Source organism: Frankia alni ACN14a (genome assembly GCF_000058485.1).
In the GTDB taxonomy this organism is placed as follows: Bacteria; Actinomycetota; Actinomycetes; order Frankiales; family Frankiaceae; genus Frankia; species Frankia alni.
On sequence record NC_008278.1, the window covers coordinates 2244530 to 2475215 of the forward strand.

The 230686-nt window shown below is 74.1% G+C and carries 187 protein-coding genes, 5 tRNA genes, 1 other RNA gene and 2 pseudogenes (2 of these 195 cut by a window edge); 123 read left to right on the forward strand and 72 right to left on the reverse strand.

Features of this window, described 5'->3' with window-relative positions; translation table 11 throughout:
- The 3 genes from wzy to FRAAL_RS08975 form a co-directional block, all read left to right on the forward strand.
- Positions 1-2469 carry the 3' portion of an O-antigen polysaccharide polymerase Wzy gene (wzy, locus tag FRAAL_RS08965; RefSeq protein ID WP_162137462.1) on the forward strand. Its footprint begins 1788 nt before the window's first position, so the window shows 2469 of its 4257 coding nt (coding positions 1789-4257); its start codon lies off the left edge, out of view; the stop codon is at positions 2467-2469.
- On the forward strand, positions 2466-4412 hold the full coding sequence (locus FRAAL_RS08970) for a glycosyltransferase (protein WP_011603230.1): 1947 nt from the start codon (positions 2466-2468) through the stop codon (positions 4410-4412). The genes wzy and FRAAL_RS08970 overlap by 4 nt, the downstream gene beginning before the upstream one ends.
- A gap of 308 nt (positions 4413-4720) precedes the next feature.
- Entirely contained in the window at positions 4721-7504 is a 2784-nt protein-coding gene (locus FRAAL_RS08975) for an aconitate hydratase (protein WP_011603231.1), read from the forward strand.
- 152 nt (positions 7505-7656) lie between these two features.
- On the opposite strand, the gene FRAAL_RS36035 is transcribed toward FRAAL_RS08975, so the two are convergent.
- Together FRAAL_RS36035 and FRAAL_RS32865 are read right to left on the reverse strand one after the other, a co-directional pair.
- Positions 7657-8133 (reverse strand): hypothetical protein, encoded by a 477-nt coding sequence (locus FRAAL_RS36035; RefSeq protein WP_372667018.1) that lies wholly within the window; start codon positions 8131-8133, stop codon positions 7657-7659.
- A 35-nt stretch (positions 8134-8168) separates the two neighbouring features.
- Positions 8169-8354, reverse strand: a complete 186-nt coding sequence (locus FRAAL_RS32865; RefSeq protein ID WP_011603232.1) for a hypothetical protein — start codon at positions 8352-8354, stop codon at positions 8169-8171.
- A 119-nt stretch (positions 8355-8473) separates the two neighbouring features.
- On the opposite strand from FRAAL_RS32865, the gene FRAAL_RS08980 reads away from it, so the two are divergent.
- Complete coding sequence (locus FRAAL_RS08980) at positions 8474-8977, forward strand: VOC family protein (RefSeq protein WP_306281423.1); 504 nt, start codon at positions 8474-8476, stop codon at positions 8975-8977.
- 119 nt (positions 8978-9096) lie between these two features.
- Here the strand turns inward: FRAAL_RS08980 and FRAAL_RS08985 are convergent, their stop codons facing one another.
- On the reverse strand, positions 9097-9681 hold the full coding sequence (locus FRAAL_RS08985) for a TetR/AcrR family transcriptional regulator (RefSeq protein ID WP_011603235.1): 585 nt from the start codon (positions 9679-9681) through the stop codon (positions 9097-9099).
- Between the two features lie 102 nt (positions 9682-9783).
- Between FRAAL_RS08985 and FRAAL_RS08990 the strand changes: the two genes are divergently transcribed.
- The 4 genes from FRAAL_RS08990 (at position 9784) to FRAAL_RS09005 (ending at position 13235) form a co-directional block, all read left to right on the forward strand.
- Positions 9784-10719: a TIGR03620 family F420-dependent LLM class oxidoreductase gene (locus tag FRAAL_RS08990; RefSeq protein WP_011603236.1), complete on the forward strand. Its 936-nt coding sequence runs from the start codon at positions 9784-9786 to the stop codon at positions 10717-10719.
- A gap of 130 nt (positions 10720-10849) precedes the next feature.
- Positions 10850-12223 (forward strand): non-hydrolyzing UDP-N-acetylglucosamine 2-epimerase, encoded by a 1374-nt coding sequence (wecB, locus tag FRAAL_RS08995; RefSeq protein ID WP_063822621.1) that lies wholly within the window; start codon positions 10850-10852, stop codon positions 12221-12223.
- Positions 12224-12280: 57 nt separating this feature from the next.
- Complete coding sequence (locus FRAAL_RS09000) at positions 12281-12814, forward strand: helix-turn-helix transcriptional regulator (protein ID WP_011603238.1); 534 nt, start codon at positions 12281-12283, stop codon at positions 12812-12814.
- Positions 12815-12824: 10 nt separating this feature from the next.
- Positions 12825-13235, forward strand: a complete 411-nt coding sequence (locus FRAAL_RS09005; RefSeq protein WP_011603239.1) for a VOC family protein — start codon at positions 12825-12827, stop codon at positions 13233-13235.
- A gap of 108 nt (positions 13236-13343) precedes the next feature.
- On the opposite strand, the gene FRAAL_RS09010 is transcribed toward FRAAL_RS09005, so the two are convergent.
- Positions 13344-14150, reverse strand: a complete 807-nt coding sequence (locus FRAAL_RS09010; RefSeq protein WP_011603240.1) for an inositol monophosphatase family protein — start codon at positions 14148-14150, stop codon at positions 13344-13346.
- Positions 14151-14345: 195 nt separating this feature from the next.
- On the opposite strand from FRAAL_RS09010, the gene valS reads away from it, so the two are divergent.
- Complete coding sequence (valS, locus tag FRAAL_RS09015; RefSeq protein WP_011603241.1) at positions 14346-17066, forward strand: valine--tRNA ligase; 2721 nt, start codon at positions 14346-14348, stop codon at positions 17064-17066.
- A gap of 35 nt (positions 17067-17101) precedes the next feature.
- Here the strand turns inward: valS and FRAAL_RS09020 are convergent, their stop codons facing one another.
- Positions 17102-18484 carry a nitrate/nitrite transporter gene (locus tag FRAAL_RS09020; RefSeq protein ID WP_041939044.1) on the reverse strand — a complete coding sequence of 461 codons (1383 nt, stop codon included), beginning with the start codon at positions 18482-18484 and terminating at the stop codon, positions 17102-17104.
- A gap of 400 nt (positions 18485-18884) precedes the next feature.
- Here FRAAL_RS09020 and FRAAL_RS09025 point away from each other — a divergent pair, with 400 nt between their 5' ends.
- Positions 18885-20021 (forward strand): sigma-70 family RNA polymerase sigma factor, encoded by a 1137-nt coding sequence (locus FRAAL_RS09025; protein WP_050997342.1) that lies wholly within the window; start codon positions 18885-18887, stop codon positions 20019-20021.
- Here FRAAL_RS09025 and FRAAL_RS09030 read toward each other — a convergent pair.
- A complete protein-coding gene (locus FRAAL_RS09030; protein WP_041939045.1) occupies positions 20018-20536 on the reverse strand; it encodes a gamma carbonic anhydrase family protein in 519 nt (172 codons plus the stop codon). The genes FRAAL_RS09025 and FRAAL_RS09030 overlap by 4 nt on opposite strands.
- A 73-nt stretch (positions 20537-20609) precedes the next feature.
- Entirely contained in the window at positions 20610-20918 is a 309-nt protein-coding gene (locus tag FRAAL_RS09035) for a DUF4235 domain-containing protein (protein ID WP_041939046.1), read from the reverse strand.
- 400 nt (positions 20919-21318) lie between these two features.
- On the opposite strand from FRAAL_RS09035, the gene dut reads away from it, so the two are divergent.
- The 4 genes from dut to FRAAL_RS09055 all read left to right on the forward strand — a co-directional run bounded on the left by dut (position 21319) and on the right by FRAAL_RS09055 (position 23992).
- Complete coding sequence (dut, locus tag FRAAL_RS09040) at positions 21319-21957, forward strand: dUTP diphosphatase (RefSeq protein WP_011603246.1); 639 nt, start codon at positions 21319-21321, stop codon at positions 21955-21957.
- On the forward strand, positions 21938-22651 hold the full coding sequence (locus FRAAL_RS09045) for a DUF3710 domain-containing protein (protein ID WP_011603247.1): 714 nt from the start codon (positions 21938-21940) through the stop codon (positions 22649-22651). Before dut ends, FRAAL_RS09045 begins: the two co-directional genes overlap by 20 nt.
- 153 nt (positions 22652-22804) lie before the next feature.
- Complete coding sequence (locus FRAAL_RS09050) at positions 22805-23191, forward strand: OB-fold nucleic acid binding domain-containing protein (RefSeq protein ID WP_041939047.1); 387 nt, start codon at positions 22805-22807, stop codon at positions 23189-23191.
- Positions 23192-23236: 45 nt separating this feature from the next.
- Positions 23237-23992 carry a DUF3159 domain-containing protein gene (locus FRAAL_RS09055; protein ID WP_011603249.1) on the forward strand — a complete coding sequence of 252 codons (756 nt, stop codon included), beginning with the start codon at positions 23237-23239 and terminating at the stop codon, positions 23990-23992.
- Here the strand turns inward: FRAAL_RS09055 and FRAAL_RS09060 are convergent.
- Positions 23982-24680, reverse strand: coding sequence for a potassium channel family protein (locus FRAAL_RS09060; RefSeq protein WP_041939048.1), 699 nt, complete (start codon positions 24678-24680; stop codon positions 23982-23984). The genes FRAAL_RS09055 and FRAAL_RS09060 overlap by 11 nt on opposite strands.
- Positions 24677-25339 carry a potassium channel family protein gene (locus FRAAL_RS09065; protein ID WP_041940330.1) on the reverse strand — a complete coding sequence of 221 codons (663 nt, stop codon included), beginning with the start codon at positions 25337-25339 and terminating at the stop codon, positions 24677-24679. Before FRAAL_RS09065 ends, FRAAL_RS09060 begins: the two co-directional genes overlap by 4 nt.
- Before the next feature lie 164 nt (positions 25340-25503).
- On the opposite strand from FRAAL_RS09065, the gene FRAAL_RS09070 reads away from it, so the two are divergent.
- The 5 genes from FRAAL_RS09070 (at position 25504) to FRAAL_RS34725 (ending at position 34192) form a co-directional block, all read left to right on the forward strand.
- Positions 25504-27573 carry an APC family permease gene (locus FRAAL_RS09070; RefSeq protein WP_011603252.1) on the forward strand — a complete coding sequence of 690 codons (2070 nt, stop codon included), beginning with the start codon at positions 25504-25506 and terminating at the stop codon, positions 27571-27573.
- On the forward strand, positions 27570-29315 hold the full coding sequence (locus FRAAL_RS09075; RefSeq protein ID WP_011603253.1) for a class I SAM-dependent RNA methyltransferase: 1746 nt from the start codon (positions 27570-27572) through the stop codon (positions 29313-29315). The genes FRAAL_RS09070 and FRAAL_RS09075 overlap by 4 nt, the downstream gene beginning before the upstream one ends.
- 157 nt (positions 29316-29472) lie before the next feature.
- Positions 29473-31443: a 1-deoxy-D-xylulose-5-phosphate synthase gene (gene dxs / locus FRAAL_RS09080; protein ID WP_011603254.1), complete on the forward strand. Its 1971-nt coding sequence runs from the start codon at positions 29473-29475 to the stop codon at positions 31441-31443.
- Positions 31444-31589: 146 nt separating this feature from the next.
- Positions 31590-32648: a lysylphosphatidylglycerol synthase transmembrane domain-containing protein gene (locus FRAAL_RS09085; protein WP_011603255.1), complete on the forward strand. Its 1059-nt coding sequence runs from the start codon at positions 31590-31592 to the stop codon at positions 32646-32648.
- Positions 32649-33577: 929 nt separating this feature from the next.
- Positions 33578-34192: a hypothetical protein gene (locus FRAAL_RS34725; RefSeq protein ID WP_231861585.1), complete on the forward strand. Its 615-nt coding sequence runs from the start codon at positions 33578-33580 to the stop codon at positions 34190-34192.
- Here FRAAL_RS34725 and FRAAL_RS09095 read toward each other — a convergent pair.
- Both FRAAL_RS09095 and FRAAL_RS09100 read right to left on the reverse strand, forming a co-directional pair.
- The gene (locus FRAAL_RS09095; protein WP_041939049.1) at positions 34094-35641 is read right to left on the reverse strand and encodes an MFS transporter; all 1548 of its coding nucleotides are present in this window, start codon (positions 35639-35641) and stop codon (positions 34094-34096) included. The two genes, FRAAL_RS34725 and FRAAL_RS09095, sit on opposite strands and share 99 nt — an antisense overlap.
- Before the next feature lie 124 nt (positions 35642-35765).
- Positions 35766-36401, reverse strand: a complete 636-nt coding sequence (locus FRAAL_RS09100; protein WP_231861586.1) for a TetR/AcrR family transcriptional regulator — start codon at positions 36399-36401, stop codon at positions 35766-35768.
- A gap of 197 nt (positions 36402-36598) precedes the next feature.
- Here FRAAL_RS09100 and FRAAL_RS09105 point away from each other — a divergent pair, with 197 nt between their 5' ends.
- From FRAAL_RS09105 to FRAAL_RS09110, 3 genes and pseudogenes are all read left to right on the forward strand, one after another.
- Positions 36599-38317: a DUF262 domain-containing protein gene (locus tag FRAAL_RS09105; protein WP_011603259.1), complete on the forward strand. Its 1719-nt coding sequence runs from the start codon at positions 36599-36601 to the stop codon at positions 38315-38317.
- 85 nt (positions 38318-38402) lie between these two features.
- Positions 38403-38576: pseudogene (locus FRAAL_RS36040) on the forward strand (HipA N-terminal domain-containing protein); the annotation flags it as partial.
- Positions 38577-38582: 6 nt separating this feature from the next.
- Positions 38583-39143, forward strand: a complete 561-nt coding sequence (locus FRAAL_RS09110; RefSeq protein WP_231861587.1) for a type II toxin-antitoxin system HipA family toxin — start codon at positions 38583-38585, stop codon at positions 39141-39143.
- Between the two features lie 184 nt (positions 39144-39327).
- Here FRAAL_RS09110 and FRAAL_RS09115 read toward each other — a convergent pair whose 3' ends face one another.
- The 6 genes from FRAAL_RS09115 to FRAAL_RS09140 form a co-directional block, all read right to left on the reverse strand.
- Positions 39328-41475, reverse strand: a complete 2148-nt coding sequence (locus tag FRAAL_RS09115; protein ID WP_011603262.1) for a 3-hydroxyacyl-CoA dehydrogenase NAD-binding domain-containing protein — start codon at positions 41473-41475, stop codon at positions 39328-39330.
- Between the two features lie 39 nt (positions 41476-41514).
- Complete coding sequence (locus FRAAL_RS09120; RefSeq protein WP_041939050.1) at positions 41515-42735, reverse strand: thiolase family protein; 1221 nt, start codon at positions 42733-42735, stop codon at positions 41515-41517.
- A gap of 259 nt (positions 42736-42994) precedes the next feature.
- A complete protein-coding gene (locus tag FRAAL_RS09125; RefSeq protein ID WP_041939051.1) occupies positions 42995-44575 on the reverse strand; it encodes an HRDC domain-containing protein in 1581 nt (526 codons plus the stop codon).
- 229 nt (positions 44576-44804) lie between these two features.
- Positions 44805-45464 carry a DUF3000 domain-containing protein gene (locus FRAAL_RS09130; protein WP_041939052.1) on the reverse strand — a complete coding sequence of 220 codons (660 nt, stop codon included), beginning with the start codon at positions 45462-45464 and terminating at the stop codon, positions 44805-44807.
- A gap of 239 nt (positions 45465-45703) precedes the next feature.
- A complete protein-coding gene (locus FRAAL_RS33505) occupies positions 45704-46009 on the reverse strand; it encodes a hypothetical protein (protein ID WP_041939053.1) in 306 nt (101 codons plus the stop codon).
- A 302-nt stretch (positions 46010-46311) separates the two neighbouring features.
- Entirely contained in the window at positions 46312-46698 is a 387-nt protein-coding gene (locus FRAAL_RS09140) for a DUF3817 domain-containing protein (RefSeq protein WP_011603266.1), read from the reverse strand.
- A 355-nt stretch (positions 46699-47053) separates the two neighbouring features.
- Between FRAAL_RS09140 and hemE the strand changes: the two genes are divergently transcribed.
- From hemE to FRAAL_RS09160, 4 genes are all read left to right on the forward strand, one after another.
- Positions 47054-48349 carry a uroporphyrinogen decarboxylase gene (gene hemE / locus FRAAL_RS09145; protein WP_231861588.1) on the forward strand — a complete coding sequence of 432 codons (1296 nt, stop codon included), beginning with the start codon at positions 47054-47056 and terminating at the stop codon, positions 48347-48349.
- A gap of 163 nt (positions 48350-48512) precedes the next feature.
- Positions 48513-50000 carry a protoporphyrinogen oxidase gene (gene hemG, locus FRAAL_RS09150; protein ID WP_011603268.1) on the forward strand — a complete coding sequence of 496 codons (1488 nt, stop codon included), beginning with the start codon at positions 48513-48515 and terminating at the stop codon, positions 49998-50000.
- Between the two features lie 54 nt (positions 50001-50054).
- Positions 50055-50750 (forward strand): hydrogen peroxide-dependent heme synthase, encoded by a 696-nt coding sequence (gene hemQ, locus FRAAL_RS09155; protein WP_041939054.1) that lies wholly within the window; start codon positions 50055-50057, stop codon positions 50748-50750.
- A 1032-nt stretch (positions 50751-51782) separates the two neighbouring features.
- Positions 51783-53456, forward strand: a complete 1674-nt coding sequence (locus tag FRAAL_RS09160) for a sugar transferase (RefSeq protein WP_041939055.1) — start codon at positions 51783-51785, stop codon at positions 53454-53456.
- A gap of 91 nt (positions 53457-53547) precedes the next feature.
- Here the strand turns inward: FRAAL_RS09160 and cysC are convergent, their stop codons facing one another.
- The gene (gene cysC, locus FRAAL_RS09165; protein ID WP_011603271.1) at positions 53548-55476 is read right to left on the reverse strand and encodes an adenylyl-sulfate kinase; all 1929 of its coding nucleotides are present in this window, start codon (positions 55474-55476) and stop codon (positions 53548-53550) included.
- 35 nt (positions 55477-55511) lie between these two features.
- Here cysC and FRAAL_RS09170 point away from each other — a divergent pair, with 35 nt between their 5' ends.
- The 4 genes from FRAAL_RS09170 (at position 55512) to FRAAL_RS09185 (ending at position 59887) form a co-directional block, all read left to right on the forward strand.
- Positions 55512-56327 (forward strand): 3'(2'),5'-bisphosphate nucleotidase CysQ, encoded by an 816-nt coding sequence (locus tag FRAAL_RS09170; protein WP_041940333.1) that lies wholly within the window; start codon positions 55512-55514, stop codon positions 56325-56327.
- A gap of 201 nt (positions 56328-56528) precedes the next feature.
- The gene (gene cysD / locus FRAAL_RS09175; protein ID WP_011603273.1) at positions 56529-57443 is read left to right on the forward strand and encodes a sulfate adenylyltransferase subunit CysD; all 915 of its coding nucleotides are present in this window, start codon (positions 56529-56531) and stop codon (positions 57441-57443) included.
- Positions 57443-58687: a sulfate adenylyltransferase subunit 1 gene (locus FRAAL_RS09180; protein WP_011603274.1), complete on the forward strand. Its 1245-nt coding sequence runs from the start codon at positions 57443-57445 to the stop codon at positions 58685-58687. The genes cysD and FRAAL_RS09180 overlap by 1 nt, the downstream gene beginning before the upstream one ends.
- 54 nt (positions 58688-58741) lie before the next feature.
- On the forward strand, positions 58742-59887 hold the full coding sequence (locus FRAAL_RS09185) for an ATP-dependent DNA ligase (protein WP_041939056.1): 1146 nt from the start codon (positions 58742-58744) through the stop codon (positions 59885-59887).
- A 54-nt stretch (positions 59888-59941) separates the two neighbouring features.
- Here FRAAL_RS09185 and FRAAL_RS35765 read toward each other — a convergent pair whose 3' ends face one another.
- The 3 genes from FRAAL_RS35765 to FRAAL_RS09200 form a co-directional block, all read right to left on the reverse strand.
- Positions 59942-62245, reverse strand: coding sequence for a hypothetical protein (locus FRAAL_RS35765; RefSeq protein WP_011603276.1), 2304 nt, complete (start codon positions 62243-62245; stop codon positions 59942-59944).
- 4 nt (positions 62246-62249) lie between these two features.
- Positions 62250-62519, reverse strand: coding sequence for a hypothetical protein (locus FRAAL_RS09195; protein WP_041939057.1), 270 nt, complete (start codon positions 62517-62519; stop codon positions 62250-62252).
- A 185-nt stretch (positions 62520-62704) separates the two neighbouring features.
- Complete coding sequence (locus tag FRAAL_RS09200) at positions 62705-63553, reverse strand: pyrimidine reductase family protein (protein WP_011603278.1); 849 nt, start codon at positions 63551-63553, stop codon at positions 62705-62707.
- Positions 63554-63888: 335 nt separating this feature from the next.
- On the opposite strand from FRAAL_RS09200, the gene zapE reads away from it, so the two are divergent.
- Positions 63889-64980 (forward strand): cell division protein ZapE, encoded by a 1092-nt coding sequence (zapE, locus tag FRAAL_RS09205; protein ID WP_011603279.1) that lies wholly within the window; start codon positions 63889-63891, stop codon positions 64978-64980.
- 291 nt (positions 64981-65271) lie between these two features.
- Here zapE and treZ read toward each other — a convergent pair whose 3' ends face one another.
- From treZ to glgX, 3 genes are all read right to left on the reverse strand, one after another.
- Positions 65272-67035 carry a malto-oligosyltrehalose trehalohydrolase gene (treZ, locus tag FRAAL_RS09210; RefSeq protein WP_011603281.1) on the reverse strand — a complete coding sequence of 588 codons (1764 nt, stop codon included), beginning with the start codon at positions 67033-67035 and terminating at the stop codon, positions 65272-65274.
- Between the two features lie 279 nt (positions 67036-67314).
- Positions 67315-69762, reverse strand: coding sequence for a malto-oligosyltrehalose synthase (treY, locus tag FRAAL_RS09215; RefSeq protein WP_011603282.1), 2448 nt, complete (start codon positions 69760-69762; stop codon positions 67315-67317).
- A gap of 40 nt (positions 69763-69802) precedes the next feature.
- Positions 69803-72022: a glycogen debranching protein GlgX gene (gene glgX / locus FRAAL_RS09220; protein WP_041939058.1), complete on the reverse strand. Its 2220-nt coding sequence runs from the start codon at positions 72020-72022 to the stop codon at positions 69803-69805.
- A gap of 125 nt (positions 72023-72147) precedes the next feature.
- Between glgX and FRAAL_RS09225 the strand changes: the two genes are divergently transcribed.
- The 4 genes from FRAAL_RS09225 to FRAAL_RS09240 all read left to right on the forward strand — a co-directional run bounded on the left by FRAAL_RS09225 (position 72148) and on the right by FRAAL_RS09240 (position 74861).
- A complete protein-coding gene (locus tag FRAAL_RS09225; protein ID WP_011603284.1) occupies positions 72148-72582 on the forward strand; it encodes an NfeD family protein in 435 nt (144 codons plus the stop codon).
- Between the two features lie 74 nt (positions 72583-72656).
- On the forward strand, positions 72657-73619 hold the full coding sequence (locus FRAAL_RS09230) for an SPFH domain-containing protein (RefSeq protein ID WP_011603285.1): 963 nt from the start codon (positions 72657-72659) through the stop codon (positions 73617-73619).
- 199 nt (positions 73620-73818) lie between these two features.
- A complete protein-coding gene (locus FRAAL_RS09235; protein ID WP_041939059.1) occupies positions 73819-74352 on the forward strand; it encodes a DUF3145 domain-containing protein in 534 nt (177 codons plus the stop codon).
- A gap of 215 nt (positions 74353-74567) precedes the next feature.
- Positions 74568-74861, forward strand: a complete 294-nt coding sequence (locus tag FRAAL_RS09240) for a DUF4193 family protein (RefSeq protein ID WP_011603287.1) — start codon at positions 74568-74570, stop codon at positions 74859-74861.
- A gap of 116 nt (positions 74862-74977) precedes the next feature.
- On the opposite strand, the gene FRAAL_RS09245 is transcribed toward FRAAL_RS09240, so the two are convergent.
- Complete coding sequence (locus FRAAL_RS09245) at positions 74978-75565, reverse strand: isochorismatase family protein (RefSeq protein ID WP_041939060.1); 588 nt, start codon at positions 75563-75565, stop codon at positions 74978-74980.
- Positions 75566-75738: 173 nt separating this feature from the next.
- Here FRAAL_RS09245 and FRAAL_RS09250 point away from each other — a divergent pair, with 173 nt between their 5' ends.
- Complete coding sequence (locus FRAAL_RS09250; protein ID WP_011603289.1) at positions 75739-76548, forward strand: DUF3097 domain-containing protein; 810 nt, start codon at positions 75739-75741, stop codon at positions 76546-76548.
- A gap of 131 nt (positions 76549-76679) precedes the next feature.
- Positions 76680-77534 carry an N-acetylmuramoyl-L-alanine amidase gene (locus FRAAL_RS09255; RefSeq protein WP_041940335.1) on the forward strand — a complete coding sequence of 285 codons (855 nt, stop codon included), beginning with the start codon at positions 76680-76682 and terminating at the stop codon, positions 77532-77534.
- A gap of 161 nt (positions 77535-77695) precedes the next feature.
- On the opposite strand, the gene FRAAL_RS09260 is transcribed toward FRAAL_RS09255, so the two are convergent.
- From FRAAL_RS09260 to FRAAL_RS09270, 3 genes are all read right to left on the reverse strand, one after another.
- Positions 77696-77767: transfer RNA gene (locus FRAAL_RS09260), tRNA-Val, on the reverse strand.
- 13 nt (positions 77768-77780) lie between these two features.
- Positions 77781-77852: transfer RNA gene (locus tag FRAAL_RS09265), tRNA-Cys, on the reverse strand.
- A 42-nt stretch (positions 77853-77894) separates the two neighbouring features.
- Positions 77895-77967 (reverse strand) — tRNA-Gly (locus FRAAL_RS09270).
- Between the two features lie 340 nt (positions 77968-78307).
- Here FRAAL_RS09270 and FRAAL_RS09275 point away from each other — a divergent pair.
- Positions 78308-79408 carry a chorismate-binding protein gene (locus FRAAL_RS09275; protein WP_011603291.1) on the forward strand — a complete coding sequence of 367 codons (1101 nt, stop codon included), beginning with the start codon at positions 78308-78310 and terminating at the stop codon, positions 79406-79408.
- A 218-nt stretch (positions 79409-79626) separates the two neighbouring features.
- Here the strand turns inward: FRAAL_RS09275 and FRAAL_RS09280 are convergent, their stop codons facing one another.
- Positions 79627-80058, reverse strand: coding sequence for an SsgA family sporulation/cell division regulator (locus tag FRAAL_RS09280; protein ID WP_009739629.1), 432 nt, complete (start codon positions 80056-80058; stop codon positions 79627-79629).
- A gap of 436 nt (positions 80059-80494) precedes the next feature.
- Here FRAAL_RS09280 and FRAAL_RS09285 point away from each other — a divergent pair.
- Together FRAAL_RS09285 and FRAAL_RS09290 are read left to right on the forward strand one after the other, a co-directional pair.
- Positions 80495-80566 (forward strand) — tRNA-Val (locus tag FRAAL_RS09285).
- A 1643-nt stretch (positions 80567-82209) separates the two neighbouring features.
- Positions 82210-82812 (forward strand): HIT family protein, encoded by a 603-nt coding sequence (locus tag FRAAL_RS09290; protein WP_050997055.1) that lies wholly within the window; start codon positions 82210-82212, stop codon positions 82810-82812.
- 30 nt (positions 82813-82842) lie between these two features.
- Here FRAAL_RS09290 and FRAAL_RS09295 read toward each other — a convergent pair whose 3' ends face one another.
- On the reverse strand, positions 82843-85095 hold the full coding sequence (locus tag FRAAL_RS09295) for an elongation factor G-like protein EF-G2 (protein WP_041939061.1): 2253 nt from the start codon (positions 85093-85095) through the stop codon (positions 82843-82845).
- 167 nt (positions 85096-85262) lie between these two features.
- Between FRAAL_RS09295 and pgsA the strand changes: the two genes are divergently transcribed.
- The 17 genes from pgsA to cutA all read left to right on the forward strand — a co-directional run bounded on the left by pgsA (position 85263) and on the right by cutA (position 104328).
- Positions 85263-85952, forward strand: coding sequence for a phosphatidylinositol phosphate synthase (pgsA, locus tag FRAAL_RS09300; RefSeq protein WP_011603297.1), 690 nt, complete (start codon positions 85263-85265; stop codon positions 85950-85952).
- 100 nt (positions 85953-86052) lie between these two features.
- A complete protein-coding gene (locus FRAAL_RS09305) occupies positions 86053-86910 on the forward strand; it encodes a phosphatidylinositol mannoside acyltransferase (protein WP_011603298.1) in 858 nt (285 codons plus the stop codon).
- A gap of 28 nt (positions 86911-86938) precedes the next feature.
- A complete protein-coding gene (locus FRAAL_RS09310; protein ID WP_011603299.1) occupies positions 86939-88066 on the forward strand; it encodes a glycosyltransferase family 4 protein in 1128 nt (375 codons plus the stop codon).
- Between the two features lie 87 nt (positions 88067-88153).
- Positions 88154-88879 (forward strand): hypothetical protein, encoded by a 726-nt coding sequence (locus tag FRAAL_RS09315; RefSeq protein ID WP_050997056.1) that lies wholly within the window; start codon positions 88154-88156, stop codon positions 88877-88879.
- 152 nt (positions 88880-89031) lie between these two features.
- On the forward strand, positions 89032-89964 hold the full coding sequence (gene pdxS, locus FRAAL_RS09320) for a pyridoxal 5'-phosphate synthase lyase subunit PdxS (RefSeq protein WP_011603301.1): 933 nt from the start codon (positions 89032-89034) through the stop codon (positions 89962-89964).
- Positions 89961-90560 carry a pyridoxal 5'-phosphate synthase glutaminase subunit PdxT gene (gene pdxT, locus FRAAL_RS09325; RefSeq protein ID WP_011603302.1) on the forward strand — a complete coding sequence of 200 codons (600 nt, stop codon included), beginning with the start codon at positions 89961-89963 and terminating at the stop codon, positions 90558-90560. Before pdxS ends, pdxT begins: the two co-directional genes overlap by 4 nt.
- Before the next feature lie 22 nt (positions 90561-90582).
- The gene (locus tag FRAAL_RS09330) at positions 90583-91338 is read left to right on the forward strand and encodes a YebC/PmpR family DNA-binding transcriptional regulator (RefSeq protein WP_011603303.1); all 756 of its coding nucleotides are present in this window, start codon (positions 90583-90585) and stop codon (positions 91336-91338) included.
- 148 nt (positions 91339-91486) lie between these two features.
- Complete coding sequence (ruvC, locus tag FRAAL_RS09335) at positions 91487-92080, forward strand: crossover junction endodeoxyribonuclease RuvC (protein ID WP_011603304.1); 594 nt, start codon at positions 91487-91489, stop codon at positions 92078-92080.
- Positions 92077-92835: a Holliday junction branch migration protein RuvA gene (gene ruvA, locus FRAAL_RS09340; RefSeq protein ID WP_011603305.1), complete on the forward strand. Its 759-nt coding sequence runs from the start codon at positions 92077-92079 to the stop codon at positions 92833-92835. Before ruvC ends, ruvA begins: the two co-directional genes overlap by 4 nt.
- A 67-nt stretch (positions 92836-92902) precedes the next feature.
- Positions 92903-94003: a Holliday junction branch migration DNA helicase RuvB gene (gene ruvB / locus FRAAL_RS09345; RefSeq protein WP_011603306.1), complete on the forward strand. Its 1101-nt coding sequence runs from the start codon at positions 92903-92905 to the stop codon at positions 94001-94003.
- 138 nt (positions 94004-94141) lie between these two features.
- Positions 94142-94657, forward strand: coding sequence for a preprotein translocase subunit YajC (gene yajC / locus FRAAL_RS09350; RefSeq protein ID WP_011603307.1), 516 nt, complete (start codon positions 94142-94144; stop codon positions 94655-94657).
- 147 nt (positions 94658-94804) lie between these two features.
- Positions 94805-96778 (forward strand): protein translocase subunit SecD, encoded by a 1974-nt coding sequence (secD, locus tag FRAAL_RS09355; RefSeq protein WP_011603309.1) that lies wholly within the window; start codon positions 94805-94807, stop codon positions 96776-96778.
- Between the two features lie 3 nt (positions 96779-96781).
- Positions 96782-98035: a protein translocase subunit SecF gene (secF, locus tag FRAAL_RS09360; protein ID WP_011603310.1), complete on the forward strand. Its 1254-nt coding sequence runs from the start codon at positions 96782-96784 to the stop codon at positions 98033-98035.
- Positions 98036-98146: 111 nt separating this feature from the next.
- A complete protein-coding gene (locus FRAAL_RS09365) occupies positions 98147-98716 on the forward strand; it encodes an adenine phosphoribosyltransferase (RefSeq protein WP_011603311.1) in 570 nt (189 codons plus the stop codon).
- Between the two features lie 82 nt (positions 98717-98798).
- A complete protein-coding gene (locus tag FRAAL_RS09370) occupies positions 98799-101381 on the forward strand; it encodes a RelA/SpoT family protein (protein ID WP_041939062.1) in 2583 nt (860 codons plus the stop codon).
- Positions 101382-101399: 18 nt separating this feature from the next.
- Positions 101400-103688, forward strand: a complete 2289-nt coding sequence (locus tag FRAAL_RS09375) for a RelA/SpoT family protein (protein ID WP_011603313.1) — start codon at positions 101400-101402, stop codon at positions 103686-103688.
- A gap of 310 nt (positions 103689-103998) precedes the next feature.
- Complete coding sequence (gene cutA, locus FRAAL_RS09380; protein WP_041940337.1) at positions 103999-104328, forward strand: divalent-cation tolerance protein CutA; 330 nt, start codon at positions 103999-104001, stop codon at positions 104326-104328.
- A 105-nt stretch (positions 104329-104433) separates the two neighbouring features.
- Here the strand turns inward: cutA and FRAAL_RS09385 are convergent, their stop codons facing one another.
- Positions 104434-105945, reverse strand: coding sequence for a helix-turn-helix domain-containing protein (locus FRAAL_RS09385; RefSeq protein ID WP_041939063.1), 1512 nt, complete (start codon positions 105943-105945; stop codon positions 104434-104436).
- Between the two features lie 168 nt (positions 105946-106113).
- Between FRAAL_RS09385 and FRAAL_RS09390 the strand changes: the two genes are divergently transcribed.
- Positions 106114-107904, forward strand: a complete 1791-nt coding sequence (locus tag FRAAL_RS09390) for a DEAD/DEAH box helicase (protein ID WP_011603316.1) — start codon at positions 106114-106116, stop codon at positions 107902-107904.
- A gap of 29 nt (positions 107905-107933) precedes the next feature.
- Here FRAAL_RS09390 and FRAAL_RS09395 read toward each other — a convergent pair whose 3' ends face one another.
- Complete coding sequence (locus FRAAL_RS09395) at positions 107934-108782, reverse strand: peptidylprolyl isomerase (RefSeq protein ID WP_041939064.1); 849 nt, start codon at positions 108780-108782, stop codon at positions 107934-107936.
- Positions 108783-109026: 244 nt separating this feature from the next.
- Here FRAAL_RS09395 and serS point away from each other — a divergent pair, with 244 nt between their 5' ends.
- Entirely contained in the window at positions 109027-110289 is a 1263-nt protein-coding gene (gene serS / locus FRAAL_RS09400; protein ID WP_041939065.1) for a serine--tRNA ligase, read from the forward strand.
- Here serS and FRAAL_RS09405 read toward each other — a convergent pair.
- The gene (locus tag FRAAL_RS09405; protein ID WP_085949667.1) at positions 110262-111260 is read right to left on the reverse strand and encodes a phytoene/squalene synthase family protein; all 999 of its coding nucleotides are present in this window, start codon (positions 111258-111260) and stop codon (positions 110262-110264) included. The two genes, serS and FRAAL_RS09405, sit on opposite strands and share 28 nt — an antisense overlap.
- A 606-nt stretch (positions 111261-111866) precedes the next feature.
- Here FRAAL_RS09405 and FRAAL_RS09410 point away from each other — a divergent pair.
- Positions 111867-113408, forward strand: coding sequence for an HNH endonuclease (locus FRAAL_RS09410; protein WP_083866988.1), 1542 nt, complete (start codon positions 111867-111869; stop codon positions 113406-113408).
- On the opposite strand, the gene FRAAL_RS09415 is transcribed toward FRAAL_RS09410, so the two are convergent.
- The 5 genes from FRAAL_RS09415 to FRAAL_RS09435 form a co-directional block, all read right to left on the reverse strand.
- Entirely contained in the window at positions 113323-114282 is a 960-nt protein-coding gene (locus FRAAL_RS09415) for a VWA domain-containing protein (protein ID WP_011603322.1), read from the reverse strand. The genes FRAAL_RS09410 and FRAAL_RS09415 overlap by 86 nt on opposite strands.
- Entirely contained in the window at positions 114279-115289 is a 1011-nt protein-coding gene (locus FRAAL_RS09420; RefSeq protein WP_011603323.1) for a DUF58 domain-containing protein, read from the reverse strand. The genes FRAAL_RS09415 and FRAAL_RS09420 overlap by 4 nt, the downstream gene beginning before the upstream one ends.
- Positions 115286-116398, reverse strand: coding sequence for an AAA family ATPase (locus tag FRAAL_RS09425; RefSeq protein ID WP_011603324.1), 1113 nt, complete (start codon positions 116396-116398; stop codon positions 115286-115288). The genes FRAAL_RS09420 and FRAAL_RS09425 overlap by 4 nt, the downstream gene beginning before the upstream one ends.
- Before the next feature lie 84 nt (positions 116399-116482).
- Positions 116483-118036: a phytoene desaturase family protein gene (gene crtI, locus FRAAL_RS09430; RefSeq protein ID WP_011603325.1), complete on the reverse strand. Its 1554-nt coding sequence runs from the start codon at positions 118034-118036 to the stop codon at positions 116483-116485.
- A 42-nt stretch (positions 118037-118078) separates the two neighbouring features.
- Positions 118079-119155, reverse strand: coding sequence for a polyprenyl synthetase family protein (locus FRAAL_RS09435; RefSeq protein ID WP_011603326.1), 1077 nt, complete (start codon positions 119153-119155; stop codon positions 118079-118081).
- Between the two features lie 2 nt (positions 119156-119157).
- On the opposite strand from FRAAL_RS09435, the gene FRAAL_RS09440 reads away from it, so the two are divergent.
- Positions 119158-119871 (forward strand): DUF4097 family beta strand repeat-containing protein, encoded by a 714-nt coding sequence (locus FRAAL_RS09440; RefSeq protein ID WP_011603327.1) that lies wholly within the window; start codon positions 119158-119160, stop codon positions 119869-119871.
- Positions 119872-119959: 88 nt separating this feature from the next.
- The gene (gene metF / locus FRAAL_RS09445; RefSeq protein ID WP_041939066.1) at positions 119960-120856 is read left to right on the forward strand and encodes a methylenetetrahydrofolate reductase [NAD(P)H]; all 897 of its coding nucleotides are present in this window, start codon (positions 119960-119962) and stop codon (positions 120854-120856) included.
- A gap of 8 nt (positions 120857-120864) precedes the next feature.
- Here metF and FRAAL_RS09450 read toward each other — a convergent pair whose 3' ends face one another.
- The gene (locus FRAAL_RS09450; RefSeq protein WP_011603329.1) at positions 120865-121113 is read right to left on the reverse strand and encodes a hypothetical protein; all 249 of its coding nucleotides are present in this window, start codon (positions 121111-121113) and stop codon (positions 120865-120867) included.
- A 160-nt stretch (positions 121114-121273) separates the two neighbouring features.
- Here FRAAL_RS09450 and FRAAL_RS09455 point away from each other — a divergent pair, with 160 nt between their 5' ends.
- Complete coding sequence (locus FRAAL_RS09455) at positions 121274-121972, forward strand: CDP-alcohol phosphatidyltransferase family protein (RefSeq protein ID WP_041939067.1); 699 nt, start codon at positions 121274-121276, stop codon at positions 121970-121972.
- 459 nt (positions 121973-122431) lie between these two features.
- Positions 122432-123031 carry a molybdopterin-binding protein gene (locus FRAAL_RS09460; protein ID WP_011603332.1) on the forward strand — a complete coding sequence of 200 codons (600 nt, stop codon included), beginning with the start codon at positions 122432-122434 and terminating at the stop codon, positions 123029-123031.
- Positions 123032-123059: 28 nt separating this feature from the next.
- On the opposite strand, the gene FRAAL_RS09465 is transcribed toward FRAAL_RS09460, so the two are convergent.
- The 7 genes from FRAAL_RS09465 to FRAAL_RS09495 all read right to left on the reverse strand — a co-directional run bounded on the left by FRAAL_RS09465 (position 123060) and on the right by FRAAL_RS09495 (position 135050).
- The gene (locus FRAAL_RS09465; RefSeq protein WP_041939068.1) at positions 123060-124589 is read right to left on the reverse strand and encodes a phytoene desaturase family protein; all 1530 of its coding nucleotides are present in this window, start codon (positions 124587-124589) and stop codon (positions 123060-123062) included.
- A gap of 10 nt (positions 124590-124599) precedes the next feature.
- Entirely contained in the window at positions 124600-125808 is a 1209-nt protein-coding gene (locus FRAAL_RS09470) for a glycosyltransferase family 2 protein (protein ID WP_231861590.1), read from the reverse strand.
- Positions 125805-126572, reverse strand: a complete 768-nt coding sequence (gene cruF / locus FRAAL_RS09475; RefSeq protein ID WP_011603335.1) for a bisanhydrobacterioruberin hydratase CruF — start codon at positions 126570-126572, stop codon at positions 125805-125807. The genes FRAAL_RS09470 and cruF overlap by 4 nt, the downstream gene beginning before the upstream one ends.
- Before the next feature lie 107 nt (positions 126573-126679).
- Positions 126680-127267, reverse strand: a complete 588-nt coding sequence (locus FRAAL_RS09480) for a GNAT family N-acetyltransferase (protein WP_050997347.1) — start codon at positions 127265-127267, stop codon at positions 126680-126682.
- 200 nt (positions 127268-127467) lie between these two features.
- Positions 127468-130002 (reverse strand): FAD-binding oxidoreductase, encoded by a 2535-nt coding sequence (locus tag FRAAL_RS09485; protein ID WP_231861592.1) that lies wholly within the window; start codon positions 130000-130002, stop codon positions 127468-127470.
- 282 nt (positions 130003-130284) lie between these two features.
- Positions 130285-131064: a spheroidene monooxygenase gene (locus FRAAL_RS09490; RefSeq protein ID WP_157892024.1), complete on the reverse strand. Its 780-nt coding sequence runs from the start codon at positions 131062-131064 to the stop codon at positions 130285-130287.
- Between the two features lie 5 nt (positions 131065-131069).
- Positions 131070-135050, reverse strand: coding sequence for a BTAD domain-containing putative transcriptional regulator (locus tag FRAAL_RS09495; protein WP_011603339.1), 3981 nt, complete (start codon positions 135048-135050; stop codon positions 131070-131072).
- Between the two features lie 414 nt (positions 135051-135464).
- Here FRAAL_RS09495 and FRAAL_RS35770 point away from each other — a divergent pair, with 414 nt between their 5' ends.
- The 9 genes from FRAAL_RS35770 (at position 135465) to FRAAL_RS09535 (ending at position 145410) form a co-directional block, all read left to right on the forward strand.
- A complete protein-coding gene (locus FRAAL_RS35770) occupies positions 135465-136121 on the forward strand; it encodes a hypothetical protein (protein WP_268761690.1) in 657 nt (218 codons plus the stop codon).
- 65 nt (positions 136122-136186) lie between these two features.
- Positions 136187-136759, forward strand: coding sequence for an SAV_6107 family HEPN domain-containing protein (locus tag FRAAL_RS09505; protein WP_231861593.1), 573 nt, complete (start codon positions 136187-136189; stop codon positions 136757-136759).
- A gap of 6 nt (positions 136760-136765) precedes the next feature.
- Positions 136766-137464, forward strand: a complete 699-nt coding sequence (imuA', locus tag FRAAL_RS09510; protein WP_011603343.1) for a DnaE2-dependent mutagenesis accessory factor ImuA' — start codon at positions 136766-136768, stop codon at positions 137462-137464.
- A 1-nt stretch (position 137465) separates the two neighbouring features.
- Entirely contained in the window at positions 137466-139076 is a 1611-nt protein-coding gene (locus FRAAL_RS09515) for a DNA polymerase Y family protein (RefSeq protein ID WP_011603344.1), read from the forward strand.
- Positions 139069-142389 (forward strand): error-prone DNA polymerase, encoded by a 3321-nt coding sequence (locus tag FRAAL_RS09520; protein WP_011603345.1) that lies wholly within the window; start codon positions 139069-139071, stop codon positions 142387-142389. Before FRAAL_RS09515 ends, FRAAL_RS09520 begins: the two co-directional genes overlap by 8 nt.
- 90 nt (positions 142390-142479) lie before the next feature.
- Positions 142480-142635 (forward strand): hypothetical protein, encoded by a 156-nt coding sequence (locus tag FRAAL_RS33510; protein WP_162137463.1) that lies wholly within the window; start codon positions 142480-142482, stop codon positions 142633-142635.
- A gap of 59 nt (positions 142636-142694) precedes the next feature.
- Positions 142695-143612: a class I SAM-dependent methyltransferase gene (locus FRAAL_RS09525; RefSeq protein ID WP_157892025.1), complete on the forward strand. Its 918-nt coding sequence runs from the start codon at positions 142695-142697 to the stop codon at positions 143610-143612.
- Positions 143602-144834 (forward strand): DNA polymerase IV, encoded by a 1233-nt coding sequence (gene dinB, locus FRAAL_RS09530; RefSeq protein WP_041939070.1) that lies wholly within the window; start codon positions 143602-143604, stop codon positions 144832-144834. The genes FRAAL_RS09525 and dinB overlap by 11 nt, the downstream gene beginning before the upstream one ends.
- A 168-nt stretch (positions 144835-145002) precedes the next feature.
- Positions 145003-145410 carry an SCO2097 family morphological protein gene (locus FRAAL_RS09535; protein ID WP_041939071.1) on the forward strand — a complete coding sequence of 136 codons (408 nt, stop codon included), beginning with the start codon at positions 145003-145005 and terminating at the stop codon, positions 145408-145410.
- An 88-nt stretch (positions 145411-145498) separates the two neighbouring features.
- Here FRAAL_RS09535 and FRAAL_RS09540 read toward each other — a convergent pair whose 3' ends face one another.
- From FRAAL_RS09540 to FRAAL_RS09550, 3 genes are read right to left on the reverse strand one after another with little or no spacing between them, the layout of a single operon-like run.
- The gene (locus tag FRAAL_RS09540; RefSeq protein WP_011603349.1) at positions 145499-148162 is read right to left on the reverse strand and encodes a transglutaminase TgpA family protein; all 2664 of its coding nucleotides are present in this window, start codon (positions 148160-148162) and stop codon (positions 145499-145501) included.
- Positions 148159-149517 (reverse strand): DUF58 domain-containing protein, encoded by a 1359-nt coding sequence (locus FRAAL_RS09545; RefSeq protein WP_011603350.1) that lies wholly within the window; start codon positions 149515-149517, stop codon positions 148159-148161. Before FRAAL_RS09545 ends, FRAAL_RS09540 begins: the two co-directional genes overlap by 4 nt.
- Before the next feature lie 8 nt (positions 149518-149525).
- Entirely contained in the window at positions 149526-150554 is a 1029-nt protein-coding gene (locus tag FRAAL_RS09550; RefSeq protein WP_041939072.1) for an AAA family ATPase, read from the reverse strand.
- A 446-nt stretch (positions 150555-151000) separates the two neighbouring features.
- Here FRAAL_RS09550 and mraZ point away from each other — a divergent pair, with 446 nt between their 5' ends.
- From mraZ to murG, 10 genes are all read left to right on the forward strand, one after another.
- Positions 151001-151432 (forward strand): division/cell wall cluster transcriptional repressor MraZ, encoded by a 432-nt coding sequence (gene mraZ / locus FRAAL_RS09555; protein ID WP_009739579.1) that lies wholly within the window; start codon positions 151001-151003, stop codon positions 151430-151432.
- 263 nt (positions 151433-151695) lie between these two features.
- Positions 151696-152673 carry a 16S rRNA (cytosine(1402)-N(4))-methyltransferase RsmH gene (rsmH, locus tag FRAAL_RS09560; RefSeq protein WP_011603353.1) on the forward strand — a complete coding sequence of 326 codons (978 nt, stop codon included), beginning with the start codon at positions 151696-151698 and terminating at the stop codon, positions 152671-152673.
- Positions 152670-153629, forward strand: a complete 960-nt coding sequence (ftsL, locus tag FRAAL_RS09565; RefSeq protein ID WP_011603354.1) for a cell division protein FtsL — start codon at positions 152670-152672, stop codon at positions 153627-153629. Before rsmH ends, ftsL begins: the two co-directional genes overlap by 4 nt.
- A 50-nt stretch (positions 153630-153679) precedes the next feature.
- Positions 153680-156001 carry a peptidoglycan D,D-transpeptidase FtsI family protein gene (locus FRAAL_RS09570; protein WP_443985209.1) on the forward strand — a complete coding sequence of 774 codons (2322 nt, stop codon included), beginning with the start codon at positions 153680-153682 and terminating at the stop codon, positions 155999-156001.
- A gap of 137 nt (positions 156002-156138) precedes the next feature.
- Entirely contained in the window at positions 156139-157746 is a 1608-nt protein-coding gene (locus tag FRAAL_RS09575; protein WP_041939073.1) for a UDP-N-acetylmuramoyl-L-alanyl-D-glutamate--2,6-diaminopimelate ligase, read from the forward strand.
- Positions 157743-159146 carry a UDP-N-acetylmuramoyl-tripeptide--D-alanyl-D-alanine ligase gene (locus FRAAL_RS09580; RefSeq protein WP_011603357.1) on the forward strand — a complete coding sequence of 468 codons (1404 nt, stop codon included), beginning with the start codon at positions 157743-157745 and terminating at the stop codon, positions 159144-159146. Before FRAAL_RS09575 ends, FRAAL_RS09580 begins: the two co-directional genes overlap by 4 nt.
- Before the next feature lie 49 nt (positions 159147-159195).
- A complete protein-coding gene (gene mraY, locus FRAAL_RS09585) occupies positions 159196-160263 on the forward strand; it encodes a phospho-N-acetylmuramoyl-pentapeptide-transferase (RefSeq protein WP_011603358.1) in 1068 nt (355 codons plus the stop codon).
- Positions 160256-161641, forward strand: a complete 1386-nt coding sequence (gene murD, locus FRAAL_RS09590; RefSeq protein WP_011603359.1) for a UDP-N-acetylmuramoyl-L-alanine--D-glutamate ligase — start codon at positions 160256-160258, stop codon at positions 161639-161641. The genes mraY and murD overlap by 8 nt, the downstream gene beginning before the upstream one ends.
- Positions 161642-161679: 38 nt before the next feature.
- Positions 161680-163140, forward strand: a complete 1461-nt coding sequence (gene ftsW, locus FRAAL_RS09595; protein ID WP_231861594.1) for a putative lipid II flippase FtsW — start codon at positions 161680-161682, stop codon at positions 163138-163140.
- Positions 163141-163143: 3 nt separating this feature from the next.
- Entirely contained in the window at positions 163144-164274 is a 1131-nt protein-coding gene (gene murG / locus FRAAL_RS09600) for an undecaprenyldiphospho-muramoylpentapeptide beta-N-acetylglucosaminyltransferase (RefSeq protein ID WP_011603361.1), read from the forward strand.
- Between the two features lie 202 nt (positions 164275-164476).
- Here murG and FRAAL_RS09605 read toward each other — a convergent pair whose 3' ends face one another.
- Together FRAAL_RS09605 and FRAAL_RS34740 are read right to left on the reverse strand one after the other, a co-directional pair.
- Positions 164477-165013: a nitroreductase/quinone reductase family protein gene (locus FRAAL_RS09605; RefSeq protein ID WP_011603362.1), complete on the reverse strand. Its 537-nt coding sequence runs from the start codon at positions 165011-165013 to the stop codon at positions 164477-164479.
- A gap of 116 nt (positions 165014-165129) precedes the next feature.
- Complete coding sequence (locus FRAAL_RS34740; protein ID WP_011603363.1) at positions 165130-166896, reverse strand: UDP-N-acetylmuramate--L-alanine ligase; 1767 nt, start codon at positions 166894-166896, stop codon at positions 165130-165132.
- A gap of 447 nt (positions 166897-167343) precedes the next feature.
- Here FRAAL_RS34740 and ftsZ point away from each other — a divergent pair, with 447 nt between their 5' ends.
- The 7 genes from ftsZ (at position 167344) to FRAAL_RS33730 (ending at position 172756) form a co-directional block, all read left to right on the forward strand.
- Positions 167344-168858 carry a cell division protein FtsZ gene (gene ftsZ, locus FRAAL_RS09615; protein ID WP_041939074.1) on the forward strand — a complete coding sequence of 505 codons (1515 nt, stop codon included), beginning with the start codon at positions 167344-167346 and terminating at the stop codon, positions 168856-168858.
- Between the two features lie 24 nt (positions 168859-168882).
- The gene (gene pgeF, locus FRAAL_RS09620) at positions 168883-169566 is read left to right on the forward strand and encodes a peptidoglycan editing factor PgeF (RefSeq protein ID WP_011603366.1); all 684 of its coding nucleotides are present in this window, start codon (positions 168883-168885) and stop codon (positions 169564-169566) included.
- The gene (locus FRAAL_RS09625; protein ID WP_050997348.1) at positions 169563-170456 is read left to right on the forward strand and encodes a YggS family pyridoxal phosphate enzyme; all 894 of its coding nucleotides are present in this window, start codon (positions 169563-169565) and stop codon (positions 170454-170456) included. The genes pgeF and FRAAL_RS09625 overlap by 4 nt, the downstream gene beginning before the upstream one ends.
- 10 nt (positions 170457-170466) lie before the next feature.
- A complete protein-coding gene (locus FRAAL_RS09630) occupies positions 170467-171012 on the forward strand; it encodes a cell division protein SepF (protein WP_041939075.1) in 546 nt (181 codons plus the stop codon).
- A 60-nt stretch (positions 171013-171072) separates the two neighbouring features.
- Positions 171073-171357, forward strand: coding sequence for a YggT family protein (locus FRAAL_RS09635; protein ID WP_505474305.1), 285 nt, complete (start codon positions 171073-171075; stop codon positions 171355-171357).
- A gap of 93 nt (positions 171358-171450) precedes the next feature.
- Positions 171451-172434 carry a DivIVA domain-containing protein gene (locus tag FRAAL_RS09640; protein ID WP_011603370.1) on the forward strand — a complete coding sequence of 328 codons (984 nt, stop codon included), beginning with the start codon at positions 171451-171453 and terminating at the stop codon, positions 172432-172434.
- A 166-nt stretch (positions 172435-172600) separates the two neighbouring features.
- Positions 172601-172756 (forward strand): hypothetical protein, encoded by a 156-nt coding sequence (locus tag FRAAL_RS33730; RefSeq protein ID WP_173402685.1) that lies wholly within the window; start codon positions 172601-172603, stop codon positions 172754-172756.
- 30 nt (positions 172757-172786) lie between these two features.
- Here the strand turns inward: FRAAL_RS33730 and ileS are convergent, their stop codons facing one another.
- On the reverse strand, positions 172787-175978 hold the full coding sequence (ileS, locus tag FRAAL_RS09645; RefSeq protein WP_041939077.1) for an isoleucine--tRNA ligase: 3192 nt from the start codon (positions 175976-175978) through the stop codon (positions 172787-172789).
- Positions 175979-176454: 476 nt separating this feature from the next.
- Between ileS and lspA the strand changes: the two genes are divergently transcribed.
- From lspA to FRAAL_RS09680, 7 genes are all read left to right on the forward strand, one after another.
- Positions 176455-177234 carry a signal peptidase II gene (gene lspA, locus FRAAL_RS09650; protein WP_157892026.1) on the forward strand — a complete coding sequence of 260 codons (780 nt, stop codon included), beginning with the start codon at positions 176455-176457 and terminating at the stop codon, positions 177232-177234.
- Between the two features lie 17 nt (positions 177235-177251).
- Entirely contained in the window at positions 177252-178208 is a 957-nt protein-coding gene (locus tag FRAAL_RS09655; protein WP_173402686.1) for an RluA family pseudouridine synthase, read from the forward strand.
- Positions 178205-179356: a hypothetical protein gene (locus FRAAL_RS09660; protein WP_063822623.1), complete on the forward strand. Its 1152-nt coding sequence runs from the start codon at positions 178205-178207 to the stop codon at positions 179354-179356. Before FRAAL_RS09655 ends, FRAAL_RS09660 begins: the two co-directional genes overlap by 4 nt.
- A 317-nt stretch (positions 179357-179673) precedes the next feature.
- A complete protein-coding gene (locus tag FRAAL_RS09665) occupies positions 179674-180318 on the forward strand; it encodes a DUF6308 family protein (RefSeq protein ID WP_011603376.1) in 645 nt (214 codons plus the stop codon).
- Positions 180319-180366: 48 nt separating this feature from the next.
- A complete protein-coding gene (locus tag FRAAL_RS09670) occupies positions 180367-181329 on the forward strand; it encodes an ABC transporter ATP-binding protein (protein WP_011603377.1) in 963 nt (320 codons plus the stop codon).
- Positions 181330-181369: 40 nt separating this feature from the next.
- Entirely contained in the window at positions 181370-182290 is a 921-nt protein-coding gene (locus FRAAL_RS09675; RefSeq protein WP_041940343.1) for an ABC transporter permease, read from the forward strand.
- Between the two features lie 161 nt (positions 182291-182451).
- Complete coding sequence (locus FRAAL_RS09680) at positions 182452-183195, forward strand: hypothetical protein (protein ID WP_011603383.1); 744 nt, start codon at positions 182452-182454, stop codon at positions 183193-183195.
- Between the two features lie 110 nt (positions 183196-183305).
- On the opposite strand, the gene FRAAL_RS09685 is transcribed toward FRAAL_RS09680, so the two are convergent.
- The gene (locus tag FRAAL_RS09685) at positions 183306-183980 is read right to left on the reverse strand and encodes an LON peptidase substrate-binding domain-containing protein (RefSeq protein ID WP_011603384.1); all 675 of its coding nucleotides are present in this window, start codon (positions 183978-183980) and stop codon (positions 183306-183308) included.
- Between the two features lie 348 nt (positions 183981-184328).
- Here FRAAL_RS09685 and FRAAL_RS09690 point away from each other — a divergent pair, with 348 nt between their 5' ends.
- The gene (locus FRAAL_RS09690; protein WP_011603385.1) at positions 184329-184763 is read left to right on the forward strand and encodes a hypothetical protein; all 435 of its coding nucleotides are present in this window, start codon (positions 184329-184331) and stop codon (positions 184761-184763) included.
- 90 nt (positions 184764-184853) lie between these two features.
- On the opposite strand, the gene FRAAL_RS09695 is transcribed toward FRAAL_RS09690, so the two are convergent.
- Positions 184854-187079 carry a DUF8189 domain-containing protein gene (locus FRAAL_RS09695; protein ID WP_011603386.1) on the reverse strand — a complete coding sequence of 742 codons (2226 nt, stop codon included), beginning with the start codon at positions 187077-187079 and terminating at the stop codon, positions 184854-184856.
- A gap of 415 nt (positions 187080-187494) precedes the next feature.
- Positions 187495-187740: a hypothetical protein gene (locus FRAAL_RS09700; RefSeq protein WP_041939078.1), complete on the reverse strand. Its 246-nt coding sequence runs from the start codon at positions 187738-187740 to the stop codon at positions 187495-187497.
- A 157-nt stretch (positions 187741-187897) separates the two neighbouring features.
- On the opposite strand from FRAAL_RS09700, the gene FRAAL_RS09705 reads away from it, so the two are divergent.
- From FRAAL_RS09705 to FRAAL_RS09715, 3 genes are all read left to right on the forward strand, one after another.
- Complete coding sequence (locus tag FRAAL_RS09705) at positions 187898-188827, forward strand: Nif3-like dinuclear metal center hexameric protein (protein WP_011603388.1); 930 nt, start codon at positions 187898-187900, stop codon at positions 188825-188827.
- A 149-nt stretch (positions 188828-188976) separates the two neighbouring features.
- Positions 188977-189720 carry a zinc ribbon domain-containing protein gene (locus FRAAL_RS09710; RefSeq protein WP_011603389.1) on the forward strand — a complete coding sequence of 248 codons (744 nt, stop codon included), beginning with the start codon at positions 188977-188979 and terminating at the stop codon, positions 189718-189720.
- A gap of 81 nt (positions 189721-189801) precedes the next feature.
- Positions 189802-190938: a bifunctional RNase H/acid phosphatase gene (locus tag FRAAL_RS09715; protein ID WP_041939080.1), complete on the forward strand. Its 1137-nt coding sequence runs from the start codon at positions 189802-189804 to the stop codon at positions 190936-190938.
- On the opposite strand, the gene FRAAL_RS31505 is transcribed toward FRAAL_RS09715, so the two are convergent.
- The 7 genes and pseudogenes from FRAAL_RS31505 to FRAAL_RS34745 all read right to left on the reverse strand — a co-directional run bounded on the left by FRAAL_RS31505 (position 190892) and on the right by FRAAL_RS34745 (position 195522).
- Complete coding sequence (locus FRAAL_RS31505) at positions 190892-191725, reverse strand: hypothetical protein (protein WP_193790326.1); 834 nt, start codon at positions 191723-191725, stop codon at positions 190892-190894. The genes FRAAL_RS09715 and FRAAL_RS31505 overlap by 47 nt on opposite strands.
- Positions 191726-191778: 53 nt before the next feature.
- Entirely contained in the window at positions 191779-192165 is a 387-nt protein-coding gene (locus FRAAL_RS09725; protein WP_041939082.1) for a hypothetical protein, read from the reverse strand.
- Positions 192146-192745, reverse strand: coding sequence for a DUF8616 domain-containing protein (locus FRAAL_RS09730; protein ID WP_231861595.1), 600 nt, complete (start codon positions 192743-192745; stop codon positions 192146-192148). Before FRAAL_RS09730 ends, FRAAL_RS09725 begins: the two co-directional genes overlap by 20 nt.
- Before the next feature lie 324 nt (positions 192746-193069).
- On the reverse strand, positions 193070-193741 hold the full coding sequence (locus FRAAL_RS09735; RefSeq protein ID WP_011603394.1) for a hypothetical protein: 672 nt from the start codon (positions 193739-193741) through the stop codon (positions 193070-193072).
- Positions 193742-194030: 289 nt separating this feature from the next.
- A pseudogene (locus FRAAL_RS36045) lies at positions 194031-194162 on the reverse strand (type II toxin-antitoxin system RelE family toxin); the annotation flags it as partial.
- A gap of 151 nt (positions 194163-194313) precedes the next feature.
- Positions 194314-194622: a hypothetical protein gene (locus tag FRAAL_RS09740; protein WP_011603395.1), complete on the reverse strand. Its 309-nt coding sequence runs from the start codon at positions 194620-194622 to the stop codon at positions 194314-194316.
- Between the two features lie 447 nt (positions 194623-195069).
- Complete coding sequence (locus FRAAL_RS34745; protein ID WP_231861596.1) at positions 195070-195522, reverse strand: DUF2306 domain-containing protein; 453 nt, start codon at positions 195520-195522, stop codon at positions 195070-195072.
- On the opposite strand from FRAAL_RS34745, the gene FRAAL_RS31515 reads away from it, so the two are divergent.
- Genes FRAAL_RS31515 through FRAAL_RS31520 form a run of 3 tightly spaced genes read left to right on the forward strand, consistent with a single transcriptional unit; the run spans position 195488 to position 195998 of the window.
- Positions 195488-195745, forward strand: coding sequence for a sensor histidine kinase (locus tag FRAAL_RS31515; RefSeq protein WP_011603398.1), 258 nt, complete (start codon positions 195488-195490; stop codon positions 195743-195745). The genes FRAAL_RS34745 and FRAAL_RS31515 overlap by 35 nt on opposite strands.
- Positions 195742-195870: a helix-turn-helix domain-containing protein gene (locus tag FRAAL_RS35535; RefSeq protein WP_256804824.1), complete on the forward strand. Its 129-nt coding sequence runs from the start codon at positions 195742-195744 to the stop codon at positions 195868-195870. The genes FRAAL_RS31515 and FRAAL_RS35535 overlap by 4 nt, the downstream gene beginning before the upstream one ends.
- Entirely contained in the window at positions 195858-195998 is a 141-nt protein-coding gene (locus FRAAL_RS31520) for a LuxR C-terminal-related transcriptional regulator (protein ID WP_011603399.1), read from the forward strand. The genes FRAAL_RS35535 and FRAAL_RS31520 overlap by 13 nt, the downstream gene beginning before the upstream one ends.
- Here the strand turns inward: FRAAL_RS31520 and FRAAL_RS30310 are convergent.
- Positions 195995-197662: a serine/threonine-protein kinase gene (locus FRAAL_RS30310; protein ID WP_050997058.1), complete on the reverse strand. Its 1668-nt coding sequence runs from the start codon at positions 197660-197662 to the stop codon at positions 195995-195997. The two genes, FRAAL_RS31520 and FRAAL_RS30310, sit on opposite strands and share 4 nt — an antisense overlap.
- Positions 197663-197941: 279 nt before the next feature.
- Positions 197942-198214, reverse strand: a complete 273-nt coding sequence (locus FRAAL_RS09760) for a hypothetical protein (RefSeq protein ID WP_041939084.1) — start codon at positions 198212-198214, stop codon at positions 197942-197944.
- A gap of 151 nt (positions 198215-198365) precedes the next feature.
- Between FRAAL_RS09760 and FRAAL_RS09765 the strand changes: the two genes are divergently transcribed.
- Positions 198366-198623 carry a hypothetical protein gene (locus tag FRAAL_RS09765; protein ID WP_041939085.1) on the forward strand — a complete coding sequence of 86 codons (258 nt, stop codon included), beginning with the start codon at positions 198366-198368 and terminating at the stop codon, positions 198621-198623.
- A 137-nt stretch (positions 198624-198760) separates the two neighbouring features.
- Here the strand turns inward: FRAAL_RS09765 and FRAAL_RS09770 are convergent, their stop codons facing one another.
- Both FRAAL_RS09770 and rnpB read right to left on the reverse strand, forming a co-directional pair.
- A complete protein-coding gene (locus FRAAL_RS09770) occupies positions 198761-199030 on the reverse strand; it encodes a hypothetical protein (protein WP_011603403.1) in 270 nt (89 codons plus the stop codon).
- Positions 199031-199210: 180 nt separating this feature from the next.
- An RNA gene (gene rnpB, locus FRAAL_RS30875) (RNase P RNA component class A) lies at positions 199211-199625 on the reverse strand.
- A 111-nt stretch (positions 199626-199736) separates the two neighbouring features.
- Here rnpB and FRAAL_RS09775 point away from each other — a divergent pair.
- The 3 genes from FRAAL_RS09775 (at position 199737) to FRAAL_RS09790 (ending at position 206373) form a co-directional block, all read left to right on the forward strand.
- A complete protein-coding gene (locus tag FRAAL_RS09775; RefSeq protein ID WP_050997349.1) occupies positions 199737-200282 on the forward strand; it encodes a lipopolysaccharide assembly protein LapA domain-containing protein in 546 nt (181 codons plus the stop codon).
- Between the two features lie 2019 nt (positions 200283-202301).
- Positions 202302-205940, forward strand: coding sequence for a serine/threonine-protein kinase (locus tag FRAAL_RS30315; protein ID WP_157892027.1), 3639 nt, complete (start codon positions 202302-202304; stop codon positions 205938-205940).
- 127 nt (positions 205941-206067) lie between these two features.
- On the forward strand, positions 206068-206373 hold the full coding sequence (locus FRAAL_RS09790) for a GlsB/YeaQ/YmgE family stress response membrane protein (protein ID WP_011603409.1): 306 nt from the start codon (positions 206068-206070) through the stop codon (positions 206371-206373).
- Between the two features lie 7 nt (positions 206374-206380).
- On the opposite strand, the gene FRAAL_RS09795 is transcribed toward FRAAL_RS09790, so the two are convergent.
- Both FRAAL_RS09795 and FRAAL_RS09800 read right to left on the reverse strand, forming a co-directional pair.
- Positions 206381-207031: an MBL fold metallo-hydrolase gene (locus FRAAL_RS09795; protein WP_041939086.1), complete on the reverse strand. Its 651-nt coding sequence runs from the start codon at positions 207029-207031 to the stop codon at positions 206381-206383.
- Between the two features lie 329 nt (positions 207032-207360).
- Entirely contained in the window at positions 207361-208449 is a 1089-nt protein-coding gene (locus FRAAL_RS09800) for an S-(hydroxymethyl)mycothiol dehydrogenase (RefSeq protein WP_041939087.1), read from the reverse strand.
- Between the two features lie 393 nt (positions 208450-208842).
- Here FRAAL_RS09800 and FRAAL_RS09805 point away from each other — a divergent pair, with 393 nt between their 5' ends.
- The 9 genes from FRAAL_RS09805 (at position 208843) to der (ending at position 218219) form a co-directional block, all read left to right on the forward strand.
- Complete coding sequence (locus FRAAL_RS09805) at positions 208843-209832, forward strand: ParA family protein (protein WP_041939088.1); 990 nt, start codon at positions 208843-208845, stop codon at positions 209830-209832.
- Between the two features lie 39 nt (positions 209833-209871).
- Positions 209872-210561 carry a M50 family metallopeptidase gene (locus FRAAL_RS09810; protein WP_011603415.1) on the forward strand — a complete coding sequence of 230 codons (690 nt, stop codon included), beginning with the start codon at positions 209872-209874 and terminating at the stop codon, positions 210559-210561.
- A 42-nt stretch (positions 210562-210603) separates the two neighbouring features.
- Positions 210604-211548, forward strand: a complete 945-nt coding sequence (locus FRAAL_RS09815; protein ID WP_011603416.1) for a segregation and condensation protein A — start codon at positions 210604-210606, stop codon at positions 211546-211548.
- Positions 211545-212243, forward strand: coding sequence for an SMC-Scp complex subunit ScpB (gene scpB / locus FRAAL_RS09820; RefSeq protein ID WP_011603417.1), 699 nt, complete (start codon positions 211545-211547; stop codon positions 212241-212243). Before FRAAL_RS09815 ends, scpB begins: the two co-directional genes overlap by 4 nt.
- A gap of 617 nt (positions 212244-212860) precedes the next feature.
- Positions 212861-213625, forward strand: coding sequence for a pseudouridine synthase (locus FRAAL_RS09825; protein ID WP_011603418.1), 765 nt, complete (start codon positions 212861-212863; stop codon positions 213623-213625).
- Between the two features lie 64 nt (positions 213626-213689).
- Positions 213690-214805, forward strand: coding sequence for a prephenate dehydrogenase (locus FRAAL_RS09830; protein ID WP_011603419.1), 1116 nt, complete (start codon positions 213690-213692; stop codon positions 214803-214805).
- 255 nt (positions 214806-215060) lie between these two features.
- The gene (gene cmk, locus FRAAL_RS09835; protein WP_041939089.1) at positions 215061-215864 is read left to right on the forward strand and encodes a (d)CMP kinase; all 804 of its coding nucleotides are present in this window, start codon (positions 215061-215063) and stop codon (positions 215862-215864) included.
- Positions 215861-216679 (forward strand): lysophospholipid acyltransferase family protein, encoded by an 819-nt coding sequence (locus FRAAL_RS09840; protein ID WP_011603421.1) that lies wholly within the window; start codon positions 215861-215863, stop codon positions 216677-216679. The genes cmk and FRAAL_RS09840 overlap by 4 nt, the downstream gene beginning before the upstream one ends.
- A gap of 49 nt (positions 216680-216728) precedes the next feature.
- Positions 216729-218219 (forward strand): ribosome biogenesis GTPase Der, encoded by a 1491-nt coding sequence (gene der / locus FRAAL_RS09845; RefSeq protein ID WP_231861597.1) that lies wholly within the window; start codon positions 216729-216731, stop codon positions 218217-218219.
- A 405-nt stretch (positions 218220-218624) separates the two neighbouring features.
- Here der and FRAAL_RS09850 read toward each other — a convergent pair whose 3' ends face one another.
- Positions 218625-219536 carry an SDR family oxidoreductase gene (locus FRAAL_RS09850; protein WP_041939090.1) on the reverse strand — a complete coding sequence of 304 codons (912 nt, stop codon included), beginning with the start codon at positions 219534-219536 and terminating at the stop codon, positions 218625-218627.
- Between the two features lie 87 nt (positions 219537-219623).
- Between FRAAL_RS09850 and FRAAL_RS09855 the strand changes: the two genes are divergently transcribed.
- Positions 219624-220190, forward strand: coding sequence for a TetR family transcriptional regulator (locus FRAAL_RS09855; protein WP_011603425.1), 567 nt, complete (start codon positions 219624-219626; stop codon positions 220188-220190).
- Between the two features lie 71 nt (positions 220191-220261).
- On the opposite strand, the gene FRAAL_RS09860 is transcribed toward FRAAL_RS09855, so the two are convergent.
- From FRAAL_RS09860 to FRAAL_RS09870, 3 genes are all read right to left on the reverse strand, one after another.
- The gene (locus FRAAL_RS09860) at positions 220262-221209 is read right to left on the reverse strand and encodes an alpha/beta hydrolase (RefSeq protein WP_011603426.1); all 948 of its coding nucleotides are present in this window, start codon (positions 221207-221209) and stop codon (positions 220262-220264) included.
- A 980-nt stretch (positions 221210-222189) separates the two neighbouring features.
- A tRNA-Pro gene (locus FRAAL_RS09865) sits at positions 222190-222263 on the reverse strand.
- Between the two features lie 162 nt (positions 222264-222425).
- Positions 222426-223037, reverse strand: a complete 612-nt coding sequence (locus FRAAL_RS09870) for a hypothetical protein (RefSeq protein WP_041939091.1) — start codon at positions 223035-223037, stop codon at positions 222426-222428.
- Positions 223038-223391: 354 nt separating this feature from the next.
- On the opposite strand from FRAAL_RS09870, the gene FRAAL_RS09875 reads away from it, so the two are divergent.
- The 5 genes from FRAAL_RS09875 to FRAAL_RS09895 all read left to right on the forward strand — a co-directional run.
- Positions 223392-224519: a class F sortase gene (locus FRAAL_RS09875; RefSeq protein ID WP_157734444.1), complete on the forward strand. Its 1128-nt coding sequence runs from the start codon at positions 223392-223394 to the stop codon at positions 224517-224519.
- Positions 224520-225404: 885 nt separating this feature from the next.
- On the forward strand, positions 225405-226514 hold the full coding sequence (locus FRAAL_RS09880; RefSeq protein ID WP_041939092.1) for a C40 family peptidase: 1110 nt from the start codon (positions 225405-225407) through the stop codon (positions 226512-226514).
- Between the two features lie 286 nt (positions 226515-226800).
- Positions 226801-227454: a cardiolipin synthase ClsA gene (gene clsA, locus FRAAL_RS09885; RefSeq protein ID WP_011603431.1), complete on the forward strand. Its 654-nt coding sequence runs from the start codon at positions 226801-226803 to the stop codon at positions 227452-227454.
- A gap of 18 nt (positions 227455-227472) precedes the next feature.
- Positions 227473-229956: a mannose-1-phosphate guanyltransferase gene (locus FRAAL_RS09890; protein ID WP_041939093.1), complete on the forward strand. Its 2484-nt coding sequence runs from the start codon at positions 227473-227475 to the stop codon at positions 229954-229956.
- A gap of 344 nt (positions 229957-230300) precedes the next feature.
- Positions 230301-230686, forward strand: partial view of a DUF881 domain-containing protein gene (locus FRAAL_RS09895; RefSeq protein ID WP_055751924.1) — the 5' end (the start) only. 475 nt of this gene lie beyond the right edge of the window; the window shows 386 of its 861 coding nt (coding positions 1-386); the start codon lies at positions 230301-230303; its stop codon lies beyond the right edge, outside the window.

Consider the following 230686-nt stretch of genomic DNA (forward strand, 5'->3'; position numbering starts at 1 on the left):
GGGCAGCAGTCCCTGCCGGCGTGGTCCGAGTCGGCGGTGGCGGTGGGAGCGTCGGTCAGGGGGCCGTGGATGACGGTGGACCCCGCACCGTCCACGCTCGGTCGGCGGGTGGGCATGGCGCACCCCTACCGCGGGATCGGCCGGGTCGGCGCGGTGGTCACCGGGTGGCTGGGGTTGTCCGCTCTCGCCAGCCTGGGCCAGGCGGTGGTCACCGCGCGGATGCTGCCCCTGAGCGGGCGCGGGGCGCTGGTGGTCCTGCTGACGGTCTCCGCGTTGGGCTCGCTCGTCGGCGGGCTCGGCACGAACGTCGCGTTCCGTCACTACTTCGGCCGCGGCGACCCGCGGGTGTCCCTCGGCGACTACCTGGGCCTCTCCGCCGCCGCGGCCCTACCCGCCGCCGCCCTGATCACCGTGGCGTCGCTGCAGGTGATCCACCTGTCCGGCGGGGCGCGGGTGGATGCCGCTCTGGTGCTCGCGATCGCCGTCCTCGCCGCCGCGAACCTGCTCGCCGTGCAGGTGCTCGACGCGCTCAACGCCGCCGGCTCGATCGTGCTGGCCGCCGGGCTCGTCGCCGCCACCGGGCTCGCCCAGCTTGGGCTGCTGCTGGCCGGCCCGCGCCATCCGTCCCTGGCGCACATCCTGGTGATCCTCGCGCTGTGCTGGGCCGCGCAGGCGGTGACCGGGGTGACGGCGCTGGCCCGGATGGGCCTGTCCGTGCGGCCGCGGGCCGACCCGCGGGCCTGGCGGCTGCTGGTCGTCAAGGGCGTCCCCGCGCTCGGGCTCAACGTGGGCGCGACGATGGCGTTCCGGTTCGACCGGCTGCTGGTCGCGGCCTTCGGCGGCGCCGGCGCCGCCGCCGTGTACTCGATCGCCGCCGCCACCGGCGAGGCACTGCGACTGCTGCCCGGTTCGGTCGGCCAGGTGGTCTTCCACCGCGCCGCGCGGGGCGTGCTGTCCCGCGCGGCGCTGCGGACGGTGACCCGCAGCCTGCTCGCCCTTCTGCTGGTCGCCGCGGCCGTCCTCGCGCTCGCCGCGCCGTGGCTGGTGCGGACCCTGTTCGGGCCGGGCTATGCCGCGGCGGTCACCCCGATGCGCCTGCTGCTGGTCGCCGAACTCCTGCTGGCCCCGTTCCTGGTCGAGTGTCGGGCGTTGACGGGCCTCGGCCGCACCGGTGCGGCCGGTGGCGCCGGGCTGCTCGGCCTGGCCGTGTCGCTGGCGACCTACCCGGTGCTCGTGCCCTGGCGGGGACCCGCCGGCGCCGCGATCGGCAGCATGCTCGCCTACGCGCTCATGACGGCGCTGGCCCGCCGTGCGCTGCGGGGGGAGCTCGTCGCCCCGTTCGCCCGTCCCGCCGTGCCGCCGACGGTTGCCATTCTCCGCGTCGCCGACCTCGTCTCGCCCGTCCGGACCAGGTCGTCCGCGCGAGCCGGGCGGGGACGGTCGGCTGCCAGTCCTCGGAAAGGGGAGGCCCTGATGGCACCACATCCGGCGCGCGACACCCTCGTCGTCGAGCCGACCGCTCACGGCGGGCGGCTGGTGTTCTACCGCCGGGCGGCCGACGCCGCCTACTGGGACGAGCTGTGGGACGCCCAGCCCGCGGACTACCGCCGAGCCCGCGCGGGCCATCTCCCGCTTCACCTGCGCCGGGCCGTCCGTCGCCACCTGCGGCCGGGCGGCCGGGTCCTGGAGGCCGGGTGCGGGCCGGGGCAGTTCAGCGTCGCGATGGCGGCGCGGGGATTCGCCGTCGAGGCGGTGGACTGGGCGCCGCGCGCCGTCGAGCGGCTGCGCGCGGCCGCTCCCGAGATCCGCGTCTGGCAGGGCGACGTCCGCCGGCTCGACGTGCCCGACGGGCGGTACGACGCCGTCTACTCGCCGGGCGTGTGCGAGCACTTCGAGGACGGCCCGCAGGAGGTGCTGCGCGAGACCCTGCGCGTGCTGCGACCGGGCGGGATCGCGCTGGTCTCCACGCCGTGCTTCAGCCCGCTGCTGCGCGTCCTGAGCCGCGGCGCCGGGGCTGGTGGTGCCCGGGCTGGTGGCGTCGGCGCCGGTGGCGCCGGGTATGAGGGCGCCGGCGTTGGTGGCGCGGGCTCCGGCGGGGGGCCGGTCTGGCTGCCGCGGCCGCGTGCGGGTGCGGGTGAGTTCTACCAGTACGCCTTCACCCCGGCGGAGCTGGCCGCCGTGCTGCGCGCCGTCGGCTTCGAGCGGGTGCGGGCGCATCCCTACGGAGCGCTCGCCACGGCGCTGGAGTTCACCGCCGCCGGCCGGGCCGTGTCCACCCGCGTTCCCCGCCCGCACCTGCGGCCGCTGGAGGCCGCCCTCGACCTGCTCGGCGCGGCCCACCTGTCCGGCCGGGCCTGCCTGTGGGTGGCCCGCCGGCCGGCGCACCCGCCGGGGTCGAGCCGCGTCCCGCGACCCGCGGCGTCGCCCGCCGCCCTCCCGTCCACGACCCGGAAGGACCGTTCCGCATGAAGATCGCCACATTGGTCAAGACCGGGGACGGGCCGTTGTGGATCATTCCGCACGTGCTCGCCGCGCGGGAGTCCGGCGACCAGGTGGTCGTGCTGCTGCCCGCGCCCGACCACACCGACAGCCGGGTGGCGCGTGAGCTGACGGCGCTGGGGATCGAGGTCGTCGAGAGTCCGGCTCCCCGGCGCCGCGCGTCGCCGGCCGCGCAGATCGTCGGGATCGTTCGGCTGCGGGCGAGGCTGCGCGAGCTCGGCGTCGACGTCGTGCACTACCACCTGTACGCGTCGGCGCTGGCGGTCCGGCTCGCCACCCTGGGTACCCGGATCACCCGGGTCTACATGGTCGCGGGGCCCCTCTACCTGGACAACACCCCGATCCGGTGGGCCGAGCGGGTGCTGTGCCGGCTCGACCACCTGCTCATCGCGTCCAGCGCGGACATCCGCGGCCGGTACGCGGCCCTCGGACTGCCGGCGCACCGGATGCGCACCCTGTCCTACGGCGTCGACCTGGAGCGCTTCAGCCCGGCCGACGACGAGCGGCGGCGGGCGGCGCGGGCGCAGCTCGACCTCGGCGAGGACGAGTTCGTCGCGGTCTGCGTGGCCTACTTCTACCCGCCGAAGCGGCTGGTCCATCCGGGCCAGGGCGTCAAGGGCCACGAGGTGCTCCTCGCGGCGTGGGCCCGCTTCGCCGAGCGGGGCGGCCGCGGGACGCTGATCCTGCTCGGTGGGGGCTACGGCGAGGCCGGCGAGCGCTACCGCGAGCAGGTCCGGGCATGGGCCGCCCGGCTGCCCGGCAACGAGTGGGTGCGCTGGGTCGACAGCGTCACCGACGTCCGGCCGTTCTACGCGGCCGCGGACGTCAACGTCGTGTCGTCGTGGTCGGAGAGCTACGGCGCCGGGGCCGAGGCGTCCGCGTGCGGGGTTCCCTCCGTCGCCACCGCGGCCGGCGGGCTGCCGGAACTGGTCGACGAGGAGACCGGCTGGCTCGTCGGACTCGGCGATGCCGTGGCGATGGCGGACGCCCTGCAGGAGGCCGCGGCCGGCCGGCGCACGCCCGTGGCCCGCCGCCGCGGCGAGGCGGCCCGGGTGCGGGCGGAGAAGCTGCTCGACCGCCGGGCGCTCAGCCACGATGTGGTGGCGGCACTGCACCACGCCGCCCGCGTGCGGCAGGCGCCGCGCCGCGGGCTGCATCGGGCGCCGTCCCCGAGGCCCTCCTCGGGTCAGTCGTCCCCGTCCTCCCCGCCCTCCCAGCCATCCCGGCCATCCCACCCATCCCGGCCGTTCCCGTCGCTCTCTGCGCTCCTGGCGGCCCGTCGGGCCGGGAGGGACCGGCCGGACAGGGGGGCGTTGGCCGGGCAGGTCCGCCGGTCGTCGCTCGCGGCGCTGCCCGGTCGGGCGGCGCGGGCGGCCGTCCGCACCTACCTGCTGCGCACCGATCCGGTGGGGTACGCCCGCAGCATCGGGGTGCGGCTGGGCGCGGACTGCCGGTTCATCGGGGTCACCGCCGCCACCTTCGGCACCGAGCCCTACCTGATCAGGCTGGGTGAGCGGGTGGCCATCGCCGACGGCGTCCGGTTCATCACGCACGACGGCGCGGCGACCCGACTGCGCCGGGAGCACCCCGACATCGACGTGGTCGCGCCCATCCGGGTCGGCAACGACACCGCGATCGGGATGAACGCGATCATCATGCCCGGCGTCACGATCGGCTCCGACGTGGTGATCGCCGCCGGCTCCGTGGTGATGCGCGACGTCCCGGCGCGGTCCCTGGTCGCCGGGGCGCCGGCCCGGGTGGTGACCGACGTCGAGCAGTGGGAGCGGCGGATGCTCGCCCGCTCGGTGGGCACCGGGGCGATGAGCCCGCAGCGCAAGCGGGAGGTGTTCCTCGACCGGTTCGCGGCGGAGCTCGCGGCGGATCCGTCTGATATTGTTAGCACCGCTAATTAAATGGGCGCACGTCCTCCCGGGCCGCCGTACGGTGGGATCCGGCGGCCCCGCCCCGACGGGCGGGGCCGATCGAGCCCCGGTGGGCGCGGTCGCGTCGGCTGTGTCACAACCCCTCGGGCGCGATCCCGCAAGGTGGGAAATGCCAGGATGGACACGAGCCGGTCGATGATGGCCGACGCCGCGGGCGGCCCTGCGCCTACGCCAGCCGCCGTCGGCGGCGTCGCCATGGCGTTGCCGCAGGGGCGCGGCCATGGTGGCAAGCCCCGCCGTCCGCGGGTGACGGACGACGGGTCACGAGGAGGAGAACGATGGACAGCTTCGGCAGTACCGGATCGCTCGCGGTGGGTGATCGCACCTACACGATCAGGCGGCTGGACGCGGTGCCCGGGGCCGATCGACTCCCCTACAGCCTGAAGGTGCTGCTGGAGAACCTTCTGCGCACCGAGGACGGCGCCAACATCACCGCGGACCACGTCCGGGCGCTGGCGAACTGGGACCCGGCGGCGGCACCGAGCCAGGAGATCCAGTTCACCCCCGCTCGCGTGATCATGCAGGACTTCACCGGCGTGCCCTGTGTGGTCGACCTCGCCGCCATGCGCGAGGCGATGGCCGCCCTCGGGGGCGACCCGGCGAAGATCAACCCGCTGGCTCCGGCCGAGCTCGTGATCGACCACTCGATCATCGCCGACCACTTCGGCCGGCCGGACGCCTTCGAGCTCAACGCCGCGCTGGAGTTCAGCCGTAACCGGGAGCGCTACCAGTTCCTGCGCTGGGGCCAGGCGGCGTTCGACAACTTCACCGTCGTCCCGCCGAACACCGGCATCGTGCATCAGGTCAACCTGGAGCACCTGGCCCGGGTCGTGTTCACCAAGGACACCCCCGAGGGCACGCTGGCCTACCCGGACACGCTGGTGGGCACGGACAGCCACACCACGATGATCAACGGCCTGGGCGTGCTCGGCTGGGGCGTCGGCGGCATCGAGGCCGAGGCCGCGATGCTCGGCCAGCCCGTGAGCATGCTGATCCCGACCGTCGTCGGCTTCAAGCTGACCGGCGAGCTGCCCGCCGGCACGACGGCCACCGACATGGTCCTCGTGATCACCGAGCAGCTGCGCCGTCACGGCGTGGTCGGCCGGTTCGTCGAGTTCTACGGCGAGGGCGTCACCAACGTCCCGCTGGCCAACCGGGCGACCATCGGCAACATGAGCCCCGAGTACGGCTCCACCTGCGCGATCTTCCCGATCGACGACGAGACGCTGAACTACCTGCGCCTGTCCGGCCGGCCGGCGGAGCTGGTCGCGCTGGTCGAGGCGTACGCCAAGGAGCAGGGCCTCTGGCACGACCCGAGCCGTGAGGCCGCCTACACGACCACCCTGGAGCTCGACCTGTCGACGGTCGTGCCGTCGCTGGCCGGGCCGAAGCGGCCGCAGGACCGCGTGCCGCTGTCGAACGCCAAGCAGGCGTTCCGCGCCGCGCTGGCCAACTACGCCCAGCCCTCGGTGTTCACCAACGGTGGCGCGGACGAGGCCGACGCCGAGTCGTTCCCCGCCTCCGACCCGGCGGCGGCGTTCGCGGACAAGCCGTCGGACGCCCCCATCTCGGTGAACGCCGTCGCCGGCGACATCACCAGCCGGCCCGCCAACCCGACATCGGTCACCCTCGCCGACGGCTCCACGGTGGAGCTCGACCACGGGGCCGTCGCGGTGGCCGCGATCACCTCCTGCACCAACACCTCGAACCCGCAGGTGATGGTGGGCGCGGCGCTGCTGGCCCGCAACGCGGTGGAGAAGGGGCTGACCCGCAAGCCGTGGGTCAAGACGACGCTGGCCCCGGGCTCCAAGGTCGTCATGGACTACTACGAGCGCGCCGGGCTCGTGCCGTACCTGGACAAGGTCGGCTTCAACCTGGTCGGGTTCGGCTGCACCACCTGCATCGGCAACTCCGGCCCGCTGCCGGAGGAGATCAGCGCGGCGGTGAACGACGCCGACCTCGCGGTGGTCAGCGTGCTGTCCGGCAACCGTAACTTCGAGGGCCGGATCAACCCCGACGTCAAGATGAACTACCTGGCGTCCCCGCCGCTGGTCGTCGCCTACGCGCTGGCCGGGACGATGGACATCAACCTCGACACCGACCCGCTCGGCTACGGCAGCGACGGCCAGCCGGTGTACCTGCGCGACATCTGGCCGAGCGAGGCCGAGGTGTCCGCGGTCGTCGCCGACGCGATCCAGTCGGAGATGTTCGAGTCGGACTACGCCGACCTCTCCGGCGACGAGCGCTGGCGCTCGCTGCCGGTCGGCGACGGCGGCGAGGTGTCGCGGACGTTCGCCTGGGCCGACGACTCGACCTACGTCCGTCACCCTCCGTACTTCGAGGGCATGGCGACCAAGCCCGAGGCGCGCACGGACATCATCGACGCCCGCGTGCTCGCGGTGCTGGGGGACTCGGTCACCACCGACCACATCTCCCCGGCCGGTTCCATCAAGAAGGACTCGCCGGCCGGCCGCTACCTCGCCGAGCACGGCGTCGCCCCCGGCGACTTCAACTCCTACGGGTCGCGGCGCGGCAACCACGAGGTCATGATCCGCGGCACGTTCGCCAACATCCGCCTGCGCAACCGGCTGGCGCCCGGCACCGAGGGCGGCGTCACCCGGCACCTGCCCGACGGCCAGGAGATGGCGATCTACGACGCGGCGCAGAAGTACGCCGCCGAGGGCGTGCCGCTGGTCGTGCTCGCCGGCAAGGAGTACGGCTCGGGCTCGTCGCGTGACTGGGCGGCCAAGGGCACCTCGCTGCTGGGCGTGCGCGCCGTCATCGCCGAGTCCTACGAGCGGATCCACCGTTCCAACCTGATCGGCATGGGCGTGCTGCCCCTGCAGTTCCCGGCGGGTGAGTCGGTGGAGTCGCTCGGCCTGACCGGCGAGGAGTCGTTCACGATCACCGGTCTCGCCGACGTCGACGAGAAGACGCCGTCGCTCACCGTCCGCGCGGGGGACAAGACGTTCGACGCGGTCGTGCGCATCGACACCCCCGGCGAGGCGGAGTACTACCGCCACGGCGGCATCCTGCTCTACGTCCTGCGCTCCCTGCTCTAGTCGACCTGCTCTAGTCGACCTGCTCGCGTCGACGATCGTCCGGTCCCGGCCGGGGCATGTGCCGGCCGGGACCTCGCGGTCCGGGCCAGCGTGCTCCGGCCGGGCCGCGAGGCTCAGCCCACGTCGTCGCGGCGGTGCGCCGCGGGGCACTGCTACGTCGTACGTTCCGCTTCTTCCGCGCGTCGGTGGTCCTGGGCGGTGCTGATCCAGCGGGCCAACGTCGTCGCGGCCGCTCCTGAGTCGATCGCGTCGCGACATCGCGCAGATGCCGTGTGCAGTTGCTCCACGAGCGTCGAGCCCGTGGGCATCGCAGCCACCAGTGCAGCCGCGGCGTTGAGGACCACCGCGTCGCGGATCGGTCCTGGTCGCCCAGCCAGGACGGCACGAAGAACCCGCGCGTTTGACGGCGCGTCACCCCCGCGGAGTGCTCCCGGTGCGGGGCGGGGGATGCGAAGGGCCCGGGGTTCGAACGCTTCCTGGTTGGCCTGTCCGTCGCGCGCGATCCAGACCTGCGACGGCGTCGTCGTACTGAGCTTGTCCAGACCGTCGTCGCCCCGGACTACCAGAGCGTTGGCCCCGCGCCCGCGCAGGACCTCCACCACGAGGGGCAGACGGCGAGCGTCCGCCACCCCGACGACCCGGTGTGTCGGATTGGCCGGGTTGATCAATGGCCCGCCCAGGCGGCCGCGTCGCTGGTCAGATCGCGCCGTTCGAGGAGATGCGTGAGCAGCGCCGGCCAGCCCTCGGCGGCGGTCGTGTCCGGATCGGGCGAGAAGGCATGATGATCATGCCAGCAGCCTGGTCGACTGAGCCACTCCAGTCGCTGGGTTGTCGGTCGGGGTGCTTTCATCGGTGCCGGCTGGCGGGACGCTTGTACCGACCTGCACCGCGTCGGGTCGAGTCTGAGTGGGGACCGACGCTGGCCGGGGATCCGCCCGAACACGTGGCGGCACGGTTCCGCGGAACACCATGATCACCGGAGCTTTGGTCGGAGATGGAGACGAGACCCGGGTCGTTAGACTGGACGGCAGCGTCGCGTGCCGTCGAGCGCTCCGGTTCCGGCATGGAGGCGTGGGACCGAATGGGGTCGGCATGACCGTTCGTTTCAACCACACCATCGTCGCAGCACGCGACCGGCACGAGTCGGCGACCTTTCTCAGTCGGCTGCTCTCACTGCCCGCACCGGTACCTGCCGGACATTTTCTGGCCGTGCAACTCGCCGACGGCGTCACGCTGGACTACGCCGACACCGGCACCGAAATCTCGGCCCAGCACTATGCCTTCCTGGTCTCGGACGAGGTTTTCGACGCCGCGATCGAGCGGATCCGGACGCAGGGTGTCGAGCACTGGGCGGACCCGGCGCGACAGCACCCAGGTGAGATCAACACCAACGACGGCGGCCGGGGCGTGTACTTCCAGGACCCGGGCGGCCACTTCATGGAAATCATCACCGTGCCGTACGGCGGTTTCTGACGGCCCGCAACCGCATCCCGTCGCGCTGCTCGGCCCTGGATCATCGTGCGATCGGCGATCCTCGCCGACGACCCGTAGACCGGGAGATGACCGCACAGGCGGTTACCTGCTTCTGACCTTCACCCTGCTGGTCGCCGTACGGCGTCGAGGGCCAGCGTGAGCAACCGGTCGGCCTGGTCGGCGTTGTCGCTGCGGGCGGTTGCCAGGGCGATCCCGACGACGAGCTGGACGAGATCGTCGGGGGTCAGGTCCGGGCGGGCCGTTCCGGTCCGCTGGGCGCGGCGGAGAAGGTCGGCTGCGGCCTCCACGATGACGCGGTGGCAGTCCGCGACCCACGGTTCGATCTCCTCGACCATGAAGGCGCCGGCGAGGCCCTGGTTCCCATGGACGTGGACGAGGAACAGGCGCAACCAGGCCGCCAGCGCGCCGTCCGGGGACTCGGCGGCCGACAGCTGCGCCGCCCGCCGGCACAGCGTCTCGATCCGGTCGGCGAGGACGGCCTGCAACAGGTCCGCCCGGGTGGGGAAGTGCCGGTAGAGGGTTCCCTGCCCAACTCCGGCCCGGCGGGCGATCTCGACGAGGGACGTGTCCGGTCCGGCCTCCTCGAACGCCGTGCGCGCGGCGGCGAGCAGGAGCTCCCGATTGCGCCGGGCATCCGCGCGCGGCGGGCGTTGCCCGGGGGCGCGCCCAGCCGGTGCCGCCATCGCGTCCCCCTCTCGCCACCGAACGTAGACAACCGGACAAGGTGTCCGTATTGTAGTCGACGTCATCCGGACAGCCTGTCCGGATATCCGGCCTGAAGGAGCATGGTGGCAGCGCAGCCAGGACACGAGCTCGGCAACGTCGGCGTCTGGACCTTTGCCTTCGATGGTCAGCCGGCCAACCGGGTGCGGGAGGCCGCGGCGGAGATCGAGGAGCTGGGCTACGGCGCCCTGTGGTGCGGGGAGGCGTTCGGTCGGGACGCGGTGGGCCAGGCGTGGCTGCTGCTGTCGGCCACCCGGAGAATCACCGTCGCGTCCGGCATCGCGAACATCGCGTTCCGCGACCCGATCGCCATGGCGACCGCGGCCCGCACACTGGGTGAGGCGTTCCCGGGGCGCTACCTTCTCGGCCTCGGTGGGCACCGGGTCGATGACACCGTCCACCTGCTGGACGGCTATCCCATGCCCGCCCTGGGCAGGGCGGTCTCGACGATGGACGCCTACCTGGCGGCCATGGACGCCGTCCCCGCCCACAGCCCGCCGCCGCAGGTGGCCGTGCGCCGCGTGCTGGCCGCGCTCGGCCCGAAGATGCTGTCGTTGGCGGCGGAGCGGACGTGGGGGGCGCACCCGTACTTCGTGCCCGTCGAACACACCCGCCGGGCCCGCGAGATCATGGGCCCGCAGGCGTTTCTCGGGGTGGAACAGGCTGTCGTCCTGGACTCCGACGTCGACCGCGCCCGGGAGGTCGCCACCGCGCACGTCGCCGCCTACGTCGCCGTGGAGTCGCACCAGACGGCGAACCTGCGGCGCCTCGGCTTCGGCGACGACGACATCCTCGGCGGCCCGAGCCGCCGCCTCGTCGACGCCATCGTCGCGTACGGCGACGACCAGACGATCCATGATCGGGTACGCCGGCACTTCGACGCAGGTGCGGACCACGTCTGCATCCAGGCCCTCGCCGCCGACCCGACCGCACTGCCCGACCACCAGTGGCGCGAGCTCGCGCCGGCGCTGCGCGGCGCTGCGACCGCGCCGAGGTGATGCGCTCTGGGTTATCTGAAAACTACGGACAGTGATACCTTCCCCCTGTGAGGCAGCCCCGGGCCGCCCGGCGATCGTGCGGGTGGGCCCCCGGCCGCTGGTGACGACGCGTTGCGCCAGGGGGAATCCGATGCCGCGTGGTACTCCGGAGCAGAGCGGGCCCTCCGTACCGACGGTTCCGTCGGGGCTGCCGGGCGAGCGGGTCAAACCGCTGGTGCCGCAGCCCAGCGGGCCGCAGCCCCGCCGCCCGTCGCTGACCGCCTCGCGGACGGCGTCCGCCGTGTCGCGGGCGGCCGGCCCGACCGAGCGCCGCCTGCGGGTGCTGGTGGTCGTGGGCACCCGGCCGGAGGTGGTCAAGCTCAGCCGGGTCGTCGCCGCCCTCGACCGGGCCGTCGACCTGCGCCTGGTCCACACCGGCCAGAACTACGACCACGAGCTCAACCAGGTCTTCTTCGACGAGCTCGGCATCCGCCGGCCGGACCACGTCCTCGACGCCGCCGGGCCCACCCCCGCCGAGACGATCAGCCGGCTGATCTCCCGGCTGGACCCGATCCTCGCCGCCGAGGCCCCCGACGCCGTGCTCATCTACGGCGACACGAACACCTGCTACGCCGCGATCGCCGCCAAGCGCCGCCGGATCCCCGTGTTCCACCTGGAGGCCGGCAACCGCTGCTTCGACCAGCGGGTCCCGGAGGAGATCAACCGGCGGGTCGCCGACCAGCTCAGCGACGTCCACCTGGCCCTGACCGAACGGGCCCGCGGGCACCTGCTCGCCGAGGGGCTGCCCGCCCAGCGGATCTTCGTCGTCGGCTCCCCGGTCAAGGAGGTGCTCACCCACTACGCCCCGCTTATCGACACGTCGGCGGTGCTGACCACCCTCGGCGTGCAGGCGGGGCGCTACCTGCTCGCCAGCGTCCACCGCGAGGAGAACGTCGACCGGCCCGAGGCGCTGGCGGCCCTGCTGGAGACCCTCAACCGGCTGGCGGCCCGCTACCGGCTGCCGGTGATCGTCTCGACCCACCCGCGGACCCGGGACCGGCTGGGATCGCTGCGCCGCTCGGGGCGGGCGCCGCTGCTCGACGACCGGGTCCGCTTCTGCCGTCCCTTCGGCTTCTGCGACTACATCGCGCTGCAGCGGGCCGCGCTGTGCGTGCTCTCCGACAGCGCCACCCTGACCGAGGAGGCCTCGCTCGTCGGCTTCCCCGCCGTGCTCGTCCGCGAGGCGCACGAGCGGCCGGAGGGCATGGACCGCGGGGTGCTCGTCGCCAGCGTCCTGCGCCCGGAGCGGATCCTCGACGCCGTCGAGCTGATCGTGCGGGAGTCCGAAAGCGACCGCCGGGCGCGGGTCGTCCCCGACTACGACGCCGACGACGTCTCCCGCCGGGTGGTGCACATCGTCGTCAGCTACGTCGACCACGTCAGGCGGACCGTCTGGTACGGCGACACCGGCCCCAGCGCCGGGCCGAACCCCGCGGCCCCCGCCACGACCGCGGACAGCCGCTGACCCCGCATCGGTGCAGGTCAGGGGACTGTTGGTCGGAGTGGCCGGTACCCTTGGCCGGTGGACCAGCCGAGCCTCGCCAACCTCGCGCACCTGCGCCGGGCGCGGGACCTGGTCGACCGGGAGTACGCGCGCCCGCTCGACGTGCCGACCATGGCCCGCCACGCGCTGATGTCACCCGGGCACTTCTCCCGGGCGTTTCGGGCGGCCTACGGCGAGACGCCGTACAGCTACCTCATGACCCGCCGGGTCGAGCGGGCGATGGCGCTGCTGCGGGCGGGCATGAGCGTGACCGATGCGTGCATGGCGGTCGGCTGCACCTCCCTCGGCTCGTTCAGCTCCCGGTTCACCGAGCTCGTGGGGATGACGCCGAGTGCGTACCGGGCCCGGGAACACCGCGCGGTGCAGGCGATGCCCGCCTGCGTCGCCCAGGCACGCACCCGGCCGACGAGGGACCGGTCGGCGGCCAGGGACCGTCCGTCAGGGGACCAGACGGCGGGGGAGCAGGCGTCAGGGGACCAGTCAGCGGGGGACCAGGTGGCGGGGGAGCAGTCGGTCAGGATCGGAGAAGCGATCCGTGCGGGGGCACCCTAGCGTCACCCGCATGACCGTCTCACTCCAGTACTGCCACATCACCGTCAACGACCTGGACCGCTCGCTCGCCTTCTACCGCGACGCGCTCGGCCTCGAGGTGCGCAACGACGTCGCCTCGGACGGGTTCCGCTGGGTCACCCTCGTCAGCGCGTCCCAGCCGGATCTGGAGATCGTCCTGTCCGAGCCGCACGCCGGCCGACCGCAGGCCGACGGGGACGCCCTGCAGGAACTGCTCACCAAGGGCGTCCTGCCGGTCATCGTGTTCCGCGCGGACGATCTCGACGCGACCTTCGAGATGGTGCGGGCCTTCGGCGCCGAGGTGCTGCAGGAGCCCATCGACCAGCCCTGGGGCCCGCGCGACTGCGCGTTCCGCGACCCCTCGGGCAACACCGTGCGCATCTCGCAGGCGCCGAAGACCTGACCTGCTCTGGCCTGACCTGACCTGACCTGGCCTGGCCTGCCTGACCTGGCCTGGCCTGACCGGCCCGCGGCGCGGCGCGGACGTCCGACCGCGGGCCGCCGACCCGGGTCAGTCGCGGTCGGCCGGAGGGTCCTCGGCAAGCAGGTCCGTGAGGGGCCCGAACAGCGCAGGCGGGGCGGCGACGGTGAGGTCCTCGGTCGCCGGCCGGCCGTGCAGCCCGCCGACCCGCAGGCCCGCCTCGGCCGCGACGAGCCCACCGGCGGCATGGTCCCAGGGCTTCAGGCCACGCTCGTAGTAGGCGTCGACGAGGCCGTCGGCGGCGGCGCACAGATCCAGCGACGCCGCGCCCATCCGGCGGATGTCGCGGACCCGGGGCACCACCCTGGTGAGCACCGCGGCCTGGGCGGCGCGGCGGGACTCCAGGTAGCCGAAACCGGTCGCGACGAGGGCGCCGGCCAGGGTCGTCACCGTCGACCCGGTCAGTGCTGTGCCGTCGCGGAAGGCGCCGCCGCCGCGGACGGCCGTGTAGGTGGTGCCCAGCGCCGGGGCGTGCACCACTCCGGCGACGACCTCGCCGTCGACCTCCGCGGCGATCGACACCGCCCAGTTCGGCAGCCGGTAGAGGAAGTTCACCGTGCCGTCGAGGGGATCGACGATCCAGCGCACGCCGGTCGACCCGGCGGAGTCGGACCCCTCCTCGCCGAGCAGGCCGTCGCCCGGACGCAGCTCGCCGAGCCGGCGGGCGACCAGTGCCTCGGAGGCGCGGTCCAGGGCCGTGACCACGTCGGTGGGGGAGGACTTCGTCGTCTCCGCGGCGACCGCGCCCTCGCGGCCCCGGGCGAGCAGCCCGCCGGCCTCGCGGGCGATCGTCAGCGCGACGTCCAGCAGGGTGTCCGGGTCTGGCAGGTCGCTCATGGGTCGGCGCTCCGGGGCTCGGCTCTGGTTCTGCTTCGGCGGTTCTGCTTCGGCTTCCGTTTCGGGCTCATCCTGCCAAGGTGGCGTCGCACGCGAGCATCCCGGCGGGTGAAAGGGGTCACGCCAGGCGGACGCGCGGCGTCTCGGGGGGCCGGGCACGGCGGTCACGATCGGCGCGCCCGTAGGATCGTCGCTGTGGTTGGCACAGACGGCACTGATCGCTCCGCCCGCGCGGTTCCCGCCCCCTCCGCTCGCGCGGTTCCCGCGAAGCCCACGCTCGACGGCATCGAGGGGCGCTGGTCGGCGGTATGGCAGGACGAGGGCACCTACACCTTCGACCGCACGGTCGACCGGGGGCGGGTGTACTCCATCGACACCCCGCCACCGACCGTAAGCGGCTCGCTGCATGTCGGCCACGTGTTCTCCTACACGCACACCGACCTCATCGCCCGTTACCAGCGGATGCGCGGCCGTGAGGTGTTCTACCCGCTGGGCTTCGACGACAACGGGCTGCCCACCGAGCGGCGGGTGCAGAACTACTTCGGGGTGCGCTGCGACCCGTCGCTGCCCTACGACCCGGACTTCGCCCCGCCGGCGAAGCCGGGCAAGGAGCAGGTGCCGATCTCGCGGCGCAACTTCGTCGACCTGTGCGAGCGGTTGACGCTGGAGGACGAGAAGGGCTTCGAGGAGCTCTGGCGCCGCCTGGGTCTGTCCGTCGACTGGTCGCACACCTACGCCACCATCGACACCCGCTCGCGCGTCGTCGCCCAGCGGGCGTTCCTGCGCAATCTTGCCCGCGGCGAGGCCTACCTGGCCGAGGCGCCGACGCTGTGGGACGTCACCTTCCGCACCGCGGTCGCCCAGGCGGAGCTGGAGGACCGGGAGCGTCCCGGTGCCTTCCACACCCTCGCCTTCCCCCGCGCCGGGGCGGAGCCGGTGGTGATCGAGACGACCCGACCGGAGCTGCTGCCCGCCTGCGTGGCCCTGGTCGCCCACCCGGACGACCCGCGCTACCAGCCGCTGTTCGGGTCCACGGTGCGTAGCCCGCTGTTCGACGTCGACGTCCCGGTCGTCGCCCACCGGCTCGCCGATCCCGACAAGGGTTCCGGCATCGCGATGATCTGCACCTTCGGTGACCTGACCGACGTCATCTGGTGGCGGGAACTGCGCCTGCCGGCCCGCGCCGTGATCGGCCGCGACGGCCGGCTCGTGCCGGAGCCGCCGGCCGCGATCACCTCGCCCGCGGGCCGCGCGCACTACGCCGAGCTCGCCGGCAAGACCGTGCACAGCGCCCGCACGCGCATCGTGGAGCTGCTCGCCGAGTCCGGTGCGCTGCTCGGCGAGCCGCGGCCCATCGCCCACCCGGTCAAGTTCTACGAGAAGGGCGACCGGCCGCTGGAGATCGTCACGACCCGCCAGTGGTACATCCGCAACGGTGGGCGGGACGAGCCGCTGCGCGCCGCGCTGCGGGCCCGCGGCCAGGAGCTGCGCTGGCATCCGGAGTACATGAAGGTCCGCTACGAGAACTGGGTCGACGGCCTCAACGGCGACTGGCTGATCAGCCGGCAGCGGTTCTTCGGCGTGCCGTTCCCGGTGTGGTATCCCCTCGACGACGCCGGCGCGCCGCGCTATGACGCGCCGATCGTGCCGCCCGAGGCGGCCCTGCCCGTCGACCCGTCCAGCGACGTGCCGCCGGGCTACACCGACGCCCAGCGGGGGCTGCCCGGCGGGTTCGCCGCCGACCCGGACGTGATGGACACCTGGGCGACGTCCTCGCTCACCCCGCTGATCGTCAGCGGTTGGGAGAGCGACCCGGACCTGTTCGCCCGCGTGTTCCCGATGGATCTGCGGCCCCAGGCCCACGAGATCATCCGGACCTGGCTGTTCTCCACCGTGGTCCGCGCCCACGCCGAGTTCGGCGTGCTGCCCTGGTCGAACGCGGCGATCTCCGGCTGGATCCTCGACCCGGACCGCAAGAAGATGTCGAAGTCCAAGGGCAACGTCGTCACCCCGATGGGCCTGCTGGAGGAGCACGGTTCGGACGCGGTCCGCTACTGGGCGGCGTCCGGGCGGCCGGGCACCGACACCGCCTTCGACGTCGGCCAGATGAAGAACGGCCGCCGACTCGCCATCAAGATCCTCAACGCCAGCCGCTTCGCGCTGGGCCTCGCCGCCGAGGAGACACCCCCGGGCGCCCCGGCGACGGGCGAGGCGGGGACCTCCGATGCCGCCGCCGGCGCTGCCTCGACGGTCGGCACGGCGGCGCCGGTGGACGGTGCCGTGCCGGTGGACGGTGCCGTGCCGGTGGGTGGTGCCGTGCCGGTCGGCGAGCCGCTCGACCGGGCGCTGCTCGCCGCGCTGGCCGACGTCGTGGACGCCGCGACCGCCGCACTCGACACCTACGACTACGCGCGGGCCCTGGAGGTCACCGAGTCGTTCTTCTGGCGGTTCTGCGACGACTACGTCGAGCTGGTCAAGGGCCGGGCCTACGGCTCGTTCGGGGCCGCCGGCGCCGCCTCCGCGCACACCACCCTCGCGGTCGCGCTGTCCGTGCTGCTGCGGCTGTTCGCCCCGGTCCTGCCGTTCGTCACCGAGGAGGTCTGGTCCTGGTGGCGGCCGGGCTCGGTGCACCGGGCGAGCTGGCCGGACCCGGCGGAGATCCGCAAGCTCGCCGACGGCGGGCGCCCCGAGCTGCTCGACGCCGTCGGCGCGGCGCTCACCGGCGTGCGCCGTGCCAAGTCCGCGGCGAAGGCGTCGATGAAGGCCGAGGTCGCGAGCGCCCGGATCAGCGGGGATGCCGACCTCGTCGCCCTCGTCGAAGCGGCGGCCGCCGACCTGCGCAGCGCCGGCAGCATCCGCGAGCTCGCGTTCAGCCCCGCCGCAGGCGAGATCGCCGTCGCCGTCGACCTCGCCTGAACCCCGGCCCCCGCCTCGACCCGCCGCCTTCCCGGTCAGATGCCGCTCAGGCGGCGGGCTGAGGGCCGCAGGTAGACGAACCAGGTGAGGGCGAAGCACAGCGCGTAGTAGGCGATGAAGGAGATGTACGCCGCGTCGCCGGACCGGTAGCTCAGGAACGACTGCCGGAAGGCCAGGTTCACCAGCACGCCGCCGAACGCGCCGATCGCGCCGGCCAGGCCGATCAGCGCGCCGGAGCGGCGCCGGGCGGCGCGATCGGCGGCCAGCGGGTCGGCGCCGGCATCGACGGCGAGGCGCGACTTCGCCCGGAAGATCGCCGGGATCATCTTGTACGTCGACCCGTTGCCGACGCCGCTGAAGACGAACAGGGCGATGAACCCGACGAGGAAGCCGGCCAACGAGTCCGTCAGCGAGGCGACGAGCACGGCCGCGGCCGCGGCGGCCATCGCCACGAAGTTCGCGAACGTGATGCGGGCGCCGCCGAACCGGTCGGCCAGCAGGCCGCCGAGCGGGCGGATCAGCGAGCCGAGCAGCGGCCCGAGGAACGTCAGGTAGGCGGCCTTGATCGGGGTGTCGAACCGGTCGGCGAACTGCACCTGCAGCACCTGGCCGAAGGCGAAGCCGAAGCCGATGAACGAGCCGAACGTGCCGATGTAGAGCAGCGACATCACCCACGTGTGGCCGTCGCGGGCGACCTCGCGCATCGCGCCGCGGTCGTTGCGCGCCGTGGAGAGGTTGTCCATGAACAGCGCCGCACCGAGCGCGACCAGCACGATCAGCGGGATGTAGATCGCCAGGACGACCCGCGGGTGGCCCTTGCCCGCCGTGGCGAGCACGAGCAGGGCGACGAGCTGGATCGCGGCCACGCCCAGGTTCCCGCCGCCGGCGTTGAGCCCGAGCGCCCGGCCCTTGAGCCGGTCCGGGTAGTAGGCGTTGATGTTCGTCATCGACGAGGCGAAGTTGCCGCCGCCGACGCCCGCGACCGCGGCGACGAGCAGCAGCGTGGTGTACGAGACACCGGGTTTGAGGACGATCGCGGCGAGGATCGTGGGGACGAGCAGCAGCAGCGCGCTGACGATCGTCCAGTTCCGTCCGCCGAAGCGGGCGACGGCGAAGGTGTACGGGATGCGCAGCACGCTGCCGACCAGCGTCGGCAGCGACGTCAGCAGGAACTTCCCGGCGGGATCGATGTGGTACTTCGGCCCGAGGAACAGGACCGTCACCGACCACAGCGACCAGATCGAGAAGCCGACGTGCTCGGCCAGGATCGAGAAGATCAGATTGCGGCGGGCGATGCGGGACCCGCCGTGGTGCCAGAACGACGGGTCGTCGGGCCGCCAGTCGTCGATCCAGCGGCCCCGGCGGGACGCGGCCGGGGCGAGGTCGGTGGTCGGGACGCCTTCCAGCGTGGCGCTCATGTGATGATCCTCCGGGGTGCGGGCGATGCCACGACCGTAGGAACGCACCGTTACGCGGCGACGCGCGAGCTGTGACACTCTCTGAGACATCCGCTCACCCGGCCGGGAGCCGCGCGGTGAGACGTGCGGCCGAGGGCCACCGGCGGTCCGTGAGATCGCCGCCTGTCCCGCCTGTCTCGCCCGGCCGCCGGAGCTTGTCACACCGGCGCCGGGTATCTCGTCCAGGTGGGGGAGGGGGAGCGTGCCGCGCCCGGCCGCCGGGGCCGGTGACGCCCGGTTCATGGCGTCCCTCAGACCTGCGGAGGAGCCGATGACAACCGTCCCGAGCCGAGCTACGCAGGGTCCCGGCGCCGTCCCCGCCGACCTGCCCGCTGCCGCCGAGGTGTCCGCGCCCGAAGGGATGTCGGCCGCGGCCGGTTCCTCGGCGCTGGCCGCGGCGTTCGAGGCCGAGCGTCCGCACCTGCGGGGGGTGGCCTACCGCCTGCTGGGCTCCTTCGCCGACGCCGAGGACGCGGTGCAGGAGGCCTGGCTGCGCCTCGGCCGGGTCGACGCCGGGCGGATCTCCGACCTGCGCGCCTGGCTGACCGTGGTGGTCAGCCGGCTGTGCCTGGACCAGCTCCGCTCGGCCCGCGGTCGCCGGGAGGGGTACGTCGGGCCCTGGCTGCCCGAGCCGTTCGTCGACGGGTTCGCGGGCGGCGACGGCACCGGGGGCGGCGCAGACGCCGGCTTGCCCGTGGTGGACGCGGCGTTCGTCGCCGGTGCGGCGGTACCGGTCGGCGCCGACCCCGCGACCGGGGGTCGGGTGGCGGACCCGGCCGACCGGGTGACGCTCGCCGAGTCGGTGAGCATGGCGATGATGGTCGTGCTCGAGACGCTCAGCCCGGCCGAGCGCACCGCCTTCATCCTGCACGACGTGTTCGGCTACGACTTCGCCGAGATCGCCGCGGCCACCGGGCGCACCCCGGCCGCGGCCCGCCAGCTCGCCAGCCGGGCGCGGCGCCACGTCCGGGACCGGTCGGTCCGCTTCGACCCGGATCCGGCGTCGCGGCGTCGCGTCGCCGAGGCCTTCTTCGCCGCGGCGGCCGGCGGCGACCTCGACGGGCTGCTGGCCCTGCTCGATCCGAACGCCGTCCTGCGCAGCGACGGCGGGGGGAACGCGCAGGCCGCCCGCCGGCCGGTGGCGGGCGCCGACCGGGTCGCCCGGTTCGTGCTCGGCATCCTCGCCAAGGCGGCCCGGCGCGCCGACGGGCGGGTGCGGATCCAGCCGGTCGAGGTCAACGGCGAACCCGGCTTCGCCAGCTTCGAGGGCGACGTCCTGCGCTACCTCGCCGGCCTGCACGTGGCGGGCGGCCGGATCGTCGAGATCAACATCGTCGCGAACCCGGAGAAGATGCGCCACCTGCCCGCCGCGGCCCCGGCCGGCGGTGCGGTTCCGGTGGGCGGTGCGGTTCCGGTGGGCGGTGCGGCGCGATGTGCCCGGTCTGTGGGCCCGGACCGGGCAGGACGCACCGCAGTCGGCCCCACCCCGTCGGGCTAGTCGATCCGGCGTAGCTGGTCGCGGTAGCGCTTGCCGTTCGCGACGTAGACGGCGGCACCCGCGGCGAGACCGGCCTGGTCCGGGCCGCCGGGCAGCACCTTGGCCGGGATCCCGAGGGCCCGCCCGCCCGGCGGCACGACCGTGTCACCCACGACGACCGCCCCGGCCCCGACCAGCCCGCCGCGCCCGACCCGGACCCGGTGCAGGACCACCGAGCCGGATCCGATCAGCGAGCCGTCCTCGACGACGCAGCCCTCCAGGTGCACGAGGTGCCCGATCGTGCAGTCGTCGCCGACGACGGTCGCCAGCTCCTCGGTCGCGTGGATCACCGTGCCGTCCTGGACGGAGGTGCGCGCGCCGATCACGATCGACCCGTAGTCGCCGCGCAGCACCGCCCCCGGCCACACGGTCGACTCGGGGCCGATCGTCACCGTGCCGATGACGGTGGCGTCCGGGTGGACGTAGGCCGTCGGGTCGATGACGGGAACGGCGTCTCCCAGGGCGTACACGGCCATCCGGTCTCCCGCGGGTCGTCGGGCGCGTCTAGTGACCTCCATCGTGCCCGTCGAGGCCGCCGGGTGGGTGGGTTCAGTCCTCCGAGGCGGAGACCTCGGGACGGACCATGCCGGGCGGCGGGGAGCCCGTCGCCCTGACCCAGCCGCGGGCCACCGTCCGCTCCGCCGCGAGCCGGCCGAGCCCGATCGCCAGGCCGGAGATCGCCGCCCAGGCGATCGCCTCCGCCCAGGCGGTGTCCGGGTCCGCCGGGTTGACCGGCGGGTCTGACTTGCGCACCTTGCGGTACACGGCCGTGACCCCGCGGCTGGCGGCCGTGCCCGCGAGCGCCGTCGCCGCTCCGCCGACGACCTTCCATCCCAGCTTCGATGCCGCTTTCGCCACCCCACACCTCTCGTTCTGCGCCGCGGGCCGCACTGGCCCGCCGTGTTGTCCTTACCCCGGTGGCCCCGGTTACCCCCCGCCGACCTGGGTGGGCCGCCGGTGGTCCCTATCCGATCACGACCGGGCGGTCCCGCCGGCACGCGGGGCGCACCGCGGGTGGCGAGCCAGGGATGGCCTAAGGTTCAACTCGCGGATCGCGGACATCCGGCGCGGCGGATGCCGTCGGCGGTCGACGGTGGTCGACCATCGTCGGTCGTCGGTCGTCGGTCGTCGGTCGTCGGTCGGCGCTCGTCGGTGGCGGTCGGCGGCACTCGGCGGCGGAGATTGACCTCCCCGTTCGGCTCAATCTCCCCGTTCGGCTCACCTCCCCGTTCGGCCCGTCCAGGCAGGAGACCAGACCATGACCGCCCCCGATCAGACGATCCCCGCGGCCCCGCAGGCACCGGCCGGGCCCGCCGTGCCCGAAACGGTGGCCGAGACCGTGGCGGTGGCCACCGAGACCGTGGCGGCGGGGCGGGTGGAGGTCCTCGTGCGCCGGCTGGACCGTGCGGTGGCGCCGCCGGCGTACGCCCAGCCGTCCGACGCGGGCGCGGACCTGGTGACCACGCAGGATGTGACCCTCGCGCCGGGCGAGCGGGCCGTCGTCGGCACGGGCCTGGCGATCGCGCTGCCGGCGGGCTACGCGGCCTTCGTGCATCCGCGCAGCGGCCTGGCCGCGCGGCACGGCGTGACGGTGGTCAACGCGCCCGGCACGGTCGACGCCGGTTACCGTGGTGAAATCAAAGTAGTTCTCATCAATACCGATCGATCCGATCCGATCACGTTGCGTAGGGGCGACCGGATCGCCCAGCTCGTGGTGCAGCGTGTGGAGCATGCCGTCTTCCGCGACGTGGACGAGCTGCCCGCCTCGGTGCGCGGCAGCGGTGGGTTCGGATCGACGGGTGGCTTCGGCTCGACGGAGGGTCCCGGTGCCGGGGTCGGCGCGGGGACGCCCGGGGGGGCGGGAAGGGAGTCCGGTGGTGTTCGGCCGCGGGCGTAGGGAATCCGATCAGCGCGAGGCGTCCCGGGTCGAGGCTTCCGAGCGGCGTGCGCCGGTCGCCGAGGCCGCATCGGTGATGGCGGACGGTCCCTACGACGTCACCGAGGCGCCGCAGGACGATCTCCACCGGCTCGACCTCGGCTCGTTGCGGATCCCGGCGCTGCCGGGCGTGCAGGTGCAGTTCCAGGTGGAGGAGGCGACCGGCCAGCCGTTGACGGTGCTCATCACCGACGGGCGCAGCGCGATGGAGCTGTCGGTCTTCGCCGCGCCCAAGAGCAGCGGCCTGTGGGACGAGGTGCGCGCCGAGATCCTGACGACGATCGAGGCGGCCGGCGGTCGCGAGGCGAACGGCCCGTTCGGGCCCGAGCTGCGGATGCTGCTGCCCACCGGCCGCCCGGGCGAGACCGTTCCCGGCCGGATGATGGGCGTCGACGGCCCGCGCTGGTTCCTGCGTGCCGTGGTGACGGGCGTGGCCGGGGGCGAGCCGGGGGCCGCGCCGCTGCTCGACGAGACGCTGCGCCAGCTCGTGGTGTCCCGCGGCGACGGCGCGATGCCGGTGCGGGATCCCCTGCCGCTGACCCTGCCCCGGGAGGTCGCCGACCATCCCGACGGCCCCGGCGGCTCGGCGACCGCGGCGACGAGCGGACGGCCCGGCATGCCGGTGCCCGGCGTCCGCACCGCCGAGCTCCGCTGACCCGGGGCGCCACGCGCCGCCCTGCACCGCACACAATACGTATCCGCACGTGGATCGCTCGATCGTGCGGCTTGCCGCGGGCACACTGAGCCTCGGTCATTCGTTGCATCAGACGTGTTCGGGCAGGGTTGCTCGCGCGGGAACGGAGGAGCCGTGGGCGAGCCACACGGTTGGTGGGGGCGCAAGCTCCACAGGCTGACGGCGGGGACGAACGAGCTCGACGCCGAGGATCTCCAGGCCGCGTCCGCGGCGGCGGGTGCCGTCCCGATGAGCGGCTGTCGTGACCGGGACGAGACATGCGTCGCGGGTACCATCCAGGCGGTGACGGTGCGCGCGCGTGCCGGCGCGCCGACCCTCGAGGTCGACATCTACGACGGCAGCGGCACCGTGACGCTGGTGTTCCTGGGCCGCCGGGACATCCCGGGCCTGCGGGCCGGCGCCTCGGTGAAGGCTTCCGGTCGCATCACCGTGCAGGAGGGTCGCCCGAGCATCTTCAATCCGCGATACGAACTTCTCCCGGTCCCCTCCGCGAGCGCCTAGGTTCGGGCGGGGAACCGGCCCCTACCGACAGGATCCCCATCGACGATGCCACGACTGCCCACCCCCGACGCACCGCCGATGACGATGTCCGAGGCCATCGGCGGGCCCCGGGGGATCATCGACAGCTCCATCCCGACCGTGGCGTTCGTGACGGTGAACGCCGAGGCCGGGCTGACCGCCGGCATCGCCGTCGCCGTCGCCGCCGCGCTTGCCCTGCTCGTCCTGCGCATCGTGCGGCACGAACCGACGCAGCAGACGTTCTCCGGCCTGTTCGCCGTCGCGGTCGCGGCGTTCGTCGCCTCACGCACCGGCGACGCGAAGGGGTTCTTCCTCCCCGGTATCGCGAAGAACGCCGTCGGCGTCGTCGTGGCGCTGCTGTCCGTGGTGCTGCGCCGGCCGATCGCCGGCTATCTGATGGCCGGCCTGGACGCCCGCTACGTGGGCTGGCAGAACGATTCCCGCCAGCGGCGGGCGGCGGTGTGGGCGACGCTGGTCTGGGGCGCCGTGTTCGCCCTGCGCTTCGGCGTGCAGGGCGTGCTCTACCTCGCCGACGAGTCCGGCTGGCTGGCGGCGGCGAACATCGCGCTCGGCCTGCCGCTGTTCGGCCTCGCCGTCCTCGCCAGCTTCGCCATCGTGCGCCGGCTAGCCCCCCTTCCGCCGCAGCCGCCCGCCGCAGCCGTGGTCGACGGCGAGGTGGTCGGGAGTGAGTGGGTCGGGAGTGAGGCGGTCGAGGGCGAGGTGGTGCGGGCGGACGGGCCGTCCCCCGAGGCGCCGGGGTCGGCCGGTCGGGTCAGCCCCTGAGGGTCTGCTCGGGCACGGGGCCGAGCAGGGCGGCGAGCTGCTCCTCGGCCTCCGAGCTGGTCGCGACCGCGAGCACCTCGTCGCCGTGTTCCAGCGTCGCGTCCGGGGAGGGGATGACCGCCCGCCCGTCGCGCAGGATCACCACGAGGGCGGTGTCCGGCGGCAGGGTGATCTCGCTGATGCGCAGGCCGACCACGGGCGCGTCCTCGGCGAGGGTGAGTTCGACGAGGGAGGCGTCGCTCTGCCGGAAGCGCATGAGCCGCACCAGGTCGCCGACGCTGACGGCCTCCTCGACCAGCGCGGTGAGCAGTCGCGGCGCGGAGACGGCGACGTCGACCCCCCACGACTCGGTGAACAGCCACTCGTTCTTGGGGTGATTGACCCGGGCGACCACCCGCGGCACGCCGAACTCGGTCTTCGCCAGCAGCGACACGACGAGGTTGACCTTGTCGTCCCCGGTCGCCGCCACCAGGACGGTGCATTCGTTCAGCCCCGCGGCGTCGAGCTGGGACAGCTCGCAGGCGTCGGCGAGCAGCCACCGGGCGTCGGGCAGCGCGTCGGCGCGGATCTTCTGCGGGTCCCGCTCGATGATGAGCACCTCGGAGCCGTTCTCCAGCAGTTCGGCGGCGATGGAACGGCCCACCTTGCCCGCCCCCGCGATCACCACCCGGCGCACGCTCGACGTCACTTTTCCTCCGGACCGGTGCGCAGCACCGTGTCGGCCGCGGTGGCCCGGGCCTTCGTCACGGCCACGTGCAGCACGTCGCCGTCCTGAACGAGGGTGCGGGCGTCGGGCAGCACGCCCTCGCCGAACCGGGTGACGCAGACGACCCGGACCCCCGCCGCCTCCTCCAGCTCGCGCAGCTTGCGGCCCGCCCAGGCGGCCCCGGGCGGGATCGCGGTCAGCAGCACCGAACCGGACGGATCGGACCACTGCGCGGTCACGGCGTCCGGGAGCAGCCGGCCGAGGATCTGGTCGCGGGTCCAGCGCACGGTCGCGACGGTGGGGATGCCGAGTCGCTCGTAGACCTCGGCGCGGCGGGGGTCGTAGATGCGCGCCACGACCCGCTCGACCCCGAACATCTCCCGGGCGACCCGCGCCGCGATGATGTTCGAGTTGTCCCCGCTGGACACGGCGGCGAACGCGGCGGCCCGCTCGATGCCCGCCTCGACGAGGGTGTCGCGGTCGAAGCCCATCCCGGTGACGCGCTGGCCGGCGAAGGTCGCGTCCAGCCGGCCGAACGCGGCCGCGTTCTGGTCGATGATCGCTACCGAGTGGCCGAGCCGCTCGACACCGCGGGCGAGGGCGGAGCCGACCCGGCCACAACCGAGGATCACGACATGCACGAGGGGAGCGTAGTCGGATCCCGCCCGCGCGGCGCGGATCGTCACCGGAGTGCTCTGTATACGGAGATCCGCCACCCTCGGGCGCGTGACCCCAACCGACACGGGTTTGTGTGTGCCACGTCACAGTTGCGTGTAGCGGTAGCCGACATCGGTAGCATCGCCGCGTGGCGCTCACGGACCGCCTGAAGCGCGGTTTCGTCGGTCGACCGATCGGGAGCGACCGGCTCGGGGAGACATTGCTCTCCAAGCGCGTCGCGTTGCCCGTTTTCGCCAGTGACGCCCTGTCGTCGGTCTCCTACGCAACGGAGGAGATCCTGCTCGTCCTGTCACTGGGCGGGTTGGCTTTCTATCACCTCTCGCCGTGGCTGGCCGGCGCCGTCATCGTGCTCATGCTGACGGTGGTCGCCTCCTACCGGCAGAACGTGCACGCCTACCCGAGCGGCGGCGGCGACTACGAGGTCGTCTCGACCAACCTCGGCCCCCGCGCCGGCCTGCTCGTCGGCAGCGCCCTTCTCGTCGACTACGTGCTGACGGTCGCGGTGTCGGTGTCGGCGGGTGTCGCGAACCTGACATCGGCGGTCACCGCGCTGGCTCCGCACAAGGTCATCATCGCCGTCGTGATCGTCATCGTGCTGACGATGATGAACCTGCGTGGCGTGCGCGAGTCCGGGACCGCCTTCGCCATCCCGACCTACGGCTTCGTGGCCGGCGTCGCCGTGATGATCGTGACCGGCCTGATCAAGACGGCGGTCGGTCACACCCCGCGGGCCGAGAGCGCGGGCTACCACGTGGTCGCCGAGCACGACTATGCCGGGCTGGCCCTGGCCTTCCTGGTCCTGCGGGCGTTCGCCTCGGGCTGCACCGCGCTCACCGGCGTGGAGGCGATCAGCAACGGCGTGCCGGCGTTCCAGAAGCCCAAGAGCCGCAACGCCGCGACCACCCTGCTGCTCATGGGCGTCATCGCGGTCGCCATGTTCGCCGGCGTGACCGCCCTGGCTCTCATCTCGGACGTGCACGTGGCCGAGCACACGAAGGACCTGGTCGGCGCCAGCGGCGAGCAGCCGACGGTCATCGCCCAGGTCGCCGCGGCCGTCTTCGGTGACGGTTCGCCGGGCTTCGTCTACATCGCCACCGTCACCACGCTCATCCTCATGCTCGCCGCGAACACCGCCTTCAACGGCTTCCCGGTGCTGGGCTCGATCCTCGCGCGTGACGGTTACCTGCCTCGCCAGCTGCACACCCGCGGCGACCGGCTGGCGTATTCCAACGGGATCGTCCTGCTGGCCGGCTTCGCGATCGTGCTGATCATCTTCTACCACGCGCAGGTCACCGCCCTGATCCAGCTGTACATCCTCGGGGTGTTCATCTCGTTCACCCTGAGCCAGACCGGGATGGTGCGGCACTGGGCGCGCATCCTGCGCTCGACCGGCCCGGCCGCGCCCGATCCCGCCGCCCGCCGGCGGATCCGCCGCTCGCAGACGATCAACTTCGTCGGCGCCTGCCTCACCGGCACCGTGCTGGTCCTCGTGCTCATCACGAAGTTCACCCACGGCGCCTGGATCGTCTGCCTGGCCATCCCGATCATCTTTCTCGGCATGCGGGGGATCCGGAGCCACTACGACCGGGTCGCCGTCGAGCTCACCCCGGAGCCGGGCCCCCCGACCCTGCCCTCGCGGATCCGGGCCGTGGTTCTCGTCAGCAAGATCCACGCGCCGACGCTGCGGGCGCTGGCCTACGCCAAGGCGTCCCGGCCGCACAGCCTCGTCGCGCTCACCGTCGCCGTGGACCAGGCCGACGCCGACCGCCTGCGCGCCGCGTGGGCGGAGCGGGGCATCAGCATCGATCTGGTGGTGCTCGCCTCCCCCTACCGGGAGGTCACCCGCCCGGTGCTGGACTACGTCGCCCGAATGCGGCGGGAGAGCCCCCGCGACGTCGTGGCCGTCTACGTCCCGGAGTACGTCGTCGGGCACTGGTGGGAGCACCTGCTGCACAACCAGAGCGCGCTGCGGCTCAAGGCCCGGCTGCTGTTCCAGCCCGGGGTGATGGTCACCAGCGTGCCCTGGCAGCTCGCCTCGTCCAGCGGCGCGGAGCGGCGGGTGGAGCGGACCGGTGCGGGCGCGGTGCGCCGTGGCCGAGCCGCCCTGCCGGGCCCCGCCACCCTGGAGGCGACCCGCGGGTCCACGGGCGCGGCCGGCCCCGCCGCTGCCGGGTCGACGCCGGTGGAGCGGGAGTGACCCCCGCTCGCCGCCGGCCGGCCGGCGGGCCTGCCACCCGTCCTCACTCTGCTTCGGCGGGGAAAACTGCCGGTTCGGCGGGGAATGCAGCCGGTCCGGCGGGCAGAACGGCCGGTTCGGCGGGCAAAACGGCCGGTCCGGCGGGGAAAGCGGCCGGTGCGACAGGGCAGGCGGCCGGTCCGGCGAGGGCCGACGCCGATGCGGCGACCGCGGTGGGTTCGATCATCGAGCTGGTGGTGGGGCAGGTGGCCCACGGCGGGTTCTGTGTGGCGCGCGCGGGCGGACGGGTCGTGTTCGTCCGCCATGCGCTGCCCGGAGAGCGCGTCCGGGCCCGGGTCACCGACGACTCCCACGACCGCTACTGGCGCGCCGACGCCGTCGACATCCTCACCCCCGCGCCGCAGCGGGTGGCGGCGCCCTGCCCGCATGCCGGTCCCGGCGCCTGCGGGGGCTGCGACTGGCAACACGCCGACCTCGCGGCGCAGCGCCGGGGCAAGGCCGAGGTGATCGCAGAGGCCCTGCGCCGTTTCGGTGGGCTGGACGCCGAGGTCGACCCCGAAGCCCATCCCGGGCCGGTCCTGCCCGGCGCGTCCGCCGTTCCCGGCGCGTCCGCCGTGCCGGTGACGTCCGCCGTGCCGGTGACGTCCGCCGTGCCGGTGACGTCCACCGTGCCTGTGCGAGTGGTCGTCGAGGCGGTGCCCGTCGACGGCGAGGGCGACCCGTCCGGCGGTGGCGGGGCGGGCGGCGGCGCGGACGACGGTCTGGGTTGGCGGACCCGGATGCGCTTCGCCGTCACCGCGCGGGGCGAGATCGGGCTGCGGGCCAGCCGTTCCCACCAGGTGGTCGCCACCCCGGACTGCCGCATCGCCCATCCGCTCGTGGCCGCGGCGCTGGCCGGGCGCCGGTTCCCCGGCGCCGACGCGGTCGAGGTCGCCGCGAGTTCCTCCACCGGCCAGGTGGCCGTCGCCGTGCATCCGGCCGGGGTGGCGCCGGCGCCGGGCGAGGTCGTCGAGACGGTGGAGCAGCGGCGGTTCCAGCTCGGGCCGGACGTGTTCTGGCAGGTCCACCCGGGTGCCCCGCGGGTACTGGTCGCCGCCGTGCGCGACGCGTTGCGACCCGGTCCCGGCGAGACCGCGCTCGACCTGTATGCGGGGGCCGGTCTGTTCGCCGCGTTCCTCGCCGTCGACGTCGGTTCCGGCGGCCGCGTGGTCGCGATGGAGTCCGACGCCGCGGCGGTCGCCGCCGCCGCCCGCAGCCTCGCCGACCTGCCCCAGGTCTCGCTGCGCTCGGTGCGGGTGACCCCGGCGACGGTGCGCGGGGTGATCGGCAGCGGACCGACGGCCGGCCGCGTCGACATCGCCGTGCTGGACCCGCCGCGCACGGGGGCGGGGCCCGCCGTGATGGCCGCGCTGCTCGCCCACCACCCGCGTGCCGTCGCGTATGTCGCATGCGACCCGGTCGCCCTGGGCCGGGATCTGGCTGCCGCCTCCGAATCCGGTTACGAGCTGGTCTCACTACGTGCGTTCGACCTGTTTCCGATGACCGCGCACGTCGAATGTGTGGCCCTGTTGAAGCCACGTGTTACCGAACCCGCTGTGACCGAATCCGTACGGCAGGTGGGGGGGACGGTCGCCGCCAGGACCGATCGGTCGGCTCCGCCGCCACCCGGTCGCCCCGGCGTGTCGTCCGCGCGCCACGCCGGGGCGCGCGGTGCGTCTGCGTACCCGCATCCCGACCAATAGTGTGCGAGCCGGGGCTGCATTTTACCGCAAGCAGGTCTATTGCCTCCCCATCCACGAGGAACTCACATGTCGTCAGCCCGTCTGCGAGCGCGCGGGGGAGCTGCGTAGACTTTGCCGGACCCGGACCGATCCCCTTTCGGGAGAGGGAGTTCACGCCGTGTCGCTTCTGTCCACGATCAGCTGTCCCCAGGACGTCAAGCGCCTCGACCATGAGGAGCTCGGCACCCTGGCGGCCGAGATCCGTGATTTCCTCATTCACGCCGTCGCGCGTACCGGAGGCCACCTCGGACCAAATCTCGGTGCCGTCGAGCTGACGCTGGCGATACACCGAGTGTTTGATTCGCCGTTTGACCGCATCCTCTGGGACACCGGCCACCAGTCGTATGTCCACAAGATTCTCACCGGCCGGTCGGGCGATTTCGACGGGCTGCGCCAGCGGGGTGGCCTTTCGGGCTACCCCAGCCGGGCCGAGTCCGAGCACGACATCATCGAGAACTCGCACGCCTCGACCGCGCTGTCCTACGCCGACGGGCTCTCGCGCGCCTATGCGCTGCGCGGGGAGGACCGGGCCGTCGTCGCGGTCGTCGGTGACGGCGCGCTGACCGGCGGCATGTGCTGGGAGGCCCTCAACAACATCGCGGCGGACGACCGCCCCGTCGTCGTCGTCGTCAACGACAACGGCCGGTCCTACGCGCCGACGATCGGCGGCCTCGCCGACCATCTGGCCGCCCTGCGCCTCGCCCCCGAGTACGAGCAGGTCCTCGACGTCGTCAAGCAGGTCCTCGGCCGCACGCCGCTCGTCGGCGCGCCGCTGTTCGACGCGCTGCACGGCATCAAGAAGGGCATCAAGGACGTCGTCCAGCCGCAGGGGATGTTCGAGGACCTCGGGCTGAAGTACGTCGGCCCCGTCGACGGTCACGACGTCGTCGCGGTCGAGTCCGCCCTGCGCCGCGCCCGCAGCTTCGGCGGGCCGGTCATCGTCCACTGCGTCACCCGCAAGGGCTTCGGCTACCCGCCGGCCGAGCAGGACGACGCCGACAACTTCCACGGCGTCGGCGTCATCGACCCGGTCACCGGCAAGCCGGTGTCCACGTCGAAGACGACGAGCTGGACGAACGTCTTCTCCGACGAGATCGTCCAGATCGGCGCCGAGCGGCCCGACGTGGTCACCATGACGGCCGCGATGCTCCAGCCGGTCGGCCTCGGCCCGTTCGCCAAGGCCTACCCCGACCGGGTGTTCGACGTGGGCATCGCCGAGCAGCACGCCGTCACCTCGGCCGCCGGACTCGCGATGGGCGGGCTCAAGCCGGTCGTGTGCCTGTACGCGACGTTCCTCAACCGTGCCTTCGACCAGGTCCTCATGGACGTCGCCCTGCACAGCCAGCCGGTGACGTTCGTGCTCGACCGGGCCGGGGTGACCGGTGAGGACGGCGCGTCGCACAACGGCATGTGGGACATGTCGTTCCTGCAGGTCGTGCCCGGCCTGGCGATCGCCGCCCCCCGGGACGCGCCGTCCCTGCGCGCCGAGCTGCGGGAGGCCGTCGAGACCACCGACAAGCCGACCGTGGTGCGCTTCCCCAAGGGCAAGGTGGCCGCGGACGTGCCGGCGATCGACACCGTCGGCGGGGTGGACGTGCTGTTCCGCTCGCCGGCGGTGGCGCAGCACCGCGAGGTGCTGCTCGTCTCCGTGGGCGCGATGGCCGCCACCTGCCTGGAGGTGGCCCGCCTGGTCGCCAGCCAGGGCATCGGCATCACCGTCGTCGACCCCCGGTGGGTCAAGCCGCTGCCCACCGTGCTGGTGGACCTGGCCCGCGACCACGACCTCGTCGTCACCGTCGAGGACAACGGCCGCGTCGGCGGGGTCGGGTCGTCGCTGGCCCAGTTGCTGCGCGACGCCGACGTCGACGTGCCGCTGCGTGACTTCGGCATCGCCCAGCGCTTCCTCGACCACGGTAAGCGTGACGAGGTCATCGCCGAGGTCGGCCTCGCCCCGCAGGACCTCGCCCGCAAGGTCGTCGAGGCCATCGCGAAGCGCCAGCCCGCGCTGGAGGGCGACCCGGCCGTGGCCGCGGGCCAGGCCTCCCCGGGCGCGCAGCGCAGCGGCGAGCAGGTCGCCGACCAGCACTGATCGTCGCTACCCACCGCTGCTCGCGGATGCGGCGCCCCACCACCGGCACCCCCGGCGGTGGGGCGCCCCCGTCTGCGCGCCGCCCGACGGGGCCGGTGGCGGGGGCCGGCGAGCCGGCGGTCGGGATCCCGGCCTAGGCTGGCCCGGTGGGTCAGCACACCGCGTCGGGCGAGCCGGCGGCCGTCTCCGCTCACCGGTCCGGGCGCGGGGCGCGCTGGTGGCTCGTGCGCGGTGCGCTGGCGGTGGCCCTCGGCCTGCTGGTGGTGGCCCTGGTCAGCCAGTGGAACGACGTGCGGGAGTCGTTCCGCCTGCTCACCGTCGGCAGCGTCGTCGCCTCGGGTATCGCGACCGTCCTCGCCGTCGGGACGACGGTGCTGTCCTGGCGGGCGCTGCTGGCCGGGCTCGGCGCCGAACTGCCGCTGCGGGCGGCGGTACGCATCTTCTTCGTGGGCCAGATCGGGAAGTACATCCCCGGCAGCGTGTGGCCGGTCCTCGCCCAGATGGAGCTTTCCCGCGACTACGGCGTATCCCGGCCGAAGGCGGCCTCGGCGAGCCTGGTCGTGCTGGCCCTCGCCGTGCCCAGCGGGGGCCTCGCCGCCGCCGTGACCCTCCCGTTCGTCTCCGCTGACGCGCTCACGAGCTACTGGTGGGCGCTGGCCGCCGTGCCGGTGTTCGCCGTCGTGCTCTACCCGTCGGTGCTGTCCCGGCTGCTGGCGCTGGGATTCCGGCTGCTGCGCCGCGCGCCGCTCGACGAGCCGCTGACGCTGCGTCCCATCGCCGCCGGCGCCGGCTGGCTGCTGGTCAGCTTCTGCTGGTACGGCCTGGCGACCTGGCTGCTCGTGCGCGATCTCGACCCCGAGGTCGGTGGGGGGCGGCTGCTGCTGCTCTCGGTCGGCGCCTACGCCCTGGCCTGGACCGCCGGCTTCCTGGTGCTGGTCGTTCCGGCCGGCGCGGGCGTCCGTGAGGCGGTGCTCGTGCTCGCGCTCGCGCCCGCCGTCGCGGGCGGTCCCGCCACGCTCGTCGCCCTGGTGGCCCGGCTGCTGGCCACCGTCGCCGACCTGGTGTGGGCCGGCATCGGCGTGGCCCTGCGCGGACGGGGTGTGCCGGGGCCCGGGCCCGGGGCGCTGCCTGAGGAGCCGGCCGCCGATCCTCTGCCGGCGGAGCCGGCCGCCGATCCTCTGCCGGATCCGGTGACGCGCCGCTAGCCTGCGTATCCGATGGAGATCAGACGGCCCCCTTGGAGTGGGGCCGGGGATGTCTCGCGGTGGGAAAACGCACGGTTCACGGGCCCGGACCGCGCGAGACGCACGTAGTCCGTCGCCTGCTCTGGCCACTGGGCCGTCTGGTGTCCCCGTCCGCCCCTGAGATCTCCTCCGCCCCGCCCATCTTGCCCATTTGAGCAGGATGATGTGATGGGTGACGGGGCGACCGGATCGAGAACCGACGGTTCGACCGGCCACGAGGGAGACGCATGAGCGGCCAGGGCAGCGAGAACCCGTCCGGTCGGCGGGAGCCGGGCGCCGAGGACGCCGACCCGGGGGAGACCACCGGGCCTCTGGGCCTCTGGGCCCCGCCCGCGCCGCCCACCGCCCCCTACGCCGCGAGCGCGTCCGCACCGGCCCGCGGCGAGGCGGCCGCGGATCGGCTGGCCGGGCCGCCCCCGCCCCCGGCCGCGCGGGTTCCTCACACGCAGTCGGCGCCGCGGCGCCCGGGCGCCGGGACCGGGACCACTTGGTCCTCGCCCCCCTCCGGCCCCCTGGTCCCGGGCCCCACAGGTCCCGCTCCCATGGACCGGATCACCGCCGGTCCCGCTGCCGGTGGGCCGCCCGGACGGCCGATCCCCGTGGGTGTGGGCGGGCCACCGGTCACAGCCGCTCCCCCGTCGCCGCCCGGCCGACCCGGGCCTGGCGGGCCAGCGTCCCCGCCCCACGGCTGGGGTGGTCCGGTCTGGTCGGGCGGCCCGGTCGGGTCGGGCGGGGTGTGGCCGGAGGGGCCGGCCGGGCCGGGGGGCCCGGTTGGATCGGGGGGGCGGGTTGGATCGGGGGGGCGGGTCTGGTCGGGCGGCGCGCCGGTCGGGCCATCGGGGGCGCCGCCGCGCCGTGGGCCGGCCCGCTGGCTGATCCCGCTCGTCCTCGTGCTCGCCGTGGCCGTCGGCGCGGGCGGCACCGGCCTCGTCCTGCTCTCCCGGTCCGATGACGGCCCCGCGTCGGCCGTGCGGTCCTATCTCGGCGACGTCCGCGCCGGCCACTACGACGCCGCCTACGACCGGCTGTGCAGTTCGGTCCGGGGCAACCGGTCGTCCACCGAGTACACGATCCTCATGCGGGCGCTCGACGGGATCAGCGGAGGCGTCGCGTCGTTCGCCGTGCGGGGGGTACAGACCCGCCATCCCGCCGCCGCCCAGACGATCCGGGAGGTCCAGGTCGACGTCCGGCGCGGTGACGACCCGGCCAGCCGGGAGTCCTACCAGGTGGGCAGGGAGTCCGGCGGCTACTGCCTGCTCACCCCGGGTGCGCCCTTCACCGCCGGCGCCGGCGGTGGCACCCCGGGCGGGCAGCCGCCGGGACCGTTCGGCGGGTTGCCGGGCGCCCCTGGGAGCGGCACGCCGGGCGGCGGCGGCCTGAGCGGCGGTGGTGCAGGCGGCGGTGGTTCAGGTGGTGGCTCGGGTAGTGGTGGCGGTGGTGACTCGGGTGGTGGCTCCGGCCGCGGCGGCCTGGGTGACGGGAACCCGCCGGCCCGCGTCGCCTGATCCGTCGTCCGCCGACGCGGGGAGGCCGGTGTTCGCCGACGCGGGGAGGTCGGTGGCGTTCCCGAGGGCGAGGCCGCCGCGGCGCGGGAGGGACAGGGCGCAGAGCAGGGCCATGGCGACGGCGATCACGCCCAGCCACAGCGCGGGCCGCGTCCCGTCGATGAACGCCGCCGGCGTGTCGTAGCCGCCGCGGGCGGCGAAGACCGACGACAGCACCGCGATCCCGAGCACCCCGCCGAGTTCGCGCAGCGCGTTGTTGGTACCCGACGCGATGCCCTGCATCGAGGCCGGCACGACCCCGAGCGCGACGGTCGCGATCGGCACGAAGAACAGCGCCATGCCGACGCCGGAGAGCACGAACGGCCCGACCAGGGCCGAGTACGACATGTGCGTGCTGAGGACCAGTGCGATCCAGGAGAGCCCGGCGGCGTTGAGCGCCAGCCCGCCGACCAGCAGCGGCCGTCCGCCGATACGGTCCGACACCGGACCGGCGAGCGGCGCGACGAGCAGCGGCATCGCCGTCCACGGCAGGGTCCGCACGCCGGCTTGCAGCGGCGAGTAGCCGTAGACGTTCTGCAGCGCCTGGGCCAGCAGGAAGATCGAGCCGAACATGCCCATCGAGAACAGCAGCGCGGTGGCGTTCACGGCCGCGAAGCCACGAACGCGGAACAACCCCATCGGCAGCATCGGCGCCCCGCCCCGGCGGGCGACCCGCAGCTCCCAGGCGACGAACGCGGCGACGCCGAGGCCGCCGAGCACCAGGGCGCCGAGCACCGGGGTGCTGGTCCAGCCGTGCCCCTCCCCGCGGACGAGGCCGAACGTGACGCCCAACAGCCCGGCGCTGACCAACGCGGCGCCCGTGAGGTCGAGCCGGGACGAGCGGACCCGCGACTCGGCGAGCGCACGCAGCCCGACGGGCAGCGCGACGAGGCCGATCGGCACGTTGACCCAGAAGATCCACTGCCAGCTGGCGCCCTCGGTGACCGCGCCGCCGATGAGCGGGCCGACCGCCACGGCCAGTCCCGTCATGGCCCCCCAGATGCCGAGGGCGGCCCCCCGGCGCTCCTCGGGCACGGCTGCGGCGAGCAGGGTGAGGGTCAGCGGCAGCACGAAGGCGGCGCCGACACCCTGCACGGCGCGGGCGGTGATGAGGACGCCGATCGACGGCGCGAGCGCGGCACCCGCGCTGCCCAGGGTGAACACGGCGAGACCGGCGAGGAACACCCGCCGACGTCCGAGCCGGTCGCCCAGCGCCGCCCCGGTGAGCAGCAGGACGGCGAACGGCAGGGTGTAGGCGTTCACCGTCCATTCCAGGCCTTCCAGGCCAGCGCCGAGATCCTCGCGGATCTGCGGCAGCGCGGTGGTGACCACCAGGTTGTCCAGGGACACCATGAACGCGGCCAGCGAGGTGACGACGAGGGTCCAGGCGGTGCTGGGGCGTCGAGACACGGCAGTTCTCCTTCCGTCTCTTGTGAGCACTCACTATCTACGGCAGGTAGTAACCAGTCACTACCTTGGGCGTGCGCACCGGGCCGAGGCCCGCCGGAAGCCGGCGTGCCGCGGTCGATCCGGATCAGGTGGTGTGGGGCCCCAGGGCGCCGGGCGCCGGACGGTCGAGGCTGGGTGCGTCGGGCCTCAGGACACTGGCGGCCGAGCCCGGCGGTGCCGCGAGGCAGATCATCTGCGCCCACTGTTCGTCGAGGACGGCGAGGTCCATCGCCGCGATGATGTTGAACAGCATGCCGTAGGCGAAGAACTGCCGGACGTCGTCGACGGGCAGGCCGGTGATGCGGAGCACGGTGTCCCACAGCCGGTGGAATCCGGTGCGGGTCGCGGCCTGGACCTCGGCGTCATAGCAGCCGGAGTAGGCCTGCAACTGGTTCAGCAGGTACGCGGGGTCCGCCAGCAGCTCCTGGTAGGACTCCTTCATCGCGTCCAGCGCGGCCTCGCCGGTCAGCTCGCCGGCGGCCTGCTCGAAGTGTGTGGCGGTCCGGTGGAAGGTGTCGGCGATGACGGCGAGGAACAGCGCCTTCTTCGTCGGGTACAGCCGGAACAGGTACGGCTGGGAGATGCCGGCCCGCAGCGCGATCGACTCCGTCGACGTGCCGGTCAGCCCGCCGTGGGCGAACTCCACGACGGCCGCGGCGAGCACGCTCGCCCGCCGCTGCTCGGCGCTCATCCGCCCGCCGCCCTCTGCCCGCGTCGCCATGCCCCTAAGGTAGTGGCCACTCACTACCTTGTCCAGCATGAGTCGTGCCTCGTCTGTCGACGGCATCGGGCGGACTGCGGCGTCCAGCGGGCCAGTAAGGTGGTCATCACTCGCTGCGTCGTTGTGCCCGACATGGGCCCTGTGGGGCCCGTTGCGGGTGCGGGTGCGGGCGCGGCTGCTCGCTCGCACCGTGAAGGATGGTTGCCCTGTCGACTGATGGACTGGCAATCCAGCCGAGCGCGGCGACTTACGAGTTGGAAGATCTCGTCAACGAGACCTGGCAGGGGCGGGTCCGGGTTCCGCACTTCCAACGTGACTTTCGGTGGGGCAGCCAGGACGTTGTTCGCCTCTTTGACAGCATCATCAAGGGCTATCCGATCGGCAGCATGCTGCTGTGGGTGCGGCAGTCGGGTGCCGAGGCGGTCACCATCGGCAGGACTAAAGTCTCAGCCCCGGCGGGCGAGAATACGCTTTGGGTGGTTGACGGTCAGCAGCGCATCACCAGCATTGCGAACGCTCTACATCCGGAGGGTAATCGCCATGCGCCATTCGCAGTGTACTACGACTTCAAGGGGCAGCGGTTCGTCGATCGCCCCAGGGAGATCGAGGAGCATCATCTGCCACTGCCGGTTCTCTTTGACCTGATCAGACTGCTCGACTGGTTTGCCGACCCTGCCCGTGGCGCGCGTGAGTATTTTCCGGAAGCACAGCGCATAGCCAAGGTGCTTCGCACCTACAAGATCCCGGCCTATCTTGTCAGGCAAGATGACGAGAAGATCCTGACCGACATCCTCGACCGGATGAACAACTACGGGAAGCGGTTGAGTCGGGCCGAGATATTCTCGGCGCTGTTCGCCGGCCCCGAGGAGGGGGCGGCGGAGCGGCTGTCGCTCGCACGCATCGCTGAACGGGTCGACGCGGAGACCGGTTTCGGTCTGATCGACGCGAACACGGTGCTGCACTCGATTCTCGCCCGTCGGGGCCCGGATCCGATGCGCGATATCCGAAACGAATTCTCTCCGGACAACCGCCGGACCGCCGACTTCTCCGACGAGTCGCAGGAGGCGGCGTACGCAGAGGGGGAGGCGGCGCTGGTGCTGGCGGTGCGTTTCCTCCAGGACGATGCCGGTGCGCCACATCTTTCGCTGCTGACCTATCGCGCGCTACTCGTGGTACTCGTCCGTTTTTTCGGCCACTTCCCCGATACGGGGGATTGGAACCGCCAGCTCCTTCGTCGATTCTACTGGCGGGCGGCCGTCAGCGGGCCGAGTGTGTTCAAGGGCAGCTTCACGCAGATGAGTAGAATCCTTTGTGCCGTCGTGAAGCCCGGCCGGGAAGAGGAATCCGTTCAGGGGCTCACCAAGTCGATGGAATCCTCGGTGTGGTCTCTTCCGAACGCGCGGCGTTTCCGGACGAACGAGGCGGTAGGGAAGATCATACTCTGCTCTTGGTGGGCACTGGGGCCGAGGTCGCCATTGACGGGCGAGCGGCTGGGGGCCGGTGATCTCTCGGAGCTGCTGATCGATCAGTCGACGGCGGCCATCTCCGTGCACAGAATCTATCGGCGCGGTGTGCCCAAGCGGCAGCAGTTCTGGGCGGCGAATCGGCTTTTCGTCCCGGACGCGGCGGAATCGGTCGACAGCTTTCTTGAGTCGGTGACCTCGCCGTCCGTCCTCGTCGAGGAGCGGGACCGTGCGGAGGTCCTTCGGTCCTACTGTCTGAGCGATGACCTGATTGAACTGTTTAACTCTGGGCGGCGCGAAGAGTTTCTGGATGTCCGACAGGCCGCGATCGATGTCGGCCTCAATGCATTCATCGATCGAATGGCGCAATGGGAGTTCGAGGACACCCCTTCCCTCGACTCCCTCGCGTTGGACGAGCGGGACTCCCTCGAACTGGAAGAATCGGACGAGTAGACCAGTGCCACCGACTGAGCATCACTACGCGGTACTGCTGCACAGGGGACACATCGGTGTCCTGCGGCAACGCGGGGACCACACGATGTTCACCTTCACCGAGGAGTATGAGTCCCGTCCCGTACTCGGGCTCCGATTCGAGGAGGATCTCCGCGGTCCGTATGCGGCCGCGCTGCGCCTGCCGCGGTGGTTCTCGAACCTGCTGCCTGAGGGTCCCCTACGCGAGTGGATCGCGGCGGACCGGGATGTCGCGCTCGACCGGGAGATGGAACTGCTCGCCCAGGTCGGGCATGACCTCCCCGGGGCCGTCCAGGTTGTCCCGATGGAATCCGTCGCGGAGGCCCTCGAATGGCCTGCTGAGCGCTTGGACAGATCGAGCGGATTCTTTTCCGCGGCCACGGTGTCGCCGTGGCGGTTCTCGCTTGCCGGGGTCGCGCTGAAGTTCTCGATGCTGGCCACTGGTGATCGCCTCACAGTGCCGGCCGTGGGCGAGCACGGGGACTGGCTGGTGAAGTTCCCCGACCAGCGGTTTGGAGACGTGCCGCTGAACGAATTCGTGATGATGTCGCTCGCCGCCGAGGTCGGGCTCGACGTACCCGAGGTCCGGCTCGTCCACCGGGACGATCTTCAGGGCCTGCCGTCCCGGATGTGGCCGAACTCCGAGGAATGGGCGTACGCGGTTCGCCGTTTCGACCGACACGGCGAAGGGGATCGGACGGCGATTCACATTGAGGACTTCGCCCAGGTGCGGGACAAGTATCCGGACGCGAAGTACGAGGGCACGTTCGAAACGGTGGCGGCGCTGGCCTATCGCGGCCGGTCTTGATCGCCGATTCGGGGTGACCGGGGCGGATCTGCAGGCAGTCGCGTCCGCGGTGGGCGAGAGGCTCCCGGCGGCGTGGGAGCACGATCGGGATGCCTTCGCCCGCAGTACCGCGCTCGGTGGTGACATCGGCAACTGGATCGACCGGACGCGGACGGTGCTGCACTCAGCCCGGTAGCCGTTGGGATCAGCGGGGCGGGGTGGCGACGCCGGGCGGGGCGAAGCGTTCGCCGGTGACGGCCTCGCTGATGCCGGTGCGGTCCAGGTAGGGGGTGATCCCGCCGAGGTGGAACGGCCAGCCGGCGCCGAGGATCATGCACAGGTCGATGTCGGCGGCCTCGGCGACGACCTTCTCGGCGAGCATGAGGTGGATCTCCTCGGCGAGTGCCCGCAGGGCGGCCTCGCGCACCTCGGCGGGCGTGGGCGGCTGCGCCTGGGCGTCCGCGCGCAGTGCCGCGGCGGCCTCGGGGTCGACGATCTGGGTGCCGTCCGGGCCGGTGGTGTAGACCGAGCCCCGGCCCGCCTCGACCAGCCGGGCGAGGCTCGTCGGCGCCCGGAACCGGTCCGGGAAGGTGGCGTGCAGGTTCTGCGCGACGTGCAGGGCCACCGCCGGGCCGACCAGCGACAGCAGGACGAGCGGCGACATCGGCAGCCCCAGGGGATCCAGGGCGTGGTCGACCTGGTCGATCGGGGCGCCCCGCTCGGCGGCGCCGAGCACCTCGCCGAGGAAGCGGGTGAGCAGCCGGTTCACGACGAACGCCGGCGCGTCCGCGACGAGCACCGCGTCCTTCTTCAGGTTCCTGGCGACCGCGAGCGTCGTCGCGATCGTCGCGTCGTCCGTGCGAACGGCCCGGACCACCTCGACGAGCGGCAGCACGGACACCGGGTTGAAGAAGTGCAGGCCGGCGACCCGTTCGGGATGCTCCAGCCGCGCGGCCATCTCGGTGACCGACAGCGCGGAGGTGTTCGTCAGCAGCACCGCCGTGGGCGCCACCACGGCCTCCAGCTCGGCGAACACCGCCTGCTTGACGGCCAGGTCCTCGAAGACCGCCTCGATGACCAGGTCGGCGTCGGCGAAGGCGTCCTTAGTCAGCGAGCCGGTGACGTTGGCCTTGTACCGGTTGGCCTGGTCGGCGGAGATCCGGTGGCGTAGCAGCAGGTTGTCGATCTCGCGGTGGACGTTCGCGACGCCGGCGTCGAGGCGCTCGGCGTCGATGTCGGTGAGCACGACCGGCACCTCCAGCCGGTGCGCGAACACGAGCGCGAGCTGGGCGGCCATCAGCCCGGCGCCGACGACCCCGACCTTGGTGACCGGGCGGGCCAGCGCCGGATCCGGGCCGCCGACCGGCCGCTTCGCCCGCTTCTGGACCAGGTCGAACGCATACAGCCCGGCGGCGAGCTCACCGCTGACCGACAGGTCGGCCAGCGCCTGGGTCTCGGCGGCGAAACCGCTGGCGCGATCGGCGGTCTCGGCGAGCTCGATCAGATCGAGAGCCCGGTAGGCGGCCGGCGCGGCGCCGTGCAGCCGGGCGTCGGCGAGCGCCCGGCCGCGGGCGACGGCCTCGGCCCAGGCGGCGCCCCGCGGCACCGGGTGGCGCTCGGCGACCGGGTCGATCTCCCCGCGCAGCACCCGGCCCACCCAGGCCAGCGCCTCCTCCAGGAAGTCGGCCGGCGCCAGCAGCACGTCCCCGATGCCCAGCTCGAACGCCTGCGGCCCGCGCAGGGTCCGGTTCTGGCTGAGCGCGTTGTCGACGACGACGGACACCGCCGCCTCGGCGCCGATCAGGTTCGGCAGCAGCTGGGTGCCGCCCCAGGCCGGCACCAGGCCGAGGAACACCTCCGGGAAGGCGAGCGCGGGAATCCCGGCGGACAGCGCCCGGTAGTCGCAGTGCAGCGCCAGCTCCAGGCCGCCGCCCAGCGCCGCCCCGTTGACCAGCGCGAAGGTCGGGACCCTGCGCCCGCCGAGGCGACCGGAGCCGAGCCGGGCGAAGGCGTCGTGCCCGAGCCGGCCGAGCGCGTCCAGTGACGGGCGCAGCCGGTCCGCCTCGGTGATCGACGACCGGAAGCCCAGGTCCGCCCCGACGCTGAAGATGAACGGCTTGCCGGTCACGGCGATCGCGGCGACCGGGGGATCGTGCGCCTCGATCTCGTCGACGGCGGCGAGCAGCCGGCGCAGCCCGGCCGGGCCGAAGGTGCTCGGCCGGGTGTGGTCGTGGCCGTTGTCGAGGGTGACGAGGGCGACCGGGCCGGCCACCCCGGGCAGCGTCACGTACCGGACGTGCGCGGCCGTGACGACCTCGTCCGGGTAGTCCAGGGTCACCTCGTCGATCGTCATGCCGCCCTCTCCTGGGATGGGATCTCGCGCAACGCCCGGTCAGCTCGCCGCCGCGGTGGCGGCGTCGTGGTGGGGGTTCGCCCAGATCGTGGTGGCCCCCATGCCCAGACCCACGCACATCGCCGTCATGCCGTAGCGCACCTCGGGATGCTCGGCGAACTGCCGGGCGAGCTGGGTCATCAGCCGCACCCCGCTGGAGGCCAGCGGATGGCCCAGCGCGATCGCCCCGCCGTACTGGTTGACCCGGGGGTCGTCGTCGGCGATGCCGAAGTGGTCGAGGAAGGCCAGGACCTGCACGGCGAACGCCTCGTTCAGCTCGAACAGCCCGATGTCGTCGATCGTAAGGCCGGTGCGGGCGAGCGCCTTCTCCGTCGACGGGATGGGGCCGACGCCCATGACCTCCGGCGCGACCCCGGCGAAGCCGTAGCCGACCAGCGTCATCCGCGCCGGCAGCCCCAGCTCCGCGGCCACCTCGGCGGCCGCGAGCAGGCACCCGGTGGCGCCGTCGTTGATGCCGGCGGAGTTGCCCGCCGTGACCCGGCCGTGCGGCCGGAACGGGGTGCGCAGCCCCGCCAGCCCGTCGAGGGTCGTCGTCGGGCGCGGCGGCTCGTCGGCGGTGACCAGCTCCCAGCCGCTGTCGGCGTGGCGGGCGGCCATCGGGACCAGATCGGGCTGGATCTGGCCGTTCGCGTACGCCTTGGCGACCTTCTCCTGGGAGGCCAGGGCGTAGGCGTCCGCCCGCTGCCGGGTGATCGCCGGGAAGCGGTCGTGGACGTTCTCCGCCGTCAGTCCCATGATCAGCGCGGACGGGTCGACCAGCCGCTCGGCGACGAACCGCGGGTTGAGGTCGGCGCCCTCGCCCATCGGATGGCGGCCCATGTGCTCCACCCCGCCGGCGACGGCGACGTCGTAGGCGCCCACGGCGATCGACGACGCCGTGGTGGTCACCGCGGTCACGGCCCCGGCGCACATCCGGTCGACGGCGTAGCCGGGCACCGACTCCGGCAGCCCCGCCAGCACGCCGGCGATCCGGCCGATCGTCAGGCCCTGGTCGCCGATCTGGGTGGTGGCCGCGACCGCCACCTCGTCGATGCGCTCGGGCGGCAGGGACGGGTTGCGCCGCAGCAGCTCCCGGATCACGCGGACGATCAGGTCGTCGGCCCGGGTCTCGGCGTACACGCCCTTGGCCTTGCCGAACGGCGTGCGGACGCCGTCGACGAAGACCACGTCACGGACCGAACCGCGGGCTGAACCGAACACGGTGGCCTCCCCACCGGCGGCTCGCGGCCGTCGGCACCTCGCGTGGGACACCGACTGCCCGCGCCGGCCCGACGGGACCGTGCGGACGGTCAGCACCGGCGCGGACACCGCCGGCACCGGTTAGCCTACGGCAGCGGTTACCGGCCGGTAGGACACTCGTCCCGTCTGCCCCCGGTGTCGCGTCGAGGCGGGTACGGCGCGCCGCACCAGCCCCGGCCCCGGGCCCCGCGGGTGCCGGGGGAGTCCGGTGCCTGGCTGGTTACCGCTCGTGGGTGGGGGCGGTGGGGGCGCCACCCGGCGGGCCCGAGGCCGGGCCCGACCCGGCGGACGGCTTCGCCGCGCCGCCGCCCGGCGCGGCAGCGTCGGTGGGACCGCCGCCCGCCGGAGCCGCGCCGACGGAGGAAGCACCGCCGCCGTCCGACGACGTCGCGCCGACCGGAGAGCCGGCGGTGGCCCGGCCGGCCGCCCCGCGCACCGACCGGCCGGTGCCCGCGCGTCCACCGCGGGAACGAGGGCGATCCGCGCCGCCGGCTCCCCCGGACCCGCCGCCGCGGCCCGCCCGCCGCCCGGCACGCTCGGGCGCGGGCGGGGCGGCCTCGTCGACCGGGTCGGGTTCAGGGTCGACGAGCGCGGAGCTCAGGGCCGCACGGGTCAGCTCCCGCTGCCAGGCGCGGGCGCCGCTGGCGCGCAGCGTCTCCTCCACTGCCGACTCGGTCGGCGGGTCGGGCGGGGACCAGGCGATCCGGCGGGACAGCGCGGGTTCGAGCAGGTTCTCCACCGGCATGGTGTACGTGGCGGCGAGAGCGGACAGCTCCGCCCGCACGCGGGCAAGCCGGGCGGCGGCCACCGGATCGCGCTCGGCCCACCGGTTGGGCGGGGGCAGGCCGTCGCCGCTGGGGCCGGCCGGCGCCGGCAGCTCGTCCTCGGGCAGCGCCGCGGCGCTGCGCAACGCGTCCAGCCAGGTGCTCGCGGTCCGCCGGATCCGCGGCCCGGAGAAGATGGGCAGGCGGATCAGCGCCGCGGTGTCGGCGGGGGCGTTGAGGACCGCGTCCATGATCGCGCTGTCCGGCAGGACCCGACCGGGGGCGACGTCACGCGTCCGGGCCATCCGGTCCCGGGCGGTCCACATGGCGCGCACCGCCGCGAGCTGGCGCCGGGACCGCGCCCGGTGGATGCCGCTGGTCCGCCGCCACGGTTCGGCGCGGGGTTCCCGGGGCGGCGCCGCGACGATCGCGGCGAACTCCTGCCGGGCGAACTCGAGCTTGTCCTGCTCGATGAGCTCGGCCTCGAGCGCGTCGCGCAGCTCCACCAGCAGCTCGACGTCGAGCGCCGCATAGCGCAGCCAGGGCTCGGGCAGCGGCCGGGTCGACCAGTCCGCCGCGGAGTGGCCCTTCTCCAGGCCGTAGCCGAGCACCCGCTCGACCATCATGCCGAGGCCGACCCGCTCGTAGCCCAGCAGCCGGCCGGCGAGCTCGGTGTCGAACAGCAGGGCCGGGCGCAGCCCGAGCTCGGCCAGGCAGGGCAGGTCCTGGCTGGCGGCGTGCAACACCCATTCGGCGTCACCCACCGCCTCCTGGATGACGGTGAGGTCACCCAGCGGGACCGGGTCGATCAGCAGCGAACCGGCCCCCCGCCGGCGGATCTGGACGAGGTAGGCGCGCTGGCTGTAGCGGTAGCCGGACGCCCGCTCGGCGTCGAAGGCGACCGGACCCGTCCCGGCCGCGAGCCGAACGGCCGCGGCGGCGAGCGCTGCGGCGTCGACGATGACCGGTGGGACGCCGTCCACAGGAGCGAGCAGCGGGATGGGCTCGCGGGCGCTGGTGCTGGGCTCTCCCTCCACCTTTGCGCTTACACCCCCGCTGACCTGCTGTGTTGGTTCAGGAACCGTCGACGTCACGATCGGCGATCGTACGTCTGAATCCTCGCGGAGGCAGCCGCGCTGTTCAGCGAATCACGCTAATTATACGCATCGTGACACCGCCACCGGGTAGGGTGGCCGGCTCCCGAGCCGAACGGGGTAGCGCGAATCCCCTGGCTGTGGTCCCGCGGCGGGGCCGCGACCGGCGGATTCAGCTCCGGCGCTGGGGCAGCGGCACGACGCCGGACAGTGCCGGTGGCAGGCCGGCCATGGCGGCCAGCAGGTCGCCGAAGGCCAGCAGGTGGGCCGCCGCCCCGGCGGGACTCCAGGCTGGTCGCGCCGGCTCCGGGCCGTGCGGGCCCGCGGCGCCCGGGCCGGCGCCGAGCGCGGTCTCGGCCCAGTCGGGCGACCAGGAGCAGCGCAGCTCGACGTCGAAGCTGTCCCCCTCGGCCCGCAGCAGGCCGAACCGCCGCGACGAGGTCGTCGTCACCGCGCCGCCGAGCGCACGGACCTGCGCGCCGTGCGCGTCGAGGGACTCCCGCAGCCACGACCAGGCCACGTCGGCCAGCAACGGATCGGTGGCGATCTCCGGGTCGACACTCGCCCGGGCGTAGCAGACGATGCGGGCGCTGCCCTGCCAGGCCGGCTGTCCCTCCGGATCCATCAGGACGATCAGCCGGCCGGCGGCGAGGTCGGCGGCGTCGCCGGTCAGGCCGCCGGCGAGCGCGAAGGCGTGGGGCGCGAGCCGGGTCGGCGCGGCGACCTCGTGCACGCTGATCTCCGGTCGCAGCCGCGCGATCCCGTCGCGCAGGGCGTCGGTGCTGGCGAGAAAGATCGGCGGGCTTGCCTCGTACGACTGCGCCGCCCCCATGACGGCAACGTTAGGACGTCGACCTTGATCGCGCTGGGTAGACGCCGGAGCGTGGGGCTTCGACCCCGTTGCGTGCGGACGGACGCCGATGAGGCGATGGCCGGAACGGTGCGCCGTGTCCCGCAGGACCGGAACCTCCCGGGGCCCGGGGACCGCCTCCGCCGCGGCGGGCTCGCCGAAGGGTGCGGGACGGCCCGCGGCGGCGCCGTAGTCGGGACGCGGGGCGGGACTGTGCAGACTCACGCCGGGATCCGGGCGGCGGCGCGCTCGCGGCCGCGATGATCCCGCGCCCCGGCGCCGGCCTCCCGGCCCGCTCGCGGGTGCGCCGCCGACCTGGCCGCCGGGACCTGCCCTCCGGCCGGGGCCTGCGCCCCGAGCGGGACCGGTCCCAGGAGTACCGCCGCACCGCACTCGGTGCAGGCCCACTCCGGGCAGTCCGCTCCGTGCCCGTCGGCGCACGGCGGCTGCTCGAACGGCCGCTCGTCACCGCATTCTGTGCAGGTCAGAACGATGAGATCGTCGGCGCCCACCCGGACCAGTTCCACTCGAACACCACTCCCCGCGCACGGCTGCTGCGTGTTGCGTCCCCTCGGATGCGGTGGGCGCTGCACCACGGATCCCGCGCCCCCGCGACTGCCGGCCGAGGGGGAACGCGGACGACGCGCACCCTCTGCCCTCATTCCGACCGGACTGACGGTGCCACGGGACGGACAGATGTCCGCGCATTCCCTCCGGCGTGTCGCGTGCGCCCGTCTCGAGGGGGTGTGGGCGGGAGATCCCTGGTCGCGCGACTCGCCCCGCTTGGGTGCGCAGCGCGCAGCCGCGCGGGGCAGCCGCGCCCGGGGCGTCAGCTCCGGCGGGCGGCGGGTCGGGAGACCGGCCGCGAGCCCGGACCGGCCGGCGGGGTCGTGCCGCCCGCGAGGCCGGCGTCACCGCGCAGCCAGTGCCGTTCCACGAAGAACGGTGCCACCGGCAGCACGGAGGCGATCAGGGCCAGCACGGTGCGCCGGCGGGGCCAGCGCCCGGCGAACGCCAGGTAGCCGATGAGTGCGCAGTAGGCGAGAAAGAGCGTGCCGTGGATCGGGCCGAGGATCTTCACCCCCTGGGGATGGTCGGCGCCGTACTTGATCCCCGTGGCGATGAGCAGCAGGAGGAACGACGTCGCCTCGGCGAACGAGACGGCGCGGGCCGCGGTCAGGACGCGGGATCCGCCGTGCGGGGCCTGATCGGTCATCTCAAGTCCTCAATCGTCGTGGCGGTCGGACGGTCGTCATGGCGAGATCGTGACCATCGCCGGACCTGAGGTGCCGCCCGGACACGCCGGCCGCTCACCTGGGCGGACAGCGGATTTCGTCACATCCGAGTGGTCTGCGGTCGGCCTGGTCAGCCCGGCTGTTCGGGCTGGTCCGGACCGGCGGGCACCGGCTGGACCAGCAACTTCTTCTACTGAAAGTAGAAGATAGCTGACGCCGGAGGACCCGATCGGCCCGGACCGTGACCACCCCGACGCCGGTCATCACCCGCCCGTGCCGATCGGAGTGACCCCGGTCGCACCGGCACAGGTGCGGCGGGCATGCAACGATCGAGGCATGTCTGTCGTCCACATCGACGCCGGGCCCGGGTCCGGGTCGGCCAGCGTCCAGACCGCGCCGAGCGGCGTCGCGGTCGCCTCGGCGCGGGTCGCGCCCTCGCGGGACGGCGACACCCTCCACCGCCCCGGTCGGCTCGCCTCGGCCACCGGCCTCCCGCTCACCGACGCCGCCCTGCGGGCCGGTGCCGCGGACCCGTGTGCCGAGGCGGCCGATCCGCGCGCCGGCGTCGCACCCCGTTGCGCCGCCGCGCGCTCGGCGGACGCGCGCCGGCCCGGCCTCGCCAGCACCGCCCCGTTCCTGCGGGCCTGCCGACGGGACCAGCCCGAGACCACCCCCGTCTGGTTCATGCGCCAGGCCGGTCGCGTCCTGCCCGAGTACCGGGCGCTGCGCGCCGACGTGCCGATGCTCGACTCGTGCCGCGACCCCGCGATGATCACCGAGATCACCATGCAGCCGGTGCGTCGCTTCCGGCCGGACGCGGCGATCTTCTTCTCCGACATCGTCGTGCCGCTGGTGGCGATCGGGCTCGACATCGACATCGTCGCCGGGGTCGGGCCGGTCGTCGCGGAGCCGGTGCGCGACTCCGCCCGGCTCGCGGCACTGCGTGCGCTCGAACCGGACGACGTCCCCTACGTCACGCAGGCGGTCCGCGACCTGCTCGGCGAGCTCGGCGGCACCCCGCTGATCGGTTTCGCGGGCGCGCCGTTCACCCTGGCCAGCTACCTCGTCGAGGGCGGCCCGAGCCGCAACCACCTGCGTACCAAGGCGATGATGTACGGCGAGCCGGAGCTCTGGCACGAGCTGCTCGACCGGCTGGCCACCATCACCACCGCCTTCCTGCGGGTCCAGGTCGACGCCGGCGTCGACGCGGTGCAGCTGTTCGACTCCTGGGCCGGTGCGCTCAGCGAGGACGACTACCGGCGTTACGTCGCACCGCACAGCGCGCGCGTGCTGGCGGCCTTCGCCGGCGAGGTGCCGCGTATCCACTTCGGCGTCAACACCGGCGAGCTGCTCGCCGCCATGGGCCAGGTGGGTGCCGACGTCGTCGGGGTCGACTGGCGGGTTCCCCTCGACGAGGCCGCGCGCCGGATCGGGCCGGGCCGGGCGGTGCAGGGCAACCTCGACCCGGCGGCGGTGTTCGCGCCCGAGCCCGTGCTCGCCGCCAAGGTCGGCGACGTCCTGGCCCGCGGCGCGAAGGCGGAGGGGCACGTGTTCAACCTCGGCCACGGCGTCCTGCCGGAGACCGACCCGGGCGTGCTCGCGCACATCGTCGACCTCGTCCACGCCGGTTGATCCGGCCGGCGACCGACGGCCGGTTACAGCTCCACCACCATCGGGGCCCGGTCCGCCACCACAGCGTGATCCGCCGCCGGGACGCGGCCCGCCTGCGGGCGGGCGCGACGCGATGGTGAATCCTGGTGGAACGGCACCACTCATCGTGAAGGGCGGCAGGAACGTGCGGGTTGTCATCGTCGGTGGGGGAGTCGCCGGGCTCGCCGCGGCCCATGCCCTGTCCGGCCACGCCGAGGTGACCGTCCTGGACGCGGGGGAGCGCGTCGGCGGCAAGCTGCGCACCACCCCGATCGAGGGGATGGACGTCGAGGAGGGCGCCGAGTCGTTCCTCGCTCGCGTCCCCGACGGTCTGCGGCTGGCCAGGCAGATCGGCCTCGGCCACGACATCGTGCATCCGGCGACGACCTCGGCGTCGCTGTGGATCCGGGGCCGGCTGCGGCCGATCCCGCCGAACACCATGCTCGGCGTGCCGACCGACGCCTTCGGCCTGGTCCGCTCCGGGGTGTTGTCCCCCTGGGGGCTGCTGCGGGCCGCGGCCGACCTGGCCCTGCCGCGCACCCGCTTCCCCGACGACCCCACCGTGGGCGGCTTCGTCGGCGCCCGGGTCGGGCGCGAGGTCGTCGACCTGCTGGTCGACCCGCTGCTCGGCGGGGTGTACGCCGGGCGGGCCGACGCGCTGTCCCTGCGGGCCACCGTGCCGCAGCTCGTCCCGATCCTGACCGAGGACCGGTCGCTGCTGCTCGGCGCCCACCGGGTGCGGGCCCGCACCGCCCCGGCCGCGTCGGCGTCGACGACGCCGCTGTTCGCCAGCTTGCGCGGCGGCCTGGGGTCGTTCGCGACGCGGCTGGCCGAGCGGTCCGGCGCGACCGTGCGCACCGGCGTGCTGGTGCGCGCCGTGGAACGCACCGCCGGCGGCTGGCGGGTCGTCTGCGACCGGGTCGGCGGCGGGGAGAAGCCCGAGCCGCTGACGGCCGACGCGGTGATCCTCGCCGTGCCCGCCGGGGTGGCCCGGACACTGCTGAGCCCGCTGGCCCCGCACGCGGCGGCCCCGCTCGCCGGTGTCCCCTACGCCTCCGTCGGCCTGATCACGCTGGTCTACCGGGACGTCACCCCGCCGCCGGGCAGCGGTTTCCTGGTGCCGGCGCGGGCGGGTACGTCGGTGAAGGCGGCCACCTTCCTGACCACGAAGTGGCCGCATGTCCGCGCCGGCCGGTTCACGGTGGTCCGGGCCAGCATCGGCCGCGCCGGCGCCGAGCACGACCTGCAGCGCGGCGACACCGAGCTCGCCGGCGTGGCCGCGGCGGAGATCGCCCAGATCACGGGGCTGACGGCGCGTCCGATCGCCACCAGGGTGAGCCGGTGGGGCGGCGCGCTGCCGCAGTACCTCCCGGGCCATCTGAGCCGGATCGCCGGCGTGCGCCGGGCGCTGCCCGCGGGCCTCGCGCTCGCCGGCGCCGGCTACGACGGCGTCGGCATCCCGGCCTGCATCCGCTCCGGGGAGGCCGCCGCCGCCGCGGTGCTGCGCGCCGTCCGGACGGCCCAGGGCAGTCCGGCGGAGCCGTCGGGATCGACCGATCCGGTGGGATCGACCGATCCGGTGGAGCCGACCGATCCGGTGGGGCCGGTGGGTCCGCTGGGCCCGGGAGTCTGAGGAACGACCCGCACCGGCCGGTCCGGTCGGTGCGGGGTGATGGAGGAGACGGGTATGCCGGAGTCCACGAAGTCCGTTCAGGAGCTCAACGCCGAGCTCCTCTACACCGGGTGGTCGGTCTTCGCCGCCGACCGCCCGCTGCCCGCCGATCGGACCCCCCTGATCGACGAGGCCGACGCCCTGCTGGAAGGGGCACTGGCGAAGGACGTCTACACCCGCGGAACGTACGAGATCTCGGGCTACCGGGCCGACGCGGACCTGATGGTCTGGTGGACCAGCCCGGACCCCGACCTGCTGCAGGAGACCTACCAGCGGTTCCGCCAGACGGCGCTGGGCGGCCATCTGCGGCCCGTGTGGTCGGCCGTCGGGCTGCACCGCCCGGCGGAGTTCAACCGCAACCACATCCCGGCGTTCGTCCGCCGGGAGGACCCGCGCGGGTACATCTGCGTCTATCCGTTCAACCGGTCTCTGGAGTGGTACCTGCTGCCGGAGTACGAGCGGCGCGGGCTGCTCGCCGAGCACGGGATCATGGGCCGCGAGTTCGAGGACGTCCGGGCCAACACGGTCGCCGCGTTCGGCCTGGGCGACTACGAGTGGCTGCTCGCGTTCGAGGCCGACGAGCTGCACCGCATCGTCGACTGCATCCGCCACCTGCGGGGGAGCGCCACCCGTCGGCACACCCGGCTGGAGACCCCGTTCTACAGCGGCGCCCGCAAGTCCCTCGCCGACATCGTCGCCGCCCTGCCCTGACCCGGTGGCGGCCGCGCTGAGCCGCCCGCACAGCCCCGCCACGACGCTGCGCCGCGCGACCGTGCCGTCCCTCCGGCGCGCGGCGCCGTCGGTTCTGTCTGCGGCGCGTGCCGCCGGGGCCGGCTGACACCCGCAGCCGGCGCCTGCCTGGGCGCCCCCACCCGTCCGGCAGGCGCCGACCGTCCCGTATCCGTGCCCCCCGGCTCGCGCAGGCGCGAGCCGGATCGCACAGTTTCCACCCCGACGGCGCCCGTACGGGCCGGGCAGCCGACGGCTCCCCGGCCGGAGCCGAAGAGCCATGACGCACAGTAGCAGTCCAGCCGCTTCCTGTATACGCAGCGTGCGGCCGGCGTGTGCTGTCCGGAATTTCGGTATCCACGATTGAACGCGGGAATTTCGCTACGGCGGGTTACCGGCGATCGACGTCATCTCTGCTACCTTGAGTCGCCACAAACGGACGGATGACGCCGCCGCAACAGTCGGCGGTCGCGGCGTCGTCCGGCACCTGCTTCGCGGGCCCCCGGTAGATCGGCTGAGGAGAGCCGGTAACGTTGCCCGTGACCAGGAGTGCCGGCCGCGTCGGTGGCCGGCGGTCCGGTTCGCACCGGTGTGCACCCCGACGCAACGCCGGGCAGTGCGCGAACAGCCGGCCCGCCGTCCGCGGTGGCCCACAGTCAGTGGCGGGGGAAGATCGCTGGAGGTCCGGTCGATGCATCACCGATGGTTGAGCTCTCGGCCGTCCACGCGAGGCATACCGAGAACCGCGGCAGGATGGGGTCGGGCCCGGACCGCACCCGAGATCCGACGCGTTGTGGCGACCACGGAGCGGTCGACGATCGGCGCAGCTCGGGGCATCGTCATGACCCCCACCATGCGACCAGGGCGGACGATTCGGACAGTTTGTTCGATTCGTACATTTCAGGCGACTGTCGCCGCGGAGGCGACGGCGGGGTGTTCCGTCGGGAGTCGTCGTTCGGGCGGACCGGTCGGGCGGCGCTGTCCCGCGGGTCACGCTCCCGGGGAGGGCCACGCGTGACGGAGACGATGTCGGGGGACGCCCGCGCCTCCGCCGGGTCGAACTTCGTCCCGCGCACCCGGCCCGGCCCGTCGCCCTACCCGCCGCAGACCAGGCCCGGGGCCGCCGCACCGGCGGACCACGCCGCGACGCCCCCGGGCGGGCAGCCCGGCTGGACCGGCACCGGCGGCCGCCACAGCGTCGCCCGCGCGCACTCGGTCGCGGCGCTGGAGAACGTGGCCTACCGGGCGCAGGTCACCTGGGAGCGCCGCTACGTGCGGCTACTGATCCTGTTCGACGCGGCGGCCTGCGTGGTCGCCGCGGGGCTGGCGTTCTTCGTGCGGTTCGGCGACCTCGTCGACTTCGAGACCAAGCCGGTGTCGATCAAGCCGTACATCCTCATGACGGTGCTGCTGCCGGTCGCGTGGGTGCTCGCCATGTCGCTGAACCGGGCCTACGAGAGCCGGTTCCTCGGCGGTGGGTCGGAGGAGTTCCGCCGGGTGGTCAACGCCGCGGCCAGGTTCACGGCCGCGCTCGCGATCATCTCGTACGCGACCAAGGCCGAGATCGCCCGCAGCTACGTCCTCATCGCGTTCCCCGCGGCGACCCTGCTGTCGGTGGCCGGCCGGGTCATCGGGCGGGGGATCCTGCATCGGATGCGCCGCGCCGGGCGCTGCCTGCACCGGGTCCTCGTGGTCGGTGCCGGCGAGTCCGCCGCCACGCTGGTCCGCCTCGCCCAGCGCGACCCGACGTCGGGCTGGTCCGTGGTCGGCGTGGTGCTCGACCGCTCGCCGGGCCGGCACAGCCACGACCGCCCGGAGCGCAGCGGGTTCGACCTGCTCGGAGTGCCGATCGTGGGCACCTCGGAGACCCTGCACACCGCCATCACCGCCACCCACGCCACCACCGTCGCGATCTGCCCGCAGATGGACGGCGAGACCCTGCGCCGGGTGCTGTGGACGCTCGAGGGCAGCGACGTCGACGTGCTCGTCTCCTCGGCGCTGACCGACGTGACCGGCCCGCGGATCTCGATCCGCCCGGTGGCCGGGCTGCCCCTGCTGCACATCGAGGAGCCGGAGCTCAGCGGGACCCGCCGGGTCATGAAGGGCGTGTTCGACCGCTGCGTCGCCGGCACGGTGATCCTGCTGTTCCTGCCGGTCCTGCTCGGCCTCGGGATCGCGGTCCGGCTCACCAGCCGCGGCCCGGCGCTGTTCAAGCAGATCCGGGTCGGCCGGGGCGGCGAGCACTTCACGATGTTCAAGTTCCGGTCCATGTACGTGGACGCGGAGGCGCGCAAGGCCGAGCTGGAGTCGCGTAACGAGCGCGCCGAGGGCCTGCTGTTCAAGATGCGCGACGACCCTCGGATCACCCGCGTCGGGAAGTTCCTGCGCAAGTGGTCGCTCGACGAGCTGCCACAGTTGATCAATGTGCTCAACGGCAGCATGTCGTTGGTCGGGCCGCGCCCGCCGCTGCCCTCGGAGGTCGCCCGCTACGAGGACGACGTGCACCGCCGGCTGATGGTGAAGCCCGGTCTGACCGGCCTGTGGCAGATCAGCGGACGCTCGGACCTGGAGTGGGACGAGTCGGTCCGCCTCGACCTGCGCTACGTGGAGAACTGGTCGCTGGCGATGGACTTCGTCATCCTCTGGCGGACCGTCTTCGCCGTCCTGCGCCGCGAAGGCGCCTACTGAGCTGGCCTGACCTGACCCGGCCGGCCGGCCGGCCCGACCGACCGACCGGCTGGCGGGCTTCCGGCCGGGAGCGGCCGGGCGGCCCGACGGACTACGCGGGGGTGAGCCAGCCGGCGACGCGTAGGTGATCGAGGATGCGGTCGACGGCCTCGTCCCCGGAAAGCTGCGCGGTGTCCACCGTGACATCGGCGTCGGTGGGTTGCTCGTACGGGTCCGACACCCCGGTGAACGCGGGGATGACGCCGGCTCGGGCCTTGGCGTAGAGGCCCTTGCGGTCGCGCGCCTCGCAGACCTCGAGCGGCGTCGAGACATGAACCAGGACGAAGCCGCCGCCGGCCGCCTGGACCATCTCGCGGACCTGCGTGCGCACCCGCGCGTAGGGCGCGATCGGCGCGCAGACCGCGGTGCCGCCCGCCCCGGCCACCTGCGCGGCGACGAACCCGATGCGGCGCACGTTGAGGTCCCGGTCGGCGCGGGAGAAGCCCAGGCCCTGGGACAGGTGGGCGCGCACGACGTCCCCGTCGAGCAGGGTGATCCGCCGTCCGCCCTGCTCGAGCAGCCGGCAGACCAGCAGCCCGGCCAGGGTCGACTTGCCGGACCCGGACAGCCCGGTGAAGAAGATGGTCAGCCCGCGCTGGGAGCGCGGGGGGATCGCCCGGGCGAGCTCCGCGGCCACCGCGGGCGGGGTCAGCTCGGCGGGGATCGGCCCGCCGGCGTCGAGCAGGGAGGCCAGCTCCTGGCGGCCGGGCGCGCCGATCGCCGGGCCGATCAGGCTGCCGGACAGGCCGTAGCTGCTGGCCAGGTGCGCGCGTTGGGCGGTGAGCCGGGCCAGCACCTCGGCGTCTGCGTTCGCCGACGGCGTTGCGCCCGCGGCGCCGCCGTCCGGTTCGAGGGGAATGGCCGCCGGGGCCACCCCGGCCGGTGCCGGGCCAGCCGACGACAGCGCCGCCGGTTCGAGGCCGCTCGGTTCGAAGCCGCTCGGTTCGAGGCCGCTCGGTTCGAAGCCGGCCGGTTCGAAGCCGGCCGGGCCGGGGGCCAGCGGATGGCGCGTGCCGCCGGCGGGCGGCAGGACCGTCGCGCTCATCCCGGGCTCCCGGGGGGTGGCCAGCAGCGCCGAGGGGACGGCCGGGACGAGGACCAGCAGGCTGCGGTGACGCGGCGGGTGGTCGCCGGTGCCCGGGCGGCGGTAGGGATCGGGACCCGGCTCGTGGCGGCGGCCGGCGGCGCCCGCCGCGATGGCGTCGGAGGCCACCGCCTCGGAGGCCAGGGTCGCCTCGCTCGGGCGCAGCGGCGCGTCCACGGCGTCGAGCGCGGCCTGCAGGCAACGGACCCGCAGGTGATGCCCGGCATCCGCCGGGTCGGCGCCGCCCACCGGGGCGAGCACCACGCAGCGCTTGCCCTGCCGGGTCAGCGCGCGGATGCGCCCCACGTCCGCGGTGTGCAGCAGGCCATCGGCCCAGACCGCCCACGCCGCCCCGGCTCCCACCTGCGGACCGGTCCAGCCGCGGGCGCGCAGCTCGGCACGGAGCTGGTCCGGGGTCAGCCGTAGCGCCGGGTGGTCCGGGTGGTGCGGCAGGCGCACCCCGTCCAGCGTGCCGACCAGGCGCACGGTGGACCCGGCCGGGGCCGGCAGCAGGGTGCGTACGTGCAGGGCGGCGATCATCACCCCCTCCGGGTCGCGCAGGGCGACGGTGTCCCCGGCCGCCAGCGGCTCGGCGTCGGCGGCCGGCACGGCGAGGATGGGCACCGGCACGCCGGCCAGCTCCTGCGCCGCCGGGTAGCCGGGGTTCGGACCGAAGGCGCCGACGAGCAGCAGCTCCAGCTCGGCGAGCTGCACCGGCGTCAGGGTGAGCGACGGCCAGCCGAGAGAGGCCGTCGTCAGCTCCGCGGCGCGGTCCGGCGTCACCAGGCGCAGCAGCCGATCGTCGGCGGCGGGCCCGTGCGACGGGTCGGTTGCGCCCGTGGCGCCCGGCTTCGGGAGGCGGTCGGGATCGGGATCCGGATGAGAGGTGGCACTCACACCCGCGACCGTAACGGGTGACAGACTCCGTCCCGATGAACACCGACGACACCCGCCGGCCGGCCACCGTCCCCGTCGACATCGCGACCGACGAACTCGACGACGACGTCCTGGCCCGGCGACTGGCCACGGATGCAGGCAAACTGCTGCTCAGAATCCGGGAGGAGGTCGGGTTCGCGGAGCCCGCCACCCTGCGCGACGCCGGCGACGCGCGTTCCCATCAGCTCCTGGCCCGGGCGCTGGCCCGCCACCGCCCGCAGGACGCGGTGCTGTCGGAGGAGGGCGCCGACGACCCGGCCCGACTGTCCGCCGAGCGGGTCTGGATCGTCGACCCGCTCGACGGCACCCGTGAGTTCGCCGAACCCGGCCGGTCCGACTGGGCGGTGCACGTCGCGTTGTGGCGCGCCGGCGAGCTCATCGCCGGCGCGGTCGCCCTGCCGGCGCTGAACGTGACGCTGTCGGCCGGCGGCGATGCTCCGGCCGCGGCCCGGCCCGCCGCGGCGGGTCCGCCGCGGATCGTCGCCAGCCGCACCCGGGCGCCGCGGATCGTCGGGGAGGTCGCCGAGGCGCTGGGCGCCAGCGTCGTCCCGATGGGGTCGGCCGGGGCGAAGGCCGCGGCGGTCATCCGCGGCCGGGCGGAGATCTACCTGCACGCCGGCGGGCAGTACGAGTGGGACTCCGCGGCCCCGGTGGCGGTCGCGCGGGCGGTGGGGCTGCACACCAGCCGCCTCGACGGCTCCCCCCTGCGGTACAACCAGCCCGACCTCCTGCTGCCCGACCTGGTCATCTGTGAGGCGAGCCTGGCCCCGGCGGTGCTCGCGGCGATCCGGGCGGCCGACCCACGGCCGTGAGGCCACCCGTGGTGGTCGCCCGGCGTCGCAGGCGGGGCGGCCGGGTGCCGACCGCGACCGGCCGGTGTCCGTCGTGTCGCCCGTGTGGCGGGATGGTGGAGTTGGGTCACGGGTGAGCCGGTTAACGTCGACGAAACCGCCGGTGGGAGAGCCGGGTCGGCTACTTTGGACTGATACATCGGCGAGACGAGGGGTTTTCGCGTGCCTGTGACGGGTTACGAGCTCACCCACCTGCAGATGCTCGAGGCCGAGGCCATCCACATCTTCCGTGAGGTGGCGGCCGAGTTCGAACGTCCCGCGCTGCTGTTCAGCGGCGGGAAGGACTCGATCGTCATGCTGCGGGTGGCCGAGAAGGCGTTCTGGCCCGCGAAGCTGCCCTTCCCGCTGCTGCACATCGACACCGGCCACAACTTCGACGAGGTGCTGGAGTTCCGGGACCGCCGCGCGGCCGAGCTCGGCGCCCGCCTCGTGGTCGGCTCCGTGCAGGCGGCGATCGACGCCGGGGAACTCACCGAGGACACCCGGCCCGGGGCGTCGCGCAACCAGCTCCAGACGCCCGTGCTGCTCGACTCGATCACCGACAACCGGTTCGACGCGGTGTTCGGCGGCGCCCGGCGCGACGAGGAGAAGGCCCGGGCCAAGGAGCGGGTGTACTCCTTCCGGGACGAGTTCGGCCAGTGGGATCCCAAGAACCAGCGCCCCGAGCTGTGGTCGCTCTACAACGGCCGGCACCGCCCCGGCGAGCACATCCGGGTCTTCCCGCTGTCGAACTGGACCGAGCTGGACATCTGGCGCTACATCGCCCAGGAGCGCCTGGAGATCCCGTCGATCTACTACGCGCACAGCCGCGAGACCTTCGAACGGGACGGCATGCTGCTCGCCGTCACCCCGCTGACCCAGCCGCGCGCCGGTGAGGCCGTGGTGCCGCGCCAGGTCCGGTACCGCACGGTCGGTGACATCACCTGCACCGGCGCGGTCGAGTCGACCGCGGCGACCGTCGACGAGGTCATCGCCGAGGTCGCGGCGACGCGGATCACCGAGCGGGGCGCGACCCGGGCCGACGACCGGGTCAGCGAGGCGGCGATGGAGGACCGGAAGCGGGAGGGGTACTTCTGATGGCCGAGCTGCTGCGCGTGGCGACCGCGGGGTCGGTCGACGACGGGAAGTCGACGTTGATCGGCCGGCTCCTCTACGACACGAAGTCGCTGTTCACCGACCAACTCGCGGCCGTCGAGCGGACCAGCCGGGAGCGCGGCGACGGCTACGTCGACCTCGCGCTGCTCACCGACGGCCTGCGGGCCGAGCGGGAGCAGGGCATCACCATCGACGTCGCCTACCGCTACTTCGCCACGCCGCGGCGGTCGTTCATCCTCGCCGACACCCCGGGGCACGTGCAGTACACGCGCAACATGGTCACCGGTGCCTCGACCGCCGACCTTGCGCTGCTGCTCGTGGACGCGCGCAAGGGCGTCGTCGAGCAGACCCGCCGGCACGCGTTCCTGGCCTCTCTGCTGCGCGTGCCCCACCTCGTGCTCTGCGTGAACAAGATGGACCTCGTCGACTTCGACCGGGAGGTCTTCGAGAAGATCAAGGAAGACTTCCGGCGCTTCGCCGCCAAGCTGGAGATCGTCGACGTCGCCACGATCCCGGTGTCCGCGCTGACCGGTGACAACGTGGTGTCCCGTTCGCCGAGCACGCCCTGGTACGACGGCAGCTCGCTGCTGCACCACCTGGAGGAGCTGCACATCGCCTCCGACCGCAACCTGATCGACGTGCGGTTCCCGGTGCAGTGGGTGGTCCGGCCGCGCAGCGAGGAGCTGCACGACTACCGCGGCTACGCCGGGCAGGTCGCCGGCGGTGTGCTCAAGCCCGGCGACGACGTCATCGTGCTGCCGTCCGGGCTGACCTCGCGGGTCGCCGGGATCGACACCTACGACGGGCCGGTCGAGGAGGCGTTTCCCCCGATGTCGGTCATCGTCCGGTTGGAGGACGACCTCGACGTCTCCCGCGGCGACCTGATCGCGCGGCCGAACAACCAGCCGACGGTCGGCCAGGATCTCAACCTGATGGTGTCCTGGATGGTCGACGCGCCGCTGCGCCGGCGGGCCCGGGTCGGGATCAAGCACACCACCCGATCGGTGCGGGCGATGGTCACCGACGTCAGCTACCGCGTCGACATCGACACGTTGCACCGGGACGAGAGCGTCGACACGCTGGGCCTGAACGACATCGGCCGGATCGCGCTGCGGACGACCACGCCGCTGTGCTACGACCCGTACCGCCGCAACCGCACCACGGGCAGCGCGCTGCTCATCGACGAGGCGACCGGAACGACCCTCGGCGCCGGAATGATCCTCTAGCGGCGCCCGGCCCGCCGCGGCGATCCGGCGGGGCGCATGGGGCAGTATCGAGCGGTGGACCTGCCCGTTGTTCCGCCGGTGAAGCCGATGTTGGCGCGTGCCGTCGCCGAGATCCCGCCGGGTCTGGTCTACGAGCCGAAGTGGGACGGCTTCCGGGCCCTGGTGTTCCGCGACGGCGACGCCGTCGAAATCACCTCGCGGACCACGAAGTCGATGACGCGCTACTTCCCGGAGCTCGTCGCGGCCCTGCGGGCCGTGCTGCCGGCGCGCTGCGTCCTCGACGGCGAGATCGTCGTCGCCGGAGAGCACGGTCTCGACTTCGAGGCGTTGCAGCAACGGGTGCATCCCGCGGCGAGTCGGGTCGCGCGGCTGGCCGCCGAGACCCAGGTGTCGTTCGTCGCCTTCGACCTGCTCGCCGTCGGGGACCGGGCGCTGCTCGACGAGCCGTTCGCCCGCCGCCGCGCGGAGCTCGCCGAGCTGCTGCGCCCGGGGGACGCCGCCGGCGTCCGCGTGCACGTCACGCCGGCCACCGACGATCTCGATCTTGCCCGACGCTGGTTCGACCAGTTCGAGGGCGCCGGCCTCGACGGCATCATCGCCAAGCCGCCGACAGGTGGCTACGAACCCGACCGGCGCACGATGTTCAAGATCAAGCATGAGCGGACGGCGGACTGCGTCGTCGCCGGCTATCGCCCGCACAAGTCCGGCGCCGGCGCCGTCGGCTCCCTGCTGCTCGGCCTGTACCCGGACCCGGACCCGGACGGCACCGGCACCACCGCCGACGCCGATGCCGGGCCCGGCGCCGGGGATCCGGCCGGCGGCTCGGCGCTCGCCGGAGCCGGCCTCGCCGCGGTCGGCGTGACGTCGGCGTTTGCGATGGCCCGGCGGCGCGAGCTGGTGAGCGAGCTCGCGCCGCTGGTCATCCCGATCGACGAGCATCCCTGGGCTCCCGCCGGGTCGGGCGGCACACGCACACCCTGGGACGCGGGGGAGAGCAGATGGGCGGCGGGCCGGGACCTGTCGTTCGTGCCGCTGCGCCCGGTGCTCGTCGCCGAGGTGCGCTACGACCACATGGAGGGCCCGAGGTTCCGCCACACCACCCAGTTCGTGCGGTTCCGGCCGGACCGTGACCCGCACAGCTGCACCTTCGCCCAGCTCGAACGACCGGTGCGCGTCGACCTGGCCGACGTGCTGCGGTGAGGCGGGCAGCGCCCGCGGGATCGTCCTCCGCTCGATCATCCGTCCACCTGATCGTCATCCGCCCGGCCGCAGGGCAGCGTCCGGCGGGATCCGCGTCTCGCCGAGCGCGACCGCCCCGGCCAGGACGGGCAGCCGGTCGTTGTTGGCGACCAGCGCCGGACTCTCCAGCCAGGCGAGGTAGGCGCCGCGCTGCGCCGGCGTCATCGCCGCGCTCGGCCGCGGACTGCCGCCCGGGTCGAGGAAGTCCGTCGTCGGACCGGTGATGTACCCGTCGAGGCGCGGGTCTGCGGTGTACACCCGGGGCCGCCCGTCGCCGCCGGTCACCGTGATCGGCCGCAGTGGGTCCCCGTCGCGGCGCGCCCAGAGCTGGCGGGCGCTCGACTCGTAGGCCGCGGCCCACCCCGGGCCGACCCGCGAGGCCTCCCGCAGCCGGGCGAGGATCCACTCCGGCCGGGTGGTGGGTACATCGCGGTAGCGCTGCCGGACGAGGGCCTCGACCACGTCCACCGTGATCCCGACGCCGAGATGGGCGAACGTCGCGATCGGATCCGTGGGGTCGATCGACGTGGCCACCGTGCCGAGCAGATCAAGGATCACCGCCTGCCGCCGGCGGTGGGCGGACCCGGCGTCGGCGTGTTCGCGCAGCACCGCGTCGGCGGCGTCGCCGAGAGCGCCGCTGAAGAAGGCCTGCGCCCGGGCACCCCGCAGGTAGCCCAGTGCCCGTGGGCTCGACGGATAGCCGCCGGTCCCGGCGTTCCAGCCCCGCGTGCGTCTCGCCACCCGCTCGTCGAGCCCGATCGCGTAGGCCGCGGCGTCCCGCCCGAGCAGCCCGGCGAGCGCACCGCCGCGCAGGCCCTCCCGCAGCAGCGTCTGCCAGGCCGCGACCGGGATCTCGCGGCTGGCCGCCGCCGGCGGCGAAGAGACCGGCCCGGCAACGACCGCCGTCACCGCGTCGTACATCTCCTCCCGGTAGGTGTGCAGCGCCGGGACGAGGGCCGCGCGCAGGTGCGACGGCAGCGCCGGGCCGTCGGCGGCGTGCACGGCCCCGGCGAGGCGGGCGACGAACTCCGCCGAGGCGCGCGGATCCGCCCGCCGTGCCGCCGTGCCGCCGGCCGCGGCGACCAGCCCGGACCATGCCCGCGCGGTCGCGCCGACGAGGCCGACCGCCACCGGCAGAGCGAGGTCCCCGACGGCGGCGCCGGCCAGGATCGCCTCGACGTACCGGGTTGCGAACCGGGCCGCCAGCGCCGGTTCGGCGGCGATCGCCGCCAGCAACGCGACCCGGTAACCGCGGTCCGCCGTCGCCTCGCGCAGCACAGCCGCCCCGCGACCGTCCGCGGGCTCCCGCCGAGCCGCCGGTCCGGACCCCGGGCCGAAGGCCAGGCGACCCAGCCGGTCGAGCAGGGCGCTGTCGATGCGACCGGCCGTCAACAGCGGAATCAGCAGCACGGTCTCGGCCCGGTCGTGGCGGCCCTGGGTGTTGAACCGGCCGAGCCAGGAGTCGTCGAATGCCCGGCCGCGGCTGTAGGCGGCGAAGGTCCGCCCGAGAATCCCCTCGGCGTCGCGCCGGTTCACCCCGGCCGGTGGTGCCGGCCGGTTGACCATCGGCCCCCCGGAGCGTTCCGTCACCCCGGCGAGCAGGTGCGCGAGCCCGGCCGGCCCGAGCCCGTCGTAGAAGCCGGCGACGAAGTCCAGGTCGCCGCCGCGTGAGCGCAACGCGCTCAGCGCCTCCCGCAGGCTGCCCGCGGATGCGCCGCCGCCTGCCGACGCGTGGCCGCCCGGTGAACCCAGCCGCCGCCCGGCGCCCGCACCGAGAGCGCGGGCCGGACGCCCCGCCGACCCGGCGACGTCGCCGGCCGCGCCCTGCGCTCCCGCCGGGCCGCCACCGGACAGCAGCGAACGCGCCGCGGCCCGACCCGCGGCGCGCGCCGCGGGTCCGCCGCCCCCGACGGGGACGGCTCCGGTACCGGCAGCGACGTCCGCCCCGGGATCAGCCCCACCGTCGAACGACCGGGAGTGCTGTACGGCCGGCACGACGACGGCCGCCGCCGGCAGGATCGACCGTCCCGCGACGTCGGCGCTTTCGGCCAGCGCGAGCCGGCGGCGCAGCATCGCGGCATCGGCGTCGAGCTCGTCGCCGAGCCGGGCCAGCCGTGCCGCCCAGCCACCCGGGCCGCCGACCTGAGCCAGCGCGTGGGCGACGAGCCGCGCGCCGGTGTGCAGGGCCTCCCCGGCGGACCGGACCGCGGCCGCGAGCACCCGCAGCCGGGCGGGATCGAAGGACACCCGGGCGGCACTCGTGCCGTGCCCGGGAGGATGGCCCGCGGTGAGGGGGACGGAATCACCGAAGCTCGCCACAACGTCAGCCGATCGCCCGCGGTGGGGCGCCGGGCGCCGCCGACGGCCCGGCCGGGCTGGAACAGGCCTGCTCGCAGAGCAGCAGGCACCGGTCGAGCAGGGCGGTCGCCTCGGCGGCGAGGCGCCGAATCCGGCTGGCCCACTGCTGTGCCGCCCGGCCGTCCCACGCCCCGGCACCGGCGGCCGTCACCCGGTCCAGGGCCGTCGTCACGTCTCGCCGGGTGCGCGCCACCGCAGCGGCCGCCGTCGTCCCGGCTCCATCGAAGATCGTCATCCGCACACCACCGCCGTCGGGGTCAGGTTCGGTGCGGCGACGCTAACAACTTCCCGGCGGCTCGCGCTGATCGTCCTCGGATCCTGTGGATGACGGCTGTGGGAATTGCCGACCTGTGGATGAAGCGAGAGCCACCCCGGCCCCGCCGCACCGACCGGGCGCACACGGGCCCGGCGCCGGCGGCCTCAGCGCTGGTAGCGCAGGAAGAGGTTGCCGTCCTCGGCGAGCACCTGGACCAGCCTCATCGTGGCCGGTTCGGGCCAGGGAGGGCCCTCCACGATGCCCATCCGGCCGGGGCCGGCGAGCATCGGCGCCACGGTCAGGCACAGCTCGTCGAGCAGACCGGCACCGGCAAGCTGGGCGTGCAGCAGCGGCCCGCCCTCCGTGAGTACCCGGGTCATCCCCCGTTCGGCCAAGGCCGCGAGGGCCGCCGCCGGGTCGACGGTCGTCTCACCGCAGAGGACGACCTCGGCGACCGCCGCGAGCGCCTGCCGTTTGGCCGGGGGGGCGGCGTCGCAGGTCAGGACGATGGGACGGACCTCGGCGTCGAACAGTCGGGCGCCGGGATCGAGGCCAGCGGTCGCGGTGATCACGGCGATCGGGGGGACGGCGGCGAGCCCCGCGGCCTGCCGCCGATCCCGCCGTTCGGGGGGGACGATCACCGGCCCGTAGTTCTCGTGGCGTACGGTGCCGGCGCCGACGAGCACCACGTCGCTGAGCCAGCGCAGCAGCTGGAAGACCCGTCGGTCCGCCTCGCCGCCCAACGGGCCGGACCGCCCACCCACCTCGGCGGCACCGTCGACGGAGCTGACGAAGTTCGCCCGGACGTAGCTGGTCTGCCCGGCTGCGGGCGGGTAGGCGTAGGCCTCGTCGAGATCGACCTCGACCGCCTTCGCCGCGATCTCGTCGCCGCCGGCGGCGACCGGACCGTCCGTGCCGGCACCGGCACCGGCGGCATCCGCCGTCGTCGTCGCGACCGGCGCGGGCGTGCCTGGGCTGTCGGCGGGGCCGGGAACCGGAAGGATGCGTCGCACCGAGCCGACTGTAGCCGGTCGGCGAGGGCTCATCCGGTTCGTCTCGTCCTGTGACGTGCGGCCGACCAGCCTGTTCCTACTGCCCCGATCGGCGGCTCGCCCGGCCCTCGATCCCTGCCCTGAAGGGGCTGCGAGAGGGGTGGGCCCTGCCCCGAGGGGCGGCTGCGAGAGCCCTGTGTCCTGCCCTGTTGGGCGGCTCTGCGCGCCGTGCGTCCTGCCCCGCGGGCGGCGCCGTGACGACCCCTGTGCCGGCCCGATCGGCCCGGGCACTGTGAGTTCGGTCCCGGCGGCGCACGACGGGTGGCCCGATCCGGCCTGCTCCGTAGGCTGGCGGGGTGGTGCAGCGCCTCGTCGACCGCCGACCGCAGGTGCGGCCCGAGGAGCTGGTCGCCGCGCTCGTCCCGCCGCCGCGCTTCGACGCCGTCCGCTTCGCCGGCTACCTGCCCGATCCTGCGGAACCGAGCCAGAGCGCCGCCGTCACCGCCCTGTCCGCGTTCGCCGACCGAGTGAATGCCGGCCCCGCCAGGGGCGGCGGTTCGGCCCGTAGGGCCCGCAGCGGCCGGTCGGGGCTGTTCGGCCGCGGCGTCCGCGGGGCCTGGTCGGGTGGTGCGGGCCGCGGTGCGGGGACGGCCCGGCCGGGGGTGTACCTCGACGGCGGGTTCGGCGTCGGCAAGACCCACCTGCTCGCGTCGCTGTGGCACGCGGTGGCGGGCCCGAAGGCCTACGGCACCTTCGTCGAACTCACCTCCCTGGTGGGAGCGCTCGGCTTCGCGGCGACCGCGCGCGCTCTCGGCGGGATGCGGCTGCTCGCCATCGACGAGTTCGAGCTCGACGATCCGGGCGACACGGTGCTCATGTCGACCCTGCTGACCCGCCTCGCCGACGCCGGCGTCGCGCTGGCCGCGACGAGCAACACCCAGCCGGAGGATCTCGGCGCCGGCCGGTTCGCCGCGGCCGACTTCCTGCGCGAGATCCAGGGCCTGGCCGCCCGCTTCGACGTCCTGCGCGTCGACGGCGCCGACTACCGGCACCGGGGACTGCCGGCCCCGCCCCCGCCACGCGCGGACGGCGAGGTCGCGGCGCTTGCCGCCGCCCACGACGGGGCCAGCGAGGACGATTTCGCGGCGCTCTGCGCGCATCTCGCCGGACTGCACCCGTCGCGTTACGGGGCACTCGTCGACGGGGTGCGGCTGGTCGCGTTGCACGGCGTGACGCCGGTCGCCGACCAGGCCGTGGCGCTGCGGGTCGTGGTGCTCGCCGATCGGCTCTACGACCGGTCGATACCGGTCGTCGCCTCGGGCGTCGGTCTGGGGGAGCTGTTCGGCGCGGAGCTGCTCGCCGGGCCGCATCGGAAGAAGTACCAGCGGGCGGTGTCGCGCCTGGCCGCGCTCGCCCGCGACGGCGCCCACCTCACCACCACCGCCTGACCCTCGCCGCCTGACCCCCGCCGTCCGCGTCCCGCCGCCCGAGTCCTGCCACCTTCCATCCCGGACGCCGGCCTCGCGGCGCTCCCGAACCGGCTGCCCGTCAGGTGGACGGACATCAGGGACCGGACCGCCGCGATCGTCGGCGAGGCCTGCGACGATGGACGCATGGGAACCTACGTCGTGCTGCTCGTCATGGTGTTGCTGGTGGGGCTGGCGGTGCTCGGCGCGCTGTACTTCCTGCTGTCCCGCGGCCGCATCCGACGATGACCGGCGGGCCGGGCGCGGCGGCGCTCAGCCGGCGGGCGGCAGCAGGCGGGTGATCACGACGGACTCGCCGTCGAGCTCGACCCGGCCGGGCATGTAGGTGAAGCCGGGGGCCGAGGCCGCCGGCGCGTCGAACGGGACGCCGTCCAGCGGCACCGCCTGCCGCTGCGCCGCGAGGTTGACGACGATCGCCACGTCCCCCCGGCGCACCACCAGCCAGCGGGCCTCCTCGTCGAAGGTGCACTCCACCGACGCCCACGCCGGATCCGTCAGCGCCGGCAGCCTGCGGCGCAGTCCGATGAGCCGGCGGTGCCAGTCGAGCAGGCTGCCGTGGCCCGGGCGGGTCGGCTCGGACCAGTCCAGCTTCGACCGTTCGAACGTCGCCGGATCCTGCGGGTCGGGAACGTCGTCGGGCCCCCAGCCGTGCTCGGCGAACTCGGCCCGCCGCCCCTCCCGCACCGCGTCGCCGAGCCCGGGGGCGAGGTGGTCGGTGAAGTACTGCCAGGGGGTGTGCGCCCCCCACTCCTCGCCCATGAACAGCATCGGGGTCAGCGCCGAGGTGAGCAGCAGGGCCGCGCCAATGCGCAGCAGCCCGTCGCTGAGCTGCGCCGACGACCGGTCACCCACCGCCCGGTTGCCGATCTGGTCGTGGTTCTGCAGGAACGTGACGAACCGGTAGGCCGGCGTCGTCGGCGGCATCGGCCGACCGTGGGAGCGGCCGCGGAACGACGAGTAGCCACCCTCGTGCACGAAGCCCTTCGTCAGCGCGTGGGCGAGCGTCGAGATCGACCCGAAGTCGACGTAGTAGCCCTGCCGTTCGCCCGACAGCGTCGCCCACAGCGCGTGGTGGGCGTCGTCGCACCACTGGCCGTCCAGGCCGTACCCGCCGGCCTCGGGCGCGACCACCAGCTTCGGGTCGTTGAGGTCGGACTCGGCGACGACGAACAGCGGCCGGCGCATCTGCGCCCCGAGCCGGTGCACCGACTCGGCGATCTCCTCGAGCAGGTGCATCGCCCGGCTGTCCTGGAAGGCGTGCACGGCGTCCAGGCGCAGCCCGTCGCAGTGGAAGTCCCGCAGCCAGGACAGGGCGCTGTCGAGGATGAACGCGCGGACCTCGTCCGAGCCGGGCGCGTCGAGGTTGACCGCCGGCCCCCACGGGGTGATGTACCGGTCGGTGAAGTACGGCCCGAACTGCCCCAGGTAGTTCCCGTCCGGGCCGAGGTGGTTGTAGACGACGTCCATGATCACGCCGATGCCGCGGGCGTGTGCCGCGTCGACGAACCGCTTCAGCCCCTCCGGCCCGCCGTAGGGCTCGTGCACGGCGAACAGGCCGACCCCGTCGTAGCCCCAGCCGTGATGCCCCGGGAAGGCGTTGACCGGCAGCAGCTCGACGGCGTCGATACCGAGCTCGGCGAGGTGGTCGAGCCGGCCGATCGCGGCGTCGAAGGTGCCCTCCGGGGTGAACGTCCCGACGTGCAGCTCGTAGAGCACGCTGCCGGCCAGTGCGATGCCCCGCCAGCTCGCGTCCGACCAGCGGAACGCGCCGTGGTCGACGAGCCGGGACCGGCCGTGGACCCCCGCCGGCTGCCAGACCGAGCGGGGATCGGGCAGCTCCTCGCTGCCCCCGTCGAGCTGGAACGCGTAGTCCGTGCCGTGCTTCGCGGAGGGGACGTTCACCCACCACCAGCCCCGCCGCCCGGCGGACATCTCATGGGTGGCGTCGCCGGCGGAATCCGCCACGACCAGGCTGACCGTCTTCGCGTCCGGGGCCCACAGCCGGAAGGTGCTCATAGCTCCTGTCTACCTTCCGCCGCCGGCCGACATGCCGTGTCCGTGACAACGGCCCCCACCGAAGGTGCCCGCAGGACCCGGTTTCACCGGGCGGGACGGCCCCCTGTGACCGGTCTCATGGCCGCGGACACGCCAGGTGAGATCCGTGATCAGCGTCTGGCGGCGCGCGCCGTCCCGCCTCGTGCGGACGTCCGTCGGCGGCGAAGGTCGATCCGTGGGAGGGGCCCGTTCGCGCCGGGTCAGGAGCGTGGTGAAGGCCTCGGGGAGCCGGGCCCGCGGTCAGGAGCGGACGAGGAGGCTGACGGGGAAGTCGCGTAGGAGGCGCAGGACGTAGGCGGTGCCGCCGTCGTGCTTGCGGCCGGTCAGGACGTCGGTCCAGCGGCCCTCGGGCAGGGGGATGGTCGTGTCGCGCCAGCCGCCGCCGCGGCGCAGGCCGAGGACCAGGCGCGGCACCACGGTGACCACCGACTCGGAGCGGGCGAAGGCGACCACGTTCTCCGCGGCCGAGCCGGACGCCCACAGCGGCCGGTAGGTGGCCCGGTCGCCGAACCACTCGGGGTGCTCGCGGCGGGTCCGCAGCGTCCGGGCGACGACGAGCAGCTTCGCGGCGCCGGAGTCGTCGAGCAGCGGCGGGCGGCGTGGCCCGCCGGTGTCCGCGCCCGGCTCGGCGCCGAGCTCGGCGAGCAGCTTCGTGCGGTCGCCGTAGTTGACCGGGCGGCGGTTGTCCGGGTCGACCAGGGACAGGTCCCACAGCTCCTGACCCTGGTACACGTCCGGCACGCCGGGGACGGTGAGCTGGAGCAGCTTCTGGGCCAGCGAGTTCTGCCGGCCGAGCTCGACGAGGGTGGCGACGTAGCCGGTGAGCACGGCGAGGAACTCCTCGTCCTCCAGCACCGACTCGATGTAGTTCGTCAGCGCCGCCTCGTAGGCGGGGTCCTGGTCGGTCCAGCTCGTGTAGACCTTCGCCTCGCGGACGGCCTTGACCATGTACTGGGTCGCCCGCTCGGTGGACAGCGGCCAGGCGCCGACGAGGGTCTGCAGCAGGAAGTAGGCGGTGGACCGGTCCGGCCAGCCCTGCTCGGTGTCGCGGTGGCGCTCGCCGAGGCGGACCAGCCGGCCGGCGACCTCCGCCCAGCCGCGGGGGTCCTCCGACAGGACGGCGAGGCGGGCGCGGACGTCCTCGGAGCGCTTCGTGTCGTGCGTGGACAGGGTGGTCATCGTCAGCGGCCAGTTGCGCTGCACGGTCAGGTTCGCCTCGTGGAACTCGGTGACGGCGCTGCGCGGATGCCCGGTGGTGAACGCCGGGAAGCGCGCCGGGTCGCCGCCGACCTCGTTGAGGGCGATGAGCCGGGAGTAGCGGTAGAACGCCGTGTCCTCGATGCCCTTGGCCATCACCGGGCCGCAGGTCTGCTGGAAGCGCGTGACGAACTCGGGCGGGCCGCTGAGGGCCAGGTCCTCGATCAGGTCGACCTCGGTGGAGCGGCCGGGCAGGTACGAGCGGGCCTGCTCGCAGGCGCGCACCACGTGGCCGCGTGCCTCCAGGCTCGGGGTGCCGTCCGGGCGGATGTAGGCCCGGTAGACGTCGAAGGCGGCCAGCACCTCGCACAGCGCCTCGCGCAGGCCGGTGCGGGTGAGGTCCGCGCGGGCCTCCCGGGCCTCGCCGAGGGCGAGCGCGGTCAGCCGGTCGACCTCGGGCTGCAGCACGCCGGCGAGCACGTCGAGCTTCGCGGCCCGGGCCTCGGCCTCGTAGTCCGGATCGGCGCGGGTGATCTCCTGGTAGAGCGCGGCGAGGGGATGCCCGGCGACGGGGTCGAGGAACAGCCGGGTCAGCCGGGCGATGCCCTCGTAGCCGGTGGTGCCGTCGCAGGCCCAGGTCTCCGGCAGGTCCTCGTCGTTCTCCAGGATCTTCTCGACGACGGTCCACACCCCGCCGGAGGCGTCGGCCAGCCGCCGCAGGTAGCCCTCCGGGTCGGCCAGGCCGTCCGGATGATCGATGCGCAGCCCCTCGAACGTGCCCGCCCGAACCTGCTCGATGAGCAGCCGATGGGTGGCGGCGAAGACGTCGGGTTCCTCCTGGCGCAGCCCGGCGAGGGTGGTGATGTCGAAGAAGCGGCGGTAGTTCAGCTCGCTCGCGGCGACCCGCCACCAGCACAGCCGGTAGTACTGGGCGTCGAGGGTCGCGGCGACGTCGTCGGGGTCGGCGGTGCCGGGCGCGGTCGGCAGCACGTGGTCGTAGTAGACGACGACCCACGCGCCCTCGGTGTCCTGTTCGACGGAGATCTCCCCGGCGGCCAGGCAGTCCGCGAGGCCGGCGCCGAGGATCGGCACGAGCACCCGGCCCGGGTTGTCGGGGGCGGCCCAGTCGATGTCGAACCAGGTCGCGTAGGGGGAGTCGGGGCCCTCCCGCAGCACCGACCACCAGGCCGCGTTCGCCGCCGCCGGGGTGACGGACATGTGGTTCGGGACGACGTCGACGACGATCCCGAGGCCGGCCTTGCGGCAGGCGGCGGTCAGCCGGCGCAGGCCGCCCGTCCCACCGAGCTCGGGGTTGATCTGGCCGTGCTCGACGACGTCGTAGCCGTGCGTCGAGCCGGGGGCGGCCTCCAGCACCGGCGACAGGTACAGGTGCGACACGCCGAGCGCCGCCAGGTAGGGGACGATCACGGCCGCGTCGGTGAGGGAGAAGTCCAGATTGAGCTGCAGCCGGTAGGTCGAGGTCGGGACCACCCGCTCGCCTCGGGAGCCGCCCGGCGGCGGGGCGGTCGGCTCAGTCGACACGGCGCAGCACGACCGTCGAACGGGCGTCGATCTCGATCGGGTCGCCGGCCTTGACCACCTTGCCCACGTCGGTGGGATCCAGGGCGGTGTGGGCCAGGGGGATGACCTCCAGAGTGGCGTCGATCTCCGCGGTGGACTTGCGGGTGTCGATGACCGTCTCCCAGGTCGCGCCGAAGCTCGGTGCCGGCACGCGGAAGGCGACCGGCTCGAAGTGGGCGTTGAAGTACAGCAGGAAGGAGTCGTCGGAGATCGGCTGGCCGAGCGCGTCCGGGTCGGGGATGCCGTCGCCGTTGAGGTAGACGCCCAGGGTGCGGGCCGTGCCGGACTCCCAGTCGACGTCGGACATCTCGGTGCCGTCGGGCCGCAGCCAGGCGATGTCCTTCTTGGCCGGGTCGTCGCTCGCGGCCGGGTCGTCGCCCGCGGCGCCGCGGGCCGCGGTGCCCTGCCCGCGCAGGGAGAGCCCCTTGAAGAACCGGCGTCGGCGGAAGATCGGGTGATCCTTGCGGAGCCTGGCCAGCAGGCCGACGAACTCGACCAGGTCCGCGTTGCGCTCGGCATCCGCCCAGTCCAGCCAGGAGATCGGGTTGTCCTGGCAGTAGGCGTTGTTGTTGCCGTGTTGGGTGCGCCCCATCTCGTCTCCGGCGACCAGCATCGGCACCCCCTGGGACAGCAGTAGCGTCGTGAGCAGGTTACGGGTTTGCGCGGTCCGCAGGGACAATACGTCCGGGTCGTCCGTCGGCCCCTCGACTCCGCAGTTCCACGACCGGTTGTCGTCGGATCCGTCCCGGTTGTCCTCGCCGTTGGCCTCGTTGTGCTTCTCGTTGTACGAGACGAGGTCGCGCAGCGTGAACCCGTCGTGGGCGGTGATGAAGTTGATCGACGCCCAGGGACGCCGCCCGTTGTTCTCGTACAGGTCGCTGGACCCGGTGAGGCGGGAGGCGAACTCGGCGATGCCGTGGTCCTGGCCGCGCCAGAAGTCACGGACGGTGTCGCGGTACTTGCCGTTCCACTCCGTCCACAGCGGGGGGAAGTTCCCGACCTGGTAGCCGCCCTCGCCGAGGTCCCACGGCTCGGCGATCAGCTTGACCTGGGAGACGACCGGGTCCTGCTGGACCAGGTCGAAGAACGACGACAGCCGGTCGACGTCGTAGAACTCCCGGGCCAGCGTGGCGGCCAGGTCGAAGCGGAAGCCGTCGACGTGCATGTCGGTCACCCAGTACCGCAGCGAGTCCATGATCAGCTGCAGGACGTGGGGGTGGCGCACCCGCAGGCTGTTGCCGGTGCCCGTGTAGTCCATGTAGTAGTGGGGGTCGTCGTCCACGAGGCGGTAGTAGGCCGCGTTGTCGATGCCGCGGAAGCACAGCATCGGCCCCATGTGGTTGCCCTCGGCGGTGTGGTTGTAGACGACGTCGAGGATCACCTCGATCCCGGCCTCGTGCAGGTTCTTGACCATGCCCTTGAACTCCTGCACCTGCCGGCCGTGGCCGCCGGAGGCGGAGTAGCCGTTGTGCGGGGCGAGGAAGGCGATCGAGTTGTAGCCCCAGTAGTTGCGCAGGTTCTTGCTGACCAGGTGCTCGTCGTGGACGAACTGGTGCACGGGCAGCAGCTCGATCGCGGTGACGCCGAGCTTGCGGTAGTGGTCGATCATCAGCGGGTGGGCGACGCCGGCGTAGGTGCCGCGGTACTCCTCGGGCAGCCCGGGATGGTTCTTGGTGAGCCCGCGGACGTGCGCCTCGTAGAACACCGACTCGTTGTAGGGCGTGCGCGGCGGACGGTCGCCGTTCCAGTCGAAGAACGGGCTGATCACGACCGACTTCATCATGTGCGGGCCGGAGTCGGCGTCGTTGACGCTGTCCGGGTCGCCGAAGGTGTACGGGAAGACCGCCTGGTCCCAGGCGACCTCGCCGTCGACGGCCTTGGCGTACGGGTCGAGCAGCAGCTTGTGCGGGTTGCACCGGGCGCCGTGGGCGGGGTCGTAGGGCCCGTGGACCCGGTAGCCGTAGCGCTGCCCCGGCCCGACCGCCGGCAGGTAGGCGTGCCAGACGAAGGCGTCGACCTCCTTGAGATCGACCTGGTCCTCCTTGCCGGCGTCGTCGAACAGGCAGAGCTGGACCCGGTCGGCGATCTCCGAGAAGAGCGCGAAATTCGTCCCCGACCCGTCATATGTGGCGCCCAGGGGATAAGGGCTGCCCGGCCATACCTGCGACATACGAACGAAGCCTACGGCCAGGACGGATGCTCTGATCCGGGGGCGCACGAAATGTGAGGTCAGAGCTTTGGTGATCATTGAGGTTTCATTGATCGGCGGCTGACGGCCGGGCCTAGCATGGACTCATGGCCGACTGGGCGATCTGGGTCGTCGTCGCCGGCGCCCTGCTCGTCGGCGAGCTGCTCACGCTGGATCTGACGCTGGTGATGTTCTCGCTGGCGGCGCTGGTGGGCGCCGCCGTCGCGGTGCTGGGCGTCGATGTGGCCTGGCAGATCGTCGGGTTCGTCGTGGCGGCCGGTGGCTTCGGCCTCGGGCTGCGCCCGGTGGCCCGCCGGCACCTGCAGCGCGGCCCCGAACTGCGCACCGGCACGGAGGCGCTCCTGGGGGAGCAGGCCCTGGTGGTGGAACAGGTCAGCGGCGACGGCGGCCGGGTCAAGATCAAGGGGGAGGTCTGGTCGGCCCGGTCGTACCCGACCACGACCGTGCTGGAGGTCGGCAGCCAGGCGCACGTCCTGCGCATCGACGGAGCGACCGCCATCGTGCATCGATTCGAGATCTGACCCCACGGCCCGGCGCTCCCGGCGTCGGCGGGGTCAGGCACAAGGCCCGCGGGTCCGACTGGGAGGGGTTCGTCATGGCAGGTGTCATCGTCGCCGTGGTGGTCGCGGCGGTATTGCTGATCTTTCTGGCGCGGGCGGTGCGGATCGTGCCGCAGGCGCGGGCGATGGTGGTGGAACGCCTCGGCCGGTACCACCGCACCCTCACCCCGGGGCTGGCGATCGTCGTCCCGTTCGTCGACCGGGTGCGCGACCGCATCGACCTGCGCGAGCAGGTGGTCAGTTTTCCGCCGCAGCCGGTGATCACCGAGGACAACCTCGTCGTCGGGATCGACACGGTCATCTACTTCCAGGTCACCGATCCGCGGGCGGCCACCTACGAGATCGCCAACGTCATCCGCGCCATCGAGCAGCTCACCGTCACCACGCTGCGCAACGTCATCGGCGGGCTGAACCTGGAGGCCACGCTCACCTCCCGCGACCAGATCAACGGACAGCTGCGCGGCGTGCTCGACGAGGCCACCGGCAAGTGGGGTATCCGGGTCAACCGGGTGGAACTGAAGGCCATCGACCCGCCGCGGTCCATCCAGGACTCGATGGAGAAGCAGATGCGGGCCGAGCGGGACCGTCGCGCGGCGATCCTGACCGCCGAGGGCGTGAAGCAGAGCGAGATCCTGCGGGCCGAGGGGGAGAAGCAGGCGGCGATCCTGCGGGCCGAGGGCGAGCGCGAGGCGCAGATCCTCACCGCCGAGGGCGAGGCGAAGGCCATCGGCACGGTGTTCCGGGCGATTCACGAGGGCGACGCCGACCAGAAGCTGCTGGCCTACCAGTACCTGCAGACGCTGCCGCAGATCGCCCAGGGCCAGGCGAGCAAGCTGTGGATCGTGCCGAGCGAGCTGACCGGCGTGCTCGGCGGCCTCGGCAGCGGCCTCGGCGGTCTGCTGGGCACCGGCGGGCCGGCCACCGGCCAGGACGGCGCGCCCGCCCGCGGCGGGCCCAACGGCGCCGCGCCGCAGCGGCCTCATGCCGCGTCGGACTGACTCACCCGGATGAACCATCCACGAGGCGGGGAGCGTGGTTGCCCCGAACCGGGGTTCCGCCCAATTAGTCATACTTCCGGAGGGGGGTGGGGCTAGTCCGCCGAGCCGGACCATGGGACGATTTGTTCAGCCATACGGGGGCGGGTCGACAGGCGCAGGGGAAGGCGTCCCTCGTCGACGGAGGTCCCGCGTGGTCGCAATGTCCTCGACAGCTCGTGAGCTGTCATCCGGCTCGTCGTCCTTCGCCGTGCCGGGCAAGCTGGCGGTGCTCGCCTGTCCGCCGGCCCTGTGCCCGCATCTGGAGTTCGGCGTGTCCGGCGTGTTGTCGTCGCCGGTGTCGCTGACCTGGACGGCGCAGCCCGGCATGCCCGGATTCCTCTTCGCCGGGCTGGAGTGGCGCGCGTCCCCGGGTACGGCGGGCCGAGTCGCCGGCGCCCTGCGCAGGCTCGGTCACATCACCTTCGAGACCGTCGAGGGGCCCTCGCCCGGGTGTGACGCCGAGCGCTATTCCTATACCCCCGATCTCGGCCTGCACCGCGCCGCGATCGCCGCGAACGGTGACGTGGTGGTCGGCGAGGCCGCCCTGCGGGCGCTGCTGGAACGGGGCGAGGCTCGGGAGACCCTCGCCCGTGGCCTGCACCGCCTGCTCGGGACGGCGTGGGACGACGTCCTCGAGCCGCTGCGCCGGGGCGCCCACGGGGCCCCGGTCACCTGGCTGCGGCGCACCGGCTGAAGACCCGCCGCCGACCGGCCCGCGGGGCCCCGGACCTGCACCGGGTGGGCGCGCGTCGCGGATGGTCAGAGCCCTACGACGCATCGGCGCGGAGATGGTTGCGAGGGTGTGGTGAAGCCCACACCCGGGTAGCGCGGGTCTGACGGGCACATACCCCGGCGGTCGTGCGTTGTGGCTTGCGCACGACCTCGCACAACCATTCTGGGAGTTATTCAGTGGCCACCGATTACGACACACCTCGTACGGCTGACATAGAGGACGCCTCCGAGCAGAGTCTCGAAGCCCTCAAGGCACGGCGGGCGGACGCGGCGGCTGATCTCGGTGACGATGTCGACCCGTTCGAGACCGAGCTCGGCCTGCCGGGTGCCGACCTGGCCGGAGAGGAACTGAACGTCCGGGTGCTGCCGCGGCAGGCTGACGAGTTCACCTGCACGCAGTGCTACCTCGTCCACCACCGCAGCCAGCTCGTGGACGAGCGCCGGATGGTCTGCCGGGACTGCGCGGCCTGAGGAACCGCGTTCGGATGTTCCACCGCATGGCCTCTGGCGTGGGCTCGCAACACGCCACGGCCGTGGCGGGGGCCCGCTGACGGCACGCCCCGACCGGCCCGACCGACGGGGTTGCCTCAGCCGACCAGCACGCCCGCGTCCCGCATCGCCGCCACGGCCCGCTCCCCGTCGCCCGGATGCAGGTTGACGAATCTGGTTCGAGCCAGCGGCAGCACCACCGTGAGACCCTGCAACCGCGCGTCCAGCGCGCTCTCCCGGACGCAGTGGTCGCCGGCCAGGCCGACGACGACGAGCGTCGACACCCCGAGCTCGGCGAGCCGCTCCCCGAGCACGGTCGCCGACCGGTGCCCCGAGGCCGGGTCGCGCACGGAGAAGGCGGAGTAGCCGTCGGCCCCGTCCACCCCCTTGCGGATCACCTCGCCCGACACGACCAGGTCGGGATGGAAGCCGGCTCCCGCGGTTCCCGCCACGCAGTGCGGCGGCCAGACACCGCCGTCGGTGACGAAGTGCGGGGTGCGCGCGGGGTGCCAGTCCTGGCTGTAGAACACCGGGGAGCCGGCGGCCACCGCGGCCGCGACCTCGGCGTTCACCCCCTCGACGATCTGCTCGCCGCCGGCCACGTAGAGGCTGCCCGCCGGGTCGGCAAAGTCGTTCTGGACGTCCACGACCAGCAGGGCGATTCCCGGTCCGTAACGCGCAGTCACCGTCGCAGCTCCCCTTGCCTCATGCTGCCATCCTCGTGCCGGCCCGGCCGCCGGGCGGGAGCGGGCCGCCGGCGATATGACCCCACCTGGTCCCACCTGACCCCACTGTCGCATCCCGACACGCCCGCGTCGATATCCCTGATCATGGCGTTCTGGCGGCCTAGGTTCGGGGCATGCGCAGCCGCGATTATGGCCGAGATGTCCTGGCGCCCGCCGCCCGGACCCGCCCGGTTCCGCCGCCGGAGGTCGAGCTCGAAGCCGATCTGGTGGTCGAGGAGGTCGCGACGGGCTTCTGCGGCGCGGTGGTCGGCACCGAGCGCGGCGCCGTCACGCTGGAGGACCGCCACGGCGCCCGCCGGGTCTTCCCGCTCGCACCCGGGGCGTTCCTGCTGGAGGGGCGCCGGGTCACACTCGTGCGGCCCCGTCGGGCGGGGCCTGCCGCCCCGGCACGCACCGCGTCCGGCTCGCTCGCCGTCGCCGGTCATCGGGCCCGCGTCGCCCGTGCCAGCCGCATCTACGTGGAGGGCGTGCACGACGCCGCCCTCGTCGAGCGGGTGTGGGGTGACGACCTGCGCGTCGAGGGCGTGGTGGTGGAGAGCCTCGACGGGGTCGACGAGCTGCCGGGGGTCGTCGAGGCGTTCCGGCCGGGGCCCGGCCGGCGGCTGGGCGTCCTCGTCGACCATCTCGTCCCCGGCTCGAAGGAGAGCCGCATCGCCGCCGCCGTCACCGGCGAGCACGTGCTGGTCACCGGCCATCCCTACATCGACATCTGGCAGGCGGTGAAGCCGGCGTCGATCGGCATCCCGGCCTGGCCGACGGTGCCCCGCGGCGAGCCGTGGAAGGAGGGGGTGTGCCGGGCGCTGGGCGTTGCCGAACCCGTCGATCTGTGGCGCCGGGTACTGGCCTCGGTCGACAGCTACACCGATCTCGAGGTGGGCCTGCTGGGAGCCGTGGAGCGGCTGATCGACTTCGTCACGGCCTGACACCGCCCCCCGCGCCGCCCCGGGGAGCCTGCCGTGCTGCCGTGACGCCGCCCTGTTCTGGCGGGGTTCGGGCGTTCGCATACGGTGAGTGCGGACGGGGCAGCTCGACTCCTCCGTAGGTGGGAGACACGATGCCGGTGTGGGTCAGGCCGTCGATGCTCGCCCAGATCGTCGGCGTGGTCGCCGTCGCCCTGGTGGCCGGGTTCGGTCTGCGGTTCGCGCTGACCGGCTCGGACCAGCACGGCGCCCCGGTCCCCAGGCCCGTCGACTCGCCCGTCGCCGCCGGCCCGGCGGCGCTCGCCGGCCGCACCGTCGTGCTCGATCCAGGGCACGACGGCGGCAACAGCCGAGCGAGCGCGGCCATCAACCGACTGGTGCCCGCCGGGGGTTTCGACAAGGAGTGCGACACCGTCGGGGCGCAGACCGACGGCGGGTACCCGGAGCACGCCTTCACGTTCGATCTCGCCCAACGGGCCGCCGTGATCCTGCGCTCCCGCGGCGCCAGGGTCGTGTTGACCCGGCCGGGCGACGACGGCGTGGGCCCGTGCATCGACGACCGGGCGAAGATCGGCAACAGCGCCGGCGCGGCCGCGGTCGTCTCCGTCCACGCCGACGGCGGGCCCGCCGAGGGGCGCGGCTTCCACGTGATCGCGCCCGCGCTGAGTCCCGACCGGGCCAACGCGGCGATCCTCACCCCGTCGAGCCGGCTCGCCGGGGCCCTGCGGTCGGCGTTCGGCCGCGCCACCGGCCAGCCGCTGGCCGACTATCTCGGCAAGGAGGGGATGACGATCCGGTCCGACCTGGGGGGCCTGAACCTCTCCCGTGTCCCGAAGGTGTTCCTCGAATGCGGGAACATGCGCAACCGGACCGACGCCGCGGAAATCATCGATCCGGCCTGGCGGGCCCGGGCGGCGAGCGGCATCGCCGACGGTGTGACCGCGTTCCTCCTGGCCTCGGGTTCGCCGTCGGCGGCGCCGACCCGCTGATCCGGCTCCTCGCGATCGTGCCGCGGCGGGGCCGTCCGGCCTGGGTAGCAGCGGATCCGGGCGGGCGGTGGTTGGGAAACGACCGCGCGACCGCGCCCGAACATGAAAACGGCCACTCCAGGGAGTGGCCGGCCAAAACAGAAAAAACACCGTACTGCGGGTGGGCGATACTGGGATTGAACCAGTGACCTCTACCGTGTCAAGGTAGCGCTCTCCCACTGAGCTAATCGCCCGCAATGGATCCAGAGGCGGAGGCGGGAATCGAACCCGCGTACAGGGCTTTGCAGGCCCTTGCCTAAACCACTCGGCCACTCCGCCGCGGGAGGCCGCTGGTACGGACCTCAAGCCCCTCTGTTCCCGAGCGGACGACGGGATTCGAACCCGCGACCCTCACCTTGGCAAGGTGATGCTCTACCAACTGAGCCACGTCCGCGCTGCACCAGGAGTTCTTGGCGGTGCAGGTAGCACTCTAGCGGACGAACGGCCCCTGCGTCGAATGGCCCGCCAGACGTCGCGGAGATGTTGCGTTGGGTCAAGGTGTCCCACGTGAACATCGGGTTTCGCCCACGGCACGTCCACCGAGCCGGTCGACCCCCCGGGCTCGGTCTCCATCCGTGGCCCGCGGGTCACGCGTTCGCCCGCGGCAGCGTTCGCGGCACGTCTCGCGGGCGTGGACGACCGCCTGCGGGGCAGGGGATCCACGGCCGGGCAGACCGATCGGGAAGCCCGTGGGAGGGAGGTGTCGATCCGGGAGGGGCGGTAACGTGATCGGAATGAGCCGGACGAACCTGGGCGCTCCGGAACCGGTCGTCCGCGGGTCCGCGGCGGTCCCGCGGTCCAGGCCACCGTCGTACCTGCTCGCGGGCGAGCGGCTCGCCACGGGCGTGGTGGAGATCAGCGACGATCCCGCGGTGCTGGAGCGCGGCGGCTTCTGGGCCGTGGTCGTCGACTTCGAGGGGGCGCTGCGGTGCGTCCGGTTCGCCGACGTGCGTCCGGCGCCCGCCGCGGGTGCCGCGGCGCTGAGCCGCGGCCCCTGGCGCGGCCCGGACGCGCGATCCTGGGCCACCAGCCTCGACCGCGCCGCGTACGTGGCCGGCGCGACGACCATCCGGGAGCGCATCGCCGCCGGCGACGTCTACGAGGTCAACCTCTGCCGGCTGCTGTCCGCGCCGCTGCCTCCGGCCGGCCCCGGCGGCGAGCCGGTCGAACCCGACCCCGCCGCGCTCGCCGCGATCCTCGCGGCCGGCAACCCGGCGCCGTACGCGCTCACGCTCGACGTTCCCGAGGCCGGCCTGCGGATCGCGGGGGCCTCGCCGGAGCTGTTCCTGGCCCGGGACGGCGACGTCGTCCATTCCGGCCCCATCAAGGGCACCGGCCGGAGCGTGCGCGACCTGCGGGACAAGGACGTCGCCGAGAACATCATGATCGTCGACCTGGTACGCAACGATCTCGGGCGGGTGGCTCGGACGGGCAGCGTCGCCGTGCCGGCCCTGTGCGCCGTCGAACATCATCCCGGCCTGGTGCACCTCGTCTCGACGGTGCGCGCCCGGCTGCGGTCCGGGGTGGGCTGGCCGGAGCTGCTGGAAGCCGCCTGCCCGCCCGGCTCCGTGTCCGGCGCGCCCAAGTCGAGCGCGCTGCGGATCATCGGTGAGCTGGAGCCGGGGCCGCGCGGTCCCTACTGCGGCGGCATCGGCTGGGTGGACGCCGACAGCGGCCGGGGATGGCTCTCGGTCGGCATCCGTACCTTCTGGTTCGGCGCGGACCGGCTGTGGTTCGGCACCGGCGCCGCCGTGACCTGGGGCAGCGACCCGCTGGGGGAGTGGCATGAGACCGAGCTCAAGGCCCACCGGCTGGTGGGCCTGGCGAGCGGCTGAGGTCGAGCGGCCGGCCCGCGCCGGCGCACCAACGACGACCCGCCTGGCCGGAGGGTCTCCGACCAGGCGGGTGGGTGCTCGTCAGGCAGGTGGATGCTCGGCATGCGATGGATGGGAACTGCCTCGGATGCAGGAGGCGATGGGGGAGGAGCTCCCCCTGTCGAACAGTGCCCGCACCGGCTGACCGGGGTCGGGCAGCGATCCCGACCCCGGTCAGATCACCGCTCGGGACCGCCCCAGATCAGCAACGCGAGCTCCGCATCGAGATCGATGATGTCGCTCTCGCCACCGAGGGGCACGGCGGAGTACGTCCGCCGTAGGAAGGCCAGCACCTCGGAGCGCGGCATCTCGAACAGCGCGTGCCCCGACGGACTGGACAGGGACAGGCAGACGATCCGCCCACCGGACTGGGCGGCCGGCCACACCTGCACATCGCCGTCCCCGGCGGGACGACGCACGCCGTCGCTCAGGAGCTGGCGTGCGAAGGTCCACTCCACGACCTCGTCCGCTCCCGTCCGGAAGCCGATGCTGATCGCGTAGGGGTCGGCCGGCTCGTACCGGACCGTCGCGGCAACCGGCACAGGAGCGCCGCCGGGCACGACGAGACGAAGGGCGAGTTCGGCGGTGATCGAATCGTGACGAATAGTCATCGGGCGGCCTCTCATGGTGCGTGGTGCGGGCGAGCACCCGTGTAACGGGATAGTTCCCTCTCCGAGTCCCGTTGGAAACAAGATTATGCCAAGACAACATCCGTTACGGCAGTTCGGGCGAGTTGACCGGCCCGGAAGGGTGACCCTTTCCCGGGTAGATCGTAGATCGGACGGCCGCGAGATGTACCCCCACCGCAGGCGGGCGGATGGTTACCATCCGTAGCGTCCGAACGTCCCCCGAGCGTCAGGCCAACCTGCCAAGGCCGTTCCACTTTGAGCCTTCCCCGTCCGGGTGGTTCTCAACCTTGGCCAGTCGCGGCGAACCTGACCCAGTCCACCCACCGGACGGGACGGCGGACATCGGTGTATCCGTCCGCCGGGACCCCCCTGCATCGACCCGGATCGGTGCCGTGTAAGGTGGTCCCACCACCCGCAAGGGCGTATAGCTCAGTGGTAGAGCGCTGCCTTCACACGGCAGAGGTCCGTGGTTCGAAACCACGTACGCCCACGCGATCTGGCTTGTCATGCTGCGCCCCCTTCCGAGGGGCTTGCCGCGGTCCCGCGTGATGTCTGCCCGGGGGGCGACCCCCCGGACCCCCCGCGATGGGTGTGGTGGTGGGTTGGGGTGGATGGGCGGGTGTGGGTGGGAGTCTGGCTCTGAGCGCATGGGATCCCTTGGTGGGTGGGCCTTGGCGCTGGTTGTCGGTGGGGCGGCTCGGGCTGGTGTCGATCTTGCCGCCATGTCGAATCTTCGCGCTGGGCGGGGGCTTGGCCTGGTGAGCGCTGGTGCCCGGGGGATGGCCCCAGGTGCGCTCGCGATGGGCCTGGAGGCACGTCTGACCAGGGGCTCGGACGGTGGTGTTCGGGTCGTTGGTCGGGGGGTTGGTCCCGGGGCGGCTCGGTGGAGACGGGCGGGTGGCGCGGGAAGCGTCCGGTGCGGGTGGGTCGTGCTCATGCTCGCGCCTTTGAGTTCCGGTCGTCGGTGATCCGCTGCGGTTTCCCCTTTGGTGTCGGTTCCCGGGGCTGCCAGGCACCGCCGCGTCGGTGAGTTCGCTGGGGGCGGACCGGCGGCGGGCCATCGGATGGAGATCGTCCTGTCCGGCGTTGGCGCGCTTCCTGCCAGCACAAATGCCGCTTTCTTCGCGATACGCCCGCCCGCTTCGGGCGTCGGTCGGACCGGAACAATCTCCTCGCGACCCCACTTTGGTGCCATGCCGGTGGGGGTCCTCGACGTCGGGCCCGCGGACGGGGCGCCCGCACCGCGCCGGGCGCCTTCCGGCGGACGGTGACGGAGAGTGAGCATCGCCGAGGGTGGGCCGGTGTGGTCCGCCGATCTGGCCAGCCGAAGGGCGATCGCTTTTCTGGTTCCGCCGGTCGAGATGAGTGGCCCAGACCGCGAAAGACCGTCCGGGTTCGGACGATCGAATTCACCTGGGTGGGCTACCCCGGGTGGTCCGGGGTGGACGGTGCGCCTCGTCGGTCGCCCGGCAGCGGCGCGCGAGGATCGCCGTCGGCCGGAGTCGAAGGTGACGGGGCGGGGTGGGCCGACCGCGGTGGCCGATGACGTCGCCGTTGGCCCATCGTGGATCGCCATCGTTGTGCGTCCCGCCCCTTCGGTGAGATCGTTGGTGTGCCCACGGGTTCAGGTCCGGCGCCGGCGATGTTCGTCGGGATAGTTCCGGTCGGCATGAGACCGGCCCTGTACAGATCGGCTGAACACCCGCTAAGCTGATCCGGTAGGGCGTAGCGGGTCCCTTTTGTCGGTGCGGCGCCGCGCAGGATGCGTCGGGAGATCTCTCCCGTTTCGTACGTTTCCTTCGGGCGTGCCGCCGCGGCGGCCGGGACGCCGTGGTTCGAAACCGAATACGCCACTCGAGGGAGACTGGCGGCGACCCCCCCACGCCGTCAGTCTCCCTCTTCATCTGCGGGTACGCACCTGCGCGTGGGCGTCATCGCCCTCGCGGGAGCCCCTCATCGGTCCACGTCCTGATAAATTGGCGGGATGATGGCCACCCTTCGAGGGGGATCGTCCGATGCAGGTGGCAGGGTTGTCCCCGGTGGGCAGGCCCGGTCGGCCATGTCCCGTCCAGTCGCTCCCACCTGCGGGCTCCCCCGGCCAGGCCGGGACGGCGAGCTCACTGTGACCACCCGGTGAGCGCCGAGGTCTCGCCTGGCGGGGTTCCGCTGGAGGAGCAGGCCGGGGTCGGCGGCCCGGATGCCTTCCAGCGGCTTTACACCCCGCACCGGATGGCCTACATCAAAGGCGAGGGGCGCGGGCGCGACGACGAATGCCCCTTCTGCTCCATCGTCGACATGTCCGATGAGGACGGGCTCGTCGTCGCCCGCGGGAAAACCGTCTACGCCGTCCTCAATCTCTATCCCTACAATGCCGGGCATCTGCTCGTCGTGCCTTACCGGCATGTGGCCGACTATGCCGACATGGAATCCGAAGAAATCGTGGAGATGGCCTTTTTCGTGCAGCGGGCCCTGCGCGCGCTGCGCACCGCCAGCGGAGCCCACGGTTTCAACACGGGCATGAACCTCGGCCACGTCGCCGGGGCTGGGATCGCCTCCCATGTGCACCAGCACGTGGTGCCCCGGTGGGGCGGCGACACGAACTTCATGCCGGTGGTGGGGGCCACCCGGGTCCTGCCCGCCCTGCTCGGGCAGACGCGGGAGATGCTCGCCGACGCCTGGGCGGCCGCCGCGGCCGCGGCCACGTCCACGTCCACGGCCGAGGCCGAGGCCGAGTAGGTCGACGCCGAGGAGGCCGCCGCAGGCGGCTCAGCCGAGCAGCGAGTCGGCGAGCTGCGGCGGCATCGGCTCGTAGCCGTGCGGCTGGCGGTGGAAGCTGCCCGTTCCGTGACTCAGAGAGCGCAGCTCGATGGCGTACCGGGACATCTCGCTCTCGGGCACCTCGGCGTGCACGACGGTGCGCGTCGCCGCGAACGAGCTCGCGCTGCCCGGCGGCGGCGGCACCGGATCCATGCCGACGACCCGTCCACGCCGGGTCGACAGGTCGCTGACCACCGTCCCGACGAACTCGTCGGGCACCGACACGTCGACCGCGAGCACCGGCTCGAGCACGACGACGCCGCCGCTGCGGACGGCGTCGCGCAGCGCCAGCCCGCCGGCGATCTGGAAGGCCATGTCCGAGGAGTCGACGCTGTGCGACTTGCCGTCGACCAGGCGCACCCGCAGGTCGGTCAGCGGGTGGCCGGCGCGCACTCCCTGGGCCATCTGCGCCCGGACCCCCTTCTCGACCGAGGGGATGAACGAGCGCGGGATGGCGCCGCCGACGACCTCGTCGACGAACTCGAAGCCGCTGCCCGGCGGGAGCGGCTCGACCTCGATCTGGCAGACGGCGTACTGGCCGTGCCCACCGGACTGCTTGACCTGACGACCCAACCCCCGCGCCGGGGCCCGCAGCGTCTCCCGCAGCGGGATGACGGTCGGCACCCGGTCGACGGTGGCGCCATAGCGCTGGGCGAGGCGCTCCAGCACGGACTCCGCGTGGGCCTCGCCCATGCTCCACAGGACGAGCTGGGCGGTCTCCGGGTCCTGAACCACCCGCAGGGTCGGATCCTCGACCGCCAGCCGGGACAGCGCCGTGGCCAGCCGGTCCTCGTCGGCCCGGCCGCGGGCCCTGATCGCGATCGGCAGCAGCGGCTCGGGCATCGTCCAGGCGGGCAGGTGGCGCGGATCATCGAGGTTCGACAGGGTGTCGCCGGTCTCGGCGGTCGCGAGCTTCGTCACCACGCAGATGCCGCCCGCCGGGCAGTCCGGCACGCTGTGCAGCACCGAGCCGTACGGCCGGGACAGCGCGCCGACCCTCTCGTCGTCGTCGTGGTCGGCGTGGCCGGCCGCCGCCCGGCCGTGCCCGCTGACGTGGACGTGATCGTCCGGGTGCAGCGTCCCGCTGAACACCCGCACGACGGACATCCGGCCCACGTACGGGTCGGTGGTCGTCTTGACGACCTCGGCGACCAGCGGCCCGGCGGGATCGCCGGTGGCCGGGTCGCAGGCCGTGCCGTCGGGCCGGGTCAGCACCGGGAGGGGATGCTCCGCCGGCGCGGGGAAGCCCTGGACGAACAGGTCGAGCAGCTCCGTCGAGCCGAACCCGCCGGCCAGCGCCGGGCCTCGGTCCTCCGCGACCCGTTCGTTCCTGTCCCGTCCGTTCCTGTCTCGCTGGTTGCCGTCCCGCTGGTTGCCGTCCCGTTCGCCCCGGTCGTGGTCCGCGCGCCGCTCGGTGAGCAGGCCGATCGGCAGCACTGGGAAGAACGTGCCGTGGGCGACCGCCTTCTCGAGGTCGGCCAGCAGCAGGTCCGGATCGGGGTCGGCGCCGGCCAGGTAGCGGTCGAGCAGGGTCTCGTCCTCGCTCTCGGCGATGATTCCCTCGACGAGGGCCGCCCGGGCGGCGGCGTGGCGCACGTCGGAGCGATCCGACTCCGCCGCCGACTCGCGCCGCCCGCCGGGGCCGTACTCGACGATCCGGCCGCTGAGCAGTCCCGTCATGCGCACCCCGCCGCCCGCCGCGCGGCTGGGAAGCCAGGCTGGCAGCACCCCGGTGCCGAAGGCGCGCTGGCACTCCTCGACCGCCGCGGTGAAGTCGGCCCGGGCCTGGTCCAGGTGGGTGATCGCGATGGCGCGCGGCATGCCGACCTCGGCACACTCGCTCCACAGCAGACCGGTCGCGCCGTCCACCCCGTCGACGGCGCTGACGACGAACAGGGCGGCGTCGGCGGCGCGCAGACCCGCGCGCAGCTCGCCGACGAAGTCGGGGTACCCCGGAGTGTCGAGCAGATTGACGGTGAGCCCGCGGTGGCTGACCGAGCACAGGGAGAGACTGACCGACCGGGACGGTCGGTGATCGGGGTCGGCGTGCCCGACGTAGCTGGTGTGGGCGAGCTGATGGTCGCCGTTCTGACGCTCGGGCGGCCCGGCGGTGGCGAGCAGTCGGTCCACCAGGGCCGTCTTGCCCGCGCCGGTGTGCCCCACCAGAACGACGTTGCGTACATCGCACGAGGCTGTCGACATCCTCGCCTCCTTGATCGGCAGGTGGGATCCTGTCCGTAACGGCAGAGTCCTCCCAGGTGACGTGGGGCACAAGCCCGAGGGGGGTCGTGGTCGGGAATGCACGGATCGTGGCGGCGGTACTGTGAAGACCGCCCGAAGCCGGGTACACGCGGGACGACGGGACGGACATGCTCGCTAGCAAGGCACGACCGCAGATCCAGAAGGTGCTCGACCCGGTGAGCCAGTGGGCCGCCCGGTCGTCGGTGTCGCCCGACGTCGTGACGATCATCGGTACCGTCGGGGTGGCCGGCGCCGCGCTGGGGTTCTTCACCCGCGGGGTGTTCTTCCTCGGCACGATCGTGATCACCCTCTTCGTCTTCTCGGACCTGATCGACGGGGTGATCGCCCGAGCCCGCGGCATCTCCTCCAAGTGGGGGGCCTTCCTCGACTCGACCTCCGACCGCGTCGGCGACAGCGCGATCTTCGGTTCCCTGATCGTCTGGTACGCCGGTGACGGCGACTCGCTGCCGCTCGTCGTGGCCGCGTTGATCTGCCTGGTGGCGGGCTCGATCACCTCCTACGTCAAGGCACGTGCGGAGGGGCTCGGCTTCACCTGCGACGTCGGCTTCGCCGAGCGCGGCGAGCGGCTGCTGGTCCTGCTGGTCGCCGCCGGGCTGTACGGCCTCGGCGTGCCCTACCTGCTGCCCGCCGCCCTGTGGTTCCTCGTCGGCGCGACCTCGCTCACCGTCGTGCAGCGCGTGGTGCACGTGTACCGGCAGTGGTACCGCGCAGGTGACCCGCCGTCGCCGTCCGCGTCGACCGCGGCCCCCACCGTCCCCTCCGGGGCCGCGCCGGCCGGGCCCGCGCGGCGGCCGTGACCGTGGTCCAACCGTCCTCGGGCTGCGCACCGTCCTCGGGCTGCGCACCGTGACCGGACTTCGACGGTGACCGGACTTCGGTCGTGACCGGGGCTCGGCCGTGAGCGAGGGGCGGCTCACGGATCTCGGCTACGCGCTGGGCTGGCGCGGCGTGCGGCTGCTGCCGGAACCGGTCGCCGCCGCGGCGTTCCGGCTGGGCGCCGACGCGGCCTACCGGCGCGGCGGGCGGGGGGTGCGCCGGCTGCGGGCAAACCTGAGCCGGGTGGCACCGCCCGGCACCGACCTGGATCGGCTCACCCGGGCGGCGATGCGCTCCTACGCGCGCTACTGGCTCGAGGTCTTCCGCCTGCGCGAGCTCGGTACCGAGCGGATCGTCGGCCGGATGCGGGTCCTCGACGAGCACCTGCTGCGTGACGCGCACGCCCGCGGCACCGGCACGATCCTGGCGCTGCCACACATGGGCAACTGGGAGCAGGCCGGCGCCTGGCTCGCGGCGACGGGCGTCCCGTTCACCACGGTCGCCGAGCGGCTGCGGCCCGAGTCGCTGTTCGAGCGCTTCGTCGCGTTCCGCTCCGAGCTCGGGATGGAGGTCATCCCGCTGACCGGCGGTGAGAGCCCGCCGTTCGGCCTGCTGGCCGACCGGCTGCGGGCCGGCGGAATGCTGTGCCTGCTCGCCGACCGCGACCTGTCCCGCGCGGGCATCGGCGTGCGGTTCTTCGGCGCCCCGGCGACGATGCCCGGCGGACCCGCCGCGCTCACGCTGGCCACCGGGGCGACGCTGCTGCCGGTCACGCTCTGGTTCGACTCGGACGGCTGGAGCGCGCGGATCCACCCCCCGGTGCGGCCGAGCGACGTCGCGACGATGACCCAGGACCTCGCCGACGCCTTCGCCGCCGGCATCGCCGCCCACCCCGCCGACTGGCACATGCTCCAGCGCGTCTGGCGCGACGAGGCGTGAGCCCGCCCGGTCGCGCCACGGCGGCGCCGTGAAGATCGGCCTGGCCTGCCCCTACACCTGGGACGTCCCCGGCGGGGTCCAGGTCCACGTGCGGGACCTCGCCGAGACCCTGCTCGCGGCGGGGCACGAGGTCTCCGTCATCACCCCCGTCGACGACGAGCAGACCCTGCCGTCCCACGCCGTCGACGCCGGTCGGGCACTGCCCGTGCCGTACAACGGCTCGGTCGCCCGGCTGCTGATGGGCCCGGTCTCCGCCGCCCGGGTCCGCCGCTGGCTGCGCGAGCACGACTTCGACGTCCTGCACGTGCACGAGCCCAGCGCGCCGAGCGTCAGCCTGCTGGCCTGCATGCTCGCCGACGGGCCGATCGTGGCGACCTTCCACACCGCCAACCCCCGCTCCCGGTTCCTGACCGCCGCGCAGGGCGCGCTGCAGCCGTCCTTCGAGAAGCTGCGTGCCCGCATCGCCGTGTCCGAGGCGGCGCGGCGCACGCTGGTGGAGCATCTCGGCGCCGACGCCATCCTGATCCCGAACGGGGTCGCGGTGCAGCACTTCGCCGACGCCCGGCCGCTGCCCGGCTACGACGACGGGCGGCCCACCGTCGCCTTCCTCGGCCGCATCGACGAGCCGCGCAAGGGCCTCGACGTGCTGCTGGCCGCGATGCCGGCGCTCGCCGCCCGGATCGACGACGTGCGCCTGCTCGTCGCCGGGCCCGGGGACGCCGCGGCGGTGCGCGCCCGGCTGGATCCGCAGCTGCGGTCCCGGGTCGAGCTGCTCGGCCTCGTCTCCGATGCGGACAAGCCGCGGGTGTTCGCCTCCGGCCAGGTGTACTGCGCCCCGAACACCGGCCAGGAGAGCTTCGGAATCGTCCTGCTGGAGGCGATGGCGGCCGGGACCGCCGTGGTGGCCAGCGACATCGACGCGTTCCGCCGGGTGCTCGACGACGGCCGCGCCGGGCGGCTGTTCGACGTCGGCGATCCCGCGCAGCTCGCCGCCACCCTCGCCGACGTGCTGACCGATCCCGTCGGGGCCGCGGGGCTCATCCGGCGGGGCCGGAAGGTCGTCGAGACGTACGACTGGCGGACCATCGCCGAGCGCATCGTCGGCGTCTACGAGATGGTCTCCGGGGACCGGCGGGTGTCGCTCGCGCCGGCCTAGCCGGGTGGGCGGCGACGAGTCCGGTGCCGAGCCCGGTGGCCGGTACCGGCGCCAGGTCACATCCGCCCGTTGACTACGCTGCGCGAGATGACCGTCCTCGTGGTGGTGGTTGCCCTGGTGGTGGCGACTGCGACCTATCTGACCTGGCTGGCCCGCCGGCTCGATCGGCTCGCCGCCCGGGTGTCGGACGCCGGCGGCGGTCTGGTCACCCAGCTCGTCGCTCGCGCCGACGCCGCGGCGCGGCTCGCCGAGCGCTGCGGTCTCGACGAGCTGGCGGCCAGCGCCGCCCGCGCGCGCGCCACCTACCCGGCCCTGCTCGCCGGCGCCCCCCTGGACGCCGCGGTCGAGCTGACCGAGAACGCGCTGAGCCGGGCGCTGCGCTCCGCGGAGGTCGCGGCGGCCGGGCAGCGCTTTCCCGTCGAGCTGCACGCGGTCGACTCCGGGGCGGCCCGGGTGGCGCTGGCCCGCCAGTTCCACAACGACGCGGTCCGGGACCAGCGGGCGCTCGCGGGCCGCCGGGTGGTCCGGGTGCTCCACCTGTCCGGCCGCCGCCCGCCGCCCGGCTACTTCGAGATCGACGACGCCCTGCCGGCTCGCGAGGAACCCTGGCCGCGCCTCGTCGAGGGCGGCTCGGCGGATGACGCCGACCCCTCCGTCCGCGACGCCCCCGTCGGCGACGCCCCTGGCCGCGATGTTCCTGGCCGCGACGCCTCCGTTCGCGACCTGCCCGGTCGCGACATCCCCGGCCGGGAGGACCGGTCGGGGCGCGACGGGCCGCTCGGGCACGGCGACCGGCCGGGCCTGGCCTCCTGAGCCGCCCGGTCGGCGCGAGCTGCGCCGTACGATGGGGAACCGACCCACCCGCACGGGATTCACCTGGCTGGGTATCCGACATGCAGGTGTCCCTGACATGGCGGAGCCGGCCGGCCGTGGCGCCCGACTGGAGCGAAAAGAGACGGCACATCATGTCCCAGGGCCAGACTGCCGCCGCCACCGGCCCGGCGACCGACTCCGCCCGGCACGCCGGCACCGCCCGCGTCAAGCGCGGCATGGCGGAGATGCTCAAGGGCGGTGTGATCATGGATGTGGTCACGGCCGAGCAGGCGCGCATCGCCGAGGACGCCGGCGCCGTGGCGGTGATGGCCCTGGAGCGGGTGCCCGCCGACATCCGCGCCCAGGGTGGCGTCGCCCGGATGAGCGATCCGGACATGATCTCGGAGATCATCGAGGCGGTCTCCATCCCGGTCATGGCCAAGGCGCGGATCGGGCACTTCGTCGAGGCCCAGGTGCTGCAGGCCCTCGGGGTGGACTACGTCGACGAGTCCGAGGTGCTCACCCCGGCCGACCCGCACCACCACATCGACAAGGGGTCGTTCACGGTCCCGTTCGTCTGCGGGGCGACCAACCTCGGCGAGGCGCTGCGCCGCATCGCCGAAGGCGCGGCGATGATCCGCTCCAAGGGGGAGGCGGGTACCGGCGAGGTGTCCAACGCGGTGGTGCACATGCGCACCATCCGCGCCGAGATCGGCCGGCTCGCCGCGCTGCCCGCGGAGGAGCTCTACGCCGCGGCCAAGGAGCTGCGCGCCCCCGTCGACCTGGTCGCCGAGGTGGCCCGGCTCGGCCGGCTGCCGGTCGTGCTGTTCACCGCCGGCGGCATCGCCACCCCGGCGGACGCGGCGCTGATGATGCAGCTCGGCGCGGACGGGGTGTTCGTCGGCTCGGGGATCTTCAAGTCCGGGGATCCGGCGCGGCGTGCCCGCGCGATCGTCGAGGCGACCACGATGTTCAACGACCCCGACGTGCTGGTGAAGGTGTCGCGGGGCCTGGGCGAGGCGATGGTCGGCATCAACGTCGCCGAGCTCCCGTCGGCGGCCCGCTACGCCGACCGCGGCTGGTGAGCGGCCCGCGGATCGGCATCCTCGCGCTGCAGGGGGACGTGCGGGAACACGCCCGGGGGCTGACGGACGTCGGCGCGCAGCCGGTGGAGGTTCGCCGCGCGGCGCAGCTCGCCGAGGTGGACGGTCTGGTCCTGCCCGGCGGCGAGTCCACGACGATCGGCCGGTTGCTGCAGGTGTTCGAGCTGCTGGAGCCGCTGCGGGCCGCGGTCGTGGCGGGGCTGCCCGTGTTCGGCTCGTGTGCTGGCATGATCCTGCTTGCGCGGGACGTCGTGGACGGTCGGCCGGACCAGCCACTGATCGGTGGGTTGGACATGGTCGTCCGGCGCAACGCCTTCGGCCGGCAGGTCGACTCGTTCGAGGTCGACCTCGACGTCGACGGGGTGGAGGGACCGCCTGTGCACGCGGTCTTCATCCGAGCACCATGGGTAGAAAAGGCGGGCGATGCGGTCGAGGTCCTGGCTCGTGTCGCCGAGGCGCCGGTGGCGGTCCGTCAGGGCTCGCTGCTGGCCACCGCGTTCCATCCGGAGCTGACCGGAGACTCCAGGATGCACCGGCTATTCGTCGACATTGTGCGATCTTCCGGATCCGGTCGGTGATCGCGAGTAAGAGGGGCAGGACATGAGCGGTCACTCCAAGTGGGCGACCACGAAGCACAAGAAGGCGGTCATCGACGCCCGACGGGGCAAGCTGTTCGCCAAGCTGATCAAGACGGTGGAGGTCGCCGCCAAGACGGGCGGCGGCGACCCGGCGGGCAACCCCACGCTGGCCGACGCCATCGCGAAGGCCAAGTCGCAGTCCGTGCCGAACGACAACATCGAGCGGGCGGTCAAGCGCGGGTCCGGTGAGCTCGCCGGCGGGGTGAACTACGAGAACATCACCTACGAGGCGTACGGGCCGAACGGCGTCGCGATCCTCGTCGAGTGCCTGACCGACAACCGCAACCGGGCCGCCTCCGACGTCCGGGTGGCGATCACCCGCAACGGCGGCACGGTGGCCGATCCCGGCTCGGTGTCGTACCTGTTCAACCGCAAGGGCGTCGTGCTGCTCACGAAGGCCGCCGGGCTCACCGAGGACGACGTGCTGCTCGCCGTGCTCGACGCGGGCGCCGAGGAGGTCAACGACCTCGGCGACGTCTTCGAGGTCATCTCCGAGGCCACCGACCTGCATGCGGTGCGGGTGGCGGCCGGTGACGCCGACCTGGAGATCACCTCGGCGGACATCTCCTGGCTGCCGAGCGTGAGCGTGCCGCTGGACGCCGAGCCCGCGGCCAAGGTGCTCAAGCTCGTCGAGGCGGTCGAGGACCTCGACGACGTCCAGAACGTGTGGTTCAACGGCGACATCTCCGACGACGTCATGGAGCTCGTCAGCAGCTGACGGGCCGCACGCCACCGCGCCCGGGACGATCTGTTGGGCGTGTCGTGGATGTCCGGTTGCGCCGACCGATCTACCATCGAACGAGTGTTCTTGCGGGCGAGCGGGCCCGTGAGCGAGCGGGCCTGCGGGCGCGTGGTCGGGAGGGTGGATGCGGGTGCTGGGCGTCGATCCGGGGCTGACGCGGTGCGGCCTGGGGGTCGTCGACGGCGCCCTGGGTTCCCGCGCCCGACTGGTCGAGGCGGGAGTGGTGCGCACGCCGGCCGGCGCCGAGGTGGCCGACCGGCTGCGGGCCGTCGCCGACGGCATCGACGCCTGGCTGGACCGCACCCGCCCGGACGCGGTCGCGGTCGAGAAGGTCTTCAGCCAGGCCAACGTGCGCACGGTGATGGGCACGGCCCAGGCCGGCGCGGTGGCGATCATGCTCGCCGCCCGGCGCGACCTGCCGGTGGGCCTCTACACGCCCAGCGAGGTCAAGGCCGCGGTCACCGGCAGTGGCCGGGCCGACAAGGCCCAGGTCGGGTTCATGGTCACCCGGTTGCTGGGGCTGGCCGAGGTGCCGCGGCCGGCCGACGCCGCCGACGCGTTGGCGCTGGCGTTGTGTCACCTCTGGCGGGGCCCGGCGTTGGCCCGGCTGCGCGCGGCGGCTCCCGCAGCGCCTGTCAGCCGCCCGGCTCCCGCAACGCCCGCTCGCCGCTCGCCGCGGCCCGCCGCGCCTGCCCGCCGCCCGGCGGGGGCGTCATGATCGCCTCGCTGGCCGGCACCGTCCGGGCGCTCGGGCCGCTGTCCGCCGTCGTCGAGGTGGGTGGCGTCGGCCTGCTCGTCCAGTGCACCCCGGCGACGCTGGCCCGGCTGCGCATCGGTGAGCCGGCCAGCCTCGCCACCACCCTCGTCGTGCGCGAGACGGAGCTGACCCTCTACGGATTCCCCGACGCCGACGCCCGCGACGTCTTCGAGATCCTGCAGTCCGCCGCCGGGGTGGGGCCCAAGCTCGCCCAGGCCGTCCTCGGCGTGCACGAGCCGGACGCGGTCCGCCGGGCGGTCGCGGAGGAGGATCTCGCCGCGCTCACCAAGGTGCCCGGGATCGGGCGCAAGGGCGCCCAGCGGATCGTCCTCGACCTGCGCGACCGGCTCGGCCCGCCGCGCGGCGCCGCCGTGCCCGGGCCCAGGTCGGGCGGCGCCGATCTCGGCGCCGGCGGGGTCGGGGCGGCCGGTCCCGGCGAGGCCGGCGCGGTCGCGGACACGGTGCGTGAGGCGCTGATCGGCCTGGGCTACTCGGCGCGGGAGGCCGACGACGCGGTGTCCCGCGCGCTGGCCGTGCTGGCCGCGCCTTCGGGCGACCCCGGCGGTCCGGACCGGCCAGGCGGGAACGCGTCAGCCGTTGCCCCGTCCGCGGTGGCGCCGTCTGCGGCGGCCCCGTCCGCGGGTGCAGCGCCGATCGAGGGCGCGGCCGACGCGGCGACGCTGCTGCGGGCGAGCCTGGCAGTGCTGCGCCGATGACCGCGCCGGAGCAGGCCGCGCCGGAGCAGGCCGCGCCGGCCGCGGGCCGGGCGCCCGGGGGTGGCGCGTGAGCGCCGACGGGCTCGTCTCGGCCGCCGCCAGTGCCGAGGAGCAGGCGTTCGAGGCCGGGCTGCGCCCCCGCACGCTCACCGAGTTCGTCGGTCAGCGCAAGGTCCGGGAGCAGCTCTCGATCATGCTGGAGGGGGCGCAGGCCCGAGGGCGCCCGCCGGACCACGTCCTGCTGTCCGGCCCGCCGGGTCTGGGCAAGACCAGCCTCGCGATGATCATCGCCGAGGAGCTGGCGGTGCCGCTGCGGATGACCAGCGGGCCGGCGATCGAACGGGCCGGCGACCTCGTCGCGATCCTCACCGCGCTGTCCCCCGGGGAGGTGCTGTTCCTCGACGAGATCCACCGGATCGCGCGTCCCGCCGAGGAGCTGCTCTATGCCGCGATGGAGGACTTCCGGGTCGACGTGATCCTCGGCAAGGGGCCCGGCGCGACCGCCATCCCCCTCGACGTCGCCCCGTTCACCCTGGTGGGCGCCACGACCCGGTCGGGGCTGCTCACGGGGCCGCTGCGCGACCGCTTCGGGTTCACCGCCCACCTGGACTTCTACGCCCCCGACGAGCTCGCCCGGGTGCTGACCCGGTCGGCGGGCCTGCTCGGCGTCAGCCTCACCGAGGACGGCGCCGCCGAGGTCGCCGGGCGCTCCCGGGGCACCCCGCGCATCGCCAACCGGCTGCTGCGCCGGGTACGCGACTACGCGGAGGTGCGCGCCGACGGCGTGGTCACCCGCGACGTCGCCCGGGCCGCGTTGCGGATCTACGACGTGGACGGGCTGGGGCTCGACCGCCTCGACCGTGCCGTGCTGGAGGCGCTCGTGGGTCGCTTCGGCGGCGGCCCGGTCGGGCTCACCACGCTGGCCGTCTCGGTGGGGGAGGAGCCGGAGACGGTCGAAGATGTGGCCGAGCCGTTCCTGCTGCGGGCCGGTCTGTTGATCCGCACCTCCCGCGGCCGGATCGCCACCCCCGCCGCCTTCGAGCACCTCGGGCTCGAACCGGTCGCCGATCCGCTCGGCCGCAGCCAGGCCCCGCTCTTCTCGAACACCGGCCTGCTCGCCGAGGGCGGCCTGCTTCCCGAGGACGGCCTGCACCCCGGGGGCGGCTGAGCGGCGGCCCACCGGGCGGCCCACCCCCGCCCACCGCGCGGCGCCACGGCGCCGGTATAAAGCGGACACCACGGCCCTGCCCACCGGCGGCATCCGCTCGATACGTACGATCGCCGCAACACATCAGGAGGGCAGGACGTGCGCGGACTTGTGACGGCGGCGACGGCAGCCGACGGTAACGGCGGCAGTTCCATCGGCGGTTTCCTGATTCCGCTACTTCTCGTCCTGGCGGTCGTCTACATCTTCTCGATGCAGCGTCGCCGCGCCAAGGCTCAACAGCAGCAGGTGTCCCAGCTCCTGCCCGGCACCCTCGTGATCACCACCGCCGGGCTCTACGCGACTGTCGTGGAGCTGGAGGACGGCGACGTCCTGCTCGAGATCGCCCCCGACGTGGTCTGCCGGTTCACCCGCAGCGCCATCGCCCGGGTGATCAGCTCGCCGGACGCCGACGAGACGCACGACGACGGGTCGGCGGACGGCGCCGCGCACGACGGTCCGGCCGACTCCGCGATCGCCACCGGCGAGACGGCTCCGGGGACGGCACCCGGCGCGGGCACCGCCGTCGGCGAGGAGGGCGCCGGGGGGCCGTCCGCGACCGACGGTTCCGACGGCGAGGGCAAGGGCGTGCCCCACCCGCCACGCAAGGAGCTGTAGCAGGTCGACGGACCACCGGAGCGTCACCAGCGGGGGTTTGGAACGTACCCTCGGTGACATTCGTTCGGGTACGTTGGGCACCGCCGGTCCGGGCAACGGCGAGACGAACGAGCGCCGGCCTCCGGCGCGTGAGGAAGGGACTCGCACGTGGCACGCGGCTCGGCACGGGCATCCACGGGAAGCTCCGTCTGGACCCGGCTGGGGGTACTCGGCGGTCTGCTCGTCGTCCTCTACAGCCTGATGGCCGCCACCGGGAACTGGACCCCGCGGCTGGGGCTGGACCTGCAGGGCGGCACGAGCGTGATCCTCACGCCTCGGGCGACCACCGGTAGCAGCGTCGACTCCGGCGCGGTCGACCAGGCGGTGGAGATCATCCGCCAGCGCGTCGACGGGCTGGGCGTGGCCGAGTCCGAGGTCCACCGCACCGGCAACCAGATCGAGATCTCGGTCCCCGGCCGCGGTCGCAGCGACGTGGTCGACCTGGTGGGGCAGACCGCGGAGCTGCGCTTCCGGGAGGTCTACGAGGCCGCCGCGGCGACGCCGGCGAAGACGGTCCCCTCGCGCACCCCCGCCGGCACGGCCGCACCGACCCCCGCGTCCGGCGCGACGCCGTCGCCGGCGGCTGGGAGCACACCGTCCGCGACGCCGTCGGCGGCCCCCTCCGTGGCGCCGAGCCCCTCGGCGTCGAACCGCCCGGCCGCTCTCGGCGACGGCGCGCGGCCGGCCGCGAAGCCGGTGGCGCTCGGGGATGGCTCCGGGCTGGTCGCGCAGCCGGTGGCGCTCGCCGCGAGCACGGGTAAGGCCGCAGGCACGGGCAAGGCGGTCACCGCCGCCGGCGTCCTCACCGCGGCCTCGGCGGCTCCCCCCGCGCCGGCCTCTCCCGCCGCGGCCTCCCCTGCTGCGGCGTCCTCCGCGGCTCCGGCCGCGTCGGCGTCCCCGGCGCCGTCGTCTCCGGCGCCCGTCGCCGGCGCCGCCGCCGCCGCGGACACGCCGCCTGCCGCCGCGGTCGCCCAGTACGACGCGCTGACCTGCGCGGCCACCGACGTGCGCAGGGCGGCGGTCAGCACCGACCGGCCCCAGGACTGGACCGCCGCGTGCGACCGGGACGGGGCGACCAAGTACCTGCTCAAGCCGGCGTCCGTCGTCGGGACCGACGTGAAGACGGCCTCCGCCGGCCTGCAGGGCGGCGGCGGCACCACCGGCGTCACCACCGGCCAGTGGGTGGTCAACGTCGACTTCACCGGCTCCGGCCAGAACAAGTTCACCAAGCTCACCGAGAAGACGATCGGCAAGCAGGTCGCGATCGTGCTCGACGGCGTGGTGCAGTCGGCGCCGCAGACCAACGAGCGCATCGCCGGGACCGCGCAGATCTCCGGGTCCTTCGGCCAGTCCGAGGCTGAGGACCTCGCCAACGTCCTGCGCTACGGCGCGCTGCCGCTGGCGTTCGAGCGTTCTCAGGCCGAGTCGATCTCGCCGACTCTGGGCCGCGACTCGCTGCGCGGCGGGCTGCTCGCCGGGGCCATCGGGCTGGTGCTGGTCGTCGCCTACTCGTTCCTGTACTACCGGGCGCTGGGCATCGTGGTGGTCGCCTCGCTGGCCGTCAGCGGGGCGATCATCTATGCCTCGGTGGTGCTGCTGGGCGCCGCGATCGGCTTCACGCTGACCCTCGCCGGCATCGCCGGTCTGATCGTGTCGATCGGCGTCACGGCGGACTCGTTCGTCGTCTACTTCGAACGGATCAAGGACGAGGTGCAGGCCGGCCGGACGGTGCGTGCCTCCGCCGACCGGGCCTGGCCGGCCGCGCGGCGCACGATGCTCTCGGCGGACACGGTCTCGTTCCTCGCCGCCGCCGTGCTGTACATCCTCTCGATCGGCTCGGTGCGCGGGTTCGCGTTCACCCTCGGGCTCTCGACGTTGAGTGACGTGCTGATCATGTTCATCTTCACCCGCCCGATGGTGGCCCTGCTGGTGCGGCGCAGACTGTTCTCCGTCAGCCGGTTCTCCGGCCTGAGTCCGAAGACGATCGGTGGTCGGGCCGCGGCCGGGCCACCGGCCGCGGCCCCCAGCAGGCCGCGGCTGGCCAAGCGGCCGGCGCCGGCCGGGCAGAAGCGGGAGAGCTGACAGATGGCACTGCTCGGGCGGATCTACCGCAGCGACTTCCACGTCGATTTCGTCGGCCGCCGCCGGGTCTGGTACGCGGTCTCCGGCGTCATCCTCGTGATCTGCGCCGTGAGCATGATCTTCCGCGGCTTCACCCTGGGCATCGAGTTCTCCGGCGGCGCGGTCTTCCAGCTACCCAGTCACGGCGGCACCGTCGAACAGGTCGAGCAGACCCTCTCCAGCGTCGGCATCGACCCGGCGGACGGCGTGGTCCAGCAGCTCGAGACCTCCAAGCAGTTCCGGGTGCAGACCCCCACCCTGACCGACGCCCAGACCGACAAGCTGACCGACGCGCTGGCCAAGCGGTTCTCCGTGACCGACCCGGACCGCGACATCGCCGTGTCCACCGTCGGCTCCTCGTGGGGCTCGACGATCACCAGCAAGGCCATCCAGGGGCTGGTCGTCTTCCTGGTGCTCGTGATGATCTACCTGTCGGTGCGCTTCGAGTGGAAGATGGCGGTGGCCGCGATGGCCGCGCTCATCCACGACCTCGTCGTCACCATGGGCGTCTACTCCCTCGTGGGGTTCGAGGTGACGCCGTCGACGGTGATCGCCGTGCTGACGATTCTGGGCTTCTCGCTCTATGACACGGTGGTGGTGTTCGACCGGGTGCGGGAGAACACCGCGGGGATGGCGACCTCCCACCGCCGTACCTATGCCGAGGCGACGAACGACGCGCTGAACGAGACGCTGGTCCGTTCGCTGAACACGTCCCTCATCGCCCTCATCCCGGTGGCGTCGCTGCTGTTCGTCGGCGCCGGGCTGCTGGGCGCGGGCACGCTGAAGGACCTCGCGCTCGCCCAGTTCGTCGGGATCGCCTCCGGCACCTACTCGTCGCTGTTCTTCGCCACGCCCCTGCTGGTCGACCTCAAGCGGGGTGAGCCGGCGGTGCAGGCCCTCGATGCGCGGGTCGCCCGGGAACGGGGCAAGCGTGCCCGCGCCGTCGCGTCGACCGCGGCCGGCCCGGGGGCGCCGGTGGGCTCGCCGGCGCCGGACGAGCCGGTATCGGGGGAGGTCGCGGCCCTGTCGGCGGGCGGTGCCGCGCTGGCGGACGATCCGGTCGGTCGGCCCGGCGGCCCCGGTGCCCGCGAACCGGTTCCCGCCGGGGCGGGACTCGGCGGGCCCGGCCGGCGACCCCCCACGGCGGGTGCCGCGCGACGCGCCGGTGGCCGCAAACCCGGCCGGCGGGGGCGGCCGAGCGGTAAGAAGCGTCGGTGAACCGGGCGTCAGGGACACACCTGCGTACCCGCGCCCTGCGGTGTACCCGTGCCCTGCGGCGCCCGGGGACGGATCTGGCGGACTAGCCCCGAAAGTGGGATGAGCAGGACGATGACGAGCATCGACGAGGCGGCACCCGGACGGTCCGCCGCGAGCGACGCGGCCGCCGACGTGTTGCGTGGCCACATCCGGGACATCCAGGACTGGCCGCAGCCCGGGGTCGTGTTCAAGGACATCACCCCGCTGCTGTCCACGCCCGCCGCTTTCGGCGTGGTCGTCGGGGCCCTGGTGGACGTCGCCCGCGAGCGCGGCGCGACCACGATCGCGGGGATCGAGGCCCGCGGCTTCCTGCTGGCCGCGCCGGTCGCCGACCGGCTCGGCGCCGCCCTGGTGCCCATCCGCAAGCAGGGCAAGCTGCCGGGCCCGACCCGCAGCGCGACCTACGACCTGGAGTACGGCACCGCCACCATCGAGATCCACGCCGACGCGGTGCGCCCGGACGAGCGGGTGCTGCTGGTCGACGACGTGCTGGCGACCGGCGGCACGGCGGCCGCCGCGCACGGCCTGCTGGCCGGCGTGGGGGCCGAGGTGGTGGGCCTCGCGGTCCTCATGGAGCTGTCGTTCCTGCCCGGGCGGGAACGGGTCGCTCCGCTGGATGTCGTCCCACTTCTGACGATTTGACCTACCCTCGGCCGGGCCTGCGGAAGGCTTCCGGGCGGCGCGGCGTTAGGCTCGGTGTCTAGTCCTCACGCAGGAGCGGCCCGTGCCAGAGGCAGCGCCGGTGACCACCGGAGCGTCGTCGCCCGCCGTGGCTCCCTCGAGGGAGCCACGGACGGCGGCTGATGGTGCGCGTCCTGCCCCGTCTGGCCCGGACCGCGGACCCACCCTCCGTGACGAGGCCGTCCGCGAGCCGGCCGGCCCGCAGCCCGCGAGCCGGGAGCCGCGCGGGGCCGCCCCGGCCCGGGAACCGGCCGGGCAGGCCGGTCCGCCACTGGCGGATGCGCCGCCGGATGACGGCTCACCGGTCGTTCCCCGCCTCGGCCACGAGTCGCCACCCCTGCCGCGCCGGGTGCGCGGGCGCCTGTCGCGCCTCTCGACGCACCGGGCCACTCCCTCGTCGGCCCTTGACCCAGTGCTGCGCGGCCTGCTCGCGAACCACCCACGGGCCGACATCGACCAGGTCCAGCAGGCCTTCGAGGTCGCCGACGCCGCGCACGCCGGCCAGGTGCGCTTCTCCGGGCATCCCTACATCACCCACCCGATCGCCGTGGCGAGCATCCTCGCCGATCTCGGGATGGACACCCCGACGCTGTCCGCGGCGCTGCTGCACGACACGCTGGAGGAGACCTCCCTGTCCGCCGAGGCGATCCGGGAGACCTTCGGCGACCAGATCGCCCTCATCGTCGACGCCGTCAGCAAGCTCAACCGGGTCAAGGTCGGCGAGGCGGCGCAGGCGGAGACGATCCGCAGGATGGTCGTCGCGATGGCCCGCGACCCGCGGGCCCTGGTCGTCAAGCTCGCCGACCGGCTGCACAACATGCGCACCCTGCGCTTCCTGCCCGAGCACAAGCAGGAGCGCAAGGCCCGCGAGACGCTGGAGGTCTACGCCCCGCTCGCCCACCGGCTCGGGATGAACTCGCTGAAGTGGGAGCTGGAGGACCTCGCGTTCGCCGCGCTGTACCCGAAGCGTTACGACGAGATCGTCCGCCTCGTCGCCGACCGGGCGCCCAGCCGCGACGTCTACCTCGCCGAGGTGATCGGCCAGGTGCAGGCCGGCCTGCGCGACGCCCGGATCCGCGCGGTCGTCTCCGGCCGACCCAAGCACTACTACTCGATCTACCAGAAGATGGTCGTGCGCGGCCGGTCGTTCGACGACATCTACGACCTGGTCGGCATCCGCGTCCTGGTCGACTCGGTCCGCGACTGCTACGCCACCCTGGGCACCGTCCACGCGAACTGGAAGCCGATCCCCGGCCGGTTCAAGGACTACATCGCGATGCCCAAGTTCAACATGTACCAGTCGTTGCACACCACGGTCATCGGGCCCGAGGGCAAGCCGGTCGAGCTGCAGATCCGCACGCACGCGATGCACAACCGGGCCGAGTACGGCATCGCCGCGCACTGGAAGTACAAGGAGGACGGCGTCGCGGCCCGCCCGTCGGCGGCCGCCGTCGACAGCGGCGGCGGCCGGTCCGGGCGGCGTCGCGGCAGTCCCGAGCCGGACCTCATGAGCTGGCTGCGCCAGGTCCTGGACTGGCAGCGCGAGACCGCCGACCCGGGGGAGTTCCTCGACAGCCTGCGCTTCGCCGCGGAGACCGACGAGGTCTTCGTGTTCACTCCGAAGGGCGACGTCATCCCGCTGCCCGCCGGGTCGACGTCGGTGGACTTCGCCTACGCGGTGCACACCGACGTCGGTCACCACTGCGTCGGCGCGCGGATCAACGGCCGGCTCGCGGCGTTGGACACCGAGCTCGACAACGGCGACACCGTCGAGGTCTTCACCTCGCGGGCGCACTCGGCGGGTCCCAGCGAGGACTGGCTGATGTTCGTCCGCTCCTCGCGGGCCCGGGCGAAGATCCGCCAGTGGCACGCCCGTGAGCGCCGCGAGGACGCGATCGTCGCCGGCCGCGACGCGATCGGCCGGGCCATGCGCCGCCACGGGCTGCCGCTGTCCCGGCTGATGAACGGCGACGCGCTGCTCAACCTGGCCAAGGACCTGCGCTACGCCGACGTCGCCGCGCTGTACGCGGCGGTGGGGGAGAACCACGTCAGCGCCCCGTCGGTCGTCTCGAAGCTGCTGGTGGCGCTCGGTGGCCCTGAGGGCGCCGAGGAGGACGCCGGCGAGACCGAGCTGCCGATCCGCACGCTGCGCCGCTCCACCGGGGAGCCGGGCGTGCTGGTTACCGGGGCACCGGACGTGTGGACGAAGCTTGCGCGCTGCTGCACCCCGATGCCCGGCGACGACATCGCCGGCTTCGTCACCCGGGGTAAGGGCGTGTCCGTCCACCGGACCGACTGCTCCAACCTCACCGGGCTGCGCGGCGGGCCGCACGACCGGCTCGTCGAGGTCGAGTGGGCGCCGTCGTCGGGTTCGGTGTTCCTCGTCGTGATCCAGGTCGAGGCGCAGGACCGGACCAAGCTGCTCTCGGACGTCACCCGGGTGCTCTCCGACCGGCACGTGAACATCCTGTCCGCGTCGGTGGCCACCACCAGGGACTCCGTCGCGGTCAGCCGCTTCACCTTCGAGATGGGGGATGCCAAGCATCTCGGGCACATCCTGAGTGCCGTGCGATCCATCGACGGGGTCTACGACTGTTTTCGCGTCACCTCAGGCATACAGGTCTAGCGGGACAAAGGGGGCGCCGTGGATGCTGAGACCGTAGGTGCGGGTCTGCCGGCGGGCGGCGGACTGACCCCGGCGCTGTCCCGGGCCGACTCCCGGGGCGACTCCTCCGACGACGCCTCCCGGGCCCTGTCGGCGGCGCGGCAGGCGAGCGTGCGCCTGGCGCACCTGGCCCGCCGGATGGCCACGCCGCGCATGTCGCAGGTGCCCCCCGAGCTGCGGGACATCGTCGAGGCCCACCGCGACTACCACCCGCGGGCCGACATCGGCGCCCTCGTGCACGCCTACGGGGTCGCCGAGCGGCTGCACGCCGGCCAGATGCGCCGCAGCGGGGACCCGTACATCAGCCACCCGCTCGCCGTCTGCGAGGCCCTCGCCGAGCTCGGAGTGGACACGACCACGCTGATCGCGGCCCTGCTGCACGACACCGTCGAGGACACCGGCTACACCCTCGACTCGGTCGTCGAGGAGTTCGGCGGCGAGGTCGCCAACCTCGTCGACGGGGTCACCAAGCTGGACAAGATGCGCTTCGGTGAGGCGGCCGAGGCCGAGACGCTGCGCAAGCTGATCGTGGCGCTCGCCCAGGACTACCGGGTTCTCGTTATCAAGATCGCCGACCGGCTGCACAACATGCGCACCCTCGACTTCATGTCCCCACCCAAGCAGGTGAAGATCTCCCGGGTCACGTTGGAGATCCTGGCGCCGCTGGCCCACCGGCTCGGCGTCAGCGTGATCAAACGGGAGCTGGAGGACCGGGCGTTCGCCGTGCTCCATCCGGCCGAGCATGCGCGCACCGCCCGGATCGTGGACGAGTTCACCGCCGCGGAGCAGGCGTCGGGTTCGCTTGCGGGCCTGGTCGCGCGGCTGCGGGCGGGCCTGGCGGGCGCCCGCATCGACAGCGAGGTCTCCGTCCGCGCCAGCCACCTGTTCTCGATCTACAAGCGGGGGCAGGAACGGGCCCGCGCCCCGCAGGACTACACCGACATCGTCCGCGTCCTCGTGCTCGTCGACGAGGTGACTGACTGCTACGCCGCCCTCGGGGTGATTCACGCGCTGTGGCGCCCGGTGCCGGGCCGGCTGCGGGACTTCGTGGCGACGCCGAAGTTCAACATGTACCAGTCGCTGCACACCACCGTCGTCGACGACACCGGGCGCAGCATCGACATCCAGATCCGGACCCCGGCGATGCACCGGCTGGCGGAGACCGGCATCGTCGCGCGCCCGGTCGGCCCCGGCGCCGACGGCGCCCGGCTGGAGGGCCTGTCCTGGCTGCACAGCCTGCTGGACTGGCAGGAGGACACGATCGACTCCGACGAGTTCCTGGAGTCGCTGTCGTCCGATCTGGACTCCGACGAGGTGCTCGCCTTCACCCCCAAGGGGCGGATGATCGCCCTGCCGCCCCGGTCGTCGCCCGTCGACGTCGCCTACGCCGTGCACACCGACATCGGTCACCGGGCGATCGGCGCCCGGGTCAACGGGCGGCTCGTCCCGCTGCACACCCGGCTGCGCAACGGTGACGTCGTCGAGATCCTGACCTCCAACCTGCCCGGTGCCGGGCCGTCGGAGGACTGGCTGCGGTTCGTGAAGACCTCGCGGGCCCGCGTGCGCATCCGCCGCCGGCTTGCCCGGCAGCGCCGGGACGCCGCTGCCGGCCCCGGCCTGCCCGAGGGACCGGAGCAGTCCGGCCCGGCGGCCGGGACGGACGCCGGCGCCCGCGGCGGCCCGACCGGCGACCCTGGCGGCGGTCCGGGGGGCGCTGCGGGCGGCACCTCCGCGGCACCGGCGCGGCAGCTGGCCCGGCGCGGGGTGCCCAGCCTCGCCGCCGTGGCCGACGACGGGTCGGGCGCGAGCATGCCCGTCCGGCTGGCCCGATGTTGCCTGCCGCTGCCCGGTGACGCCGTCGTCGGCTTCACGACCCATGGCAGCGCTGTGTCGCTGCACCGGCGCGAGTGCGGCAACGCCGCCGAGGCGAGTGCCGACCGGGAACGGGTCGTGGTGACCGCGTGGTCCGCTCCCGATGTCCAGATTTTTCCCGCCGAGATCGCGGTCGAGGCGTTCGACCGTTACGGCCTGCTGGCCGACATCACCGAGGTCCTGTCCGAGACGTCGGTGTCGGTCCGGGCCGCGTCGACGACCACCTCCGAGGACCGCGTCGCCCACGCCCGCTTCACCATCGAGGTCACCGGGCCCGAGCAGCTCGACAGCGTGCTCTCGGCGGTCCGCCGGGTGGGTGGCGTGTACGACTGCTACCGCGTGTGTCAGTCCCAGGCGTCGCCGACCGTCGACCCGCCCGCCCGCGCCGCCACCTGACCCGAGCCGCGGCCGGGTCGGGCGACCCCGTACGGGCACGACCCGCCGACCCGACCGTCGAAGGGGGCCCGGTCGGCGAGAACCGCCACCGATACCGGCGCGCAGCGTGGCGATTCCACCCCGGAAAGTGCCCTCCGCATCCACCGGTGGTAAACGGAAGGTGCCTAAAACTGCCCCATCCGGGCCGATAAGGGTGGATTGTCGCCGGGAGAATACCCGCCACCCTTCCGGGCGCCGTAAATTCAACGGCGACCGCCACTGATCGATGTAGAGTATCTCGCGTATCCCTCGTTTCCAGATGGGAGTGCGCGTGGGTCACCTTCAGGTCATCGTGAGTATCGACTCCCGGGAAGGCGCCGAGCGTGTCGGCCGTGCGCTCGTGGAGGCGCGCCTGGTCGCCTGTTTCCAGGTGATCGGCCCGATGAGCAGCATCTACCGCTGGAAGGGTGAGATCGAGCAGGCCGAGGAATGGCTCTGTCTCGCGAAAACCACCACCGAGCGATTCGACGAGCTACGCGAGCGGCTGGTCGTCCTGCACCCGTACGAGAATCCCGAGATCATTGCCACGCCGATAGTTGCGGGCCACGCCGACTATCTGCAGTGGATCAGTGCGGAGACCGCGCCCGCCGTGCGGAGCTGACGTCCGGTCGCCGCCCCGACTCTGGCGGGGCCGGGGCGGCGACCGGACGTCATGTCGGCGGCGGTGACGTCTCCGGCCGGCGGCGTCGGACCCGGGGAGCCGCGCTCAGACCAGCACGCGTAGCTGGTCGTCGAGGTCCCGCACGGCCTGGGTGTGCTGCCAGGGCCGCAGGTGCTCCCGGGTCCGCCGGACCCGGGCCAGGCCCAGGGAGAAGTCCGTCTGGGCCACGATCGACAGCGCCTCGGCGGCGAAGTGGCAGGCCGCCTCGATCTCCCGTCGCTGGATGTGGACCTCGGCGATGTCGCTCATCAGCAGCGACCGCTTCTTCGTGGCGCCCGGCGCCGTGGCCCGCAGGGCCTCGGTGGCCGCCGCGTAGGCCGCCGCCGGTCGGCGCAGCCGGGTGTAGGTGGTGACCTTGAGCCCGTCCAGCCGGCCCCGGTCGAAGAACTGGGTCCAGACCCGGTCGCCGTCGCTCTCGCCCCGCTCGAAGGCCTCCTGCGCGCGGTCGAGCGCGGCCAGCGCCGCCCGGCCCTCGCCCCGCGCCGCCTGCTCCTCGGCCTCGCGGGCGGCCAGCCACGCCCGGGTCATGACGGTGCTGCCCGTCGCCGCGCGTCGCTGGGCCTCGCCGAGCAGCACGCACGCCTGGTCGTGACGGCCCTGGCTGGCGGTCTGATAGCTCTCGTAGCCGAGCACGCACGCCCACAGCGCGTTGTCGTCGGCCTCGCGGGCGGCCTCGATGGCCACCCGGTAGTACGCCACCGCGGCGGGCAGGTCGTTCATGTCGAAGGCCAGCCAGCCCGCCAGCGCCGCGGTCTCGCCGGCGGTGGAGGTCAGGTCGCGGCGCACCGGCGTGCGGTTCGTCGACTCCAGCAGCTGGGTGAGCCGCCCGAGGTGGTCGGTGACCCGCTGCATGAGGATCCGGGCGGGAACGCGCTCCTCCAGGCCGTACAGGCCCGCGGTGCGCTGCCCCAGCTCCTCGGCGAGCTCCGGGGTGACGCTCGCCCGCCGGCGCAGCGCCGAGGACAGCCGCTCCCAGGGCGGGGTGGTGTCCGCGGCCGCGGCGATCGGCACCACCGCGACGCCACCCGCCGCGGCGAACAGCCGCAGAAAGTCGCGCCGCTCCACGGGAATGCCATTCGGGTCGATCACTTCGGCGTCCGCCTGCAGGACCAACGTTCCGCCGGGTACCACCTCGCGGCCGGCCTGCTGCGGACCGCCGGGCCCGGCCGGGGCGATACCCCGACCCATTCCCGTCCGCATTGCTCCGGCGACGGAGGGAAGCGTCTCGTCGTCCACGAAACCCAGTTCCACCGAAGATCGGCCGAATAGAGCCCGCAACAGCCGCTGATAACGCAGGCTCGGTTTCTTGTCGCCCTTCTCCCACTTACAGATCATGTTTCCGGTCACCCCGGCCTCGCGACCCTCGTGGATGACGGAGAAGCGCCGGATCTCGGTGGCAAGGCGTTCCTGCGACCAGCCCCGCTCCTCCCGGCTCAGCCGTAGTCGGGCGTTCGGTGTGCGGGTCGCGGGCGCACGGCTGGACTTCGACACGTCAGGTGATGGTCCGGAGGCCGCAGGTGCCCGGGAAGCTGCCGAGGGACCGGTCGTGAGCTGCATCGGGGCCTCCGAAGTCAATCGGTTGACTCCTGGAGCTTAACCCTCTGTGAGATAAGACGGTCATAGTCACTGTGGTCCCTTCGAGACCAGCTAGGGCAAAAATGTGGTCTTCCCGGCGCGCGGGTGGCCTGCGTTCCGCCGACGGGCGTCGCCTTCTAGAGTGAGGGCGTGAGAGCCGGACCCCTCGACCGACGTCCTCGACCGCCCGGATCCGGTGCCCCGAGCCGTCCGCTGCGCGCGTGGCAGCGGGCGGCCCTCGACGTCTACCGGTCCCGCTCGTCGTCCGGGGCCCGGGACTTCCTCGCGGTGGCGACGCCGGGCGCCGGCAAGACCACCTTCGCCCTGCAGGTCGCCACCGACCTGCTGGGCACCGGCGAGATCAGCCGGATCACGGTCGTCGCGCCCACCGAGCATCTCAAGCGGCAGTGGGCGGTCGCCGCCGCGGAGGTCGGGGTGGACCTCGACCCGGACTTCCGCAACTCCGCCGGCGCGACGTCGTCCGACTACACCGGCGTCGCGGTGACCTACGCCCAGGTCGCGGCCCACCCGGCGCTGCACCGGGCGCGGACCGCCGCCCGGCGCACCCTGGTCATCCTCGACGAGATCCATCACGCGGGCGACGCGTTGTCCTGGGGCGAGGCGACCCGGGAGGCGTTCACTCCCGCGGCGCGACGCCTCGCCCTGACCGGGACGCCGTTCCGCTCCGACGTCAACCCGATCCCGTTCGTCACCTACCTGCCGGGACCCGACGGCGTCCTGCGCAGCATCTCCGACTCCTCCTACGGCTACGCCGAGGCCCTGCGCGACGGCGTCGTGCGCCCGGTGCTCTTCCTCGCCTACTCCGGCGAGATGTCCTGGCGGACCAGCGCCGGCGCCGAGCTGTCGGCCCGGCTCGGCGAACCGCTGACGGGCGAGCAGACCGCCGCCGCCTGGCGCACCGCCCTGGACCCGGGCGGGGACTGGATGCCGGCCGTGCTCGCCTCGGCGGACACCAGGCTGTCGCAGGTGCGCGCCGGCGGCATGCCCGACGCCGCCGGGCTGGTCATCGCCACCGACCACGCCGCCGCGCGGGCCTACGCGGGGCTGCTGGCCCGGATCACCGGCACGTCGCCGGTGCTCATCCTGTCCGACGACCCGACCGCGTCGGCGAAGATCGCCAACTTCCGGGAGTCCGCGGACCGGTGGATGGTGGCGGTGCGGATGGTGAGCGAGGGTGTCGACGTGCCCCGCCTCGCCGTCGGGGTCTACGCGACCTCGGCCTCGACGCCGCTGTTCTTCGCCCAGGCCGTCGGTCGGTTCGTCCGGGGTCGGGGTCGGGGGGAGACCGCCTCGGTGTTCCTGCCGAGCGTGCCCACCCTGCTCGCCCTCGCCGGGGAGATGGAGATCCAGCGCGACCACGCGCTGGAGAAGCAGCCGCGCGACCCCGACGCCTTCGACGACGACGCGCTGCGCGAGGCCAACCGGCGCAGGGACACCCCCGACCAGCCCGACACGCTGTTCACGGCGCTGGGCTCGTCGGCCCACCTCGATCGGGTGATCTTCGACGGCGGCGAGTTCGGTACTCCCGCGGCGCCCGGTTCGGTGGAGGAGGAGGACTTCCTCGGCCTGCCGGGCCTGCTGGAGCCGGACCAGGTCGCGACCCTGCTGCGCCAGCGGGAGGCCGCCCAGCAGGCGGCCGCGCGCCGCGGGGCCGCCGCCCGGGCGGCCGGGCAGCCCGAGCCCGAGGTGCCGGCGGCCCGCGACGGTGCGCAGCCGACGACCCGACCGGTCCACGAGGTCATCGCCGAGCTGCGCAAGGAGCTCAACCGGCTGGTCGGGGCGCACTTCCACCGCACCGGCAAGCCGCATGGAATGATTCACGCCGAGCTGCGCCGGTCCTGCGGTGGTCCGCCGAGCGGGCAGGCCAGCGCCGCGCAGTTGCAGGCCCGCATCGACACGATCCGCCGCTGGGCCGGCTGACGGCTGCCCGGGCCGGCCCAGCCGCCGCGTCAGCCGCCCTGGGAGATGGCGATCGACAGGATCTTCGCCTTGCTGGCCGGGGCGCCGTCGGAGCCGCCGCCCTGCACGCCGGGCTTGGTGAGCTTGTCGAGGACGTCCAGCCCCGTGGTGATCTTGCCGAAGACGGTGTAGCCGCCGGCCAGCGCCGCCGCCCCCTGCTGCGTCGGGTTGGCGTAGTTGATGAAGAACTGGCTGCCGTTGCTGTTCGGCGCGGAGCTGTGCGCCATCGCGAGCACCCCGCGGTCGTAGGTGACGCCCTCGGTGTTCTCGTTGGCGTACCCGTAGCCGGGGCTGCCGCTGCCGGTGCCCGTCGGGTCGCCGCACTGCAGCACGGAGATGCCCGCCTCGGCACCGCCGGTCTGCCGGTGGCACAGCGTGTTGTCGTAGTACTTGGCGTCGGCGAGCGTGCGCAGCGCGTGGACGGTGCACGGCGCCTTCTGTGCGTCCAGGCTCGCCGTCATCGTCCCGGCGTCGGTGGTGATGGTCATGGTGGCCGGGGAGGTGTCGACGGTGGCCGCCGCCTTCGGCAGGGTGGCGCCGCGGGCCGGGGTCTCCCCGTTGGCGGTGTACGTGCAGGCGCCGACCTTGCTGGTGGCCGCCGCGGCGGCGCTGGGGGCCGCGGTGCTGGCCGCGTCGGCGGCGGTGACGTCGGACTTGTCGTCCTTGCCGGTGAGCAGGATCGCGGCGATCGCCGACGCCGCGACCACGATCGTCACGAAGCCGGCCACGATCGCGAGTCGCTGCTGGCGGCGGCGATGGGCGACCCGCCGTCGCTGCGCCTGCCGGGCCGCGCGAGCCTCGGCGAGCTCGCGCTGCCGTCGCTCCTTGGAACTGGCCACCGTCGCCGGCCTCCTCACATCCCGAACCTGGCAGGTTCCTCGCTGTTGCGTCCCGTCCGTCCCGCGGCGGTGGACACATGTGGTCTGTGCACCGTAACCGTTGGGCGGCGCCCGGCTGGGCAGCGCACCTGTGGCGAGCATGCCGAAGCCGCCTGTGCGCCCGCTGTGCGCCGGAGGCGTCGGCGGTGGCTGGTAGCGTTGCCGCAAGGTGAGGTGCGGTACCGATCAGGGGCTGACGCGATTCATGCTCGATAAGCGTTTTATCCGGGAGAATCCGCAGGCCGTGCGGGACGCGGTCGCGGTCAAGGGCATTGACCTGGATGTCGACGAACTACTCCAGCTCGACCAGGACAATCGCAAGTTGCAGTTCGAGGTGGACGAGGCGCAGGCCCGGCGCAAGAGCTTCGCCAAGCAGTTCGCCAAGGCCGACGAGGCCCGCCGGGCCGAGCTGCGCGTCGAGCACGAGGCGTTCGACGCCCAGCTCAAGGACCTGCGCGAGCAGCTCGCCCGCACGGGTGCGCGATTGTCCGAGCTGATGCTGCTGACGCCGAACATCCCCTGGTCGGGGGCGCCGGTGGGGCCGGACGAGGCGGCCAACGTGGTGCTGCGCACCGTCGGCACGCCCCCGGAGTTCGACTTCACCCCGCTCGACCACACCGAGCTCGCCGAAAAGCGCGGCTGGGCCGAGTTCGCCCGCGCCCGCAAGGTCGCCGGCGAGCGGGCCTACGCGCTCGTCGGCGACATGGTGATGCTGGAGCGGGCGGTGCACTCCTACGCGCTGGACCTGCTGCGCGGCCGGGAGTTCACCCCGGTGGCGGTTCCCGCGCTCGTCCGCGAGGAGCCGCTGATCGGCACGGGGATGCTGCCGAAGGCCCGGGAGGAGATCTACGCGATCCCCGAGGACGACCTGTACCTGGCCGGAACCGCCGAGGTGGCCCTCGTGGGCCTGCATGCGGGGGAGATCCTCGACGCCGCCCGCCTGCCGATCCGCTACGCCGGGATCTCGCCGTGCTTCCGCCGGGAGATCGGCAGCGCCAGCCGGGACGTCCGCGGCCTGCTGCGCGTGCACCAGTTCGAGAAGGTCGAGCAGTTCGTCCTGTGCGCCGCAGACGAGGCCGAGTCGGCCCGCTGGCACGCCGAGCTGCTCGCCACCGCCGAGCGGATCCTGTCCGACCTCGGGCTGTGCTACGAGGTCGTCGAGTGCGCCACCGGGGACATGGGCGTCGGCAAGTTCCGGATGAACGACATCAACACCTGGTTTCCGTCGCTGGGGCGCTTCCGGGAGACGCACAGCTGCTCCACGCTGCACGACTGGCAGGCCCGCCGGGCGAACCTGCGCTACCGAGACCCCGACGGCACGATCCGCTTCGCCCACACACTGAACAACACCGCGGTGGCCACCCCCCGACTGCTGGCGGCGCTGCTGGAGAACTTCCAGACCGCGGACGGCGCGGTGCGCGTCCCCGAGGTGCTGCGGCCCTACCTGGGTGGGCGCGAGCTGATCTGAGCGCCGCCGCGGCGGCGCTCCCGGGCGGCCCGGACCAGGGCCGGCCCGGCCACCGCGAGGCGCCGCGGCAGCCCGACGGCCACCCGGCGTTCCAGCACCCGGTAGTCGGCCCGCTCCACCTCATCGAGGATCTCCCGGTAGAGGACGAATGCGGTGCGCATGCAGTCCCGCGAGGTGGGGTGCAGCAGTCGGATACCGGGCGCCGCCGCCCGGAACAGCTCCCGGGCCCGGCTGATCTCGAACGCCAGCAGCCGGCGGACCGGCCCGTCGACGACCCCGGCGGCCAGATGCTCCCGGGTGACGCCGAACAGCGCCAGCGACGTCTGCGGCAGGTACACCCGCCCGCGGCGCAGGTCCTCCCCGACGTCCCGGATGAAGTTGGCGTGCTGGAAGGCCAGGCCGAGGTCGCGCGCGTAGGGCAGCGCGCTGTCGTCGACCGGTTCGAGCAGCGGCACCATCTGCAGGCCGATGACCGCGGCTGAGCCGTGCATGTAGACCAGCAGGTCCTCCCATGTCGCGTACCCGGTGACGGTCAGGTCCATCGCCATCGAGGACAGGAACGCGGCGAAGTGGTCGGGGTCGAGCGCGAAGCGACGGATCGTGTCGACGACCGCCGGCAGCACCGACACCTCGCTCGCCGCCCCGTTCTGACCGCCGTCCTCGCCCGAGACCTGGGCGTCGACGGCGTGGGCGGGCACGCCGTCGCGCAGCGCGGCGAGGAACCGGCCACTCCAGGCCTGCAGCCGGACGGCCCGCTCGTCGCCGGTCAGCGCCGAGTCGAGGTCGTCGACGATGTCGTCGGCGTGGCGGGCGAAGCCGTACAGGGCATGTACGTGCGCCCGCTTCCACGGCGGCAGCAGCAGGGTCGCCAGGTAGTAGGTGCGCCCGTGGGCGGCGTTGAGGGCGCGGGCTCGTGCATACGACGCGCGCAACCGGGGATCGGTGATCCCGGCCGCGTCGAGCTCCCCCACGGCATTCAGCCTAACGGTACTGACGGTAGGCCCTGTCAACGTCGCATCCAGGATCGGGTTGGGCCCCCGGTCCTAAATCTCCGAACATCATGATCGACTGTCGGAGTCGGGTCGCGGCTGTTCCGCGGAACACCATGATCGTTTCCTGGTGTCGAGGTCAGGGCGGGGCGCGGTTCTGGCACCGGATGGGTTCCGTTCCGCGGACCATGATGTTTTTCTGCTGGTTTCGCGTCCCGCCGCGGGCTCCACGCCCGTGCCGTGCCGGTGTTGCTGCCGGGGCGGGACTCTGCTCCGGACATGATCGGCGGGGTCCGGCCTGCGGTCCGGCGGTGCGGGCGGTTCCGCGGAACACCATGATCATCGGTGGGGCCGGTTCGGGTGGGGTTCCGGCTGCATCGCCGAGTGGGGCTTCCGGTTCTGGAAGGGCCTGGCCCGGCCCGCCGCGGTCGGGCCCGTCTCGGTCGGGCCCGCCGCGGTCGGGCCCGTCCCGTTGTGCCCGCGCCGTCCCACCCCACCATGGTTGATCTTGTGTTGGGTTTTTGTCGGTGGTGGGTGGGACGATCGTCGTGTCCGTTGATCGATGACACCTCTGGCCCGGTGATCCTGATGAGTGCAGCGTCCACGTCTCCTCTTCCTCTGCCTGTTCCCTCGGCCTCGTCGGCGTCGTCGGATGCGTCCGCGCTGATCGGGGTGGATGTGGAGGCCGCGTCGTTGGGGGAGGTGGAGGAGGTGATCTGCCGGTGGGCGGGGCGGATTGCCGCGGCGAGCTGTGGCTGGCTGCTGGCGGTCGCGGCGTTCGACCGCCGCGGTGGCTGGTCGGGGATGGGGATGGGTTCGTGTGCGCACTGGCTGGCCTGGCGGTGCGGTGTCGGCCTGCGTACGGCGCGGGAGCAGGTGGCGACGGCGCGGGCGTTGGAGGGTCTTCCGATGGTGCGGGCGGCGTTCGCGGCGGGCACGGTGTCGTATGCGAAGGTGCGGGCGGTGACCCGGGTCGCCGAGCCCGCGACGGAGGAGCTGTGGCTGGCCCGTGCCCGACGGTGCTCGGCCGGTCAGGTGGAACGGCTGGTCCGTTCCTACCGGCAGGCCAACGGTGATCCGAAGGTTCGGCGGGCCGTACGGCGGGTGGCGTGGACGTTCGACGGCGACGGGATGCTGTGTCTGCGGGCGGTCCTGTCCCCGGACGAGGGCGCCCGGTTGATCGCCGCGTTGGACGCCGCCCGGGCCAGTCTCGAGGACACCACGGCCCTACCCGGCGACCATCCCCCAGCAGACGGCGGCACGGGGGGCGACGTGGGTGAGGTGCCCGCGGATGGGGAGAGGGTCGTGGCGGCGCGGGATCGGCAGCGGGACGCCGACGCGCTGGTCGCGTTGGCCGACGGGTTCCTCGACCGGCCTGCCCCGGGGCTGATGAACCCTGGTCACACCCTGGCCGTGCACCTCACCACCCAGCCCACCCCCACCAGCAGCGACGTCACTGCGGCCGGTGGTGATGGAGAGGCCGGGAGCGACGCGGCGGACCCGAAGGAGGGCCCCGCGGGGGGGCTGCTGGGGGTGGCGCGGATCGGGATCGGGGCGTGGGCGCAGGTCGACGGGGGCGTCGGACTGTCCCGGCAGGTGGTGGAGCGCCTGGGCTGTGACGGGCTGATCCGGGCGTTGCTCACCGACCCGGACGGTAATCCGTTGCATCTCGGTCGGCGGCAGCGTCAGCCCGGGCAGCGGCTTCGTGACGCGGTCTACCTGCGGGACCAGGGGCGCTGCCAGTATCCGGGCTGCGGTCACACCCGCTGGTTGCACCTGCATCACCTCACCTGGTGGGGCCGCGGGGGTGATACCGACATCGACCGGCTGCTGCTGGTCTGTTCGACCCATCACCGGGCGGTGCACGACGACGACATCAGCCTCGGCCGCGACGCGGACGGGACCGTCACCGCGCGGACCGTCGACGGCCGCGTCCTCGTCGAAGCACCACCGGTCCTGCCCGGGCCCGAGCCGGCAGGAACCCTCGCCCGCGCAACCCGCCACATCGACCCCACCACGATCCACACCCGCGACGGAGGACGCCTTATGGCAGGCGGGAGGCGAAGGCGAGCGAGCTCGCCGCGGCAAGGAAGCCCAGCGCGAGGGACAGGCCCAGGAACCAGGTGGTGATCTCCCGGTACTCGGTCCGGTAGCCGATGGAGCTGCCCAGGCCCTTGTAGACCGAGCGCAGCTCGTCGCCGGTGGCGGCCCGGTGGTAGGAGCCCTCGGTCTGGTCGGCGATCTCGTTGAGGGCCTGCTCGTTGACTGGGACGGGCACCTCCTGGCCGCCGACGTCGAGCGTGCCGTCGCTGGTGCCGTAGGCGATGGTGTCGACGGGGACGTGCGCCTGCCGGGCGGCGTCGGTGGCCTGCGTGTTCGGCCGGCCGCGGGTGGTCTCGCCATCGGAGAGCAGGACGATGGCCGCGGGTGGCGGGCTCTGCCCGGCGTCGGAGAACCGCTTGCCGGCGGTGTTGATGGCCTGCAGCGAGGCGAAGATCCCCTCACCGATGGCCGTCGCCGGGCCGAGTTGCAGGCCGCGGATGCCGGCGCGGACCGACTCGCGGTCGGTGGAGGCGGGCACGAGCACCGTCGCGCTGCCGGCGAAGGAGACCAGGCCCAGGTTGATGCGCGGCGGGAGCTGGTCGACGAACGCCTCGGCGCCCTGCTTGGCCGCCTCCAGGCGGTTCGGGGCGATGTCGGTGGCGGCCATCGAGTTCGACACGTCGATGGCCAGGATGATCGTCGCGCGTTCCCGTGGCACCCGCTCGGCGCGGGCCGGCCGGGCCAGCGAGAACACCAGGCCGGCGAGGGTGAGCAGCAGCAGCGCGGCCGGGACGTGGCGGCGCCACCACTGCGGGCGCCGCGGCAGCACCGAGGCCAGCACCGAGGTGGACGACAGGCGGGCCGCGTAGACCCGCCGCCGCGCGGAGACGACGATGTAGGCGACGAGCAGCGCGGCGACGAGCAGGTACAGCCACAGCCAGTGGCCGGCGAGGAAGCTCACCGGGTACCCGCCTGGGCGGGTCGGACCGCCGGGCCGCCGCGACCGACCGGCGCGCGCCGCCCGGCACCGCGGCCGCGCCGGTTCGCGGAGGCGAAGCGGACGATGTCGACGAGCCAGTCCGAGTCGGTGCGCAGGACGAGGTGGTCGGCGCCGACCCGGCGCAGGGCGAGCGAGACCTCCCGGCGGTGCGCCGCGGCGGCCGCGGCGTACCGTTGCCGGAACTTCCGCGAGGAGGTGGGGACCTCCAGCATCGCCCCGGTCTCGGCGTCGACGACGGGCAGCAGGCCGACGGCGGGCAGGGCCAGCTCCAACGGGTCGACGATCTCGATCGCGAGCACCTGGTGGCGGGCGGCGACCACCCGCAGCGGGCGTTCCCAGCCGAGGTCGGTGGACTGGAAGTCCGAGATGACGACGGCGAGGCCGCGCCGGCGCGGCGGCCGCAGCAGGCCCTGCACGGCGGCGGCGAGGTCGGTGGCGGCCGCCGGGTCGGGGCGGCGGTGCGGCCGGTCGTGCGCGGTGCGGGGCAGCGTGAGCAGGCTGCGCAGCAGTGCCCGCAGGCCGTCGCGACCCGGCCGGGCCGGGATGAGCCGCGTGCCGGCCTGGGTGAGCGCGACCGCGCCCATCCGGTTGCCGGTGCGGGCGGTGAGGAAACCGACGGCGGCGGTGGCGGCGACCGCGAGGTCGCGCTTCTCCCAGGCGCCGGAGCCGAACTCGCTGCTGGCGCTGAGATCGACCAGAGCCCAGGTCTCCAGCTCCCGGTCGGCGATGAGGTCGTGGACGTGCGGGACGGTGGTGCGGGCGGTGACGGCCCAGTCCATCCGGCGCACGTCGTCGCCGACGGAGTACTCGCGGCTCTCCGCCTTCTCGCTGCCCTGGCCGGGCAGCAGCCCGAGGTGGTCGCCGAGCAGCATCCCGTCGAGGCGGCGCAGCACGGTGAGCTCCAGGCGGCGCAGCGTCCGCTCCACCGCCGGGTCGGAGCCCGGGGTGGCCGCGGCCGGCGTCGTCACAGCGGGCCCCGGTCGAGGTACTCCGGGAAGCCCGAGCGCGGGTTGGTGCCCCAGCCGCCGGTGTTCGGCCCGACAGGCCCGGTGGGGTAGGGGGCCTGCTGGCGCGGCGCCACCTGCGGCGGCTGGACGGTCTCCAGGATGCGGGCGGCGATCGCGTCCGCGGTCAGCCCCTCGGCCAGCGCCTCGTAGGACAGCACCAGCCGGTGCGGCAGCACGTCCAGGGCGACGGCGACCACGTCGTCCGGCACCACGTAGTCGCGCCCGCGCAGCAGGCCGAGCGCCCTGGCGGCGGCGACCAGGCCGAGGGAGGCGCGCGGCGAGGCGCCGTAGGCGAGGTGGCCGGCCAGCTCCGGCAACCCGGCCTCGGCCGGTGCCCGGGTGGCGAGCACCAGCCGCACCGCGAACTCGGTGATGGCGTGGTGGACGAACACGTTGTCGGCCCGCGCCTGTAGCCGCTCCAGCACCTTCGGGCCGAGGACGCGCTCGGGGACCGGCGGCGACACACCCATCCGCCGGACGATCTCCAGCTCCTCGGTGGGGCTGGGGTAGGGCACGTTGACCTTCATGAGGAACCGGTCGCGCTGGGCCTCGGGCAGCGGGTAGACACCCTCGGACTCGATCGGGTTCTGGGTGGCCAGCACCAGGAACGGCCGGGGTAGCCGGTGGGTGGCCCCGCCGAGCGAGACCTGCTTTTCGGACATGACCTCCAGCAGCGCCGACTGCACCTTCGCGGGCGCGCGGTTGATCTCGTCGGCCAGCACGAAGTTGGCGAAGACCGGCCCGAGCTCGACGTCGAACGCCTCCTGGCTGGCCCGGTAGATGCGGGCGCCCACGATGTCCGAGGGCACGAGGTCGTTGGTGAACTGGATCCGGACGAACGAGCCGCCGACCACCGTGGCCAGGGTCTGCACCGCCAGCGTCTTGGCCACCCCGGGCACGCCCTCGAGCAGGCAGTGCCCGCGGGCGAGCAGCGCGACGAGCATGCGCTCGACCATGCGGTCCTGCCCGACGATCACTTTCTTGATCTCGAACAGGGCGCGCTCGAGCAGCGCCGCGTCCGAGGTGGTGTCCGGGGCGGCGAGGCCGGCCGGGCTCTGCCCATCGTCCATGCCGGTATTCTCCCAGCCCCGGCGCGGAATGGGGCGCCAACGGAGTCGGCACGGCTCGGTTGCAAGCGTCTTCTAAGCCCCTGTTCAGGAACTTTCGGTCGCTGGGCCGGGCTGGGTCGGGGCCTCGGAGCGCAGCGCACGCGAGCGGTAACCGCGATCGGCGCCGAGGATCCGCTCCGCCGCGAGCCGTCCCGAGATGAGCACCATCGGCACGCCGACGCCGGGCCGGGTGCCGCTGCCGGCGAACACCACGTTCGCCAGCCCCGGCGCCATGTTCGCCGGGCGGAACGGGCCGGTCTGGCGGAAGGTGTGGGCGGCGGCGAACGGCGCGCCCGCGGCCATCCCGCGGGCCCGCCAGTCGGCCGGGGTGGTCACCTGCTCCACCTCGATGGCGTCGCCGAAGCCGGCGTAGCCGCGCCGTTCGCAGGTGGCGACGACCTCGTCGCGGTAGCGCGAGCGCAGTACGGACCAGTCCAGGGGCGCGGTGAGGTTCGGCGTCGGGAACAGCACGTAGTAGGCGTGCCCGCCGGCGGGCGCCATCGCCGGTTCGCTGCGCGACGGCGTGGTGACGAGAAACGACGGGTCGCTCATCAGCTCGCCCCGGTCGATGATCTCCGCGAAGGTCCGCCGCCAGGCGTGGCCGAAGTGGATGGTGTGGTGCGCCGTGTGCGGGTACTCCGCCCGCGCGCCGGCCAGCAGCAGGAAGCACGACGGGGAGTAGCGCAGCCGGCGCAGCCGGGCCGGCGCCGCCGCCGGCGGCAGCAGCTCGGCGTAGGCGATCGGCAGGTCCGGGTTGAGGACCACCACGTCCGCGCCGATGCGCTCGCCGGCGGTGGTGTGCACCGCCACCGCCCGCCCGCCGTGCACCTCCACCCGGCTCACCGTCGTCTCGTAGCGCACGGTCACTCCGTGCTTGACCGCCGCTGCGGTCATCGCCTCGGCGACGGCGTGCATGCCGCCGGTCGGGTGGTAGACCCCGGCGACGGAGTCCATGTACGAGATGACGGCGTAGAGGGCGAGCGCGTCGTGCGGGGCCAGCCCGGCGTACATCGCCTGGAAGGAGAACATCCGCCGGGTCCGCGGGTCGCGCAGGTGACGGCCGACGACCGTGTCGAGCCGGCGGAAGCCGCCCAGCGCCGCGAGCCGGGCGAGCTGTGGGCGCAGCAGCGACAGCGGCGAGTCCACCTGGGCGTCGATGAAGTGCCGCACCTGGGCCCGGTACATCGCCGTGACCAGGGTGACGAACCGCTCGAAACCGGCGGCCTCCGCCGGGCCGCACAGCGCCCGGATCTGCGCCGCGGTGTCGGCCGGGTCGGCGCGCACGTCCAGCGACGAGCCGTCGGCGAAGAACCCCCGGTACATCGGGTCGAGCCGGGTCAGCGTCAGCCACCGATCGAGGTCCTCGCCGACGCAGTCCAGCGCGTCGGCGATCAGCTCGGGCATGGTCAGTACGGTCGGGCCGGTGTCGAACCGGTAGCCGCCGAGGGTGAGCAGCCCCGCCCGCCCGCCCGGCACCGCCTCGCGCTCCAGCACCGTCACCCGCCGCCCGGCCCCCGCCAGGCGCAGCGCGGCCGACAGCCCCGCGAAGCCCGCCCCGACGATGACGACGTGATCCGTCGGGCCCTCCACCGTGCGCATCCGGCGCCCGCCTCCTCTCCCCGCTCTTCCCGGTCGTCCGCGTTACTGTGCCCGTGCCGTGGCCGCGGTCGCGAGCTCCATCAGCGCGCCGCGGGTGGTGTCGTCCAGATCGGAGCGTGCCAGGACGGCCAGGGCCTGCGCGGTGCGGGCGGCGATCCGCTCCTCGGCTGCGGCCGGTGCGCCGCTGGCCGCGATCAGTTCGCGCGCCTGTTCGACCGCGCCGGGCCGGGCCGGGCGACCGACGAGGTCACGCAGCCGGGCCGCCGCGGCCGGCCGCGCCTGGCGCAGGGCCAGCGCCAGCAGCCCGTTGGGCCGGCCGTCGCGCAGGTCCTCCCCGGCGGGCTTGCCGGTCACCGCCGGGTCGCCGAACACCCCGAGGACGTCGTCGCGGAGCTGGAACGCCTCTCCGAGCGGATGGCCGAACGCCGCGTAGGTCTCCAGCAGGCCGGGACGTGACCCGGCGAGCAGGGCGCCGAGCTGCAACGGTCGGACCACCGTGTAGCCGGCGGTCTTGTAGCGGGCGATCCGCGCGACCCGAGCCGGGTCCACCTGGCCGCCCCCGGCTCCCCCCTGGCTGGCCCCGGGTCCCACCTGGCTGGCGAGGTCGAGGTACTGGCCGGCGACGAGCTCGCCGCGCATCCGCGCGTACGTCGGCCAGGCCCGCGCCAGGGCGCCGGGCGTCAGCCCGCTGGCCATCAGCAGATCGTCCGCCCAGGTCAGGAAGAGATCGCCGAGCAGGATCGCCGCCGAGCGGCCGAAGGTGTCCGGATCGCCGCCGAGCCGGGCCCGCCGGTGCACCAGGGTCAGGCGGCGCTGCGCGCTCGGCGCACCGCGGCGCAGCTGCGAGCCGTCCATCACGTCGTCGTGCACCAGCGCACAGGCGTGTAGCACCTCCAGGGCTGCGGCGGCCGTCACGATCTCGTCGCAGTCCGGCCCGCCGGCGCCCCGCCAGCCCCAGTAACAGAACGCCGGCCGCACCTGCTTGCCCCCGCTGAGCAGCACGTCCTCGGCAACCCGGACGAAGGGGTCGAGATCGGCGTCGATGTCGCGCAGCGCCGCCCCCCGGGCGTCGGCGAACCGGCGCAGTACGGCGGAGACCCGCGGGCGGACATCGGTCATCGGTGACCGGGGTACCGTGCGGTGTGCCCGTGTTCGACACCGCCATCCTGGTGATCGCCGTCGTGCTGCTGGCCGCCGCGGTGGGCGGTCTGTCCCTGTTGCGGATGCCACCCGCCGAGCTGGTTCACACCGTCGACGGTATAGAGGCCGTCGAGGTCATGGTGGCCGCGGGCCGGGTCGAGGTCGCCGAGCGCGACCGCTCTGACGTGCGCGTCGACCTCACGGTGCGGCGCCGGCCCGGCCGCTCGGGTCCCGCGGTGACCACCGGCGGGTCGGTGCTGCGGATCGACGGGCGGCGCAGCGACGTGCGGGTCCGGCTGGCCGTGCCGCCCGGCACGCGGGTGCGCGCCGAGGTGCTCACCGGCGAGATCACCCTGTGGGGTGTGCGCGGGGAGCTGTCGCTGGTCACCCGCGACGGCACGATCGCCGGCCGCGAGCTCGGCGCCGGCCCGGTCGCCGCCCGCAGCCGGGGCGGGGACGTCAACCTGCACTTCAGCGAGCCGCCGGACACGGTCCATGCGCACACCGAGTCCGGTCTTCTGACGGTCATGCTCCCCGACGGCGCGTATGCGGTGGAGGTCGAGACGGGCGATCCCAGCGCGGTCGACGTGGCGCTGGCGCCGACGCCGGGGGCCACGCGGCGGGTGGTGGCCCGCACCGTCGCCGGCCGGGTGCGCATCGGCCTGACCGCCCCGCTGGGGCCGCTGCCGATCTGATGTGCGTTGATGTCACGTGCCGCTCACGCGTGTTTCCGGCACAGGGGTACGTCTCCGGCCGTGGTCCGCGCCGGTCTACTCTCGTCGCATGACGGCGGTTCGGAGTGCGAGCGCGAAACCGGCGACGATGGGGGAGTTCCTCGCCTCCGGGCGTCCCTCGTTCTCGTTCGAGTTCTTCCCGCCCCGCACGCCCGAGGGCGAGCGTCACCTGTGGACCGCCCTGCGCCGGATCGAGGCGCTGCGCCCCTCCTTCGTCTCGGTGACCTACGGCGCGGGCGGCTCGACCCGCGAGGGCACGATCCGGGTGACCGAGCGGATCGCCACCGACACCACCCTCACGCCGATCGCCCACCTCACCGCGGTCAACCACTCCGTCGCCGAGCTGCGGCAGGTGATCGGCAACTACGCGGGCGCGGGCGTGCGCAACGTGATCGCACTGCGCGGCGACCCGCCCGGCGACCCGCAGGGCACCTGGACGGCCCACCCCCAGGGGCTGGAGCACGCCGACGAGCTCGTGCGGCTGGTGAAGTCGGTGGGGGACTTCTGCGTCGGGGTGGCGGCCTTCCCGGACAGGCACCCCCGCTCGCCCGACTTCGACACCGACGCCCGGTACCTGGTGGGCAAGTTCGACGCCGGCGCCGACTACGCCATCACCCAGTTCTTCTTCGGCGCCGACGACTACTTCCGGCTGGTCGAGCGGGTCCGCGCGCTGGGCTGCGACAAGCCGATCATCCCCGGGATCATGCCGGTGACGAACGTGGCGCAGATCGTCCGGATGGCACAGCTGTCCGGTGCCGCCTTCCCGCCCGCGCTGGCCGCCCGGCTGCAGGCCGTCGCGGACGACCCGGCGGCGGTGCGGGCGGTCGGCCTCGAGGTGGCGACCGAGCTGTCCCGCCGCCTGCTCGACGGCGGGGCGCCCGGTCTGCACTTCATCACCCTCAACCGGTCCAGCGCCACGCGGGAGATCTTCGAGGCGGTCCGGTAGGCGGGCGCCTACTCGGGATCGTCGTAGGCTTCGAACACGCACAGCAGCCACTCGTCGCGGAAGGTCTGCTCGCGCTCCAGGGCGAACCCGGCCTGGTTGGCGGTGTCGATCACCGCCGCCACGAGGCCGAGGTCGAGGGTGTTGAAGACCGGGGTGATCCGCACGGCGAGGATCACCTGGTGGCGGTGGGGGGCGAAGACCACCCGCGGGTCGAGGTCGTCGAGGCTCTCCACCACGCCGCTTACCTGCTCGGTCACGTCACTCCCGCCTGGCGGGGCCGGCCTGGCCTCGTCCGTCCGCTCCCATCGGCCGACGTGGCCGCGGCCCGTGGTGGAAGTCCACGCGACTCTACGTCCCCGGGGCGGTGACGTCCCGGACGGGGTCGGCGTCCCGGTCGCGGCTGATGTCCCGGGCAGGATGGACGTTGTGCGCACCCCCGTACCCGACCGCGACACCTATCTCGCGCGCTGGTCGGCCCTGCACGGCGGGTACGACCCGCGGGGCGGGCTGTGGCTGGTGCGCGCCTGGCTGACGCTGGTCCACCGGGTCGCGAGCCCGCTGGCCGCCCGCCGGGTGCCGCCGTCGGCGGTGACCGCGGCGGGGGTGGCGGTCACGGCGCTCGCGCTGCCGGCCGCCGCGGCCGGGGGCCGCTGGCCGCTGCTGGCGGTGGTGGTGATGCTGCTCGGGGGCGTCGCCGACAGCCTCGACGGAGCCGTGGCCGTCCTGACCGGTCGGGCGAGTGCCTGGGGTTACGTGCTGGACTCGGTCGCCGACCGCTGCGGCGACGCGCTGTACCTGGTCGCGCTGTGGTACGTCGGGGCGCCGGGCGGTCTGCTCGTCGCCGCCGGATGCGCGCTGGGGCTGCTGGAGTACACCCGGGCGCGGGCCGGCAGTGCCGGCTTCCGGGAGATCGGCGTCGTGACGATCGGTGAGCGGCCGACGCGGCTCATCGTCGCCGCGTTCGGGCTGGCGGGGGCCGGCATCGTCCCCGGCCTGGCCGGTTTTGCCGGGACGGTGGCGGCAGGCGCGACGCTCGCGGTCTGCGTGGTCGGCCTCGGCCAGCTCATGCTCACTCTGCGTGCCCTCCTGCTGGGCGCGCCCCCACCCCGTGACTAGCCGGGTGACGACAGCCGGGTGACGGGCGCGTTGTTCGGACCTCCGTCCATTCCTTCGTGCCGAGGGCGGCGCCCGCTTCTGCGGTCGTGCGCGAACAGACCGTATGCGAGAGATCTGTTCAGTATGCGGACAGTTTTGATGGTCGTCCGACCGGCGGGGTCCGGAAGATCTGGGCGGTCGCGGTTGACCGCGGGTTGCTCGTCGGTCTCCGCCGGTGGTGGTCGCCGGCCCGCGGGCGGCCGACCAGGGGTCGGAGCGTCACCGGCGGAAGCGTGGAAAAGCTGACCAGATGATCCGCATACGCGGATTCTTCTTGGCTTTCCGCCCAGATCTGCGGATTCATCGCTACGATCTGGCCATCCGCTCAGTCGCCGATCGGCCGCGGGCCGCGGCCGCGTGACCGGCGAACTCCGCACCCACGAAAGATTCGGGGAAATGGTGTCGTACCTCGCCCGCAGAGTGTCCCGTCCGCGTGTCGTCGCGATCGTTCTGGCCCTGGCCGCGATCCTCGTCGTCAGCCTGCTGCCGACCTGGCGGGCCGAGGCCGCCACTCCGGCCGCCACCCCGGCCCCCGCTGCGGCCGCCGCGCCCGCCAAGGCAGTCCCGCATCCCCTTCCCACCCTGCCGCCGGGCCGGGTGGTGCTCCTCGGCCGGATCGCGCACCCGGTGCTGCTGACCGTCGCCGATCTCGCCGCGAAGTACCCGCAGCACACCCAGACGGTCTCCTTCCAGAGCGGGGCGGGTCCGCAGACCCACACCTACACCGGCCCCCTGCTCTACGACGTCCTGCAGGCGGCGAAGCCGGCGTTGCGCAGTGACGTGAAGAACGACGCGCTGCGCTACGCCGCGGTCGTCCACGCCAGCGACGGCTACGAGTCGGTCGTCTCGTGGGGCGAGATCGACCCCGGCTTCGCCAACACCGAGGCGCTGCTCGCCGTCACCCAGGACGGCGTGTCGCTGGCGAAGGAGGGGCCCCGCCTGACCGCCCCCGGCGACACCAAGGGCGGCCGGTACGTCTCCGGCGTCACCGCGGTGACGCTGGTCCGCGCCGGGCTGTAGGCCGCGGGCGCCGGGTGAGTCGGGCCGGTCAGGCCGGCCCGACGAGCCCGGCGACGATGCCGGCGGACAACACGACCAGCGGCAGGCCGCCGCCGGGGTGGGTGGACCCGCCGACGAGGAACAGCCCCGGTACCCGGGCGGCGTTCGGTGGACGCAGGAACGCCGCCCGGGCACCGTTCGACGACCCGCCGTAGATCGATCCGCCCACCGAACCGGTGCGCCGCTCCAGGTCCGCCGGGGTGATCGTCTCGTACCACCGCAGCCGGGACCGCACGTCGAACCCGCGGGCGGCGAGGATGTCCAGGACGTGCTGGGCGTAGTGGTCCGCCAGGCCGGGTTCGTCCCAGTCCAGGCCGCGCGCGTCGGGACGCCCCGCCGCGGCGACCGGCGCCGGGGCATGCGGCGCGGCGTTGACGAGGACGAACCACGCCTCGCCGCCCGGCGGCGCGCAGGCCGGGTCCGCCGGGGCGGCGATGTAGACCGCAGGGTCGGCGGCGAGGCGCCCGGCGAACACCGCGTCGAACTCGCCGTCGTAGTCCGCCGGGAAGGTGACCGTGTGGTGGCCCAGCCCCGGCGTGGCGCCGGTCAGGGCCAGCAGCAGCACGAACCCGGACATCGACGGCGTGGCCCGCCCCACGCGGCGCCGCCCGGCCCGGTCGTCCACCAGCCGGCCCCCCGCCCGCCGGGCGTTCTCCGGGCGGCCGTAGAGCGATGCCGCGTCGACGTTGGCGACGACGACGTCGGCGGGCAGCAGGAGGCCGTCGGCGAGTCGCACCGCGTCGACCCGGCCGCCGGGGGTGCGGGTCACCGTCAGCACCCGGGTGTCGAGCAGGATCCGGGCCCCGCGCTCCTCGGCGCGCCGCGCGATCGCCTCGCCCAGCCGGCGCAGCCCGCCCTCCACGTACCACCCGCCGAAGCGGCGTTCGGCGTGTACCACCGAAACCAGGGCGGCCGGGGCGCGCCGGGGATCGGAGCCGGAGTAGGTCGCGTAGCGGTCCAGCACCATCCGTAGGCGGGGGTCGCGCAGGTAGCCGCGGCCCAGGCCGCGCAGGCTGCGGCCGGGGGCGACCGCCGCGACGTCCCCGGGCGAGGCCCAGGCCAGCCGGGCGAGCCCGGCGGCGCGCACCGGGCTGGACAGAAACGGCCCCTCGGCGGCGTCGAAGACCCGCGCCGCCCGGTCGGCCAGGCGTCGCCAGTCGCCGCCGGCGCCGCCGCCGAGGCGTTCGTCGAGCTCGGCGGCGAAGGCGCCGTCGTCCGCGTGCGCGGCCAGGGTCGTGCCGTCGGCGAACCGGTAGGAGGCGATCGGGTCGAGGCGGCGAAGGTCCAGCTCGGCGCGCAACGGTCCGCCGGTCGCGGCGAACAGGTCCTCGAACACGGCGGGCATGGTCAGCAGGGACGGCCCGGTGTCGAAGCCGTAGCCGTCCCGCTCGTACCAGCCGAGCTTCCCGCCGATCCGCGACGACTGCTCGCAGACGGTGACCTCATGCCCCGCGGCGGCCAGGCGGGCCGCGGCGGCCAGCCCGCCCACCCCGGCGCCGATCACCACCACCCGGGCCACGGCGTCGACTCTACGAGCCCGCGCCCCGCGGTTCTCGCCGCGGTGGGGGCGCCGTGACCGATCGGCCCTTCCAGGTCGCGGTACCACGTCGCCGCCGCCACCACGACAGCGCCGTCAGGTATCCCAGCAGGCCGACCGAGACCGGGTGGGCTGCGGCGTCCGGCCAGCTGCGCCCTCCGGTGCGCCGGGCGGCGACCACCCGGCCGGCGACCCCGGCGAGGTAGCCGGCCAGTCCGGCGCGGGAGCCGAGCGCCGCCGCGGCGGCCGGCAGGACGAACAGCCACCACAGCAGGCCGATCTGCGCGGCGCTGGCCGCCGGGCCGCCGCCGGCGGCGGCCAGCGACTTGGCGTAGCCGTCGCGCAGCTCGGCCCAGCCGGCGTACATCCGGTTGGTCACCAGGGCAGAGCCGTCGACGACCACCCCGCGCCCCCCGGAGCGCTTCACCGCCCGCAGCAGGGCGATGTCCTCGAGGATCTGGTCGCGGACCCCGGCGTGCCCGCCAGCCCGCCGGTACGCCGCCGCGTCCACGCACAGGAACTGGCCGCCGGCCGCGGCCAGCGACGGCCGCGGGGACCGCTCGGCCGCCCGCAGCGGCAGCAGGGCCAGCCACGACCAGGTCAGCAGCGGCTGGACGAGCCGCTCGGCCGGGCTCGCCGCGACCTGGCGCGGATACGGTGAGATCAGGTCCAGTCCGCTGGCGCGCAGCAGCAGCACGGCGCGGGCCAGCCCGTCGGCGGCGAGGATCACGTCGGCGTCGACGAAGACCAGCACGGTTCCGGTCGCCGCGGCCGCCCCCCGGGCGCAGGCGTGCGGCTTGCCCAGCCAGCCGGGCGGTGGGCCGGCGCCGCGCAACGCGACGATCCGCCGGTCGCGCCGCGCCCAGCCGGCGAGGATGCGTCCGGTGGCGTCGGTGGAGGCGTCGTCATAGACCACGATCTCCAGATCGGGCACGTCCCGCGCGGCCAGCAGGGCCGCCAGGCAGTCGTCCAGCCGGGCGGCCTCGTCCCGGACCGGCAGGACCACGGACACCCGCTCCGGCACCGGCCGGGCCGGCGGCGCCACGCGCAGCAGCCGGGCGTTCACCGCCGCGTGCACCGCGATGCCCAGGGACGCCACCGCAGCCGCCCCCACCACACCGTCCCGGACCGTCGCCGCTCCGGCTCGGATGATGGCCGCTCCGGCTCGGATGATCGCCGCCCCGGCCGGGACCGCCCTCACCGCCACCCCCACCGCCCGGGATCGTCCGCTCGGCGTTCGGCACGCCAGGGCCGCAGCGCCACGGCCAGCACCACTCCCATCGCGACGCCACCGGTGACCGCGACGCCGGGCTCGCCGAAGAAGGCGAGGTTCGCCAGCACCGACGACAGGTAGGTCCAGGCCAGCAGGGTGAGCGGGATGCGCTCGTCGCCGCGGTCGCTACGGCGGCCGTGGCGGGGACCGTCCGTCGGGTCGGGCAGTGCGAGCAGGATCGCGGTCATGACGGTGCCGACCACCAGCCAGCCGAGGAAGTTCGTCAGCGGGATCCCGTTGAGCGCCGGACCGCCGCCGAGCCAGTGCCAGTGGCCGGCGGTGACCATCTGCGGGTCGAGGAAGAGATCCCAGGTGGCCAGCACCAGGCCGCCGAGGACGGCGGCGCGGACCGGGGCGCGCCGGTGCCGCCGGACCAGGACATAGGTGGGATACGCCATCATCGCCCAGGCCAGCGGCACCACGACGGCGACGCCGCACAGGCGGGGGCCGAGCGAGCCGGCGTAGGCGTAGCGGCCGAACGGGACGCCGGTGTGAACCCCGACCGTCTCCACGGCGAGCCCCCCACCGACGGTCACGGCGAGGAAGCCGGCGGTCCAGAGCGGGCCGCGGGTGGCCAGGGCGTGCGCCGTCGACGCGACGAAGAAGAGCAGGACCGTCACGACGGCCAGCGCGCTGCGCGCGGCGCCGCTGACGAGCGGGTAGGGGATCTGCACCGCCACCGTGGCCAGCACGGGAATCCATCCCCAGATCGGCGCCCGGCGTACAGGCGGTTTGCCCGGGATGCGCCGGCCGACGGGCCGGGCCGACCCGAGCGCCGTGGACGCCGGGCCGTGGAGGGTCACCGCACGGGTGCCGGCTGGTCGGCGTCGCCGGCGCGCTCGCCGTCGGGGCTGGCGGCCGACGGAGCGCGCAGCTCCTTGCCGAGCACCGCGTAGGGGGTGAGCGTCCCGGGGAACTGGAAGTCCGACAGCAGCGGGACGAATCCCTCGCTGGCGTACAACCGGCGCGCCCGGCTGCCGGCGGGTTCGAGCGCGGACAGGGCCGCGGTCCGCTGTGGGACGTCGCGCAGCAGCTCCCGCAGCAGCTGGCGGCCGATCGAGCGGCCCTGGTAGGAGGGCAGCACGTGCAGCTCGACGATCTCGAGGCAGTCGTCGAGCCAGTGCGCCGCGGTGGCCGCCGAGCCGGCCGCGACCGCGTCCACGACGACGTCGTGCCACCACTGGCCGGGCTGGCCGGGCAGCGCGTAGGTGATGCCGACGAGGGTGTCGTCGGGCGTGACGGCGGCGACGGCGAGCAGGTCGCGGCGGTCGAAGTGGCGACGGGCGTGCAGGGCCCGGTCCCGGGCGGCCCGGACGGGGTCGGCCTCGTGATGGTCGAGGAACGCGGCCTTGTAGACACCGATCACATCGTCGAGCCGGGCCCGCATGCGGCTGGGCGACCAGCGGACCACGCTCACGTCCCCGTCGGTCACCGGCGTCGCCTCCTGTCCGTCCCTCGGCGCGTCGACCTGGTCCCGCGAACGGGTCTGGCGAGCCAGGAGGTCGGGGCACACCAACACGTCGCTCGACGATAACGCGCCGGTAGCGGGGCGCGCCGAGCGGCGGGAGTGCCTGCCACGTAACGTCATTACTCTGATGCGCAGGGCGTTTTCCCCGGAAGGCGCGGGAGGCCGATCCGATCGACCGCCATCGCGAGACCCGCACAGCGGGGAACGTCGTCGAGCAGGTCCGCGACCAGGCCGGCGACGGCCGGGGCCTGCACCGCGCCGCCCGCGTTCGTCCCCGCGGCCACCAGGACCCGGCCGGCGTGGCCCGGTAGCGCGGTGACGAGGGGGAGTCCGTCGGGGGTGGCCGGACGTTCGCAGACGCGCACGTCGCGTACGTCAAGGCTGCCGTCGGCCCGCCGCAGCGCCGGAAACAGGCCGGCGATGGCCCGTTCGGCGACGTCCCGCAGCCCGGCGATCCCCGCCGCGGCGGCCTGGCGCTCGGCGGTGCCCAGGTAGCCGAAGCCGCCGCTGACGTGGATGAGCGTGCCGTCGGGTGACAGGGAAATGTTGATCACGCCGAGGGGGTCGCCGGCGTGGATCTTCGCCGGGCGGCGCAGCCCGGGGTTCGGCAGTGTCAGCGACAGGCCGAGCAGGTGGGCCACCGCGCCGGCCCCGGGCCAGGCGGCCCCGAGCAGCCGGTCCAGGTCGCGACCCCCGGCGGTGATCACGACGCGATCCGCCGGCAGCACCGCGCCGTCGTCGAGACGCAGCCGCACCGCGCCGCCACCGGAGTCGAGTTCCCGTACCCGCACGCCGGCGCGTACCTCGACGCCGAGGTCGGTGAGCCGGCCGGCCAGCGCCGTCGCCAGATCGTGGATGTTGACGGCGTAGCCGTCCACCTCGACCGCGCCCGCGATCTCTCGGACGCCGCCCGGCAGCGGCATCGAGGCGGCCAGGCCCGGCCAGTCCCGGGCCAGCGCCGCCCCGGGCAGGCGGACGGCGTCGGTGCCGGCCGTGCGCTGGAGCCGTTCGCCCGCGGCGAGCTCGGCGGCGTCGAGGTAGATCCGGGCCAGCCGGGCGTCCCGGCGCAGGCCGGCCAGCCAGCCCGCGCCGTCGACGGCGAACAGGTGTTCCCATCCGCGCAGCCCCAGCCGGTTGAGAGCGATCACCAGCTCCTGGGCCGTCGCGTGCAGGCCCGGCCGGTCGGTGCCCCGGTCGAACGCCGCCGACCAGGCGAGCTCGGCCGCGCTCAGGGACGCGGGGTCGCGCAGCCGCCAGCCGCCGTCCGCCGGGCCGCGGTCGAGGACGCCGGCCCGGCCGGCATCCGCCGGCGGCAGGGTCTCGGTCGCCGACAGGTGCCGCGCGTTGGCTCCGCCGAACGTCGTGCCCTGCCGGTCCGGATCCGCGCGATCCGCCGGCGCGGCGTCGAGCACCCGGATCCGGCGGTGGCCCCGCAGCCGCAGCAGCAGCGCGACGGTGAGTCCGACGATCCCGCCGCCGACGACCACCACGCCGTGGCCGCCCGCGGCGGGATCGTCGGGTGCCGGGTCCTCGTCGACCCGGCGGTCGGTGTCCCGGCCCGGGCCGGGAGGGTCGGATCGCGGTCCGAACAGGTCGGCGCCGGTCAGCTCGTCCAGGTCCGCCCGGCCGACCACGGCGAACATGGCCTGATCCAGATCGTCGTCGCAGGCGGCGGAGCGCATCGCCGCGGAGCACAGGGTGAACCCGGGGCGCGGGGCGCCGCCGTCGCCGTCGATCCGCGTGGCCAACAGCTCCCGCACCGCGGCGAGCAGCCGGGGGGCGTTGTCGAGGACGACGGCGAGATCACGCCGGTCGTAGGCGTCGAGCAGGGCGCGCTCGGCGAACACCTCGGGCTCGCTGACCGAGACGATCCGTTCGCCCGTGAACGCCTTGAGCACCCGCTCGTCGATCAGGTCGACGGTCGCCCAGGGCCCGGCGTGGACCAGCGGCACGGCGACGGCGACCGCGTCGGCGACCTCGAGGACCTCCTCCACGGTGCGGGCGACGCGCACCCGGTCGGCGGGCAGCCGGTGATGACGCGCCCAGGCGCCCACCGACGCGGGCTCGGCGACGAGGGAGGGGGAGTGCACGACCAGGCGCCAGCCCCGCGCGGCGCCGTCTCGGGCCACCCGTCCGTTGATGTTGCCGGCGCCGAGTAGCCCGAGGACGCCGGGCCGATCCCGCGCGGGCGACGCCGCCGCGCCGTCGGCGGGGCCGAACAGCCGGTCGGCCACGAACCGGGCGACGTGACGGGCGTTGACCTCCGGGGTGTTGCGCACCTCGATCCGTAGCCGGGCGGCGGCGGTGGTGTCGACGGCGGCCAGCGAGGTGCCGCGGCGGACGAGCAGGAGCTCGCGGTCGGCGTCGGACTGCGGCGAGCCCACGTGAACCGGACCGCCCGCAGGGACCGGACCGCCCGCAGGGACCGGACCGCCCGCAGGGACCGGACCGCCCGCAGGGACCGGGCCGCCCGCGCGGACCGCCGCGGCCCATCGTTGCAGGGTCGCGGCGTCGACCGCGTTCGCGCCGACGACCAGGGTCTGCGGGCGCAGTTCGACCAGCGCGTCGGCGAGTTCGGCCGGGCGGGCGGCCAGCTCCGGGCGAAGGACCACGCTGGCGGCCCGGGTGAGCAGGTCCGCCGCGCGGGCGCCCACCGCCGTGGCGATCAGTATCCGGCGGTGGGGGACGGAGCCGTGCGCAACCGGGGGGTGCGGTCCTGGGCCGCGGGGCGTCGCTTCGGGGGGTGCCTGGCCTGCGGACACCTGGGCACGTGCCTGGTCACGGGACATCGGCATGCGGTTCGCTTCATCCGGTTCGTCGGGCTGCCTCATCCGGTTCGCCGCCGGACCTCCCCACCGTGGCGGACGTCCGTCAACGGGTTGTCAAACCGTCGGACCCGGTGCCGGCCCGGGGCGGGGCGGGCGTACACGGCACCTTCAACGAGCCGTCAACGTCGGGTCGGGGAGCAGGGCCAGCAGCGGATCGCGTCCGCCAAGCGTGCCGCGGGAGCCGAGCACCGCGAACCGCGCGAACAGCTCCTCGCTGTACCAGCCGACCTCGGGGGTCCGACGGACGACCTCGCTGTGCGCCGGCCGGCCGTAGGCGAACCGGCGCAGCGAGGCCGCGTCCTGCCAGAGGCTGAACGTCCCCTTCAGCCCGATCGGCGCCTCACCGATCCCGGCCGCGAACAGCAGCCCCTCGGCCCGGGCGAGGTCCGCGACCACCGGCGGGACCGCCCGGCGGAAGGTGAGCGCGTGCCGGGGAGCGACCCGGGCCCGGGTGATCACCGCGACCTTCGTGCCCGCGGCGGTGGCGGTCGGCGCGGCCGCAGCCGTGAAGTCGCCGAACGGCTCCCGCCGCGACCACCGCCCGCGCGAGGACAGCGGGTGCAGGTCGATGCGCCACCGCTCCTCGGCCAGCACCGACCAGGCCCGCACCTGCGCGGACCGCTCGAACGACCGGGCCGCCGACGGCGTCTCCCAGACCGAGACCATCGCCCACTGGCAGGGGTCGGCGCCGCGCAGGCCGAGGCTGCTCGCCGAGCCGGTGCCGAGCAGCTTGGCGAACGTCAACCCGGTGACGTGCCGCAGCGCGGAACGGTCGGCGGCGACCCGGGCCAGGGCGTGGCCGATCCGGCGGCGGGGGACCCGCCAGAAGTCGACGGTCACCAGCAGGGCGGCGGGGTTGGCCGGATTCATCGGGACCGCCGTTCGCATCGCGTTCAACTCCGCACCGAGGACAGTCGCAGCAGGCCGTCGCGCGCGGCCCCGTACTTCTGGGTGAAGGCCGCCGCCACCACCCCGGCGCCGGCGTCGTCGCGCAGCGGTACCACCCGGGCGCGGCCGATACCGGACAGCGCGTGCCGACCGTCGCCCGCCACGGCCGTGACCAGGCCGTCCGGGCCGCCCTGGCGCAGCAGGGCGGCCAGCTCCGCGGACGCGACGTACACCGCCCCGTCGAGCCGGACGAACTCGGCGCGCACGTCGACCGGGTCGGCGTCCGACCGGAGGACCTGCAACGGCACGCGCAGGTAGTCGTCCAGGGCGGCGCTGCCCGCCGGACTCCACAGCCGCTCGAAGTGCTGCTCGACGAACTGGACGAGGGTCGAGGAGATCGTCGCCTCGTGCTGGGTCGCGGCGGCCGAGGAGTAGCCGACCGGGAAGCTTGACACGAGCGCGCCGGAGTCCCAACGGTGGTAGGTCGTCAGCGGCTGCTCGGCGTAGAGCCGCACGGCGAGGCGGGGACGCAGAACCGGGGTGAGCCGCTCCCGCAGCCCGTCCAGGACCAGCAGGTTCGCCCGGATCTCGGCGGGTACGTCGATGCGGTGCGACAGATCGGCCGTGCGCGCCGCCGCGGCCGGCGAGTCCGGGTCGAGTAGCAGGATCTGCACGATCGCCCCGGCGTCGATCGCCGCCAGCACCGCGTCGGTGAAGGCGTCCCGATGCGGCGCGGAGACCAGGTCCGTCCACGTGTTCAGTAACCGCACGCTGCGCCGCGAGGCGGCGACCCGGGCGATGAAGTAGGCCGGTTCGAAGGCGCCGAGCAGCCGGCCGCCGGTGAACTGGGTCGGCTCGGTGGTGACCGGCGCGCTCAGCCGGTCCTCGGCGGCGGCCAGCTCCGGGGAGCCCTGCTGGCGCAGCAGCGTGATGCCCTGCTGCCAGGAACGCCGGGCCGCCGGATGGTCGTCGAGCTGGGCGAGGATGTCGCCGCGGCGCACCAGCACGCGCGGCTCCCACAACAGGTCGGGCAGCTCGGCCAGCAGCGGCAGGCTCTCGTTGTAGGCCGCCAGCGCCTGTTCGGGGCGCTCCCGGTAGCGGTAGAGATCGCCCAGCCGCCGCTGGGCCTGCGCCTCCAGCGGCCGGTTGGCAAGCTCCCGGGCGATCGACAGGCTCATCGTCAGGCAGGTGATGGCGTCGGCGAGCTCCCTGCGGTCGCCGTGGGTCATGGCGACGGCGACCAGCGTCTCCGCCTCGAGGCGGCGGGCCCCGGCCCGACGCATCGTGCCCAGACAGGCCTCGAAGTGATCCAGCGCGGCGGCGAACTCGCCGCGGCCGCGGCAGGCGTCGGCGAGCCCGCGCACGGCCCGTGCCTCGCCCAGCTCCGCCCCGAACCCGGCGAAGATCTCCCGTGCCCGGGTGAAACGCTCGGTGGCCAGCGCCAGGCGCTCGAGCGCGTCCTGGGTGACCGCCACCGCGGGCTCGCCGTCGGGATCGGCCCCGGCGGCGTCCAACCGCCAGAACGCCTCCTCGAACGTCAGGACGATCTCCCGTTCCCCGAGACTGGTGAGCAGTTCGGCCTCGGCGAGGCGGTGCCCCGTGCGGCGGGCGGCGGCCAGGCCCAGCGCATGGGTGCGCGCCCAGTCGGCCCAGTGCGCCGCGAACGCGTAGAACTCCGCGGCCTCGACGGCGAGCAGCCAGGTCGGCGGGTCGAGCCCGGCGGCCTGCGCCTGTTCGACGAGGGCGAGCAGGTTCGAACGCTCCCCGCCGAACCAGACCAGCGGCCGGCGGACGACCTCGGCGAGGTCCGCGCGGGCGAACCGGGCGGCGGCCTGCGCGGCGAAGCCGGCGTCCGGCCCGTCGGCGGACAGGGTCCGGACGCGTCCGGGGCTGAAGGTGTCGACCGCCTCACGCAGCATCACCTGATAGGCGTACAGCAGTCGGCTCAGCGCCGCTTGGTGTTCACCGGACAACGCCGGCGAATCGTCGGGTTTCGCGGCGTCGGAGGCGCCGTGCCCGCCGTCGCCGCCGGCGGCGACGCCACCTTCGGGCGCGACCCCCGGGGGCCGCCCGCCGTGGCCGTCCCCCGCGTGGCCGTTCCCCGCCCGCTCCCCGTCCGCGGACCCCGGGTGGGCGCCCGACGTCTTCGACGCGGGCTGGCCGATCGCGGTCCCGACGCCGGTCTCCCGCTCCCGGGCGAACACCCGCAGCAGGTCGTGGAACCGGTAACGTTCGGTGCCGGTGGCGTCGACGCCACGCCGCTCCAGCAGCTGCGCGTCGGCGAGGCGGTCGACGACGTCCTCGGCCTCGTCCAGATCGACGTCGAGCACGGCCGCGGCGGCCCACGGCGCGAAGTCGTTGACCGCGGGCAGCGACAGCAGCCGGAAGGCACGCTGCTCGTCGGCCGGCCGACCCTCGTAGCTCAGCGAGAAGCTGGCCCGGACCTCCAGGTCGCCGACCTCCAGCCAGGACAACCGGTCCCGCTCGTTGGCGAGCCGGCCGGCCAGGCGCGCCAGCCGCCAGTGCGGATGCGCGGCCAGCTTGCGCCCGGCGATCTGGATGGCCAGCGGCAGGTACCCGCACAGGCCGACGATGTCGCGCGCCGCCTCGGGCTCGGCGTCGACCCGCGCCGCCCCGACCACCTTGGCCAGCAGCTCCACCGCGTCGCTGGGGATGAGGACGTCGACCATCCAGTACGGCACGGTGAGCCCGTGCAGCCGCGACCGGCTGGTGATGAGCACGGCGCAGCCCGGGCTCGTCGGCATGAGCGGACGTAGCTGTGCCTCACCCGCCGCGTTGTCCAGAATGATCAGCACCTTGCGGGTGGCGAGCAGCTCCTGGTACATCTCCGCCAGGTCGTCCGGATCGGTGGGGACCGCGGCCCGGCTGACCCCGAGCCCCTGGACGAACCGGGCGAGCACCCGCGTCGGCTCCAGCGGCTCGCTGGTGCCGCGCAGATCCACGTACAGGGCGTCGGTGAACCCGGCGCGGATGCGGTGCGCGATGTGCACGGCCAGTGCCGTCTTGCCCGCGCCGGCCTTGCCGGCGAAGGCCGCCGTGACGGTGCCCCGGGCCAGGGCCGCCTGATCGGTGAGCACGGCGTGCGCCCGGGCCTGGATGGTGTCCCGCCCGGTGTACTCCGGGGTGTCCGGCGGGAGCTGGTGGCCGCCGGCGCCGGCGGGCGCGACCTGGGCGGGGCGGCCCAGCGAGCGCGGCGGCGCCCAGGCGAGATCCGGCGCCCCGCGCAGCACGTCCTCCTGCAGCCGGCGCAGCATCGCAGAGTCCAGCCCGAGCTCGTGCAGGGCCTCCAGGCCGTCGCGGCAGGCCCGGGCGGCGTCCTCCGTCCGGCCGTCGCGGTAGAAGGCGACGACCAGCTCCCGGCGCAGCCCGTCGTCGTGCGGATGACGGGCGACCAGCATCCGCAGGTCGCCGATGACCTCCCGGTGCCGGCCCAGGGACAGGTCGGCGGCGATCCGCGTCTTGGTCACGTCGAGCTGGAGCTCGGTAAGCGCCTCCGCGTAGCCGTGCGCGAACGGATGGTCCGCGACGTCGACCAGCGGCGGCCCCCGCCACAGCGACTGGGCCTCCTGCAGCGGGGCGATCGCGCTCACCGGGTCGCCGTCGTCCACCGCGCGGCGGCCCTGCGCCAGCAGCCGCCGCACCCGCTCGACGTCGATCTGCTCGGCCCGCACGTCGAGCAGGTAGCCCGCGCCCCTGCGCAGCAGCACCCGCGGCGGCCTGTCGTCCGCCATCACCCGCCGCAGCTCGCTGACGTGGGTGCGCAGCGTGCGCAGCGCACCCTCCGGGGGAGAGTCGCCCCAGATCACCTCCATCAGCCGGGGGATCGACACGGCCCTGCCGGCCTCGAGCAGCAGAACGGTCATCAGGACCTTGCGCTGGGCGCCGCCCAGCGAGACGGGTGTCCCGGCCGCGGTGACCTCCAGCGGACCCAGGATGGCGAACTGCAGGCTGTCGCGGTCGGGCATCTGGTCCTCTCGTCACGGCCCCGTGGTGATGTCTGTTTATCGCAGCGTGCGCCCGCAGGGGAGCCCGCGGCAACCACCGATCCTCCACGGGCGCTGTCGTTTCCGCGTCAGGACCGCACCCGCTGTGATCCCGGCACGGCGCACGGGACCTGTCAACGACCGCTCAACGTCTGCGGTGACCGTGCGTGCACCGCTCATTGACACCGCAGGTGTGCACTCCGGATCGACGAGAACCGAGGATGACGGACCGTCGGCAGTCGGCCGACGGTAGGAGGTGTCGGGATTATGGCGATCGCGGTGACGAGGATCCTGTCGCGACGGCCCGGGGCGCCGGGGCGGGCGCCTTCCCCGGCGGCGGCGTCGGGGACGCGGGCCGAGGCGGTCGCGGGACGGTCGGGACGGTCGGAACGGCCCGTGACCTGCACGCGGCCGTTGCCGGAGGTCGGCGCCGGGGCGCAGGCCCTCCCCCGGCGCGCCGGCGGCCTGCCGCACGAGGTGGTCTTCCGGGTCACCGCGGCGAGCCGGTGCACCGCGGTCCGGCAGGTGTGGGTCGAGACCGACGAGCAGGCGGTGCTCGCCGACTGGGCGTCGCGGGGGCGGGTCGAGCTGATGGCCGCCCGGCGTCCGTTCGTCCTGGAACTGGACCTTGACGGCCAGGGCGTGCGGCTGGTCGAGCCGATGGGGCGGGTGCCGGTCGCGGCCTTCGCGGCCGACCGGGCGGGCGGCCGGGTGCGCCTGGCGGACGGCTGCGTGCTGCGGTGGCTCACGCCGACCCGCGGCGCGTTCGCCAGCGGCCTGGTGGGGCACCGCGAGGTCAACATCATCCGGTTCGCGCTGGACGGGACGGCGCTCGTCGTGGCCCATCCCGACCTGCTCGTCCCGGAGGTCACCCGGGTGGTCCGGGCGTCGGACGCGGGTCCGGGGGATACCCGTCGGGGGGATGTCCCGGACCCGCGCCTGGGCTGGGTGCCCGACGTGGTGGCGCTGCTCGTGCTGGCCTGGTTCCTGCGGCTGCTCGAGACCAGCGCCGTCGTGCCGGCTCGCTCGCGTGTTCGAGAGCCGGGTGTTTGACGGGCCGGCCGGGAGAGGGTTACCTTCCAGGTATTCGAACTTGTGTTCGACGCCGGGAGGGTGTCATGGCCGTCGTGAGTCGACCTGTCAGCGGCGCGGGCCCCGCGGGCGGAGCCGTCGGGGTGGAGGGTACGTCCGCCGGGCGCGGAGCATCCAGCGGGCCGCCCGGACGGGCCCTGCTGCCCGCGGCGGGGCTGCCCCACCGTTCCCGGGACGAGCTGCTCGCCGCCGCCCGGCGCGGTCTCGGGGAGGCGGAGTACGCCCCCCGGGCCGGGGAGCGGTACGCCCTGGCTCATCTCGCCGCCCTGCGGGCCGCCGCCGCCGTGCTGGCGGATCGGGCGCGGCCCCGGCCGGGCCGCCGCGGCCGGCCGGTCAGCGCCTGGTGCCTGCTCGTGCGGGTGGCTCCCGAGCTCGTCGAATGGGCGGACTTCTTCGCGGCGGGCGCCGGTCGGCGAGCGGCCGCCGAGGCCGGCCTGAACGTGGTGGGCCGCCGCGAGGCCGACGATCTGATCCGCCAGGTCGACCAGTTCATCGGCGTCGTCGAGGGCGCGCTGGGGCTGCCGTCCCAGCCGGTGCTCGCCGGCACCGGTCCGGCCGATGTCGTGGCAGCCGCGGCCGTCCCGCCGCGGCGGGGTTAGCCGGCCGTGGCCGGTCCGGCGGCGTTGGCCGCCCTGCAGGAGGTCGCCCGCGGTGCGCCGCCGCGGGTGGGGGACACCGGTGAGCGCCTGCTGCCCGTGGTCTCCACCCTCGCCGCGCTTCTTCCCGAGGCAGGGCTGCGCCGGGGGACGACCATCGTCGTCACCGGGTCCACCTCGTTGCTGCTGACCCTGCTGCGTGGGCCCTCCCAGGCGGGTGCGTGGTGCGCGGTGGTGGGTTTCGCCCAGCTCGGAGCGCTCGCCGCCGCCGAAGCGGGCATCGCGCTGGAACGCCTCGCCCTGGTCCCCGTGCCGGGCCAGCGCTGGCCGGTGGTCGTGGCCGCGCTGCTGGACGCCATGGACGTGGTGGTGGTCCGCCCGCCGGCCCGGTCCCGCCCGGCGGACGGCCGGCGACTGACCGCGCGGGCGCGCGAGCGCGGCGCCGTCCTGGTCGCCGTGGACGGCTGGGAGGGCGCCGATCTGCGGGTGGCCGCCGTCGAGCGGCGGTGGGACGGCCTCGGCGCCGGCCATGGCCAGGTGTGCGCACCCAACCTGCTGGTGGAGGTGTCCGGGCGCGGGGCGGCGCGCCGCCCCCGCCGGGCGTGGCTGGCCGGGGCCGGTGCGCCGCCTGCCGCGGCCCCGCCGGCCGTCGAGGCGGGTGGGACGGTGCCCGCGGTGGTGCGTGCCCTTCCGGTCGAGGTGGCCTGACATGCCGGTCCGCATGCTCGCCGTGCACTACCCGGACTGGCCGGCCGTCGCGGCCGGGGTCGCGGCGGACCAGCCCGGCGCGGTGCTGGCCGCCGGGCGGGTCGTCGCCGCGACCCCCGCCGCCCGGCGCGCCGGGATCCGCCCGGGGCTGCGCCGCCGGGAGGCGCAGGCCCGCTGTCCCGAGATCACCCTCGTGCCCGACGACCCCGGCCGCGCCGCCCGGGTCTTCGAGCCGTTGGTCGCCGCGGTGGAGTCGGTGGCCCCCGGCGTCGAGGTGCGCGGCCCGGGTGACTGCGTCGTCCCGGTACGCGGCGTCGCCCGGTACTTCGGCGGGGTCGAGGCCGCCCTCGCCGAGGTCCGCCGGGCGCTGACGGCGGCCTGGCCCGCCGCGGTCCGGTCGGCCGGGGCGGTCGGGCCGGCGCCGCGCTGCGGCCTCGGGGTGGCCGACGGGCCGTTCGCGGCCGGGATCGCGGCCCGCGGCGAGGCGGTCGTCCCCCTCGGGGGGACCGCGGCCTTCCTCGCCCCGCATCCCGTCGACCTGCTCGGCGACGCCGAGCTCGTCGATCTGCTCCGCCGGCTGGGACTGGTCACGCTCGGGAGCTTCGCCGCGCTCCCGGCGGCCGACGTCGCCGCCCGGTTCGGGCCGCCCGGAGACTGGGCGCACCGCCTCGCCCGCGGCGAGGACCCCCGCCCGGTGACCCCGCGCGAGCATCCGGTCGACCTCGGCGTCGTCACGGCGTTCGACCCGCCGGCCGAGCGGGTCGAACAGGCGGCCTTCGCCGCCCGCCGGCTCGCCGAGCAGGCCCATGATCGGCTCCGCGACCACGGGCTGGCCTGCACCGGGATCCGGATGGAGGCGGAGACCGGCCACGGGGAACACCATGTGCGGACGTGGCGCCACGACGGCCCGCTCGCGGCCGCGGCCATCACGGACCGCGTCCGCTGGCAGCTCGACGGCTGGCTGGCCGGTTCGGCCTCGGCCGGCGACGAGGTCGCCCACGCCGCCATGCCGACCCGGCCGCGGGGGGCGGCCGGATCGGGGCCCACGGCCGGGGTGGTCCGGCTCCGGATCGAACCGGTGGGGCTGGTGCCCGCAGCCGGTCGCCAGCTCGGGCTGTGGGGGGAGCCGGGGGCGGCCGCCGCGCGGGTCGGCCGCGCCCTCACCCGGGTGCAGGGGCTGCTCGGTCCGGACGCCGTCCTCACCGCGGTGGTCGGCGGTGGCCGCGATCCCGGGGACCGGATCCGCCTGGTGCCCTGGGGAGAACCCCGGGTGGCCACCGGGCTGGATCGACCCTGGCCCGGGACCCTGCCGGCCCCGGCCCCGACCCTCGTGCACCGACCCCCGCTGGTGGCCAGCGTCCTCGACGACGCCGGGGAGCCGGTGGGGGTCAGCGCCCGGTGCACGGTGACCGCGCCGCCCGCGCGGCTGGCGATCGGCGCGGGCTCGCCGATGCCGGTGACCGGCTGGGCGGGGCCGTGGCCGGTGGACGAGCGCTGGTGGGACGCCGACGCCCGCCGGCGGGCCCGTTTCCAGATCAGCGTCGCCGAGGGGGGCGCCTACCTGCTCGCCGTCGCGGGCGGGCGGTGGTGGGTGGAGGCGTCCTATGACTGAATCGGCGGCGGCCGGCCTGGCGGGCGGGGACCGAGGACGGGACGCGTCGGTTCGCACCGGTCAGCCCGGCGACGGCGGGGACAGCCCGGCCTGGTCGCGCAAGCGGGCCCCCTACCGGCCGCGAGCGGGGCTGCGGGCCGCCTCGGCCGCGGCCGTCCCCTACGCCGAGCTGCACTGTCATTCCGCGTTCAGCTTCCTCGACGGCGCGAGCCAGCCGGAGGACCTCGTGGAGGAGGCGGTGCGGCTGGGGCTGTCGGCGCTCGCACTCACCGACCACGACGGGCTCTACGGCGTGGTCCGCTTCGCGGAGGCGGCCCGGGAGGTGGGACTGCGGACCGTCTTCGGGGCGGAGATCTCGCTCGGGGCGCGGGCGGCCCGAGCGGGCGAGACCGATCCCGACGGTGACCACCTGCTCGTCCTCGCCCGTGACCCGGAGGGCTACCGGCGGCTGGCCCGGCTGCTGTCCGACGCCCACCTGGCCGGGGGGGAGAAGGGCCGGCTGGTGGCCGAGCCCGAGGCCTGCGCCCGGGCGGCCGGCGGGCACTGGCAGGTGCTCACCGGATGCCGCAAGGGCACGGTTCCCCGGGCCCTGGCCCGCTCCGGTCCCGCCGCAGCCGGGGCCGCCCTCGCGGAGCTGGCGGAGCTGTTCGGCCGCGAGAACGTGGCGGTGGAGCTCGCCGACCATGCCCATCCGCTGGACTCGGCCCGCAACGACGCTCTGGCCGAGCTGGCCCGCACCGCGCGGCTTCCCCTGGTGGCGACCGGCAACGTCCACTACGCCGCGCCCGGCGCGGCCCGGTTGGCGGCGGCGATGGCTGCCGTGCGGGCGCGGCGCAGCCTGGCGGAGATGGACGGCTGGCTGCCGGCCGCGGGCACCGCGCACCTGCGCTCCGGCGCGGAGATGGCGCAGCGGTTCGCCCGGTTTCCCACCGCGGTGGAGCAGGCGGCCCGCATCGGTGCCGAGTGCGCCTTCGACCTGCACCTGGTCGCGCCGCGGCTGCCCGACTTCCCGGTTCCCCCGGGGCACACCGAGGCGAGCTGGCTGCGGCTGCTCACCATGCAGGGCGCCGCGCGCCGGTACGGCCCAGCGGGACAGGAACGGATCGCCGGTGCCTACGACCAGCTCGCCCACGAGCTGGGGCTGATCGAACAGCTCGGTTTCCCGGGCTACTTCCTGATCGTCCATGACATCGTCGAGTTCTGCCGCCGGCACCGGATCCTCTGCCAGGGACGGGGCTCGGCGGCGAACTCGGCCGTCTGTTACGCCCTGGGCATCACCGGGGTGGACGCGGTCTCCTTCGGCCTGCTGTTCGAGCGTTTCCTCGCCCCGGAACGCGACGGGCCGCCCGACATCGACCTGGACATCGAATCCGGACGGCGGGAGGAGGTGATCCAGTACGTCTATCGGCGCTACGGGCGGGACCGGGCCGCCCAGGTGGCAAACGTGATCACCTACCGGCCGCGGTCGGCGGTGCGGGACGTGGCGCGTGCCCTGGGCTTCTCCGCCGGGCAGCAGGACGCCTGGTCCCGCCAGCTCGACCGGTGGTCCCTCCCCGCGGCCGGGCCGCCGCCGTCGGGTGACGGCGGCGGCCCGGAACACGACATCCCGCCCGAGGTGACCCAGCTGGCCGACCGGTTGCTCGGATTCCCCCGACATCTCGGCATCCACTCCGGCGGCATGGTGATCTGCGACCGCCCGGTCGGGGAGGTCGTCCCGGTGGAGTGGGCCCGGATGCCCGGGCGGACGGTGATCCAGTGGGACAAGGACGACTGCGCCGCCGCCGGCCTGGTCAAGTTCGACCTGCTCGGGCTCGGCATGCTCTCGATGCTGCACAAGGCGTTCGACCTCATCCGCGGCCACCACGGCCGCGACCTTGACCTGTCCCTGATCCCGCCGGAGGATCCGGCGGTCTACGACATGCTGTGCGCGGCCGACTCCATCGGGGTGTTCCAGGTGGAGAGCCGCGCCCAGATGGCCACGCTGCCCCGCCTGCGGCCCCGGCGCTTCTACGACCTGGTGGTCGAGGTGGCGCTGATCCGGCCCGGGCCGATCCAGGGCGGGTCGGTCCACCCCTACATCCGTCGCCGCAACGGGGCGGAGGAGGTCACCTATCCGCATCCGCTGCTGCGTCGCTCCCTGGCCAAGACCCTGGGTGTTCCGCTGTTCCAGGAGCAGCTCATGCAGATGGCGATCGACATCGCCGGGTTCTCGGCGGCGGAGGCCGACGAGCTGCGCCGGGCGATGGGCTCCAAGCGGTCCGCCGACCGCATCGAACGGCTCCGTGAGCGGCTCTACACGGGGATGGCGGCCAGCGGCATCACCGGCGCGCTGGCCGACGACCTGTTCACCAAGCTGTCTGCCTTCGCGAACTTCGGGTTTCCCGAGAGCCACTCGGTGAGCTTCGCGTTCCTGGTGTACGCCAGCTCCTGGATCAAGCTCTACTACCCGGCCGCGTTCTGCGCCGCGTTGCTCAACGCACAGCCGATGGGCTTCTACTCGCCGCAGAGCCTGGTCGCCGACGCCCGCCGCCACGGCGTCGAGGTGCTGCGGCCGGACGTCAACGCCTCCGCGGTCGGGGCGAGTCTGGTCGGCGCGCAACCGCGGGTCCGGCTTGGCCTGTCCGGAGTCCGGCGGGTGGGGGAGAGTCTGGCCCGCCGCATCGTCGAGACGCGGGTGGCGGGCGGCCCCTACGCCGGCATGGCCGATCTCGTCCGCCGGGTCGGACTGTCCGTCGATCAGGTCGAGGCGCTGGCCACCGCGGGGGCGTTCGCCTGCTTCGGGGTGGCGAGGCGCGAGGCGCTGTGGGCGGCCGGCGCCGTGGCACAGGCTCGCCCGGACCGGCTCGACGGGATGGTCTTCGGCGCCGACGTCGCCGCCGTCGCGCCGTACCTGCCGGGGATGACCGGGGTCGAGGAGTCCGTGGCCGACCTCTGGGCGACGGGGATCACGACCGAGGGCTATCCCACCCGGTTCCTCCGGGAGCGGCTCGCCGCCCAGGGGGTGACGGCGGCGGCGGGTCTGCGCGACGCCGAGGCGGGCCGGCGGGTCCTGGTCGCCGGAATCGTCACCCACCGGCAACGGCCGGCGACGGCGGGCGGCACGACCTTCGTCAACCTGGAGGACGAGACGGGCCTGGTGAACGTGATCTGCTCGCCCGGGGTCTGGGCGCGCCATCGGATCGTGGCCCGCACGGCGGTGGCCCTCGTCGTCCGCGGTCGCCTCGAACGGGCCGAGGGGGTGACCAATGTGATCGCCGAGCGGATGTGGCCGCTGCCGGTCGCCGTCACCTCCCGCTCCCGGGACTTCCGATGATCCCTTCGCCTGCTGTTGCACGCAGCGTAGCCGTCGTTCACTATCGGTCATCTCCTGGGGTGTTGCGCGTGACGAAGCAGGTGATCATCGATGGCTCTCACCGGTTCTGGGTTCCGGCACCACGGCGCGCATCGTGCGGTGCCGTCCGCAGTGGCCCGGCGCAACGCCTGGGTGCTACAGATTCTGGGACTGTCGGTCGGCGGGCTCGCGGTCGGCGTCGCCATCGGCCTCGTCGTGGGCCGCTGACCCGCCCGCGCCCGACCGGGCCGACCGGCGCGGGCGGCTGGGGGGAGGAGGCGATGTCGATGGCCGACCATGTCACTGCCGGCGATGTCACTGCCGGCGATGTCACTGCCGGCGATGTCACCGGCGGCGATCTGCGGCAGGCCGCGATCTGGCACGGCCTGTGGGCGGTCCTGCCCCGCCCGGCGCAGCCAGCCCCGGCCGACCAGCCCGCGGGCGCCGGGACGGGGGCACCGGGTGAGCCGGGGGTGGGGGCGCGCCGGCCGCTCGTCGTCGACGCCGGCGGAGGCAGCGGTGGCTTCGCCGTGCCGATCGCGGCTGCCGGCTACCCGGTCATCGTGGTGGATCCCTCGCCCGACGCGCTGGCCGCCCTGCACCGGCGCGTCGCCGAGCGGGGGCTCGGCGGGCGGGTCACCTCGATGCAGGGGGACCTGCGTGACCTGACCGGCCTCGTCGGCACCGGGCAGGCCGACCTGCTGCTGTGCCATTCGGTGCTCGATGTCGTGGACGATCCGCAGACCGCGCTCGCGCAGGCGCTGGGGGTGCTGCGGCCGGGGGGTGCGCTCAGCGTCGTCGTGGCCGGTCTCGCCGCCGCGGTCCTCGCCCGCGCGCTGGCCGGGCAGTTCGAGGCCGCCCTTGCGGCACTCGTCGAGGACGCGCCCCCCGTGCACCGGCCGTCCGGCGCGGATCACGGCTCGTCGGAGCTCAGGGAGTCGGCAGCCGGTCGGGCGCCCCGACGGTTCAGCACCGCCGAGGCCGTCGCGCTGGTCCGGGCCGCGGGGGCGGAGGTGCTCGAGGTCCACGGCGTGCGGATCTTCGCGGATCTGGTGCCGGGGGAGCGCCTGCCCGATGCCCTGGCGGCGCGGCGGCTGCTGCGGCTGGAGCTTGCGGCCGCCGGGCGCGAGCCGTTTCGGGCGTTGGCGGCGCAGCTGCACGTCCTTGCCCGCAGTCCGGGCGGCACGGGTCCCCATGAACGCTGAGAGCACGATCCTGCACGTCGACATGGACGCCTTCTTCGCCTCGGTGGAACTTCGCCGCCGCCCCGAGCTCCGCGGCCGACCCATGATCGTGGCGGGGGGTGAACGCGGGGTGGTGCTGTCGGCGACCTACGAGGCCCGGGCGTACGGGGTCCGCAGCGCGATGCCGATGGCGCGGGCGCGGCGCCTGTGCCCCACCGCGGCGGTGGTCGCGCCCGACCACGCCGCGTACCGGGCGGCCTCGGTCGCGATCATGAAGATCTTCCGGGACGTCACCCCGCTGGTCGCACCGCTGTCGGTCGACGAGGCGTTCCTCGACGTCGCCGGCGCGCGGGCGCTGTTCGGGTCGGCGCCGCGGATCGCCGCGGACATCCGCCGGCGGGTGGCGGCCGAGCAGGACCTCACCTGCTCCGTCGGCGTCGCACCGTCGATGTTCGTCGCCAAGATCGCCTCGACCCGGTGCAAGCCGGACGGACTGGCGGTCATCGCCCCCGACGCGGTGCTTGCCTTCCTGCATCCGCTGCCGACCGGGGCGTTGTGGGGCGTCGGCCCGCGGGCGGAGGCCGCCCTGACCCGGCTGGGGCTGCACACGATCGGGGACATCGCGGACACTCCGGTGGACACGCTGCGCCGGGCGCTCGGAGACGCCGTCGGGACCCACCTGCACCGGCTGTCGTGGGGGATCGACGAACGGCGGGTGGATCCCGCCACCACGGAGGTCACCGTCGGCGCCGAGCGCACCTTCGCCACCGACATCACCGAGCCGGCGGCGCTCGCCCGGGAGCTGCTGCGCCTGTCCGGGCGGGTGGCCGGCCAGCTCCGGCTCCGGCACCGGCGCGCCCGGACCATCTCGGTCAAGGTGCGCTACGGCGACTTCCGGACCGTGACTCGCGCTCGCACGCTGCGTGATGGCACCGACGTTTCCCAGGCGATCTACGCCACGGCGACGGACCTGGTGACGGATCTGGGTCTGCTCGGCGCCGGCCGGGCCGCCGCCGCCGAGGTCATGGCCGTGCGTCTGCTGGGGGTGCGGGCGGGCAACCTCGTCGACGCGGGGGGCGCCAGCAAGCAGCTACGGCTCGGAGAACGGCCCGACGGCTGGGCGGAGCTGGACCGGGTGGCCGACCGGGCGCGTGAGCGGTTCGGTGCGGACGCGGTGGGTCCGGCGGCTCTGCTCGACCACCCCGAGGGACCCCCACCCGCGCCCCCGCCGGGGCCTCCGTGACGATGGTGTGGCCGGGCATGAACGCCGCTGCTTCGGGCACGGGACACGTGAGGTGATTGGCTCGGTTCCAACCGGCATGACGGGTTGCCTACCGCACCCGCCCGCGCATGCCTATTCTTGGTTGTCAGGTTCCGTCTGCCGGGCCTGTAGGTCGTGGGAGGAGCGTCGATGCCGCTCTCGGAGAACGAGCAGCGCCTTCTGGAGCAGATCGAGCGCGCTCTCGTCGAGGATGACCCGAAGTTCGCCAGCACCGTGCGGTCGACGGACCCCCGCACGTACCTGCTGCGCCGGGTGCGCCGCAGTGCGGTGGTCTTCCTGCTGGGGCTCGCCGTCCTGGTGGTCGGCGTGGTGCTCAACCAGGTGCCGCTCACCGTCATCCTCGGCATCCTCGGGTTCCTGATGATGCTGTTCGCCGCGCTGCGCGGAGCCGCCGACCTGCGCCGCATCAGCGGGCGCGACACGGGCGGCCGCCGGCCCGGCGGCCGGGGGCGGTCGAAGGGACGATCCCGGACGAAGGCGCACTTCATGGAGCGGGTCGAGGAGCGCTGGCGGCGCCGCTGGGAGGACCGGCCCTAGCCCCTGGTACTGCATCGGCACAAGCCCCAGCCGCCGCGCCGCCGCGGAACCTCAGCCGTCGTCTGGACGATTTCAGGGGCTGTCCGATTCAGGGGCCGTCCGACGGCGCTGACCCACCGCTGTGCGCCGGCTCCGGGACGCGGACCTCACCATCGTTCACCGCCGCGGGTCGCTGGCCGTCACCGGAGCGGGCCGGTCCGGTGTCGGTGGGGCGGCGCCGCAGGTACCGGCGGAGTCGGCCGGTGGCGCCCTCGCGGGGCGGTTCGTCCGGCTCGCGGCGGCGGAACACCGACGGCGGTGCGAGGCGGGCCATGATCCGTCGGGTGCGCGGGGCGACGGCCCAGAGCGTCCCGGAGGCGATGGCGACGTCCCGCCTCACCTCGGCGTGCGGCGGCGGGGCGGCGAGTTCCGGGGGCGCGTAGCGGGCTCGCTCCTCCGCGGCCGCCAGCCGGGCCAGCGCCTCGCGGGCCTGGGGGTACGACCGGGCGGCCGGCGTCGGGTCGGCTTCGGGATCGGTCGGCTGCGCCGCCGCCTCGGGATCGGCCTGCCGGTCGACCGCCGGATCGGACCGCCGCGCGGGCGCGGGCTCGGCGTCGAGGTAGGCGGTCAGCCGGGCCACTCCGGCCCGCGGTGAGTCGCTGACCCGGATCGTGATGCCGAGATCGGAGGCGACGTCGAGCAGCTCCGCCCAGGCGTCGTGCACCTGGTCGACGCCCTGCGCGCCGGTCCGACCAGGCGCGCCGGCGCCGGCCGTCCCCGCCCCGGCCTCGGGTCGGCCGGCGCGCAGCCGGGCCCGCCGCCGCCGGAACCGGATGATCGCCGGGGTGGCCAGCAGGGCCGCCACGGGCGGAACGGTCGCGCACAGCCAGATCACCCAGGCGGGGATGCCGGGGGAGGTGTCGGTGTCCTGGCCCGCGGTCGGGGAGTGTGTCGCGGTCGGGTCCTCGGGGTTCGCCCCGGCACTGGGCACGGGCATCGGCACCGGTTCGGGCAGCGGCTGGGCGCCGGACTCGCTCTCCTGGCCGGGCGGCGCGGCCGCCCCGTCCGGATCGTCGATGCCGGCGGGCGCGTACGAGGGCGCCGCCGTCGCCCCGTCCGAGCGGCGGGTCGGCTCGAAGCTCACCCAGCCGACCGAGGGGAACCACACCTCGGGCCAGGCGTGCGCCTGCCGGTTCGTGATCAGGTAGCTGCCGTCCGCCTGCTGCTCGCCGGGCACGAAGCCGATGGCGACCCGGGCGGGGAGGCCGAGCAGCCGCACCAGGACGGTCATCGCGGAGGCGAACTGCTCGCAGTAGCCCCGATGCGACTCGAAGAGGAACTCGGCGAGGGCGCCTTCCTGAGTGGTCGGCGCGCCCGTCAGGTCGTAGGTGAACAGCGGCCCGCGCAGGTGCTGCTGGATCGCGTACACCTTCTCGTAGGGGGTGCGCGCGTTGTGAGTGATCGATTCGACGAGCTGACGCAGGCGGGGGTCGAGGTTGTCCGGCAGCGCGGTGTCCACGGCCAGATCGGCGGGGGTCGGCCCGGTCGCGGCCTCCAGCTCGGCCCGGGTCGGGTCCGGCACGGTCGCGTCGACCTGGTAGCGCACGCCCGCGGTCGAGGTCCGGGTGGAGAAGATCGTGCCGGTCGGGGCCGCCAGCCGCCAGTCGCCGGTGAGCCCCTTGATCTTGGTGGGGATGCCGGGGACCGGCAGGTAGAGCTCGTTGAACCGGGTGGTGACGTCGATGGTCGCGCTGACCTGCGCGGTGGTGCCGCCCAGGCGCGGCTTCGGCAGACCCTCGCTGATCCGGTTGTCCCGGGTGGCGTTGAGCGCCCGCAGGGTGAAGAACTGCCCGTCGAAGTTCTCCAGCGCCGTCAGCCGCAGGTATCGCGGGGTCTGCGAGCGCACCCTGAGCAGGGGCACCTCCTTGCTGGCGTGCAACTGCTGGTTCACCGAGACGATCGGCTGCACGACGCTGGCCGAGCTCGGCCCGTCTCCGGCGCCGTAGCCGCCCTTACGCGACACCAGCCCCTCGCCGTCCAGCGACGGCAGGCCGAGCGGCACGGCGACCGCGACGAGCAGCGCCACGAGCGCCACCCCGAGCGCGTTCACGGTGAGCCGGCCGCCGAACGCCTCCCGCTCGCCGGCCCCGTCCCCCCGCCCGCGCCCACGCCCGGCGTCGGACACCGTCCGGCCCCACCGGCCGAAGGCCAACCGACCGTCGAGCAGCAACAGCGCGACGAAGCTCGACGCCCCCAGAAGAAACGGGACGGTGCCAACCCCGCCGGGCAGGATCGCCGCGGACACCGCGTACAGGGCCAGCAGCGGCAGCCCGCCGAGGGCCGGGCGGTCCAACGTCACCACGATCAGATCGACGACCATGACGACGAGGTAGATGCCGATGACGGTCAGGACCACCAGCCCCTGCCGGTGCGGCACCGGCGCCGCCAGTCGGGAGATGTCCGAACTACCGTCGGCGATGAGCGTGCGCAGGGTCCGCACCGTCCCCGCGGTCGGCACCACCCCGAGCAGCGCCGTCCCCCGGGCGCACAACACGGTCACGGTGCCGACGAGCCCGGCGAGGCTGAGCAGGACGGCGGCTGCGACCGGCAGCCGCAGCAACCGGCCGAGCGTCGCGGTCGCCACCGCCACGACGACGGCGATCACGACGGGCCGCATCCACCACAGCGTCCCGTCGAACAGCCGGGACAACGCGCTGGTGGACAGCAGGCAGGCGGCCGCGGCGACGACGGTCGGAACCGGGCGGACGCTCACCGGCCCGCCCGGCGCGGGGGTTGGCCCGCGGTCCGGGTCGCTGCGGTCCGGGTCGCCGCGGCCGGGCCACCGCCCGTGCCCTCGTCCGCGCGGCCGACGCCGGCGAATCCCCCCTGGCCCGCGAGCGCCGTCACCCGCGGCCAGACCGAGGCGAGGCTCATGCCCTGCCGGGCGACGAGGACCGCCCAACCGGCGCGAGTCAGTGTGGTCCGCGCCGCCGCGAGGTCGGCGGCGGCCGCCGGGTGGGGGTGCCAGCTCGTCACGTCGACGAGGACGGCGATCGCGGGGGCCCGGCGCGAGCGCACCGCGGCCAGCGTCGTGATCTGGGCGGGCTCCGTGTGGCCGAGCACGGCGACGAGCAGGCCGCCCCGGTCGCCGCCGGGGCGACGCAGGGCGGCGAGCGCCGGGTGCAGCGACTCGGCGCTGGCCGGGGCGAGCGTGGCCAGCTCGTCGAGCAGCCCGGAGACGGTCGCGCCGGCCGCGGTCGTGACCTGCCCCCGGTCGGTGAGCAGGCGGACCCGATAGCCGCCGCGGACCAGGTGCAGCCCGATCCCGCCGACGGCGCTGACCGCCCATTCGAACGCCGAGGCGGGGCCGGAGTCCGGCCAGGCCCGCGCGCGGGAGTCGAGCAGGATCGCCGCGGCGCCGGTCTGCGGATGCTCCTCGCGCCGGACCATCAGCTCGCCGCTGCGGGCCGTCGTCTTCCAGTGCACCTTGCGCAGGTCGTCGCCGGACCGGTACGGCCGGGTGGTCGTCTCGTCCTCGCCGACGAGGCCGGTGGCCCGGCGCAGCTCGGCGCTCACGCTGGCCGAGGCACGCGGCCGGGCCGGCGGGAGCCGCTCCACGGCGGGCGCGACGATCAGCTCGTCGAGGCTGCGGAAGCTGCGGGACAGCTCGCAGAGCCCGAACGGATCGCCGAGCCGGATCGCCATCGGCCCGATCTGGTAGCGGCCGCGGACCGACGCGCGCAGGGCATAGGAGAGGTCTCGGCTGCCGCCGGGCTCGATTCGGTCGAGCACGAAGCGGGCGCCGCCGCCCAGACCGGAGCCGGTCGTGTCCTCCACCAGCAGCGCCGACGACGGCGAGCGGCTGACGTTCTCCAACTGAATGCGCACGCTCACCCGATCGCCCGCGGTGACCCGGCGCGGTTCGAGCCGGCGCGTGCAGGACAGCCGGTAACGGGTGCGGCAGACGACCGCCGCCGCGAGCACCGGCAGGCTCGCGACGAGCAGCCCGATGCGCAGCAGGTCCTGCTCACCCAGAATGATCGCGGACACGGCGCAGGCCGCCCCCGCGGCGAGGAAGGACCGGCCGCGGACCGTCAGGCCGCGCAGCGCCGCGACAAAGTCCCGCACACGGATCTCTAACGGCCGTGCCGGGCCGGGCGTGCCGTGCCGGGCCGGGGAATGGGGATCCGGTGCAGGACCTCGGTCAGCACGCGGGTGGCGACCTCGGTGGCCGGCTCGCCGGAGAGCATGATCTCCGGGTGCAGCAGCAGGCGGTGCGCCATCACCGGGATGGCCATCTCCTGCACGTCGTCGGGCAGGACGAAGGCGCGCTGGTCCAGGGCGGCGCGGGCGCGCGCGGCCCGGATGAGGTGCAGCGCCGCCCGGGGGGACGCCCCGAGCGCGATCTCCGGATGCGCCCTGGTCCCGCCGACGAGGTCGACGATGTAGTGCCGCACCTCGGGAGACACGTGCACGGTGCGTACCAGGGTGATCAGTCGGGCGATCTCGGCGGCGTCGGTGACCGGGGTGATGCTGGTCAGGGGATTGGCGTTGCCGTGGTTGTCGAGCATCGCCATCTCGGCGGCGGGGGAGGGGTAGCCCATCGAGATGCGCGCGGTGAAACGGTCCCGCTGCGCCTCGGGCAGTGCCCGGGTGCCCTCCATCTCCACCGGGTTCTGGGTCGCGATGACCATGAACGGCGACTCCAGCCGATAGGTGACCCCGTCGACGGTGACCTGGTGCTCCTCCATGCACTCCAGCAGTGCGGACTGCGCCTTGGGCTCGGCCCGGTTGATCTCGTCGCCGACGACGATGTTGGCGAACACCGGGCCGGGGCGGAACTCGAAGTCCCGGGTGCCCTGGTTGTAGACGCTGACGCCGGTCACGTCGCTGGGCAGCAGGTCGGGCGTGAACTGGATGCGCCGCACCCGGGCGTCGATGGAGCGGGCGAGGGCCTTGGCAAGCATGGTCTTGCCCACCCCGGGGACGTCCTCGATGAGCAGGTGGCCCTCGGAGAGCAGGACCACCAGTGCGGTGGTGATCGCCTCGGACTTGCCGTCGATGACCGTCTCGACGCGCGCCCGCACCCGGTCGGCGATCTCGGCAAGGTGGCCGATGTCGGCCACCGGGTCACGCCAGTGGAGCAGACCTGGGTCGGTCACCACTAGTTGGCCCCCCTCCGGGTGTCGGGCTTTTGGGCTGCGCGGAGCCGGCCCCGACGAAACCCGTCCCCCTCCCGAGTGTGACATCCACAGCGGCCACGCAGGCCACCGTGGTCAAGGAAACATGCCCGGGAACGGGCCGACGGGTGGGGAGTGCCAGGTTGTGGGCCCCCATCCACCGGGCCCCGGTCGGCGGGTCGGGGGAGTCGCTCGAACCCCCGCAGGTAAGAGACTTTCCTACCAATTTCAGGGGGTTTATACCAGTCCTTGTCGGGGCATCACGCGCGCCTGATGTCGGAGTGGTTTCGGTGGGGTGCCGCGGGGTGTTGAGGGGGTGTCGGGTGGGGGGCAGTGGAGTAGAGTGGCGCGCAGTGGGGGACAGGAGCTCACGGTTGACCGTCGCGGGGTGACCAGGCGCTGTCTTCCTGGCAGTGGCAGGGAGGTCGCCGGTGTTTCTCGGCAGCCACACGCCGCGGCTGGATGACAAAGGGCGGCTGACCCTGCCCGCGAAGTTCCGCGACGAGTTGGAGGGGGGGCTTGTGATCACGAAGGGGCAGGAACGATGCCTGTACGTCTTCCCGATGGCGGAGTTCACCCGGATCAGCGAGTCCCTGCGCACCGCCCCGGTCACCGCGAAGGCACTGCGTGACTACAGCCGGGTGTTCTTCTCCTCGGCTGCCGACGACGCGCCGGACCGGCAGGGGCGCATCACCATTCCCGCCCCGCTGCGCACCTACGCGGGGCTGACGCGCGACTGCGTCGTCAACGGGGCGAACACCCGGGTCGAGATCTGGGACGCCCAGCGTTGGCAGGCCTACCTGGAAAGCCAGGAGGAGAGCTTTGCCGAGCTGTCCGAGGAGGTCCTGCCCGGAGTTATCTGAGCTGCCCTGGGATCTCGCGATCCGGACGCCCGGAACACGTGTTCCGGCCTGCGCCCGCACCCGCTTCTCCGGCCACCCCTTCCCCGGCGGCCGGCACGGTGGGCAGCGTGCCGGGCTGGTCACCCCCGGCGGTCCCGCGTGCGGATTCCGCCGCACCGGCGGTGCCCGCGTCCTGCGCGGGATGCCGCCGTACCGGACGAGCCCGTCAGCACATCTGAAGACGAGGTCCACGAGCGGTCGAGGGAGGCTCAGCGCTGAACGCCATGCACACGCCTGTGCTGACCGACCGCGTGCTGGAACTGTTGGCCCCCGCCCTGAGTAGGCCGGGGGCCGTGGTGGTGGACGCCACGGTGGGGCTCGGCGGACACGCCGCGGCCCTGCTCGCCGCCTTCCCCGAGGTCCGCGTCGTCGGTCTCGACCGCGATCTCGACGCCCTGGCGCACAGCGGCGAGCGGCTGCGCGCCCTCGCACCCGAGCGGGTGCGACTCGTCCACGCCGTCTACGACGAGATCGGCACGGTTCTCGCCGGCCTCGGCTCCGCGCGGGTCCAGGGCGTCCTGTTCGACCTCGGGGTCTCGTCCCTGCAGCTCGACACCGACGCGCGCGGGTTCGCCTACTCGCGGGACGCGCCGCTGGACATGCGGATGGACGCCACCCGCGGCCTGACGGCCGCCGAGGTCCTCAACACCTACGACGCCGCCGCGCTGGCACGGATCCTGCGGGACTACGGCGAGGAGCGGTTCGCCCGCCGCATCGCGGAGTCGGTCGTCCGGGCCCGTGCCGTCGAGCCGTTCACCACCTCCGCGCGGCTGGTCGACCTCGTCCGCGACGCCATCCCGGCGCCGGCGCGGCGCACCGGCGGCAACCCGGCCAAGCGCACCTTCCAGGCGCTGCGCATCGAGGTCAACTCCGAGCTGGATGTGCTCGCCCGGGCGTTGCCCGCCGCCTTCGACGCGCTGGCCGTCGGTGGCCGGCTCGTCGTGCTGTCCTACCACTCCCTCGAGGACCGACTGGTCAAGCGGGAGCTGCGCGGCTACGCGGAGACGCTGGTGCCGCCGGACATGCCCGTGGTGCCGGCCGGCGCCGAGCCGCGGCTGCGCTGGCTCACCCGTGGTGCCGAACCGGCCGGCGAGGTCGAGAAGGCCGACAACCCGCGGGCGGCGTCCGTGCGGCTGCGGGCCGCCGAACGCACGGCTCCGAACCCGGACCGTACCCAGCCCACCATCGGAGGTGCATCGTGACCGCTCCCGCGCAGCCGCTTTCCCGGGCGGGGCGGAGCGGCGCCGCCCGCGCCGGTGGCCCGCCCCCCGGCGCCCGGGCGGGCCGGGTGCCGGCAGGCGCGGCGGCGCGCACCGCCGCGGCGACGGCTCCGGTCCTCGACCCCCCGCTGCGGCGCGCCCCCGTCCGGACGCGGCTCACGGTGGTCCGCCCGGCGCCGACCGGGGCTCGCAAGGGACCGTTCGTCGTCCTACTGCTGGTCCTGCTCGGCGCCGGCCTGCTCGGTCTGCTGGGGCTCAACCTCGCGCTGATGGAGAACTCGTTCCACGAGAACACCCTGCGTAATCGGGCCTCCGCCCTGGCGGACGAGGAGCAGTCGCTCGCGGTGCGGGCCGATCAGCTCTCCGACCCGGCGGCGCTGGCCGCCCAGGCCAGCCGCCTCGGCCTGGTTCCCGGCGGGGTGCCCGAGTACCTTGCGCCGGGCACCCCCCTGCCGCCGGGGGCCCGGGTGCTGTCCCGGGAGCCGGGCAGCGGTTCGATCCTGGTGATCGTGCCCGCACCGCCAGGCCAGCAGCCTCCGGCCGTCGCGGGCACAGCCGGGTCCGGGACGGGCACGGCGCCGGATGCCGACCCGGGCGCCGCGGCGGCACCCGGCGCGAACACCGGCGCGGCCACCACCGGCGCCGGCGCGGCCACCGGCGCCGCGGCCACCGGCACCGCGGGCACTGCGGCGGCCACCGCGGGCGCGGCCATCGGCGCGGAGACGACCGCGCCCGGCGTCGTGGGCGCCGGCGCGGCCGGGACGAGCACCGCGGCCACCGGCACCAGCGGCGGGGCAACCGGCCCCGCGGCGGCCGGCTCGGCCGTGGGACCGCAGCAGTCGGGCGCGGTCGGCAGCGGTTCGGGCGCCGGGGCGCCGTCGGGCACGGCGACCTCGACCGGCACCGCCGGCGCTGACCGGGGTGGGCCCGCGCGGTGAGCTCCGCCCTCTCCGGCTCACCCCGGCGCGGGCGCGGACGGCTACGGCTGGTGACCCCACCGCCGGCCTCCGTGCACGGCGGACGGTTGCGCCGTGACGACGATCCGGATCGGGGCCCGGCGGACGACGGGGATCACGACGATCCGGGCCGCCCCCGCAGCCCGTCGGGCCTGCGGACCGCCAGGCCCCGCGGCGCCCAGGAGCACCCGCGGGCGCGCCGGGGCGGCAGCGGCGCGGCCCGGGGCGGCACCCGGGGACGAGGCCGGGCGGGTGCCGCCCGCGGGCACGACGGCCGCTACCGCGACCACGAGGCCTTTGACCACGACGCCCGGGACCACGACGCCCGGGACCACGACGCCCGGGACCACGACGCCCGGGACTACGACTACGACGACGCCCTGGACTACGACGACGCCCTGGACCGCGACGCCGCCGTCGACCACGACGGCCTCGGCTACGACGGCCTCGACAGACGCGTTCGGGCGCGCAGCGGTGCCGGGACGGCGGGTCGCCGCGTGTATCGGCCGGGGGCGCTGCCCCGCGGCGCCGGTGCCGGCCGGGGCCGCTATGTCCGGGGCGGCGGGGGTGCGGGCGGTGGTCGTCGGCCACCGCGTCCCCCGGTCCGGCGCAGCTACCGGCTGAGCAGCCCGCGGCGGCGGCTGCGGGTGACGATCGTGTTCATGTGCGCGCTGCTCGGCATCCTCGCGCTGCGCCTGACCCAGCTCCAGGGCTTCTCCGCGTCGACCTACGCGGCGCAGGCCGAGAAGGAGCGGCTGCGCACGATCGTGCTGCCCGCGGTGCGCGGCGCCATCACCGACCGCTCCGGCCACACCCTCGCCCAGCACGTCGAGCTGCGCGCGGTCTACGCGAACCCGACGAACGTCCGGGACGTCGCCGCGACCGCGGCGAAGCTCGCCCCCGTGCTCGACGACAGCGTGCCACGGCTGACGAAGCTGCTGACGGACCCGACCAGGCACATCAAGTTCGTCTACCTGGCCCGCGGCCTGAACCCCGACGTCGCGAAGAAGGTCAGCGCCCTGGAGTTGCACGGTATCGGCATCACCGAGGAACGCGGCCGGACCTACCCGGCCGGTCCGCTGGCGGCCAACGTCGTCGGGTTCATGCGGCGCGGCGACGGGGACGTGCTGGAGGGCGCCGGCGGCCTGGAACTCGAGTACGACAAGGTGCTGCGGGGAACCGACGGCATGCGCGTGCTGGAGGCCAACCCGGAGGGCATCGAGATCCCCTCCGGTCACGGCCGGCAACGCGATCCCGTCCCCGGCTCGGCGCTGCGGCTCACCCTCGACCGCGACATCCAGTGGAACGCCCAGCAGGCCATCGCCAACGCGGTGCGGTCCTCCGAGGCCGACGGCGGCACGGTCGTGGTGATGGACCCCCGCACCGGCGACGTCCTCGCGATGGCCGACGCGCCCGAGTTCGACCCGCGCAACATCACCCCTCGGGACCAGCCGGCGCTGGGCAACCGCTCGACCCGGGACGCCTACGAGCCCGGCAGCGTCAACAAGGTGATCACGATGGCCGCCGCCCTCGATCGCGGCCTCATCACCGCCCAGACGCCGCTGACCGTCCCGCCGTCCATCATCCGCGGTGGGGTGGCCATCAAGGACTCCGAGCCGCACGGCGTCGAGCATCTGACCACCGCCGGGGTGCTGGCCCGCTCCAGCAACATCGGCACCGTGGAGGTCTCCGAGCGGGTCGGACGCGCGGGGATGGAACAGGCGCTGCGCGCCTTCGGCCTGGGCGCGAAGACGGGGCTGGACTTTCCCGGCGAGGGCAGCGGCCTGCTGCCGGCGGCGAAGGACTGGTCGGGCAGCCAGGCCGCGACGATCTCCTACGGGCAGGGTATGTCGGCGACGGCGCTGCAGATGGCGTCGGTCTACGCCACCGTCGCCAACGGCGGGGTGCGGGTCACCCCCCGGCTCGTCGACGCCGTCACCGGCCCGGACAGGACCGTTCAGGTCACCCCGCATCCCCCGGGCCAGCGGGTGATCAGCGCGCAGACCGCGGCGACGCTGAGCCGGATGCTGGAGACGGTCGCGACGAACGAGGGCACCGCGCCGCTTGCCGAGGTCCCCGGCTACCGGGTGGCCGGCAAGACCGGCACGGCGTACCGGCCGGATCCCGTGCACGGTGGCTACCAGGGGTACACCTCGTCGTTCATCGGCTTCGCGCCGGCCGACGACCCGAAGGTCGTCGTCGAGGTCGTCCTGGACAACCCGAAGAAGGGGTACTTCGGCGGTCAGGTCGCCGCGCCGGTGTTCCAGGGCGTGATGAGTTTCGCCCTGACCACCCTCGGTGTGCCGCAGCCGACGACGAAGCCGACGCCGCTCGTCCTCGACCTGGACAAGTAGCACTGCGACCACAGCAGGTAACCCGCCAGACCTGGACAAGCGGTGCGAGAGCGGTCCACCTGCGGCATTCGGGGGACCACCGCCAAGCCCGGGCGCCCCTGCCGATGGCCGAGCTTGCTCCCACTAAGGTCGTCAGCGTGACCCCACCGGCACCCCGACCGGCCGCCCCGACGGCGTGCGGCCTGGCTGATCTGCGCGCGGTGCTCACGGCCGCGCAACTCCCACCGGCGCCGGCCCCGCTGCCCGCCGGCCCTGGTCCGGACGCCGCCGCGCCCGCCGCGCCCGCCGCGCCCGCCGGACCCGGATCGGACGCGGTGGTGCGCGGCGTCACCCACGACTCCCGCCGGGTGGCGCCCGGCGACCTCTACGCGGCCCTGCCGGGCGCGCACGTGCACGGCGCCGACTTCGCCGCCGCCGCGATCGCCCGCGGCGCGGTGGCGGTGCTCACCGACGCCGAGGGCGCGCGGCGCATCGCCGCCGCGGGTGGGCCGGCGGCCGCGCTGCCGGTGCTCGTCAGCGCCGACCCGCGCCGCGACCTCGCCCCGGTGGCGGCCCGCATCCACGGCGATCCGTCGGCGGGGCTGCGCCTGCTCGGTGTCACCGGGACCAACGGCAAGACGACGACCGCGTTCCTCCTCGACGCCGGGCTGCGGGCCGCCGGCCACACCACCGGGCTGATCGGCACGGTGGAGACCCGCATCGCCGGGGACCGGCTGGCCAGCGCCCACACCACCCCGGAGGCCAGCGACCTGCAGGCGCTGCTGGCGACGATGGTCGAACGGGGCGTGGACGCCGCCACCATGGAGGTCTCCAGCCACGCGCTGGCCCAGCACCGGGCGGACGCGCTGCACTTCGCCGGGGCGCTGTTCACCAACCTCAGCCAGGACCATCTCGACTTCCATCCCACGATGGCGGACTACTTCGAGGCGAAGGCGTCGCTGTTCGTTCCCGGCCGGGCGGCGGCCGCGGTGATCGGCGTGGGCGACGAGTGGGGCCGGCGGCTAGCGGCCCGCCGCCCGGACGCGGTCACCTTCGCCGTCGACGGCCCCGCCGACTGGACGGCCCGCGACGTCACCGCCGGCCCCACCGGCAGCGAGCTGCTGGCCGCCGGGCCGGGCGGCGAGCGGGTGGAGCTGTCCGTCCCGCTGCCCGGGGTGTTCAACATCGCCAATGCGCTGGGTGCGTTGGCGCTGCTGGTGGCCGTCGGGGTCGACCCGGCCGCCGCCGCCGCCGGGATCGGTGCGCTGCCCGGCGTGCCGGGCCGGATGGAGCGGGTCGACGCCGGCCAGCCGTTCCTGGCACTGGTCGACTTCGCCCACACCCCGGACGCGGTCACGACGCTGCTGGCGACCGTCCGTCCCCTGGTGAAGGGAAGAATCATCGTCGTGCTCGGCTGCGGCGGGGACCGCGACCGCGGCAAGCGCCCGCTCATGGGCGCCGCCGCGGCCACGCTCGCCGACCTCGCGATCCTCACCAACGACAACCCGCGCTCGGAGGACCCGGCGGACATCCTCGCCGCGATGCTCGCCGGGGTGCCGACCGCCGCGCGCGCGGCGGGCCGGGTGCTGGTCGAACCGGACCGGGCCGCCGCGATCGCCGCGGCCGTCGCCGCCGCCGGCCCGCAGGATGCCGTCGTCGTCGCCGGCAAGGGGCACGAGTCCGGACAGGAACAGGCCGGGGTGGTGACCCCGTTCGACGACCGGGTGGTGCTGCGCGCGGCGCTGGACGCGGCGGCCCGCGGATGATCCCGCTGACCCTCGCCGAGGTCGCCGTGGCGACCGGCGGACGCCTCGACGCGGTCGCCGACCCGGCCGCCGTGGTCGGCGCCGTCGCCGTGGACTCCCGTCAGGTCGGCCCCGGCACGCTGTTCGTCGCCCTGGTCGGCGCCCGCTCCGACGGGCACGACTTCGCCGCCGCGGCGGTGGCCGCGGGGGCGCCGGCGGTGCTCGCCGCCCGGCCGCTCGGCGTGCCGGCGGTCGTCGTGGCCGACCCGTCCGCCGCCCTCGCCGCCCTCGCGGCGCACGTGCGCGACATCGCCCGCGCCACCGTCGTCGCCGTCACCGGCTCGGCGGGCAAGACCACGACCAAGGATCTGCTGGCGGACCTGCTCGCCGAGCTCGGCCCGACCGTGGCCGCGCCCGGGTCGTTCAACAACGAGATCGGCCTGCCGCTGACGCTGCTGCGCACCGAACCGGACACCGCGTTCGTCGTGCTGGAGATGGGCGCGCGCGGCCTCGGGCACATCGCCACGCTGTGCGCGGTGGCCCGCCCGTCCGTCGGGGCGGTGCTCAACGTCGGCAGCGCGCACGTCGGCGAGTACACCGACGGCCGGCTCGGCATCGCCGCGGCCAAGGGGGAGCTCGCCGAGGCCGCCCAGGACGCCGTCATCCTCAACGCCGACGACCCGCTGGTGGCGGCGATGGCGCCGCGGGCGCGTGGCGAGGTCATCACCTTCGGCGAGGACGCCGCGGCGGACGTGCGCGGCGCCGGCGTCCGCGTCGACCCGCTGGGGCACGCCTCGTTCGACCTGCTCGCCGGCGGCGAGCGCCACCGGGTCACCCTCGGCCTCGTCGGCGCGCACCAGGTGCCCAACGCCCTCGCCGCGGCGGCCGTCGCCCTGCGCCTCGGCCTGAGCCCCGCGCGGACCGCGGCGGCGCTCGGCGCGGCGCGGGCGCGCAGCCGCTGGCGGATGGAGGTCACCCGGACCGCCGCCGGGGTCGTCGTCGTCAACGACGCCTACAACGCCAACCCCGAGTCGATGCGCGCCGCCCTGGCGACGCTGGTCGACATGCGCGGGGCGGGCCGGGCGATCGCGGTGCTCGGGGGCATGGGGGAGCTCGGCGACGCCGCCGACGACGCGCACGACGCGCTCGGCCGGCTCGCCGTCCGGCTCGGGATCGACCAGGTGATCGCGGTGGGGCCGGCGGCTCGGCGCATCCACCTCGCGGCGTCGCTGGAGGGTTCCTGGGACGGCGAGTCGAGGTGGGTGGCGGACGCCGACGAGGCGGTGGCGACGGTGGTCGCGCTCGCCCGGCCGGACGACGTCGTGCTGGTCAAGGCCAGCCGGTCCTACGGTCTGGAGCGCGTCGCCGAGGACGTGGTGACGAGGTTCGGCGTGGTCGGCGCCGGGATCGAGGGGGCATGAGAACGGACCGCTGGGTGCACCGGGGCGGACACGCGCGGGTGACACACGCGTGAGAGGCGTTCTTATCGCGGCCATGGTCGCGTTGGTCGTGTCGTTGCTCGGTACGCCCTGGGTGATCAGGTTCTTCCGCCGGCAGGGGTACGGGCAGGAGATCCGCGAGGACGGCCCGTCGAGCCACCTGACCAAACGCGGCACGCCCACCATGGGCGGCACCGTGATCATCGTGGCGACGCTGGTCGGCTACTTCCTCGCCCACCTGGTGACCGGGATCGGCTTCACCGCCTCCGGTCTGCTCGTCCTGCTGGTGATGACCGGACTCGGCATCGTCGGCTTCCTCGACGACTACATCAAGATCCGCAAGCAGCGCAGCCTCGGGCTCACCGCCCGGATGAAGTTCACCGGTCAGGCCGCGGTCGCGCTCGCGTTCGGGCTGCTCGCGGTCCGGTTCAAAAACCACGCCGGGCTGCTGCCGGGGTCGACGTACATCTCGATCGTGCGCGACACCTCCCTGACGGTCGGCATCATCGGCTTCCCCCTGCTGGCCTGGATCATCATCGCCGCGACGTCGAACGCGGTGAACCTCACCGACGGCCTCGACGGCCTCGCCGCCGGCACGTCGGCGATGGTCTTCGGCGCGTACGTGGTCATCTCGTTCTGGCAGTTCGGCAACCTGTGCGAGCCGGGGGACTCGCCCGCCGGCTGCTACGCGGTGCGCGACCCGTTGGACGTGGCGCTGGTCGCGGCGGCGGCGATGGGGGCCTGCTTCGGCTTCCTGTGGTGGAACGCCAGCCCGGCGAAGATCTTCATGGGGGACACCGGCTCGCTCGCCCTCGGCGGCGCGTTCGCCAGCATCGCCATCGTCAGCCGGACCGAGCTGCTGCTCGTCGTCCTCGGCGGCCTGTTCGTCATCGAGACCCTGTCGGTGATGATCCAGGTGGCGTTCTTCAAGGCCACGAAGAAACGTGTGTTCAACATGGCACCGATCCACCATCACTTCGAACTCGCCGAATGGCCCGAGACGACGGTGATCATCCGATTCTGGATCGTCTCCGGCCTCGCCGTGGCCTTCGGGCTCGGCCTGTTCTACGCCGAGTTCCTCTCCCACGGCAATGGCTAGCCCCGCGGAGCCGGCGGGGCCGCGGGCCTGGGCGGGGCTGTCGGTACTGGTCGTCGGGGTGGGGGTGTCGGGGCTCGCCGCGGCCCGGGCGCTGCTCGCCCGCGGCGCCCGGGTGCGGGTCGTCGACGCCGGTGACACCGAGCGGCACCGCGCGGCCGCCGCCGACCTGCGGGCGCTCGGGGCCACGGTGGTGCTCGGCGGCCTGCCGGCGGGGCCCGGCGGCGCCGGGCTCGTCGTCACGTCGCCCGGCGTCCCGCCGACCGCGCCGCTGATCACCGGATCGGCGGCGGCGGGGGTGCCGGTGTGGGGGGAGGTCGAGCTCGCCTGGCGCTGGCGCGGCGCCACCCGCTGGCTCGCCGTGACCGGCACGAACGGCAAGACCACGACCACCGAGATGCTCGGGGCGATGCTCGCCGCGGGGGGCCGGCGGGCGATCACCGCCGGCAACATCGGCACGCCGATCGTCGAGGCCGTCGCCGCCGAGCCGCCCTACGACACGCTCGCCGTCGAGCTGTCCAGCTTCCAGCTCCACTACACCCACACCGTGGCCCCGCTGGCCGCGGCCGTGCTCAACGTCGCCCCCGACCACCTCGACTGGCACGGCGGCGCGCAGGCCTACGCCGAGGCCAAGGCGCGGATCTGGCGCGATCCGGCGACGATCGCGATCGGCAACGCCGACGACGCGGCGAGCGCCCGGCTGCTCGCCGGGGCGCCGGGGCGCCGGGTGCTGTTCGGCCGGGACCCGGCGGCCCGCCCCGCCCCGGGGCTGACCGTCGAGGCCGGTCACCTCGTCGACCACGCCTTCGGCGGCGGTCGGCTCGTCGCCGTGCGCGACCTGCGGGTCACCGGCCCCCACCTGATCTCCAACGCGCTGGCCGCGGCGGCGCTCGCCCGCGCCGAGGGCGTCGACCCCGCGGCGATCGGCGCGGCGCTTGCCGAGTTCCGCGCCGGGGCCCACCGCAACGCCGAGGTCGCCGTCATCGACGGCGTCCGCTGGGTGGACGACAGCAAGGCGACCAATCCGCACGCCGCCGCCGCCTCGCTGGCCGGCTACCCGTCGGTCGTGTGGATCGCCGGCGGGCTGAACAAGGGCCTCGCCTTCGACGAGCTCGTCCGCGACGCCCGCGGCGTGCTGCGCGGCGCGGTGCTCATCGGCCGCTGCGCCGACGAGATAGCCGTCGCGCTCGCCCGACACGCCCCCGATGTCCCCGTCGAACGGGCCGCCGGCATGGACGATGCGGTGAGGGCCGCGGCGGCACTCGCGCGCGCCGGTGACACGGTGCTGCTCGCGCCGGCCGCGGCCTCGATGGACATGTTCCGCGACTATGCGGCCCGCGGAGACCTGTTCGCCGAGGCGGTGCGCGCACGAGAGGGGTAGCCGTGGCTGGTTCGAGGCCGGTGTCGCCCCCTACCGGGATGCCGGTGCGGCCGATCGCCGCCGGTTCCGGCGGATCCGGCCGATCTGGCCGGACCGGCCGGACCGGCCGGGAGGCTCAGGACCGGGTTGCTCAGGACGACGACGGCCCGGTGGACCGGGAGACCGCCGAGCTGCGGGTGCCGCTGCTCGACCGGCCGTTGGCCTCCTACTACCTGCTGCTGTCCTCGGCCGGTCTGCTGCTGTTGCTCGGCCTGGTCATGGTGCTCTCGGCGTCGAGCGTGCGCTCCTACGCCCTGTTCGGCTCGGCGTACACGCTGTTCATCCGGCAGGCGATCTGGGTGGGCATCGGCCTGCCGATCGTCGTCGCGGCCAGCCGGCTGCCGGTGCGGGTCTTCCGCGCCCTGGCCTACCCGTTGCTGGCCGGGACGGTGCTGCTGCTCATGGCCGTGCTCGTCCCCGGCATCGGCAGCGTGCGCGGGGGTGCCCGGCAGTGGATCGTCGTCGGCCCGATCACCATCCAGCCCAGCGAGCTGGCGAAGATCGCGCTGGTGCTGTGGTGCTCGGATCTGCTGGTGCGCAAGCGGCGGCGGCTGTCCGACCCGAAGCACCTGTTCGTCCCGCTCGTGCCGGTGTTCCTGTTCATCGACCTGCTGATGCTGCTCGAACCGGACCTCGGCGGCGCGATCTGCGTGACGGTCGTCCCACTGACCATCCTGTGGGTGATCGGCACCCCGAAGCGCTTCTACGGCGCGGTGATGGGTTCGATGATCCTCGCGGCGACCGTGCTCGCCGTCGTCGAGCCCTACCGGATCCGGCGGCTGCTGTCGTTCACCGACCCCTTCGCCGACGCCAACGGTGACGGCTTCCAGGCCGTCCAGGGCATCTACGCGCTGTCCACGGGCGGCTGGTGGGGCGACGGGCTCGGCGCCTCCCGGGCGAAGTGGCCGGAGCTGCTGCCCGCGGTGCACACCGACTTCATCCTCGCGATCATCGGCGAGGAGCTGGGGCTGGTCGGCAGCCTCGTGGTGGTCGGGCTGTTCGGCGTGCTCGGCTACGCGGGCCTGCGCATCGCCCACCGCTCCGACGACCTGTTCGTCCGGTTGGCCGCCGCCGGCGTCACCGCCTGGATCATCGTCCAGGCGGTGGTGAACATGGGGGCGGTCGTCGGCCTGCTGCCGATCACCGGCGTCACCCTGCCGCTGGTGTCCTTCGGCGGGTCCGCGCTGCTGCCCACCCTCGCCGCGCTGGGGATGCTGCTGTCCTTCGCCCGTTCGGAGCCGGCGGCGGCGAAGTACCTGGCCCGACGGGCCGAGGAACGCCGCGCGGCCCGCGCCGAGCGCGCCGGGGTGCGGCGGCGGCCGCGGCTGCCCGGCCGCCGTGGCCGCCGACCCGACCTGGAGCTCGTGCCCGTCGACGGCCTCGACATAGCACCCGGCACCGGTGGGCGAGCGACCGGTACCGGGCTGTCCGTGGGCCGGCCCGATGTGTCATCGTCTTGACCGATGTTGCGAAGCGTAGTGCTCGCCGGCGGCGGGACAGCCGGCCATGTCGAACCCGCGCTCGCCGTGGCGGACGCCCTGCGCGCCGCCGATCCGCGCGCGCGGCTGACCCTGCTGGGCACGGCCACCGGCCTGGAGGCCCGTCTGGTGCCGGCGCGGGGCTACGAGCTGGCGACGGTGCCGAAGGTGCCGATGCCGCGCCGGCCCACCCCCGCGCTGCTGAAGCTGCCCGTCCGCCTGTTCGACGCGGTGCGCCAGGCGGGCGCGACGCTGGACCGGGTCCGGGCGGACGTCGTCGTCGGCTTCGGCGGCTATGTGTCGGTGCCTGCCTACCTCGCCGCCCGGCGCCGCGGCATCCCGATCGTGGTCCACGAGGCGAACCCGCTGCCCGGGATGGCCAACCGGCTCGGCGCCCGGTTCACCCCGTTCGTCGCCACCTCGTACCCGAGCACCCCACTGCGCGGCGCGACCCTCACCGGGATCCCGCTGCGTGCGGAGATCCTCAGCCTCGACCGCTCACCGGCCGCCGCCCGCGCCGCGCGGGCCCGCTACGGGCTTGACCCGCACCGCCCGACCCTGCTCGTCTTCGGCGGCTCCCAGGGGGCCCGCAGCCTCAACCAGGTCATGACCACGGCCGCGCACTCGCTGGCCACCGCGGGCGTCCAGGTGCTGCACGCGGCCGGACCGAAGAACTTCGAGGAGGTCGCGGCGGCGCTGCCCCGCGGGCTGCCGGCCCCCTACGAGCTGCGGCCCTACCTGGACGACATCATGTCCGCGTATGCCGCCGCCGACATGACGCTGTGCCGCTCCGGCGCGATGACCTGCGCCGAACTCGCCGCGGTGGGCCTGCCGGCGGCCTACGTGCCGCTCCCGCACGGCAACGGCGAGCAGCGTCGCAACGCCCTGCCGACGGTGGAGGCCGGCGGTGGCCTGCTCGTCGAGGACGCCGCCCTCGACGAGGACTGGCTGCTGGCGAACGTGCTGCCGGTGCTCACCTCGGCGGAGAGGCTGGCGAAGATGTCGGCGGCGTGCGCGGGCACCGGCTACCCGCAGGCCGCCGCGGCGATCGTCGCCATGGTCCGCGACGCGGCGGCGACCCGGCGCCGGTCCCGCCCCCGTCACGCCGCCTCCTAGCAGGCCGCCTCCTGGCCAGGCCGCCTCCTGGCCAGGCCGAACCCGGGCAGGGGCGATTGCGGTGCGTTCTGCACGGTCTGCGCTCCAGGAGCGTGCGCAACGCACCGCTTCGCTTCCCGCGCATCGCGACCGGGGCCGTGCCTTCCGTGGACGGGCCGGCCGGACGGGGGCGGCTGGCGGTGGCTGGCGGTGGCGGGGGGTGTCAGCGCAGGGCGGACAGGACGACGACGGGGATCTCGCGCTCGACCTGCTCCTGGTGTCCGCGGATGCCCGGCATCGTCTCCACCAGTGCCTGGTAGAGCCGCTCCCGTTCGGTCCCGGTGGCGGTGGACGCCTGCGCGGCGAACCGGTCGTCCCCGAGCTCGACGGTGACCTTGGGGTTGGCCGTCAGGTTGCGGTACCAGTCCGGATGCCGCGAGGCCGCCATGTTGGATGCGAACACGATGATGCGGTCGTGGCGGCCAGCCCGCCCGTTCCCGCCGGCCTGGTGCTCCTCGTCCGTCGGGATCTCGTCCGTCGGGGCGTCGGCGGGGCTGTCGGCGGCGCTGTCGGTCACGTAACCGAGGGGCGTGGTGTGTTCCCGCCCGCTGTGCCGACCGGTCGTCGTCAGCAGCACGAGCCGGGAGCCGGGCAGCGTCTTCTCCAGTGCTCCGCCGGTGGCTCGGTATTCGGCGATCACGGTCTGGTTGACCGCCCGGATGTCGAAGCCGGGGCTGCGCGGGTCCTGAGTGTCGGACATCTACCTGATCCTCACCGGTCGCCGCCGGCCGTGCCGGCGGTGGGCGTGTTGCGGCAGTCAACCATCGACGCAGCGTCACGGCAGGGAGGATCAGGCCGGGTGCCGCCGCGTCGGCCTCAGCCCGCCGCCGGTTCGTCCAGCGCCGCCAGCAGCCGCGGCCCGACCGTGGTGATCGTCCCGGCGCCCAGGGTGAGCAGCAGGATGCCGCCGGCCTGGGCGGGAACGGGGCCGCTCAGCGTGTCGCGGACGTCCGCGGCGAGCCGGTCGACCAGCTCCGGCCAGGGCACGTAGCCGACCACCGCGGGCCCGACCAGCCGCTCGACCAGGTCCGTCGGGTGCCGGCCGAGGTCGTCGGTCTCCCGGGCGGCGTAGATGTCGGTGACGTAGACCCGATCGGCGTCGGCGAAGGCGGTGGCGAAGCCGTCGAGCAGCGCGGCGAACCGGCTGTAGGTGTGCGGCTGGAGCACGGCCCACAGCGCCCGGCCGTGTGTCCGGGCGCGGGCCGCGGCGAGCGTCAGCCGGATCTCGGTCGGGTGGTGGGCGTAGTCGTCGATGATCTCCAGGCTCCACTCGCCGACCGGATCGGCGACGGCGGTGGCCGGTCCGGTCGGCGAGCGCGAGGCGAGCGCGCCGGCGGGGGCCGGCAGGGCGGCCGCATGGTCGGGGCCGGCCGCGGGGGCCGGCGTCGCCGCCACCGGTGCGTCGACGGCCGGGGGCGCGGCCCGCGGCAGGGCGATGCCGGTCGGCGGCGGCGAGTCCGGCGGCCCGATGGGTGCCGTGGTGGCGGCTGCGGCCGCGGTGGCGGGATCGCGGCGGACGGGTGGGGCGGCTGCGGCGCCTGCGGCGGCCGGGACGGCGGGATCGGGTGTGCCGGCGCGCCAGAAGCCGACGAACTCGAAGCGGCGGGCGGCACCGGTGTAGGTCGCGAGCGTCGCCAGGGTCTGGGCCGGCGCGACGCCCAGCTCGGTGGCGACCGCGAGGACCGCCAGCGCGTTGAGGAGCGAGTGTCGGCCGGGGACCGCCAGGGTCAGGGTGCCGATCTCCTGACCGCCGTGCAGGACGACGGCGCGGGCCGTGTCGTCCCCGGCCACGGTGGCGACGTCCACCGCACGCCAGCGGCGATCCGTCCCGAAGCCGTAGTCGAGCACCGGCGCGGCCGCGGGCGTCCCCTGCCGGTGCAGCTCGGCGAGGACGGCGGCCACCCCCGGATCGTCCCCGCAGACGACCAGCCGGCCGCCGGGACGCACCCGCCGGGCGAACGCGGTGAAGGCGGTCCGGACCGACGCCTCGTCCGGGAAGATGTCCGGGTGCTCCCACTCGACGTTGGTGATCACGGCGATGGTGGGTTCGAGGCCGGCGAACGCGCCGCCGTACTCGTCGGATTCCAGCACGAACAGGTCGCCGGAGCCGGCGAGGGCGTTGCCCCCGAGCTGGGAGACCTCCGCGCCGATGACGGCGGTGGGGTCGAGCCCGGCCGCGCGCAGCACCAGGGTCAACATCGCCGACGTGGTCGACTTGCCGTGCGAGCCGGCCACAGCGACCAGCCGGTAACCCGCGGTCAGCTCCGGTAGCCACTCGGACCGGCGGCGGACCGCCAGGCCCAGCGACCGGGCGGCGACGATCTCGGGGTGATCCTCGGCGAGGGCGCTGGAGGCGACCACGACATCCACGCCGGCGAGCTCGGCGGCGATCTTCTCCGCGGCCGGCGCGGGCCCGACGCGGACGGGCACCCCGCGAGCGCGCAGGGTCGCCACGCGGGGGGAGTCCTCCGCGTCGCTGCCGCTGACCTTCCCGCCACCGGCGAGGTGGATCTGGGCCAGCGGCGACAGGCCGGAGCCGCCGATGCCGAGGAAATGGACGTGCTGGGTGCGCTGACGGGTCACGCAGGCAGTACACCATCACGCCCCCGCCCCGCCACGCTCCCCCTTGATCGCGCCCCCGCGAACCGTCCGGGCACCCCCGCGAATCGCCGAGGCCGAGGTCTGCCATCCCAGGAGGGTCGCCGAAGGTGATCTGACGGGAGAGGGCTGCCGCAGGGGGCCAGGGGCCTCCGCGCATCGCCGAAGGCGATGCGCGGGGAAGGCTGTGACGAAGCGGACGTGCCAGGAAGGGACGTGACGCGCCGACAGCTTCCTTGACCACCGACGTAGCCGTGCCTACTGTCCGATCCACAGTCGGAAGTTGACATAACTGTAACCGTCTAGCTGACGGTGAAGGTTGAGACTCTGACTGCTTCCCCCGCTCGCCGCGTGAATCCGCCATCCCGCGGCGCCGCAGGGGCGGGGTATCCCCCCGTCCGACCACCGACGCCGCTGGAGGACCGACACCGCATGGCTGCCCCACAGAACTATCTCGCGGTCATCAAGGTCGTCGGGATCGGTGGTGGTGGCGTCAACGCCGTCAACCGGATGATCGAAGTCGGTCTCAAGGGTGTCGAGTTCATCGCCATCAACACCGATGCCCAGGCCTTGCTCATGAGCGACGCCGACGTGAAGCTCGACGTCGGCCGCGAGCTGACCCGGGGCCTCGGCGCCGGGGCCGATCCCGAGGTGGGCCGGCAGGCCGCCGAGGACCACCGGGAGGAGATCGAGGAGGTCCTCAAGGGGGCCGACATGGTCTTCGTCACCGCTGGTGAGGGTGGTGGCACCGGTACGGGTGGCGCCCCCGTCGTGGCGAACGTGGCCCGTTCGCTCGGCGCGCTCACCATCGGTGTCGTGACCCGGCCGTTCACCTTCGAGGGCAGGCGCCGCGCGACCCAGGCGGACACGGGCATCGACACTCTGCGCAACGAGGTCGACACCCTCATCGTCATCCCGAACGACCGCCTGCTGGCGATGACCGACCGCGACATCAGCGTGCTCGACGCCTTCCGCAGCGCCGACCAGGTGCTGCTCTCCGGTGTCCAGGGCATCACCGACCTGATCACCACCCCCGGTCTGATCAACCTCGACTTCGCCGACGTGAAGACGGTCATGTCGCACGCCGGCAGCGCGTTGATGGGTATCGGGCGGGCCCGTGGCGACGACAGGGCCACGGTGGCCGCCGAACAGGCGATCGCCTCCCCGCTGCTGGAGGCGAGCATGGACGGCGCCCAGGGCGTCCTGCTCAACATCTCCGGCGGCTCGGACCTCGGTCTGTTCGAGATCAACGCGGCCGCGGAGCTCGTCGCGGACGCGGCCCACCCCGAGGCGAACATCATTTTTGGCGCGGTGATCGACGACGCCCTCGGCGACGAGGTGCGGGTGACGGTCATCGCCGCCGGGTTCGACACGGTGCAGGACCGGCGGATCAGGCCGTCCCACGTGCAGCAGTCGCGGCGGCCCCCCGGCCAGGGTGGGGCCGCCGGCGGCGGCACCGGGAGCGTGGCCCCGGCTCCGGCCCCGGCGTCCGCGCCGTCGACGACGATTCTGCCGCCCCTGCCGACGATCCCGAGCGCCTCGGCCCGCGCGGCCCAGGCCGCGCCGCCGCCCCCGCCACCCCCGCCGCCGCCCACCCCCGCGCCGGTCCAGCCGGCCCCGCCGACGCCGAGCTACCTGCAGACGCCGCCGTCACCGATCGCCCAGGCGAACGTCGGGCACTACCATCCCGAGCCGCTGCCGGGGGCGCCGGCCGCCCACGAGCGCGTCTCGCCCGGCGAGTCGACGGTGATCCCGACGGTGGAGTCGCGCATCGCGCCGCCCGTGCGGGAACCCGTGGAGCCGGCGGCCGACCCCGGCTACGCCCAGCCGCACCGGGTCGACCCGCCACGGGCGACGGGGCCGCGACCGACCTACCCGCCGCCGCGCCGCCCCGTTCGGCCGGTGGCCGACGACGACGAGCTGGACGTGCCGGACTTCCTCAAATAGCCCGCGCCGGGCAGACTTCCGGCCATGCCGGTTCTCGTCACCTCCCGCGCGGGCGGGGTCAGCGTGCCGCCGTTCGGCGGGCTCAATCTCGGTGATCATGTCGGCGACGCCGAGGATGCCGTCGCCGCCAACCGGCGCCGGCTGGCCGAGCGGCTGCGGATGCCGGTGCAGTACATGCGCCAGGTACACGGCACGCGGGTCGTCGTCGCGCGCGAGCCGGCCCCACCGCCGGAGGCGGACGCCCTCGTGACCGACGTGCCGGGCCTCGCGCTGGCGGTGATGGTCGCCGACTGCGCGCCGGTGCTGTTCGAGTCCCCGACGGCGGTGGGGGTCGCGCACGCCGGGCGGGCCGGCATGACCGACGGAGTGATCGACGCGACGCTGGCGGCGTTCGACCGGCTCGGTGTCCCGGCGGATCGGCTCACCGTCACCATCGGCCCGTGCGTCTGTGCGGGCTGCTACGAGGTGCCGGCGGAGCTGCGCCGGGAGGTCGAGCAGCGGGTGCCGGGTAGCGCGGCGGCGACGCGGCGGGGGACCGCCGCGATCGACCTGCGGGCGGGCATCCACCATCAGCTCACCGCGGCGGGTGTGACCGACATCGCCGTCGCCACCCGCTGCACCGCGGAGGACCCGGAGCTCTACTCCTACCGCCGCGACGGTCGTACCGGTCGGTTCGCCGGGGTGGCGTGGCTCGGGTCGGCCGCGTGATCGCGCGTCCGGACCCGCCCGCCGGGGTCGATCCGGCCGCGGCGGGAAGCGGCGACCCGGCGCGCCGGGCGGAGCTGGCCCGCCGGCTCAGCGTGATCGAGGAACGGATCGCCACCGCGGCCCGCACGGCCGGGCGCGATCCGGCCGGGCTAACCCTCATCGCTGTGAGCAAGACCTATCCGGCCGCGGATGTCGTGATGCTGCACACACTCGGGGCGCGCCAGTTCGCCGAGAACCGCGAGCAGGAGGCCGGCCCGAAGGTGACTATGGTCACGCGTGAGCTCGCCCAGGTCTCCGGCGACCCGTCCGCGGGCGGCGGGGACGGGCTCGCCGGGGCGGGCGTGGCGCCGGGTGCGGCGGCGGACCCGGCGCCGGGTGAACCGAACGTCATCTGGCACTTCGTCGGCCAACTTCAGCGCAACAAGGCCCGATCCGTCCTGCGTTGGGCGGACTGGGTCCAGTCGGTGGACCGATCGGCCCTGGTCGGCGTCCTGTCCCGGCTCGCGGTCGAACGAGGCCGCCCGCTGTCGATCTGCCTGCAGGTCTCGTTGGACTCACGGAGTGATTCCCGGGGGCGGGTGGGGTCCGTGGTCGCCGATTCGGGCCGGGGTGGCGTCGATCCAGGGGAGCTTCCGGCGCTGGCTGATCTTGTCGACGAGGCGCCCGGACTGACACTGCGCGGCGTCATGGCGGTTGCGCCCCGTGGTGAACCAGCACGTCCCGCGTTCGAGCGGCTGCGTGCCGTCGCCGAACGGCTGGTCGTGGACCACCCTCAGGCCACCGTGATCAGCGCCGGCATGTCGAGCGATCTCGAGGCCGCGGTGGCCGAGGGCGCGACACACCTTCGGATCGGGACCGCTTTGTTCGGTGAACGGCCGGGTGTCCCTTAGAGTCGCGCCCATGGGGCTCGGGCGCAGGGCGATGGTCTACCTCGGTCTGGCCGAGGAGGACGAGGACTATCTCGACGACGACGACTACGACGACGGTCGTGCGGTCGGTCATGACGACCGGCGTGCCATGCACGAACCGGTCCCGATGGACCGCACGGTCCGTCGGATCGACGCACGGGAGGAGCCGGTCGCCATGCCGCGACGTCCACCGGTCGAACCACTGCGCCCCGCCGGACCTGTGCCGATGCGGCGGGTGATGCCCGTCGAGGAGACGCACCCCTACCGGATCACGACGCTTCAGCCACGTAGCTACAATGAGGCGCGGCAGATCGGCGAGGAGTTCAGGGACGGCACCCCCGTTATCATGAACCTCACCGACATGGACGACGTCGACGCCAAGCGGCTGGTCGACTTCGCCGCCGGGCTGATCTTCGGGCTGCGTGGCGACATCGAGAAGGTGACCAACAAGGTCTTCCTGCTCTCGCCGCACAACGTCGAGGTCACCGAGACGGACAAGCGACGCATCCGTGAGGGTGGGTTCTACAACCAGTCATGACGGGGAGCGCGGACCACTGACGCGCCCCCCGGATCCCCAAGGTTTCCAGGAGAGAGCACCATCAGCACACTAGGCGACTTGATCTCATGGGTGCTGCTGGTCTACTTCCTGTTCCTGATAGCGCGGTGGATCACCGACCTTGTTCTCGTCCTCGGTCGATCGTTCCGTCCGACCGGCCCACTGTTGTTGATCTTCGAATCCGTGTACACGGTGACTGACCCCCCGTTGCGGCTCATCCGCCGTATCCTGCCCCCGTTGAGGGTGGGTAGCGTATCGCTTGACCTCGGGTATCTGGTGCTCTTCCTGGTGATCTTGGTGCTGCGAAGCTATGCCCAGAGCCTGTGACGGGGTTGTGTGCACACCGCGAACGCGGGCGCGGCAGACTGCCCGCAGACCGCCCTCTCTTCGGGGAGCGGCGATGCCGCACGAGGAGGCGACGTGGCTCTGACACCACAGGACGTACAGAACAAGGTCTTCAGTCCGACGAGGTTCCGCACCGGCTACAACGAGGATGAGGTCGACACCTTCCTCGACGAGGTCGAGGCGGAGCTGACCCGGCTGCTCGACGAGAACAGCGATCTGCGCCGGCAGCTCGACGAGGCCCGCCGCTCCGGCGGCGGCGGCCCCGGGGTCCCCGCGCAGATCCTCGAGGAGAACCAGGGGCTGCGTCGCCAGGTCGAGGAGACCCGTCGCCAGCTCGCCCAGGTCCAGGCGCAGGCCGCGCAGGCCGCCCAGGTCGCTGCCCGGGAGCGTGCGCAGCAGCAACAGCAGCCGGTGCCCCCGCCCGGCGTCCCGCAGGGCGGCGCCCCGACCACGGTGATCCCCGCCGTCGGCTCGGGCGGCGGCGGCGTGCCGGCTCGTGCCGGCTCCGGCCAGGCCTCGGAGGCCGAGATCGAGCAGCGGGTCGCCCGCACGCTCGTGCTGGCCCAGCGCACCGCCGACGAGGCACTGCGCGAGGCGCGCGCCGAGTCCGAGCGGGCTCGCCGCGAGGCCCGCGCCGACGCCGACCGCATCATCGGCGAGGCCCGCGCCCACGTCGCCGAGCAGCTCGGCGGCCTGGAGGACGACAAGCGTCGCCTGGAGGGCCAGGTCGAGCAGCTTCGGGCCTTCGAGCGCGAGTACCGCACGCGGCTGCGCGCCTACCTGGAGATGCAGCTTCGGGACCTGGACGGCATGCCGACCCAGCCGCCGGCCGTCGGCGCGGGCAACACCCCCCGCCCCGGCCTGAACCCCGGTGGGCCGACGCCGCCGCCGGCGGTGGGGATGGGCCCGAACGGCGGCCAGCAGAGCCCCGGCCACCAGCCGACGTTCCCGCCCGGCCCGCCCATGCCCGCCGGCGCCATCGCCCGGGACAACGGCCACGGCGGCCGCCCGGATCTGGACCCCAACCGGCGCGACGCGCCCGGCCTGCAGGAGTTCTGATCCGTCGCGTCGCCGCACCCCGCCCCGTCGAGATCGTCTCTGCCATGGCCGCGTCGTCCGTGACCACGCCGCGTGCGGCCTGGCCCGTCGGTCCGGTGTCGGCGAGCACCGCCGTGGCCACCGCGGTGCCGCCGGACCCGCTGGCCCGCCCCGCCCGGACGCGCCCATGCTGATGCTGTGCGGCCTGCTGCTCGCACTCTGCGCGGTGCTGGCGATCGTCGGGATCGTCGCCGGCAGCGGCTTCGTCTACGCCTCTCTGATTCTGACGCTCATCGCCGCGGCGCTGCTCCCGCTCGGCGCGCTGCGCCGAACGTCCTCCTGAGCAGCGCCGCGGCGATCGTCGGCGCGGCGCCTAGCCGGCCGCGGGAGTGTGCCGCGCCAGGCTGAACGCCAGGCCCAGCTCCTGCGCCTCCGAACGCAGATCCGCCTCGCCCTCCGCGGCCTCGGTGAAGGAGACCGCGAGCACCTCCTCGGCCACGGTGTCCCCGTGGGTCCGCAGGGCGAGCGCGGTGGCCGCGCGGGTCGCCGACCAGCGCACGTCCACCCGGTCGGTGATCTCCAGGCCGGCGGCCTTGCGCGCGTCCTGCAGCACCCGCACCACGTCGCGGGCGAGTCCGGCCCGGGCCAGCTCCGGGGTGATCTCCAGATCGAGCGCGACCGACAGGCCGGACTCGGCGGTGACGGCCCAGCCCTGCCGCGGCGTCTCCGTGATGATCAGTTCGTCGCCGGACAGCTCGACGGGTTCGCCGTCGACGGTGACGGTCAGCCGGCCGTCGACCGGCGTCCCGGCGGCGGGGATCGCGGCCGCGACCGCCTTGGTGTTCTTGCCGAAGCGCCGGCCCAGGGCGCGGAAGTTCGGCTTCACGGTGATGTCGACGACGTCCGCGGTCGCGGCCTCGACGACGGTGACGTTGAGCTCCTCGGCGATCTGGGCGCGCAGCTCGGCGGACAGCTCGCCGAACGCGGCGGCGCCGACGACGGCCCGGGGCAGCGGCTGGCGGGTGCGCACCCCGCTGCCGGCCCGCGCGGCGCGGCCGAGCTCGACGATGCGGCGCACGAGGTCCATCTGCGTGGACAGGCGCTGCGAGTGCAGGCCGGCCGGCAGCTCGGGCCAGGCGGCCAGGTGCACCGAGTCGGGTGCCGTGGGGGACGCGTCGGCGAACAGCCGGGCCCACAGCCAGTCGGTCAGGAACGGCGTGAACGGGGCCATCACCCGGGTCAGCGCGTCCAGGCAGGTGTAGAGGGTGGTCAGGGCGTCCGGATCGCCGGCCCAGAACCGCCGCCGCGACCGGCGGACGTACCAGTTGGACAGGTCGTCGATGAACCGGGCGATCCGCCGCCCGGCGCGCAGCGAGTCGAAGCCGGCGAGCGACTCGTCCACCTCGGTCACCGTGGCCGCGAGCTCGGACAGCGCCCAGCGGTCCAGGACGTGCCGCTCGGCGGGCGCCGCCGCGGCCGGGCCCGCGCCGGGGTGCCAGCCGGCCGCGCCCGCATACAGGGCGAAGAAGGAGGCGGTGTTCCAGTAGGTCAGCAGGACCTTGCGGACGATGTCCTCGATCGCCTCGTGGCCGACCCGGCGGTCCGCCCACGGGGAGCCGCCGGCGAGCATCAGCCAGCGCACCGCGTCCGCGCCGTGCCGCTCGAACAGCTCGAACGGGTCGAGGACGTTGCCGACGTGCTTGCTCATCTTGCGGCCCTCGGCGTCGAGTAGCAGCCCGAGGCAGAGCACCGTCTCGTAGGAGGATCGGTCGAACACCAGGGTCCCGATCGCCATCAGGGTGTAGAACCAGCCCCGGGTCTGGTCGATCGCCTCGCAGATGTACTGCGCCGGGTACTGCCGGGCGAAGTCGTCGGCGTTCTGGTGCGGCGCGCCCCACTGGGCGAACGGCATCGCCCCGCTGTCGTACCAGACGTCGATCACCTCGGGCACCCGGTGCGCGGTCGCGCCGCAGGCCGGGCAGGAGATGGTGACCTCGTCGACGAAGGGGCGGTGCGGGTCGAGGGTGGCGAGATCGCGCCCGGCGAGCTCGGACAGCTCCGCGATCGACCCGACGCAGACCATGTGGTCCGGGTCGTCGTCGCAGCGCCAGATCGGCAGCGGCGTGCCCCAGTAGCGGTTGCGGGACAGCGCCCAGTCGACGTTGCCGCGCAGCCATTCGCCGTAGCGCCCGGTCTTGATCCGCTCGGGGTGCCAGTCCGTCGCCTCGTTCTGGGCCAGCAGCTGCTCGCGGATCGCGGTGGTGCGGATGTACCAGGACGGCAGCGGGTAGTAGATCAGCGGGGTGTGGCAGCGCCAGCAGTGCGGGTAGCTGTGCGTGAAGGTCAGCCCCCGCCACAGCCGGCCGCGCTCGCGCAGGTCCGCGGTCAGGGGGGCGTCGGCGTCCTTGAAGAACAGCCCGCCGACGAGCGGGGTGTCGGCGAGGAACCGGCCGTCGGTGCCGATGGGGTTGACCACCGGTAGGCCGGCGGCCCGGCAGACCGCGAGGTCCTCCGCGCCGAACGCCGGCGACTGGTGCACCAGGCCGGTGCCGTCGGTCGTGGTCACGTACTCGGCGAGGACCACCGAGTGCGGGGTGCCGGTGCCGGCGGCGAACCGCTCGGCGGCCAGCAGCTCGAACGGGCGGGTGTAGCGGGCGCCGGCGAGCGCGGTGCCGCGGAAGCGCTCGACGACCTCGGCGTCCTCACCGACGGCGGCGGCGACCAGCGGCTCGGCGACGACGAACAGCTCGCCGCCGGCGGCGCGGACCAGGGCGTAGTCGACGTCCGGGTGGGCGGCGACGGCGGTGTTCGACACCAGCGTCCACGGCGTCGTCGTCCAGACCAGCAGCTCCGCGCCACGCGCGGCGAGCCCGAGGTCGTCGGCGACCAGCGGGAAACGGACGTAGACCGAGGGGTCGTCCACGTCGGCGTAGCCCTGGGAGACCTCGTGGTCGCTCAGCGGCGTCTCGTCGCGCGGGCAGTACGGGGTGACGCGGAAGTCCTCGACGAGCAGACCCTTGTCGAAGATCTGCTTCAGCGACCACCAGACGCTCTCGATGTAGCTGGTGTCCATCGTGCGGTAGGCGCTGTCGAGGTCGACCCAGTAGCCCATCCGCTCCGTCATCGCGGAGAAGTCGGCGACGTGGCGCAGCACCGACTCGCGGCAGCGGGCGTTGAACTCGGCGATCCCGTAGGCCTCGATGTCGTTCTTGCTGGTGAAGCCGAGCTCCTTCTCCACCGCGAGCTCGACGGGCAGCCCGTGGCAGTCCCAGCCGGCGCGGCGGGGGACGTGGAAGCCCTTCATCGTCCGGTAGCGCGGGAACAGGTCCTTGAAGACCCGCGCCTCGACGTGGTGGGCGCCCGGCTTGCCGTTCGCGGTCGGCGGCCCCTCGTAGAAGACCCACAGCGGGCGGTCCGCGGTGGACTCCAGCGAGCGGTGGAAGACCTTCGCGTCGCGCCAGCGGGCGAGTGTCTCGCGTTCGAAGGCGGGGAGGTCCACCTGCCCGGGCAGCGGGGCGAAGGTGGGGGTACGCGGGGCGCTGGGGGTACGCGGGGCGGTGGTCATCGTGACGGACCCGGTCTTCCTCGGTCGTGGCTGGCGTCGGACCAACGGAGGGACGACGCCTCACCGGCCGCGCGTGACGACGGCCGACGGGCCTGCCCGCCGCCGCGTCCCGCCCGGGACCGGGGGTACCGCGGTACCACCCTCCTTGCACGCCCCGGCTCGGCCGATCCGCCGGGGCGGAGCGGGCCGTGGGGCGGCCTCTCGTCAGAGCTCGCGGCGGCCGGGTCTACTGGGGACTCCGCCGGCTCGCGCCCGCGGGGTCCCGTTCTGCCGGCGGCTCGGGGGTGATCTTCGCGACGCGCTGACCACCGGGCTTCCACCAACCCCGGCTCGCTCGGGCTGCGCCCGCCGCTACTCGTCCCCGTCGACGCCGTGCCGCTGTCGGTGCAGTCTAGTCGACCGCTCGGCGGCTCGGCCGGTGCCCGGCGGGGATCCATCGGGGCGCCCCGTGCGGGCTGGCCCGTAGAGTGGATCGGGTGGGGGCGGAGACGACCATCGGGAGCAGTGTGTCCGAAGATCCCGCCGACCGTGGGTCGGCCGCCACGGGGGGCGCCGCGGGCACAGCCCGGCGTCCGGTCGTCACGCTGACGGTCGCGGCCCTGGTGATCCTGCTGCTGGACATCGTGACCAAGCACCTCGCGGTGGCCACGTTGTCCGACCGTGGTCCGGTCGACATCATTCCCGGCGTTCTGGACCTGCGGCTCACCCGCAACTCCGGAGCCGCGTTCAGCCTCGCGGGAGGGGCGACGGTCGTGCTCAGCCTCGTCGCCCTGGCCGTGATCTCGGTCGTGGTCTTCACCGCCCGCCGGCTGCGGTCGGTGGCCTGGGCGGTCGTGCTCGGCGCCCTGCTCGGCGGCGCGCTGGGCAACCTGACCGACCGGATCTTCCGTGCGCCCGGCCCGCTGCGCGGCCACGTCGTCGACTTCGTCTACCTGCACCACTGGCCGATCTTCAACGCCGCCGACTCGGCGATCGTCTGCGGCGGCGTCCTCGCCGTCGTGCTGTCGCTGCGAGGCATCGGGCTGGACGGCACCCGCTACGGCGACCCCGACCCCGACCCCGACCCGGCCGCGGCCACCGGTGGGGTGGCCGCGAGCGGGGTGGCCGTCGGTGGCATGGCCGTCTCGGCTGACGGCGCCGGCGCTGCCGGCGCCGACGACCGCGGCGGCGCGGCCGTCGGCGGAGACGGCGGCGCACTGCGGGCCGAGCCGCCCGCCGACGCCGGCCGAGGCGGCACCGGGCCGGGGGGCCAGTGACCCGCGCCGGGGAAGACGTGAGCGCCGGGGGAGACCTGGGCGCCGGGGGCGACCTGCGTTCGCTGCCGGTTCCGGACGGGCTCGACGGCATCCGCCTGGACGCCGCTATCGCGCGGATGTTCGGGCTTTCGCGGACCGCCGCCGCCACCCTCGTCGACGACGGCCAGGCCAGCCTCGACGGCCGGATCCGCGGCCGGTCCGACCGGGTCAGCGGCGGCGCGTGGCTGGAGGTGCGGCTGCCCGCCCCGCCGCGCCCGGTCACCGTGGAGCCGACTCCGGTGGCGGGCCTCGGCATCCTGTACGACGACGACGACATCGTGGTGGTCGACAAGCCGCCCGGCGTGGCCGCCCATCCGGCTCCCGGCTTCACCGGGCCGACCGTGATCGGGGCGTTGGCCGCGGCCGGCTACCGCATCTCCACCTCGGGTGCCGCGGAGCGGCAGGGGGTCGTGCACCGCCTCGACGTCGGCACCTCCGGGGCCATGGTCGTCGCCAAGAGCGAGCGTGCCTACACGCTGCTGAAGCGGGCCTTCCGCGAGCGCCAGGTGGACAAGCGCTACCGCGCCGTCGTGCAGGGCCATCCCGACCCGCTCAGCGGCACCGTCGACGCGCCGACCGACCGCCATCCCCGCCGACCGGGCCTGTTCGCCGTCGTCGCGGACGGCAAGCCCAGCGTGACCCACTACGACCTGGTGGAGGCGTTCCGTTCGGCGTCGCTGCTGTCGATCCGTCTGGAGACCGGCCGGACCCACCAGATCCGGGTGCACATGTCGGCCCTGCGCCATCCCTGCGTCGGCGACCTCGCCTACGGCGCCGATCCCACCCTCGCCGAGCGCCTCGGCCTGACCCGGCAATGGCTGCACGCGGCCCGCCTGTCGTTCGACCATCCCGGTCACGGCGGCCCCGTCGAGTTCACCAGCCCGGACCCGGCCGACCTGGCGGAGGCGGTGGAACGGCTGCGGGAACAGGCATGACCGAACCGGTGGCGGCCGCGTTGCCGGCCCCGCCCACCCCCGCGGCCCCGCCGATCGCTGGAGCCCGGCCGCCCGTGCTGGCCGACGCCGAGCCGTCCGCCGCGCCCGCCGAAGCCGGCCCGTCCGCCGAGGCCGATTCGGCCGCCGTGTCGGCGTCGGCGGACGCAGGGCCGCCGACGGCCGCCCGCCCTGCAGCCGTCGAGGCGCGGTCCATGGCGCCCCGGCCCGCCGTGAACCCGTTCGACCGGCTCGACAACGCCGCGCTGCCGACCGTGTTCCGCATCCTCGACGCCGCCCGGTCCCACCTCGCCGGCACCGCCGATCGCGAGGCCTGCCGGGCTCGCCGGCTGGCCGAACGGGCCCGGGGCGGGCGGGCGGGCCGGGACGGGCCGGCCGAGCCCGGGGCGGAGGGCTCGCCGGCCCTGCTCGACGTGGTCGGCGTCGCGCCCGGTGGCGTGGTGGACCGGGGAGCGCGGGTGCTCGTCCTCGGCCTGGTCGCGTTGATCGTGGTGAGCGCGGCGGCGGCGATGCTGCAGAGCGTCGACCGGGACCGGCCGTCCAGGGCGACGGCGCCCGCCGACGTGCCGGCCGCCTCCCCGCCGGCGGGGCAGCCCGTCGCGCCGACGGTCACGATCGGCCCCGGTGCCAACGACTCGGTCGCCGAGTACCTCGGGGCGAGCCGGCAGAACCTCGCGTCCCTGACCGCCGCCGCCCCCGCCGCGGACCTCTACGCCGTCGCGAGCCTCACCGCCCCGGTCACCCCCGACGAGATGCTCGGAGTGCTCGGCGCCTACCGGGCCGTGCAGGTGTTCTTCACCGCCGGGGTCGGCGGGGAGGTCGAGCAGGCCACCGTGCGCGACCCGGTCACCGACGTCCACGCTGCCTTCGCCTCGGCGGCGACCCAGGCGCAGGCGCGGGCCGCGGCCGAGGCGGGAGCCGGCGAGGCCGGCGCGAACGACCGGGACCGCCTGGCCGCGCAGCAGCTACGGGCCGGGTGCGCGTGCCTGTTCGCCGCCGTGGTCCGGGCTCCGGCCGGGCGGTTGTCGCAGCTCGCGGCCGATCCCCGGGTCCGGGTCGTCGATCCCGCGCCGCCCGGCGCCGGGCCGCCTGGGGTGAGATTCCTCCCACTGTCGCCGGATCGCCGCTGACCTCGGGCGCGCCGTCCCTCATCATCTGGCCGAGTTGGTGCCATCCGGTGGACGGGGCGCGGGCCGTCGTGGCCGCCGTCGTCGTCGGCCCCCGTACCGGTCGCGACGGCGACAAGGCAGGATGAGGCGCGAAGCCCTCGTCGGCGCGGTGTCGGGGGGCCCGGACGACGCCGGTCGCGGCGTAACGGCGTAGCCGGCAGGCAGCTCCGGACGGCACCAGTGATGATCACGGCTACGGCGACGACCACGATGACGGCGACGATCACGATCACGATGACGGCGACGATCACGACAACAGGACGGTTAGGAGCTCAGGGGTGAAGTTGGCGAAAGGCACCCGGGAGGTTTTCGACGCGGAGAGCCTGGTGGAGGAGTACCTGGGTCCCCGCAAGCGCGGGCTGCGTTACGCCTACCCCTACTACGACGGACTGGTCACCAACGACGACCCGGATCTGCTGTGCACGGGCGACCTGCTGGCGCCCAGCCTGCTCGGCGTGCACGTCGACGTCGACCGGATGCACACCCTGACCGCGCTCACGCCGCTGTTGCAGCGGGCGCTGGACAAGCTGCCGCCCGGCATCGAGCTGATCGAGGCCGACGAGGTGACCCTCGACCTGGTGGCCGCCCTCTACGACCCGCTCGACGACCCCGACGTCTCCGACCGGGACGTCAAGGGCTCGCTGATCGCCAAGGTGCTGCACCGCAAGAGGCCCGCGCTCGTCCCCCTGTTCGACTCGAAGGTCCGGATCTTCTACCAGCACGAGGACTGCGTCCCGCCGTCCCCGCGCGACGGTCGCAGCTGGCGGCAGTACATGGGGTTGCTCGTCCGGGCCATGCAGTACGACCTTCGGGAGAACGCCGAGGAGTTCCGTCGGCTCGCCGCACTGGTGCCGCAGAGCGGCCCGCCGGTCACCCCGCTGCGCATGCTTGACGTCGTGGTGTGGATGAGCAGCGCAGTGTGACTCGTCCCGACGCCGGCCCGGGGCCATCGCCCGCAGCGGGCTGCGAGAATGGGTGACGTGCTGAGCTACGCCGTCCGCGGGCTCACCCGACGACACGGGGTGGGCGGGCACTCCGTCCTCGCCAACGACCGGATCGATCTCGACGTCCGGCAGGGCGAGGTGTTCGGGGTGCTCGGCCCGAACGGCGCCGGGAAGACCACGCTGGTTCGCCAACTGATGGGGCTGCTGCGCCCCGACGCCGGCACGATCATGATGTTCGGTCGCGACGTCCGCGCCGCGCCGGACCTGCCCGCCCGGCTGGCCGGCTATCTCGGTCAGGACGACCTCGCGCTGGCGGAGCTGCCCGTCGCCACCGCGGTGGCGACCACGGCGCGGATGCGCGGCGTTCCCCGCGCGGCCGTGCGGGAGGTCCGCGACGACATCCTCGACGAGCTCGGCCTCACCGCCGTCGCCGACCGGCCGCTGGCCCGGCTCTCCGGCGGCCAGCGGCGGCTGGCCTGCGTGGCCACGGCACTGGTCGGCGACCGGCCGGTCCTCGTCCTCGACGAGCCGACCACCGGGCTCGACCCGGTCGCCCGCCGCGCGGTGTGGGGGGCCTTACAGCGCCGCCGGGACGCGGCCGGCACCACCGTCGTGCTGATCACGCACAACGTGCTGGAGGCGGAGTCGGTACTCGACCGGGTCGCCGTCCTGGAGTCCGGGCGGGTGATCGCCTGCGACACCCCCGGCCAGCTCAAGGCGTCGGTGTCCGGCGACGTCCGGCTCGATCTCGCCTGGCGTCACGAACCCCCCGCCGACGACCCCACCGTCGCCATGCTCGCCGGCCTCGCGACGACCAACGGCCGGCGCTGGACGGTCCGCCTGGACCCGGCGACCGCCCGCGAGGCCCTCGGCCGGCTGACCACCGGCGCGGCCCTCGCCGCGCTGGACGACTTCAGCCTCGCCACCCCATCCCTGGAGGACGTCTACCTCACCCTCGGCGGGGCGTCCCGAGACCTGGAGCGGACATGACTGTGCACGTGCGTCGTCCGGGCCAGCAGGTGTGGACCCGATGACCATCGTCCCGGACGCGCGCGACGCGTCGGTGATCCTCGCGGCACTGCAGCCGGAGCCGTCGCCGACGCCGTCGGCGGAGTCGGCCCTGGCACCGTCGTCGGGGCCGTCCACGGTGCCGCTGCCGTTGCCCATCCCCATGCCGGCGCGGCTCGGGCCGCCGAGGATGCCGCTGGCCACCCGGTTCGGCACCGCGTTCGGCGCGGTCTACCGCGGGCAGCTCGCCCGGTCGAAGGTCGGCCGCATCCCGTTGCTGTTCGTGGCGTCGTTCCAGTCGATCGGGATCCTGGTCCTGCTGCGCGGCATCCTCGACGTCGACAACACCACCGCCGCCGGCCAGGTGGTCGCCGGCTCCACCGTGCTGGTGGTCGCGTTCGTCGCGCTGAACCTGCTCGCCCAGCGCTTCGGTGCCCTGCGGGCGGCCGGCGCGCTGGACTACTACCTGACCCTGCCGATCCCGCCGGCGGCGGTCGTGCTGGGTACGGCCGCCTCCTACGCGACGTTCGCCGCGCCCGGCACGGTCATCACGGCCGTGCTCGGCGCCCTGCTCTACAACCTGCCGATCACGGGGCTGTGGCTGCTCCTGCCCGTCGTCGTGCTCTCCGGGGTGTGCCTGGCGGGTCTGGGGGCCGTGGTCGGCCTGCTCGCCCCGCGCCCGGAGCTGGCGACCATCGCCGGCCAGCTCGGGATGAGCATCGTGCTGTTCCTCGGGGTCATCCCGGCCGACCGACTGCCCGAGATCGGCCGGGTCGCGCGGGACGTGCTGCCCAGCAGCTACGCCGTGGACGCCCTCGCGGCCGCCTTCCAGCCCGGCGTGGACTGGTCGAAGGTGGTCGTCGATCTCGCCGTCTGCGCCGCCGTGGGGATTGCGGCGCTGGCCGTCGCGGCGGTGACGCTGCGCCGCGTCGGCACCTCCTGACCGGGAGCGCAACCGTCCGGGGTCGCGCCGTCCCGGACCACCGTCGCACCAGTGTGGCCGGGGTGACCGCCCAGCACGATAGTGTCAACCGTCCGCGGTGGCCGGCGACGCCGCCGATGGTGCGGACGAGGAGACGGACACCTCTTGGCGGGACGGGCGACGTGACGGAGCATTCTTCGGAGTTTCGGGGGGTCCCGACGGACAGCCCCGCAGCCGAGCCGTCCCCGACCTCCCCGCTGCCGGCCCGCTCGCGGTGGCCCCTGTCGCTCGGGCTGCGCCCGGACCTGATCGCCGGCCTGATCTGCGCGGCGGCGATGGCGGTCGCCGGCTTCCCGCTCGGCCTGCTGTGGGCCGCCGTCGCGCCGCACCTCGACGTCGCCGGCGCGCTGCACGGCAACGAGTCGGCGTTCGCGGTCCAGAGTGACATCGACGCCCGCTTCGCGCTGATCTGCGCGGTCGCCGGGCTCGTCGGCGGCCTGCTGGCCTTCTGGCGGGCCCGGGAGGCGGGCCTCGGGGTGCCGCTCGGGCTCGCCGCGGGGGGTCTCGGTGGCGCGCTGATCGCCGGCTGGATCGGTCATCTCCGCCGTTCCCCGGACCTGCTCCACAGCCTGCCGGCCAACGCCTCGCCGGTGTTGGTCGACCTGGTCGACCTGCGCGTCCGCGCGCACGGGCTCTACCTGGTGATGCCGGTGGTCGCCCTGGGCGTCTTCGCGATCGGCCTGTGGGCGACCTCCCGCCCCCGCCGGGCTCCGCGCGACGAGCGGCCGCCCGCCCCCGGTCCCGGCAGCGCCGCCCCCGGTCCCGGCGGCGACGAGTCCGGACCTGTGGGCGGCAGCTCGGGGCCGCAGAGTCCGGGGGACGTCACCGCCCGCCAGGTCCCGGCGCGCGGAGACGCCGGAGGCTGACCCCGGAGGCTGACACCCGAGGCTGAGGACGGTTGTCGGGCCGGCAGCGGTGACCGACCTCCCGCACCGGGCGCCGTGCCGCAATGGGCGCCGTGCCCGCCGGCCGCGGCTCAGTTGGGGCTCGGGTCCACCCGGCGCAGCTCGCTGGACCCGATCGTGGTGATCTTCTGGAGCAGGCCGACCTCCCGGTGCAGCAGTGCCCGCTCGACGCGCAGCCGGGTGGCCGCGTCGGCCGCCGCAAGCAGGCCCTGGCGCTCGGTGAGATCGGTGACGGCCGCCGCGGCGATCACGTAGGACAGGGCGACGGGATCGTCGGGCAGGTCCGGCAGGGAGATCTGCACCGTGCCGGTGGCGGCCAGCCGCTCGGCGTAGGCGCGCATCAGCCGCTGCACCGGCGCGACGGACTCGCGGGCCCCCTCGGCGTCACCGACCTCGTCGGGCAGGAACTCGACCTCCCCCACCAGATAGGGCGCGCTGTGCTGGTCCACCGTGCCGATGCGGAACCGCTGCCCGCCGACGGTGATCAGGGAGAACCGGCCGTCGGGATGCTCCTGCACCCGCCGCAGCACGGCCGTGCAGCCGACCTCGTGGATCGCCGGCAGCGCCGGCCCCGTCTCGCGGCCCCGCCGAATGGCCACGACCCCGAAGCTGCGCGCCTCGTCGGCGGGCTGGGCGAGCAGCTCCCGGACCAGCGCCCGGTACCGCTCCTCGAAGATCTCCAGCGGCAGCACGAGCCCGGGAAGCAGGACGGTTCCGAGCGGGAACAGCGGGAGTCGCGCGCTCATCGCCGGTGCCCCTCTCCTTCTGGCCCATCCGGATTCCGCCCCGGCCCGTGCGGGACCCTGCCCTTGCCCGAGCGTGCCGTGCCCTTGCCCGAGCGTGCCGTGCCCTCGCCCGAGCCGCCACCGGTCGGGCTCGGCCAACCGGCCGCCGGGGTGACGCACCGCGGCGGGTCCCTGTGCCGGAAGACGGGCGTTCGACCCAACCTTGTCCCGCGCCGGCCGCGGTGTCCATCGGCCGACCCCTGTGATTCTCGCCGAACGGGGGCGTGTCGGCGCCGTCCGTGGTCCGCGCGGGGTGGCGCCACCGGGCCCTGGTCCTCCTTCGCGGCGCATTCGGGCGAGAATGGGCCGGTGTGGGGAACCGAACCGGAGCTGCTGGTCGTCCTCGAAGGAGCGGGCCGCACCGAGGGGCCGCTGAGCGCGCTGAGCGCGCTGGCCGAGTTCGGACGGGTGACCTCGGCGCTGCCGCCGCGGCTGGCACTGCTGGCGGTGCCCGTGTCGCGGGCGGCGGAGCTGGCGGCCCGCGCGGGCGTGCGCGGTGTCTTCGTCGACGGGGTGCCCCCGGCGCTGCGCGAGACCCTCAGCCCCGCCGAGGCCCTGTTCGTCGACGGCTGGTTGGCCCGCCGCATCGCCAAGGACCGGCCAGCCGAGGGACGCCCATGGGACGCCCCCGGCGCCTCACCGCCCGACCCGCCGCCGGTGGCTGATCCACCACCGGCGGCCGACCCACCACCTGCCGACCCACCACCTGCCGACCCACCACCAGCCGACTGCGCGGCCGACTAGGTCGCCCCTGTCCCCGCCGGCAACCTGCCACCGCGACGACGTGACAGGTCATTCGGACTCTGCGAAGCCGCGCACCGGTGGGCGTACGGCCTAGAACACGCGGCGCGGGGTCGACCAGGTTGCCCCGGCTCCGGAGGTACGCCACACCATGTGCAGCTCGTCGCCGACGCGGGCGAGGACCTCCAGGTGGCCGTCGAAGTTGCTCTGGATCATCGAGACGGCGTCGACGGTGCCCAGGCTGGCGGCGAACGGGCGCGGGCCGCTCCAGAACGGCGTGGGCGCGCCGTTGTTGCGGTAGTAGTGGATGAGCCCGCCGCCGGCGGCGGGGACGACCACCTCGAAGTTGCGCGCCCCGTCGGCGAAGGAGCTCTGGATCAGCGCCGGGTTGCCCGCGACCCCCTCGCCGAAGACCGGTCCGGTCCGCCACACCGCGGTGTTGTCCCGAGTCAGGTGCACCAGCCGGCTGCCGACCCGGGCCACGGCCTCGAGCATGCCCGCACCGCCGCCGAGGGTGCCGTGGATGAGGCTGACCGCGTCGACCCGGCCCAGGTTCGCGCCGAACAGCTTCGGCGCGCTCCAGGGGTAACCGTGGACGTCGTGGTTGCGCCACAGGTGCAGGATGCCGACGTCCGCGGCGGGGATGAGCAGCTCGAAGTTGCCCTTCGTCCCCAGCCGGCTCTGGACGAGCGACGGCACCCCGCCGACGCCCTGGGTGAGCTGCTTGGGGTCGTGCCAGGCGAACGCCCCGGTGCTGTCGCGCCACAGGAAGGACAGCGTCGAGCCGACCCGGACGGCGACCTCCAGCGGCCCGGGGTTGGCCAGGGTGCTCTGGACCATCGTGAGGGCGTCGACGCGGCCGAGGGACTGCGCGGTCTGCCACGGGTCGCGCCAGGGGAAGCCGGTGGCGTCGTTGTCCCGCCACACGTGGGTGATCCCCGCGAACGCCGACGGCACGACGGCGTCGAAGTTGCCGGTGCGGCCCAGCCCCTTCGACTGGACCAGCGCCGGGTTGCCGCCGACGCCGTGGCCCCAGCCGATCTGGCCGGGGGTGTAGCGGCACAGCGCGAAGCTGTTGGAGCGCATCAGGCAGTCCGCCGGCGCGGGCGCGCAGGTGTCGCAGTTGCCGTTCGGGACGCCGAACGCCCCCCACGCGCCGCCGCAGTCGCAGCCCGCGCCGCCATACTCGTCCGGGGCACCGAAGATGTGCCCGGTCTCGTGGGTGAAGACGCGGTCGATGTTGTCGGGACCCCAACCGTCGTTGGCGTAGGACATGACGATCCGAGGCCCGCCGACCGACGAGTAGGCGAAGTAGCCCAGCGGGTACTTGGTGAAGAACGCGCAGTAGGCCCACCGGGTGCCGAGCCGGGCGCGCAGCGCGTCGACGTAGTCGTAGACGCCGTCGAAGGTGGCCGCGTAACCGAGCCGGCTCATCGCCGGGTCCCGCCACAGGGCCTCCAGATCGTTCGCCTTCGGGTCCGCCGGCACGGACAGGCGCACGAGCTGGATGTCGTAGGAGAACGTGAGGTCGGCCGCCGGGTTCGTGGTGGCGTACCAGGACAGCCCGTTCTGCACCTCGGCCACGACCTTGGTCCGCTCGGCCGCCGCGAACTGCAGGTCGGCGGTCGGCCCCTCGACGAGGATCAGCCCGATGGCGACGGAGCCCTCCAGCTTCGAGCTGGTCGGGGAGCCGGCGGTGTTGGCCGCGAGGCCCGCGGCGGGGCCGCTGTCGCCGGTGGCGTCCGCGGCGCCCGCGGCGGTCAGCGTCATCAGCGGGCTCTGCAGGAGCGACTGGCCGTTGGCCACGGCGCGCGGCCCCGGGCGGTCCGGGCCCGGCCCGGTGGACCCCCGCGGCGGCGGGACGTCGGTGCAGGGGCGATCCATGTCCCACGCATGGCCGTCGCGCGGGCGATCCTGCTTCAGTCGGCGGTAGGCGGCGCTGGCGCGCAGCCGGAAGGCGTCCAGACCCAGCGTCTCGGCCCGGTTCAGGCCGGGGGAGACGCCCGTGGTCGACACGACGCTGCCGTCGGCCGGGGGCAGCAGGCCCGCGCCGGCGCGGGCCGCGAGCAGCCGCGGCCCGTCGGGTGCGTCGTCCCGCGGCCGGCCGAGTACCTGGACCCGGCCGTAGCGGTGCAGGGTCCGTTCGCCGCCGTCGGCGCCGGTGGGCCGGGCGGGCGTGGCGCCGTCGGTCGCCGCGTCGCCGCCCGTGGCCGGGTCCCCCGCGTCGGTCCTCGCGGGAGCGGCCCGCAGCGAACGGGTGGTCGCCGCGTCGGCCGGGGTGATCAGGGCGCGTTCGTCGACCGGTACGTCCCCCGCCATGCGTGATCATTTTCCCTTCGGTGAGTAATGGCTGTGCGGAGTTGTATCGTGTTGCGGCTTTGTTGTGTCGGCTTTTACGGAAGCAAGCGCCGGGAGTACCGGTCCGTCTTATACGACCCGGTTTGTCCGCATGCGGCCGGGTGGCATTCCGGTCCGGGTGCCTGCCGGCGTGACCGGACGATCGGAGCCGGCCGTCCCTGCGGCGTCGCCCGGGGGCCGGCAGGCCGGCAGACCGCCGGCGGGCGGCCCAGGTCCCTCGGACGGACGAGCGGCCCCGGCGGTCTGCGGCGAGCCCCTCAGGCGGGCTCGGACCCTCGGGGTGCGGCCAACGCTCGGGATGCGGCCAACGCTCGGAATGCGCTCGACGCTCGGGATGCGGTCGACGTCCGGAGTGGGGTCGACGCTGGGAGTGGGGTCAACGCTCGGGGGGGAAGGAGTTCTGCCCGGGGTTGACGTCCGGCCAGCCGGAGCCGACGGCCGACCGGTCCGGCCCACCCATCGCGGGACCGCCCAGTCCGGAACCACCCCCCGCAGAGGCGGCCATCGCGTCGGCGACCTTGCGCATGATGGCCTCGACGAGGCGGACGGCCTGGGGGGTCGAGAGGTTCAGCACGATCTCCGAATCCCCCGCGACCTGGAATCGCACCGAAACGTCCGCCATGACGAGTTCCCCTTCCTCGTGGCTCGCCACCCCTGCGCAGGTGCGTTGCCAGAGGTGACGTTACGGGGCGAAGGGTGCGTCGCGTGCGGGACCTCGTCACCTCGGCGGGCAGCGTGACCGGCTGACAGACGCCCGCGACCGTGCGGGTAGGGTCACCGTGGTGAGCACTAGGGTGGCGACGGTCGGTGACTGCGTGGCCGTGCTGGAGGAGGCGTTCCCGCCGGCCTGGGCGCAGTCGTGGGACGCGGTGGGCCTGGCGGTCGGCGACCCTGAGGCCCCCGTCACCACGGTGCTGTTCGCCGTCGATCCCACCGTCGAGGTGGCCGTCGAGGCGGCGGCCGGCGCTCAGTTGCTCGTCACTCACCATCCCCTGTTCCTGCGCGGGACCCACGGGGTGGCCGAGACCGGATCCGGCGGGCGGGTCGTCGCCACTCTCATCCGCGCCGGGGTGGCGTTGTACACGGCGCACACCAATGCCGACGTCGCCGACCCCGGAGTCAGCGACGCGCTGGCCGCGGCCCTCGGGCTGCGCCGGGTCGGCCCGCTGGACCCGGCACAGCCGGCCGACGCTCAGCTGGATGGAGCGCAGGCGCCCGGAGTCGAGCCGGCCGGAGCGGAACCGGCCGGAGTCGAGCCGGCCGGAGAGGGCGCGGCGGCGCCGGTGTGCCGGGGGCTGGGGCGCATAGGCGAGCTGCCCGAGCCCGAGCCGCTCGAGCGTTTCTGCGCTCGCGTCGCCCGGGCGCTGCCCGCGACGGCCGGCGGGGTGCGCGCGACCGGGGCCGCGGACCGGCTCGTGCGCCGGGTCGCGGTCTGTGGGGGCTCCGGCGGGGAACTGGCCGGCGCCGCGCGGGCCGCCGGCGCGGACGTGCTGGTCACCGCGGACGGGCGGCATCACCACGTGCTCGACACGGTGGGGGAGCATCCGATCGCCGTCGTCGACGTCGCCCACTGGGCGAGCGAGTGGCCGTGGCTCGCGCACGCCGCCGCGCGTCTGGAGGCCGGTCTGCGGACCCGGGGACGTACGGTGAGTGCATCGGTGTCCGCTATCGTGACCGATCCCTGGCGGTTGCACGTTCCGTCCCGGTAGCCGGCGTCGCAGGCGGATGCCCGGCTCGCCGGGCCGGGTCCGTCCCGGGTCCCGCCGACCGCTCGGCTCGCGGGCCGGGCGGCGCGGTACCGGCAAGGGCGTCGTCGATCGCGGCCGACGCCGATGAAGGACATACCGGTGAGGAGTCCATGAAGGCCGACCCAGCAATCCAGCTCCGCCTGCTTGACCTGCAGGCCCTCGACGCCGGCCTCGACCGGCTGGCCGCCCGCCGCCGCGGGCTGCCCGAACTCGCCGTCATCACCGAACGCACCGCCGCCCTGGGCACCATCGACGACGATGTCGTCGAGGTGCGCACCGAGCTGGGGGACGTCACCCGCGCCCAGCGCAAGCTGGAGAACGAGATCGAGCTCGTCCGGACCCGCTCCGCCCGCGACTCGCAGCGGCTGGAGTCCGGAGCGGTGACGAACTCCCGCGAGCTGGAGAACCTTCAGGCGGAGCTGGCCTCCCTGGCCCGCCGCCAGGGTGTTCTCGAGGACGACGCGCTGGAGAAGATGGAGGCCGTCGAGGGCCTGGAGGGACGGCTTGCGGCCCTCGACCAGCGCCGCGCCGACCTGCAGGCGGAGATCGACGCCGCGATCACCGCCCGCGACAAGGCGTACGCCGAGATCGACACCGAGTCCGCCCGAATGCGTCAGGACCGCCAGGCCCTCGCCCCGACGCTGCCCGAGGCGCTCGTGACGTTGTACGAGCGGATCCGGGCGTCCTCCGGCGGGGTCGGCGCGGCACCGTTGCTGCGCCGGCGCTGCCAGGGCTGCCATCTCGAGCTCTCCGGCGGCGATCTGCGGGCGGTCGCCGCGGCACCCGTCGACGAGGTCGTGCGGTGCGAGGAATGTCGGCGCATCCTGGTCCGTACCCCCGAGTCGGGGCTGTAGCGGCAGGTCGGTTCGGGCAGGTCGGTTCGGGCAGTGCGGTTCGGGCTGGGCGCGAGGCGGTCAGGGCGAGGGGAGCGGCAGATGAGCACGGTGCGCAGGCTGGTCGTCGAGGCCGACGGCGGATCCCGGGGCAATCCGGGCCCGGCCGGCTACGGCGCCGTGGTCCGTGACGCCGCGGACGGGACGGTGCTCGCCGAGCGGGCCGCGTCGATCGGCCATGCCACGAACAACGTCGCCGAGTATTCGGGTCTCATCGCCGGGCTGCGGGCCGCCGCCGAGATCGCCCCGGACGCCGAGGTGGAGGCCCGGCTGGACTCCAAGCTCGTCGTCGAGCAGATGAGCGGCCGCTGGAAGGTCAAGCACCCGGCGATGCGCCCCCTGGCCGACGAGGCCGCCGCACTCGCCCGCACCTTCCCCGCCGTGCGCTACCAGTGGGTGCCCCGCGCCCGCAACGCCGATGCGGACCGCCTCGCCAACGAGGCGATGGACGCCGCCGCGGCCGGGCGCAGCTGGGAGCCGTCGGTCCCGCAGTCACCGGATCCGGCGCCGCACCGAGCCCCCACCACCAACCGCCTCTCCGGCTGGATGGCCCCGCCCGCCCCACCGACGACGACGGTGCTGCTGCGCCACGGCCAGACACCGCTGTCGGTGGACAAGCGGTTCAGCGGGACGGTGGAGGCGTCGCTGACCGACCTGGGGATGAGTCAGGCCGCCGCGGTCGCCGACCGGCTGCGTGACGAGCCGTTCGACCTGATCGTCAGCTCGCCGCTCAAGCGCGCCCGGCAGACCGCCGAGGCGCTGGGCCGCGACTACGTCGTCGACGACGACCTGCGGGAGACCAGCTTCGGCGCCTGGGAGGGGATGACCTTCGGCGAGGTGCGCGAACGCTTCCCCGACGAGCTCAACGCCTGGCTCGCCGACCCGAACGTCCCGCCGCCCGGCGGGGAGAGCCTGATCTCGACCGTGACCCGGGTGGCCCGGGTCCGCGACCGGCTGCTCGCCGAGCAGCCCGGCAAGCGGGTCCTCGTCGTCTCGCACGTCACGCCGATCAAGGGCCTCACCCAGCTCGCGCTGGCCGCGGAGCCGACCGTCCTGTACCGCCTGCACCTGGACCTGGTCTCGCTGACCACGATCGACTGGTACTCCGACGGCCCCGCCGTGCTGCGCGGCTTCAACGACACACACCACTCCGCCAACCTGACCACCTACGGCGAATAGTCACCGCAGGTCTGTCACTGGGCTGCCTGCCAGGCCAGGCGGCAGCCCACCAGGCAGCCCGATCGCGGGTGCCGACGTCAAAGACGGGGCGGTCGGCGAGGGGTCGGGCGAGGGCGACGCCGATCCACCATCGCCGTTGAACTCCACCGTGGCGGGCGCTCCGGCCGTGAGCCGTACCAGGCACCTTCCTGATACGGATCGGTCGTGGCGGCTGTTGCCGGTCGATGCCGACGCGGACGCGTACCTCGACCCGGTCGCCGAATTCCGCGACGTCGACGCCGGCCGGGATCTCGCCGCGGTCCGTGGCGACGCACAACCGGAGTTCGCGTCCGTCGTGACTGACCCGTGCGCGGTCGACGGTAGTCTCCCAGGGTTGAGAGGCGGTCGGGTCGCACGGGAGGGTGGCGAGCCGCGCGAGGAGACGCCGGATGAGCCATTCCGGTGCGATGGCCGGCTCGAGGAGCGTGCCGCCCGGCTGGCGGATGGTGGGATCTTCGTTGGGCGAGGGGAGATGGACGAAGACCCGTCCCGGGCGGAACTGTTCGGCTATCTGCGGGCGTGCGGTGAGAAGCGGCGGCCCGGTGGGCTGATCGAGCTTTTCCTGACCGAGTGCGACCGGCCAGACGGCCCATGAGGAGGAGTCGGCCGCGTCTTTGTCGAACACGAAGCTGGTGGCCGGAGGAATCTGATTGGAGGTGAGAAACGCCTCTGCCTGGATCAGCGCCGGTCCGCCGTCGGTCGCGGTGAACGACCAGGTCACGAACCACGGCGGAGGGTCGATCGACACCTCCAGACGTCTCCCTGCGCCCACCCCATCACCGTCCCGCTTTCAGTCCGTAATTACTGCGATCGGAGTGCGTCGGCCGCTGCCGTAATCTGTTCTTTCGTGGGCGCCACGTACGTGAAGTTCCGGCCGCGGAGATATTCGAGAAACTCTGGTTCGGGTGGAAGATCGTGCGCTTCCAGATAGTAGGCGACGGAGGCGTCCCAGATCCAGAGTCCATCCGTCAGGAGTGCCATGGGCACCTGCCGCGGTCGGGCCGGGTCGAGCTGGTCGACGTCGAGGCCGGCGGCCCGTAGGATGACTGCCGCGTGTCGCAGATAGGCCAGAACCTCGCTGCGTTCGCGACCGGGGGGCAGCTCTGGGCGGTCGGTTATGAAGGGGGTGCCGTCCGTTGTGCCATCGAAGACCTTGGCCACCTTCAGATCACCGATAATCTGGGGCATTGCCATCACCTTTGGTTGTCGGGTGGAAATCGATCCAATGGCCGTCGTGTGGTCGGGTTGCCACCAGGATTCCGAACTCGTTCCGTCGCCTTGACGTTGTGACGACATTACCTCTCTCGTCGTTGAAGGCGAGTTCGGTCGGTGCGGTCACGGTGACGCCGAGTTCGTCGGCGACCTTCTGGGCGACGGGGTCGTCGCCCTGTCCAGTCTCGCAGGACACCAGCCGCACCGGTCGGCCGCGCCAGTTCTCGTCCGCGCGGATGAGCGCGCTGAGCTGCCGGGCGTCGAGTCGTGTCCGGCCGACCCGGAATTCCGAGGGGGTGCCGTGCAGGTCGGCGGTGTACTGCCCCGGGGCCGGTCTAGCTTCCGCGGCGGTTGTGCGCATCTCCACGTCGGACTTCTCGTAGAAGGCCCGTCCGTCGGTGGTCGGCAGGCTGTCCCGCCAGATGCGGGTCAGCTTCCAACCGAGCCTCTCCGGTCCGTCGGAGCCGTCTCGCTTCCTGGCTGCCGTGTCCAGGCTCGCATCGCCGACCGGATCGCGGGGCGCGGCGCTGTCGAGCAGCGCCAGCTTGCGTTCCATCGGCGAGAGGGGGGCGTCGGGTGCGACTGCCGTCCGGCGCTCGGGCGGCCGTGGCCGGTCATCCGACAGTGCGCGACGTTCGAGGGCATCCACCTTTGTCTCGATGCTCGACCGTCCAGTGGGCTCCGGGGGGCGGTCGACGCGCGACTCTGCGGACTGGTCCGGCGCCGGCGACTGCTCGGGACTCGTCGCCGGCCGCTCGATAGACATCGTCACCCAAAGTAGCAGTGTCACCACATTCGCGTAGGTACTGTCTGTGAGCCGACAGGTCTGCGCAGCCACGAATCGCAGGCGTGACGTGGGCGGCCGGGATTCCACACGGGCTCAGTGGGCTTCCTGCCAGGCAAGACGGGCAGCCCACCAGGCAAGACGGGCAGCCCACCAGGCGGCCCGATCGCGGGTGCCGACGTCGTGGACGGTGCGGTCGGCGAGGGGGCGGGTGAGGGCGACGCCGATCCACCATCGCCGTGCAACCCCACCGTGGCGGGCGTCGCGACCGTGCGCGGTATCGGGCACCTTCCTGATACGGATCGGTTGTGGCGGCTGTTGCCGGTCGATGCCGACGCGGACGCGCACCTCGACCCGGTCGCCGAATTCCACGACGTCGACGCCGGCCGGGACCTCGCCGCGGTCGGTGGAGACACACAACCGCAGTTCGCGTCCGTCGTGACTGACCCGTGCGCGGTCGACGGTGGTTTCCCAGGGTCGAAAGGCGGTTGGGTCGCACGGCAGGGTCACGAGCCGTGCGAGGAGACGCCGGACGAGCCATTCCGGTTCGGTGGCCGGCTCGAGGAGCGTGCCGGCCGGCTGGCGGATGGCGGGACTTGCGCAGGGCCCGGGAAGGTGGTCTAAGGCCCGTCCCGGGCGGAACTGTTCGCCGATGCGGGGGCGCGCCGTGAGAAGGGCCGGCCCGATGAGCTGACCGTCCTGGTCCTGGTCGGGTGCGACCGGCCAGGCGGCCCACGGGGAGGAGTCGGCCGCGTCATCGTCGAACACGAAGCTGGTGGCCGGAGGAATCTGGCGACCTGATCTAGCAGGATTGCCACGGCTTGGCGGGTAAACGGTGTGTAAGCAGCCTTCGTTGCGGCGGAGTGTTGATCGGCGCGGGTCGGGTCCGAGTGGAGACTGACTCGAGCCGGGGATCAGCCCGGACAGGAGGCACAGCTCCGCGGGAACACCGTGATTTCCAGGCTCGGGCTGGCATCAGGCTTGGACGTGTGGGAGTGGTTCCGTGTTCGTCACGCTGACACCCCATCGGCGACCACGAGCAGCCCACCAGGCCTCTTTACGCCTCGCCTCGATGGACGACGCGGACGATCGTGACGAGGATTCGGCCGTCGTCGGCATGGTAGATCACGCGATGGTTGCCGACTCTGATCGTGGGACCCCGGCAGGCTGACCGGCGAGGGCGCGAGCGCCGGGCGGGCGCGGCTCGGCGGCGAGCGGAGTCACACTGATCCCCGAGTTGTACAAACTGGGGAGGACTCGGTGGCGCGGCTCAGGTCGAACAGGACCGGGCGGCGGGGTCGGGTCCGGGCGGGTGAGCAGCCCGCCGACACCGGCCGGCTTCAGGCGTCGGCGAGCTGCCGGGCCTCTGCGGTCATCTTCTGGATCAGGTGTTCCCAGCCCGCAGTGGCGCCGCCGGCAGCGTGAATTGCGGTCCGTACCGCGGAGAGGCTTTTGAAGGCTGCATCGGGGATGGTGTCGGCCTCGATGGTCATCGTGATGTCCATCCGACCCTCGGCGAGGTTGCCGCCCACGTCGGGGTCGATGAGATCTTCGAGGGTGAGCAGGGCATCCATGAGCTGGTCGGTGTGAGTCTCGAAATCGGCGATGGAGCCGGTCACTGTGAGCTCGACAAGCCCTTCGTACTTCACGATCCGCCCTCCTTCCAGCAGGTCCTGCTCCTCAAGTAGCTCCGTAGGTTCCGTTCGTACCGCGGGTTCGAGGGTGTGAGATGCACCCACTTGTAGTGGCCATCGCCGCACGTACAGAACATTCGGAAGTACCCGCTACCCTTGGTGACGTTCCATCCTTGGGCTTCCCCGCTTCGGAGGACTGCCTCCAACTCCTTGACCGGGTGCCGCGGCCGTGGCATCCATCGACCTCCCCTCGAACCTACCTGGGCATCGCCGCTGGGACTTGGACTGGTGGCGAACTACACCACCGTAGTTCGCTCCGGGTGACCGGTACGTGGTCTTCGTGGCGGACCGGCAGTGGCGTTGCTGTGGTGTGCGGATGCCGGATCCAGACCTTCGGTATCGCGGTCCGGATTTCCAGACATCCGGGCGCGTCCTCGGGCTGCCGGTCGTGCGACGGCCAGGTCAACGCGGCCGAGCTGTGGGGGTCGGGTCCGGGCGGGTGAGCAGCCACTGGGCGACGAGCAGGTTGGGGACCCAGCAGAGGAACGGGACCACGTGGTAGGCGCGGTCGAAGGCGACCTCCGGGTCGGTGCCCGCCCCGATCTGCACGGCGCTCATGACGAACATCCACAGCCGCAGCGTCACCGCGGCGTAGGTCAGTGCGAAGGTGCGGATCGCCCACCGGCGATGCGCGCGGACGTCGCCTCGCCGGATCGTCCATACGCACTCGGCCTCCGCGCGAGTCGGACGTCGCCGGGTCGCCTGACCTGGACGACCTGCCGGCGCTCGTGGAGCGGATCCGGGCGATGGGGCGGGAGGTCGACCTGGCGCCAAACCCGTCGCGCTGTCGCCGTCGGGCAGCCGGACGGCGTACCGGATCGTGCAGGAGGCGCTGACGAACGCCGTGCGGCACACCCGCTCGGGTCGGATCCGGGTCCGAGTCGGCCCAGCGGCGGACCTGGTCCGGATCGAGGTGGTCAACGAGGGCGTCGGGTTCGTCGTGCCGGTGGCGGGGCGGGGTCTGGTCGGCATGCGGAAACGGGCCCGGCTGGAGGGTGGCTCGTTCGACGCCGGTCCGGTGGGAGGCGGCTTTCGCGTCCTGGCCACGCTGCCCGCCCGTCCGGACGGCATCACATGATCACCGTGTTCCTCGCGGACGACGACGGCCTGGTCCGCAGCGGTCTGCGGGCGCTGCTGGACGCCGAGCCGGGCATCACCGTCGCCGGTGAGGCGGCCACGGCGACGAGGCGGTGGCCGAGCTGACCGTGTCCGCGGAGACGGTGCGCTCCCAGCTCAAGCGGGTGCTGAGCAAGCTCGGCGTTCGGGACCGCACCCAGGCGGTGGTGTGGGCCTACCGCAGCGGCTTCGTCGCCACCGCAGACCCGGACTAGCCGCGTCCGCCGCCGCCGTGCCCGTCGCCGCCGTGCCCGCTGGTCCGGGGCCACTGCGAGCGAGACGTCCTGGCGTGCTGGTCGCCCGCCTGCTCACGGGTGGCGCGCTCGGGCTGCCCGAAGATGATCGGGACGCACCGGCCGTCGGCGCCGAGCCACGGCAGGAGCCGCCGCGCGTCGGGCTCGGCGCAGGTGCTCGGCGAGTCGACCCGGCCGGACGGGCCCCGCGGCGGGGTGGTGTTCGGGCGCGTGCCGGCGGGCCGCGGTCGCACTGCGGGCACGACGCGGGCCACGGCCGGTTCGACGGCCGGTGCGGCGGCCGCTCCGGCTGCGGTGGGCCGAGGCCCGGTGGACAGGGGCAGGGGCCGCGTGGCTGTCGCGCCGACCAGGAGGACCGATGCCGGGCTCGGCGCGGCGGAGCTGGCCGCGGGCGGGACCGGGGTGGGGGTCACCGCCGCGGGGCGCGCGGCGGCGCCGGTGGGGGAGGGCGGCGTGCTGGCGGTGGACCGAGCCGTCTCCCCCGGCGCCGCCACGAGGACGGCGGTGATCGCGCCCGCTGCGGCGAGGACCGTCGCCGTCGCGGCGATCCCCCGGCGGTGCACGGGGCGCAGCGTGGGAAGCAGGGCGAGGACGGGGGCGGCGAGGGCGGCCCGGCGGCCGCGGTCCACCGGTGACCTGGCGCCGGCGGGCGACGGGTGCGCCTGCGTGCCGTCGAGGCCGGTCGTGGCGTCCAACGGCAGCAGAACGGCCTTGGTAGCCGCAGCCGCAGCCGCAGCCGCAGCCGCCGCGGTCGCCGTCGTGGCCGTCGTGGCCGCGGTCGCCGTCGTGGCCGGGCTGAGGGCTGCGGCCGGCGGAAGCGGGACGGCGGGGAGGCGGTCGAGGAGCTGGCGGGCGGTGGGCCGGCGGTCGGGCCTCTTGTCGAGGGCCTTGGAGACGACCTTCCCGAGCCGGTTGGGCAGCCCGTCGACCGGGACGTTGTCGTGCAACGTCCGCAGGAGCATGGCCTGGAGCGGACCCTCCCCGAACGGCGGTCGCCCGCTGGCGGCGAACGCCAGGGTCAGGGCCCAGGAGAAGACGTCGGCGGCCGGCCCGGGCGTGCCGGTCGTGGTGAGCAGTTCGGGCGCCATGTAGCCGACGCTGCCGAGGACCACGCCGGTGACGGTGACGGTCCCGGGCACCCCGGCCGCGATCCCGAAGTCGATCACCTTGGCGCCGTCCTCGGCCAGCATCACGTTGCCGGGCTTGAGGTCGCGATGCACCACGCCGGCGCCGTGGATGGCGACCAGGGCCATCGCCAGCTCCACCGCGAGGGTCTGCAGCGCCGCGGCCGACAGCGGACCGTTGCGTCCCACCTCGGCCGTCAGGGTCGGGCCCTCGATGTACTCGGTTGCGAGCCACGGAGTCTCCGCCTCCGGGTCGGCGTCCACCAGCCGCGCCACCCGGGGGCTGTCGACCGCCGCGGCGGCCCGGACCTCCCGGGCGAACCGGCGCAGGAAGAGCTGGTCGCCGGCGTGTTCGTCGCGCAGCACCTTCACCGCGCTGCGCCGGCCGGCGGCGTCCTCGCCGAGGTAGACGATCCCCATGCCGCCGCTACCCAGGCGCGCGGTCAGCCGGTACGGCCCCACCACCCGCGGATCGACGGCGCGCAACGGCCTCACCGGCATAGAGCCCTCCGCTCGTGACTCACCGTCACCGGTGAGCTGGTGGATCGCGGCCTGCCCGCGCAGGGCATCGCCACGATGCCCGCGTCGCACTGTCGATGGGCGCGAACGAGGTGCGCTCGCTGCCGGATCCGGCGTGCACGTCCCCGTGAGTGCACCCACCTAATCCAACTATGTCGGGCGAATATGCGGAGGGCCTCACACATTTCGTCCGACTGACAGGGCGCCGGACGTGGTTCGACGCCCGGTGCCGAGGACGAATCCCGCTCGGCGTGCGGGCGATCAGCCGGTGGCGCGCGGGCTGGGGTCCCGCCAGCCGGGGCGATGCCCGTCCAGCCACTCCTCGACGTCCGCGCGCAGCCACAGCCGCAGCCGCGGATGCTCGACCAGCGGGTCGGGAAAGCCCTTCGAGTTGCTGATGCTGTCGGCATAGCTGCGGGCGACCCGTTCGCCCCGCCGCGAGGTGCGCCCGAGGAGGGTCCGTAGTTCGTCGATGTCGACGAGATCATGCAGCGCGGAGCGGCGGACCGACTCGTCGCTCTCGGGTGGCGGCATGCTGTGGACACTAGGGATGGGTGTGGTCTCAGTGCTCACGCACTGTACGCACGTCCACGGGATCGCTACCGTGCGGCAGACATACGTAACAGGATGGCCCCGTCCGGTCTGTCGCGTCGCCATCGGGGCCTCGAGCGCGGGAGAGACCCACATGATCGAAGTGTCCGGCTCGGCGGTCGCGGTGCCGAGCGATGGCATGCAGAATCTCTGCCGGGTCTCGGTGGTCGTGCACTCGATGCGGACCCCTGATTCCTTCGAGCTCTGCCTGGACGCAGGCCTTGACATCGGCGAGGTGATGCAGGCCCTGCTGGACCACGTGCCGTCCGGCTCCGTCCTCACCGGTGCCGGCCAGCAGCGGGACAACCTGCTGCTCACCTTCCGCGGGCCGCGCCCGTTCCCACCGGCGTAGCCGGGAGTCCGGCCGGAGCTGGTGGATCGATGCCCTGGCCGGGACGCGGGAAACGTCCCTGCGCGTCGGTCTGCCCTGGTCCGGCGCGACGTGCGCCGGGTTCAGGGCCTGCGCCGGGCCGGTGGCAGGTGCCGCGGCTACGGCACGTCCCGTCGCCAGCCGGGGCGGTTCGTGTCCAACCAGCCCTCGACGTCGGCGCGCAGCCACAGCCGCATCTGCGGGTCCTCGGCGGACGGGTGGCTGATCAGCGGGTCCGGAAAGCCCTTCATGCCGGCGATCACCTGCGCCCGCGTTCGGGACACCGGCTCGCCGCGTACCCGGCCGAGCATCGCCTGAAGCTGCGCGATGCCCACCAGGTCCCGCAGGTCGGCACGACGGATCAGGTCATCGTCATCGGCGGGTGACACGATGAGTACGATAGGCATGCATGGTCGCCGTGCCCGCACGCTGTTGGCAGTCGTACACAGGCTCGCTGACCTGTCCCGCGACACACCGCACTGAACCGGTTCCGTCCGAGTTGCGATCGTGGCGCGGCCCCCGGGCCACGCCGGACCTGCCCCGATCTGCGCAGGTCGGGCGGGGTGCTGCGGACGAGGTGGCCTGTAAGCCGGGTCCTGTGGCCGGGTCGCCTTGCGGCTCGCCGGTGGCGGCCATCTCTCTCGGGCTGCCGTTGCCGACAGCCTCCAGCGGTCCACCCGCAGACTCGGGCGGGCAGCCCTCGAACGCCTGCGCGGCTCGCGACCGGTTACGGCCGCGGGCCTTCTGACCTTGCTCCGGGCGGGGTTTACCGAGCCGCCCAGGTCACCCTGGGCGCTGGTGCGCTCTTACCGCACCGTTTCACCCTTACCGGCGCCGTCACCGGCACCGGCGGTCTGTTTTCTGTGGCACTGTCCCGCGGGTCGCCCCGGGTGGGTGTTACCCACCGCCCTGCCCTGTGGAGCCCGGACTTTCCTCGGCGGCACCGGCGTGAACCGGTGCCGACGCGGCCGCCCGGCCACCTCGTCCGCATCTTCAGCATAGGGCACGCACCCGCCTACAATCCCTGGGCACAGGGGACGGCACTGGACGGTGCGGGGCACGGCCGTGCGGGCGATCATGATGGATGGGGCGACGATGGCGGGATCCGACCAGCCGGGCAAGAGGATCGACTACACCCGCCCCGCGAGCCCGCCGCCTCCCGGCGGCCCCGCGGTTGCGGCGCCGGGCGCGGCACCGGTCGGCCCGGGTGCCTCGCCGGGTGCGGTGCCCGCGCCCTACCCGGCGGGCGCCGCCTACCCCACCGGGCCCGGCGGAGTTCCCGGGGTTCCGGGGATGCCGGGGGTTCCGGGGACGGCGGGTGGTCCGGCGGCGCCGGGGACGCCGCCGGCGCCCGGCGCGCCGGGCGAGGGCCCGCCGCGGCGGCGCGGGGTCGCCTACACCACGTACGCGATCACGGTGCTGGTCCTGGTCATCGCCATTGCCGTCGTCGTGTTCGTCGTCAAGAACGACGCCCGGGTGAGTATCTGGCTTTTCGGCTCCACCCAGCGGATGTCGGTTGCCGCGGCGCTTGCCGCCTCGGCCGCCGCGGGGCTCGTCATCGGCCTGCTCATCGGGGTGATTCCGCAGATCCGGCTGCGCCGCGAGCTGCGTCAGCTACGCAAGGCGGCTCGCGGCCGGTAGGACGCCGAACCCGGGAAACGCCCTTCTGCGTGGGCGGCCGGTGATGCGATGGGCGTCGCGCGGGTATTCCGCTTATCCTCGGCACCGGGATATCCCCGTCGCCCCGAACCCCGATGCCGGCCCGTGGTACCGGCGCGCGGGACGACGGGTCGATGCCGGCCTTTCCGGCCGCCGTCGCCGACCTCGACCAGCCACTCATCCTGCCGCGACACAAGCACGGGGCTCCCGTCCGGTCGGCTGCCGACGGGTTGCCGTCCCCTCCCTCGCCACCGCCCGACCATCCGCGCGGGTGAACAATCGGGTCCGGGCGGAGCGGGAGAACCCGATGAGGACCCGTTTCCGCCCGTCGGTGAAACGCGGCCGCACCGGTAGCGGCCGAGCCGCCGAGGTGCCGAGGCATCGTATTCCGGCGACGGCACGCGCATCTTCACGACCATCGACTTCACGACCATCGAGTGGCCTCCGGTTCGGCGACTTTCCACGCGGTCACGTCGTCCATGGCCGCCCCGGTCGATCGCCCCACGCGGTCGCGCCGAGGCAGCGCCGCCACTGCCCCGTCCCCCGGCCGGGGTGACCCGGGACGTCCGGCTCCGACGCGGCAGGACGGACGGCCCGCGGGCACCGGGCCGCGCGGCAGGACCGTGCGCGGACCACCCATACGGGCCATCGGCGCAGGGTGAGCAGGGCTCACCGGCCTCGGCGGCGCGAGATGTCCGTTGCTAGGGCGGATGGGGTGCGGGTGTAGCCCAGGGGCGTTCTGGTGGGGTGGCCAAGCCCGTCTCGTGGGTGATCCTTGTGAACGCTCCTGCGCCTGCGTCACACCGGGACGGGGGGTCGAACGGCTCCCGCGGGGGTGTCGGTGGCGCGCCCGGTCGGGATGTGACGTCGGGTGCGGGACGGGCGTCCGGCGCGTCGTAGAACCCCGTGGACCTCGCGTTCCACCGTCGGCACGAGCGTGGCAGCGAACATTGCGCCGGCGGAGAACCGGGGACGCGGTCGGTGCCGGTGGATCACTGGTTGCCTCGGATTCACCGGAGCCGACCGGGTGGGCGCTCGTCGTTCTCTCGTTGTCGGGTAATGTTTCGAACAACTTTGGATCTGGGAGGTTTCATGGCAGAAACGAGGGCCATTCGCCGACTGGGTCGGACCGCCTGTGCGGGAATCACCGGTTCGGGCGTCCCGGTCGCCGCCGCCGGCCGGAATGCAAGGATCATCGTGCGCGGCGGTGTCGGCAGCGAGGCCGGTCACACCTCGTCGCCGAGTGCGCCCGTCGTCTCCGAGGAGCGGGTCGAACTCGTTGATCGAGTCATTCTCGTGAGGGTGCGGCGAGACATCCCCGAAAGCTGATCAAAGTCGCGGCGGAGAAGCCTCCGAGTGGCGCCACCGGCTTCTCCGCCGCGGTTTGGGGACGTTTTCGGCCGAAGGCCTTGGGGGCCGCCGGGAGAAGTGGCCGGTTGGGGTAACCGATAGGTGGCTGTCCGGGGAGTCGAATGGCCGGGTAGCTGCGGTTCCATCGGTACAGTCCAATTTGTGACACCGCAGCGCATCGTTCCGTCTCCGGGGGCACACCTCCCGCCGCTTCCGGCGAAGGTAGTGGGGCCCAATACCCCCTGCCGCCGCGCTTTGTCCATTGCTTTGACGGCGGTGAGCGGCCGGACTTCCGGCCCGCGCCCTCGGGACGGCGGAGCGGAGCTGCGCGAACGGCGGCGTCAGGGATCCCGGTGCCCGGCGGTGATGCGTGGCACCTCCGGTCGGGTCACGCCCAGTCGTGTCAGGTCGGGTCATCCCACGTCCGGTGACGGAACTTCCCCGACCCCCGGAGTCGTCTGATGAGGGCGTGGGACGCGTGGCCCGACCGGCGCACATGCGCACCACAGGTTGCGCGGGCACGGTGGGGTGATGCCGGCGACCGGACCTTCGGCCCTGCCGGGAGTGGGCCGGCGCCGGCCGACCCCTTAGCCGTCCGGCGGGTGGGCCGACGATCGCCGAAGCTGGAAAGAACGACGTAAGGAGGGCGTGGTGCCGCCCAGGCCGCTGCGCTCGGGTGACCCCGAGCGGGTCGCCCGGTTCGCGCTGACCGCGCGGCTCGGCTCCGGCGGGATGGGCATCGTGTACCTCGGCGCCGACGATGACACCGGCCAGTTGGTCGCGCTGAAGGTGATCCGGTCGGATTTCGCGGCCGAGCCGGAGTTCCGCGCCCGCTTCCGCCGCGAGATCGAGGCGGCCAGGGCGGTCGGCGGCGCCTGCACGGCCCGGCTGGTCGACGCCGACCCCGACGCCGAGGAACCGTGGATGGCCACCGAGCTCATCCCCGGGCAGAGCCTCGCCGAGACGATCGCCACCCGGGGCGCGATGGAGACGCCGGTCGTCATCGCGCTGGCCGCCGGCCTCGCGGAGGCGCTGACCGCCATCCACGGCGCCGGCATCGTCCACCGCGACCTCAAGCCCGGCAACGTCATCCTCAGCGGTGACGGCCCCAAAGTGATCGATTTCGGCATCGCGGCGGCGGTCGACGCCACGGTTGCCACCCGCACCGGGGTTCTGCTCGGCAGCCCCGGCTACATGGCGCCCGAGCAGGTCACCGGGCACGGCGAGGTCGGTCCCGCGGCCGACGTCTTCGCCTGGGGCCTGACCGTGCTGTATGCGGCGACCGGCCGTCCCCCGTTCGGCACCGGCCGCGCCGACGCCCTGCTCTACCGGGTGGTGCACAGCGAGGCCGACACCGGTGACGTCCCCGCCGAGCTGCGGCCGTCGGTGATCGCGGCGCTGGTGAAGGAGCCCGCCGGGCGGCCCAGCGCCGACGACCTGCTGCGCGGGCTGATCGGGCCCACCGACGATCCGGCCACGGGTACCCGGCGGCTGCTGCGCGAGGCCTGGAACCCGCCGCCCATCGACCCCGCGGCCTACGTCCACGTGCCGACGCTCACCCCGTCGCCGACGTCGTCGCGGGCCGGTGACCGGCTGCGCGACGGCGACTTCCACGACAGCCAGACGCTGGTCGGGCTGCCCTCGCCGCGCCCTTCGGTCAGCTTCGTCGCTCCGGTCCAGCGCGCCCCCGAGCCCAGTCGCCCCACGACACGCGCGGCCCGACGCCTGCGTGGCTGGGCGCCGGGCATGTTCGCGGGGCCGACCGGAACGCCCGCCCCGGCCGACAGCCCGTGGCAACGTCCGGACCCCTCGCCGTCCGCCCTGGACGCCCGCTCGTCGGTGCCCGACGTCCCGTCCGCACCACCCGACCCTTCCGCCAGGCCGGACGGCTCCCCGCGGCCTGACGCTTCGGCACGGTCTTTCGGCTCTGTGCAGTCCTTCGGTTCCGCGCGCCCTGACGGATCCTCGCGGTCCGACGTCTTCGGGGAGATCACGCGGCCGCCGGTGCCGGTCACCCCGGGAACCTCGGCCTCGCCGGCCGGGCGGCGCGCCGGGATCGGCCGGCGGGTCGGCGCCGACGAGCGTGCGGCGGCGGGCCGCGCCGTGGACGGCTCCGCGCCGGCACACGGCGACCAGGATCCGGCCGCGGCCGCCGAGCCGACCTCGGGCCGCGGCCGCGGGCCGGGCAACGCGATGACCCCCTGGGCACCCCTCGGCGCACCGGCAGACCGTACGGAGCGGGATCCGATGGCGGCGGCCGGCACCGGCCTCGACCTGGACTCACCTGGCGAGGACCGGGCGGCTGCGGCTGCGGCAGCCGACCCCTGGCGGCGGGTGCCCGGTTCCGGTGTCCCGGACGGGTCGGCGGCGGCGGTCGACGCCGCGCCGCCGGCTGCCGCCGCGCTCGGGCGAGGCCCGAACCCTGCCGACCCGGGGTCACCGATGTCGAGCGCGCCGATGTCGAGTGCGCCGATGCCGATGCCGATGCCGAGGGCGCCGATGCTGCCGCGCTGCGCGACGGAAGCGGGGGAGCCGTCGTCGGGGGGACCGGCACCGGCCGGCGCGCACAGTGGCGGTGTCGGGGCCGAGAACCTGATGGGCGCCGAGGCGTGGGAGGGATCGGGACCGGTGGCTCGTGCCGCCGGTCCGGACAGGCCCGGCGGTCCGGACGAGCGGCCCGGCTCCGGAGGGACTGCCCGCGCGGGCCTGGCGCGGTTGGGCGCGGGGCGCCGGGCAAGGTCCAGCCCACCGACGCCCGCGGGCGCGGCGTCCCCGCCGCCGGGCGCCGTCGCGGGTGCTGTGGGTTACCTGCCGGCGACGGACAGGGCCGATCTGCCCGCGCAGGCGCCTGCCCCGCTCGGTTCGGACGGTTCGTTCGTCTGGAGAGGCCCGGCCGGGTGGGAGGGGTCGGCCGGGCCGGAACTCGCGGCCGGCCAGGCTCACCCCGGCGCGGCGGAGCCGGCGCGAGGCTTGGCGGGTCGCCCGGGCGAGGGCACCTCGACCGCGGCGCCCTGCCCGGCCGATGCGGCGGGCCCGCCCGGCCCGACCGGGGCGACACAGACTGCGCGGGCTCGGACGTCCGCCGGAGCCGGGGCGCAGGCAGATGGGTCGACGGCGAACGGTGCTGGAGCCGGCGGTGCTGGAGCCGGCGGTGCCGGTGGACCCGTCGGGCCCCGGCCTGGCGCGCGAGCCGCGGGGCGGACCGCGGAGCAGGTGTGGGCCGCGCCGCAGGTCGGACCGGCGCCGGGCGATGGTCAGGGCAGCCCGGGCGCGACGGGCCGGGGAACTCCGGTGGGCCAGGCGTCCGCGCTCGGCTCGGGAGAGCCGGCCGACGCCGGGAGGCGCGAGGTCGCCCTCGGGCGAGAGGGGCGCGAGGCCGCCGGGGGGCACGAGGCCGCCGGGGAGCGGGAGGCCGGGGAGCCGGACATCGCCGAAGGGCCGGGGGGGACCGGCGAGTCGCGCGGCCGGGCTGGTCAGGCAGCCCGCTATCCCAGGCGGACGGCGGCCCTGGCCGCGTTGGCCGCGGCGGTCGCGGGGCTGGCCGCGCTGGGCGCCGCCCATGCCGCCGACGAGCCCGACCACACCCCGTCCCGGCAACCCGCGGTGCCGCGGGTGATCCAGGTCAACCCCTCCGGTGTTCCCGGCCCCGGCGCCGGGCTGGGCCTGCGATCCCGGTCGGGCCCGGGCCGGCCGGCCTCCGTGCCCGACGGGCGCTCGTCCCCGGCCGCCGCGTCCTCGACTACTCCGTCCTCGCGTGCTCCGTCCTCGGGCGCCGGGTCCTCGGGCGCCGGGTTCCCGGGTGCTGCGTTCGCGGGTGCCGGGTCCCCGGTCGTCACCGCCCTGAGCGCGGCGCAGATGGTGCCCCTGTCGGCGGTCCCGGCGTTCCGCGGGGCGATCGGACAGCTCGCGCAGGGCCGGCAGTTCGGCGACTTCGTCGCCGCTCACAACACCGGCGTCGTCTTCCTGGAGGTCCTCGCACCGGGCCAGGACAATGCCCGGGCCTTCTTCCCCGGCCCGGATCTCGGGAGCGACCCGCTGCCGAACTTCACCCTGTTCGCGTCGTGCCCGGCGCCGGGCGGTGGGCAGAAGCCGGGCTTCGGTCCCGGCCAGGGCTGCACCGGCACCACCTACCGGCTGGCCGGGTTGACCGGCGGCGGAGCCAGTTTCGACTTCGCGCAGGGCTTCTACCGGCTACACGGATACTTCCTCGTCGATGTGCTCCCCGGTGTGCATCAGGGTCTGCAGACCGTCAATCTGCATGCGGTCGACGCCCGGATTCTGCCGCGCTGACCGCATTTCCGGCCCGGCCTCGACGGTGAACCGGCCGGTTTATTCCCATTGTCCGGTCGTGTCGGATGGGTTTGTGGCCGGGTGGTGACGGAGAAAACCAGGGCAGGCTCTTCATTGGGGGTGTGCGGTGTTTCAAATCATCTGGATCGTTCTTGCCGGCCTGGTGATCGGCCTGCTGGCCCGGCTGATCCTCCGGGGTAGGCAGGACATTCCGATCTGGCTGACGGTCGTCCTCGGCATCGTGGGCGCACTGGTCGGCAACGTGATCGCCAGCGCGATCGGGGTGCGCCATACCGGCGGCGTCGACTGGATCCGGCACGTTCTGCAGGTCGGTGTCGCGGTCGCGCTGATCGCCGTCGTCGCGCCGATGTGGGCGACGCGGCACACCCACGGTGGTGATCGCCGTCAGCGGCACACGGCGGGACGGCTGTGACCGGCCGTCAGCGGCCCCGGCGCACCCAGTCGTCGTAGTCGACGCCCTCCTCGCCGATGGTCGTGTCGTCGCCGTGGCCGGTGTGCACGACGGTGTTCGCCGGCAGGATGAGCAGCTTCGTGCGGATCGAGGCGAGGATCGTCGGGAAGTCCGAGTAGGACCGCCCGGTGGCCCCCGGACCGCCCCGGAACAGCGTGTCCCCGCTGAACAGCACCGGTTCGCCGGTCAGCTCGCCGAACAGGCAGATCCCGCCGGGGGAGTGACCCGGGGTGTGCAGCACCCGCAGCGATCCGCCGCCGGGCAGCGCGACGAGCTGTCCGTCGGCGAGCGAGCGGTCGGGAGCGCGGTGCGGGTAGATCGTCCGCCACAGCATCACGTCGGCCGGGTGCAACGCGATCGGCGCGCGCACCAGGTCGGCGAGCTCCGCCGCCGCGTTGATGTGGTCGTTGTGGCCGTGGGTGGCGATGATGGAGGTCACGACGCGGGCGCCGACCGCCGCCGCGATCACCGATGGGTCGTGCGCCGCGTCGATGACCAGGACCTCCTGGTCGTTGCCGACGAGCCAGACGTTGTTGTCGACGGTGAACGTCTGGCCGTCCAGGGTGAAGTCGCCGCGGGTGATCACGCGGTCCACCCGAAGTCCCGCATTGCCGGTCATGGCGCCCGCTCCTCTGTTCCCGAATTCCCGATCGGGTCGGAAACCCGGATGGTCCGCCCGCCGTGCGCCGGGGGCCGCCGGCCGGCGGCGATCCCCGACGCGTCGACCGTATCGGGCGCCTGCGGGATTCGAACCGCCCCGCCACCCGTGCGGTAGCGCGGCGGACGGCGCCCCCCCGCCGCCACCCTCGGCGGAGCGGCGGCGGTCCCGCTCGCGGGGGCACCCGCGGCCGCGGGCGTCCCCCGGACGCGGCGCGCCCGGGGGACGCGGCACCGGTCGGCGGACGCCTGATCAGACGGTGCCGCCGGTGTCGGACGGCGCCGTCGTGGTCAGAGGACGACGACGCTGCGCAGCACGTCGCCGCGGCGCATCCGGGTGAACGCCTCCTCCACGTCGCCGATCCCGACCGTCTCGGTGACGAAGGCGTCGAGGTCGAGGCGGCCCCGGCGGTACAGGTCGATGAGGATCGGGAAGTCGCGGCTCGGCAGGCAGTCGCCGTACCAGGACGACGACAGGTGGCCGCCGCGGCCGAAGACCTCCGCGAGCGGCAGCTCCACGGTCATCGTCGGGTCCGGCACCCCCACCAGGACCAGCCGCCCGGCCAGGTCACGGGCGTCGAACGCCTGCCGGTACGTCTCGGGCCGGCCCACCGCCTCGATGACGACGTCGGCGCCGAAGCCGTCGGTGAGCGCGCGCACCGCCTGCACGGGGTCGGCCGAGCGGGCGTCCACGGTGTCGGTGGCTCCGAAGTGGCGGGCCCAGGTCAGCTTGCGCTCGTCGACGTCCACCGCGATGATCGTGCGGGCGCCCGCGATGGCGGCGCCGGCGATCGCCGCGTTCCCGACACCCCCGCAGCCGATGACCGCCACCGTCTCCCCGCGGGTGACCCGCCCGGTGTTCACCGCCGCGCCGAAGCCGGCCATCACCCCGCAGCCGATCAGGCCGGCCGCCTCCGGTCGCGCCGCCGGGTCCACGGGCACGCACTGGCCGGCGGCGACCAGGGTGAGCGGGGTGAACGCCCCGATGCCCAGCGCCGGCGCCAGCGGCGTGCCGTCCTCGAGCGTCATCGGCTGAGCGGCGTTGCGGGAGTCGAAGCAGTACCAGGCCATCCCGCGTCGGCAGGCCCGACAGGTGCCGCACGGCGCCCGCCAGGCCAGCACCACGTAGTCGCCGGGGGCGACTTCCGTCACGCCCTCGCCGACCGACTCGACCGTTCCGGCCGCCTCGTGGCCGAGCAGAAACGGATAGTCGTCGTTGATCGCGCCCTCGCGGTAGTGCAGATCGGTGTGGCACACGCCGCACGCACGCACCCGCACGCGGGCCTCGCCCGGCCCCGGGTCCGGGACGATGATCCGCTCCAGACCGACCGGCGCGCCCTTGTACCGGGCCACCACCGCTTCCACCGTCTGTGCGCCCATAGGAAGAGCTCCCTTCACTCGAAAAAACGCCTCATCGCCACCACACCGGGATCGCCACCCGGCGCACATCACCACGGGACCCACATCGCCACGGACCCACATCGCCACGGACCCACATCACGGCGCGACCCACATCACGGCGCGACCGGCAAGACCACCGAACCGGCGGGCCTGCGCGCGGGCCGCCTCCGAAGCGGTGCAAGCCTGACCGAACCCCATCGGTGACCCCTGGTGCATGATTTCGTACCCCTGCGAGCGTGACCCGTCCAACGCGCACCGCCCCCGATGGCGCGACACGCCGCTTTACGGCCACCCAGCGCCGCCGGGAACGGGTGAGTGTCGGTACGCTCCTACCGGTCCGTTTCTGCTCTTTGTAGAAGGAGCAACCCCTCCGTGGTCCGATTTGCCGACGCTCCCTCCGTCGATTCCCCGAAACGCCGCACCTACGGTGAGGTGACCGTCGGTGACCCCCGGTTGTCCGAGGACGGGCGGCTCGAAGCCGGCGGCGAGAGCGTCGACGAGGGGGTGGGGCAGCCCGGCCCCACCGGCCGGCCGCTGCCGTCGTTCCCCGTCCCCGCCCCGCTGACCGCCCACGGTCCCGCCTGGATCGTGGCCATGTGCAACCAGAAGGGCGGCGTCGGCAAGACCACCAGCACGATCAACCTCGGCGCCGCCCTCGCCGAGTACGGCCGCCGCGTGCTGCTGGTCGACTTCGACCCGCAGGGCGCGCTGTCGGTCGGCCTCGGCATCAACCCGATGCAGTTCGACCTGACCGTGCACGACCTGCTGCTCGGCGGGGACTCCGACGTCCGCGACGTCATCGTCGAGACCCAGGTCGACAACCTCGATCTGCTGCCGAGCAACATCGACCTGTCCGCCGCCGAGGTGCTGCTGGTCACCGAGGTGGGCCGCGAGCACAGCCTCGCCCGCGCGCTCGCTCCCATCCTCGACGACTACGACGTGATCCTCGTCGACTGCCAGCCCTCGCTCGGTCTGCTGACCGTGAACGCGCTGACCGCGGCGGACGCCGTCATCGTCCCGCTGGAATGCGAGTACTTCGCGCTGCGCGGCGTCGCGCTGCTGCTGCAGACGATCGACAAGGTGCGCGAGCGGCTCAACTCGCGCCTCGAGCTCGCCGGCATCCTCGCCACCATGTACGACGCCCGCACGCTGCACGCCCGCGAGGTGCTGGCCCGGGTCGTGGAGCGGTTCCCCGACGAGGTGTTCCACACGGTGATCAACCGCACGGTCCGCTTCCCGGAGACGACCGTGGCCGGCGAGCCGATCACGACCTACGCGCCCACCTCGGTCGGCGCCGCCGGCTACCGGCGGCTGGCCCGCGAGCTGATGGTCCGGCACAACACGCCGCCGCTCGTCGGCTGAATCCGGGCTTTTGCATGATCGGGGCGAAAAGGTAGCAACGTGCTCTTCCATCTCGCCGAGCCGGCGGCGCTGCTCGGGATCGTCGTCGCGTTCCTGATCGGGGTGTTCGCGCACGACGCCGCCCAGGTCCTCACCGCGCGGGTCGTCCGGGACCCGACTCCGCTGCGCAGCGGCCGGCTCACCACCGGCGTCAAGGACCGGCTGAGCCCCTTCAGTGGGCTCGCCGTGTTCATCGTCGGCCACGGCTGGGCCGAGTCGGTGCCGATGAACGACGTGTGGCGGCGGCGGCGCTTCCACGTCGCGGCCGCGGTGCTCGCCGGCCCGCTGGCCTACCTGCTGCTGGCGCTCGGCTCGCTCGCGCTGTTCCAGGTGGTCGGCGACCCGGCTCGGATCTACCTCGGCGACCGGGTGACCGAGGTGACCGTGCCGGACAGCTTCGCCGCCGAGCTCACCCTGTGGCTGGCGATCACCTTCGGTTCGATGTTCATCGTCAGCCTCATCCCGGTCCCGCCGACGGACGGCGGGCGCCTCGTGTTCCTGCTCGGTGGGACGTCGTCGGGCTGGCGCAGCGCCCATCATCGGCTCACCGACGGCAACATCGGCCTGGTGATCCTGCTGGCGCTGCTGTTGCTGCCGGTGTTGTTCGTCGGGTTCCCCTCGGTCGTCGGCCAGCTCATCGGCCCGCTGCTGCGCGGGCTCGCCTCCCTGATCGGCCTCAACCTGGCCTGACGCCGAGATCATCGCCGGCCGACCTGGGCGTAACGTGACGTCATGAACGGGTCCCGAGCCGATGCCGATGCCGACGCCGGTGCAGCTGGCACCGGCGCGGCCGGCGGTGGCGCGGCCGGTGCCGGCGAGCCGGCGACGCCGACCGCCCGCGGCGGGCGGACCACGCCCTTCGTCGTCGAGCTCGCCAACTTCACCGGCCCGTTCGACCTGCTGCTCTCGCTGATCGCCAAGCACCGCCTCGACGTGACCGAGGTTGCGCTGTCCCAGGTCACCGACGAGTTCGTCGCGCACATCCGCCGGCTGGGGGACCGGTTCGACCTCGGTCAGGCCACCGAGTTCCTCGTGATCGCCGCGACCCTGCTCGACCTCAAGGCCGCCCGGCTGCTGCCCGGCGCGCTGTCCGAGGACGAGTCCGAGGACCTCGCCCTGCTCGAGGCCCGCGACCTGCTGTTCGCCCGGCTGCTGCAGTACCGGGCGTACAAGGAGGCCTCGGCGCTGTTCGCCGGGCTGATGGCCCTGGAGGCCCGGCACGTGCCCCGCGCCGTGCCGCTGGAGCCCCGCTACGCCGCGGCCCTGCCCGAGGTGCAGATCGGCATCGGCCCCACCGAGCTCGCGGCACTGGCCGCGAAGCTGCGCGAGCCACCCCTGCCGCCGCTGGTCGCCACCGACCACGTGCACCTGCCCCGGATCAGCGTCCGCGAGCACATGCTCGCCATCATCATGGCGCTGCGGGAGCTCGGCGCCGCGGACTTTCGCACCCTGTGCGCGGGCTGCCAGCAGACGATCGAGGTGGTCGCGCGCTTCCTCGCCCTGCTGGAGCTGTTCCGCGAAGGCCGGATCTCCTTTGACCAGGAGATCCCCCTCGGGGAGCTGACGGTGCGCTGGATCGCCGTCGACCCGGCCGCGGACGGCGACCTGCTCTCCGTCGGCCGGGGGTTGTACGGCGAGGATTCGGCCGACGACGAACCGCGGGAGGCGGCATCGTGAGCGAACAGCCGGACGCCGGTGCAGGTGGCGAGGCGCCGGACGCACCGCCGCAAGCGCCGGGGGAGACCGCGGCCGGGGCCGCCGGGGCGGGAGAGACCGCGGCCGGGGCCGCCGCGGGTGGGGCACGACCGCCGCGGGGCGTCGAGGCGGACCGACCGCCGCTGGCGGCGCTGCTGGAGGCGGTGCTCATGGTCGCGGAGCGGCCGGTCGGCGTCGCGGAGCTCGCCACCGGGCTCGGCGCCTCGGCCCGCGAGATCGAGCGACTGCTTCCCGACCTCGCCGAGAACTACGTCCGCGACGGCCGAGGTTTCCGGCTGCGCCACGTCGGCGCCGGCTGGCGGTTCTACACCGCCGACGAGTGTGCCCCCTGGGTGGAGGGCTTCGTGCTCGCCGGGCAGTCCGCCCGGCTGTCCCAGGCGGCGCTGGAGACCCTCGCCGTCGTCGCCTACCAGCAGCCCGTCAGCCGCGGGCGGATCGCCGCAGTGCGTGGCGTCTCCGCGGACGGCGTGATCCGCACCCTGACCGCCCGCCGGCTCGTCGAGGAGATCGGGCACGATCCCGAAACCGGTGCCATCCTGTATGGAACGACTGACTACTTCCTGGAACGGATGGGCCTGCGCGGGCTCGACGAGCTGCCGCCCCTGGCCCCCCTGCTGCCCGGACTCGACGATCTGGATGACATCGTTGCCCCATGAACGCTGCTGCTGACCGCCCCCGCGCGCCGCGCGACGCCCGCGCCCGCCGGGACGGCCGCCCACCCGCGGACGGCCGCCCCACCCGGGAGGCCCGCCCCGCCCGAGGGGAAGCCCGCCCCTCCCGCGAGGCCCGGCCCGCCCGCGGGGAAGTCCGTCCTGCCCGCGGGGAGGTCCGCCCTGCCCGCGGGGATGCTCGGCCGAGCTGGGAAGCTCGTCCGGTCCGTGGCGAGGGCCGCCCCGCACCCGGGGAGGGCCGTCCGGTCCGTGGGGACGCTCGGCCGGCTCGTGGCGAGGGCCGTCCCGCCCGCGGGGATGCTCGATCGACCTGGGAGGCTCGCCCGGCTCGTGGCGAGGGCCGTCCCGCCCGTGGCGAGGACCGTGGGGAGGCTCGCCCCGTTCGAGGGGAAGGCCGTCCGGTCCGTGGGGAGGGTCGACCCGTGCGTGGGGAGGCCCGTCCGGTCCGTGGGGAGGGTCGTCCCGTGCGTGGGGAGGGTCGTCCCGTGCGTGGGGAGGGTCGTCCGGCACGTGGGGAGGCCCGGCCCGTCCGTGGGGAGGGCCGACCCGGCGGGGAGGCGCGGCCGGCTCCGGACGCGCGATCGGACCGCCCGGAGCGTCCAGTGCGTCCGCCGCGGGACCCGGCGTCCGCCGCGGACGAGGGCATCCGGCTGCAGAAGGTGCTCGCCTCGGCCGGCATCGGCTCCCGTCGGCGCGGCGAGGAGCTCATCGCCGAGGGCCGGGTCAGCGTGGACGGTGTCGTCGTGCGCGAACAGGGCCGCCGGGTCAACCCGGAGACGGCGATCATCGAGGTCGACGGCGACCGGATCGTCACCCGTACCGGCCTGGTCCACCTGGCGCTGAACAAGCCTCGCGGGGTGCTGTCGGCCATGTCCGACGACCGCGGCCGGCCCACCATCGCCGACCTGCTCACCGAGTTCGACGGCGGTGGCGGGCTGTTCCACGTGGGTCGCCTCGACGGTGACAGCGAGGGGCTGCTGCTGGTCACCAACGACGGCGAGCTCGCCCACCGGCTGACCCATCCGTCCTTCGAGGTGCCGAAGACCTACCTGGTCGAGGTCTCCGGGCCGCTGCGCCGCGAGGTGCCGCGCACGCTGCGCACCGGCGTCGAGCTCGAGGACGGTCCGGCCCGGGCGGACTCGGTGCAGCTCGTCGATCAGGCGAACGGCCGGGTGATGCTGGAGATCGTCATCCACGAGGGACGCAACCGCATCGTCCGCCGGATGATGGAGACCGTCGGGTATCCGGTGCACCGGCTGGTCCGCACCCGGCTCGGCGCGGTGCATCTCGGCACCCTGCGCTCCGGGCGGGCCCGCCACCTCACCCGCGGCGAGGTCGGCGCCCTCTACCGCAACGTCGGGCTCTAGGCCGAGGCTGCGTCCGTCCGGCCGCCTGCCGTGGGGCGACGGATGTGGCCATAGGCTGTGGGTCATGGTCGGATCGGGCTGGGACGACGCCCAGTTGCCGCGGCTGCGCCGGGTCGGTGTGGTCGGGACGGGGCTCATCGGCGCCAGCATCGGGCTGGCGCTGTCCGCGCAGGGCGTGGAGGTCCTGCTCCGCGACGCCGACGAGGCGCAGGTCGCGATCGCCGCGAAGATGGGCGCGGGGCAGCCCTGGGCGGCGGGGGAGCGGGTGGAGCACGCCGTCGTCGCCACCCCGCTGCCGACGATTCCCGCCGAGGTCAGGGCCCTGGCCCGCGCCGGGCTGGCCGACACGGTCAGCGACGCCGGCAGTGTCAAGGTCCGTCCGCTGGTCGAGGGCGTCCAGCTCGGCTGCGACCTGTCGACCTGGTGCCCGGCGCATCCCATCGCCGGGCGGGAGCGCCACGGCGCGGTCTCGGCGCGTGCGGACCTGTTCGCCGAGCGGGTGTGGGCGGTCTGCCCGGTCCCGCACACCGGCGCCGCGGCCCTGCACGCCACCGTGGCGTTGGCCCTGGCCTGCGGCGCCACTCCCGTGCGGACCACCCCGCAGCGCCACGACGAGGCGATGGCGACCGTCTCGCACGTGCCCCAGCTCGTCGCCAGCGCGCTCGCCGGGGTGCTGGTGGGGCTCGCGCCGGGGGAGGTGCCGCTGGCCGGGCAGGGGTTCCGGGACACCACCCGGCTCGCCGACAGCGACGCCGAGCTGTGGGCGGGGATCGTCGAGGGCAACCGGGGGCCGATCGCCCGGCGGGTGCGCGACCTCGGCTCCCGGCTGACGGCCCTGGCCGACGTCCTCGACGCCGCCGGTGCCGACGATGTCACCACGGCGGTCACCCGGCTCATGCGGGACGGGCACGCGGGGCGCGCGCTGCTGCCGCGTAAGGCCGGCGCCACGGCGCGGTCGTGGGGCTGGGTCGGCGTGGTGCTCGACGACCGGCCCGGGCAGCTCGCCGCGATCGTCGGCCTCATCAGCAGGTGGGACGTCAACATCGAGGACGTCGGTCCGTTCGAGCACAGCCTGGACGCACCGGCCGGCATCGTCGAACTCGCCGTCGATCCGGCGGTCGCGGACAGTCTCGTCGACCGGCTCACAGCCACCGGATGGACGGCATACCGACGATCCTGATGCGGTACCGAGTAGCCTGATCCGGGTTGCCCGCGACGGTCCCCGCCGCGGCGCGACCGACGGGTTGACGCCACCGGCCCGCCCTTCGGCCCGGTTCGCGTGCCGGGAGTCGTCCGACGGTCATCGTCCGGTGATCGTGGCCGGCGGGCCGGCCACCGCCCTCGCGGTGGGCGAGGGTCGGGGCGGACGCGGCGCGGTAAGGGGTCCGCGGGGCGCGACCCGACGATTCTCAGGTGTCCGGGACGGAGGAATCGGGTGAAGCCCGAGCACGGGTCTGCGCTGTCGGCGGGCGGGAGCGCCGCCGACGGGGTGAAGGGAACGTCCGCGCCGCTCGGGTCCGAGGCAGGCGCGTCCGCGCTTGCCGACGGCCCGGTCGAGGGGCTGATCGTGGCGGTCGACGGTCCCGGCGGATCGGGAAAGAGCACGGTGGCCCGCGAGCTCGCGCGGCGCCTCGGGCTGCGCTATCTCGACACCGGGGCGATGTACCGCGCCGTCACCCAGCTCGCGCTGGAGCGGCGCATCGACATCGAGGATCCGCAGGCGGTCGCGGAGCTCGCCGAGCGGGCCGTGCTCTCCGTCGGCACCGACCCGGACGAGCCGTCGATCGCCGTCGACGGGGTCGGCGTCGACGCCGAGATCCGCACCAGGGCGGTCACCAACGCGGTCAGCGCCATCGCCGCGGTGCCCGCGGTGCGGGCGCGCCTCGTCGCCCAGCAGCGCCAGGTGATCGCCGCCACCCGGCCCGGGGGCATCGTCGTCGAGGGCCGCGACATCGGTTCCGTCGTTGCGCCGGACGCCCAGATCAAGGTGTTCCTCACCGCGTCGACGGAGGTGCGGGCGCTGCGCCGGTCGCGTCAGCTCGGCGAGAAGGGCGTCGACGACGTCGCGCGGACGCTGGCCGAGCTGGACCGCCGCGACGCGCTCGACTCGAGCCGCGCCGCCGACCCGCTGGCCGTCCCCGAGGGGGCGATCGTGCTGGACTCGACGGCCCTGTCCGTCCCCGAGGTGGTCGACGAGGTCCTCAAGCGCTGCGGGCAGTCGTCGAACGTGGCGACGTGACGGGCCCCGACCAGGCCGCGGACGACACGACCACCCGGCCGACCCCCGAGGCCATCCTGCCGGCGCCCGAGACCGTTCGGCCGGCGCCCGAGTCCACCCGGCCGACCCCCGAGTCCACGCGGCCGGCCTCCGGGACGGGGCTGCTGCACCGGGGCGCCGCCTCGCCGGTCTACAACGACCTGCCGCACCGCGTGCTCAAGCCCGGCGTGCGGCAGGTCATCAACCGGCTGATCATGCGGGTGACCCTGGAGGGACTCGAACACGTCCCCCGGGACGAGCCGCTGATCTTCGCCGGCAACCACAGCAGCTGGCTGGACGGCCCGCTGGTGGTCATCGAGTCGCCGCGCACCGTGCGCTGCCTGGTCAAGTCGGAGATGTACACCCGGATCGTCGGCCGCCTGCTGCTGATCAGCGGGCAGATCCCGATCGACCGGGGCCGCCCCGACCGCGAGGCGCTGCACACCGCGCTCGACGAGCTGTCCCGCGGCGGCGCGATCGGCGTCTTCCCGGAGGGCACCCGGGGCAGCGGGGAGATGGCCGCGGTCCAGCACGGCATCGCCTACCTCGCCGTCCACGGCCGCTGCCGGGTGCTCCCCGTAGCCTGTATCAACACCGGCGACGCCCTGCCCAAGGGCGCGCGCTGGCCGCGCCGCTCGGTGCAGGTCAGGGTGGTCTTCGGTAAGCCGTTCGAGGTCGACGTGCCGGCGAACCCGCGCTCGCGCCGGGCGCTCGCCGCCGTCGCCGAGGACATCCGGGTGCGGTTGCTCGATCATCTCGAGACCGCCCGCGCCTCCCCGGGCGCATCCGCCGCGTGATCATCGTAGATCACCGGTCCCGACGACAGGTGTGGCAGTGATGGCAGTGATGAGCAGACAGGACGCAGCGATGGACGGCGCCGAGGCGGCATCCGGCGACGACCTTCGGAACGCCGACCTTCGAGGCGCCGAGCTGGGAGCCGACGAGCTGGGAGCCGACGAGCTGGGAGCCGACGAGCTGGGAGCCGACGAGCTGGGCCCGGTCACCGGCCAGCCGGTCGTGGCCGTCGTCGGGCGGCCCAACGTGGGCAAGTCGACGCTGGTCAACCGGATCCTCGGCCGCCGCGCCGCCGTGGTCGAGGACGTGCCCGGGGTGACCCGCGACCGCATCGCCTACGACGCGGTGTGGAACGGCCGCCGGTTCACCCTCGTCGACACCGGCGGGTGGGAACCCGACGCCTCCGGGCTCGCCGCGCAGGTCTCCGAGCAGGCGTCGGCGGCGCTCGACACCGCCGACGCGGTGCTGTTCATCGTCGACGTGACGACCGGGGCCACCGACGCCGACGAGGCCGTCGCCCGGGTGCTGCACCGCAGCGGCCTGCCGGTGATCCTGGTGGCGAACAAGGTCGACGACAACCGGTTCGAGTCCGACGCCGCCGCCCTGTGGGGGCTCGGGCTCGGCGAGCCCCACCCCGTCTCGGCGCTGCACGGCCGTGGCAGCGGTGACCTGCTCGACGCCGTGCTCGCCGTGCTGCCCGAGGCGCCGCGCGAGGTTTTCACCGAGACCGACGGCCCGCGCCGGGTCGCCCTGATCGGCCGACCCAACGTCGGCAAGTCCAGCCTGCTCAACAAGATCGCCGGTAGCCGCCGCTCGCTCGTCCACGACGTGGCCGGCACCACCCGCGACCCGGTGGACGAACTCGTCACCGTCGGCGGCGAGGAGTGGATGTTCATCGACACCGCCGGCCTGCGCCGGCGGATCCGCGAGGCGTCCGGCGCCGAGTACTACTCGTCGCTGCGCACGGCCGCGGCGCTGGAGGCCGCGGAGGTCGCGATCGTCCTGCTCGCCGCGGACGAGCCGCTCACCGAGCAGGACCAGCGGGTCATCACCATGGTGATCGAGGCGGGCCGGGCGCTCGTCATCGCCTTCAACAAGTGGGACCTCGTCGACGAGGACCGCCGGTACACCCTCGAACGGGAGATCGACCGCGACCTCGGCCGGATCGCCTGGGCCCCGCGGGTGAACATCTCCGCCCGCACCGGGCGGGCCACCGACCGGCTGGCCCCGGCGCTGCGCACCGCGCTGGAGTCCTGGGGCACCCGGATCCCGACGGGCCGGCTCAACACCTGGCTCGGCGAGGTCGTCGGCGCCACCCCGCCGCCCGCGCGCGGCGGCAAGGTGCCGAAGATCCTGTTCGCCACCCAGGCCGGCGTGCGCCCCCCACGCTTCGTGGTGTTCACCACCGGCTTCCTGGAGCCGGCCTACCGCCGCTTCCTGGAGCGCCGCCTGCGCGAGGATTTCGGCTTCGCCGGCTCACCCATCGCCATCTCGGTCCGCGTCCGTGAACGCGGCGACCGCCGCAGCCCCACCGCCGGCTGACCCGCGGCGCAGGCGCGGGACGCACCAGGTGTCCCGTGCCTGCCCGGACGTGGAACGTCGTGGGATGGACGCTGCCCGACGGGGTGCGTGCCCGGTGGGTCCTTGCCTGGCGCCGAATCTCTGGTGCGGTGCTGAGACCCGATCAGCGCGCCGCCTTCCTGGGGGCACGAGCTCTGTTCGTGGAGGGCTTGGTCGCCGGCGTGTTCCACCCGTCGTTACGGGTGAAGGGATACCAGTCGAAGCCGGGCTGGTACGGGATGACCTGGGCACCAGACGGCCGAGCCCTGTGGCGCTACGGCGACCTCATCCCGGGGCAGCCTGGCCCGCATAGCGAGTGGCTCCAGATCGGCACCCACAAGATCTTCCGCTGGACGACCTCGGCCAAGATCCAGCACGTCTTCGCGCTCAGCTCTGTTCGAAGTAGTGGCCGTGCGTCAGGTCGTCGATGAGTCCTGGGTGCGCAGGCTCCCATCCGAGCAGCTTCCGCGTCACCTCGCTGGAGGTCGGGTTGTCCACCCCGACGAACGCGCCGAGGAAGGCGAAGCGCTCGGCGGCGTCGGAGGCGGCGATGCTGACCGTGGGGACGCCGGCCCCGCGCCCGATGGCGGCGGCGATGTCGCGGAAGGGGATGCCCTCGTCCGCGACCGCGTGCAGGCGGCTCCCGGCCGGGGCGTCCTGCAGGGCCAGCAGGTAGACCCGTGCCGCGTCGAGCGTGTGCACCGAAGGCCACCGGTTGGCCCCGTCTGCCACGTAGCCCGACACGCCGGACTGCCGGGCGATGCCGATCAGGATGTGCGCGAAGCCGTGGTGATCGAGCGAGCTGTGCACGATCGGAGGCAGCCGGACGATCGACGACCGTACCCCGCGGTCGGCGAGCCCGATCACGAAGTTCTCCGCGTCGACCCGCGGACCGCCGCTGGCGACGTCGGCCTCGGTTCCCGGTCGTCCGACGATGCCCGCGAGGGTGAGCATGAGCGTGCCGGAGGAGGTGACCAGCGGCTTGCCCGTCCCCTCGAGCGCCGATGCGAGCGCGGTGATGGCGGCGAGGTCGGCGGCGACCGCGGCGGCGAAGTTGCCGGCCCCCATCAGGTCGTGCTTGAAGGCGAGGTGGATGACGCCGTCGGCCGCCGCGGCGGCCACGCGCAGCCCGTCGAGATCGTCCAGGTCGCCGCGGCAGACGTCGGCGCCGGCGGCCGTGAGTGCCTCGGCCGAGCTGTCCGAACGAGCCAGCCCCACGACCTGATGTCCCGCCCGCAGCAGCTCGGGCACGACCGCCGAACCGATGTGCCCGGACGCGCCGGTCACGAAAACACGCATGGGAAACCCTCTCGGAACGACTGATGTCACCTGGTGCCATCACCCTAACATGGTCATGACGCCAGGTGACATCGCTAGGCTTGTCACATGGGCAGATGGCAGCCGGATGCGCGCGTGCGGTTGCAGGAGGCGGCCCTGGCCCTCTACGGCGAGCGTGGGTACGAGGAGACGACCGTCGCGGAGATCGCGCAACGCGCCGGGCTGACCAAGCGCACGTTCTTCCGGTATTTCGCGGACAAGCGCGAGGTGCTGTTCTGGGGCTCCGAGTTGCTGGAGCAGCAGATGGTGGCCGCCATCGAGGCCGCCCCCGCGCCCGTGTCGCTCCTGCGCCTGATCGCCGCGGCGCTGGAGGCCGCCGCCGTCCGGTTCGAGGAGGTCCGCGAGTTCGCCGGCCCGCGGCACCGGATCATCGCCGCCAGCCCCGAGCTACGGGAACGCGAGCTGATCAAGGCGGCCTCCCTGGCCGCCGCCATGGCACAGGCCCTGCGCGCACGGGGATTCGGCGACACCGCCGCCACCCTCGCCGCCCACCTGGGCACGACCGTCATGCACGTCGCCTTCACCCAGTGGATCGACGACCCGGCCCGCAGACCCTTCCAGCAGATCGCCGGGGACGCCCTGGCGCACCTGCGGGAGATCGCCTCCGCCGAGTAGTCCGGGCCGGCTGCGCCACGGAGACCGGCGGCGACTACCCCGTCGGCGTGGGTCTGACCCGTCGGCGTGGGTCAGACCCGTCGGTCCGGACGGGCGGGCCCCTCCGGGTCGGCCGCGGCGTAGGCGCGGGCGAGGTGGTCGCCGAGTCCGGTGATCGCCTCCCGGGCCGTCTCGACGGGTGGCTTGTGGGTGTAGCCGTGGTCGACGTCGGGGAAGCGGTGATAGGTGACGTCGGCCCCGGTGGCGCGCAGCTTCTCGGCGAAGATCTGACCGTCGGCCTCGAGGGAGTCGAGCCCGCCGGTGGTGACCAGGGTCGGCGGGAAGCCGGAGAGGTCCGGGGCGAGCGCGGGAGAGGCGAGGGGTTCGGCGCGGGTGGCCGGGTCGGGGAAGTAGGCCTTCTGCACAAGCCGCAGCAGCCGCGGGCCGATGGCGGGAAACCTCTTCGGCGAGGTGCGGGCGTGCGGGTCGAGGCCCACGTCGGTGACGCCGAACCCGACGGCCAGGGCGACCGGCAGGAACGCCCCGGCGTCGCGGGCCTGCTGGACGACGTTGATCGCGAGTTTCGCGCCGGCGCTGTAGCCGCCGACGGACAGCCGTTCGCCGTCCCAGCCCCGCTCGGCGCCGTGCGTATGGGCCCAGGCGGCCACGTCGTAGGCCTGGTGCTCGGCGACGGGGTAGGTGACGTCGGGGGCGGTGTCGTAGTCGGGGACGAGGACCGCGGCGCCGACGTCGGCGGCGAGGTAGCGGCAGACGTGGTCGTCCTGCTCGGGCCTGCGGACGATGAACGCGCCGCCATGGAGCTGCACGTGCACCGGCGGGGGCGCTGCGGTGCCCGCGGGCCGGTAGAGCAGGCAGCGGACGGGGCCGTGCCGGGTGGGCACCGTCACGGTCTCGGGGTCGGCAACCGTCCCGCTGGCGAACCGCAGGGACTTCGGCGGGCGTGCGACGAGGGTGAAACCCGTGCGCATGACGCGGGCGGCCAGGCGGGTCCCGAGGCCGGGGGTGGGGCCGGTGGTCAAGGTCTGTCTCCTGGGGCGGGTCCGGGCTCCGGTGGCGGGTCCGGATCCGGCGTCGAGCGTGCGGGGCAGCGGCGCTGTCTGTCACTTCTACAGGCGTCGCGGCCATCGCTGCCATCCGCTGTCTGCTGCGCCTCGCTGCCGTCGGCTGCCGACGGCTCAGCAGGGTCGGACGATCGCGTCGTACGCCGCGTAGCCGCCGGCCACGATGTCCTGCACGTCTCGCGGTCGCTGCGGCGCGCGGAAGGAGTTGCGGTGCGGTGGGCACAGTTCTCGGGCTCGGACCGCACAGAACGCACCGCAATCGGCCCCGCACCGGCAGACCCCCGACCACCGCAAACGACCGGATGTGGCGGCACTGCTGGTGGCAGAAGAAATCGCCCCGGAACCGGTCCGGCGGCACCCAGTGGTCCGGCTCATCGTTCGAGATCTGCACCAAGAACCGGTGCGGCGCGTCAACATGAAGGAAAGGTGAGGCCGCGGCACATGAGAGCCCGTTGGGGTCCCAGCCAAGGGCGGGCCCGAGGACCGCTGCGAATTCGGGGCGAGTCAGCCCAAGCGTTTGAAGCGCATTACACCGGCCGGCTTGGTCCTCGTCCTCGATCAGACCATCCGGGGCAGCCTGATGGACAGGAGCCCGGCCAGGACCGGCGGGCAACAGAAGGAGGACCGCCGCACGGAGGGAGAACGGGACGAACGCCGTTCGGGCGATCTTCTTTACGGTAAGAAGTCGCGGCGAGCCCCGCGAGGCGGAGCGCCGCCCACGCTGCCTTGGGATTCAGCCCGAGCAGTCCCGCCAAAGACCGCCAACCACGCTTCGCCACCGATCCCGCGAGGGGCTTCGCCACCGATCCCGCGAGGGGAGGGGGAGCGCGAGGGTGGAGCGAAGCTCCCCCTCGCCCCGCGAGGCGAAGCCGAGCAATGAATAAAGGGTGAGGCCCCAGCCTGCGCTCTCCGCAGGCACACCTCACCCCTCACCCGTGTCGGGACGACAGGATTTGAACCTGCGACCCCCAGACCCCCAGTCTGGTGCGCTACCAAGCTGCGCCACGTCCCGTACGTCGACAACATTACCGGATCGGCGGCCGGGTGTGGTGACCGGGGGTCGCGTCAGCGTCGACGCGACCCCCGACCCTCGTGCGCGGGCCCCGCGTGGGACCAGGCCGAGGCCATCACCCACGAGGGTGTTCGTGCGGCTGCCGGCCGCGACGGGGAAGGGTCAGGCCGCACCCTGGGCGCGTCGCCGAGCCACCCCCGCACCGATCAGCAGGGCGCCGACGGTGGCACCGGCCAGTGGGAGCAGGGGCGAGGACCCGCGGTCGGCCATGCCGCCGCCGCCGGCGGCCACACCGCCCGGGCCGCCGGCGCCGACGACGCCGACACCCACGCCGGCGACGACGCCGACCGGGCAGTCGCGGTTGCGGTCCTTGTCCTTGTCCTTGTCATCCCAGTTGAACCAGTCGTCGTCCTTGCCGTCCCGGCCGTCCCGGCCGTCCCGGCCGTCCCGGTCGTCCTTGCCGTCCCGGCCGTCCCGGCCGTCCCGGTTGCCGTCCAGGTTGTCGGCACGCCTCTGCTTGTCACCGCCGTCCCTGTTGTCGAAGCCATCCCTGTTGTCGAAGCCGTCCCGGCCGTCCCGGCCGTCCTTGCCGTCCCTGTTGCCCTTGTCGCCGAAGATGTCCCAACCGTCGTCCTTCTTGTCGTCGCAACGGTTGTTTCTGTCCTTGTCGTCGAAGGCGTGGGCGGCGGCCAGGCCGGGCCCGAAGGTGAGGGCGACGCTCGCTGCACTCGACATCGCGAGAACGGCGGCGCTCCGGCCCATACCCTTCTTCATCTGGTCCCCTCTCTCACTTACGGTGATCCGTTTGTCACTGCGAGTGACACCATAGCGACTGCGTGTGGGGATGCGCGGCAAGCGGGCCGGGCGTGGTGCGAGCGGCCCGGCCGGCGCGAGAAACGCCTGGCCGGCTGGATTTCACGGTCTGTCCCGCCGTCGACCGGGATGGCGGGCGTGGGCGACGGCCGGCTCTCGGCTCGTCGGTGCAGGATCACCGATTGTGTTCGGCTTGCTCGCTACAGTGACGGTCGGTGAAGGGGCTGCGGCCGGGGCGCAGGCAGAACCGGTGGCGCGTACGGCAGACGGCCAGCGGCCAGCGGCGTGCGGCGTGTGGATCGGGCGGGAGGGACTGTGGAAGGCGAGACCAACGACGGCCACCGGAAGCCTGCCAGCGGACCGGTCCCCGTCGCCGCGGCCACGCGGCGCCCCCTGCTGTGGCGCGGGCTGCTCCTCGTGGGCCTGGTGCTCATCGTCGGCAGCGGATTCCGGCTGGCGGAACCGGCACTCGACGCCGTCCGCGGCGGTTCCGGGACGGATGCGGCGGCCGACCTGCCGGACATCCCGCCGCCCCCGCCCCCGCCGCCGGCGGCCTCCGCGGGACCCGCGATCGGTCTGCCGCCCGCGCTGGTCGAGCAGCCGGTGGTCGTCATCAACGATCCCGTCCGACTGCGTATCCGGCGGATGGGGATCGACGCGCCGATCACCCATCTCGGCCTGAGCCCGGACGGTTCGGTCGCGGTACCGAAGGCGTGGGGCGACGTCGGCTGGTTCGACCGCGGTCCCGCGCCGGGTGGCATCGGACCGGCCGTCCTCGTCGGCCACTACGACTCCACCACGGGGCCGGCGGTCTTCTACCGCCTGCCCCAGCTCGTCCCCGGCGACCGGATCGAGGTCGCCGGGCGGACCGGGGCCGCCCAGGCGTTCATCGTCGACCGCAAGGAGGACGTGTCGAAGGCGGCGTTCCCGAGCCAGCGCGTCTACGGACCGGTGGCCCGGCCGGAGCTGCGCCTGATCACCTGCGGCGGCGCCTTCGACCACAAGACCAAGCACTACCTCAACAACGTCGTGGTCTACGCGCATGCGGACACGTTCGCGGGCCCCGCTCCCGGCGCGCCCGCGGGACCCGCCCCGGCGGCGCCGGCGACGGGCGGGAAGCCGGCCGCCCCGCCGAGCAGCGCCCCGCTGGGCAGCGCCCCGCTGGGCAGCGTCCCGCCGGGCGCCGCCATCGGGCCGACCCGCACCGCGGCCGTTGCGCCGGCCGGTGGCGGTACCGGCCCGTCGGCCGGCGCGGCGGGCGCACTCACCCACGCGCCCGCCGTCCCGCCCGCTCGGGCCGCCCGCCCGCCGGCCGGCGCGGCCGCCGTGCCGCCCGCAGGCGCCGCCGCGGTTCCCGCTTCGACGGCGCATGCTGGCACGTTGGTGCTGCCGGGCGCGAGTTCGGGCGGTGGGTCACCGGCGGCGGGGGGTCCGTTCCGGTAGGTCCCGGCGGTGCGGTCCCGGCGGCACCGGGCGTCCCCGCAGCGGGTGCGGGCGCGGCCGCGGGGACTCCCTGAGCCGCACCGGCGGCCCGGCGGCGGCAGGGGTAGCGGATGTCCCCGGCCCACGCCGGCGGCCTCGCGGCGGTGACGGCGAGGGCGAGGGTGAGGGAATTCCCCCGGGTCGATCCGGCGGCTGACCGTTCCGCTTTTCGCCGGCGCCGCGCGGGGCGGGAGGACACCCGTCCTTCGATACGCCTACGGCGTCCGGCAAGGGCGTGGCGGCGGCCCGTCCGGTCCCGGAACGATGCCTTTCCCGCGGTTCGCGGAACCGGCGGGGACCCCGATTCCGGCCGCCCCGGGGTGGCTCGCCGGATCACCTGCGCAGCGTCACCCGAGACGCGGATCAGTACACCGCTGGTCGCGGCCCACCCAACCGACTGTCACGGCGGCAGGGGTCGAGGGGTGTCGCAGCCCGACCGTCGTCACGAGACGTGAGTGCGGTGGCACATCTTGCTGAGGAGGGGGTGCTTTCCGGTGGCGTGTCCGAGCGTTGGGTTCGGGGTGGTTGCCGACCCTGCTGGTATGTCCATTATGGTCGTCGACAGCACTTCTGTTCCGGCCGTTCATCGCAGTCTGGAATATGAAGTGCTGGTTACGTGCCATGCGAACAGCGATACCCGTCGGACCGATGCGCCTAGTCCTGCCCCCGGTTCGGCGGCCCCTCCGAGTATGTCGGGGCAGGCGCGGGGGACCCATGGTCCTGGAGGTGGCTGCCGCAGGCGGCGCCGTCCCCAGGGGTGGAGCCGATAGGTCCGCGCGGCCGGCACCGGGCTCCCCGGCCCGACTCCCGGCAGCTCACCTCGTAGGCGCACGGGAAGGACACGCCTTGCCCCGTCGTGGTATGGCCTGGCTACCGGAGGACTGGGAACAGTTCGTTCGCAGCCGCCAGCGGCCGCCGGCGCCCCGCGCCTCCTCAGGCTCCGGCGCGGTCCGCCGCCGTACCACCCCTCCGCCCCGGCGGGCCGCCACCATCGCCGCGTTCACGACCGGGACGCTCGCCGCGTCGACGGCCGCCTTCGCCGCGACCGTGCCTGCCGGGACCGACGGTGCGGCCTCCCTGGACGCGGGCACGCCGATCCACGAGGCCGCGATGGTCGACGGGCACGGGCACGGGCACGGGGACGTCGGCGACCTGACCGGGGCGCGCACCCTCGCGCCGCTGGCCACCGCGATCGCCGACCACGACCCGGTGTTCACCAACGTCTCCATCAGCGCGGACAAGTCGACCGTCGCGCCGAACACCCCCGTCGTGCTGACGGTGCGCGCCACCGAGGCCGACACCGGCGCCCCCCTGTCGGGCCAGGACGTTCGCATCGTGGTCGTGAACGGGCCGCAGTGGCAGACCTCGACGCGCCTGCACACCGACGCCAACGGGACCGCCCAGATCACCGCCCGGCTGCTGTCCACCACGACCATCACCGCCGTCTTCGACGGGTCGAGCGCGCTGCGGCCATCCCTCGCCGGCGCCGCCACCGTGACGATCGCCAGCCCGGTGCGGGGCGCGGGCGGGCTCGGCGGGTTCGGCTCCGGTTCCGGTTCCGGGTCGGTCATCGACCAGGCCATCCCCACGGTGATCCCGGGCAGTTCGATCGGCGAGAAGGCCGTCTACCTGGCCTCGCTGAACAAGGGCAAGCCGTACGTGTGGGGCGCCGAGGGGCCCTACTCCTTCGACTGCTCGGGCCTGGTCCAGTACGTGTTCAAGCAGCTCGGCCGGTCCCTGCCGCGCACCGCGCAGGGGCAGTACAACGTCTCGACGAAGGTGCCGCAGTCCGGCAAGCAGCCCGGCGACCTGATCTTCTACGGCACCCCGGGCAACATCTACCATGTCGGCATCTACGCCGGGAACGGCTACATGTGGGCCGCGCCGCAGACCGGCGGCGTCGTCTCGCTGCGTCCGATCTACAGCTCCACCTACAAGGTCGGCCGCATCCACTGACGGCGCCGGCTCGGCGCCGGGCGACGCCGATCCGCGCGGGGCGGTGCCGGGCAGCCGTGCCGAGCGGCCCTGCCGGGTCCGACGGACCCGTGGCGACGGCCATCCGCTAGCGTCAGCGCTGTCCGGACTGCCGATCGGGCGGCCCACGCGCGACCGGGCGGCCCCGGCGGCGCCGTGCCCGCGGGGCAAACCCGCGGGTGCACCGGGCGCGGTGGGCGCCCGCTCACCGCACCCCGCGGCACCTGCCGCCGAGCCGGTCGAAGCGCCGGTGGAGGAGGGACGTCGCATGACCGCGCCCACCCCGCAGCCCACGGCGTCCGAGCCGGTGCCGCCGGACCGGGTGTGGACGATCCCCAACGCGCTGTCGGCACTGCGGCTGCTCGGCGTGCCGGTGTTCCTCTGGCTGGTGCTCGGGCCGGAGGCGGACGGCGCGGCGCTGGGGATCCTCGCGTTCGCCGGGGTCAGCGACTACCTCGACGGCAAGCTCGCCCGCGCGCTCAACCAGACCAGCCGCCTCGGCGTGCTGCTCGACCCGCTCGCCGACCGCCTCTACATCCTGTCCACGATCATCGCGCTGACCGTGCGCGAGATCGTGCCGATCTGGCTGGCCGTCCTGCTGCTGGCCCGCGACGTGGCGCTGCTCGCCCTGCCGCCGCTGCTGCGGCGCATCGGCGCGGGGGTCGCCCTGCCCGTGCACTACCTGGGCAAGGCGGCGACGTTCAACCTGCTCTACGCCTTCCCGCTGTTGCTGCTCTCCGCCGGTGACTCGTGGCTGGCGACCGCGGCCCGCCCGCTCGGATGGGCGTTCGCGATCTGGGGTACTGCTCTGTACTGGTGGTCCGGCCTGCTCTACTTCGTCCAGGCCGGCCAGCTCGCCCGGCGCTACCGGGCCCACACCCGGACCGGTGCCCACCCCGGGGCCGGCGAGAGCGGGAGGTAAGCGGTGAGAGCCGTCGTCATGGCGGGCGGCGAGGGCACCCGGCTGCGTCCCCTGACCGCCAACCTGCCCAAGCCGCTGCTGCCCGTCGTCAACCGTCCGATCATGGAGCATGTGCTGCGGCTGCTCAAGCGGCACGGCTTCGACGAGACGGTCGTGACGGTCCAGTTCCTGGCCTCGATGATCCGCACCTACTTCGGCGCCGGCGACGAGCTCGGCATGCACCTGTCCTACGCCACCGAGACGACCCCGCTGGGCACCGCCGGCAGCGTGAAGAACGCCGAGGACGCCCTGCGTGACGAGGCGTTCCTCGTCATCAGCGGCGACGCGCTGACCGACATCGACCTCACCGACCTCGTCGCCTTCCACCGCCGCCAGGGCGCACTCGTCACCGTGGCGCTCAAGTCGGTGCCCGACCCGCTGGAGTTCGGCATCGTCATCACCGGCGAGGACGGGCGCATCCAGCGCTTCCTGGAGAAGCCGACCTGGGGGCAGGTCTTCTCCGACACGGTCAACACCGGGATCTACGTGATGGAACCCGAGGTCCTCGCGCACGTGCCGCCCGGCGAGGCGGTCGACTGGTCCGGCGACGTCTTCCCCCGCCTCGTCGAGGCCGGCGCGCCGGTGTTCGGTTACGTCGCGGCCGGCTACTGGGAGGACGTCGGCACCATCGCGAGCTTCCTGCGCGCCCAGGCCGACGTGCTCAACCGGCAGGTCGACGTCGAGATCGACGGCTTCGAGGTCTCGCCCGGCGTGTGGGTCGGCGAGGACGCCGAGGTGCACCCCGACGCCATCCTCAAGGGCCCGCTCGTCGTCGGCGACTACAGCAAGGTCGAGGCCGGCGCCGAGCTGCGCGAGTTCACGGTGCTCGGCAGCAACGTCCTGGTCAAGAGCGGTGCCTTCCTGCACCGGGCGATCGTCCAGGACAACGCGCTGATCGGTCCGCAGACCAACCTGCGCGGCTGCGTGATCGGCAAGAGCACCGACGTGCTGCGGGCGGCCCGGATCGAGGAGGGCGCCGTCATCGGCGACGAGTGCGTCGTGCGGGAGGAGGCGTTCGTCTCCCACGACGTGAAGGTCTACCCGTTCAAGACGATCGAGGCCGGGGCGGTCGTCAACACCTCGGTCATCTGGGAGTCCCGCGGGCAGCGTTCCCTGTTCGGCCCGCGCGGCGTGTCCGGCCTGATCAACGCCGAGATCACCCCCGAGCTCGTCGTGCGCATCGCCGGCGCCTACGCCACGACCCTGAAGAAGGGCGCCACCGTCACCACGGCGCGCGACGGTTCGCGGGCCGCCCGCGCTCTCAAACGGGCCGTCATCAGCGCGCTGACCGCCGGGGCCATCAACATCCGCGACCTCGAGGTGTCGCCGATGCCCGTCACCCGGTTCGACGTCCGCTCCTCCAACGCGGCCGGCGGGATCATGGTGCGCACCGCCCCGGGCGACCCCGAACGCATCGACATCCTCTTCCTCGACGCCGACGGCGACGACCTGTCCCCGGCCGCCCAGCGCAAGCTCGACCGGGTCTTCTCCCGGCAGGACTTCCGCCGCGCCTTCCCCGGCGAGATCGGCGACCTGCGCTTCCCCGCCCGCACCCTGGACCTCTACATCCAGGACCTGCTCGACCGCGTCGACACCACCGGCCTCGCCGAGGCGGACCTGAAGATCGTCGTCGATCCGTCCGGCGGCTCCGCCTCGCTCGTGCTGCCCACCCTGCTCGGCCGGCTCGGCGTCGACGTGCTGACCGTCAACGGGCGGGTCGACGAGATCATCCCTGCGCACAGCGCCGCCGACGACCTGCGGGCGACCGACCGCCTCGGCGCGCTGGTCGCCAGCTCCGGCGCGGCCTTCGGGGTGCGCTTCGACCACGTCGGCGAGCGCATCGCCATCGTCGACGAGCGGGGCGACCTCATCGACGACCGGGCGCTGTTGGTCTTCCTCGACCTCGTGGCCGCCGAGAACCGGGGCGCCGAGGTCGCCCTGCCGGTCACCACCACCCGGGTGGCCGACCAGGTGACCCACTTCCACGGACTGACCGTGCGGCGGACCTCCCTGTCGGCGGCGGCCCTGACCCGCGTCGCCCGCGAGGAGGGCGTCGTGTTCGCCGCCGACGGCCGGGGCGGCTTCGTCGTCGGCGAGTTCGCCCCCGCCATCGACGGGCTCGCGGCGTTCGTGAAGCTGCTGACCCTCGTCGCGCGGACCCGGCTGACGCTGTCCGCGATCGACGCCCGGATCCCGTCCATCGCCATCCTGCGCCGCTCCGTGCCCACCCCCTGGGCGGCGAAGGGCACGGTCATGCGGCGCATCGTGGAGTCCGTCGATCCCGACGCCGGCCAGACCCTGGACACCACCGACGGCGTGCGCATCGTCTCCCCGGACGGTTCCTGGGTGCTGGTGCTGCCCGATCCCAGCGAGGCCGTCACACACCTGTGGGCCGAGGGGGCGGACCTGAGCGAGGCCCACCAGCTCCTGCGCCACTGGGCCGAAGTGGTCGAGGCGCCGTAGCCCTGGCCGAGTGCGGCCGAGCCCGGGTGAAGCCGCTTGCGGTGCGGTTCGCGCGGACTGGAGCCGGCGGACGATACACCTCGCACCGCACACGCCTCGCGCGTACCGCGACCGGCGGGTCACCGGTGACACGCCCCGCCCAACCGGGGGCGTGCCGACGACCCACGGCACGCGCGGGACGACCGCGGTCGGCGATGGCGGGCCGCCGGTCGGTCAGAATGCCGAATGTGCGGGATCGGACCGGATGGCGATGGCCAGAGGCGATTTACCCCGCCGGCGGCTGTGCACTGCCCGGGTCCGCCGTGCTCCGCGGCACCTCCGAGCCCCTGCCGGCGGAGCTCGCCATGCTCCTCGACGACCCGCCGCGCCGACTCCCCCCGCGCGCCGAGCCGGGCCCGGGCGCCGAGCCGGGCCCGGGGGGTCGGGGATGGTTGCGGCCGGTGGCGCTGGTGCTGGCGTTGGCGCTGCTCGGCGGGGTGATCGCGATCGGGGCGCGGCGTGCCGCCGTCACCGCCGACGCCCGCGACCGGCTCGTGGCGACCCTGCGCGTGCAGGTCGGCGAGCGTTCCGTGGCGCTGGCGGGCACGCAGGACCGGGTCGGGCGGCTGCGGTCGCAGCTCGCGGTGGCCCGCGAACAGCGCCGCCGCGCCGAGCGCGACCAGGCCGGTGCTGCCGCGGACGTCGCGGCGCTCGGACCCGTGACGGGCTCGGCCGCCGTGACGGGCCCCGG

Excerpts from the sequence above, each read along its gene's own strand:
- FRAAL_RS09830 (WP_011603419.1), top strand. The coding sequence starts at position 213,690 with ATGGTCGGATCGGGCTGGGACGACGCCCAGTTGCCGCGGCTGCGCCGG.
- FRAAL_RS09870 (WP_041939091.1), bottom strand. The coding sequence starts at position 223,037 with ATGAAGAAGGGTATGGGCCGGAGCGCCGCCGTTCTCGCGATGTCGAGT.
- ftsW (WP_231861594.1), top strand. The coding sequence starts at position 161,680 with ATGCCGGTGCGGCCGATCGCCGCCGGTTCCGGCGGATCCGGCCGATCT.
- FRAAL_RS09255 (WP_041940335.1), top strand. The coding sequence starts at position 76,680 with ATGCCGGTGTGGGTCAGGCCGTCGATGCTCGCCCAGATCGTCGGCGTG.
- FRAAL_RS32865 (WP_011603232.1), bottom strand. The coding sequence starts at position 8,354 with ATGAAAGCACCCCGACCGACAACCCAGCGACTGGAGTGGCTCAGTCGA.
- FRAAL_RS09730 (WP_231861595.1), bottom strand. The coding sequence starts at position 192,745 with ATGGAACGCAAGCTGGCGCTGCTCGACAGCGCCGCGCCCCGCGATCCG.
- FRAAL_RS30310 (WP_050997058.1), bottom strand. The coding sequence starts at position 197,662 with ATGCCGGTGAGGCCGTTGCGCGCCGTCGATCCGCGGGTGGTGGGGCCG.
- FRAAL_RS09295 (WP_041939061.1), bottom strand. The coding sequence starts at position 85,095 with ATGTCGACAGCCTCGTGCGATGTACGCAACGTCGTTCTGGTGGGGCAC.
- FRAAL_RS09180 (WP_011603274.1), top strand. The coding sequence starts at position 57,443 with ATGGCCGAGCTGCTGCGCGTGGCGACCGCGGGGTCGGTCGACGACGGG.
- hemQ (WP_041939054.1), top strand. The coding sequence starts at position 50,055 with ATGCCGGAGTCCACGAAGTCCGTTCAGGAGCTCAACGCCGAGCTCCTC.
- FRAAL_RS35535 (WP_256804824.1), top strand. The coding sequence starts at position 195,742 with ATGATCACCGTGTTCCTCGCGGACGACGACGGCCTGGTCCGCAGCGGT.
- FRAAL_RS09525 (WP_157892025.1), top strand. The coding sequence starts at position 142,695 with ATGGCCGACCATGTCACTGCCGGCGATGTCACTGCCGGCGATGTCACT.
- FRAAL_RS09020 (WP_041939044.1), bottom strand. The coding sequence starts at position 18,484 with ATGAGCGCCACGCTGGAAGGCGTCCCGACCACCGACCTCGCCCCGGCC.
- glgX (WP_041939058.1), bottom strand. The coding sequence starts at position 72,022 with ATGTCGCAGGTATGGCCGGGCAGCCCTTATCCCCTGGGCGCCACATAT.
- FRAAL_RS09580 (WP_011603357.1), top strand. The coding sequence starts at position 157,743 with ATGATCCCGCTGACCCTCGCCGAGGTCGCCGTGGCGACCGGCGGACGC.
- ruvC (WP_011603304.1), top strand. The coding sequence starts at position 91,487 with ATGCGGGTGCTGGGCGTCGATCCGGGGCTGACGCGGTGCGGCCTGGGG.
- FRAAL_RS09605 (WP_011603362.1), bottom strand. The coding sequence starts at position 165,013 with ATGTCCGACACTCAGGACCCGCGCAGCCCCGGCTTCGACATCCGGGCG.
- FRAAL_RS09800 (WP_041939087.1), bottom strand. The coding sequence starts at position 208,449 with ATGGGCGCACAGACGGTGGAAGCGGTGGTGGCCCGGTACAAGGGCGCG.
- FRAAL_RS09170 (WP_041940333.1), top strand. The coding sequence starts at position 55,512 with ATGAACACCGACGACACCCGCCGGCCGGCCACCGTCCCCGTCGACATC.
- FRAAL_RS09275 (WP_011603291.1), top strand. The coding sequence starts at position 78,308 with ATGAGCCGGACGAACCTGGGCGCTCCGGAACCGGTCGTCCGCGGGTCC.
- FRAAL_RS09225 (WP_011603284.1), top strand. The coding sequence starts at position 72,148 with ATGGCCGACTGGGCGATCTGGGTCGTCGTCGCCGGCGCCCTGCTCGTC.
- FRAAL_RS09715 (WP_041939080.1), top strand. The coding sequence starts at position 189,802 with ATGAGCACGGTGCGCAGGCTGGTCGTCGAGGCCGACGGCGGATCCCGG.
- FRAAL_RS09250 (WP_011603289.1), top strand. The coding sequence starts at position 75,739 with ATGCGCAGCCGCGATTATGGCCGAGATGTCCTGGCGCCCGCCGCCCGG.
- FRAAL_RS09495 (WP_011603339.1), bottom strand. The coding sequence starts at position 135,050 with ATGCCCGACCGCGACAGCCTGCAGTTCGCCATCCTGGGTCCGCTGGAG.
- FRAAL_RS09140 (WP_011603266.1), bottom strand. The coding sequence starts at position 46,698 with ATGACCGATCAGGCCCCGCACGGCGGATCCCGCGTCCTGACCGCGGCC.
- serS (WP_041939065.1), top strand. The coding sequence starts at position 109,027 with ATGCTCGATAAGCGTTTTATCCGGGAGAATCCGCAGGCCGTGCGGGAC.
- dinB (WP_041939070.1), top strand. The coding sequence starts at position 143,602 with ATGAACGCTGAGAGCACGATCCTGCACGTCGACATGGACGCCTTCTTC.
- ruvA (WP_011603305.1), top strand. The coding sequence starts at position 92,077 with ATGATCGCCTCGCTGGCCGGCACCGTCCGGGCGCTCGGGCCGCTGTCC.
- FRAAL_RS09520 (WP_011603345.1), top strand. The coding sequence starts at position 139,069 with ATGACTGAATCGGCGGCGGCCGGCCTGGCGGGCGGGGACCGAGGACGG.
- FRAAL_RS09115 (WP_011603262.1), bottom strand. The coding sequence starts at position 41,475 with ATGACGATCGACGAGGTGACCCTGGACTACCCGGACGAGGTCGTCACG.
- FRAAL_RS09110 (WP_231861587.1), top strand. The coding sequence starts at position 38,583 with ATGGAACTGCTCGCCCAGGTCGGGCATGACCTCCCCGGGGCCGTCCAG.
- FRAAL_RS09855 (WP_011603425.1), top strand. The coding sequence starts at position 219,624 with ATGGGCAGATGGCAGCCGGATGCGCGCGTGCGGTTGCAGGAGGCGGCC.
- der (WP_231861597.1), top strand. The coding sequence starts at position 216,729 with ATGAGCAGACAGGACGCAGCGATGGACGGCGCCGAGGCGGCATCCGGC.
- FRAAL_RS08970 (WP_011603230.1), top strand. The coding sequence starts at position 2,466 with ATGAAGATCGCCACATTGGTCAAGACCGGGGACGGGCCGTTGTGGATC.
- FRAAL_RS09195 (WP_041939057.1), bottom strand. The coding sequence starts at position 62,519 with ATGACGATCTTCGATGGAGCCGGGACGACGGCGGCCGCTGCGGTGGCG.
- FRAAL_RS09105 (WP_011603259.1), top strand. The coding sequence starts at position 36,599 with ATGGTTGCCCTGTCGACTGATGGACTGGCAATCCAGCCGAGCGCGGCG.
- pgeF (WP_011603366.1), top strand. The coding sequence starts at position 168,883 with ATGCCGGTTCTCGTCACCTCCCGCGCGGGCGGGGTCAGCGTGCCGCCG.
- FRAAL_RS09490 (WP_157892024.1), bottom strand. The coding sequence starts at position 131,064 with ATGCGAACGGCGGTCCCGATGAATCCGGCCAACCCCGCCGCCCTGCTG.
- hemE (WP_231861588.1), top strand. The coding sequence starts at position 47,054 with ATGTCTGTCGTCCACATCGACGCCGGGCCCGGGTCCGGGTCGGCCAGC.
- FRAAL_RS09435 (WP_011603326.1), bottom strand. The coding sequence starts at position 119,155 with ATGACCGATGTCCGCCCGCGGGTCTCCGCCGTACTGCGCCGGTTCGCC.
- murG (WP_011603361.1), top strand. The coding sequence starts at position 163,144 with ATGTTGCGAAGCGTAGTGCTCGCCGGCGGCGGGACAGCCGGCCATGTC.
- FRAAL_RS09005 (WP_011603239.1), top strand. The coding sequence starts at position 12,825 with ATGACCGTCTCACTCCAGTACTGCCACATCACCGTCAACGACCTGGAC.
- FRAAL_RS09030 (WP_041939045.1), bottom strand. The coding sequence starts at position 20,536 with ATGGCCGTGTACGCCCTGGGAGACGCCGTTCCCGTCATCGACCCGACG.
- metF (WP_041939066.1), top strand. The coding sequence starts at position 119,960 with ATGACGGCGGTTCGGAGTGCGAGCGCGAAACCGGCGACGATGGGGGAG.
- FRAAL_RS09480 (WP_050997347.1), bottom strand. The coding sequence starts at position 127,267 with ATGCGGGCCCGGCTCGACGATGTGATCGGTGTCTACAAGGCCGCGTTC.
- FRAAL_RS09890 (WP_041939093.1), top strand. The coding sequence starts at position 227,473 with ATGGCGGGCGGCGAGGGCACCCGGCTGCGTCCCCTGACCGCCAACCTG.
- FRAAL_RS09630 (WP_041939075.1), top strand. The coding sequence starts at position 170,467 with ATGGGGCTCGGGCGCAGGGCGATGGTCTACCTCGGTCTGGCCGAGGAG.
- FRAAL_RS09330 (WP_011603303.1), top strand. The coding sequence starts at position 90,583 with ATGAGCGGTCACTCCAAGTGGGCGACCACGAAGCACAAGAAGGCGGTC.
- pgsA (WP_011603297.1), top strand. The coding sequence starts at position 85,263 with ATGCTCGCTAGCAAGGCACGACCGCAGATCCAGAAGGTGCTCGACCCG.
- FRAAL_RS08980 (WP_306281423.1), top strand. The coding sequence starts at position 8,474 with ATGATCACCGGAGCTTTGGTCGGAGATGGAGACGAGACCCGGGTCGTT.
- FRAAL_RS09315 (WP_050997056.1), top strand. The coding sequence starts at position 88,154 with ATGACCGTCCTCGTGGTGGTGGTTGCCCTGGTGGTGGCGACTGCGACC.
- ileS (WP_041939077.1), bottom strand. The coding sequence starts at position 175,978 with ATGACCACCGCCCCGCGTACCCCCAGCGCCCCGCGTACCCCCACCTTC.
- FRAAL_RS09505 (WP_231861593.1), top strand. The coding sequence starts at position 136,187 with ATGGCCGTCGTGAGTCGACCTGTCAGCGGCGCGGGCCCCGCGGGCGGA.
- FRAAL_RS08975 (WP_011603231.1), top strand. The coding sequence starts at position 4,721 with ATGGACAGCTTCGGCAGTACCGGATCGCTCGCGGTGGGTGATCGCACC.
- wecB (WP_063822621.1), top strand. The coding sequence starts at position 10,850 with ATGCCGCGTGGTACTCCGGAGCAGAGCGGGCCCTCCGTACCGACGGTT.
- FRAAL_RS09795 (WP_041939086.1), bottom strand. The coding sequence starts at position 207,031 with ATGACCGGCAATGCGGGACTTCGGGTGGACCGCGTGATCACCCGCGGC.
- FRAAL_RS09685 (WP_011603384.1), bottom strand. The coding sequence starts at position 183,980 with ATGAGCGCGCGACTCCCGCTGTTCCCGCTCGGAACCGTCCTGCTTCCC.
- FRAAL_RS09670 (WP_011603377.1), top strand. The coding sequence starts at position 180,367 with ATGGGTGACGTGCTGAGCTACGCCGTCCGCGGGCTCACCCGACGACAC.
- FRAAL_RS09660 (WP_063822623.1), top strand. The coding sequence starts at position 178,205 with ATGACCGAACCGGTGGCGGCCGCGTTGCCGGCCCCGCCCACCCCCGCG.
- clsA (WP_011603431.1), top strand. The coding sequence starts at position 226,801 with ATGACCGCGCCCACCCCGCAGCCCACGGCGTCCGAGCCGGTGCCGCCG.
- murD (WP_011603359.1), top strand. The coding sequence starts at position 160,256 with ATGGCTAGCCCCGCGGAGCCGGCGGGGCCGCGGGCCTGGGCGGGGCTG.
- FRAAL_RS09100 (WP_231861586.1), bottom strand. The coding sequence starts at position 36,401 with ATGGCGACGCGGGCAGAGGGCGGCGGGCGGATGAGCGCCGAGCAGCGG.
- FRAAL_RS09130 (WP_041939052.1), bottom strand. The coding sequence starts at position 45,464 with ATGGGGGCGGCGCAGTCGTACGAGGCAAGCCCGCCGATCTTTCTCGCC.
- FRAAL_RS09455 (WP_041939067.1), top strand. The coding sequence starts at position 121,274 with ATGGACGTTGTGCGCACCCCCGTACCCGACCGCGACACCTATCTCGCG.
- dut (WP_011603246.1), top strand. The coding sequence starts at position 21,319 with ATGACCGCCCCCGATCAGACGATCCCCGCGGCCCCGCAGGCACCGGCC.
- FRAAL_RS09025 (WP_050997342.1), top strand. The coding sequence starts at position 18,885 with ATGTCGGCCGCGGCCGGTTCCTCGGCGCTGGCCGCGGCGTTCGAGGCC.
- FRAAL_RS09725 (WP_041939082.1), bottom strand. The coding sequence starts at position 192,165 with ATGCCCCAGATTATCGGTGATCTGAAGGTGGCCAAGGTCTTCGATGGC.
- FRAAL_RS09695 (WP_011603386.1), bottom strand. The coding sequence starts at position 187,079 with ATGGCGGGGGACGTACCGGTCGACGAACGCGCCCTGATCACCCCGGCC.
- FRAAL_RS08985 (WP_011603235.1), bottom strand. The coding sequence starts at position 9,681 with ATGGCGGCACCGGCTGGGCGCGCCCCCGGGCAACGCCCGCCGCGCGCG.
- FRAAL_RS09515 (WP_011603344.1), top strand. The coding sequence starts at position 137,466 with ATGCCGGTCCGCATGCTCGCCGTGCACTACCCGGACTGGCCGGCCGTC.
- FRAAL_RS09010 (WP_011603240.1), bottom strand. The coding sequence starts at position 14,150 with ATGAGCGACCTGCCAGACCCGGACACCCTGCTGGACGTCGCGCTGACG.
- FRAAL_RS09280 (WP_009739629.1), bottom strand. The coding sequence starts at position 80,058 with ATGACTATTCGTCACGATTCGATCACCGCCGAACTCGCCCTTCGTCTC.
- FRAAL_RS09535 (WP_041939071.1), top strand. The coding sequence starts at position 145,003 with ATGCCGCTCTCGGAGAACGAGCAGCGCCTTCTGGAGCAGATCGAGCGC.
- FRAAL_RS09675 (WP_041940343.1), top strand. The coding sequence starts at position 181,370 with ATGACCATCGTCCCGGACGCGCGCGACGCGTCGGTGATCCTCGCGGCA.
- FRAAL_RS09365 (WP_011603311.1), top strand. The coding sequence starts at position 98,147 with ATGACGAGCATCGACGAGGCGGCACCCGGACGGTCCGCCGCGAGCGAC.
- FRAAL_RS09385 (WP_041939063.1), bottom strand. The coding sequence starts at position 105,945 with ATGCAGCTCACGACCGGTCCCTCGGCAGCTTCCCGGGCACCTGCGGCC.
- FRAAL_RS09765 (WP_041939085.1), top strand. The coding sequence starts at position 198,366 with ATGATCGAAGTGTCCGGCTCGGCGGTCGCGGTGCCGAGCGATGGCATG.
- rsmH (WP_011603353.1), top strand. The coding sequence starts at position 151,696 with ATGCACACGCCTGTGCTGACCGACCGCGTGCTGGAACTGTTGGCCCCC.
- FRAAL_RS33510 (WP_162137463.1), top strand. The coding sequence starts at position 142,480 with ATGGCTCTCACCGGTTCTGGGTTCCGGCACCACGGCGCGCATCGTGCG.
- FRAAL_RS09410 (WP_083866988.1), top strand. The coding sequence starts at position 111,867 with ATGAGTGCAGCGTCCACGTCTCCTCTTCCTCTGCCTGTTCCCTCGGCC.
- crtI (WP_011603325.1), bottom strand. The coding sequence starts at position 118,036 with ATGCGCACGGTGGAGGGCCCGACGGATCACGTCGTCATCGTCGGGGCG.
- FRAAL_RS09760 (WP_041939084.1), bottom strand. The coding sequence starts at position 198,214 with ATGCCGCCACCCGAGAGCGACGAGTCGGTCCGCCGCTCCGCGCTGCAT.
- FRAAL_RS09425 (WP_011603324.1), bottom strand. The coding sequence starts at position 116,398 with ATGGACGATGGGCAGAGCCCGGCCGGCCTCGCCGCCCCGGACACCACC.
- FRAAL_RS09235 (WP_041939059.1), top strand. The coding sequence starts at position 73,819 with ATGTCCTCGACAGCTCGTGAGCTGTCATCCGGCTCGTCGTCCTTCGCC.
- treZ (WP_011603281.1), bottom strand. The coding sequence starts at position 67,035 with ATGAGCACCTTCCGGCTGTGGGCCCCGGACGCGAAGACGGTCAGCCTG.
- FRAAL_RS09710 (WP_011603389.1), top strand. The coding sequence starts at position 188,977 with ATGAAGGCCGACCCAGCAATCCAGCTCCGCCTGCTTGACCTGCAGGCC.
- FRAAL_RS09055 (WP_011603249.1), top strand. The coding sequence starts at position 23,237 with ATGCCACGACTGCCCACCCCCGACGCACCGCCGATGACGATGTCCGAG.
- pdxS (WP_011603301.1), top strand. The coding sequence starts at position 89,032 with ATGTCCCAGGGCCAGACTGCCGCCGCCACCGGCCCGGCGACCGACTCC.
- ftsZ (WP_041939074.1), top strand. The coding sequence starts at position 167,344 with ATGGCTGCCCCACAGAACTATCTCGCGGTCATCAAGGTCGTCGGGATC.
- FRAAL_RS09775 (WP_050997349.1), top strand. The coding sequence starts at position 199,737 with ATGGCGGGATCCGACCAGCCGGGCAAGAGGATCGACTACACCCGCCCC.
- FRAAL_RS08990 (WP_011603236.1), top strand. The coding sequence starts at position 9,784 with ATGGTGGCAGCGCAGCCAGGACACGAGCTCGGCAACGTCGGCGTCTGG.
- FRAAL_RS09815 (WP_011603416.1), top strand. The coding sequence starts at position 210,604 with ATGAACGGGTCCCGAGCCGATGCCGATGCCGACGCCGGTGCAGCTGGC.
- FRAAL_RS33730 (WP_173402685.1), top strand. The coding sequence starts at position 172,601 with ATGCTGATGCTGTGCGGCCTGCTGCTCGCACTCTGCGCGGTGCTGGCG.
- secF (WP_011603310.1), top strand. The coding sequence starts at position 96,782 with ATGGCACTGCTCGGGCGGATCTACCGCAGCGACTTCCACGTCGATTTC.
- FRAAL_RS09230 (WP_011603285.1), top strand. The coding sequence starts at position 72,657 with ATGGCAGGTGTCATCGTCGCCGTGGTGGTCGCGGCGGTATTGCTGATC.
- FRAAL_RS09700 (WP_041939078.1), bottom strand. The coding sequence starts at position 187,740 with ATGGCGGACGTTTCGGTGCGATTCCAGGTCGCGGGGGATTCGGAGATC.
- FRAAL_RS09850 (WP_041939090.1), bottom strand. The coding sequence starts at position 219,536 with ATGCGTGTTTTCGTGACCGGCGCGTCCGGGCACATCGGTTCGGCGGTC.